Source organism: Bordetella sp. H567, from assembly GCF_001704295.1.
Lineage (GTDB): Bacteria > Pseudomonadota > Gammaproteobacteria > Burkholderiales > Burkholderiaceae_B > Bordetella_C.
In genome coordinates, this window is the sequence record NZ_CP012334.1 from 1,650,106 (window position 1) to 1,879,776 (window position 229,671).

General features: G+C 66.9%; 203 protein-coding genes and 1 pseudogene (2 of these 204 cut by a window edge). 125 read left to right on the plus strand and 79 right to left on the minus strand.

Annotation, left to right across the window (positions count from 1 at the left end; all coding sequences use genetic code 11):
• The 5 genes from AKI39_RS07485 to AKI39_RS07505 all read left to right on the plus strand — a co-directional run.
• Window positions 1-787, plus strand: partial view of an ABC transporter substrate-binding protein gene (locus tag AKI39_RS07485; protein WP_066634140.1) — the 3' portion only. Its footprint begins 1,469 nt before the window's first position; the window shows 787 of its 2,256 coding nt (coding positions 1,470-2,256); the start codon falls outside the window, past its left edge; its stop codon occupies window positions 785-787.
• Entirely contained in the window at window positions 784-1,761 is a 978-nt protein-coding gene (locus tag AKI39_RS07490; RefSeq protein WP_066634144.1) for an ABC transporter permease, read from the plus strand. The genes AKI39_RS07485 and AKI39_RS07490 overlap by 4 nt, the downstream gene beginning before the upstream one ends.
• Before the next feature lie 5 nt (window positions 1,762-1,766).
• Window positions 1,767-3,293: an ABC transporter permease gene (locus AKI39_RS07495; RefSeq protein WP_076879671.1), complete on the plus strand. Its 1,527-nt coding sequence runs from the start codon at window positions 1,767-1,769 to the stop codon at window positions 3,291-3,293.
• Window positions 3,290-5,011 carry an ABC transporter ATP-binding protein gene (locus AKI39_RS07500; protein ID WP_066634146.1) on the plus strand — a complete coding sequence of 574 codons (1,722 nt, stop codon included), beginning with the start codon at window positions 3,290-3,292 and terminating at the stop codon, window positions 5,009-5,011. Before AKI39_RS07495 ends, AKI39_RS07500 begins: the two co-directional genes overlap by 4 nt.
• 151 nt (window positions 5,012-5,162) lie before the next feature.
• Window positions 5,163-5,624 (plus strand): DUF1178 family protein, encoded by a 462-nt coding sequence (locus AKI39_RS07505; RefSeq protein WP_066642423.1) that lies wholly within the window; start codon window positions 5,163-5,165, stop codon window positions 5,622-5,624.
• Between the two features lie 16 nt (window positions 5,625-5,640).
• On the opposite strand, the gene AKI39_RS07510 is transcribed toward AKI39_RS07505, so the two are convergent.
• From AKI39_RS07510 to AKI39_RS07525, 4 genes are all read right to left on the minus strand, one after another.
• Window positions 5,641-6,684: a hypothetical protein gene (locus tag AKI39_RS07510; protein WP_066634148.1), complete on the minus strand. Its 1,044-nt coding sequence runs from the start codon at window positions 6,682-6,684 to the stop codon at window positions 5,641-5,643.
• A 201-nt stretch (window positions 6,685-6,885) separates the two neighbouring features.
• Window positions 6,886-7,446, minus strand: coding sequence for an elongation factor P (gene efp / locus AKI39_RS07515; protein ID WP_066634150.1), 561 nt, complete (start codon window positions 7,444-7,446; stop codon window positions 6,886-6,888).
• Window positions 7,447-7,548: 102 nt separating this feature from the next.
• The gene (gene earP / locus AKI39_RS07520) at window positions 7,549-8,691 is read right to left on the minus strand and encodes an elongation factor P maturation arginine rhamnosyltransferase EarP (RefSeq protein ID WP_066642426.1); all 1,143 of its coding nucleotides are present in this window, start codon (window positions 8,689-8,691) and stop codon (window positions 7,549-7,551) included.
• Window positions 8,692-8,717: 26 nt separating this feature from the next.
• Window positions 8,718-9,920: a DUF2863 family protein gene (locus AKI39_RS07525; RefSeq protein WP_066634151.1), complete on the minus strand. Its 1,203-nt coding sequence runs from the start codon at window positions 9,918-9,920 to the stop codon at window positions 8,718-8,720.
• A gap of 125 nt (window positions 9,921-10,045) precedes the next feature.
• Here AKI39_RS07525 and AKI39_RS07530 point away from each other — a divergent pair.
• Window positions 10,046-10,815 (plus strand): annotated as a pseudogene (locus tag AKI39_RS07530) (DODA-type extradiol aromatic ring-opening family dioxygenase).
• 212 nt (window positions 10,816-11,027) lie between these two features.
• Window positions 11,028-12,005 carry a Bug family tripartite tricarboxylate transporter substrate binding protein gene (locus AKI39_RS07535; protein ID WP_066634154.1) on the plus strand — a complete coding sequence of 326 codons (978 nt, stop codon included), beginning with the start codon at window positions 11,028-11,030 and terminating at the stop codon, window positions 12,003-12,005.
• 100 nt (window positions 12,006-12,105) lie between these two features.
• On the opposite strand, the gene acnA is transcribed toward AKI39_RS07535, so the two are convergent.
• From acnA to fdxA, 13 genes are all read right to left on the minus strand, one after another.
• Window positions 12,106-14,811 carry an aconitate hydratase AcnA gene (gene acnA / locus AKI39_RS07540; protein WP_066634155.1) on the minus strand — a complete coding sequence of 902 codons (2,706 nt, stop codon included), beginning with the start codon at window positions 14,809-14,811 and terminating at the stop codon, window positions 12,106-12,108.
• Window positions 14,812-15,065: 254 nt separating this feature from the next.
• Complete coding sequence (locus AKI39_RS07545; protein ID WP_066634156.1) at window positions 15,066-15,380, minus strand: protealysin inhibitor emfourin; 315 nt, start codon at window positions 15,378-15,380, stop codon at window positions 15,066-15,068.
• A complete protein-coding gene (locus tag AKI39_RS07550; protein WP_066634158.1) occupies window positions 15,377-16,417 on the minus strand; it encodes a M4 family metallopeptidase in 1,041 nt (346 codons plus the stop codon). Before AKI39_RS07550 ends, AKI39_RS07545 begins: the two co-directional genes overlap by 4 nt.
• A 75-nt stretch (window positions 16,418-16,492) precedes the next feature.
• Window positions 16,493-17,470: a branched-chain amino acid ABC transporter permease gene (locus AKI39_RS07555; RefSeq protein WP_066634160.1), complete on the minus strand. Its 978-nt coding sequence runs from the start codon at window positions 17,468-17,470 to the stop codon at window positions 16,493-16,495.
• Entirely contained in the window at window positions 17,467-18,351 is an 885-nt protein-coding gene (locus AKI39_RS07560; RefSeq protein ID WP_066634162.1) for a branched-chain amino acid ABC transporter permease, read from the minus strand. Before AKI39_RS07560 ends, AKI39_RS07555 begins: the two co-directional genes overlap by 4 nt.
• Before the next feature lie 103 nt (window positions 18,352-18,454).
• Window positions 18,455-19,672, minus strand: coding sequence for an ABC transporter substrate-binding protein (locus AKI39_RS07565; RefSeq protein ID WP_066634166.1), 1,218 nt, complete (start codon window positions 19,670-19,672; stop codon window positions 18,455-18,457).
• A 54-nt stretch (window positions 19,673-19,726) separates the two neighbouring features.
• A complete protein-coding gene (locus AKI39_RS07570; RefSeq protein ID WP_066634168.1) occupies window positions 19,727-20,440 on the minus strand; it encodes an ABC transporter ATP-binding protein in 714 nt (237 codons plus the stop codon).
• Complete coding sequence (locus AKI39_RS07575) at window positions 20,437-21,210, minus strand: ABC transporter ATP-binding protein (protein ID WP_066634171.1); 774 nt, start codon at window positions 21,208-21,210, stop codon at window positions 20,437-20,439. The genes AKI39_RS07570 and AKI39_RS07575 overlap by 4 nt, the downstream gene beginning before the upstream one ends.
• Window positions 21,211-21,343: 133 nt before the next feature.
• Window positions 21,344-21,988 (minus strand): endonuclease III, encoded by a 645-nt coding sequence (nth, locus tag AKI39_RS07580; RefSeq protein ID WP_066634173.1) that lies wholly within the window; start codon window positions 21,986-21,988, stop codon window positions 21,344-21,346.
• Window positions 21,989-22,090: 102 nt separating this feature from the next.
• A complete protein-coding gene (gene rsxB, locus AKI39_RS07585) occupies window positions 22,091-22,720 on the minus strand; it encodes an electron transport complex subunit RsxB (RefSeq protein WP_066634174.1) in 630 nt (209 codons plus the stop codon).
• Between the two features lie 66 nt (window positions 22,721-22,786).
• Window positions 22,787-24,010, minus strand: a complete 1,224-nt coding sequence (locus AKI39_RS07590) for a polyhydroxyalkanoate depolymerase (protein ID WP_066634178.1) — start codon at window positions 24,008-24,010, stop codon at window positions 22,787-22,789.
• Between the two features lie 304 nt (window positions 24,011-24,314).
• On the minus strand, window positions 24,315-25,139 hold the full coding sequence (locus AKI39_RS07595; protein ID WP_066634179.1) for a ferredoxin--NADP reductase: 825 nt from the start codon (window positions 25,137-25,139) through the stop codon (window positions 24,315-24,317).
• A 90-nt stretch (window positions 25,140-25,229) separates the two neighbouring features.
• A complete protein-coding gene (gene fdxA / locus AKI39_RS07600) occupies window positions 25,230-25,553 on the minus strand; it encodes a ferredoxin FdxA (RefSeq protein WP_066634181.1) in 324 nt (107 codons plus the stop codon).
• A gap of 295 nt (window positions 25,554-25,848) precedes the next feature.
• Between fdxA and pncB the strand changes: the two genes are divergently transcribed.
• Both pncB and AKI39_RS07610 read left to right on the plus strand, forming a co-directional pair.
• A complete protein-coding gene (gene pncB / locus AKI39_RS07605; RefSeq protein ID WP_066642430.1) occupies window positions 25,849-27,045 on the plus strand; it encodes a nicotinate phosphoribosyltransferase in 1,197 nt (398 codons plus the stop codon).
• A gap of 56 nt (window positions 27,046-27,101) precedes the next feature.
• The gene (locus AKI39_RS07610) at window positions 27,102-27,455 is read left to right on the plus strand and encodes a RidA family protein (protein WP_066634186.1); all 354 of its coding nucleotides are present in this window, start codon (window positions 27,102-27,104) and stop codon (window positions 27,453-27,455) included.
• Between the two features lies 1 nt (window position 27,456).
• Here the strand turns inward: AKI39_RS07610 and AKI39_RS07615 are convergent, their stop codons facing one another.
• A complete protein-coding gene (locus tag AKI39_RS07615; protein ID WP_066634188.1) occupies window positions 27,457-28,302 on the minus strand; it encodes a zinc-dependent peptidase in 846 nt (281 codons plus the stop codon).
• Between the two features lie 157 nt (window positions 28,303-28,459).
• On the opposite strand from AKI39_RS07615, the gene AKI39_RS07620 reads away from it, so the two are divergent.
• The 6 genes from AKI39_RS07620 to AKI39_RS07645 all read left to right on the plus strand — a co-directional run bounded on the left by AKI39_RS07620 (window position 28,460) and on the right by AKI39_RS07645 (window position 36,017).
• Entirely contained in the window at window positions 28,460-30,688 is a 2,229-nt protein-coding gene (locus AKI39_RS07620) for a RelA/SpoT family protein (RefSeq protein WP_066634190.1), read from the plus strand.
• A gap of 71 nt (window positions 30,689-30,759) precedes the next feature.
• On the plus strand, window positions 30,760-31,911 hold the full coding sequence (argE, locus tag AKI39_RS07625) for an acetylornithine deacetylase (RefSeq protein ID WP_066634192.1): 1,152 nt from the start codon (window positions 30,760-30,762) through the stop codon (window positions 31,909-31,911).
• Window positions 31,912-32,215: 304 nt separating this feature from the next.
• On the plus strand, window positions 32,216-33,418 hold the full coding sequence (gene trpB / locus AKI39_RS07630) for a tryptophan synthase subunit beta (protein ID WP_066634194.1): 1,203 nt from the start codon (window positions 32,216-32,218) through the stop codon (window positions 33,416-33,418).
• 21 nt (window positions 33,419-33,439) lie between these two features.
• Entirely contained in the window at window positions 33,440-34,297 is an 858-nt protein-coding gene (gene trpA / locus AKI39_RS07635; protein ID WP_066634196.1) for a tryptophan synthase subunit alpha, read from the plus strand.
• 32 nt (window positions 34,298-34,329) lie between these two features.
• Window positions 34,330-35,205, plus strand: a complete 876-nt coding sequence (gene accD, locus AKI39_RS07640) for an acetyl-CoA carboxylase, carboxyltransferase subunit beta (protein ID WP_066634198.1) — start codon at window positions 34,330-34,332, stop codon at window positions 35,203-35,205.
• A gap of 263 nt (window positions 35,206-35,468) precedes the next feature.
• The gene (locus AKI39_RS07645) at window positions 35,469-36,017 is read left to right on the plus strand and encodes an acyloxyacyl hydrolase (RefSeq protein ID WP_066634200.1); all 549 of its coding nucleotides are present in this window, start codon (window positions 35,469-35,471) and stop codon (window positions 36,015-36,017) included.
• 127 nt (window positions 36,018-36,144) lie between these two features.
• On the opposite strand, the gene AKI39_RS07650 is transcribed toward AKI39_RS07645, so the two are convergent.
• Window positions 36,145-39,405, minus strand: coding sequence for an Rne/Rng family ribonuclease (locus AKI39_RS07650; RefSeq protein ID WP_066634201.1), 3,261 nt, complete (start codon window positions 39,403-39,405; stop codon window positions 36,145-36,147).
• Between the two features lie 542 nt (window positions 39,406-39,947).
• On the opposite strand from AKI39_RS07650, the gene AKI39_RS07655 reads away from it, so the two are divergent.
• The 4 genes from AKI39_RS07655 (at window position 39,948) to msrQ (ending at window position 43,571) form a co-directional block, all read left to right on the plus strand.
• Entirely contained in the window at window positions 39,948-40,961 is a 1,014-nt protein-coding gene (locus AKI39_RS07655) for an RluA family pseudouridine synthase (RefSeq protein ID WP_443103217.1), read from the plus strand.
• Between the two features lie 146 nt (window positions 40,962-41,107).
• Complete coding sequence (locus AKI39_RS07660; RefSeq protein WP_066634203.1) at window positions 41,108-41,761, plus strand: HAD-IA family hydrolase; 654 nt, start codon at window positions 41,108-41,110, stop codon at window positions 41,759-41,761.
• Window positions 41,762-41,912: 151 nt separating this feature from the next.
• A complete protein-coding gene (msrP, locus tag AKI39_RS07665; RefSeq protein WP_066634204.1) occupies window positions 41,913-42,878 on the plus strand; it encodes a protein-methionine-sulfoxide reductase catalytic subunit MsrP in 966 nt (321 codons plus the stop codon).
• 12 nt (window positions 42,879-42,890) lie between these two features.
• Window positions 42,891-43,571: a protein-methionine-sulfoxide reductase heme-binding subunit MsrQ gene (gene msrQ / locus AKI39_RS24860; RefSeq protein WP_083228687.1), complete on the plus strand. Its 681-nt coding sequence runs from the start codon at window positions 42,891-42,893 to the stop codon at window positions 43,569-43,571.
• Here the strand turns inward: msrQ and AKI39_RS07670 are convergent.
• From AKI39_RS07670 to AKI39_RS07680, 3 genes are all read right to left on the minus strand, one after another.
• Complete coding sequence (locus AKI39_RS07670) at window positions 43,454-44,311, minus strand: N-acetylmuramoyl-L-alanine amidase (protein ID WP_066634205.1); 858 nt, start codon at window positions 44,309-44,311, stop codon at window positions 43,454-43,456. The genes msrQ and AKI39_RS07670 overlap by 118 nt on opposite strands.
• On the minus strand, window positions 44,308-45,006 hold the full coding sequence (locus AKI39_RS07675; RefSeq protein ID WP_066634206.1) for an SAM-dependent methyltransferase: 699 nt from the start codon (window positions 45,004-45,006) through the stop codon (window positions 44,308-44,310). Before AKI39_RS07675 ends, AKI39_RS07670 begins: the two co-directional genes overlap by 4 nt.
• Window positions 45,007-45,158: 152 nt before the next feature.
• A complete protein-coding gene (locus AKI39_RS07680) occupies window positions 45,159-45,764 on the minus strand; it encodes a Maf family nucleotide pyrophosphatase (RefSeq protein WP_066634208.1) in 606 nt (201 codons plus the stop codon).
• 135 nt (window positions 45,765-45,899) lie between these two features.
• Between AKI39_RS07680 and AKI39_RS07685 the strand changes: the two genes are divergently transcribed.
• The 18 genes from AKI39_RS07685 (at window position 45,900) to recO (ending at window position 61,741) form a co-directional block, all read left to right on the plus strand.
• Complete coding sequence (locus tag AKI39_RS07685) at window positions 45,900-46,502, plus strand: YceD family protein (protein ID WP_235610770.1); 603 nt, start codon at window positions 45,900-45,902, stop codon at window positions 46,500-46,502.
• Between the two features lie 52 nt (window positions 46,503-46,554).
• Entirely contained in the window at window positions 46,555-46,737 is a 183-nt protein-coding gene (gene rpmF / locus AKI39_RS07690) for a 50S ribosomal protein L32 (protein WP_066346671.1), read from the plus strand.
• A gap of 63 nt (window positions 46,738-46,800) precedes the next feature.
• On the plus strand, window positions 46,801-47,868 hold the full coding sequence (gene plsX, locus AKI39_RS07695) for a phosphate acyltransferase PlsX (RefSeq protein ID WP_066634210.1): 1,068 nt from the start codon (window positions 46,801-46,803) through the stop codon (window positions 47,866-47,868).
• The gene (locus AKI39_RS07700; RefSeq protein ID WP_066634212.1) at window positions 47,868-48,860 is read left to right on the plus strand and encodes a beta-ketoacyl-ACP synthase III; all 993 of its coding nucleotides are present in this window, start codon (window positions 47,868-47,870) and stop codon (window positions 48,858-48,860) included. Before plsX ends, AKI39_RS07700 begins: the two co-directional genes overlap by 1 nt.
• Window positions 48,861-48,899: 39 nt before the next feature.
• Window positions 48,900-49,835 (plus strand): ACP S-malonyltransferase, encoded by a 936-nt coding sequence (gene fabD, locus AKI39_RS07705; RefSeq protein WP_066634214.1) that lies wholly within the window; start codon window positions 48,900-48,902, stop codon window positions 49,833-49,835.
• A 15-nt stretch (window positions 49,836-49,850) separates the two neighbouring features.
• Entirely contained in the window at window positions 49,851-50,582 is a 732-nt protein-coding gene (fabG, locus tag AKI39_RS07710; protein ID WP_066634217.1) for a 3-oxoacyl-ACP reductase FabG, read from the plus strand.
• Window positions 50,583-50,709: 127 nt separating this feature from the next.
• Complete coding sequence (gene acpP, locus AKI39_RS07715; RefSeq protein WP_066634219.1) at window positions 50,710-50,949, plus strand: acyl carrier protein; 240 nt, start codon at window positions 50,710-50,712, stop codon at window positions 50,947-50,949.
• A 175-nt stretch (window positions 50,950-51,124) separates the two neighbouring features.
• Complete coding sequence (gene fabF / locus AKI39_RS07720) at window positions 51,125-52,354, plus strand: beta-ketoacyl-ACP synthase II (RefSeq protein WP_066634221.1); 1,230 nt, start codon at window positions 51,125-51,127, stop codon at window positions 52,352-52,354.
• A gap of 28 nt (window positions 52,355-52,382) precedes the next feature.
• A complete protein-coding gene (locus AKI39_RS07725) occupies window positions 52,383-52,844 on the plus strand; it encodes a hypothetical protein (protein ID WP_083228688.1) in 462 nt (153 codons plus the stop codon).
• Window positions 52,841-53,440 carry an RNA polymerase sigma factor RpoE gene (gene rpoE, locus AKI39_RS07730; protein WP_066634223.1) on the plus strand — a complete coding sequence of 200 codons (600 nt, stop codon included), beginning with the start codon at window positions 52,841-52,843 and terminating at the stop codon, window positions 53,438-53,440. The genes AKI39_RS07725 and rpoE overlap by 4 nt, the downstream gene beginning before the upstream one ends.
• Before the next feature lie 12 nt (window positions 53,441-53,452).
• Entirely contained in the window at window positions 53,453-53,971 is a 519-nt protein-coding gene (locus tag AKI39_RS07735) for a sigma-E factor negative regulatory protein (protein WP_066634225.1), read from the plus strand.
• The gene (locus AKI39_RS07740) at window positions 53,971-55,074 is read left to right on the plus strand and encodes a MucB/RseB C-terminal domain-containing protein (protein ID WP_066634226.1); all 1,104 of its coding nucleotides are present in this window, start codon (window positions 53,971-53,973) and stop codon (window positions 55,072-55,074) included. Before AKI39_RS07735 ends, AKI39_RS07740 begins: the two co-directional genes overlap by 1 nt.
• Before the next feature lie 166 nt (window positions 55,075-55,240).
• On the plus strand, window positions 55,241-56,686 hold the full coding sequence (locus AKI39_RS07745; RefSeq protein ID WP_066642438.1) for a DegQ family serine endoprotease: 1,446 nt from the start codon (window positions 55,241-55,243) through the stop codon (window positions 56,684-56,686).
• 96 nt (window positions 56,687-56,782) lie between these two features.
• Complete coding sequence (gene lepA / locus AKI39_RS07750; protein WP_066634227.1) at window positions 56,783-58,576, plus strand: translation elongation factor 4; 1,794 nt, start codon at window positions 56,783-56,785, stop codon at window positions 58,574-58,576.
• A 23-nt stretch (window positions 58,577-58,599) separates the two neighbouring features.
• Window positions 58,600-59,484, plus strand: coding sequence for a signal peptidase I (gene lepB / locus AKI39_RS07755; RefSeq protein ID WP_066634232.1), 885 nt, complete (start codon window positions 58,600-58,602; stop codon window positions 59,482-59,484).
• 1 nt (window position 59,485) lies between these two features.
• Window positions 59,486-60,244: a ribonuclease III gene (rnc, locus tag AKI39_RS07760; RefSeq protein WP_066634234.1), complete on the plus strand. Its 759-nt coding sequence runs from the start codon at window positions 59,486-59,488 to the stop codon at window positions 60,242-60,244.
• Complete coding sequence (gene era, locus AKI39_RS07765) at window positions 60,241-61,134, plus strand: GTPase Era (protein ID WP_066634236.1); 894 nt, start codon at window positions 60,241-60,243, stop codon at window positions 61,132-61,134. Before rnc ends, era begins: the two co-directional genes overlap by 4 nt.
• On the plus strand, window positions 61,127-61,741 hold the full coding sequence (gene recO / locus AKI39_RS07770; RefSeq protein WP_066634240.1) for a DNA repair protein RecO: 615 nt from the start codon (window positions 61,127-61,129) through the stop codon (window positions 61,739-61,741). The genes era and recO overlap by 8 nt, the downstream gene beginning before the upstream one ends.
• On the opposite strand, the gene AKI39_RS07775 is transcribed toward recO, so the two are convergent.
• From AKI39_RS07775 to AKI39_RS07800, 6 genes are all read right to left on the minus strand, one after another.
• On the minus strand, window positions 61,702-63,114 hold the full coding sequence (locus AKI39_RS07775) for an NTP/NDP exchange transporter (protein ID WP_083228689.1): 1,413 nt from the start codon (window positions 63,112-63,114) through the stop codon (window positions 61,702-61,704). The two genes, recO and AKI39_RS07775, sit on opposite strands and share 40 nt — an antisense overlap.
• A 7-nt stretch (window positions 63,115-63,121) precedes the next feature.
• On the minus strand, window positions 63,122-64,108 hold the full coding sequence (locus tag AKI39_RS07780) for an aldo/keto reductase (protein ID WP_083228690.1): 987 nt from the start codon (window positions 64,106-64,108) through the stop codon (window positions 63,122-63,124).
• Between the two features lie 113 nt (window positions 64,109-64,221).
• Complete coding sequence (locus tag AKI39_RS07785) at window positions 64,222-64,935, minus strand: Bax inhibitor-1/YccA family protein (protein WP_066634241.1); 714 nt, start codon at window positions 64,933-64,935, stop codon at window positions 64,222-64,224.
• A 255-nt stretch (window positions 64,936-65,190) separates the two neighbouring features.
• A complete protein-coding gene (locus AKI39_RS07790) occupies window positions 65,191-65,457 on the minus strand; it encodes a hypothetical protein (RefSeq protein WP_066634242.1) in 267 nt (88 codons plus the stop codon).
• Between the two features lie 67 nt (window positions 65,458-65,524).
• Window positions 65,525-65,980 carry a DNA polymerase III subunit chi gene (locus AKI39_RS07795; RefSeq protein ID WP_066634244.1) on the minus strand — a complete coding sequence of 152 codons (456 nt, stop codon included), beginning with the start codon at window positions 65,978-65,980 and terminating at the stop codon, window positions 65,525-65,527.
• Between the two features lie 29 nt (window positions 65,981-66,009).
• Complete coding sequence (locus tag AKI39_RS07800; RefSeq protein WP_066642461.1) at window positions 66,010-67,512, minus strand: leucyl aminopeptidase; 1,503 nt, start codon at window positions 67,510-67,512, stop codon at window positions 66,010-66,012.
• Window positions 67,513-67,571: 59 nt separating this feature from the next.
• Between AKI39_RS07800 and lptF the strand changes: the two genes are divergently transcribed.
• Together lptF and AKI39_RS07810 are read left to right on the plus strand one after the other, a co-directional pair.
• A complete protein-coding gene (gene lptF, locus AKI39_RS07805) occupies window positions 67,572-68,726 on the plus strand; it encodes an LPS export ABC transporter permease LptF (protein WP_076879673.1) in 1,155 nt (384 codons plus the stop codon).
• A 224-nt stretch (window positions 68,727-68,950) separates the two neighbouring features.
• Entirely contained in the window at window positions 68,951-70,444 is a 1,494-nt protein-coding gene (locus tag AKI39_RS07810) for a CoA-acylating methylmalonate-semialdehyde dehydrogenase (RefSeq protein WP_066634245.1), read from the plus strand.
• Here AKI39_RS07810 and AKI39_RS07815 read toward each other — a convergent pair.
• The gene (locus tag AKI39_RS07815) at window positions 70,431-71,672 is read right to left on the minus strand and encodes a YbfB/YjiJ family MFS transporter (protein WP_066634247.1); all 1,242 of its coding nucleotides are present in this window, start codon (window positions 71,670-71,672) and stop codon (window positions 70,431-70,433) included. The genes AKI39_RS07810 and AKI39_RS07815 overlap by 14 nt on opposite strands.
• A 180-nt stretch (window positions 71,673-71,852) precedes the next feature.
• On the opposite strand from AKI39_RS07815, the gene AKI39_RS07820 reads away from it, so the two are divergent.
• Window positions 71,853-72,434: a TetR/AcrR family transcriptional regulator gene (locus tag AKI39_RS07820; RefSeq protein ID WP_066634248.1), complete on the plus strand. Its 582-nt coding sequence runs from the start codon at window positions 71,853-71,855 to the stop codon at window positions 72,432-72,434.
• A gap of 146 nt (window positions 72,435-72,580) precedes the next feature.
• Here the strand turns inward: AKI39_RS07820 and AKI39_RS25455 are convergent, their stop codons facing one another.
• Window positions 72,581-73,282, minus strand: a complete 702-nt coding sequence (locus AKI39_RS25455) for a hypothetical protein (RefSeq protein ID WP_066634249.1) — start codon at window positions 73,280-73,282, stop codon at window positions 72,581-72,583.
• Between the two features lie 186 nt (window positions 73,283-73,468).
• On the opposite strand from AKI39_RS25455, the gene AKI39_RS07830 reads away from it, so the two are divergent.
• Together AKI39_RS07830 and AKI39_RS07835 are read left to right on the plus strand one after the other, a co-directional pair.
• Complete coding sequence (locus tag AKI39_RS07830) at window positions 73,469-74,413, plus strand: CysB family HTH-type transcriptional regulator (RefSeq protein WP_066634250.1); 945 nt, start codon at window positions 73,469-73,471, stop codon at window positions 74,411-74,413.
• Between the two features lie 288 nt (window positions 74,414-74,701).
• On the plus strand, window positions 74,702-75,019 hold the full coding sequence (locus AKI39_RS07835; RefSeq protein WP_066634251.1) for a DUF2325 domain-containing protein: 318 nt from the start codon (window positions 74,702-74,704) through the stop codon (window positions 75,017-75,019).
• Between the two features lie 135 nt (window positions 75,020-75,154).
• On the opposite strand, the gene AKI39_RS07840 is transcribed toward AKI39_RS07835, so the two are convergent.
• A complete protein-coding gene (locus AKI39_RS07840) occupies window positions 75,155-75,760 on the minus strand; it encodes a C40 family peptidase (protein ID WP_235610771.1) in 606 nt (201 codons plus the stop codon).
• A gap of 403 nt (window positions 75,761-76,163) precedes the next feature.
• On the opposite strand from AKI39_RS07840, the gene AKI39_RS07845 reads away from it, so the two are divergent.
• From AKI39_RS07845 to AKI39_RS07875, 7 genes are all read left to right on the plus strand, one after another.
• Window positions 76,164-78,044, plus strand: coding sequence for a propionate--CoA ligase (locus tag AKI39_RS07845; protein WP_066634253.1), 1,881 nt, complete (start codon window positions 76,164-76,166; stop codon window positions 78,042-78,044).
• Window positions 78,041-78,448 (plus strand): heme-binding protein, encoded by a 408-nt coding sequence (locus tag AKI39_RS07850; RefSeq protein WP_066634257.1) that lies wholly within the window; start codon window positions 78,041-78,043, stop codon window positions 78,446-78,448. The genes AKI39_RS07845 and AKI39_RS07850 overlap by 4 nt, the downstream gene beginning before the upstream one ends.
• Before the next feature lie 182 nt (window positions 78,449-78,630).
• A complete protein-coding gene (locus AKI39_RS07855; protein WP_083229080.1) occupies window positions 78,631-79,905 on the plus strand; it encodes an MFS transporter in 1,275 nt (424 codons plus the stop codon).
• A 58-nt stretch (window positions 79,906-79,963) separates the two neighbouring features.
• Entirely contained in the window at window positions 79,964-80,974 is a 1,011-nt protein-coding gene (locus tag AKI39_RS07860; protein WP_066634258.1) for a 4-hydroxyproline epimerase, read from the plus strand.
• A 143-nt stretch (window positions 80,975-81,117) separates the two neighbouring features.
• Window positions 81,118-81,729, plus strand: coding sequence for a LemA family protein (locus AKI39_RS07865; RefSeq protein WP_066634259.1), 612 nt, complete (start codon window positions 81,118-81,120; stop codon window positions 81,727-81,729).
• Between the two features lie 308 nt (window positions 81,730-82,037).
• Complete coding sequence (locus AKI39_RS07870) at window positions 82,038-82,790, plus strand: TPM domain-containing protein (RefSeq protein WP_066642471.1); 753 nt, start codon at window positions 82,038-82,040, stop codon at window positions 82,788-82,790.
• Window positions 82,791-82,899: 109 nt separating this feature from the next.
• Entirely contained in the window at window positions 82,900-83,517 is a 618-nt protein-coding gene (locus tag AKI39_RS07875) for a TPM domain-containing protein (protein ID WP_066634261.1), read from the plus strand.
• 70 nt (window positions 83,518-83,587) lie between these two features.
• Here the strand turns inward: AKI39_RS07875 and AKI39_RS07880 are convergent, their stop codons facing one another.
• On the minus strand, window positions 83,588-84,751 hold the full coding sequence (locus AKI39_RS07880) for a hypothetical protein (RefSeq protein WP_066634262.1): 1,164 nt from the start codon (window positions 84,749-84,751) through the stop codon (window positions 83,588-83,590).
• A 302-nt stretch (window positions 84,752-85,053) separates the two neighbouring features.
• On the opposite strand from AKI39_RS07880, the gene acs reads away from it, so the two are divergent.
• From acs to ltaE, 3 genes are read left to right on the plus strand one after another with little or no spacing between them, the layout of a single operon-like run.
• Entirely contained in the window at window positions 85,054-87,033 is a 1,980-nt protein-coding gene (gene acs, locus AKI39_RS07885; RefSeq protein WP_066634264.1) for an acetate--CoA ligase, read from the plus strand.
• A gap of 58 nt (window positions 87,034-87,091) precedes the next feature.
• A complete protein-coding gene (locus tag AKI39_RS07890) occupies window positions 87,092-87,952 on the plus strand; it encodes a DMT family transporter (protein ID WP_066642473.1) in 861 nt (286 codons plus the stop codon).
• Between the two features lie 11 nt (window positions 87,953-87,963).
• Window positions 87,964-88,980, plus strand: a complete 1,017-nt coding sequence (ltaE, locus tag AKI39_RS07895) for a low-specificity L-threonine aldolase (protein ID WP_066634267.1) — start codon at window positions 87,964-87,966, stop codon at window positions 88,978-88,980.
• A 58-nt stretch (window positions 88,981-89,038) separates the two neighbouring features.
• Here ltaE and AKI39_RS07900 read toward each other — a convergent pair whose 3' ends face one another.
• The 3 genes from AKI39_RS07900 to AKI39_RS07910 form a co-directional block, all read right to left on the minus strand.
• Complete coding sequence (locus AKI39_RS07900; RefSeq protein ID WP_066634269.1) at window positions 89,039-89,932, minus strand: FCD domain-containing protein; 894 nt, start codon at window positions 89,930-89,932, stop codon at window positions 89,039-89,041.
• A 188-nt stretch (window positions 89,933-90,120) separates the two neighbouring features.
• Window positions 90,121-91,002: an NAD-dependent epimerase/dehydratase family protein gene (locus tag AKI39_RS07905; RefSeq protein ID WP_066634271.1), complete on the minus strand. Its 882-nt coding sequence runs from the start codon at window positions 91,000-91,002 to the stop codon at window positions 90,121-90,123.
• A gap of 1 nt (window position 91,003) precedes the next feature.
• Entirely contained in the window at window positions 91,004-92,650 is a 1,647-nt protein-coding gene (locus AKI39_RS07910) for an electron transfer flavoprotein-ubiquinone oxidoreductase (protein WP_066634273.1), read from the minus strand.
• Between the two features lie 74 nt (window positions 92,651-92,724).
• Between AKI39_RS07910 and AKI39_RS07915 the strand changes: the two genes are divergently transcribed.
• The 18 genes from AKI39_RS07915 to ftsB all read left to right on the plus strand — a co-directional run bounded on the left by AKI39_RS07915 (window position 92,725) and on the right by ftsB (window position 113,265).
• On the plus strand, window positions 92,725-93,183 hold the full coding sequence (locus AKI39_RS07915) for an acyl-CoA thioesterase (RefSeq protein WP_066634278.1): 459 nt from the start codon (window positions 92,725-92,727) through the stop codon (window positions 93,181-93,183).
• Between the two features lie 106 nt (window positions 93,184-93,289).
• Window positions 93,290-93,988 carry a CoA transferase subunit A gene (locus AKI39_RS07920; RefSeq protein ID WP_066634280.1) on the plus strand — a complete coding sequence of 233 codons (699 nt, stop codon included), beginning with the start codon at window positions 93,290-93,292 and terminating at the stop codon, window positions 93,986-93,988.
• 12 nt (window positions 93,989-94,000) lie between these two features.
• On the plus strand, window positions 94,001-94,663 hold the full coding sequence (locus AKI39_RS07925) for a CoA transferase subunit B (RefSeq protein WP_066634282.1): 663 nt from the start codon (window positions 94,001-94,003) through the stop codon (window positions 94,661-94,663).
• Window positions 94,664-94,879: 216 nt separating this feature from the next.
• Window positions 94,880-95,644 carry an endonuclease/exonuclease/phosphatase family protein gene (locus tag AKI39_RS07930; RefSeq protein ID WP_066634284.1) on the plus strand — a complete coding sequence of 255 codons (765 nt, stop codon included), beginning with the start codon at window positions 94,880-94,882 and terminating at the stop codon, window positions 95,642-95,644.
• A gap of 64 nt (window positions 95,645-95,708) precedes the next feature.
• Window positions 95,709-96,932 carry a cardiolipin synthase ClsB gene (gene clsB, locus AKI39_RS07935; protein WP_066634285.1) on the plus strand — a complete coding sequence of 408 codons (1,224 nt, stop codon included), beginning with the start codon at window positions 95,709-95,711 and terminating at the stop codon, window positions 96,930-96,932.
• Window positions 96,913-97,920 (plus strand): lysylphosphatidylglycerol synthase domain-containing protein, encoded by a 1,008-nt coding sequence (locus AKI39_RS07940; RefSeq protein WP_083228693.1) that lies wholly within the window; start codon window positions 96,913-96,915, stop codon window positions 97,918-97,920. The genes clsB and AKI39_RS07940 overlap by 20 nt, the downstream gene beginning before the upstream one ends.
• 196 nt (window positions 97,921-98,116) lie before the next feature.
• A complete protein-coding gene (locus AKI39_RS07945) occupies window positions 98,117-98,998 on the plus strand; it encodes a MurR/RpiR family transcriptional regulator (protein WP_066634286.1) in 882 nt (293 codons plus the stop codon).
• Window positions 98,995-99,972 (plus strand): isoaspartyl peptidase/L-asparaginase family protein, encoded by a 978-nt coding sequence (locus tag AKI39_RS07950; RefSeq protein ID WP_066634287.1) that lies wholly within the window; start codon window positions 98,995-98,997, stop codon window positions 99,970-99,972. The genes AKI39_RS07945 and AKI39_RS07950 overlap by 4 nt, the downstream gene beginning before the upstream one ends.
• A gap of 48 nt (window positions 99,973-100,020) precedes the next feature.
• Entirely contained in the window at window positions 100,021-101,949 is a 1,929-nt protein-coding gene (locus AKI39_RS07955) for a dipeptide ABC transporter ATP-binding protein (protein ID WP_235610772.1), read from the plus strand.
• Between the two features lie 85 nt (window positions 101,950-102,034).
• On the plus strand, window positions 102,035-103,594 hold the full coding sequence (gene gsiB, locus AKI39_RS07960; RefSeq protein WP_066634290.1) for a glutathione ABC transporter substrate-binding protein GsiB: 1,560 nt from the start codon (window positions 102,035-102,037) through the stop codon (window positions 103,592-103,594).
• A gap of 85 nt (window positions 103,595-103,679) precedes the next feature.
• Window positions 103,680-104,600 (plus strand): glutathione ABC transporter permease GsiC, encoded by a 921-nt coding sequence (gene gsiC / locus AKI39_RS07965; protein ID WP_066634292.1) that lies wholly within the window; start codon window positions 103,680-103,682, stop codon window positions 104,598-104,600.
• 7 nt (window positions 104,601-104,607) lie between these two features.
• Window positions 104,608-105,525: a glutathione ABC transporter permease GsiD gene (gsiD, locus tag AKI39_RS07970; protein WP_066634294.1), complete on the plus strand. Its 918-nt coding sequence runs from the start codon at window positions 104,608-104,610 to the stop codon at window positions 105,523-105,525.
• A 4-nt stretch (window positions 105,526-105,529) separates the two neighbouring features.
• Window positions 105,530-106,768 carry a DmpA family aminopeptidase gene (locus AKI39_RS24865; RefSeq protein WP_076879674.1) on the plus strand — a complete coding sequence of 413 codons (1,239 nt, stop codon included), beginning with the start codon at window positions 105,530-105,532 and terminating at the stop codon, window positions 106,766-106,768.
• Between the two features lie 124 nt (window positions 106,769-106,892).
• Window positions 106,893-107,711 carry a M55 family metallopeptidase gene (locus tag AKI39_RS07985; protein ID WP_066634296.1) on the plus strand — a complete coding sequence of 273 codons (819 nt, stop codon included), beginning with the start codon at window positions 106,893-106,895 and terminating at the stop codon, window positions 107,709-107,711.
• Window positions 107,712-107,731: 20 nt separating this feature from the next.
• On the plus strand, window positions 107,732-109,642 hold the full coding sequence (locus AKI39_RS07990; RefSeq protein WP_066634298.1) for an aminopeptidase P family protein: 1,911 nt from the start codon (window positions 107,732-107,734) through the stop codon (window positions 109,640-109,642).
• Between the two features lie 116 nt (window positions 109,643-109,758).
• The gene (locus tag AKI39_RS07995; protein ID WP_066634300.1) at window positions 109,759-111,414 is read left to right on the plus strand and encodes a CTP synthase; all 1,656 of its coding nucleotides are present in this window, start codon (window positions 109,759-109,761) and stop codon (window positions 111,412-111,414) included.
• A gap of 90 nt (window positions 111,415-111,504) precedes the next feature.
• Window positions 111,505-112,791, plus strand: coding sequence for a phosphopyruvate hydratase (gene eno, locus AKI39_RS08000; protein ID WP_066634302.1), 1,287 nt, complete (start codon window positions 111,505-111,507; stop codon window positions 112,789-112,791).
• Between the two features lie 69 nt (window positions 112,792-112,860).
• Complete coding sequence (gene ftsB, locus AKI39_RS08005; RefSeq protein ID WP_066634307.1) at window positions 112,861-113,265, plus strand: cell division protein FtsB; 405 nt, start codon at window positions 112,861-112,863, stop codon at window positions 113,263-113,265.
• A 117-nt stretch (window positions 113,266-113,382) separates the two neighbouring features.
• On the opposite strand, the gene AKI39_RS08010 is transcribed toward ftsB, so the two are convergent.
• The 7 genes from AKI39_RS08010 to AKI39_RS08040 form a co-directional block, all read right to left on the minus strand.
• Window positions 113,383-114,354: a hypothetical protein gene (locus tag AKI39_RS08010; protein ID WP_066634309.1), complete on the minus strand. Its 972-nt coding sequence runs from the start codon at window positions 114,352-114,354 to the stop codon at window positions 113,383-113,385.
• Window positions 114,355-114,522: 168 nt separating this feature from the next.
• On the minus strand, window positions 114,523-115,443 hold the full coding sequence (gene hslO / locus AKI39_RS08015; protein WP_066634311.1) for an Hsp33 family molecular chaperone HslO: 921 nt from the start codon (window positions 115,441-115,443) through the stop codon (window positions 114,523-114,525).
• 77 nt (window positions 115,444-115,520) lie between these two features.
• Window positions 115,521-116,042, minus strand: a complete 522-nt coding sequence (locus AKI39_RS08020) for a gamma carbonic anhydrase family protein (RefSeq protein ID WP_066634313.1) — start codon at window positions 116,040-116,042, stop codon at window positions 115,521-115,523.
• Window positions 116,043-116,061: 19 nt separating this feature from the next.
• Window positions 116,062-117,738 carry an acyl-CoA synthetase gene (locus AKI39_RS08025; protein ID WP_066634315.1) on the minus strand — a complete coding sequence of 559 codons (1,677 nt, stop codon included), beginning with the start codon at window positions 117,736-117,738 and terminating at the stop codon, window positions 116,062-116,064.
• Between the two features lie 167 nt (window positions 117,739-117,905).
• On the minus strand, window positions 117,906-118,778 hold the full coding sequence (locus AKI39_RS08030) for a UDP-2,3-diacylglucosamine diphosphatase (protein WP_145925220.1): 873 nt from the start codon (window positions 118,776-118,778) through the stop codon (window positions 117,906-117,908).
• 256 nt (window positions 118,779-119,034) lie between these two features.
• Entirely contained in the window at window positions 119,035-119,571 is a 537-nt protein-coding gene (locus AKI39_RS08035; protein ID WP_066634321.1) for an RDD family protein, read from the minus strand.
• Between the two features lie 373 nt (window positions 119,572-119,944).
• A complete protein-coding gene (locus AKI39_RS08040) occupies window positions 119,945-120,124 on the minus strand; it encodes a hypothetical protein (protein WP_083228694.1) in 180 nt (59 codons plus the stop codon).
• A gap of 213 nt (window positions 120,125-120,337) precedes the next feature.
• Between AKI39_RS08040 and pxpB the strand changes: the two genes are divergently transcribed.
• Both pxpB and AKI39_RS08050 read left to right on the plus strand, forming a co-directional pair.
• Entirely contained in the window at window positions 120,338-121,069 is a 732-nt protein-coding gene (gene pxpB, locus AKI39_RS08045) for a 5-oxoprolinase subunit PxpB (RefSeq protein WP_066642478.1), read from the plus strand.
• Window positions 121,066-122,067 (plus strand): biotin-dependent carboxyltransferase family protein, encoded by a 1,002-nt coding sequence (locus tag AKI39_RS08050; RefSeq protein WP_066634323.1) that lies wholly within the window; start codon window positions 121,066-121,068, stop codon window positions 122,065-122,067. Before pxpB ends, AKI39_RS08050 begins: the two co-directional genes overlap by 4 nt.
• Before the next feature lie 157 nt (window positions 122,068-122,224).
• On the opposite strand, the gene AKI39_RS25110 is transcribed toward AKI39_RS08050, so the two are convergent.
• From AKI39_RS25110 to leuS, 6 genes are all read right to left on the minus strand, one after another.
• Window positions 122,225-123,988 (minus strand): THUMP domain-containing class I SAM-dependent RNA methyltransferase, encoded by a 1,764-nt coding sequence (locus AKI39_RS25110; RefSeq protein ID WP_083228695.1) that lies wholly within the window; start codon window positions 123,986-123,988, stop codon window positions 122,225-122,227.
• A 16-nt stretch (window positions 123,989-124,004) separates the two neighbouring features.
• On the minus strand, window positions 124,005-124,427 hold the full coding sequence (locus AKI39_RS08060) for a CopD family protein (protein ID WP_066634325.1): 423 nt from the start codon (window positions 124,425-124,427) through the stop codon (window positions 124,005-124,007).
• An 82-nt stretch (window positions 124,428-124,509) separates the two neighbouring features.
• Window positions 124,510-125,775, minus strand: a complete 1,266-nt coding sequence (locus AKI39_RS08065; RefSeq protein WP_066634327.1) for a glutamate-5-semialdehyde dehydrogenase — start codon at window positions 125,773-125,775, stop codon at window positions 124,510-124,512.
• Between the two features lie 180 nt (window positions 125,776-125,955).
• Complete coding sequence (gene holA, locus AKI39_RS08070) at window positions 125,956-127,011, minus strand: DNA polymerase III subunit delta (protein ID WP_066634329.1); 1,056 nt, start codon at window positions 127,009-127,011, stop codon at window positions 125,956-125,958.
• A 7-nt stretch (window positions 127,012-127,018) separates the two neighbouring features.
• On the minus strand, window positions 127,019-127,714 hold the full coding sequence (locus AKI39_RS08075) for an LPS-assembly lipoprotein LptE (RefSeq protein ID WP_066634331.1): 696 nt from the start codon (window positions 127,712-127,714) through the stop codon (window positions 127,019-127,021).
• 11 nt (window positions 127,715-127,725) lie between these two features.
• Window positions 127,726-130,386, minus strand: a complete 2,661-nt coding sequence (gene leuS / locus AKI39_RS08080; RefSeq protein ID WP_066634333.1) for a leucine--tRNA ligase — start codon at window positions 130,384-130,386, stop codon at window positions 127,726-127,728.
• A 622-nt stretch (window positions 130,387-131,008) separates the two neighbouring features.
• Here leuS and AKI39_RS26220 point away from each other — a divergent pair.
• Window positions 131,009-131,254 carry a KGG domain-containing protein gene (locus AKI39_RS26220; RefSeq protein WP_083228696.1) on the plus strand — a complete coding sequence of 82 codons (246 nt, stop codon included), beginning with the start codon at window positions 131,009-131,011 and terminating at the stop codon, window positions 131,252-131,254.
• Between the two features lie 132 nt (window positions 131,255-131,386).
• On the opposite strand, the gene AKI39_RS08090 is transcribed toward AKI39_RS26220, so the two are convergent.
• Window positions 131,387-131,671, minus strand: coding sequence for a hypothetical protein (locus AKI39_RS08090; protein ID WP_145925221.1), 285 nt, complete (start codon window positions 131,669-131,671; stop codon window positions 131,387-131,389).
• Window positions 131,672-131,928: 257 nt separating this feature from the next.
• Between AKI39_RS08090 and AKI39_RS08095 the strand changes: the two genes are divergently transcribed.
• From AKI39_RS08095 to AKI39_RS08105, 3 genes are all read left to right on the plus strand, one after another.
• A complete protein-coding gene (locus tag AKI39_RS08095) occupies window positions 131,929-132,354 on the plus strand; it encodes an organic hydroperoxide resistance protein (RefSeq protein WP_066634336.1) in 426 nt (141 codons plus the stop codon).
• Window positions 132,355-132,479: 125 nt separating this feature from the next.
• The gene (locus AKI39_RS08100; protein ID WP_066634337.1) at window positions 132,480-132,944 is read left to right on the plus strand and encodes a MarR family winged helix-turn-helix transcriptional regulator; all 465 of its coding nucleotides are present in this window, start codon (window positions 132,480-132,482) and stop codon (window positions 132,942-132,944) included.
• Window positions 132,935-133,585: a GntR family transcriptional regulator gene (locus tag AKI39_RS08105; RefSeq protein WP_066634339.1), complete on the plus strand. Its 651-nt coding sequence runs from the start codon at window positions 132,935-132,937 to the stop codon at window positions 133,583-133,585. The genes AKI39_RS08100 and AKI39_RS08105 overlap by 10 nt, the downstream gene beginning before the upstream one ends.
• 9 nt (window positions 133,586-133,594) lie before the next feature.
• Here the strand turns inward: AKI39_RS08105 and AKI39_RS08110 are convergent, their stop codons facing one another.
• Both AKI39_RS08110 and AKI39_RS08115 read right to left on the minus strand, forming a co-directional pair.
• Window positions 133,595-134,419, minus strand: coding sequence for an amidohydrolase family protein (locus AKI39_RS08110; protein WP_066634342.1), 825 nt, complete (start codon window positions 134,417-134,419; stop codon window positions 133,595-133,597).
• A gap of 174 nt (window positions 134,420-134,593) precedes the next feature.
• Window positions 134,594-135,580, minus strand: coding sequence for a Bug family tripartite tricarboxylate transporter substrate binding protein (locus AKI39_RS08115; RefSeq protein WP_066634344.1), 987 nt, complete (start codon window positions 135,578-135,580; stop codon window positions 134,594-134,596).
• A 302-nt stretch (window positions 135,581-135,882) separates the two neighbouring features.
• On the opposite strand from AKI39_RS08115, the gene AKI39_RS08120 reads away from it, so the two are divergent.
• A complete protein-coding gene (locus AKI39_RS08120) occupies window positions 135,883-137,460 on the plus strand; it encodes an aldehyde dehydrogenase (NADP(+)) (RefSeq protein WP_066642481.1) in 1,578 nt (525 codons plus the stop codon).
• Window positions 137,461-137,487: 27 nt separating this feature from the next.
• Here the strand turns inward: AKI39_RS08120 and AKI39_RS08125 are convergent, their stop codons facing one another.
• From AKI39_RS08125 to AKI39_RS08140, 4 genes are all read right to left on the minus strand, one after another.
• On the minus strand, window positions 137,488-139,509 hold the full coding sequence (locus AKI39_RS08125; RefSeq protein WP_158515160.1) for an ABC transporter substrate-binding protein: 2,022 nt from the start codon (window positions 139,507-139,509) through the stop codon (window positions 137,488-137,490).
• 244 nt (window positions 139,510-139,753) lie between these two features.
• Complete coding sequence (gene rpmG, locus AKI39_RS08130) at window positions 139,754-139,924, minus strand: 50S ribosomal protein L33 (protein ID WP_066634348.1); 171 nt, start codon at window positions 139,922-139,924, stop codon at window positions 139,754-139,756.
• 35 nt (window positions 139,925-139,959) lie between these two features.
• Window positions 139,960-140,196 carry a 50S ribosomal protein L28 gene (gene rpmB / locus AKI39_RS08135; protein ID WP_066634352.1) on the minus strand — a complete coding sequence of 79 codons (237 nt, stop codon included), beginning with the start codon at window positions 140,194-140,196 and terminating at the stop codon, window positions 139,960-139,962.
• A 363-nt stretch (window positions 140,197-140,559) separates the two neighbouring features.
• Complete coding sequence (locus AKI39_RS08140; RefSeq protein ID WP_066634354.1) at window positions 140,560-141,705, minus strand: Bcr/CflA family multidrug efflux MFS transporter; 1,146 nt, start codon at window positions 141,703-141,705, stop codon at window positions 140,560-140,562.
• Window positions 141,706-141,897: 192 nt separating this feature from the next.
• Here AKI39_RS08140 and AKI39_RS08145 point away from each other — a divergent pair, with 192 nt between their 5' ends.
• From AKI39_RS08145 to AKI39_RS08185, 9 genes are all read left to right on the plus strand, one after another.
• On the plus strand, window positions 141,898-143,163 hold the full coding sequence (locus AKI39_RS08145) for a class I SAM-dependent methyltransferase (RefSeq protein ID WP_145925223.1): 1,266 nt from the start codon (window positions 141,898-141,900) through the stop codon (window positions 143,161-143,163).
• Between the two features lie 131 nt (window positions 143,164-143,294).
• Window positions 143,295-143,669, plus strand: coding sequence for a tautomerase family protein (locus AKI39_RS08150; protein WP_066634357.1), 375 nt, complete (start codon window positions 143,295-143,297; stop codon window positions 143,667-143,669).
• Window positions 143,670-143,771: 102 nt separating this feature from the next.
• Window positions 143,772-144,953, plus strand: a complete 1,182-nt coding sequence (bktB, locus tag AKI39_RS08155; protein ID WP_066634359.1) for a beta-ketothiolase BktB — start codon at window positions 143,772-143,774, stop codon at window positions 144,951-144,953.
• Between the two features lie 9 nt (window positions 144,954-144,962).
• A complete protein-coding gene (locus tag AKI39_RS08160) occupies window positions 144,963-145,733 on the plus strand; it encodes a spermidine synthase (protein ID WP_066634361.1) in 771 nt (256 codons plus the stop codon).
• Between the two features lie 160 nt (window positions 145,734-145,893).
• Entirely contained in the window at window positions 145,894-146,742 is an 849-nt protein-coding gene (locus tag AKI39_RS08165; RefSeq protein ID WP_066634365.1) for a GntR family transcriptional regulator, read from the plus strand.
• Window positions 146,690-148,030, plus strand: coding sequence for a malonyl-CoA decarboxylase domain-containing protein (locus tag AKI39_RS08170; protein WP_083228699.1), 1,341 nt, complete (start codon window positions 146,690-146,692; stop codon window positions 148,028-148,030). The genes AKI39_RS08165 and AKI39_RS08170 overlap by 53 nt, the downstream gene beginning before the upstream one ends.
• A gap of 132 nt (window positions 148,031-148,162) precedes the next feature.
• Window positions 148,163-148,990, plus strand: coding sequence for an enoyl-CoA hydratase/isomerase family protein (locus AKI39_RS08175; protein WP_066634367.1), 828 nt, complete (start codon window positions 148,163-148,165; stop codon window positions 148,988-148,990).
• The gene (locus AKI39_RS08180) at window positions 148,987-150,528 is read left to right on the plus strand and encodes a malonate--CoA ligase (RefSeq protein ID WP_066634369.1); all 1,542 of its coding nucleotides are present in this window, start codon (window positions 148,987-148,989) and stop codon (window positions 150,526-150,528) included. The genes AKI39_RS08175 and AKI39_RS08180 overlap by 4 nt, the downstream gene beginning before the upstream one ends.
• Window positions 150,529-150,770: 242 nt before the next feature.
• Window positions 150,771-151,745: a Bug family tripartite tricarboxylate transporter substrate binding protein gene (locus AKI39_RS08185; RefSeq protein ID WP_066634370.1), complete on the plus strand. Its 975-nt coding sequence runs from the start codon at window positions 150,771-150,773 to the stop codon at window positions 151,743-151,745.
• A 159-nt stretch (window positions 151,746-151,904) separates the two neighbouring features.
• On the opposite strand, the gene AKI39_RS08190 is transcribed toward AKI39_RS08185, so the two are convergent.
• Window positions 151,905-152,861 (minus strand): aldo/keto reductase, encoded by a 957-nt coding sequence (locus AKI39_RS08190; RefSeq protein ID WP_066634373.1) that lies wholly within the window; start codon window positions 152,859-152,861, stop codon window positions 151,905-151,907.
• A 283-nt stretch (window positions 152,862-153,144) separates the two neighbouring features.
• On the opposite strand from AKI39_RS08190, the gene AKI39_RS08195 reads away from it, so the two are divergent.
• From AKI39_RS08195 to AKI39_RS08250, 12 genes are all read left to right on the plus strand, one after another.
• Complete coding sequence (locus AKI39_RS08195; RefSeq protein ID WP_066634374.1) at window positions 153,145-154,134, plus strand: ABC transporter substrate-binding protein; 990 nt, start codon at window positions 153,145-153,147, stop codon at window positions 154,132-154,134.
• 16 nt (window positions 154,135-154,150) lie between these two features.
• On the plus strand, window positions 154,151-155,041 hold the full coding sequence (locus tag AKI39_RS08200) for an ABC transporter permease (RefSeq protein WP_066634375.1): 891 nt from the start codon (window positions 154,151-154,153) through the stop codon (window positions 155,039-155,041).
• Window positions 155,042-155,331: 290 nt separating this feature from the next.
• Window positions 155,332-156,126 carry an ABC transporter ATP-binding protein gene (locus tag AKI39_RS08205; RefSeq protein WP_066634377.1) on the plus strand — a complete coding sequence of 265 codons (795 nt, stop codon included), beginning with the start codon at window positions 155,332-155,334 and terminating at the stop codon, window positions 156,124-156,126.
• Window positions 156,127-156,367: 241 nt separating this feature from the next.
• Window positions 156,368-157,474 (plus strand): patatin-like phospholipase family protein, encoded by a 1,107-nt coding sequence (locus AKI39_RS08210; protein WP_066634378.1) that lies wholly within the window; start codon window positions 156,368-156,370, stop codon window positions 157,472-157,474.
• A 153-nt stretch (window positions 157,475-157,627) separates the two neighbouring features.
• Window positions 157,628-158,713: a response regulator transcription factor gene (locus tag AKI39_RS26260; protein ID WP_443103253.1), complete on the plus strand. Its 1,086-nt coding sequence runs from the start codon at window positions 157,628-157,630 to the stop codon at window positions 158,711-158,713.
• A 101-nt stretch (window positions 158,714-158,814) separates the two neighbouring features.
• Window positions 158,815-159,543 carry a pyridoxine 5'-phosphate synthase gene (locus AKI39_RS08220; RefSeq protein WP_066634379.1) on the plus strand — a complete coding sequence of 243 codons (729 nt, stop codon included), beginning with the start codon at window positions 158,815-158,817 and terminating at the stop codon, window positions 159,541-159,543.
• Between the two features lie 60 nt (window positions 159,544-159,603).
• Complete coding sequence (gene acpS, locus AKI39_RS08225; RefSeq protein ID WP_066634380.1) at window positions 159,604-160,047, plus strand: holo-ACP synthase; 444 nt, start codon at window positions 159,604-159,606, stop codon at window positions 160,045-160,047.
• A gap of 169 nt (window positions 160,048-160,216) precedes the next feature.
• The gene (gene nagZ, locus AKI39_RS08230; protein ID WP_066634381.1) at window positions 160,217-161,272 is read left to right on the plus strand and encodes a beta-N-acetylhexosaminidase; all 1,056 of its coding nucleotides are present in this window, start codon (window positions 160,217-160,219) and stop codon (window positions 161,270-161,272) included.
• Window positions 161,235-163,058 carry an excinuclease ABC subunit UvrC gene (gene uvrC, locus AKI39_RS08235; protein ID WP_066634383.1) on the plus strand — a complete coding sequence of 608 codons (1,824 nt, stop codon included), beginning with the start codon at window positions 161,235-161,237 and terminating at the stop codon, window positions 163,056-163,058. The genes nagZ and uvrC overlap by 38 nt, the downstream gene beginning before the upstream one ends.
• Window positions 163,059-163,140: 82 nt before the next feature.
• Window positions 163,141-163,713 carry a CDP-diacylglycerol--glycerol-3-phosphate 3-phosphatidyltransferase gene (gene pgsA / locus AKI39_RS08240; protein WP_066634384.1) on the plus strand — a complete coding sequence of 191 codons (573 nt, stop codon included), beginning with the start codon at window positions 163,141-163,143 and terminating at the stop codon, window positions 163,711-163,713.
• The gene (locus tag AKI39_RS08245; RefSeq protein WP_066634386.1) at window positions 163,710-164,801 is read left to right on the plus strand and encodes a mandelate racemase/muconate lactonizing enzyme family protein; all 1,092 of its coding nucleotides are present in this window, start codon (window positions 163,710-163,712) and stop codon (window positions 164,799-164,801) included. Before pgsA ends, AKI39_RS08245 begins: the two co-directional genes overlap by 4 nt.
• Before the next feature lie 181 nt (window positions 164,802-164,982).
• Window positions 164,983-165,969, plus strand: coding sequence for a Bug family tripartite tricarboxylate transporter substrate binding protein (locus AKI39_RS08250; protein WP_145925224.1), 987 nt, complete (start codon window positions 164,983-164,985; stop codon window positions 165,967-165,969).
• 65 nt (window positions 165,970-166,034) lie between these two features.
• Here the strand turns inward: AKI39_RS08250 and queF are convergent, their stop codons facing one another.
• On the minus strand, window positions 166,035-166,868 hold the full coding sequence (gene queF / locus AKI39_RS08255; RefSeq protein ID WP_066634392.1) for an NADPH-dependent 7-cyano-7-deazaguanine reductase QueF: 834 nt from the start codon (window positions 166,866-166,868) through the stop codon (window positions 166,035-166,037).
• A 211-nt stretch (window positions 166,869-167,079) separates the two neighbouring features.
• Here queF and AKI39_RS08260 point away from each other — a divergent pair, with 211 nt between their 5' ends.
• Together AKI39_RS08260 and AKI39_RS08265 are read left to right on the plus strand one after the other, a co-directional pair.
• On the plus strand, window positions 167,080-168,006 hold the full coding sequence (locus tag AKI39_RS08260; RefSeq protein ID WP_066642490.1) for an ABC transporter ATP-binding protein: 927 nt from the start codon (window positions 167,080-167,082) through the stop codon (window positions 168,004-168,006).
• A gap of 16 nt (window positions 168,007-168,022) precedes the next feature.
• A complete protein-coding gene (locus AKI39_RS08265; protein WP_066634394.1) occupies window positions 168,023-168,784 on the plus strand; it encodes an ABC transporter permease in 762 nt (253 codons plus the stop codon).
• 90 nt (window positions 168,785-168,874) lie between these two features.
• Here the strand turns inward: AKI39_RS08265 and lon are convergent, their stop codons facing one another.
• From lon to AKI39_RS08305, 8 genes are all read right to left on the minus strand, one after another.
• A complete protein-coding gene (lon, locus tag AKI39_RS08270; protein ID WP_066642492.1) occupies window positions 168,875-171,169 on the minus strand; it encodes an endopeptidase La in 2,295 nt (764 codons plus the stop codon).
• 116 nt (window positions 171,170-171,285) lie between these two features.
• Complete coding sequence (locus AKI39_RS08275) at window positions 171,286-171,645, minus strand: Hsp20/alpha crystallin family protein (protein WP_235610773.1); 360 nt, start codon at window positions 171,643-171,645, stop codon at window positions 171,286-171,288.
• 348 nt (window positions 171,646-171,993) lie between these two features.
• Window positions 171,994-172,182 carry a hypothetical protein gene (locus AKI39_RS08280; RefSeq protein ID WP_066634397.1) on the minus strand — a complete coding sequence of 63 codons (189 nt, stop codon included), beginning with the start codon at window positions 172,180-172,182 and terminating at the stop codon, window positions 171,994-171,996.
• A gap of 169 nt (window positions 172,183-172,351) precedes the next feature.
• Window positions 172,352-173,107, minus strand: a complete 756-nt coding sequence (locus AKI39_RS08285) for a hypothetical protein (RefSeq protein ID WP_066634398.1) — start codon at window positions 173,105-173,107, stop codon at window positions 172,352-172,354.
• A gap of 20 nt (window positions 173,108-173,127) precedes the next feature.
• Complete coding sequence (locus AKI39_RS08290; protein ID WP_066642494.1) at window positions 173,128-173,841, minus strand: M23 family metallopeptidase; 714 nt, start codon at window positions 173,839-173,841, stop codon at window positions 173,128-173,130.
• A gap of 175 nt (window positions 173,842-174,016) precedes the next feature.
• Window positions 174,017-175,477: a DegQ family serine endoprotease gene (locus AKI39_RS08295; RefSeq protein ID WP_066634399.1), complete on the minus strand. Its 1,461-nt coding sequence runs from the start codon at window positions 175,475-175,477 to the stop codon at window positions 174,017-174,019.
• 69 nt (window positions 175,478-175,546) lie between these two features.
• The gene (locus AKI39_RS08300) at window positions 175,547-176,878 is read right to left on the minus strand and encodes an ATP-binding protein (RefSeq protein WP_066634400.1); all 1,332 of its coding nucleotides are present in this window, start codon (window positions 176,876-176,878) and stop codon (window positions 175,547-175,549) included.
• Window positions 176,875-177,534, minus strand: a complete 660-nt coding sequence (locus AKI39_RS08305) for a response regulator (RefSeq protein ID WP_066634406.1) — start codon at window positions 177,532-177,534, stop codon at window positions 176,875-176,877. The genes AKI39_RS08300 and AKI39_RS08305 overlap by 4 nt, the downstream gene beginning before the upstream one ends.
• Before the next feature lie 175 nt (window positions 177,535-177,709).
• Here AKI39_RS08305 and otsB point away from each other — a divergent pair, with 175 nt between their 5' ends.
• Both otsB and otsA read left to right on the plus strand, forming a co-directional pair.
• Window positions 177,710-178,447, plus strand: a complete 738-nt coding sequence (gene otsB, locus AKI39_RS08310) for a trehalose-phosphatase (protein ID WP_066634408.1) — start codon at window positions 177,710-177,712, stop codon at window positions 178,445-178,447.
• Between the two features lie 65 nt (window positions 178,448-178,512).
• Window positions 178,513-179,916, plus strand: coding sequence for an alpha,alpha-trehalose-phosphate synthase (UDP-forming) (otsA, locus tag AKI39_RS08315; protein WP_066634411.1), 1,404 nt, complete (start codon window positions 178,513-178,515; stop codon window positions 179,914-179,916).
• A gap of 83 nt (window positions 179,917-179,999) precedes the next feature.
• On the opposite strand, the gene AKI39_RS08320 is transcribed toward otsA, so the two are convergent.
• On the minus strand, window positions 180,000-180,248 hold the full coding sequence (locus tag AKI39_RS08320) for a hypothetical protein (protein WP_066634413.1): 249 nt from the start codon (window positions 180,246-180,248) through the stop codon (window positions 180,000-180,002).
• Between the two features lie 212 nt (window positions 180,249-180,460).
• On the opposite strand from AKI39_RS08320, the gene AKI39_RS08325 reads away from it, so the two are divergent.
• Window positions 180,461-182,461 carry an amylo-alpha-1,6-glucosidase gene (locus AKI39_RS08325; protein ID WP_066634415.1) on the plus strand — a complete coding sequence of 667 codons (2,001 nt, stop codon included), beginning with the start codon at window positions 180,461-180,463 and terminating at the stop codon, window positions 182,459-182,461.
• Between the two features lie 31 nt (window positions 182,462-182,492).
• Window positions 182,493-185,252, plus strand: a complete 2,760-nt coding sequence (locus AKI39_RS08330; RefSeq protein WP_076879676.1) for an MGH1-like glycoside hydrolase domain-containing protein — start codon at window positions 182,493-182,495, stop codon at window positions 185,250-185,252.
• A gap of 18 nt (window positions 185,253-185,270) precedes the next feature.
• On the opposite strand, the gene AKI39_RS08335 is transcribed toward AKI39_RS08330, so the two are convergent.
• Together AKI39_RS08335 and AKI39_RS08340 are read right to left on the minus strand one after the other, a co-directional pair.
• Window positions 185,271-185,555 carry a hypothetical protein gene (locus tag AKI39_RS08335; protein WP_066634416.1) on the minus strand — a complete coding sequence of 95 codons (285 nt, stop codon included), beginning with the start codon at window positions 185,553-185,555 and terminating at the stop codon, window positions 185,271-185,273.
• A gap of 131 nt (window positions 185,556-185,686) precedes the next feature.
• Window positions 185,687-186,325 (minus strand): LON peptidase substrate-binding domain-containing protein, encoded by a 639-nt coding sequence (locus AKI39_RS08340; protein ID WP_066634418.1) that lies wholly within the window; start codon window positions 186,323-186,325, stop codon window positions 185,687-185,689.
• Window positions 186,326-186,612: 287 nt separating this feature from the next.
• Between AKI39_RS08340 and AKI39_RS08345 the strand changes: the two genes are divergently transcribed.
• The gene (locus tag AKI39_RS08345; protein ID WP_145925409.1) at window positions 186,613-188,118 is read left to right on the plus strand and encodes a glycine betaine ABC transporter substrate-binding protein; all 1,506 of its coding nucleotides are present in this window, start codon (window positions 186,613-186,615) and stop codon (window positions 188,116-188,118) included.
• Window positions 188,119-188,227: 109 nt separating this feature from the next.
• On the opposite strand, the gene AKI39_RS08350 is transcribed toward AKI39_RS08345, so the two are convergent.
• Window positions 188,228-189,187, minus strand: coding sequence for a Bug family tripartite tricarboxylate transporter substrate binding protein (locus tag AKI39_RS08350; RefSeq protein ID WP_083229082.1), 960 nt, complete (start codon window positions 189,185-189,187; stop codon window positions 188,228-188,230).
• 300 nt (window positions 189,188-189,487) lie between these two features.
• Here AKI39_RS08350 and AKI39_RS08355 point away from each other — a divergent pair, with 300 nt between their 5' ends.
• The 3 genes from AKI39_RS08355 (at window position 189,488) to bglX (ending at window position 193,008) form a co-directional block, all read left to right on the plus strand.
• Window positions 189,488-190,072, plus strand: coding sequence for an NUDIX domain-containing protein (locus tag AKI39_RS08355; RefSeq protein WP_066642496.1), 585 nt, complete (start codon window positions 189,488-189,490; stop codon window positions 190,070-190,072).
• The gene (locus AKI39_RS08360) at window positions 190,069-190,488 is read left to right on the plus strand and encodes a DUF1810 domain-containing protein (RefSeq protein ID WP_066642498.1); all 420 of its coding nucleotides are present in this window, start codon (window positions 190,069-190,071) and stop codon (window positions 190,486-190,488) included. Before AKI39_RS08355 ends, AKI39_RS08360 begins: the two co-directional genes overlap by 4 nt.
• A gap of 201 nt (window positions 190,489-190,689) precedes the next feature.
• On the plus strand, window positions 190,690-193,008 hold the full coding sequence (gene bglX, locus AKI39_RS08365; RefSeq protein WP_066642500.1) for a beta-glucosidase BglX: 2,319 nt from the start codon (window positions 190,690-190,692) through the stop codon (window positions 193,006-193,008).
• 92 nt (window positions 193,009-193,100) lie between these two features.
• Here bglX and folE read toward each other — a convergent pair whose 3' ends face one another.
• The 3 genes from folE to AKI39_RS08380 all read right to left on the minus strand — a co-directional run bounded on the left by folE (window position 193,101) and on the right by AKI39_RS08380 (window position 195,843).
• Complete coding sequence (folE, locus tag AKI39_RS08370) at window positions 193,101-193,646, minus strand: GTP cyclohydrolase I FolE (protein ID WP_066634422.1); 546 nt, start codon at window positions 193,644-193,646, stop codon at window positions 193,101-193,103.
• Between the two features lie 58 nt (window positions 193,647-193,704).
• Window positions 193,705-194,838, minus strand: a complete 1,134-nt coding sequence (locus AKI39_RS08375; protein ID WP_066634423.1) for a hypothetical protein — start codon at window positions 194,836-194,838, stop codon at window positions 193,705-193,707.
• Between the two features lie 87 nt (window positions 194,839-194,925).
• Complete coding sequence (locus AKI39_RS08380) at window positions 194,926-195,843, minus strand: LysR family transcriptional regulator (RefSeq protein ID WP_066642501.1); 918 nt, start codon at window positions 195,841-195,843, stop codon at window positions 194,926-194,928.
• A 235-nt stretch (window positions 195,844-196,078) separates the two neighbouring features.
• On the opposite strand from AKI39_RS08380, the gene aceB reads away from it, so the two are divergent.
• A complete protein-coding gene (gene aceB / locus AKI39_RS08385) occupies window positions 196,079-197,662 on the plus strand; it encodes a malate synthase A (RefSeq protein ID WP_066634424.1) in 1,584 nt (527 codons plus the stop codon).
• 147 nt (window positions 197,663-197,809) lie between these two features.
• Here aceB and AKI39_RS08390 read toward each other — a convergent pair whose 3' ends face one another.
• Entirely contained in the window at window positions 197,810-198,220 is a 411-nt protein-coding gene (locus AKI39_RS08390; RefSeq protein ID WP_066634425.1) for a gamma-glutamylcyclotransferase family protein, read from the minus strand.
• A gap of 119 nt (window positions 198,221-198,339) precedes the next feature.
• On the opposite strand from AKI39_RS08390, the gene clpB reads away from it, so the two are divergent.
• Window positions 198,340-200,931: an ATP-dependent chaperone ClpB gene (gene clpB, locus AKI39_RS08395; protein ID WP_066634427.1), complete on the plus strand. Its 2,592-nt coding sequence runs from the start codon at window positions 198,340-198,342 to the stop codon at window positions 200,929-200,931.
• 175 nt (window positions 200,932-201,106) lie between these two features.
• On the opposite strand, the gene AKI39_RS08400 is transcribed toward clpB, so the two are convergent.
• The 3 genes from AKI39_RS08400 to glnE form a co-directional block, all read right to left on the minus strand.
• A complete protein-coding gene (locus tag AKI39_RS08400) occupies window positions 201,107-202,645 on the minus strand; it encodes an acetolactate synthase large subunit (protein WP_066634429.1) in 1,539 nt (512 codons plus the stop codon).
• Between the two features lie 74 nt (window positions 202,646-202,719).
• Window positions 202,720-203,424 carry an epoxyqueuosine reductase QueH gene (locus AKI39_RS08405; protein WP_066634430.1) on the minus strand — a complete coding sequence of 235 codons (705 nt, stop codon included), beginning with the start codon at window positions 203,422-203,424 and terminating at the stop codon, window positions 202,720-202,722.
• 8 nt (window positions 203,425-203,432) lie between these two features.
• Window positions 203,433-206,417 carry a bifunctional [glutamate--ammonia ligase]-adenylyl-L-tyrosine phosphorylase/[glutamate--ammonia-ligase] adenylyltransferase gene (gene glnE, locus AKI39_RS08410; RefSeq protein WP_066634431.1) on the minus strand — a complete coding sequence of 995 codons (2,985 nt, stop codon included), beginning with the start codon at window positions 206,415-206,417 and terminating at the stop codon, window positions 203,433-203,435.
• 173 nt (window positions 206,418-206,590) lie between these two features.
• On the opposite strand from glnE, the gene AKI39_RS08415 reads away from it, so the two are divergent.
• The gene (locus AKI39_RS08415) at window positions 206,591-210,241 is read left to right on the plus strand and encodes a YhdP family protein (protein ID WP_083228703.1); all 3,651 of its coding nucleotides are present in this window, start codon (window positions 206,591-206,593) and stop codon (window positions 210,239-210,241) included.
• Window positions 210,242-210,657: 416 nt separating this feature from the next.
• Here the strand turns inward: AKI39_RS08415 and rho are convergent, their stop codons facing one another.
• Together rho and trxA are read right to left on the minus strand one after the other, a co-directional pair.
• On the minus strand, window positions 210,658-211,914 hold the full coding sequence (gene rho / locus AKI39_RS08420; protein WP_066634433.1) for a transcription termination factor Rho: 1,257 nt from the start codon (window positions 211,912-211,914) through the stop codon (window positions 210,658-210,660).
• An 84-nt stretch (window positions 211,915-211,998) separates the two neighbouring features.
• Window positions 211,999-212,325 (minus strand): thioredoxin TrxA, encoded by a 327-nt coding sequence (trxA, locus tag AKI39_RS08425; protein ID WP_066634435.1) that lies wholly within the window; start codon window positions 212,323-212,325, stop codon window positions 211,999-212,001.
• 306 nt (window positions 212,326-212,631) lie between these two features.
• Between trxA and AKI39_RS08430 the strand changes: the two genes are divergently transcribed.
• The 8 genes from AKI39_RS08430 (at window position 212,632) to AKI39_RS08465 (ending at window position 222,114) form a co-directional block, all read left to right on the plus strand.
• Window positions 212,632-214,593, plus strand: coding sequence for a DNA topoisomerase IV subunit B (locus tag AKI39_RS08430; protein WP_076879677.1), 1,962 nt, complete (start codon window positions 212,632-212,634; stop codon window positions 214,591-214,593).
• A 51-nt stretch (window positions 214,594-214,644) separates the two neighbouring features.
• A complete protein-coding gene (gene parC / locus AKI39_RS08435; protein ID WP_066634439.1) occupies window positions 214,645-216,954 on the plus strand; it encodes a DNA topoisomerase IV subunit A in 2,310 nt (769 codons plus the stop codon).
• A gap of 300 nt (window positions 216,955-217,254) precedes the next feature.
• Window positions 217,255-217,818, plus strand: coding sequence for a MarR family winged helix-turn-helix transcriptional regulator (locus AKI39_RS08440; RefSeq protein ID WP_066634440.1), 564 nt, complete (start codon window positions 217,255-217,257; stop codon window positions 217,816-217,818).
• Complete coding sequence (gene ectA, locus AKI39_RS08445; protein ID WP_066634442.1) at window positions 217,815-218,363, plus strand: diaminobutyrate acetyltransferase; 549 nt, start codon at window positions 217,815-217,817, stop codon at window positions 218,361-218,363. The genes AKI39_RS08440 and ectA overlap by 4 nt, the downstream gene beginning before the upstream one ends.
• Window positions 218,364-218,460: 97 nt before the next feature.
• The gene (gene ectB / locus AKI39_RS08450; protein WP_066634444.1) at window positions 218,461-219,768 is read left to right on the plus strand and encodes a diaminobutyrate--2-oxoglutarate transaminase; all 1,308 of its coding nucleotides are present in this window, start codon (window positions 218,461-218,463) and stop codon (window positions 219,766-219,768) included.
• Window positions 219,765-220,163, plus strand: coding sequence for an ectoine synthase (locus AKI39_RS08455; RefSeq protein ID WP_066634446.1), 399 nt, complete (start codon window positions 219,765-219,767; stop codon window positions 220,161-220,163). Before ectB ends, AKI39_RS08455 begins: the two co-directional genes overlap by 4 nt.
• A gap of 26 nt (window positions 220,164-220,189) precedes the next feature.
• Window positions 220,190-221,113 carry an ectoine hydroxylase gene (thpD, locus tag AKI39_RS08460; RefSeq protein WP_066634448.1) on the plus strand — a complete coding sequence of 308 codons (924 nt, stop codon included), beginning with the start codon at window positions 220,190-220,192 and terminating at the stop codon, window positions 221,111-221,113.
• Window positions 221,114-221,235: 122 nt separating this feature from the next.
• Complete coding sequence (locus AKI39_RS08465) at window positions 221,236-222,114, plus strand: MOSC domain-containing protein (RefSeq protein ID WP_066634450.1); 879 nt, start codon at window positions 221,236-221,238, stop codon at window positions 222,112-222,114.
• 44 nt (window positions 222,115-222,158) lie between these two features.
• On the opposite strand, the gene sugE is transcribed toward AKI39_RS08465, so the two are convergent.
• A complete protein-coding gene (gene sugE, locus AKI39_RS08470; RefSeq protein WP_066634451.1) occupies window positions 222,159-222,476 on the minus strand; it encodes a quaternary ammonium compound efflux SMR transporter SugE in 318 nt (105 codons plus the stop codon).
• A 120-nt stretch (window positions 222,477-222,596) separates the two neighbouring features.
• Here sugE and AKI39_RS08475 point away from each other — a divergent pair, with 120 nt between their 5' ends.
• From AKI39_RS08475 to AKI39_RS08500, 6 genes are all read left to right on the plus strand, one after another.
• The gene (locus AKI39_RS08475; protein ID WP_066642506.1) at window positions 222,597-223,643 is read left to right on the plus strand and encodes a CDP-6-deoxy-delta-3,4-glucoseen reductase; all 1,047 of its coding nucleotides are present in this window, start codon (window positions 222,597-222,599) and stop codon (window positions 223,641-223,643) included.
• Between the two features lie 171 nt (window positions 223,644-223,814).
• Complete coding sequence (locus tag AKI39_RS08480) at window positions 223,815-225,071, plus strand: D-amino acid dehydrogenase (RefSeq protein WP_066634452.1); 1,257 nt, start codon at window positions 223,815-223,817, stop codon at window positions 225,069-225,071.
• Window positions 225,072-225,075: 4 nt separating this feature from the next.
• Window positions 225,076-226,416, plus strand: a complete 1,341-nt coding sequence (locus AKI39_RS08485; RefSeq protein WP_066634453.1) for an extracellular solute-binding protein — start codon at window positions 225,076-225,078, stop codon at window positions 226,414-226,416.
• 191 nt (window positions 226,417-226,607) lie between these two features.
• Window positions 226,608-227,525: a TcpQ domain-containing protein gene (locus AKI39_RS08490; protein ID WP_066634454.1), complete on the plus strand. Its 918-nt coding sequence runs from the start codon at window positions 226,608-226,610 to the stop codon at window positions 227,523-227,525.
• A complete protein-coding gene (locus AKI39_RS08495; protein ID WP_162493859.1) occupies window positions 227,522-229,147 on the plus strand; it encodes a hypothetical protein in 1,626 nt (541 codons plus the stop codon). Before AKI39_RS08490 ends, AKI39_RS08495 begins: the two co-directional genes overlap by 4 nt.
• Before the next feature lie 2 nt (window positions 229,148-229,149).
• On the plus strand, window positions 229,150-229,671 hold the 5' end (the start) of the coding sequence (locus AKI39_RS08500; RefSeq protein ID WP_066634456.1) for a type 4b pilus protein PilO2. It continues 786 nt past the right edge of the window; only the first 522 of its 1,308 coding nucleotides appear in the window; its start codon is at window positions 229,150-229,152; its stop codon lies off the right edge, out of view.

A 229,671-nucleotide genomic window follows, 5' to 3' on the forward strand; every position in this document is an offset into this window, starting at 1 on the left:
CGTCTATGACGTGGTGGACGGCAAGCCGGTACGCAAGTCCATCGAGGTGGCCAGGAATCTGCTGGCCGAGGCAGGCTACCCGGGCGGCCGCGACGCGGCGACGGGCGAACCGCTGGTGCTCCACTACGACGCCATGACGGGCATGGGGGCCAACCCGATGTTCGATTGGATGCGTCGGCAGCTGGACAAGCTGGGCATCCAGCTGGACGTGCGATCAACCGACTACAGCCGTTTCCAGGACAAGATGCGGCGCGGCACGGCGCAGATGTTCTTATGGGGCTGGAACGCGGATTATCCCGATGCGGAAAATTTCCTGTTCCTGCTGTACGGGCCCAACGCCAAGGCGGCGTCGGGCGGCGAAAACGCGGCCAATTACGCGAATCCCGAGTTCGACAAGCTGTTCGACCAGATGAAGTTCCTGGACGACGGCCCGCAGAAGGCCGCCATCATCGACCGCATGGTGGCGCTGGTGCAGCGGGACGCGCCCTGGATGTTCGGTTATTTCCCGATGTCGGCGGGGGCGTACCAGCAATGGGTGGGCAATGCCAAGCCGACGCAGATGGTGCGCAACACCCTGCAGTACATGAAGCTGGATACCGCCCTGCGGCTCAGGAAAATAGATGAATGGAACCGGCCGCTGTGGTGGCCGGTGCTCCTGCTCGCGGCGCTGGTCGTCCTGGCCATATGGCCCTCGTACCGCGTCATGCGCCGGCGCGAGAAGCAGACGGCCTTCGGCGATCACGCCCCGGCACCGGCAACGCCGTCCTCGGCCAGGGAGTCGACATGATCGCCTATATCGTTCGCCGGCTGCTGTACGGTGTGCTGATCCTCATCGGCGTGAACCTGTTCACCTTCGTGCTGTTCTTCGCGGTCAACACGCCGGACGACATGGCGCGCCTGTCGATCGGCGGGCAGCGGGTCAGCCAGGATGCCATCGACAAATGGAAGGCCGAACGCGGCTACGACAAGCCGTTGTTCTACAACGCCGCGGCGCCGGATACCGGGCGCTTCACGGACACCATCTTCTACCAGCGCTCCGTGCCCTTGCTGCGCATGGACTTCGGCGCTTCCGATGCGGGCCGCGACATCGGCCGCGAGATCCGCACGCGCATGTGGCCCAGCCTGGCCCTGGCGGTGCCGACCTTCGTGCTGGGCTTGTGGGCCAGCATTGCGTTTTCGCTGCTGCTGGTGTTCTTCCGCGCCACGAAGCTGGATTTCTGGGGCGTGGTGCTGTGCGTCGTACTGCTCTCGATATCGGGACTGTTCTACATCATTGCCGGTCAGTGGATGTTCTCCAAGCTGTTGAGGCTGGTGCCGTATTCGGGCTTTGCGGGCGGGTGGGATGCCGTCAAGTTCCTGGCCCTGCCGGTGGTGGTGGCGGTGGTATCGCGGCTGGGGCCGGAAGCGCGCTTCTACCGCACGCTGTTTCTGGAGGAGATCGGCAAGGACTACGTACGCACGGCGCGCGCCAAGGGCCTGGGCGAAACCGCCGTGCTGTTTCGTCACGTGCTGCGCAATGCCTTGCTCCCCATCCTGACCGGCACCGTGGCGACGCTGCCGCTGCTGTTCATGGGCAGCCTGATCGCCGAATCCTTCTTCGGCATCCCCGGCCTGGGCAGCTACACCATCGACGCCATCAACGCGCAGGATTTTTCCATTGTGCGCGCGATGGTTTTCCTGGGATCCGCCCTGTATATCGTCGGCCTGATCATGGCCGATATTTCCTATACGCTGGCCGACCCCCGCGTGCGTTTCGAGTGACCGCCATGCCTTTGATCGTTCTGCTCTGGACCGACGTCGCCCTGTACCTGATCGTGGCGGCGGTACTGGCGTATGCGTGGCACGTGCGCCGTACCTCCACGCTGCGCGCAACCTGGCTGCGTGTCGCGCAGGACGCCCCCGCGATGTGCGCCGCGGTGGTCCTGGCGGTGTTCGCCGTCATCGGGCTGCTGGATTCCGTGCATTACCGGCCGCGCCTGCCACCCCTGCCCGGGGCCCCCGCGCATGCGCCGGTGGCCTATGCGCCGTCGGCCCGTTCGCTGTTGGACGCGATGCTGGCCGATACCGTGCTGACCCGGCCGGAGAAGACCTATTCGGCGCCGCTGGCGGTGCGCCAGTTCACCAAGGAGACCATGCTGGTCGACGGCCATCCCACGCGCGACTTTCCGCGCTTGCGCGCCGGCGGAGCGCACCTGGCGGACCCGGACGCGCAACGGTGGCCGGACGCCGCGTGGCGCGCGGCCGCCGGCCTGGGCGGCGGCCTGCTGGCGGCGCTGGCGGCAGCCGCCGCGCTGGGCATGGCCTTGGCGCGGCGCCGCGCATCCTGGCGCGCCGCGATGCGCGACCTGCTGCGCGGCGATACGGACATACGGTGGCGGCCCATGTTCATCACCCTGTGCGGGCTGTGCGCCGCCGCCGGCATCCTGGCCGGGCTGGCCACCGGCTATCACCCCTTGGGTACGGACCGCACGGGCAATGACGTGCTGTGGCAAGCCATCAAGAGCGTGCGCACCGCCCTGGTCATCGGCAGCCTGACCACGCTGGCCATGCTGCCCCCGGCCCTGGGCTTCGGCATCGCCGCGGGCTACTTCAAGGGCAAGGTCGACGACGCCATCACCTACCTGTACACCACGCTGACGTCCATTCCCGGCGTGCTGCTGGTGGCGGCCTGCGTGCTGATGATGCAGGTCTATATCGACAACAACGCTGCCCGCTTCCCGACCTCGGCCGAGCGTGCGGACCTGCGTCTTTTCCTGCTGTGCCTGATCCTGGGACTGACCGGCTGGGCGGGATTGTGCCGGCTGGTGCGGGCCGAGGTGCTGAAGCTGCGCGAACTGGAGTACGTGCAGGCCGCGCGCGCCTTCGGCGTATCGAAGTGGGGCATCATGCGGCGCCACCTGGTGCCCAATGTGATGCATATCGTGCTGATCACCGTGGTGCTGGAGTTTTCTTCCCTGGTGCTGTACGAAGCGGTGCTTTCCTATCTGGGGATAGGGGTGGACCCCAGCATGAATTCCTATGGCTCGATGATCAATGCCGCCCGCCTGGAAATGTCGATGGACCCGATGATCTGGTGGAACCTGGGCGCCGCCTTCGTTTTCATGCTGGCGCTGGTGCTGTCCGCCAATCTGTTCGCCGACGGCGTGCGCGCCGCCTTCGACCCGCGCGCGCGCAAGTTCCGGGCGCGCCGCCTCCCCGTGCTGGCGCCGCCGCCCACGGGCGGGCTGTTCGCCATATCGCCGCTGGGCGCCGAGGCGCGCGAAGTCACGCGCCAGCGCGGAGAAAGGCAATGAGCGGGACCGGCAACGTGCTGCGGGTGGAAGACCTGCGCGTGGAGATCGCCGGCGAACGCGGCGTCGCGGTCGCGGTCAAGCGGCTGGCGCTGGCGATTTCGCGAGGGGAAACCTTCGCCCTGGTGGGCGAGTCCGGCAGCGGCAAGAGCGTCACCGCGCTGGCGCTGCTGCGCCTGCTGCCGGACGCCGGCCGCATCGTCGCGGGCCAGGTAGACCTGGCGGGCGAAGATCTGAACCGGCTGCCCGAAAGCGCCATGCGGCGCGTGCGCGGCGGCCGTATCGGCATCATCTTCCAGGAACCGTCCACCAGCCTGAACCCGGTGATGCGCGTGGGCGAGCAGATCGTGGAAACCTTGCGGGTGCACACCCCTTTGCGTGGCGAAGCGGCGCGCGCGCGCGCCATCGACTGGCTGCGGCGGGTCGGCATTCCCGAGCCCGAGCGGCGCATCGACGACTATCCCATGCAGTTCTCCGGTGGCCAGAAACAGCGCGTGATGATCGCCATCGCGCTGGCGGCCGAGCCGATGCTGCTGATCGCCGACGAGCCGACCACCGCGCTGGACGTCACCGTCCAGGCTCAGGTGCTGGAGCTGCTGGCGAGCATCCAGCGCGACATGGGCATGGCCATGCTGCTGATCACCCATGACCTGGCGGTGGTGCGCAATGTGGCGCAGCATGTCGCCCTGATGCGGGCCGGCGAGATTGTCGAGTGCGCGCCGGCCGAACAGTTCTTCACCGCGCCGCGCCATCCCTATGCGCGCCAGCTGTTCGATGCGATCCCGGCCTTCGCCAAGCGCGGCCGCCCGCTGTCGGGCGGATCGGCCGCGGGCGCCGCCGCCGTCCATCCTTCCAATGGCGAGGAGGGCCCCGTGGTGCTGGACGTCCGCGACCTGGCGGTCCATTACGCCATTCGCAAGGGGCCCCTGCGCCGGATCAAGTCCTGGGTCAAGGCCGTGGACGGGCTGAGCTTCAGCTTGCGCGCCGGCGAAACGCTGGCCTTGCTGGGCGAGTCCGGTTGCGGCAAGACAACCACCGGCAAGGCGCTGCTGCGCCTGATCGAAGGCGCGCGCATCGGCGGGCACGCGATGCTGGACGGCACCGACCTGATGCAGGCGCGGGGCCGCGCCCTGGCGCGGCTGCGGGAGAGCATCCAGATCGTTTTCCAGGATCCCTTCGCGTCGCTCAATCCGCGCATGCGCGTGGGCGATATCCTGCTGGAAGGCGTGCTCGCGTTGCGGCGCGACCTGTCCCGGCAGGCCTGCACCGACCGGGTCGGGCGGCTACTGGCACGGGTGGGTTTGCCGGAGGACACCGCGGCACGCTACCCGCATGAGTTTTCCGGCGGCCAGCGCCAACGCATCGCGATTGCCCGCGCGCTGGCGGTAGAGCCCAAGGTGCTCATCTGCGACGAGCCGACGTCCGCGCTGGATGTCTCCATCCAGGCACAAATCCTGGATCTGCTGCGCGACCTGCAGCGCGAGCTGGGCATTGCCTATTTGTTCATTACGCACAACTTCAGCGTGGTCGAATACCTGGCCGACCGCATCGCGGTCATGCACGGAGGCCGTATCGTGGAACTGGACGACACCGCGACCGTGCTGCGGGCGCCTCGGCACGAGGTGACGCGGCGCCTGCTGGCCGCGGTGCCACGGCTGGATTTCGGCGCCAGCGAGCTGCCGGGGGACGGACGGCCCCCCCTTCCGGCGGAAACGCTGTAGCATTGAACATTGCCTGTTGCGCGTGCGCGACATCGCGCCGCGCGGCCGCGGCATCCTGGCGTACTATTCGGCGACTTCGTCCTGGTCCGGATGGCCAGCGGGAAACGCGGCCGGGCTTGTATCGGCGGCGGCTGCCGCCATATTCCCCTCTATGAAAGTATTCGACCTGCAATGCGACGAGCAGGGCCATCTCTTCGAAGGCTGGTTCGCTTCGCATGAAAACTACGACGAACAGCAGGCGCGCGGCCTGGTGTCATGCCCCATGTGCGGCGCGAACAAGGTGTCCAAGCGCCTGTCCGCGCCCCATTTGAACGTGTCCCACCTGAAGGCGCCGGAAACGCCGCCGCAGGCCGCAACCGCCGCTTCCGGTGGCGAGTCCACGGACATGGCTCGCCTGCAGGCGGCCGTCCTGCAACAGGTGCGCGACATGGTCCGCAAGGCGGAAAACGTCGGTCCGCGCTTCGCCGAGGAAGCACGCCGCATCCATGAAGGTGAGGCGGACGAGCGCCCGATACGCGGCACATCCACGCCGGAAGAGCGCCGGGCGCTGTCCGAGGACGGCATCGATTTCATGGCGCTGCCGGATATTTTCGACGACGACAGGCTGCAATAAGCCCTGCGCCGGGGCGCTACGACGCCTGCGCCGCGAGCGGCGCGTCGGACGGCGGGTCTCCCGCCTTGGGCACCGCCGCGATGCTGCGGCCATCCTCGGATTTCCACAGGTGGTAGTCGACGTTCAACTCGGGGCGCCCATGCAGGCGCAGGATGTTGACGATGTGTTCGGCCGCGCGGGGCCCGTGGGCAAGAACGTATTCGCCGCCGGGGGCCGGCCGTATGCGCCAATGGCCGTGGGTCCTGTCCACATCGCCGGCAAACTTCGCACCGGCCTTGCCCAGGCGGAGGAACCTCATGTCGTCCCAATACCCCAGGGCGATGCCTTCGCGGGTGGCCAGGGCCGATAGGGACGCTGCCGTTGCCCGCCGTTCAGCGGCGTCTGTCCGGGAAGCCACGGGGCTGGCAAGGTTGCCGGCCGCGGGCTGTGACGATTCGGCTGTCTGCAGGGCGAGCGCCGCGTCCCGCTGTCGGCGGCCCCAGTCGGTGATCCCGCCGTCCTTGCCGTAGGCGCGAAAGACCGTCCCGTGGTCGTAGCCGTACAGGTCGCAGAACAGTGTGCGGGACATCTTGCCCACGGTCCTGCCCAGCCGTTTGTCCGCCAAGTCGAAATCTTCCGGTTTCAACACGGTCTTGTGTTCGATGGGTTGCCTGGCCGCATCCCGGTCGCCCGGAGCGAGGAGGGTACCCGTGTCGATCTTGCGTCCCAACTCCGTCAGCTTGCCTTCGGCGTCGACGAAGTTGGCCAGGGTCCATTTCGACACGCCGACGTTCGTGGCGCATTCGCGCAGGCCACGACATTTTTCGTGGAGCATGAGCAGGGCGGCGTTGCGTACGGTGTCAGCGGTGACCGGGCGTCGCAACTGGGGCGGGAGCTGCCCCTTGACGCGCTTGTTGCGGTGCCGGGGTGCGCGGGGCGGCGGGCCGCCGCGCGCCACGAATGGCGCGCCGGACGGCTGCGTATCGGCCGGCGGGCGGGGGGCGTGAGAAGATCCTTGGATGGGGAACATGGCGGCGACCTCGTATTCGAAGACATCGTTGCGGCGGAATCTGCCGTCCACGCCGGCGCCGTGCCGGATGGACGAAGCCCATGGGTCGGCCGGCGGCCACGGCGGTTCCGCGCCGCAGGGGCGCTTCGTCCCGTTTCCATGCGCAAGCGCAGCCCCATGCCGGGCACGCAACGCAAAAGCAAAGGCCCTCCATCGGAGGGCCTTGCTTCAGGTCGGCGCGGACGGCGCGGGAACGCCGTAGGGCAACCGCGCTTAGTTGTTCACGCGGCTGCGGTATTCGCCGGTCCGGGTGTCGATTTCGATCTTGTCACCGATCGCGCAAAACAGCGGCACGTTGATGTCGTAGCCGGTGTTGATCTTGGCCGGCTTGAGCACCTTGCCCGAGGTATCGCCGCGCACGGCGGGCTCGGTGTAGGTGATCTCGCGCACCACGCTGGTCGGCAGCTCCACCGAGATGGCCCGGCCGTCGTAGAACACGACTTCGACCGGCATGCCTTCTTCCAGGTAGTTGAGCGCGTCGCCCATGCTTTCGGCTTCGATCTCGTACTGGTTGTATTCCTCGTCCATGAAGACGTACATCGGGTCGCCGAAGTAGGAGTACGTGCATTCCTTGCGGTCCAGCACGACGACGTCGAATTTTTCGTCGGCCTTGTAGACCGATTCGCTGCCGGCGGCGGTAAGCAGGTTCTTGAACTTCAGCTTGACCACGGCCGCGTTGCGGCCCGACTTGTTGTATTCGGCCTTCTGGACCACGAGCGGATCCTTGCCGACCATGACCACGTTGCCGACTCGCAATTCCTGAGCGGTTTTCATCGATTAAAAACTCCGGGGAGATTCCTGGTTCTACCCGGTCCGGCCACGATGTCGGAACGGGAGCAGACGGTTGCCTGGCCTATGCCTGCAAAACCCATGAGTTTAGCATTTTCGCCGTAGCTCTGCGCAAAATTCGATCAACTTGGTCGCCAGGTCCGGTTGCCCGGAAAGGCTCTCGTCCCAGGCACGGGCCGCGCCTTCCCAGGCCGCCCAGGCAGCGCCCGAAGTGGCGTTGCCCCATGCCGCCGCCAGCACGGCGGGCGGGGCGCCGGTATTCCAGGCGTGGAATAGCGCACGGGCCGGCGCCGGCGGCCGATAGCGGTCCAGCCAGGCATCCAGCTTGTCCAGGTGGACGCCGTCCGCCTGCGGATAAATCTGCCAGACCAGCGGGCGGCCCGCCCAGCCGGCGCGCACGACGGAATCTTCCCCACGCACGAAATTCAGGTCGGCACACCAGAGCAGGCGGTCGTAGTCGTCTTGCGGCAGGAAGGGGATGCGCACGATGCGCGGCCCCGTCACCTTTCCCGTCCCTGCCGCGCCCGCCACGGCTTCCAGCCGCGGCGCCACGCCCTCGGGCACCAGCAGCAGGGTACGGACGGGATCCCCGCGCATGGCGCCGATCAGCCCGTCCAGGGGGGCATCCGGATAGCAGAACAGGGTTACCAGCCGTGGGGACGGGCGCCCCGCATCGCCGTGTTCGGATGGCGCCAGGTCCACCGTGACGCCCAGTTCGCGCAGGAAGACCTGCCGTGCCTGCGGCGACCGCTGGAAGGCATCGCGCCGCGCGGCCAGGCCGGCCTCGCGCAGCAGCCCGCCCGTCGCCGGGGTGAAGCCCGGAAAGAAGAAGTACTTCATCAGGCCGTCGGGCTGCGGCGAAGGCAGCCCATGGTGCGATTCCACCCAGGCCTCGGCACTCAGGTATTCCAGGTTGATCCAGATCGGCGGACGCCCGCGCATGGCGGCGCGGAACGCAGCGGGCGGGTCGCAGGCGAAGGCTTCGATGACCACGTCGCCCGGCGGTAGCGCCGGCGGCTGGGCGGACCACGCCACGATGGCAATCCCGCCGATGTCCTGCAGCGGCAGGCGCGGGTCGCAGCGCGGCTCCATGCGCGCGAATGCCGCGAGGTCGTCAATCCACAGGCGGACACGCCATCCGCCGGCCTGGCGCAGGCCGCGCGCCAGGCGCCAGCAGACGCCGACATCGCCGTAGTTGTCGACCCGCCTGCAGAAGATATCGGCATGCATTTCCGATATCGGCATGCGTCGCGGCCCTAGTGGAAGCGGGCCGGCGCCGATTCGGCGTCTTCGGGCAGTTCGGCGTGCACCATTTCGCCCAGCGGATTGGGGAAGTACGGTGTACCGCAATCCTCGCAATAGTCGGCCGGCAGCACGCCCGGAATGCGGCGGACTTCGTTCACGCCCAGCTCCTTGAGCAAGGCGGCGATTTCCTCCACGGGATCGGGCTTGTCGTCCTCGCCTGCCGTTTCGTCCTCGCGGCCATACAGGGGCCAGACGCAGCCGTAGATGACGTCGTTGCTATTGCGGGCCGTGAACGAGACCCGGTATTCGTCGATGCGCCCTTCGCCGCACCCGGCAACGACCGCACGCAGGCGGGCCGGTTCCAGGTTCACCGCGCCTTCCAGCCAGGTCACGGCGGCGCGCAGTGCCAGCGGGCGCACGCGGCGGTCCGCTTCGCGGTTGCTGACATAGTAGGCATCGGGCAGCAGGCATTCGAAGCTGCAGCCGGGCAGCAGCGTGGCCAGCGTGGGCTGCGCCTGTTCCACCCATTGCGCCAGGCAGGCTTCGCGCGTGGCGACGGCATCGCCGGGGCTTTCCTGCCAGCGGAAGATGGCCGCGCCGCGCGGCACGGCCACGGCCCCGACGAGATAGCGCGTATCGGCCAGCATATTGGCCGTTTCGGCTTCTTCGCCGATGGCTGGCTTCATCGTTTCCGCGCCCAGCGCCTGCGACCCCAGCCGCTGCAGCCAATGCCAGGTTTCGGAGAACGTGCGCGGCATCTGGTCGATACTGACCAGGTAGGGCATGAGCGACAGGCGTACCTCTTGCGCCAGCACATGGCCGTGCAACTGCGCCGTCAGCGCCTGCAAGGCGGCGGGCGTAACAGGACCGGTGGGGATGGTGTAGCGCGTCCAGGCCACCATGGGGGCAACGATCAGCAGGACGTCGTAGCCGACGCCGTTCTTTTCGATGACGGTCGACTCGGTGAAGGTCTCGGCCTGCTCGATCAGGACCTCGTAGGCGCCGGGATTCGTCTGGGAGAGGTGATCTAGCGCGGATTCCAGCGGCGCGTCGTTGCCGGCGCGCAGCAGCTTCGAGATGGAAGCGCGCAGTTGCTCTTCCCAGAACACGTCTTCCACGCGGCTGCCTGAACTGTTCAGGGCGAGCGCGAGAGTGGCCAGGCGCGAGGCGTCGCGAGTCAGACGCGAGGAGGGTTGGCTGCGGGAGCGAGGCATGGCGATGAATGACGGAGCCTGGGGAGGAGAACCATATAGTGTACTGCTACGGCAAGGCCGGGGCCGGCTCGCCGCCGGGCGGCATCGCGGCGCTACCATAAGCCACCCTTTTGCAGGAGCCGCCGATGCGTTGGCCCGTCTTATTTGTTTCCCATGGTTCGCCCATGCTGGCGCTCGAACCCGGCCAGGCCGGCGCGGCGCTGGCCGGTTGGTCGCGCGGGCGCGAGCGTCCCTCCGCCATCCTGGCGGTCTCTCCCCATTGGCACCGGCATGGCCTGGCCGTTTCCACCCGCGCGCACCAGCAGGCCTGGCACGACTTTGGCGGCTTTCCCCCGAGTTGTACGCGCTGGGCTATGCGCCCGCCGGATCGCCGGCCCTGGCGGCCCGCGTCGCGGCGCTGTTGGGCGAGCAGGGCGCCGCCGTCGAGGAGGATGCGGCGCGGCCCCTGGATCATGGCGTTTGGGTCCCGCTGCGTTACCTGTACCCCGATGCCGATATCCCGGTCGTTGCGCTTTCGCTGGATGCCGGGCGCGATGCCCGCGGCCAGTACCTGCTGGGCCAGGCGCTCAAGCCACTGCGCGACGAAGGCGTATTGATACTCGCGACGGGCTCGTTGACGCACAACCTGCGCCACGTGCAGCGGCGCCACGACGCGGCCGCGCTGCCGTATGTGCCCCCGTTCCAGCAGTGGTTTGCCGACCGCCTGGCGGCCGCCGACACGGCCGCCTTGCTGGATTGGCGGGCGCGGGCCCCCGGCGCGCGCGAGGCGCACCCGCACGAAGACCACCTGCTGCCCCTCTTCGTGGGGTGGGGGGCGGGCGAAGGCGCCGCGATCCGGCTCGTGGACGAGGTAGCCTACGGCGCCCTGGCGATGGACGCTTATCAGTTCGACTGAAGCGTGGGGCGCCGATCGGCGCCTGTGGCGGGTAGTCGTCGTACATCCCTTCCGCCCGGCCGCGAAATCGGCAGGGTCGTGGGCGCCCGCCACGCGCCGTGACGGATCGTCCCCTAATGATCGGATTGACGCGGCGCCGAATTCTCCGGCAGAATCGCCTTGCAGTCATATGATGTCCTATAACAACACGCCCTATTCGAGGAGATAACCCCATGCCTCTGTCCCGCCGATCCTTCCTGACCGCCGCCGGCGCGGCCGCGCTGTACGGCGCGGTACCCGCGGCGCGGGCGCAGCAGACCTGGCCCGAACGCAACGTCCGCCTGCTGGTGCCCTATCCCGCCGGCGGGTCTTCCGACATCATCGCCCGCGCGATCAGCCAGCCCTTGTCCGAGACCCTCAAGCAGACGGTGATCGTGGACAACCGGCCCGGCGCCAACGGCAACCTGGGCGCGGCCATCGTGGCGCAGTCCGGCGAGGACCGGCATACCCTGCTGCTGTGCGACGTGGGTGCGTTGATGATCAGCCCCTCGGTCTATACCAAGCTCAATTTCGACCCCAACAAGGACCTGCGCGGCGTCAGCATGCTGGCTTATTCGCCGCATATCCTGGCCGTGCATCCTTCCGTGCCGGTCAATACGCTGCCCGAACTGGTGGCGCTCTCCAAGCGCGAACGCATGAACTTTGCCGTCACGGCCATGGGCAGCGCGCCTCATGTAGCGGGCGTGGCGGTGGAGCAGGCCACGCAGGCGCAATGGCAGTACGTGCCCTACAAGGGCGGATCGCAGGCAATCACCGACACCATCGGCGGCCAGACGCAGATCATCATGAACGGCATGCTGGCCACGCTGCCGCACATCCAGAGCGGCAAGCTCAAGGCCATCGCCGTGTCCAGCCGCAATCGCATGCCTCAGTTACCGAACATTCCGACCATCGCCGAGCAGGGCGTGGCGGGATTCGAATCCGGCACCTGGCAGGGGGTGGTCGCGCCCGCGTCGATGCCGCCGGAAGTGGCGGCCAGGCTCAGCAAGGATCTGGCGAGCATCATGAATGCGCCGGCATTGAAGGCCAAGCTGGCGGAACAGGGCGCCGACGTCGTGGTCATGACGCCCGCCGAGATGGACAAGTGGCTGGCGGCCGAACGCCAGCGCTGGGCCGCGGTGGTGCAAAAGGCCGATATCCGGCTGGACTGACCGCGCCGGCCGCAAGGCAAAAAAAGGACCAGGCCCGCAAAGGCCTGGTCCCTTTTTTTGCATGCCTCCGCCCCGCTGGCGGGCGGCATGCGAACCGCGTTCAGGCGGCCAGCAACTGGCGCAGCACGAAGGGCAGGATGCCGCCGTGCTGGTAGTAGTCGACCTCGATCGGGGTATCGATGCGCAGCAGGACCTGCACCTGCTGCGACGAGCCGTCCTTGCGGTGGATCGTCAGCGTCACGTCCTGCTGCGGCTTGATGCCTTTTTCCAGGCCCGACACGTCGAAGGTTTCCTCGCCCGTGATGTTCAGCGACTGCGTGCTGTCGTCGCCCTTGAACTGCAGGGGCAGCACACCCATGCCGACCAGGTTGCTGCGGTGGATCCGTTCGAAGCTGCGCGCCACGACGGCCTTCACGCCCAGCAGCTGGGTGCCCTTGGCCGCCCAATCGCGCGACGAACCCGTGCCGTATTCCTCGCCGCCGAAGACCACCGTGGGTACGCCGGCCTCGATGTACTTCATGGCCGCGTCGTAGATGGGCATCTGTTCGCCGGAGGGTTGGTACAGGGTTTCGCCGCCTTCGAAGCGGCTGCCGTCCGCGCGCGGCGGGATCATCAGGTTCTTGATCCGCACGTTGGCGAAGGTGCCCCGCATCATGATCTCATGATTGCCGCGGCGCGAGCCGTAGCTGTTGAAATCCGCCTTCATGACGCCGTGTTCCTTCAGCCACTTGCCGGCCGGGGAGCTTTCTTTGATCGAACCGGCGGGCGAGATGTGGTCGGTGGTGACCGAATCGCCGAAGATGCCCAGGGCGCGCGCGCCCTTGACCGTTGGCATGCGCGCGGGCTCCATCCCGAAATCCTTGAAGAAAGGCGGTTCGGCGATGTAGGTGGACGTCGGCCAGTTGTAGACCTCGCCGGTCACGCCCTTGATGTTTTCCCACAGCTTGCCGGGGTTGGTGCGGACGTCGCTGTAGTTTTCGCGGAAGGCGGTCGGGTCCAGCGCGAACTTCAGCAGGTTTTGCACTTCCTCGGTGGAGGGCCAGATGTCGCCCAGCCAGACGTCGCCATTCTTGCCTTTGGCCACCGGTTCCGTCATCAGGTCGCGCAGCATCGTGCCGGCCAGCGCGTAGGCCACGACCAGCGGCGGCGATGCCAGGAAGTTGGCCTTGATGTTGGGGTGGATGCGGGCTTCGAAGTTGCGGTTGCCCGACAGGACGGCCGCGCACACCAGGTCATTGGTATTGATGGCTTCGTTCAGGTCGGCCGCCAGGTCGCCGGCGTTGCCGATGCAGGTGGTGCAGCCGTAGGCCGCGACGTCGAAACCCAGTTTTTCGAGGTAGGGCAGCAGGCCGGTCTTGGTGAGGTATTCCGTGACTACCCGGGATCCCGGCGCCAGGGACGTCTTGATGTGCGGCGGCACCTTCAGGCCCGCTTCCACCGCCTTCTTGGCCAGCAGGCCGGCCGCCAGCATGACGCTGGGGTTGGAGGTATTGGTGCACGACGTGATGGCGGCAATCAGGATGTCGCCGTTCTTGACCTTGGTGCCGGCGCTGGTGGTGTATACCTGGGCCAGCTTTTCGGCCGGCTGGTTGAAGCCGTTTTCAGCGACCGGCTTGGAGAACAGCGAGGTGAAGGTGTTCTTCACGTTGCCGATCTCGATGCGATCCTGCGGGCGCTTGGGGCCGGCAAGCGAAGGCGTCACGGTACCCAGGTCCAGCGTCAGCAGCTTGCTGTAGGTGATGTCCTTGGCCTTGGGCACGCCGAACATCTTCTGGGCCTTGAAGTACGCCTCGAACGCGGCGATTTCCTCTTCGGTGCGGCCGGTGCCCTTGAAGTAGTCGATGGTGCGGTCGTCGACCGGGAAGAATCCCATGGTCGCGCCGTATTCGGGGGCCATGTTGCCGATGGTGGCGCGGTCGGTGACGGACAGGCTGGCCGTGCCTTCGCCGCAGAACTCCACGAATTTGCCGACAACTTTTTCGCGGCGCAGCATTTCCGTGATGGTCAGCACCAGGTCGGTGGCGGTGACGCCGCCGCGCAGCTGGCCTTTCAACTCCACGCCGACGACGTCCGGCGTCAGGAAGTACACGGGCTGGCCCAGCATGCCCGCCTCGGCCTCGATGCCGCCCACGCCCCAGCCCACCACGCCGATCCCGTTGATCATGGTCGTGTGGCTGTCCGTGCCGACCAGCGAGTCCGGGTAATAGACGTTGTTGGCCTTGTCGAAGTGCACGCCGCGGGCCAGGTATTCCAGGTTGACCTGGTGCACGATGCCGAAGCCGGGCGGCACGACGCGGAAGGTATCGAAGGCCTCCATGCCCCATTTCATGAACTGGTAGCGCTCCTGGTTGCGCTTGAATTCCAGCTTCATGTTCAGGTCCAGGGCCTGCTTGGTCCCGAAGTAGTCGATCATGACGGAGTGGTCCACCACCAGGTCCACGGGCACCAGCGGCTCGATGCGCTTGGGATCCGCGCCCATCGCCTGGGCCACCGAGCGCATGGCGCCGATATCGGCCAGCAGGGGCACACCCGTGAAGTCCTGCAGGACCACGCGGGCCACCACGAAGGGGATTTCCTCTTCGCGCTTGGCGTTGGGCTGCCAGTTCGCCAGCTGCTTGACGTGCTCTTCGGTCACCTTCTGGCCGTCGCAATTGCGCAGCACGGACTCCAGCACGATGCGCATTGACAGCGGCAGTCGTTGAACGTCCACGCCCAGCGCCTTGCCCAGCGCCGGCAACGAGTAGTACTGACAGGTCTTGTTGCCGATCTTGAATGTCTTAAGTGTGTCGAACACGTTGTGCGGCATGATGAACTCCAAGGTAGTGGACCGCGAAAAAGCAGCCATTTTCATGCGTTTCCCTGCGCTTGTCATGTACTGCGGCAGGGTGGATTGAATCGATGTTTTATATCTTATGTCTTATATAAGACCTTGCCAACCTGAAAAAGTTTCGGCCGTTTCCCCGTCGGGGCGTGCCGCATGCTCTTCCAGACAGGCGTATAGCATAGCCAAAACACATGGCAGAACGTACAACATGTTGCGTGGCATCCGGCGAGCGCGTTTCAAGTCCTGCCGTCGCGCCACAGACTGACCAGGGGTTCCGGGGCGGCCGCCTCCGGGACGCTGAAGCGCAACGGTTCCACTTCGCCGTCCTGCAGGATCTCGATGGTGAAGTAGCGCTGGTCGCCGCTGCCGCACTCCTCGGCTGCCATGGCCGCGGCCTGGGTGATGGCCGCGCACAGGCGCCCGCGTTCGTCCTGGGGGAAATGCCGCAGCGAAATCGTGCGCGGCCGTGCCAGCGCCGGCACGCCGGCCACGCCGCCCTGGCGCTTGACCAGCACCGCGACCACCGTCTCCCAGGGAGGAAGGGTTGTCATGGCAATACTCCCACGTCGCGCCATGCCCGCCGGACCGCATCCCGCGCGCCGGCGCCGCCGGCGTGTTCGAGCGTAAGCGAGGCGAAGGCGGCAAAATCGGCATCGCGGGCCAGGGCGCCGTCGCACAGGGTGTCGTACCAGATGCGGCCGGCCGCTTCCCAGGCATGGCCGCCCAGCGCGCTGGCAACGAGATAGAAGGCCCGGTTCGGTATGCCGGAATTCAGGTGGACGCCGCCATTGTCGTCTTCGGTCTGGACGAAATCGCGCATGTGCGCGGGCTGCGGGTCGCGGCCCAGCAAGGGGTCATCATAGGCGGTACCCGGCGCCCGCATGGAACGCAATCCCCGCGCGCGGACGGCATCGGTGAACAGGCCCACCCCGATCAGCCAGTCCGCCTGGTCGGCGGTCTGGCCCAGCCGATACTGCTTGACGAGTGCGCCGAATACATCGGATATGGATTCATTCAGCGCGCCTGCCTGCCCGCGGTACACCAGGGCCGCCTCGTAGTCGATCACGCCATGCGCGAGCTCGTGCCCGACGATATCCATGGCGATGGTGAAGCGGTTGAAGACTTCCCCGTCGCCATCGCCGAATACCATCTGCGTGCCGTTCCAGAACGCATTGTCGTAGTGCCGGCCGTAATGGACCGTGCCGATCAGTGCCATGCCCTTGCCGTCGAGAGAGTCCCGTCCGTACACCTCGGCGAACAGAGCGCGCGTGGCGCCCAGGTAATCGTAGGCTTCGTCCGCGGCAGGGTCTTCCGTGGCGGGGTCGCCTTCGCGGCGGACCAGTTCGCCCGGCAGGGCGGTGCCGCCGCCGGCCGTGTGGATACGGCGTCCGGCGCCGTCGGCGGCTTCCGGCCGGGCCGCGAAGGCGCGTGCCTGCGCGGCGCCGCGCAGCGTGCCATCGTCCCCAATCAGGCTCAGGGTGGTGGCCGCGCAGGTGCGTACATGAGGGCTGCCCTGGTCGGCAAGCCGGTCCAGCAGATAGGGGGGCACGATGGCGTGCCGGGACAGGCAGGGGCGGTGCGGGCGCATGGCGGGTTCCTGGCGAACCGCTCCAGCATAATGCGCCCGCGCCACCGCGGCGAGCCTGGTTGCCTGCTGTTTCGGTCAGGCCGTCTTGCGCCGCCGCAGCAGGGCCTGGAATTCGCCCACGATGCCGCGGCGAAAGGCCATCACGCAGATCACGAAGATCAGGCCGATGACGATGGTCACCGATTCCCCCAGCTGGCGGAACCACTCGATGCCGGTCATGCTGGTCAGCGCCTGCCCGAAGTCGCCCACCTTGTTTTCCAGCAGAACGACGATGAAGGCGCCCAACACCGGGCCCAGGAAAGTACCCATGCCGCCGATCAGCGTCATCAGGATGACCAGGCCGGACATCTGCCACGTCGCGTCCGATAGCGTGGCGGACACGAAGACCAGCGTCTTGGCCGAGCCCGCCAGCCCCGCGATGGCCGCCGAGAGGACGAAGGCCAGCAGCTTGAAGCGGTCGACGTCGTACCCCAGCGAGATCGCGCGCGGCTCGTTCTCGCGCAAGGCCTTGAGCACCTGACCGAAAGGCGAGTTGACCGTGCGCCAGATGACGGCGAAGCCGATCAGGAAGAGCGCCAGGACCAGGTAGTACAGGGTCAGGTCGCTGCTGAGATCGATCAGACCGAACAGGCGGCCGCGGGGCACCTGCTGCAGGCCGTCTTCACCGCCGGTGAAGCGGGCCTGCAAGAAGAAAAAGTAGGCCATCTGGGCCATGGCCAGCGTGATCATGGCGAAGTAGATGCCGCTGCGGCGTATGGCCAGGCCCCCCACCACCAGGCCCAGCAGGGCGGCCACGGCGACGCCGAAGACCAGCCCGATCTCCGGCGTGACGCCCCATGCCTTCAGCGCATGGCCGGTGGCGTAGGCCGCACTGCCCAGGAAGGCCGCGTGGCCGAAAGACAGGAGGCCGGTAAACCCCAGCAGCAGGTTGAAGGCGCAGGCGAACAGCGCATAGCACATGACCTTCATGGCGAAAATGGGGTACACGCCCAGGAAGGGCAGCAGCGCCGCCGCGATGGCCAGGACCACATAGCCAGCGATGTGTCGATTCATTTTTCCTTCCCGAACAGTCCCGCCGGACGCAGCAGCAGCACGATGGCCATGATGACGAAGACGACCGTGTTGGATGCCTCGGGCCAGAACACCTTGGTCAACCCCTCGATCACGCCCAGGCCCAGGCCCGTCAGGATGGCCCCCATGATGGAACCCATGCCGCCGATGACCACGACGGCGAACACCACGATGATCAGGTTGGATCCCATCAAGGGCGATACCTGCAGCACCGGGGCGGCCAGCACCCCGGCGAAGGCGGCCAGGGCGACCCCGAAGCCGTAGGTCAGCGTGATCATGCGCGGCACGTTGACGCCGAAGGCTTCGACCAGCTTGGGGTTTTCCGTGGCGGCGCGCAGCAGCGCGCCCAGCGGCGTGCGCTCGATCACGAACCATGTGCCGAAACAGATGATCAGCGAGGCCACCACGACCCAGCCGCGGTAATTCGGCAGGATCATGAAGCCCAGGTTGGTGGCGCCCTGCAGCAGGTCCGGCGTCGGGAAGGGCTGTCCCGATACACCGTAGACGCTGCGGAACAGGCCCTCGATCAGCAGCGTCAGGCCGAAGGTGAGCAACAGGCCGTAAAGATGATCCAGCCGGTACAGGTGGCGCAGCAGCAGGCGTTCGATGACGATGCCGAATACGCCGACCACCAGCGGCGCCAGGACCAGGACGATCCAGTAGTTCAGGCCGAGGTAGGCCACGCCCATCCACGCCACGAAGGCGCCCATCATGTACAGCGCGCCGTGGGCGAAGTTGATGACGTTGAGCAGACCGAAGATGACCGCCAGGCCGAGCGACAGCATGGCGTAGAAAGAACCGTTCACCAGGCCCAGCAGCAATTGCCCGAACAGGGCCTGCATGGGGATGCCGAAAACATTCATGGTTTTTTGGAAGTCCTGCGCCGGTTATGCATGGGCACGCGAAGGCAGGCGCGGTACGGCGCCCGGCGGCATGGCCGGGTGGCGCCGCACCGCGATGTCCTGCTTATTTCTTGACCAGCTTGCAGGTCGATTCAGACAGCTTGGTGTAGACCTGGTCGCCGGGCAGCGTGGCGACCACCTTGTAGTAGTCCCACGGACCCTTGGACTCCTTGGGTGTCTTCACCTGCATCAGGTACATGTCGTGGATCATGCGGCCGTCTTCGCGCACATAGCCGCCCTGGGCGAACATATCGTTGATCTTGTTCGACTTCATCCACTTCATCACCGTGTCGGGATCGTCGGTGCCGGTGGCCTTGACCCCGCTCAGATAGAACGAGACCGACGAATAGTCGCCCGCCTGCAGCATCGACGGCTTGCGGCCGACCTTGGCTTCGAACTTCTTGCTCCAGGCGCGCGAGGCGTCGTTCTGGTCCCAGTACCAGCCGTCGGTCAGGTACATGCCCTGGGTGGCCGGCAGGCCCAGCGAATGGATGTCGTTGATGAAGACCAGCAGGCCCGCCAACTTCATTGTCTTGGTGATGCCGAACTCGTTCGCCGCCTTGACGGAATTGATCGTATCGCCGCCCGCGTTGGCCAGGCCCAGGATCTGGGCCTTGGAGGCCTGCGCCTGCAGCAGGAAGGACGAGAAGTCCGATGCGCCCAGCGGGGCTCGCACCTGGCCCTTGACCTCGCCGCCCGCGGCTTTCACCACGTTGGCCGTGTCGCGCTCCAGGGCGTGGCCGAACGCGTAGTCCGCGGTCAGGAAGAACCAGCTCTTGCCGCCGTCCTTCACCACGGCCGAACCGGTGCCGCGCGCCAGCGCCACGGTGTCGTAGGCGTAGTGCACGGTATAGGGCGTACATTGCGCGTTGGTCAGGTCCGAGGCGCCCGCCCCGATGGCGATGAAGGGCTTCTTCTTCTCGGCGGCAACCGCGGCCATGGCCAGGCTGGTCGCGGAGTTGGTGCCGCCGATCAGCACGTCCACGTGCTGCTGGTCGAACCATTCGCGCGCCCGCGATGACGCCACGTCGGCCTTGTTCTGGTGGTCGGCGTACATCACTTCGATCTTCTTGCCGTTGATGTTGCCGCCGGCATCCTCGATCGCCATGCGGATGGCTTCCACGCCGGCCTTGCCGTCGATGTCGGAATACACGCCCGACATATCGGTAATGAAGCCGATGCGGATGACATCATCGGAGATGCCTTGCGCCTGGACGGCCGGCGCCGCGGCGAGTCCGAAACCGGCCAGGGCCAGCGCGGCGGTAAGGGTATGCAGCTTCATTTTGACTCCTCTCCCTCTTGTAGGGGGTTGCCGGTTTTCCGGCGGGTGGCACATTCAAACGCCCAGCAGGTCGTTGAGCGCTTCCTGTTTTTCAGTCAGCTGAGATGCGTCGAAATGCTCGACGATCTGGCCGTGCTCCATGACGTAGAAGCGGTCGGCCAGCGGCGCGGCGAAGTGGAAATTCTGTTCCACCATCACGATGGTGTACCCGCGCTGTTTCAGCGCCGTGATCATGCGCCCCAGCGCTTGCACGATAACCGGGGCGAGGCCCTCGGATATCTCGTCCAGAAGCAGCAGGCTGGCGCCGGTGCGCAGGATGCGCGCCACGGCCAGCATCTGCTGCTCGCCGCCGGACAGCCGGGTCCCCGGCGAATGGCGGCGTTCGTGCAGGTTGGGGAACATGTCGTAGATTTCGGCCAGCGACATGCCGCCGCCCAGCGCGCCGCCGATGACCGGCGGCAGCAGCAGGTTTTCCTCACACGACAGGCTGGCGAAAATGCCGCGTTCCTCGGGGCAATAGCCCACGCCCAGGTGCGCGACGCGAAAGGTCGGCAGGCCGATGGACTCGGTGCCGTTGATGCGCACCGAGCCGCGGCGGCTGCCCGTCAGGCCCAGGATGGCCCGCAGCGTGGTGGTGCGGCCGGCGCCGTTGCGTCCCAGCAGGGTGACGACTTCGCCCTGGGCCACGCGCATGTCCACCCCATGCAGGATGTGGGATTCGCCGTACCAGGCGTGCAGATCGGAGATTTCCAATGCCGGCGCTGTCATGCGTGTGCTCCTTGCAATTCACCCGCGGTGGTCCCCATATAAGCCTGCATCACCTCGGGATTGCGTGAGACTTCGGCATAGCCGCCTTCGGCCAGGACGGCGCCGCGCGCCAGCACGGTAATCTGGTCGGCAATGGACGAGACCACGTTCATATTGTGTTCGACCATCAGGATGGTGCGGCCTACGCCGACGCGCTTGATCAGGCGGGTGACGCGGTCCACGTCCTCGTGGCCCATGCCCTGCGTGGGCTCGTCCAGCAGCATCAGTTCCGGCTCCATGGCCAGCGTGGTGGCGATTTCCAGCGCGCGCTTGCGGCCGTAGGGCAGGTTCACGGTCATCTCTTCCGCGAAACTGCCCAGGTCGACTTCGTCCAGCAGCTCGTGCGCCTTCGCATTCAGGCTGTCCAGCCGTTTCTCGCTGCGCCAGAAGTGGTAGGACAAACCCGTTTTGCGCTGCAAGCCGATGCGCACGTTTTCAAGCACCGTCAGGTGAGGGAATACGGCGGAAATCTGGAACGAGCGGATGATGCCGCGGCGTGCGATCTGCGCAGGCTTTTCGCCCGTGATGTCCACGCCGTTGAAAACGATGCGTCCGGCGCTGGGCGCCAGGAACTTCGTCAGCAGGTTGAAGCACGTGGTCTTGCCGGCCCCATTGGGGCCGATCAGCGCATGGATATGGCCGCGGCGGACGCGCAGGTCGACACCTTTCACCGCGACAAATCCGCGGAATTCCTTGGTCAGTCCCTGGGTCTCCAGAATGGTGTCTTCCATACTCCACCATCGTTCATTGTGCGTAATTGTTGCGGCGAGTATGCGGACGCCCAGGGCAAAATACTATGCGGGTTTTACATAGGTTTTTTCTAAGGAATACGGGGACTTGACAGCCGTGTGACAACTTGCGGGTTCACGCCGGCTTGGCCGGCGTTTTATGGCGGTATTCGCACAGGTCGGCGATGCCGCATTGCGGACATTTCGGGGTGCGCGCCACGCAGACGTAGCGGCCGTGCAGGATCAGCCAGTGATGCGCATCCTGCAGGTATTCCCTGGGCACCAGCCGAGTCAGCTTGAGTTCGACTTCCAGCACGTTCTTGCCGGGCGCCAGTCCGGTGCGATTGGCCACGCGAAAGATGTGCGTGTCCACGGCCATCGTCGCCTGGCCGAAGGCGGTATTGAGCACCACGTTCGCGGTCTTGCGGCCGACGCCGGGCAGGGCCTCCAGCGCTTCGCGGCTCTGGGGCACTTCGCCGCCATGCTGTTCCAGGATCAGCCGCGCGGTGGCGACGGCGTTCTTCGCCTTGGTGCGGTACAGGCCGATGGTCTTGATGTATTCCGTCAGCCCGGCTTCGCCCAGCTCCACCAGCCCCTGAGGGGTGCCGTAGTGGGGAAAGAACTTGCGGGTGGCGATGTTCACCGACTTGTCGGTCGCCTGCGCGGACAGCAGCACGGCGATCAGCAACTGGAACGGTGTCGCGTATTCGAGTTCGGTGGTCGGCGTGGGATTGGCGGCTTGCAGGCGGGCGAAGATTTCCCGGCGTTTGGCGGCGTTCATCGTTGGCGTTGTTCCTTTTCTTGGTGTTTTCCGCGTCCCGCCGTACGTCCGCGTCGCTGTATCGACCGGTGCGGGCCGCGCGAGCGGAGGCCGTCCCGGCTTTCAAGGCCCCGGGCGGCTACGCCGGGCACGGGCGCGCGCCAGCGCGTTCTCGATGGCGGCGCGCTTGCGGGCCTCGGCCTCGTGGGGCGGAACCTCCTCCGCGGCGGCATCGCCGCGGCGGTCGGCGTCGGCATCGGCGCCGGCGCCTTCGCGCAGCCGGCGCGCACGGCCGTCGTGGCGCGCGCGCGCATGGCGGGCGTCGTCCGCGGTCCAGGCACGGCCGGCCGGCACCATCGCGATGCAATCCACGGGGCAGGGCGCGACGCACAGGTCGCAGCCGGTGCACACGTCGTCCAGCACCGTATGCATGCGCTTGGGCGCGCCCACGATGGCGTCCACCGGACAGGCGTCGATGCACAGGGTGCAGCCTATGCAATGGGCTTCGTCGACCACGGCCAGCATCAGCGGTCCGGGATGCCCGCGCGACAGGTCCAGTGCCGGCGCCGGTCTATCCAGCAGGGCGGCCAGGGCGCGCACGCCGTCCTCCCCGCCGGGCGGGCAGCGATTGATATCGGCTTCGCCGGCGGCGATGGCCGCGGCATAAGGCCGGCAGCCGTCATAGCCGCACTTCGTGCATTGCGTCTGGGGCAGCAGGCCGTCGATGCGGTCCGCGAGGGTAATGGTGGACATGAAAAAAAAGGGGCCTGGACGGCCCCGTATCGGAATGATCGGCGGCCGCGCCGCCGTGGCCCGGCTTCAGGCGTATTGGCGGATGAATTCCGCGATTTTAGGACAGATGATTTCGCGCCACCGGCGGCCCGAGAAAATCCCGTAGTGGCCGCATTTCTGCGCCGTATAGTGGGTCTTGCGATCGGCGGGAATGCCGCTGCACAAGTCCAGCGCCGCGCGGGTCTGGCCCAGGCCCGAGATATCGTCCAGTTCGCCTTCGATGGTCATCAGCGCGACGTTCTTGATGTCGGCCGGCTTCACGAGCTGCCCATCCACCTTCCATTTGCCCCTGGGCAGCTGGTGTTCCTGGAACACCATCTTGATGGTATCCAGGTAGAACTCCGCCGCCATATCCAGTACGGCGTTGTATTCGTCGTAGAAGCGGCGGTGCGCTTCCGCGTCGCTGTCGTCGCCGCGGACCAGGTCCTGGTAGAAATCGTAGTGCGATTTGAGGTGGCGGTCCGGGTTCATGGCGACGAAGCCGGCATGCTGCAGGAAACCCGGATAAACCGGCCGCCCGGTGCCGGGATAACGGCCGGGTACGCGGTGTATGAGCTGGTTCTCGAACCACGAGTACGGCTTGGTGGTCGCCAGGTTGTTGACCTGCGTGGGGCTTTTTCGCGGATCGATGGGGCCGCCCATCATGATCATGGTGCGTGGCTGGCAGGGGTCGTTGCTGGACGCCATCAGCGAAATCGCGGCGAGCACGGGCACCGTGGGCTGGCACACCGAAATCACATGCGTGTCCGCGCCCAGGAAGCGCAGGAAGTCCTGCACATAGCGCACGTAATCGTTCAGGTGGAAGGGGCCTTCCGACAGCGGCACCATGCGCGCGTCGACCCAGTCGGTCACGTAGACGTCGTGCCGGGGCAGCAGGGCGCGCACCGTGTCGCGCAGCAGGGTGGCGTGATGGCCCGAAAGCGGGGCCACCAGCAGCACCTGCGGGTCCTTGCGCTTGGCCAGGCCCTGGCGCTCGAAGTGGATCAGCCGGCAGAACGGTTTGTCGACCGCCACCTTTTCCACCACTTTCACGTGTTTGCCGTCGATCTCGGTAGTCGGCAGGCCCCATGCCGGCTTTTCGTATTCCTTGCCGATGCGGTGCATCAGTTCGTAGCCGGCGGCCAGTTGGCGCGAGACGGGGGTATAGGCCCAAGGGCTATAGGGGTTGGAGAATAGCTGCGAGCCGACGTCCGTGAACGCGGCAAAGGGCGTCAAAAAGGCGCGCTGCAGCTCGTGCAATTGATACAGCATCGAATATTCCTTTCCAGACCCGGAGCCATCGGCCCCGCACCGCCTGGATCTGTCCTCATGCATGTTGGACTGATCCGCGGCGGGTTCGTGCGGGTTATTTTACGCACTGCAACAGAACTGACGGCACATAGGACGCTTTCGCAGCGTATTCCGCCCAACATGTGTTGCCAAAAAGGGAAATTTCAGCCTGTTGTCAACCGCGTGGGGCCGATCGCGCCGGTAGGCGATGCGTCCCCAGGTCGGCCCGGGAACATGGCAAGGCACGTGCCCGGGATGTTGCGAAGGATTGCAGCGGCGTGGTGGACTACCAGTAGTTTTCCACCGCGAGGTTGCCCGGCACGCCGCGGCGCCCCGGCGCGAAGCCTCTTTCCCCGAGCAGTTTACGGGCGTCCGCCAGCATGGCGGGATTGCCGCAAAGCATGACCTTGGCATGAGCCGGGTCCAGTCTTTCGCCCACCAGTGATTCCAGCCGTCCGTCCTGGATCAGCGTGGTCAGGCGGGCTTGCGGCACGCCAGGCAGGGTTTCGCGCGTGGCGATGGGCAGATAGATCAGCTTGCGTGGGTCCGCGCGATATATCCCGGCGAATTCGGGCAGGTCGGACCAGCCTTCGATCTCCTGGCGGTAAGCCAGTTCCTGCGCGGTGCGCACCCCATGCACCAGGATGATGCGGCGGAAGGTGGTCCAGGTGGCGGGGTCGCGGAGGATGGACAGATAGGCGGACAGGCCGGTGCCGCTGGCCAGCAGCCACAGGTCACTGTACGCGCCGGATTGAGCGGTGGACGGCTGCGTGGCGAAGCGGTCTATCGTCAGGAAACCGTAGGGCGTCTTTTCGACATACAGCGGATCGCCGGGCTTCAGGGCCGCCAGCCGGGGACTGAACGGGCCCTCCGGCACCACGATGGAATAGAACTCGAGTTCGTTGTCCAGGGGGCCGGACACCATCGAATAGGCGCGCCACAAGGTGGGTTCCGCACCGGGCGTATTGCTTTCCGGCAACCCCACCCGCGCGAACTGCCCGGCCTTGAACACAAAGGCGGGATCCCGCGTCACCCGCAGGGAAAACAGCTTGCCCGGTACCCACTGGCGTACCTCGGTGACGGTCTGGCGCGTGTACTTGCTTTCGGTCATGGGCGGATCGGTGTCCCCACTGCTGCGCCGGCAAGCCGGCTTTGGACCCGCGAAGGGCGTTAATCCAGGGACGGCCCGCGGCCGGCCGGCTTATTTTTCCAGTAACGGCAGCTTGTCCGGCTTGCCGTTCCATTCGTCGGCATCGGGCAGCGGCTTCTTGGCGCGGCTGATGCTGGCGAACTCGGGCGACAGTTCGGCATTGATCTTGATGAATTGCAACTGGTCCTGCGGAACGTCTTCTTCGGCGTAGATGGCGTTGGCCGGGCATTCCGGAATGCACACCGCGCAATCGATGCATTCGTCCGGATCGATGACCAGGAAGTTCGGTCCTTCGCGGAAGCAATCAACGGGGCACACGTCGACGCAATCGGTGTACTTGCATTTGATACAGTTTTCGGTGACGACGTGAGTCATGCGGCAACTCCCGGTGGGGCGTTTTTTATTCTGGGGAAAAATGAGATTTTACCCAATTGCGTTCAACGCCTCCCGGCATAACCCTGACCCGGGTAATGTCGCGGCTTGGTCCAGCCGCCGTGGCCTCCCTGTCGCGCCAATGGCGGGATAATCCCGGCCGCCCCGTCATCGCACGCCGGCATACTATGGTTGAATACGGTTTTCCTCGCGGTGTCCGGCCGCAGCGATGCCGCCGGACACCGCGGACGGCAGTCCCCTTTTGCGGCCGGCGCGCACGCAAGCGACCAAGCGAATCATGATAATCACCTCGCTGTTAGACACCGACCTGTACAAGTTCAGCATGATGCAGGTCGTCCTGCATCATTTCCCGGCTGCCCAGGTGGAGTACCGCTACAAGTGCCGCACGCCAGGCGTGAACCTGCGTCCCTACATGGACGAAATCCGCGCCGAGATCCATCATCTGTGCCAGCTGCGCTTCGCCGACGACGAACTGGACTATCTGCGCGGGTTGCGTTTCATCAAGAGCGACTTTGTCGATTTCCTTGGCCTGTTCCACCTGCCCGAGCGCTGCATCGTCGTGGGCGAGGGTGATCATCCCGGCGAAATCTCGATCGAGGTCAAGGGCCCGTGGCTGCACACCATACTTTTCGAAATCCCCGTGCTGGCCATCGTCAACGAGGTCTATTTCCGCAATACGCGCGCGCACCCGGACCTGGAAGAAGGCCGGGCGCGGCTGCAGTCCAAGATGGACCTGGTGGTGAAGGCGCCGGACATGGCCGATTTCCGGGTGGCGGAATACGGCACGCGCCGGCGCTTTTCCAAGGTGTGGCACGACGAGGTCGTGGCAACGATGAAGGCCACGATGGGCAAAATGTTTGCCGGCACCAGCAATGTGGCGCTGGCGCGCAAGTACGACGTCCTGCCCTTGGGGACGATGGGTCATGAATACCTGCAGGCCTGCCAGGCGCTGGGCCCGCGCCTGCGCGACTCCCAGGTCTTCGCGCTGGAGGTCTGGGCCAAGGAATATCGCGGCGACCTGGGCATCGCGCTGTCCGATGTCTACGGCACCGACGCCTTCCTGCGCGACTTCGATATGTATTTCTGCAAGCTGTTCGACGGCGCGCGCCACGATTCCGGAGACCCCTTCGTGTGGGGTGAGCGCATGATCGCGCACTACCTGGGCAACCGCGTCGATCCGCGCACCAAGACCCTGGTGTTTTCCGATGCGCTGACCTTCCCGCGCGCGATCGAGCTGGCGCGGCGCTTTGCCGGGCGCTGCCGGGTATCGTTCGGCATCGGCACCAACCTGACCAACGACCTGGGTCACCAGCCCTTGCAGATCGTGATGAAGATGGTCCGCTGCAATGGCCAGCCGGTGGCCAAGGTCTCGGACTCGCCCGAAAAGACCATGTGCGACGACCCCGCCTACCTGGCCTACCTGCGCCAGGTGTTCCAGTTGCCGCCGATACGCGAGGAAGGCGGGGCGAAATAGGCCCCCGGCGATCCGGCCACCGCAATCTTTTTCAACCCAGAACCGAAAGGAAACTCATGAGCTCGATCAAGCGCGTCAACGTCGAAAAGCGTCTTTCCGACATGGCCGTCTACAACGGCGTAGCGTACCTGGCCGGCCAGGTGCCCGATGACGCCTCGCTGGACATCACCGGCCAGACCCAGCAGGTGCTGGCCACCATCGACCGCCTGCTGGCGGAAGCGGGCACGGACAAGACCAAGATCCTGATGGCGCAGATCTTCGTCGCCAACATGAAGGAATTCGACGGCATGAACAAGGCATGGGACGCCTGGGTGCCCGCCGGCAACGCGCCTCCCCGTGCCACCGTCGAAGCCCGCCTGGCGAACCCCGACTACAAGGTCGAAATCGTCGTCACGGCGGCCGTGGCCTGATTCAGGCCTGGTCCGGACCTTGCCGCGACAGCGGATCCTGCCGGTAATAGGCGCGCAGCAAGCCATACCATTCCGGCAGGGCCTCCGCCAGCGGCGCCGGGTCCACGAAAAACGACTCGGAGCTGACGGCGAAGAATTCGGCTTCGTCGGTGGCTGCGTACGGGTCCATGGGCAATTGGCCGTACCAGGGGTCGGCATCCGGCCCTTCCGGGTCGATATGCGGCGGGATGGCCGCTTCCACGGCCTCCAGCGCCTGGGTGAAACGGTCCAGGCTGTCGTCCAGTACGCGGCGCCAGAGGCGGGCGTTCAGCTCGGCCCGGCCCGCCAGGCTGGGCATGCCGTCGGCGTCGCCCCCCATCAAGTCCAGCTTGTGGGCGAATTCATGGATGACGACGTTGAAGCCGCCTTCCGCGATGCGCGCGTCTTCCCAGGACAGCACGACCGGTCCGCCGTCCCAGGCCTCCCCCGCGGCGTCCTCCATATACTCATGCACCACGCCGATGTCGTCCTCGCGGCGCCGGGGTATCGCGAAGCCGCCGGGATACACGATGATCTCGTCCCAGCCCTCGTACAGGGCCGTCGGCAGCTTCAGGATGGGCAGCGCCGCCTGCGCGGCGATGGACAGGCGCATGAAGTCGGTCAGCGCCAGGCCGCGCGCGCCGTTCATGGTCTTGCTGGCCAGCAGCCATGCGGCGCGGGCGCGCAGTTCACCGGCTTCCGCGGCCGGCAGGCCGGCCAGGAAGGGATAGGCCTGAAGGACTTGCTCCCACAGTGCGGGTTCGATGCGCGCTTGCACATCCGCGATCCGGGCCGCGGGCGCGCCGCGGCCAAGCAGCCATCGCAGCATAAGGGGATACTCCGTCCGGATTCATGGGCAAAGCGGCCGGCATCCGGGTCCGGACCGGGCGCGCCGTGGCGCCTTCCAGCGCCGACAGCCCCTAGTGTAGAGTGTGGGGATTCCCGTCCGGTCGATGCTTCGTTCCGTTTTCCAGTGCCACGCACCGATGCCCGCGTTTCCCGATCACGATACCTTGACGCCTTTTGACGCCGCCTGGTTCGACGGCGCCGCGGCCGGCCTGGACCCGCAAGGACGTGAACAGCTGCACAGGGCGGCGGCCTGGGCTTCGCCGCGCTTCGGTGAAGAACAGGCGCTCACCGGGGAGCCGCTGGCCAGCCATGCGGCCGGCGTGGCGCGCATCCTCGCCAGCCTGCAGACCGACGGCGCCACGCGCGTGGCGGCGGTCCTGGCCGCCTTGCCCGCCGATCTCTCGGTGCCGGCTCCCTCCACTCGCCACGATCCCATCGCGGCCGAATTCGGTCCGGAAGTCGGACGCCTGGTGCAGGGCGCCCGGGCCTTGCTGCGCCTGGGCACCGTCGCCCGGCTGGCCAGCGACAGTGCCGCCGAGACGGGCTCGCAGAAGGAAATGCAGCGGAAAATGCTGCTGGCCATGGCGGCGGATCTGCGCATCGTCCTGATGCGTTTGGCCTCGCGCCTGCAAAGCCTGCGCTGGCATGCCGCGTCGCGCATCGCCTGCCCGCCGGAGCTGGCGCGCGAAACCCTGGACCTGTATGCGCCGCTGGCCAATCGCCTGGGGATATGGCAGCTCAAATGGGAGCTGGAAGACCTGGCCTTCCGCTTCCTGGATGCCGAGCGCTACAAGGAAATCGCGCGGCTGCTCGAAGAAAAACGGGTAGAGCGGGAAGCCTTCATCGCCGATGCCGTCGAGCGCGTGCGCACGGCCCTGCACAAGGCCGGCATCGACGCCGAGGTCAGCGGGCGCCCCAAGCATATCTACAGCATCTGGAACAAGATGCGCATCAAGAAGCTGGACTTCAACCAGATGTTCGACCTGCGGGCGCTGCGCGTCATCGTCAAGGATGTGCGGGAATGCTATACCGCGCTGGCGCTCGTGCATGAACTCTGGACGCCGCTGCTGGACGAGTTCGACGACTATATCTCGCGGCCCAAGCCCAACGGCTACCGCTCGCTGCACACGGTGGTCGTCGACAAGGACGGGCGGCTGTTCGAAGTCCAGATCCGCACGCACGAGATGCACCAGTTCGCGGAATACGGGATGGCGGCGCATTGGCGCTACAAGGAAGCCGGACCCCGGGGCGGGCAGGTTGCCGCGTCCAGCGACTACGATCGCCAACTGTCCTGGATGCGCCAGCTTCTGGCCTGGAATGCGGAGCTCGAGGCCGGGCCGGCCGGCGGCCAGGCCGGCCCGGCCGCCCGCGCCGTGGGCGAACACATCTATGTCCTGACGCCGCAGGCGCGCGTGATCGAATTGCCGGCCGGGTCCACGCCGGTCGACTTCGCCTATCACCTGCATACGGATCTGGGCCATCGCTGCCGCGGCGCGCGGGTGGACGGCCAGATGGTGCCCCTGCAGACCCGCCTGGCCACGGGTCAGACCGTGGAAATCGTCGCCGCCAAGGCCGGCGGGCCCTCGCGGGATTGGCTCAATCCCCAGCTGGGCTTCCTGGCCAGCTCGCGCGCGCGCGCCAAGGTGCGCAACTGGTTCAATGCCATCGAGCTGCAGCAGCGCATCACCCAGGGCCAGGCCCTGGTCGAAAAAGAGCTGCAGCGGCTGGGCAAGACCGCGGTGAACCTGGAACAGCTGGCGCAGCAGCTGGGGTTCGCGCGGGCCGACGATCTTTATGTCGCCGCGGCCAAGGACGAATTCAGCCTGCGGCAGATCGACGCGGTCTTCCAGCAGCCCGCCGCGCCCACCGGCGAACCGGGCGTGATCACGCATGCCAGCCGCGCCGAAAGCACGGAGAAAAGCGGCAAGAGCGGTGTACTGGTGGTCGGCGTGGGCTCGCTCATGACGCAACTGGCCCGCTGCTGCCGGCCGGCGCCGCCGGACGCGATCGTGGGCTTCGTCACGCGCGGGCGCGGCGTGTCCATCCATCGTGCGGACTGCCATAGCTACGCCGCCCTGGCCGAGCGCGAGCCGGAACGCGTGATCGAGGTCGCCTGGGGCGACACAGGCAATACGATGTATCCCGTGGACATCAGCGTGCGCGCCCACGACCGCTCCGGCCTGCTGAGGGACCTGTCCGAAGTGTTTGCCCGCCTGCGCCTGAATGTCATCGGCGTCAATACGCAAAGCCGCAACTCGTTGGCCCATATGGTGTTCACCGTGGAAATCCACGGCGGCGAGGCGCTGTCGCGCGCGCTGGACGCCCTGGCCGAAGTGCCCGGCGTGACGGGCGCCGCCCGCAAATGACGCCAGCCCGTCGTAGACGGGCGGATCGGCGCCGGCCTACACTGGCGGTTTTCACGACAAGGCGCTAGTCCATGGATACCCGACGCTGGCTGGAAACGCTGGTGGGTTTCGACACCACCAGCCGCAACAGCAATCTGGCCCTCATCGAAACCGTGCGCGATAGCCTCAGGGGACTAGGCGTGCAAGCCTGGCTGGTCCACAACGAGGATCGGACCAAGGCCAATCTGTTTGCCACGCTGCCCGCCCGCGACGGCGGCGAGCAGGGCGGCATCGTGTTGTCCGGCCATACGGACGTCGTGCCGGTGGATGGCCAGGAATGGACGAGCGATCCCTTCGCGCTGCGTGAACGCGACGGCCGGCTCTACGGCCGCGGCGCCTGCGACATGAAGGGCTTCATCGCGACGGCTTTGGCCCTGGTGCCGGAATTCCTGGCCATGCCGCGCGCCAAGCCGCTGCACCTGGCGTTTTCCTTCGACGAGGAAGTCGGCTGCGCGGGCGCACCCTATATGCTGGCGGATCTGCGCGATCGCGGCATCCGGCCCGAGGGCTGCGTGGTGGGCGAGCCCACCGGCATGCAGGTGGTGGTGGCCCATAAGGGCATCAACCTGTACCGCTGCCGGGTGCACGGCAAGGCGGCGCATTCGTCGCTGACGCCGCATGGCTGCAATGCCATCGAATACGCCGCGCGGCTGATCTGCCATATCCGCGACGTGGCCGATGCCTACAAGGCCAAGGGGCCGTACGACACCTTCTACGACGTGCCTTTCAGCACCTTGACCACCAACCTGATCCGCGGCGGCATCGCCGTCAACACCATCCCGGACGACTGCGAATTCGCCTATGAATTCCGCAATCTGCCCGGTCTCGCGCCGGACGACATCCAGCGCGAAATTCAACGCTATGTGGACGAGATACTGCTGCCGCGCATGCAGGCGGAGTTTCCGGAGGCGCGCATCGACATCGAGCGCGGCGCCGCGGCCCCCGGGCTGGAGGCTTCCGAGCAGGCGGCGATCACGCAGCTGGTGCGCGGTCTGACCCGCGATACCGCCACCCGCAAGGTCGCCTACGCCACCGAAGCGGGCCTGTTCCAGGGCATCGGCATCCCGACGGTGGTCTGCGGTCCCGGCCACATCGCCCAGGCCCACAAGCCGGATGAATTCGTCGCCGTGGACCAGATGGAGGCCTGCGCCACCTTCCTGCGCCGCGTCGGACAGTCCATATAACCGTGGTCCATGGCGCTGCCACCACCCGCATCGCATGAAACGGCTATTGCCCCAGCGAGGACGCCGCGGATCCGGCTTTGCCGGTCCGCCAGCGTCGCCCCCTTGAGGGGGAAGCGCGAAGCGCTTCGGGGGGGGCTCCCCACCGGTCCGCCCGCGTCGCCCCCTTGAGGGGGAAGCGCGCAGCGCTTCGGGGATGGGCATCAGCCGGTCAGGTAAAATACCCGGTTGCTGAATCGGCGGCGGCGTGTTTTACCCGGACCGCCCGCTTCCCGCGAAGCCGTGGGGAATAACGTGGTGAAACAGAGTGGTCAAACCTTACGATTTTCCTGACGCCCAGGGCCATTTTGGTCCGTATGGCGGCGTGTTCGTGGCGGAAACGCTGATGCACGCGCTCGATGAATTGCGCGCGGCCTACGATCGCTATCGCGTGGATCCTCAATTCATCGAGGAATTCAACTACGAACTCAAGCACTTCGTCGGTCGTCCCAGCCCGGTGTATCACGCTCGCCGCTGGTCGCGCGAACTGGGCGGCGCCCAGATCTGGTTCAAGCGTGAAGACCTGAACCACACCGGGGCCCACAAGGTCAACAACTGTATCGGGCAAGCGCTGCTGGCCCGCCGCATGGGCAAGCCCCGCGTCATCGCCGAAACCGGCGCCGGCCAGCACGGCGTGGCCACCGCTACCGTGGCGGCGCGTTACGGCATGGAATGCGTGGTGTACATGGGCAGCGAAGACATCCGCCGCCAGGCCTCCAACGTATACCGCATGAAACTGCTGGGGGCGACCGTGGTTCCGGTGGAGTCCGGTTCCCGCACGCTGAAGGATGCCCTGAACGAAGCCATGCGCGACTGGGTGACCAATATCGGCAACACCTTCTACATCATCGGCACCGTGGCGGGCCCGGATCCGTACCCCCGCATGGTGCGTGATTTCCAGACCGTCATCGGCAACGAATGCCTGTGGCAGATGCCCGAGGAAACCGGCCGCCAGCCTGACATCGTCGTCGCGGCCGTGGGCGGCGGGTCCAACGCCATGGGCATCTTCCATCCTTATATTCCCTACGAGAACGTCCAGTTGATCGGCGTGGAAGCGGCGGGCGAGGGCATGGACAGCGGCCGGCATGCGGCTTCCATCGCCGCCGGCCAGGTCGGCGTGCTGCACGGCAACCGCACCTATGTGATCCAGGACGCGGACGGCCAGGTGCAGGAAACGCACTCGGTGTCCGCGGGGCTGGACTATCCCGGCGTGGGGCCGGAGCATGCGTGGCTGAAGGACAGCGGCCGCGCCTCGTACGTGGGCGTGACCGACGACGAAGCGCTCAAGGCCTTCCACGACTGCTGCCGCATCGAGGGCATCATGCCGGCGCTGGAATCCTCGCACGCGATCGCCCACGCTACCCGCATCGCGCCCACCTTGCCGCCGGACACGCATATCCTGGTCTGCCTGTCCGGGCGCGGCGACAAGGACATGCACACCGTGGCGGAACGCGCCGGCCTGACGCTGTAATCGACAGTGGTGATAGAGAGCATGACCTCACGACAAGACCGTATTGCCGCCGCTTTTTCCCGCGCCAGCGGCGATAGCCGCGCGGCGCTGATTCCCTACGTCGCGGCCGGCGATCCGTCGCCCGCTTCCTGCGTGCCGCTGATGCATGCCCTGGTCCAGGCCGGCGCGGACATCATCGAGCTGGGCGTGCCGTTCTCTGACCCGATGGCCGACGGCCCGGTGATCCAGCGCGCCACGGAACGCGCGATCGCGCAGGGCATGAATTTGCGTGGCGTGCTGGGCGCGGTCAAGCAGTTTCGCGTCCAGGATGATCGAACGCCCGTGGTCCTGATGGGGTATGCCAACCCCATTGAACGCATGGGCCAGGCTGCCTTTGCCGACGCGGCACTGGATGCCGGCGTGGATGGCGTCCTGGTGGTGGACTATCCGCCCGAAGAGGTGCAGGCCTTCGCCGACCTGCTGGGCGCCAAGGGCATCGCGCCGATCTTCCTCGTCGCGCCGACCACCACCGATGCGCGCATCCAGGCCGTGAGCAAGGTGGCGCGCGGCTACGTGTATTACGTTGCGCTCAAGGGCGTGACGGGCGCCGGCCATCTGGATACGGACGACGTGGCGCGCCAGCTGGCCAACATCCGCCGCCACGTCCACATCCCCATCGGCGTGGGCTTCGGCATCCGCGACGCGGCCAGCGCCCAGCGCGTGGCCCAGGTGGCGGACGCCGTGGTGATCGGCAGCAAGCTCATCGAAACCATGGAGCAGGCGGTCTCCGGCGTTGCCGCCGAGCGGCGCGACGAAACCGCCATCGCGGCCGCGCGAGCATGGCTGGGCGGCATACGCTCGGCATTGGACCAAGCCAGGCACGGCGCCGCCGCTGCCTGACACCGTCTTCCTATCGGGATAATAAATAAACAATGAGCTGGATCGAAAAACTCCTGCCACCTCGCATCAACAAGACGACGGAACCCAGCGCGCGGCGCGTGCCCGAGGGATTGTGGGTCAAGTGCCCGGCGTGCGAATCGGTGCTTTACAACGAAGACCTGGCGGCGAACCTGCACGTCTGCCCCAAGTGCGACCACCACATGCGCATCGGCGCGCGGGCGCGGATCGATTCGCTGCTGGATCTGGAAGGGCGGGTCGAGATCGGACAGAGCATCCGTTCGGTCGACACCCTGAAGTTCAAGGACAGCCGCAAATATCCGGAGCGCCTGCAGGAAGCCGTCAAGCAGACGGGTGAAACCGATGCACTGGTCGTCGTCAGTGGTTCCATCCGCAGCGTCCCGGCCGTGGTGGCCTGCTTCGAATTCGAATTCATGGGCGGTTCCATGGGGTCGGTGGTCGGCGAACGCTTTGCCCGCGGCGCACAGGCGGCGCTGGACCAGAAGACCGGCTTCATCTGCGTGGCGGCCTCCGGCGGCGCACGCATGCAGGAAAGCCTGTTGTCGCTGATGCAAATGGCCAAGACCAACGCCATGCTGACCCGCCTGGCGGCCGCGGGTCTGCCGTTCATCAGTGTGCTCACCGACCCCACCATGGGCGGCGTGTCGGCCAGCTTTGCCTTCATGGGTGACGTGGTCATCGCGGAACCGAAGGCGCTCATCGGCTTCGCGGGCCCGCGCGTCATCGAGCAAACCGTGCGCGAAAAACTGCCGGAAGGCTTCCAGCGCGCGGAATTCCTGCTGCAGAAGGGCGCCGTCGACATGGTGGTGGATCGACGCCAGTTGCGCGAGGAAATCGCCCGGCTGCTGGCGCTGCTGACACGGCAGTCCGCCGACGTCGTCGCGGCCTGAGCTCGCGTCCGCGGATTCCGCGGTGTCCCGACTTCGATGCCGCGGCCGCGGGTTGCGCCATCGCGCTAAACCGCCGCCGTTGGCCCCACCCTCCATCCGCTGGCCCCAGCCCGATACGGGCGTGGGGCTATTCGCCGATCTCCTGGAATAGCGGTTCCCTGTTCAAAGTTGGCGTTTTCAGACAACGCTCGCGTGGTGGGCATGCGGATTTTCTGATAAGTTACACAATCTTTTTGTTTTTCCTCATCGCTGGAGTAGTTTCCATGAATCGTGATCATAAAAAGAAGATCGTTGCCGGCGCGTTGACCGCACTGGCGATGACATGTGCGATGCCTCTGGCGCAGGCGCAGAGCCGCTCGAACGGCGGCATCAGCGTGCAAGGTGGTATTGGTTCCAAGTACAACCGCACCGCCGTGAATTACGAGACCGCGCCGTTGTGGAACTACGATTTCGGCGGCAATTGGGGTCGCCTGGACCTGACGGGCGAACTGGGCGTGGCCTATTGGTGGGCGCATCAAGGTGCCCATCCCGACAGCGCGTGGCAGCTGAACGCGATCCCCATGTTCCGCTGGTGGCTGGGCGACCGCTTCTTCGTCGAAGCCGGCGTGGGCCCCACGGTCTTCAACAAGACGCGCTTCGCGGATAAAACGATCAGCACGGCTTTCCAGTTCGGCGATCATATCGGCCTGGGCTTCCAGGTGACCGAATCCAGCCGTGTCAGCCTGCGCTATTCGCATTTCTCCAATGGCAGCATCAAGACGCCCAATCAAGGCCTGGACGTCGCCCAGCTCACCTACACCTATCTGTTCTAGCGTTCCAGCGTCCGGGCTTTTCCACCGGGCGCCGCCGCTGTCGGCGGCATCGTAAAAAAAGGGCTGTTCCGTCAAGGAACAGCCCTTTTCGTTTCCTAGGCCGCCGTGCGGCGGCCTAGGATCACTCTTAGTGGCGGGTTTCCACCTGTTCCAGCGGGGCGGACGACACCGGCGGGACCGGCTTGCGTTCGCGTCCCAGGCGCACCGGCGTATGGCTGGCGGCCATGCGCTGCTGGGTCTGGGCGTGGCGATCGGGATCGGTCTCCACCCAGGTCAGGCCGGCGGCATTGACCACATCCTGCAGGTTCTGCTTGGTGGCAGGCTGCACGGCGGCGGCTGTCGGCGCGGGCTGGCTGGCGGCCGTTGCCGGGGCAGCGACGGCGCCGGCAATGGCTTCGTCGGTGCGCGGCGCCGCGGACGGCGGGACGGCCGCCGGCGTTTGCGCCGTCACCACCGGCTGCGCCGGTACAGGCTGGGCGGAAGCCGGCGCGGGCGCCACCGGCTGGGCGGCGTGTTCGGGCGCCACCGTGGCCGCCTGCGGGGCGTCAACGGGTGCGTCCGTGGCCGGCTGGGGCTGGGCGGGCGCCGATGTGGCCGATACGGGCTGGGCCGGTGCCGTCCAATCCGCCGCAGGCGCCACGGGGGCGGCCGAAGCGGCTTGATCGGCCGGTTGTGCCGGCTCGGTGCTCACCTGCGATGCAGCCGGGGCGGTTGCCTGTTCGGCATGGCCTCGCGTGGCCTCGACCGGTGCGGCGGGGGTGGACGGATACACCGGCGTCACGGGAGCCGCGGCCGGAGAAACCGGCGCGGCCGCAACGGGCTGCGGCGTCATCGACCCCGGGATGGCGGTCTGGACGGGCGTGGGCTGCGTGGCTTGGCTACCCGTACCCTGGGCATCGGCCGCGAAGTGCGGACGATGACCGGATTCGACGGGCGTGGCAACTTCCGACAGCGCGGCTTGCGCTTCCGCGGCCAGGGCTTCCTCGCCTTCCGGCATTTCCTCGCCAGCCTCGCCGGCCTCGCCGGTCAGGCCCGTACCGTCTTCCGACGCGCGACGGCCACGACGGCTGCGGCGGCGGCGGCGCTTGCGCTCCGGGTCGCTGCCCGCTTCGGCGCCCTGGCCTTGCTCGTCCAGGTCGGCGGCGTCCGCCGCCGCGTCGGCACGCTCATCGCCGGCATCGGGTGGCAGCGCGGCGGCCACCGTTTCAGCCAGGGCAGCGACCATGCTTTCCTGTTCGCTCATGGGCGTGTCCGCCTGGTCTTCCCGGCGTCCACGGCCACGGCCGCGCCGGCCGCGATTGCCGCGTGCCGGGGTGGCTTCATCCTGGGCTTCCGGCGCGAGCGCGCCTTCGGGGTGCGCCTGGGCCTGGACGACGGCATCGCGTTCGGCGCGCTGCTGCCCTTCCACGCGAGCCGGACGATCGGTGCGATCGGTGCGTTCGGGGCGGTCATTGCGTTCGGCACGCTCGGCCTCGGTACGGCGCCCGCCACGCACATGGTGGCGCAGGCCGTCGCCTTCGGCGGGTTCGGGACGGGGTTCGTGCCGGCGATTGCGGTTGCGCTCGGAGCCATGGCGTTCGCCGCGGCGTTCCTGGCCGTCGTGCGTACGCGACTTCGGCCGTGCGGGCGCACGCTTGGCATCCGCCTGCTGGGCAGGCGCGGCGGCGGGCGCGGCGTCGCCGCCGGTGAACCAGCCGACCAGGCGCTTGAACAGGCCACCCAGGCCGGGCGCGGCGGGCGCCGGCGCGGCCGCCACCGGGGCAGGGGTGGAGGACACGGGTGCGGGCTGCGCGGGCGTGATGCCCTTGACCAGCGCTTCCGGACGGGCCTTGATTTCCTGTTCGCGGGGAGCCCAGGCGACTTCCGTGGCGGGGGCGTCGGCCAGTTCGAAGCTGGTCTTCATTTCCTCCAGGCGCGGGTCGTCATGGCGCAGCCGCTCGATATGGTGATGCGGGGTTTCCAGGTGCTTGTTGGGGATCAGCACCAGATTGACCTTCAGGCGGGCTTCCATCTTGGCGATGTCGGCGCGCTTTTCGTTGAGCAGGAAGGTGGCCACGTCAACCGGCACCTGGGCGTGCACCGCCGCGGTGTTCTCCTTCATGGCCTCTTCCTGCAGCAGGCGCAGCACGTGCAGGGCGCTGGATTCCGCGTCGCGGATCACGCCCGTGCCGTTGCAGCGGGGGCAGGTGATGTGGGACCCTTCGTTCAGCGCCGGGCGCAGGCGCTGGCGCGACAGTTCCATCAGCCCGAAGCGCGAGATCTTGCCCATCTGGACGCGCGCCCGGTCGAAATGCAGGGCATCGCGCAGGCGCTGTTCGACGGCGCGCTGGTTCTTGCCGTCCTCCATATCGATGAAGTCGATGACGATCAGGCCGCCCAGGTCGCGCAGGCGCAGCTGGCGGGCCACTTCATCGGCCGCTTCCTGGTTGGTGCGCAGGGCGGTTTCCTCGATGTCGGCACCGCGCGTGGACCGCGCGGAGTTCACGTCGACGGCCACCAGGGCTTCGGTATGGTCGATCACGATAGCGCCGCCCGAGGGCAGCGTAACGGTGCGCGAGTACGCGGTCTCGATCTGGTGTTCGATCTGGAAGCGCGAAAACAGCGGCACATCGTCGCGATAGCGCTTCACGCGCTGGACGTTGTCCGGCATGACCACGCTCATGAAGGCGGTGGCCTGATCCGCGATCTCGTCGGTATCGATCAGGATTTCGCCGATTTCAGGCGAGAAATAGTCCCGTATCGCCCGGATCACCAGGCTGGATTCCAGGTAGATCAGGATGGGCGCGGAATTGTCGCGGGCGGCGCCGTCGATGGCCGTCCACAGCTGCATCAGGTAGGAAAGATCCCATTGCAGTTCTTCGACGTTGCGCCCGATGCCGGCGGTGCGGGCAATGATGCTCATGCCCTGCGGCACCTGGAGCTGTTCCATGGTGTCGCGCAGTTCCTGGCGGTCTTCGCCCTCGACGCGGCGCGAGACGCCGCCGCCGCGCGGGTTGTTGGGCATCAGGACCAGGTAGCGGCCCGCCAGGGAAATGAACGTGGTCAGGGCAGCGCCCTTGTTGCCGCGTTCTTCCTTTTCCACCTGGACGATCAGTTCCTGGCCTTCGCGCAGGGCGTCCTGGATGCGGGCGGTGCGTACGTCGACGCCTTCCTTGAAATAACTGCGGGCGATTTCCTTGAACGGCAGGAAGCCGTGGCGGTCTTCGCCGTAATTGACGAAGCAGGCCTCCAGGCCAGGTTCGATACGGGTGATGATGCCTTTGTAGATGTTGCCTTTACGCTGTTCGCGGCCGGCGGTTTCGATGTCCAGATCAATGAGCTTCTGCCCATCGACAATGGCAACGCGCAACTCTTCAGGGTGCGTTGCATTGAACAACATGCGCTTCATGAGAGGGTTCTCCGTAGTCATGACACGCCGATATCGGCGCGTGACCTCGGGTCACCCGGGCTGCGGACTGCGGCAGAGCAAGCGTGCGGACCAGGCCTGAGCGCTGCCCAGGCCTATCCGCGCCGGTCAGGCAGGCACTTCGTGCCAAATGGCACGCGGTTCGGTCAGCAGGGGAGTCAGGTTCACGAATTGTGGTTGACGAATAATTGCTGTGAACGACAGGCGCGGCGAAGGGGTACGGCACGCGCCTGGTGCTTTAATACGACGGTATTGCTTGTTTGCTTCAGAGCCGCGCGCGGCATGCAACGGACCTGGCTGGGGACGCGTCAGGGACTTCGCCTTCGCGTACTCGTCAGGGCGCGGTTGCGCCGGCGACCGGATGACCCCGGCGCTGAATCTGGCAGACGGTACAATAACGGCCTGCGCACCGGACGGAATCGTCCCCCGACGGAGTTGCTCAGGAAAGTGCATCTGAACGTGCATCTCTACGCCAGGCGGCCATTCAGCCCCATAATTCAGCCCCTTAAGGCTGTCCCGATTATATGCCGCTTTTCGCAATGCGCAAAGAAGACACTTCCCGCCCCCGTCCCAAGCCGAACGACCCGTCCCCACGGGGCGCAAAAGCCGCCAATCCGCCGCCTGCGGTGCGCATGCTGGAAATCGGCGAAGAGCAAAGCGGCCAGCGGCTGGACAACTTCCTGTTCCGGGTGTGCAAGGGCGTACCCAAGAGCCATATCTACAAGGCGATCCGCGACGGCCAGGTGCGCGTGAACAAGGGCCGTATCGCCGTCGACCACAGGCTGGAAACCGGCGACCTGGTGCGCGTGCCGCCCTTGCGCTTGCCCCAGCCCGGCGAAACCCGCACGGTGCCGCCGGCGGAATTCCCTGTCGTCTACGAAGACGATGCCATGCTGGTCCTGGATAAGCCGGCCGGCGTCGCGGTCCACGGCGGCAGCGGGGTGGCCTTCGGCGTCATCGAACGACTGCGGGCCGCCCGGCCGCAGGCGCCCATGCTGGAACTGGCGCATCGGCTGGATCGCGAGACGTCCGGCCTGCTCATGGTGGCCAAGAAGCGCAGCGCCCTGCTGGGCCTGCATCGCATGCTGCGCGAAGGGCAGGGCAACAAGCGTTATTACGCCCTGGTATGCGGCGATTGGGTGAACGACCGCCAGCATATCAAGCTGCCGCTGACCAAATGGACCACGGCTTCGGGCGAACGGCGCGTGCGCGTGGACCGCGATGGCCAAGCGGCGCACACCATCGTCACATTGAAACAGCGCTACGGTACATTCAGCCTGGTCGAGGCCGAGCTGCGTACCGGCCGCACCCACCAGATCCGCGTCCACCTGGCCTCCGTCGGCTTTCCCATCGTGGGCGACGATAAATATGGGGACGATGCGGTTCGCCTGTCTTTCGCCAAAAAAGGTTTTGCCCGCATGTTCCTGCATGCCCATCACCTGGACATGGCGCATCCCCTGACCGGCGAGCCGCTCTCCCTGGAGGCGCCGTTGCCCCCGGCTTGTATCGACATTCTCAAAACGCTGGAGTCTTCCTGACATGAAAGCCACCCCCGAAGCGCTGCGCGCTTCCCCCTCCAGGGGGCGACGCCCGCGGACCGGCAAAGCCGGCTCCGCGGCGTCCCCGCTCGGGTCATATCCGTTTCATGCGGTGCGGGTAGTGCGCGGCGCCATGGATAGCTGATATGTCCTATTCCTTGGTGGTGTTCGACTGGGATGGGACGCTGATGGACTCCACGCACAGCATCGTGGCGGCCATCCAGGCTGCCTGCCGCGACCTGGAACTGCCCGTGCCGTCCGCCTCGCAGGCCAGCTGGGTCATCGGCCTGTCGCTGGAAAGCGCGCTGCGGCGCGCCGTCCCCAGCCTGACGCAGGCGATGCTGCCGCGCTTTCTGGAGCGCTACCGGCTGCATTACCTGCTGCGCGATCCCGAACTCAAGTTGTTCGACGGGGTGCGCGAGATGCTGGCCGAGCTGGCCGCGCGCGAGGTGCGCATGGCGGTGGCCACGGGCAAGAGCCGGGTGGGCCTGAATCGCGCCCTGGCGGCCAGCGGCCTGGTCGACGCCTTCGCTGCCACGCGCTGCGCCGACGAAACATTCAGCAAGCCCAATCCGACCATGCTCTTCGAGATCATGGACGAAGTGGGCGTCGAGGCGGACCGTGTCGTGATGATCGGCGATACGTCCCACGACCTTCAGATGGCCGCCAACGCCCGGGTCCACGGCGTCGGCGTGACGTACGGCGCCCATTTGCGCGACGAGCTGGAATCGCTGGGGCCGCAGGCGGTGATCGAGTCGGTGTCCGGCCTGCGGGAATGGCTGTTGTCGCGCGTCGGTTGATCGCGCCGCGGCGCTTTCCGGCGGACGTGGGCACGCCGCCGCGGTTTCTATAACGGAAAATTGAACCCCGCGGCCGAACAGCCGGGGCACAATCCTGTCATAAGCTGCGCGCGGCCCATGCGGGGCGCCAGGATGCCAGCCGGAGATCGCCATGCTGATACGCAAACCTTCCGATGTACTGCCTTCGGAAATCACCCCAGAAGCCGTCTGGCAGTCGCGTCGTGCCTGGATGGCGCGGGCGGCGGCGGGCGCGGCGGCACTGGGCATGGCTGGCCTGAGCCCACGCCAGGCCCGCGCGGCGGACGCCGGATTGGCTGCCTTGCCCGCCACGCCGGACAAGCAGTTCGCCATCATGGACAAGCCGACGTCCTACGAAGACATCACTTCGTACAACAACTTCTATGAATTCGGCGTGGACAAGGGCGATCCCGCGCGCCACGCCAAGGCCTTGCGGACGCGGCCGTGGACGGTCACCGTGGAGGGCGAGGTCCAGAAACCGCGCACTTTCGATATCGATACGCTGCTGAAACTGGCGCCCCAGGAAGACCGCACCTACCGCATGCGCTGCGTCGAGGGCTGGTCCATGGTCATCCCCTGGGTGGGTTACTCGCTGTCGGCCTTGCTGAGCCAGGTCGAGCCCACCGGCAACGCGAAGTACGTGGAGTTCGTCAGCGTGGCGCAGCGCGATACCATGCCGGGCCTGCGCTATCCCGTCATCGACTGGCCCTACGTGGAAGGCCTGCGGCTGGACGAGGCCATGCACCCGCTGACGCTGCTGACCTTCGGCCTGTACGGCAAGGTGCTGCCCAACCAGAACGGGGCGCCGCTGCGCGTGGTCGTCCCCTGGAAATATGGCTTCAAGTCCGCCAAGTCGCTGGTGGCCATCCGCCTGGTGGAGAAAATGCCGGTCAGCGCGTGGATGAAGGCGGCATCGAACGAGTATGGCTTCTATGCCAACGTCAATCCGACCGTGCCGCACCCGCGCTGGAGCCAGGCCACCGAGCGCCGCATCGGCGAAGACGGGCTGTTCAGCCCCAAGCGCAAGACCCTGATGTTCAACGGTTATGACCAGGTCGCTTCCCTGTACACGGGGATGGACTTGCGGGCCAATTATTGAGCGGCGCCACCGATGCTCCAGGCAACGCCCACCTCGCGCAAGCAGCTTTCGGCTGCCGCCGTCGGCCGTTTCAAGCCCGTCCTGTTCCTGATGGGCCTGTTCCCGCTCGCGCGCTGGATATGGCTGGGCACGCATAACGGCCTGACGGCGAATCCGGTTGAATTCCTGACCCGCTCGGCGGGCACCTGGACCTTCGTCTGCCTTCTCGTCACCCTGGGGATCACGCCGCTGCGGCGCCTCACCGGCCAGCCCGCCCTGGTGCGCCTGCGCCGTATGTGCGGTCTTTTCGCCTTCTTCTACGGCTTTCTGCATTTTATGTCTTGGGTCGGGTGGGATCGCGGGTTCGACCCGGCGTCCATGCTGCAAGACGTCGGCGAGCGGCCGTTCATCACGGTCGGCTTCGCGGCCTTCGTGTTGATGACGGCGCTGGCGGCGACCTCCACCCAGGGCGCCATGCGGCGCATGGGCAAGCGCTGGCAGCGCCTGCACCGCGCGGTGTACGCGATCGGCATACTGGCCTTGCTGCACCTGCTGTGGCACAAGGCCGGCAAGCATGACTTCGAACAGCCTATCGTCTATGGCACCGTGCTGGCGGTGTTGTTGCTGTGGCGGGTGGTCGCCTGGGCCGGCAAGGCCAATAGAACCGCGGCGGTTTCCGCATCGGGCACGCCGTCGCAGCGGCTTGGGCGATAGTGCATCTGGAAGGCGGCGATGACACGTGCCGTCTCGGCATCGAAGGCGCCGGTACGCGGCACGGCATAGCCCACGCTCTCCAGCCTGGCCTGGAACCAGCCCGCGTCCGGTACGCCATTTTGTTCGAAGTAGGCCCGTAGTCCAGGCACGGCGCTTTCGTCGTACCAGCGCCCCAGTCCTGCCGCCGCCAGCCGGCGCCAGGGGAACAGCGGTCCGGGGTCTACCTTGCGCTGTGGCGCGATATCGCTGTGGCCGACGATGTTCTTCGGCAGGACGCCGTGCCGCCGGGCGATGTCCCGCACCAGCAGCATCACCGCCTGGATCTGATCTTCGTGATAGGGCTCCCATTGTTGCGTGCCGCCGGGCGCGCGCGTGTCCCCGTTGTTCACGATCTCTATGCCGATCGAGGCGTTATTGATGTAGGTGCGACCATACCAGCTGCTGTCGCCCGCATGCCAGGCGTTGCGGTCTTCCGGGACCAACTGGTAGACATGGACGGGGTGGGTATCGGTAAGCAGATAGTGGGCGCTGACGTTGCCGCGGGATAGCGTCTGCAGCGACGCGTCGTCGTCGCCGGCGGTGTAGTGCAGCACGATGAAACGCACCCGGCTGTCCTGGCCCACTGCCTGGATGGAGCGGTCCACCGCCAGGCCGGCCGGCGAGCGGGTCGCGCAGCCGGTCAGGGCCAGGGCCAGTACGGACGCCGCGCAGAAGGCAAACCGGGGGGCGGATGTCTTCATCGCGCCAGATACAGGAAAAGCGTGGGTTTCTTGTCCAGGTCGGGGGCGGGGCCGGTTTTCCAGTCGGCGATGGTGCGCGTGCGTATCCATTCGTCGGCGGTGGTGAGCGAGCGGGCCACGCACAGGCGGGTGTCACCGCGCAGGGTCGCCACCAGGGACGCGAACATGGCGGCGTTGCGGTAGGGAGTTTCGATCAGCATCTGGGTCTGGTTGCCGCGGCCGGATTGCTGTTCCCAGGCGCGCAGCTGCCGCGCCCGTTCGCTGGGTTCGACGGGCGCGTACCCGTGGAAGGCGAAACGCTGGCCATCCAGGCCGCTGGCCATCAGGGCCAGCAGGATGGACGACGGTCCCACCCAAGGTCGTACCGCCAGCCCCATTCCGTGGGCGATATCGGCCACGCGCGCGCCGGGATCCGCCACCGCGGGGCATCCGGCCTCGGATACCAGGCCAATTTCGCCGCCCTGTTTCAAGGGGCGCAGCCAGCCCTGGATCTGCGCGGCGTCCGTCTTGTCCGTCAGGGTGTGGATCGTGATGTCTTGCAACGGGTGGATCGCGCCGACGGCTTTCAGGAAGGCGCGCGCCGTTTTGGCGTTTTCAGCGATGTAGGTGTCCAGCCGCGCCGCCAGCGCGCGTACGTCTGGAGGCAGCCAGCGGTCCACCGGCGCATCGCCCAGGCCGACCGGGATCAAGTGCAATTGCCCGGGCGCGGGCCTGGCGCCTGTCGATGCCCGCTCCTGGCGGGGGGCGAGGGAGGCGGAGCCGCTGGCTGCCGCATCTGGGTGCGGGTCGTGGGGGGCGGCGGTGTCCGCTTGCGTATCTTGCCGTGGCGCGGCGGGTCCGGTGCCGCTCACTGTTGTGTCCCCGCGTGAGTCAGCGGGTCCAGGCCAAAGCCCGCCAGCATGCTCGTCAGCGCGATCAGGGGCAGCCCGATGATCGCCGTGGGGTCGTCGCTCCGTATGCTTTCCATCAGCGCGATGCCCAGGCTTTCCGCCTTGGCGCTGCCAGCCGTATCGAAAGGCGTCTCGGCGTGCAGGTAGGCCTCGATGGCCGCGTCCGACAGGTCGCGGAAGCGGCACAGGGTAACGATATCGGCCTGGGTGGTCCGCTCTCCGTTGGTGACGGCCAGGGCGCTATGGAAGGCGACTTCGCGTCCCGACAGCCGGCGCAGCTGCGTGCGCGCCCGCTCGAAATCGCCGGGCTTGCCGATCGCCTCGCCATCCACGGTGGCGACCTGGTCCGAGCCGATCACGACGGCGCCGGCGTGCGCCGCGGAGACGGCCCGGGCCTTGGCGACGGCCAGGCGCAGGGCCAACTCCGCCGGCTGTTCGCCTGGCAGGGGCGTTTCATCGACGCCGGGCGCGATGGTGTCGAAGGGCAGGCGCAGGCGGGTGAGCAGTTCCCGTCGATAGGGCGAGGTGGATGCGAGGATGAGGCGTGGCGTGGCTGTGGTCATGCAAGGTTTGACGGTCAGACGTAAGTCACGGTATTATCTAACGTTTTCGCGGAAATTTCGTTGTCGTATGTGTCGTATGCAAACGGTGGCCGTGGGCAGGCAATCCGTGCGGAAGCAACCCCTGGGAGTGCAGCCGTGGTGAAGGAAACCCTGGTGGGGCAAACCCGGGCCGCGCGAGCCGGCATTATCGACGCGTTCGATTTTGCGCGCGTGGGCAAGGAAGCTTCAGGCAGTCTGCCGCTGGCCCGGTTCGGGCGCGCGATGGAAGGGTTGCCGTTGCAGCCGCGCGACGAAACGGGCGAAGTACGCTGGGTCGTGCGCGGCGAAACAGGCAGGCAGGGCGAATCGCTGTTGCATCTGCATGTGCGGGCCGCGCCGGTGCTGGTTTGCCAGCGTTGCATGGAGCCTTTTGTTTACCCCATCGATGCGCACGTAAGTCTGCATCTGGTGAAATCCGAAGCCGAACTCGATAACGGCCTCGACGAAGCCGCCCTGGAGGCGGACGACGGCGCGGACGATATCGACGATGCGCCGGAAAAAGTGGTCGGTTCCCGTCATTTCGATCTGCTGGAGCAGGTCGAAGACGAACTGGTCCTGAATATCCCCTACGTGCCCAGGCATGATGTATGTCCGGACACGCCGCTGAAGACCAGCGCCGGCCCCGCGCCGGACGAAGCCGACGCGGAAAAGCGTCCATCGCCGTTCGCGGTGCTGGAAAAATTGAAGCAAAAACATTGAGGTCAACACCGGGCCGCATCGCGTACAATGCGCCCCGTTTCTAGGAGTCATCATGGCTGTTCAACAAAACAAGAAGTCCCCGTCCAAGCGTGGGATGCACCGCTCGCACGATTTCCTGACCGCGCCGTCCACGGCGATCGAACCCAATACGGGCGAGACGCATCTGCGTCACCACATCAGCCCGAACGGTTTCTATCGCGGCCGCAAAGTCATCAAGACCAAGAGCGACGAATAAGCCCGTTCCGCATCGCGTGAACCGGACCGCATTGTTACGGCTGGCGCTGACCACCTGGCACCCGTGATACGCATCGCTATTGACTGCATGGGCGGCGACATCGGCCTGCCCGTGACCATCCCCGCGTCGATCGAGTTCGCCCGCCGGTTTCCGGACGTGCGGCTGCTCCTGGTCGGATTGCCGGACGCTATCGAAAAGGCGCTCGAAGGTGGGCGGGACGTGCCGCGCGAGCGGCTGGAAATCGTGCCGGCTTCCGAGGTCGTCACGATGGACGATTCCGTCGAGGTCGCCTTGCGCCGCAAGAAGGACTCGTCCATGCGCATCGCCGCGCAGGCCGTCAAGGACGGCCGCGCGGATGCCTGTGTTTCCGCGGGCAATACCGGCGCGTGGATGGCGATCTCGCGCTACGTGCTCAAGACGCTGGACGGCATCGACCGTCCGGCCATCGCGACCTCCATTCCCAACCAGAAGGGTAGGTCCACTACCGTACTGGACCTTGGCGCCAACGTCGATTGCACGGCCGAACACCTGCTGCAGTTCGCCATCATGGGCGCGGCCCTGGCACAAGCGCTCGACCATTGCGAGCGGCCCAGTGTTGGCCTGCTGAACATCGGCGAGGAAGTGATCAAGGGCAACGAGGTCGTCAAGGAAGCCGCGGAACTCCTGCGCTCCAGCCCCCTGAACTTCCATGGCAACGTGGAAGGCAACGACATCTTCAAGGGCACGGTGGACGTCGTCGTGTGCGACGGCTTTGTCGGCAATGCGGTGCTCAAGTCGATCGAAGGTCTTGCGCGCATGCTTTCCAGCATCATCCGCGAGGAATTCAAGCGCAATCCGATCACCTTGCTGGCGGGCGCCATCGCGTCGCCGGTGCTGAACCGTCTGCGCAAGCGGGTCGATAACCGGCGCCACAACGGTGCCGCGTTGCTGGGCCTGCGCGGCGTCGTCATCAAAAGCCATGGCTCGGCCGACAGCTATGCCTTCGGTTTCGCGCTGCAGCGCGCGCGGGAAGCGGTGGCGAGCAAACTGCTGGAACGCACCAACGAGAGCATGGCGCAAATCAGGCAGCAGGGCATACATATCAATCACGCGCCGGTGTCCATGCCGCGCGCGGCCGGGGACTCCGCCTGATGAACTCCACTCCGCAGTATTCGGTGATCGCCGGTTCCGGCAGCTACCTGCCGCCGCGCGTCGTATCCAATGACGATCTGGCGGCGGAGCTCGCCACCCGGGATATCCAGACCTCGGACGCCTGGATAGTCGAACGCACCGGCATTCGCCAGCGGCACCTGGCCGAGCGCGGTGTCACGACCAGCGACCTGGCGACCGAAGCCGCGCGCCGCGCGATCGATGACGCAGGCCTGCGCGCCGAAGATATCGATCTCATCATCGTCGCCACCTCCACCCCGGATTTCGTGTTTCCTAGCACGGCATGCCTGGTGCAGAGCAGGCTGGGCATCAAGGGCGGCGCCGCGTTCGACGTGCAGGCGGTGTGCAGCGGTTTCGTCTACGCGCTGACCACCGCGGACAGCTTCGTGCGTGCGCGCCGCGCGCGCCATGCGCTGGTCATCGGAGCCGAAGTTTTCTCGCGTATCCTGGATTGGAACGACCGCTCCACCTGCGTACTGTTCGGCGATGGCGCCGGGGCGGTGGTGCTGTCCGCGTCCGAACAGCCCGGCATACTGGCGGCGCAACTGCATGCCGATGGCAGCCAGACCAAGATCCTGTGCGCGGCCGGTAATGTGGCGTACGGCAGCGTGGTGGGCGACCCCTTCCTTCGCATGGACGGGCAGGCGGTATTCAAGCAGGCCGTGACGGTGCTGGAGCGCTCCGCCCGCGCCGTGTGCGAAGAGGCCGGCGTGGCGCTGGATGCGGTCGACCTGCTCATCCCGCACCAGGCGAACGTGCGCATCCTGAACTTTCTTGCCCGTAAATTGAATCTACCCACGGACAAACTGGTGATCACGGTCGACCGCCATGCCAATACGTCGGCGGCCAGCGTGCCGCTCGCGCTGGATGTCGCGCGCCGCGAAGGCCTGGCCAAACCGGGCCAACTGGTCCTGATGCAGGGCGTGGGCGGCGGTTTCACCTGGGGCTCGGTGCTGGCGCGGTTGACCGCCTGAGCGCCTCGTACAACGACAAACTGATCTGACCGTCAATCGATGAAAATCGCTTTCGTATTTCCCGGCCAGGGTTCGCAATCCGTCGGTATGCTGGACGCCTGGAAGGGCAACGCGGCCGTGGCCGACACCCTGGCCCGTGCGTCGGCGGCCCTGTCGCAGGACCTGGACACCCTGATCGCCCAGGGGCCTGCCGAGCAGCTCAACCTGACGACCAACACCCAGCCCGCCATGCTGGCCTCGGCCGTTGCGGTCTATCAGGCATGGCTGGCCGCCGGCGGACGCAAGCCCGAGGTGTTGGCCGGCCATAGCCTGGGCGAATACGCCGCCCTGACGGCCGCCCAGGCACTAAGCCTGGAGGACGCTGTCCGCCTCGTGCGTATCCGCGCCGACGCCATGCAGGCCGCCGTGCCGGTGGGCACGGGCGCCATGGCCGCCGTGCTGGGACTGGACGACGATGCCGTCCGTGCGGCCTGCGCGCAGGCCGCGCAGGGCGAGGTCGTCGAGGCCGTCAATTTCAATGCCCCCGCCCAGGTCGTCATCGCGGGGCACAAGGCCGCGGTCGAACGCGCGTGCGAAGCCGCCAAGGCAGCCGGCGCCAAGCGGGCGCTGCTGCTGCCGGTGTCGGCGCCGTTCCACTCCAGCCTGCTCGAACCCGCCGCCGCGGTCCTGTCCAGGGCGCTGGCCGAAGTGGCCGTATCCACGCCGGCGATCCCCGTGGTAAACAATGTGGACGTCGCCACGCCTACCGATCCCGCCGCCATACGCGACGCGCTCGTGCGTCAAGCCTGGCATCCCGTCCGCTGGGTGGAGACCATCCGCGCCATGAAGGCGCAGGGCGTCACCCACGTCGTCGAATGCGGTCCGGGCAAGGTCCTGACCGGCCTGGTCAAGCGTATCGACGGCGAGCTGACCGGCCTGGCGATCACGGATCCTGCCTCGCTGGACGCCGCGCTGGCCGCGCTCCAGTCCAACTGACAAGGAAGCTGCTTCATGGAATTGCAAGGAAAGATCGCCCTCGTGACCGGTGCCACCCGCGGCATCGGCAAGGCGATCGCGCATGAGCTGGCCGCCCGGGGTGCCATCGTGGTGGGTACCGCCACGTCGGCGTCCGGCGCCGAAACGATAAGCGAGGCCCTGGCGCCGTTCAACGGTCGCGGCGTCGTGCTGGATGTCACGGACACCCAGGCCTGCGATGCGCTGGTGGAAGGCCTGGCGAAAGAGGGCGGTCCGCACATTCTGGTGAACAATGCGGGTATCACCCGCGATACGCTGGCGATGCGCATGAAGGACGATGACTGGGATGCGGTCATCGATACCAACCTGGCCGCCGTGTTCCGGCTGTCGCGCGGCGTCATGCGCGGCATGATGAAGGCTCGCTGGGGCCGCATCATCAACGTGACCTCGGTGGTCGGCTCCAGCGGCAACGCCGGGCAGGCCAACTACGCCGCCGCCAAGGCCGGCGTGGCGGGCATGTCCCGTGCGCTGGCGCGGGAACTGGGCAGCCGAAATATTACGGTCAATTGCGTGGCGCCCGGCTTCATCGATACCGATATGACGCGCGTGCTGGGCGAAGCCCAGACCGCCGCGCTGCTGCAGCAAATTCCGGTGGGCCGCCTGGGCTCGCCGGCCGATATCGCCCATGCCGTCGCGTTCCTGGCCAGTCCCCAAGCCGGTTACATTACCGGGACGACCCTGCACGTCAACGGCGGCATGTATATGTAATTTAGCGGGTCCCGAATAGCGCGCCGACAGGCGTACCGATCGGGAATCCATTTTTGTCACAGCCCGGCGTTGGCATTACGCTGCGCTTGGCTATAATTCGCGGGATTTTTCCCAATTGGAGATCTGCATGGAAAGCATCGAACAGCGCGTCAAGAAGATCGTCGCTGAACAACTTGGCGTCAATGAAGCCGAGATCAAGAACGAATCTTCCTTTCTTGACGACCTCGGTGCCGATTCGCTCGACATGGTTGAGCTGGTGATGGCTCTCGAAGACGAATTCGAGACCGAGATCCCCGACGAAGAGGCCGAGAAAATCACGACCGTGCAACAAGCGATTGACTACATCGGTTCGCACGGCAAGCAATAAGCAATCAGCCTGTCTTTCCTTGCGTTCCGGCTTCAATGCCGCGCGGGGAACCGGGGCGGTTTTTGGACTATGTCGCGCGGACGCTGCGCGGGGCGGCAGACCTGCCCCGTGTGCTGTTTCCCGCGCAAGCGGCGTATTCCAAGCCGCCTTTCTTTTGTCTGTTTAGGAGTCATCCGTGAAACGACGCGTCGTCATCACCGGACTCGGCATCGTGTCCCCCGTGGGCAATGACGTGTCCAGCGCCTGGGACAATATCGTCAACGGACGTTCCGGCATCGGCCGTATTACCCGTTTCGATCCTTCCGCGCTGACCACGCATATCGCGGGCGAAGTCCGCGATTTCGATGTCACGCAATACATCCCCGCCAAGGAAGCCCGTCAGATGGATACCTTTATCCACTACGGCTTGGCGGCGGGCGTCCAGGCCTGGCGTGACAGCGGCCTGGAGGTCACCGAGGCCAATGCCGACCGCATCGGCGTCATCATCGGCTCCGGCATCGGCGGATTGCCGCGCATCGAAGAAACCCAGACCGATCTGCTGGCGCGCGGTCCGCGCCGCATCTCGCCCTTTTTCGTGCCGGGCGCGCTGATCAACCTGATCTCCGGTCAGTTGTCGATCCTGTACGGATTCAAGGGCCCCAGCTATGCGGTGGTGTCGGCATGCACCACGGGCTTGCACAGCATCGGAGATTCCGCGCGGATGATCGAGTACGGCGACGCCGATGTGATGATCGCGGGCGGCGCCGAATCCACGGTATCCCCACTGGGCATCGGCGGCTTCGCCGCGATGCGGGCGCTGTCCACGCGCAATGACGACCCCACCACGGCCTCGCGCCCGTGGGATCGCGACCGCGACGGCTTCGTGCTCGGTGAGGGCGCCGGCGTCGTGGTGCTGGAAGAATACGAACATGCCAAGAAGCGCGGCGCGCGCATCTACGGCGAATTCGTCGGCTACGGCATGAGCTCGGACGCGTATCACATCACCGCGCCCAACCAGGATGGCCCGCGCCGCGGCGTGGTCAATGCGCTGCGCAATGGCGGCCTGAATCCGGAAGACGTGCAGTACGTGAATGCCCACGGCACCTCCACGCCCTTGGGCGACAAGAACGAATCGGATGCCCTGAAGCTGGCGTTCGGCGACCATGCGTACAAGCTGGTGGTCAATTCCACCAAGTCCATGACCGGGCACCTGCTCGGCGCGGCAGGCGGCATCGAAGCGGTCTTCACCACGCTGGCGGTCTACCACCAGGTCTCGCCCCCGACCATCAATCTGTTCAACCAGGATCCCGAGTGCGACCTGGACTACTGCGCGAACGAAGCGCGGGAGATGACGATCAACGTTGCGCTGTCCAACTCCTTCGGGTTCGGCGGCACCAACGGGTCGATGGCCGTGCGCCGCATGTAAGGGAGCCTGCGTGCACCCGGATTGGACGTTGCGCGTACCTATCCTGCGGCCGCGGCTGGCTGCATGGCTGGACGACGCCGTGATGGCGGCGGCGCTGGCCGCGCCATTGCTGGCGTTGTACGGGCTCGCCATCCTTGCGCTACCGGTCGTGGCCGCCTGCGGGGCCGGCCTGGCGGCGCTGCGGCGGGCCCGCCGTTCCCGTCCTGCCGTCACGGCCCTCCGCATGGACCGCGACGGCGCCTTCCATTTGCGCTTGCGTGATGGCTGGCATCCTGCTGAATGGCTTGCCGCCTGGCGCGGGCCGCGCTGGCTGACGTTGCGGGCACGCCTGCCCGCTGTCGTCGATAGCGCCGCTGTCCCTGCCGGCGGTTGCGTCACCCTTACCGTGTGGCAGGACAGCCTGCCCGCGCCGGCCTGGCGCCGTACCTGCCTGCTGGTGAACCGGCGCCTGTGCCGCACGACCGTTCGCCGTGCGGTGAAGACGCCATGAGCGAACGCGACATCGACGCCGAACTGGTTGCACGGGTCCAGCGCGGCGACAAAAAAGCCTTCGACCTGCTGGTCCTGAAATACCAGCGCAAGATCATGCGGCTGCTTTCCCGCATGATCCGCGACCAGGCCGAGGTCGAGGACGTGGCGCAGGAAGCCTTCATCAAGGCCTACCGTGCCTTGCCGCAATTCCGGGGGGACAGCGCGTTCTACACCTGGTTGTACCGGATCGCGATCAATACGGCGCGCAACTGGCTGGCCTCCAATGGCCGCCGGCCCAGCGCCCCCAATGCCGTCGAAAATGAGGACGGTGAAACTTTTAACGAAACGGACAACCTAAGCGATATCAGCACCCCGGAGGCAATGGCTGCCAGCCGCGAAATCGCGGAAACCGTCAACGCGGCCATACAGGGCTTACCCGAGGAATTGCGTACGGCTATCGTCCTCCGGGAAATTGAAGGTATGAGTTACGAAGACATCGCCCAGAGCATGGGTTGTCCGATCGGTACAGTCCGGTCGCGCATATTCCGGGCTCGGGAAGCGGTGGCCGCGCGTTTGCGGCCGCTGCTCGGGAACGATGCCGATCGTCGTTGGTAAGGAGCTGGAGTCATGCAAAGATCATCTGCTTCCGTCCGCGCCGAGGACACGAGCTGGGAAAATTCGGTGTCGGCCTGGATGGATGGCGAAGGTACAGAGGAATGGCTGGACGGCCTGGAAGTAGCCGAAGGCCGGGAAACCTGGGATACGTATCACCTGATAGGCGACGTCCTGCGCAATCCGGAACTGTCCATCACCCCTTCGCCCGCGTTTCACGCCCGCTTGTCGGCCGCGCTGGCCAATGAACTCCCCATTGTCGCCCCGCGCCGCCGGCGCGCGCTGCGGCCGGTCTGGCGATTCGGCCTGTCCGGCTTCGCGATGGCCGCGGCGGTGGCCTCCGTCGCCTGGGTCGCGCAGCCCTATTTAGCGGGCACCCGCGACGCGCCCACGGCGGAAACCCGGGTCCTGGCCGATGCCAGCGGGGTATCGGCCGACGATCCTAGCCTGAGCGACTACCTGGAAGCGCATCGGCAGCTGGCTGGCCCCACGGCCATCCGGCAGGTGTCATTCGACGTCGGAGCGGGGCGCTGATGACCGTTGCGGCGGTGCTTGCCCCATCGTTCCGGTCCTGGCCGTTTTCCCGCCTGGCGGCGGATCGGCCCGGCAGGGCCGGGCGAGGGCTGGCGTCGCTCAGCTCCGCCGTCGCGGCGGCGCTGTTCGCCATCAGCGCCGGCTTGTCGCACGCCCAGGGCGCCCCGGTGTCCCCCAGCGTTGCCGTTCCGGAACCGGAGGCCCAGGCGCTGCTGGGGCGCATCCAGGATGCCGCCACCAAGCTCGATTATTCGGGCATCTTCACCTACCAGCAGGGCGAAACCATCCAGTCGTCCCGCGTCGTCCACGTGGTCGATGGCAGCGGCGAACGCGAACGCATCGAAGTGCTGGACGGCCAGCCGCGCGAATATCTGCGGCACAACGACGACATCCAATGCCTGGTGCCCGAGCACAAGACGATTTTCGTCCAGCACAAGCGTGCCGAGCAGTTTCCCGGCCTGCTCCTGGGAGCGCCGGCGGCCCTCACCAAATACTATCGCGTGCTCATGCAGCCCACGCCCCACCGGGTGGCCGGCCGCGAATGCCGCATCATCACGATCGAGCCGCTGGACAAGGACCGCTACGGCTACCGGCTGTGCACTGACACGGAAAACGACCTGCTGCTCAAGGCGCAAACGCTGTCGGGTTCTTCCACCGTCGTCGAACAGATCGCCTTCACGGCCTTGCGGCTGGGCGCCACGGTCGACCATGACCAGCTGGAATCGCGCTGGAACACCAAGGACTGGAAGGTCCAGCAGGGCAGCATGAAGCCGGTGGATCTGGCCGCGCAGGGTTGGCGCATTCCTTATCCGGCGGGCTTCGTCCCGGTTTCGCAGGTCGCGCGCATCATGGCCCATGGCGATGCCGTGAGCCAACTGGTATTGTCCGACGGTCTGGCCGCGATCTCGGTATTCATCGAGCCTTATGATAAGAAGCGCAACCGCCATCAGCCTCATGGCGCCTATCGGCGCGGGCCGATCAACGTCTACGGTATGCGGATTGCGGACTTCTGGGTTACGGTGCTCGGCGAAGTGCCCGCTCCCACGCTCGAACAGCTTGCCAAGGCAACCGAATACGTGCCGCCCCCCGTGGCGCCCAAGTAAACAGCAGACGCCCCCAGGGGCTCGCCCGGAGCATTGAATGATTCTGTCCACCGTGTCGAAATTACCCGTCCGGCGGTTTTTTTCTTTTGGACTGCCGCAGGACATCGCTCGCTTCACGGGCCGCAACCGGGCCCGCCGCGGCCTGGCCGCCTTGCTGGCGACCGCCATGCTGGGCGGCGCGGCGCTGAGCACGCCCGCCGCCGCGGCGCCCACCGCGGCCACCGGGCCGGCGATGATGCTGCCCGATTTCACGTCCATCGTCGAAAAGGCCGATCCCGCCGTGGTGAACATTCGCACCACCGCCACGGTTCCCGTGCGCAGTGGTCCGCAGGATCCCTACGACCTGTTCCGCTTCTTTTTCGGCCCCGATTTCCAGCCCCCCGGCATGCCGGAACTGCCCGGCCAGCGTCCGCGCGACCGCCAGCAGCAGCCCAAGCAGCCCCAACAGCCGCAACCGCAGGAGCGCACGGTGCCGCGCGGCGTGGGCTCCGGGTTCTTCATCTCCGCGGACGGCTATGTCCTGACAAACAACCACGTGGTCAGCGATGCCACGGATATCTTCGTCACGCTGACCGACGGCCGCGAATTCAAGGCCAAGGTGATCGGCACCGATGAGCGCACCGATGTGGCGCTGCTGAAGATCGAGGCCAAGGATATGCCCTTCCTGCCGATCGGCGACGACAGCAAGATCAAGAAAGGGCAGTGGGTGCTTGCCATCGGTTCGCCGTTCGGCCTGGATTCCACGGTGACGGCGGGCATCGTCAGCGCGATCAACCGCGATACCGGCGAATATCTGCCCTTCATCCAGACCGACGTCGCGGTGAACCCCGGAAACTCCGGCGGCCCGCTGCTCAACTTGCAGGGCGAGGTCATCGGCATCAATTCGCAGATCATCTCGCGCAGCGGCGGCTTCATGGGTATTTCCCTGGCCATCCCGATCGACGAAGTCATGCGGGTGGTCGACGAACTGCGCGCTACCGGCAAGGTCACGCGCGGCCGCATCGGCGTGCAGATCGGCGAAGTCACCAACGATGTCGCCACCGCCCTGGGGCTGGCCCGCGCGGAAGGCGCCCTGGTCAGCAGCGTGGAAGGCGACAGCCCGGCCGATGCGGCCGGCGTGCAGCCGGGCGACGTGATCCTGCGCTTCAACAACAAGCCGATCGCGCGCTGGTCGGATCTGCCGCGCATGGTCGGCGAGACCAAGCCTGGTACCGTCGCGCCCCTGCAGGTGTGGCGCAAGGGCAAGAACGTCACGCTGGACGTCAAGGTCGCGGAAATCCCGCAGTCCAAGGCGCCCGTGGCCAAGAAGCCGGAGCCGGAAAAGGAACCCGCCGCTTCCACGGCCCTGGGGCTGACGGTGGTCCCGGTGCCGACCGCCACGCAGGCCAAGCTGAAGATCAAGGGCGGTGTCATGGTGCGTGCGGCCAGCGGCCAGGCGGACCAGGCCGGCATCCAGGAAGGCGATATCGTCCTGTCCGTGGGCGATACCGACATCACGGCTCCCGACCAGTTCGTGCAGGTGGCGGGCAAGGTGGACAAGGCCAAGCCGGTTCCCTTGCTGATACGCCGCGGCGACCAGACGCAGTGGGTGGTCGTCCAGCCGGGCAAGTAGGCCCAAGACCGGCTAAAATCGCTGGTTGCCGCAAAGAGGGGGCGCATGGCGCCCCCTCCTTATTGGCGCACCTGTTCCTTCCTCTTCCCCACCTCTATGCGTCATATCCGTAACTTTTCGATCATCGCCCACATCGATCATGGCAAGTCGACCCTGGCCGACCGCCTGATCCAGCGCTGCGGTGGATTGGCGGATCGCGAGATGTCGGCGCAGGTGCTTGATTCCATGGACATCGAGCGCGAGCGCGGCATCACGATCAAGGCGCAGACGGCCGCCCTGGAATACAAGGCCGTCGATGGCCAGGTCTACAACCTGAACCTGATCGACACCCCGGGCCACGTGGACTTCTCCTACGAAGTCAGCCGGTCGCTTTCGGCCTGCGAAGGCGCGCTGCTGGTCGTCGACGCCTCGCAGGGCGTGGAGGCGCAGACGGTGGCGAACTGCTACACGGCCATCGAGCTGGGCGTGGAAGTCCTGCCCGTGCTGAACAAGATGGATCTGCCGCAGGCGGATCCGGACGGCGCCCGCCAGGAAATCGAGGACGTGATCGGCATCGACGCGTCGCGCGCCATCGCCGCCAGCGCCAAGACGGGCATGGGGATCGACGACATCCTGGAGTCCATCGTCCGCGACGTGCCGCCGCCCAAGGGCAGCCCCACCGAGCCCCTGCAGGCCTTGATCATCGACTCGTGGTTCGACAACTACGTCGGCGTGGTCATGCTGGTGCGCATCGTCAACGGGGTCTTGCGTCCCAAGGACAAGATCCTGCTGATGGCCTCCGGTGCCACGCACCTGTGCGAACAGGTCGGCGTGTTCACACCCAAGTCGGTGCCGCGCCAGGCGCTGAGCGCGGGGGAAGTGGGCTTCGTCATTGCCGGCATCAAGGAACTGGCCCACGCCAAGGTGGGCGACACCGTGACGCTGGTGGGCCAGCCGGCCGCGCAGGCGCTGCCGGGCTTCAAGGAGGTCAAGCCGCAGGTGTTCGCCGGCCTGTACCCGGTGGAAAGCAGCGAATATGACCAGCTGCGCGATTCCCTGGAAAAGCTCAAGCTCAACGACGCCGCGCTCATGTTCGAACCGGAAGTGTCGCAGGCGCTGGGCTTCGGCTTTCGCTGCGGCTTCCTGGGCCTGCTGCACATGGAAATCGTGCAGGAGCGGCTCGAACGCGAATTCGACATGGACATCATCACCACCGCGCCGTCGGTGGTGTACGAGGTCGAGCAGCGTGACGGGCAGGTGCTGACGATCGAAAGCCCGTCGCGCATGCCGGAAGTCGGCAAGATCGCCGAAATCCGGGAGCCCATCGTCAAGGTCACGCTGTTCATGCCGCAGGAATATGTCGGCCCGGTGATGACCCTGTGCAATAACAAGCGCGGCGCCCAGGTCAACATGAGCTACCACGGCCGGCAGGTGCACCTGGTGTACGAGATCCCGTTGGCGGAAATCGTGCTGGACTTCTTCGACAAGCTGAAGTCCGTGTCCCGCGGCTATGCGTCCATGGACTACGAGTTCCTGGAATACCGGTCCGCGGACGTGGTGCGGGTCGACCTGCTGATCAACGGCGACAAGGTCGATGCGCTGTCCATGATCGTTCACCGCAGCAACGCGCGCTATCGTGCGCGCGACGTGGTGTCGCGCATGCGCGCCCTGATTCCCCGCCAGATGTTCGACGTCGCGATCCAGGCCGCCATCGGCGCGGAAGTGATCGCCCGCGAAAACGTCAAGGCCCTGCGCAAGAACGTGCTGGCCAAGTGCTACGGCGGCGACATCACCCGCAAGAAGAAGCTTCTGGAAAAACAGAAGGCCGGCAAGAAACGCATGAAGCAGGTCGGCAGCGTGGAGATTCCCCAGGAGGCCTTCCTGGCCATCCTGCAAGTGGAAGATAAATAAATAAGAGCGAGAAGGCATCACATATGAGTTGGAACTTTGCGCTGATTTTGTTCGTCCTGCTGGTGATCACCGGCATCATCTGGGTGCTGGACATCACTGTCCTGCGCAAGGCGCGGCGGCGCAAGGGGGAAGAGGCGGCGGCCCGCTTCGATCCCGCCGTGATCGGCGATGCGCAGGAAGCGGAGCGGCTGCGGCGCGAAGCCGCGGAATCGGCCGCGCGCGTACCCTGGTGGGTGGAATACGCGGTCAGTTTTTTTCCGGTGATCCTGTTCGTGTTCATGCTGCGTTCCTTCGTGGTGGAGCCTTTTCGCATCCCGTCGGGGTCGATGCTGCCCACGCTGGAATCGGGCGACCTTATCCTCGTGAACAAGTTCAGCCGCGGCATACGGCTGCCTATCGTCGACAAGAAGGTCCTGAACACCGGCGATCTGCAGCGCGGCGACGTGATCGTCTTCCGCTACCCGGTCGATCCGGACGTCGACTACATCAAGCGGGTCGTGGGCCTGCCGGGTGACGAAATTGCCTACCTGGACAAGAAACTATATGTAAACGGCCAGGAAGTGAAACATATGCGGGACGGCAACTATTTCGAGCCCGACCGGGTCGCCTATATCAACCGCTACAAGGAAAAATTGGGCGACGTTACCCACGATATCCTGCTGGATGAGGACAAATACCAGGAATACGGGCCTATATGGCAGTTTCCGCATCTGGACAACTGCCAGTACAGCCGCAACGGCGTGCGCTGCAAGGTTCCGGCCGGGGAATACTTCGCCATGGGGGATAACCGGGACAACAGCGCGGACAGCCGCTACTGGGGATTCGTTCCGGACGGTAATATCGTGGGCAAGGCCTTCTTCATCTGGATGAATTTCTCCGATCTAAGCCGGATCGGACGATTCAATTGACATGTCGCTCGACGCGCTTCAAACCCGTCTGGATCACCGTTTCCGCGATGCGGCCCTGTTGGAACAGGCGCTGACCCATCGCAGCCACGGTGCGCGCCACAATGAACGGCTGGAATTCCTGGGCGATGCCGTCCTGAATTTCGTCGTGGCCTCCATGCTGTTCGAGCGCTTCAGCAAGATCGACGAAGGCGATCTGTCGCGCCTGCGCGCCAACCTGGTCAAACAGGCATCGCTGGCCGACATCGCGCAGAAGCTGGACCTGTCCCAGGACTTGCGCCTGGGCGAAGGCGAGCTCAAGAGCGGCGGCTTCCGCCGCCCCTCCATCCTGGCCGATACGCTGGAAGCCATCTTCGGCGCCGTTTTCCTGGACGGCGGCTTCGACGCGGCACGCCGCGTCATCGCCAAGCAGTACCAACCCGTGCTCGCCACGGTGGACCCAAAGACCCTGGGCAAGGACGCCAAGACCCTGCTGCAGGAATTCCTGCAGGGCCGCAAGATGGCCCTGCCCGTCTATACCGTGATCGCCACGCATGGCGCCGCGCACAGCCAGCAGTTCGAAGTCGAGTGCGCCATCGCGCCGCTGGACATCAAGGTGACGGCCCCCGGCGCCAGCCGCCGCGCCGCCGAACAGTCCGCCGCCAAGCTGGCGCTGGATGCCGCGCTCGCGGCCAGCCCCCCAAAGGCCGCTCGCCGCGCGCCGCGCGCACGCAAGACCGCGCAGCTCTCGCTGCCGGTAGCCGTTGCCCAAGAAATCAAATGACGCCTGAACAACCAACCCGATGCGGCTTCGTCGCCATCGTGGGCCGCCCCAATGTGGGCAAGTCCACGCTGAACAACGCGCTGATCGGGAGCAAGATATCCATCGTCTCACGCAAGGCCCAGACCACGCGGCACCGCATCCACGGCGTGCTGACGCGCGGCGCGGAGCAGTTCGTCTTCGTCGATACGCCGGGTTTCCAGACACGGCACGGCGGCACCATGAACCGCATGATGAACCGCGTCGTGACCCAGGCCCTGGCCGACGTGGACGTGGTGGTGCACGTGGTTGAAGCAGGGAAATGGTCCGAGGGCGACGCCAAGCTGCTGCCCATGCTGCCGTCCGGCGACCGCGCCATCCTGGCCGTGAACAAGGTCGATGCGCTGAAGGACAGGAACAGCCTGTATCCCTACGTGGCCAAGGTCAGCGCGCTGCACGCCTATGGCGCGGTCGTGCCGGTCAGCGCCGCGCGCAACCGCCAGCTGGACGATCTTCTGGACGAAATCGCCAAGCGGCTGCCGGAAGGCGAGCATATGTTCGAACCGGACACGCTGACGGACCGCCCCATGCGCTTCATCGCCGCCGAACTGGTGCGGGAGAAAATCTTCCGGCTGGTCGGCGACGAATTGCCCTACGGCTGTACGGTGGTCATCGAGCAGTGGGAAGAAACGGACAAGGGCGCGCGCGTGGCGGCATGCATCGTGGTCGAACGCGAAGGCCACAAGCCCATCCTGCTGGGGGCCGGCGGGCAGCACATGAAGCGCATCGCCACGGAGGCGCGGCTGGAAATCGCGAAAATGCTGGAAAAGCCCGTACACCTGGAGATCTACATCAAGGTGCGCAAGGGCTGGTCCGACCGCGAAGAGGCGCTGCGCGACCTGGGATATGAGTAAACGCGGGACGCGCGTCCAGGACTGTTCAGGCTATATGCTGCACGCCACGCCGTGGCGCGAAACGTCCCTGATCGTGCAGACGTTTTCCCGCGACCATGGATGCGTCGCCCTGGTCGCCAAGGGCGCCAAGCGTCCATACTCGGCGCTGCGCCCCGTGCTGTCGGCCTTCCAGCCCCTGACGCTATCGTGGTCGGGGGCCGGCGAAGTCAAGACGCTTACCCGCGCCGAAGTGGCGGGGATCCGGCCCCTGGCCGGGGCCGCGCTGATGTCCGCGTGGTACATGAACGAATTGCTGCTGCGCCTGTTGCCGCGCGAGGACGCGCATCCCGTGTTGTTCGACGCCTACGATACCGCGCTGACGCAGCTGGCGGGGGCCTCCCGCGCGGCCGGTGCGCTGCGGCGTTTCGAATGGACGCTGCTGCGGGAAACTGGCTACGGCGTGGATGAAGCCCCGCCGGATTTCGACGATCCGGCCATCGAGCCGCGACTGCGGCACGATCTGCGCGAGCGCTTGGGTGAAATCCTGGCGGGCCGGCCTCTTTCCACGCGCCGCGTCCTGCTGGATCTTCAGACGCGCCGGCTGTCGGCGCGCTTGCCCAGCAAGTAGCCGCAACCGGCCCATATCGCGGCGCAGGCGGCCCCGACCAGGGCCACCATGGCCGCGCCATGGCCCAGGGCATCCACGCCTGTCTTCACCCATGCGCTGGCGGCATCGCCGGCGCGGTAGACCACGGTGTCGATGAAGTTCTTGGCCTTGTACTTGGCTTCGGCATCGACCGTGGTAAAGACCATTTCCCGGCCCGGCCGCACCAGCGCGTATTCGCCCACGCGGCGCAGCACCATCACCACGGCCAGCACGGCGAACACGGGTGCCGCGGCCAGCACCACGAAGCCGGCGCAGACTAGCAGCGGCACGGCGGTCAGCAGGAAGCTGACGCCCAGGCGCTGCGCCAGGCGCCCGGTCAGGAACAGCTGGGCCAGCATGGACAGGGCCTGCACGGCGAAATCCAGGGCACTGAATACCCGGATGCGCTCGGCGGGGGATGTGAAGGCATCGGCGACGAGCCTGGCCTGCTCCATGTAAAGGAATGTGCTGGCGGTGGCCAGCAGGATCACGAAGGCCGCCAGCCCCAGCAGCAGGGGAGAGGTGAACGTGCGGGTCGCCCCCGCCAGTATGCCGCCACCGATAGGACGGGAGGGGGAGGTCGGGTCGGCGTCCGTCGTGTCCGTGCGGGGCGGCGCCTGGGCGGACGCCGTGCCGTAGGTGGGTGGGGCCTCGGCGGCGCCGGCGCCGCCTGTCGCGCGCCAGCGCATCAACCAGGATTTCATGGGCAGCGTCAACGCCAGGAAACCGGCGGACAGGAGGATCAAGCCGGGCGCGCCCAGGGCGCCGGCCAGCGCCCCGCCCAGCACCGGGCCGGTCAGCCCGCCGGTGCTGGCGCCCGCGGCGATGAAGGCGAACAGGCGCTTGGCCTGCGACGTGTGGAATACATCGGCCATCAGGCTCCATGCCACCGACACCACGAAGAGGTTGAAGACCGACAGCCAGACGTAGAACGCCCGTGCCGGCCACAGATTGCCCGGCTGCGCATACAACCAGGCCGCGAAGCCCACCAGCGTGGCGGCGAAAAAGGCGTAGGTCCAGCTGACGAAATCGGCGCGCGGCACGCGCCGGGCCAGCCAGCCGAAGCAGGGCACCGCCGCCAGCATGACGATGAAGGTCGCGGTGAACAGCCACTGCAGCTTGTCCACTCCCGCCGCAATGCCCAGCGTTTCGCGGATTGGCCGCAGCATGAAATAGCCGCTGAACAGGCAGAAGAAAAACGCGAAGCCGACCACGGCGGGCGCACCTTCGCCTGGCTGGATGTCCAGCGCCCGCCGCAGGCCGCCACGGGGATGCCCGTGCGGTGCCCGCGGTGCTTCCGGGGCTTGCGCGGCGCCGGGCCGGCCCGCCGGCGCGGATGGGGGAATGTCGGCCATGATGGCCTCAGGCAAACAGGCCCGCGATGCGTTCGCGCATGGCGGCGTCGGGCAAGCGACCGAAGCCCGCCCGCAGGTTGTCCTGCATATTGGCGGGCTTGGAGGTGGCCGGGATGACGGCCGTCACGGCGGGATGGCCGACGATGAACTTCAGGAAGACCTGTGCCCACGAGGTGCAGTCGATGTCCGACGCCCAGTCGGGTAGCGGCTTGCCCCGTACCTGGCGAAACAGCGCGCCGTCCTGGAAGGGGCGGTTGATCAGCACCGCCACGCCGTGCGCCTGACAGACCGGTAGCAGGCGCTTTTCGGCCCCGCGCTCGGTGACGGACAGATTGATCTGCACGAAGTCCGGCTTTTCGCGTTCCACCAGCCTGGCCAGTTCGTCCTGCGCCGACTCGGTGTAATGCGTGATGCCGAGGTAGCGCGTCACGCCCTGCTGCTTGAGTTCGCGCAGCAGCGCCAGCTGCGTGGCGGTATCCACCAGGTTGTGGACCTGGATCAGGTCCAGCTTGCGGGTGCGCAAGGCGGCTTCCGAATTGCGCACCTGCCGCAGGCCCGCGTCACGGCCGTTGGCGCCTATCTTGGTGGCGACGAAGACCTTGTCGCGCGCCCGCAGCCTGGCCAGCAGTTCGCCGCTGACGGCTTCCGCATCGCCATAGCTGGGCGCGGTATCGATGACGGCGGCTTGGCCCGCGGAGGCCAGCAGGCGCTGCACGACTTCCTGCAGCGGGGCGAGTCCGGCGGTGTCCTTCGGTGAAACGTCGAAGGTGCCGGCCGTGCCCAGTCCGATGACGGGCAGTGTTTCACCCGAGGATGGAATGGCGCGGCGATGCATGGCGGCGGGCTGGGCGCCTGGCGAGGCGTCCGACGCCTTGGATGGCGTTGAAGTGCCCACGGGATTCGCGCCATGGGGTGTGCCCGCGGCATGCGCCAGCCAGGCGGGGGCCAGCGCGGCGATGGGCGCGTTCAGCAGGAAACGTCGGCGGCTCGGCATGATCGTGTACTCCGAAAAGAAAAGGGGCTCACGAATTGCGAGCCCTTCGACTATCGGCGGGGCGGCGGTGGGCCGCCCCGCTGTACCGCTTGCGGTGTGCCGCCTACTGGCGATCAGTTCCGATTGCCGCCGCTGAATGCGCTGAGCAGCATCAGCAGGTTGGAGAAGACGTTGTAGACGTCCAGGTAGATGGCCAGGGTAGCGGACACATAGTTGGTTTCACCGCCGTTGACCACGCGCTGCAGGTCCACCAGCATGAAGGCGGAGAAGATCACGATGGCCAGCACCGAGATGGTGAGCATCAGCGCGGGCAGCTGCAGGAAGATATTGGCCAGCGCCGCGACCAGGATGATGATGGCGCCCGTGAACAGCCATTTCTGCAAGTTGGACAGATCCCGCTTGATGGTCGTCGCCATGGTCGCCATGGAGCCGAACACGACCGCGGTGCCGCCGAAGGCCATCATGATCAGCTGCGAGCCGTTGCCCAGGCCAAGGACGAAGCCCAGCAGGCGCGACAGCATGACACCCATGAAGAAGGTGAAGGCCAGCAGCAGCGCCACTCCCAGGCCGGACTCCTTGTTCTTTTCGATGGCGAACATCAGGCCGAACGCGCCCAGCAGGAAGATGATGGCCGACATGCCCGGACTCGCACCCATGACGCGGTTCAGCCCGGTATACAGGCCGACCGCGGCGCCCAGCACCGTGGGGATCATGGAAAGCGCCAGCAGCCAATAGGTATTGCGCAGGACGCGGTTGCGAACCACCTCGCCCGGTACGCCGGCATAAGCGCCCGTGCGGTTGAAAGGGGAAGGACGGTAATCGTTCATGTGACGAGCTCCTGATAGGGCCATTCAGCGATGGCTACGGTGCTTTGACGCGCACCGCGGCTGACAGTTCCCTGAATTATAAAGACCAGTGAACAAAGAGTAACCCAGACCGCGAGTGACCGGTAGTGTGCCGGTGGATCAAGCCCGGCCGGGCGTTCTGGAATCTGGACGGATCCCTATGCATACCGGCTGCCGTACGCCGCCGGTATGCCTGGGACCGGCCCGGGCAGCGTCCGTTCCCATGCGGGGTGTTTTTCAACCTGGACGCAGGCGGCTGACCACCCGCTCGACCAGGGCCGGCAACTCGGCTTCCAGCGACTGCCGGACGTGGGCCATCGCCTGGTCCAGGGCCTGCTGGACGGTATATTCCAGTTCCGCCTGCAGCGCCGCGCGCAATACCGGATCCGGGGGGAGGGGGGGCGCCGGCGGTGCGACGACGTCGGTCAGGATGGGCGGTTCGTTGAGGCTGTCGATTTTTTGCGTCAGCGTGGGGATGGCGGGATCGGTATCGCGATAATCCATGGTTCCTCCTGCGGCGGCCGCCTGGGAACAGGCGCGCCGCCATCCTGGCGGTATTGCGCCGCGGACGTCAGTTCGCGGCCTTGCCGCCGATGGCGTGGCTGTGCGGCGATTCGCCCTGTGCCTGGTAGACGCGCCATCGTTGGCGTGCCGCCGGACGGTCGTCGCCGTCCGCGGACACGATCTCGAGTATGCGCGGGAAAGCCTGGTAGTTGGGCGGACAGTCGTCGTCCAGGTTGAGCAGCCAGGGCGCGGGGCGCTCCGCGGTGGCCGGCGCGGCCATGGCCGCCGGGTCGGCCGCGGTCAGCACGACCGGTGTTTCGCTGGCCAGCGGATCCGTCGCCAGGACGTGCGGCACGAAGGAAATATCATCGAACGCCCACAGCATGCGGTCGAAGGCAGTCAGCCGCACCGGGTCCGCGCAGTACACCACCAGCGGCTGCCCCGCCAGGTATTGCTTGCGCGCCACCTGGCAGGCGGTGCGCAGCCTGTCCGGTGCGCCGAAGGCGAAGTCGATGCGAGCCATGGCCGATACGGTTCCCGGTAGCCGCCGCCTTAGAGCTGGTTCAGCAGGAATTGCATCAGCAGCGGCACCGGCCGGGCCGTGGAACCCTTTTCCTTGCCGCCGCGCCATGCCGTGCCGGCGATATCCAGGTGGGCCCAGGGGTAGGCCTTGGCGAAGCGCGACAGGAAGCAGGCCGCCGTCACCGCGCCGGCCGGCGGGCCGCCGATATTGGCCATGTCCGCGAAATTGGACTTCAGCTGTTCCTGGTAGGCGTCGTCCAGCGGCATGCGCCAGGCGGTGTCCAGCGATTCGCGGCCGGCGCGCAGCAGGGCGTCGGCCAGGGCGTCGTTCTTGGAGAACAGGCCGCTGTTGACGTTGCCCAGGGCGACGACGCAGGCGCCGGTCAGCGTCGCGATGTCCACGACCGCGGAGGGCTTGAAGCGCTCGGCATAGGTCAGCGCGTCGCACAGGATAAGGCGGCCTTCGGCATCGGTGTTCAGGATTTCGATCGTCTGGCCTGACATGCTGGTGACCACGTCGCCCGGCTTATTGGCCTTGCCGCTAGGCATGTTTTCGCAGGTGGGGATCAGCCCCACGACGTCCAGCGGCAGTTGCAGTTCGGCCAGGGCGCGGAAGGCGCCCAGCACGCTGGCGGCGCCGCACATGTCGAACTTCATTTCGTCCATGGTGGCGGCCGGCTTGATGGAGATGCCGCCCGAATCGAAGGTGATGCCCTTGCCCACCAGCACGACGGGCCCCGCGGTGTCCTTGGCCTTGCGGGCCGGCTTGCCGGCGTGGCGCAGCACGATGAAGCGTGGCGGCTCGTCCGATCCGCGCGCCACGGAAAGGAAGGCACCCATGCCCAGGGCTTCGATCTGCTTGCGGTCCATGACCTGGACCTTCACGGTTTTGTAGGCGCGTTCCAGCTTGCGGGCGGTTTCGCCCAGGTAGGTGGGGGTGCAAAGGTTGCCAGGCATGTTGCCCAGCGTGCGCGCGAGCTCCATGCCGTTGGCGATGGCGCCGCCTTCGCGCAGACCGGCCTGCACGTTCGTGGCATCGGCGCGTTCGATGCAGTGGACGACCTTGCGCAGCTTGGGGCGGGCGTCGCGATCGGGCTTGCCGAAGCTCTCGTCGTAGTGATAGGTGGCGTTGCCCGCGGAGATGGCCGCCAGGCGGGCGCGCGCGCGGATCGGCGTGTCTTCGAGCGGCACGGCAACCAGCGTGGAGGCGCCTTCGGTCAGTTGCGCGCCAACGCAATACGTGGCGAACGCCTGTTCCGCCGCCGCATGCACGCGCGCCGAGTATTCCTCCTGCTTGCCCAGGCCCACCAGCACCACGCGCTGCGCCGCCACGCCAGGAAGCGAGCGCAGCACCAGCGTGCTGCCCTGGCGGGCGCGGAACTCGTTCTTCACCACCGTGCGCAACGCGCCGTTGCTGGCGCGATCGATGAGGTCGGCCGCGGCCGTCAGGACGCCTTCGGCGAAAACGCCCACCGCCAGCGCGGCGGTCTTGACCTGGTGCAGGGAGGCAGTGCTGTGTGTGCTAAATTCCAGTGACATTGAAGGCGTTCCCGTATGCGTCGATAATTCGCGATTATCCCGCATATTCTCCCATGTCTCTATTCAAACGATCTGTTGTCAGCGAGATCACCAGTCACGCTGGCGTTGTCTTCTCCACGCTCGTGGTGGTCTGGCTCAGCGTGCTGCTGGTCCGCCTGCTGGGCGAGGCCGCCGGCGGCACCATCGGTCCCGATGTCGTGTTGGGCCTGGCCGCGTTTTCCACCATCACCGCATTGCCCACCATCCTGTCGGTGGCCTTGTTCATCGCGGTGCTGACCACGGTGACGCGCAATTACCGCGAATCCGAGATGGTCGTCTGGTTCGCCAGCGGCCTGTCGCTGGCGGACTGGCTGCGGCCGGTGATGCGCGTCGCGCTGCCGGTGGCCGTGATGGTGGCGGTCCTGACGCTGGTGGCGTCACCCTGGGCCTATCGCCAGATCGGCGAATACCGCCAGCGTTTCGAGCAGCGCTCGGACCTGTCCAAGGTCTCCGCGGGGCAGTTTGGCGAATCGCAGGACGGGGCCCGCGTTTTCTTTGCCGAAGAACCAACAAACAAGGGCGACGAACTGGGCCATGTGTTCGTGCGGGCCATCGATCCGGAATGGCTCAGCGTGCTGACCGCCGCCAGTGCCCGCACGGAAACCTTGCCCAATGGCGATCGCTTCCTGGTCCTGAGCGCCGGCCACCGCTACGACCTGAAGCCGGGCAGCGCGGAATTCCGCATGGTCAATTTCGACCAGTACGGCGTGCGGCTGGAAAGCAAGTCCACCGAGGACCCCGCCGCGGAGGCCCGCGCGGCCGCCGAGCGATCCAGCAAGGCGCGCAGTACCTTCCAGTTGATGGAAGACAATACCTCGAACGCCTGGTCGCAGGTCATGTGGCGCATCTCCATGCCGGTGGCGGCCCTGGTCCTGGCGATCATGGCCGTTCCGCTGGGCGCCGTGAATCCGCGCCTGGGCCGCTCTGGCGACCTGCTGATCGCCGGCCTCGTCGCGCTGCTGTACATGAACCTGATCAACCTGTTCCGGGCGTGGATCGCCGACGGCCGCATTCCCTTCGGCCTGGGCTGGTGGCCCGTGCATGCGGCGTTGCTGGTCTTCGCCACGTATCTGTTCATGCGCCGGCTGCGGGTGAAGGCGCCCAAGGATAGCGGCGGCCGCAACGGCGGCGGCCCCAGGCCGCCGGCCGCAGGCGCCGCGGCAACGTAGGCCGCACCGGCGATGGGATAGCGCTGTCAGTAGCCGGCGCGGCCCTCGACTTGAGCATTGAGCCGGCCCCAGGATTGGATGCTTTCCGATCCTGGGGTTTTTCATGGTGGCGACTCCATTTCCACGGCGCGGGTTTCCTTCTACACTGGCCCGGCAATACCGGGGGCATCGACATCACGACGGCCACCCGGACGACGATTCCCACAAGGAACCAGGAGGAGACCATGAACGAGATCCCGCGCATCCCGCTGCTGATCGGCGGCGAACGCGTCCAGTCGCGCACAACCCAATGGCGCGACGTCATCAACCCGGCCACGCAGGAAGTCGTGGCGCAGGTCCCTTATGCCACGCCGGAGGAACTGGACCGCGCGGTGGCCAATGCCAAGGAAGCGTTCAAGACCTGGCGCAACAGCGGCCAGGCCGCGCGCATGCGGGTCATGCTGAAGCTGCAGCAGTTGATGCGCGAGAACACCGGCAAGCTCGCGGAACTGATCACGCCGGAACACGGCAAGACCCTGCCCGATGCCGAAGGCGAAGTCGGCCGCGGCCTGGAGGTGGTCGAGCACGCCTGCGCGATCGCCAGCCTGCAACTGGGCGAATATGCGGAAAACGCCGCGTCGGGCATCGACGTCTACACCCTGATCCAGCCCCTGGGCGTATGCGCGGGCATTACGGCCTTCAATTTCCCGGTGATGTTGCCGTGCTTCATGTTTCCCATCGCCGTGGCCTGCGGCAATACCTTCGTGCTCAAGCCGTCGGAACAGGATCCTTCCTCCTCGCTCCTGCTGGCCGAACTTGCACTGCAAGCGGGCCTGCCGCCCGGCGTGCTGAACGTGGTCCATGGCGGTGCGGACACGGCCAACGCGCTGTGCGAGCATCGTGACATCAAGGCGGTTTCCTTCATCGGTTCCACGCGTGTCGGCACGGAAATCTATCGCCGCGCCTCGGACGCCGGCAAGCGCTGCCAGGCCATGATGGGGGCCAAGAACCACTGCGTGATCCTGCCGGATGCCGACCCGGAAGTCGCCTTGAACCAGCTGCTGGGGGCGGCCTTTGGCGCCGCGGGCCAGCGCTGCATGGCGACATCCGTGGCGGTCTTCGTCGGGGCATCGCGCGATTGGCTGCCGGACTTCGTCGCGCGGGCCAGGCAGCTGAAGGTCAATGCCGGCACGGACCGCGGCGCCGACTTGGGACCGCTGGTATCGAAAGTCGCCAGGACTCGCGTGGAAGGCTTGATCCAGCAAGGCGTGGACGAGGGCGCTGAATTGCTGCTGGACGGCCGCGGCATCCGGGTCGCGGGCTTCGAACAAGGCAATTTCGTCGGGCCCACGGTATTCGGCGGCGTACGCGGCAACATGAAGATCTACACCGAGGAAGTGTTCGGGCCGGTGCTGTGCGTGGTCGGCGTCGATACGCTCGAAGAAGCGGTCGAGTTCATCAACGCCAACCCGAACGGCAACGGCGTGGCCCTGTTCACGCAGGATGGCGGCGCGGCCCGCTATTTCCAGAACAACATCGACGTGGGGCAGGTGGGCATCAACATCCCCATCCCCGTGCCCGTGGCGTGGTTCAGCTTCACGGGATCGCGCGGCTCCAAGCTGGGCGACCTGGGCCCGAACGGCAAGCAGGCGGTGCAGTTCTGGACCCAGACCAAGACCGTGACGGCGCGCTGGGCGGCGCATGGCCGAACGGTCAACACGACGATCACGATGCGTTGACGCGGGCGTCCCCGGCGTGCGAGGGCTGGCCGCCGCCCGCGACCAGCCCGATCAACAACACGATGACCAGCATGACCGTCGAATCCAGGAACAACAGGCGGTGGTTGCCGCCTGTTGCGTTGAACACCGCTGAAAACCCGTAGGCGGCAACCGCCAGGCCGATGGCCGAGATAACGCTGGCGCGCGTCCAGGCGATGTTCTGGCGCGTTGCGTTGTGGGCCACCACTTCATGCACCCGAGCAAGGACCAGCGGCACCATGCCGGGGGCGAACGTGCCGATGATGGCGGTCAGGACGCCCAGCACGAGCAGGTCGCTGCTGGCGTAGAAGCCCAGGAACACGGCCGCCATGATGAGCGACACGATACGTACCGTCGACTTCGATCCCAGGCGGTCGGCCAGGTAGCCGTACAGCGGCGGGCCGACGATCGCGCCCAGGCCGTAGATGGCCCAGAACACCGAGCCCAGGTGCGTGCCTTTCCCAAGGCCGCGGGCAATGAAATCGACCAGGAACACCATCGGCGGCACGGCGGAGCCGGCCATCAGCGCATATTGCAGATACAGCAGGCGGACGTGGCGCCCGAAGCGCACGGTGCGTGCGTGCTGCGCGCCCGGGCTTGCCGCGGCGGGTGCCAGCTTGCTGGCGGGCCACGCGAACCAGCTGGCGGCCGTCAGCACGACCGATATGATGCCCAGGCCTATCCAGGTCTGCGCCAGGCCCAGCCCCAGCAGCAGGGGAATGATGGTCCCGGATCCCGCGATACCCAGGCCGAGGCCCAGGAAGATCGCGCCACCCGCGGCGCCCTTGCGGGCCGGCGGGACGTGCGGGAGGATGGTCCCCGCGACCAGCACCATGACCACGCCGCCGGCGATGCCGGAGACGAAGCGCCAGCCGAAATACCACCAGAACGACAGCGGAACGGCGCAGGCGAAGAAGGCGGCGGAAATCAGCAGCATCATCAGCCGCAATACGTGCTCATTGGCGACGCGCGAAGCCAGCGGCCGGCCGATCAGCGCGCCCAGCACATAGCCGGCCAGGTTGGCGGAACCCAGGTAGACCACCGCGGATGTCGTGAACCACTGCGCGTGGATCAATTCGGGGATCAGGGGCGTGAAGGCGAAACGGGCAAGGCCGATGCTGTCCAGGCTGGCGCACAGGCCGGCGAAGATGTACCGCCAGACGAGCAGGCGGTCGACTTTCGCCAGGGAGAGTGAAGGTGTAGAGGACATCGAAGTTTTCGCGAGCGGGAGTGAAAGGGCACCGTTTCCTCGTGCCCAACAGGCGGATTTACTTTGACATGAGTGTCAAGTTTGACAAGGTAGTCAAAGTTGACACTGCTGTCAAGCATATGCTCCAATTCCATTGCGGCGGGCGACGCAGGCATCGCCGCGCAACCAAGGAGTAGGTGTATGGCTGGAGTCCGCCAATTCGATGAGCGTGACGCCCTGGACAAGGCCCTGGCGCTGTTCTGGAGGCAGGGCTATTCCAATACGACGATGCAGGACCTGGCCGCCGCGACGGGGGTGCAGCGCGGCTCTCTTTACAACGCGTACGGGGACAAGGAGACGCTCTTCCTGCGCGTATTCGGCGTCTACCGTGAGAAATACGTCGGGCAGATGCGGGACGCGCTGGACGATGCCGACCTGCGCACGGCACTGGGCCGCTTCTTCGGCTTCGTCATCAAGTCCATGACGACGGGCGTGCCGACCCGGGGCTGCCTGAGCAGCAAGACCGCCTTGGGCACGGAAGAGCTCGATGATCCCTTGCGGGAGGCCATCCGCGATCTACTCGACGACATCGAAGCCGCGCTGTACGACAGATTGACCCGCGCGGACGCGCAAGGGCGGCTGACCATGGACGCCCGGGACGCCGCCCGCATGATCGTGACCATGACGCGGGGGCTGGTGGTGATCGAGCGCGTGTACCAGGACGACAAGCACATGCGCAGGATGGCGGATCTGCTGATCGGCCAATTGGTGAAAGCGGAATGAAGCGGGGCCGTGCGCCGTACTGTCGTGTGCGGTGCGCGCGAGCGGCTGGCTCGTGACGCTGTCCTTCGTACGCGATCCGGCCGGGAAGCTGGTGAATGTTCTGGCGCACACCAGGAACTGAATGTGCGCCATATCGGCTGGGATACTTACTTCTGAAGCGTCGGGACCGGTGAGACCGCCGGCGCCGTCGCTGCGACGGGCTGGCCCTGCGAGACCGGAATCGCGGCCAGGAAGGCCGGATCCTTCAGTAATTCCTCGATATTGAGCCGCAGAACGTCGTTCAAGGCGCCGAAGACATTGGCGAACTTGGCCGTCTTGCGCTGTACCTTTTTGGTGCCGTCATACACGCGCTGTCCGGTGGACGTGTCTGTGACCATGTATTCGATGCTAAGGGTCCAGTCCACGGAATAACCCAGGTCATCGCAGAGGAAATCCTGGATGCTCGCGGTCAATACCCGCGGCTGGTTGGCGCCGAGCTTGATACCCACGAAGCGCAACTCCGTGAACGTCGCATCATGCATCACATCCTTGATGTCCTTTTCCAGCAGAATATCCCCCATCGCGGTATTCCGGATCTGGTTCGGTTTGACGTCGGTACGGCGCCGAGTCGTCGTTTGCACGGGCTGGGATGCACCCGGCGTCAGGCTGGGGCTTGCGTCTGGTTGGCGATTGACGTCATACGAGAAGTCGCCGAGGGCTACGGCGCCGTCGGCAGAAATCGTCGACGCGGGTGTGTACGTATAGGGTATGCCGCGCACGTTGGCGCATCCCGCCAAGGCCACGAGGGCCAGCGCACCGGCTGTGCCAAGAATGCAGCGCAAAACACGACCTGCCCGATGCTTCCACATATCACATCCTCATCTCATAAATGGTGTAGTTATTTTATACATATTTATACAAATATGGATGAGTATGAGGAAGGCCTAGACGCGTGATCGGCTTAGCGCATCGATGGGCAGAAGCATAGACAACAAAGTAATTTAGAGATATCTCCTTATTACTTATAATTGGATTCCCTCCTAGGAATCCGCTTCATGAACCTGCAACAGTTCCGTTTCGTCCGCGAGACCATCCGCCGGGATTTCAATCTGACCGAAGCCGCGCGCATGCTGTACACCTCGCAGCCCGGCGTGTCCAAGGCCATCATCGAGTTCGAGGACGAGCTGGGCATCAAGATCTTCGAGCGCCACGGCAAGCGCATCAAGGGCCTGACCAAGCCGGGACTGGCCGTTTCGCAGGTGATCGATCGCATCATGCGCGAAGTGGACAACCTGAAGAAGGTCAGCGATGAATTCGCACGCCGCGACGAGGGTGGCTTGGTCATCGCCTGCACGCACACCCAGGCGCGCTACCTGTTGCCGCGCGTGATCCCGGCATTCCGCCGCCAGTTTCCCAAGGTGCATCTATCGCTGGCGGAAGGCAGCCCCGGGCAATTGGCCGAGATGGTGCTGCATGAGCAGGCCGACCTGGCCATCGCCACGGAGTCGCTGGCCCTGACCCCAGGCCTGGCTACGCTGCCTTGCTATACCTGGGAGCATACGGTGGTGGTACGGCCGGACCACCCCCTGGCGGAATTGACCTCCAGCGAGGCCAAGCGGCTGACGCTGGCACAGCTGGCGGCCTATCCGCTGGTCACCTACGACCGTGCGTTCACCGGCCGATCGACCATCGATGAAGTCTTCGCGGCCCAGGGCGTGCATCCCGACATCGTGCTGGAGGCCATCGACGCGGACGTGATCAAGACCTATGTCGACGTGGGATTGGGCATCGGCATCATCGCGGGCGTGGCCTACGACCCGCGGCGCGACAGCGGCCTGGTGGGATTGCCGGTGGGGCATCTGTTCGGCACCCATACGACCCGTGTCGGGATCAAGGCCGGCGTGTTCCTGCGGGATTACGTCTATACCTTCATCGAAATGCTGACGCCCGCGTTGACCCGGCAGGTCGTGATGGACGCCGTCCAGGGCGTTCACGAATAAGAGGTAGCGGGTTCACGCCCGGGGGCCTAGGGCGTGTCCGGCCCTGTGCACTGGCGGATGGCGGCGCTACCGTGGTGCCGCCCGGACCCGGCGCGTTCCCGTGCCTGCGGCCGTGCGCGCGTAGCGCTTCGGGGGTCGGTCTTCCCCAGTCCGCCGGCGTCGCCTGGCCGCCCTATGCGACGCACGAACTTCATAGGCAAATTAAACGAGAATTCCTCTCATTTACTTGCTCAGAAAAACAAGAATCATTATCATTGGTCCACGATCAACGACGCAACGAGGTCTGTCATGTCGACGGCACTTAGCGCAGTGGTGGTGGGCGCGGACCGACTGGGCAATATTCCCGATCTGCTGAAAGGGCACAACATCGCGATTACGCATCACATCAGCGGGCGCGATCCATCGCATCAGAAGCGCGGGCTGCAGCTTCCTTCCGGCACGCAGCTGGTGATCTTGCTGACCGATTTCCTGGGCCACAACGTGATGAAGACGTTCCGGCAATCGGCCCAGCGCGCGGGCATCCGCGTGGTCGCCTGCCGGCGTTCGGTGTGCAGCATGCAGCAGGCGCTGACGCAGTGCGGCTTGTGTGGTCGGGTCGCCAGCTAGTGCAACAGGGATAGGGCCGCCGGCCATGCGCCTGTAGGCACGGGTGGCGTGCATAGAGATGGGGCGGCCATGGAAAAAGGCCGGTCGCTGCATCAGCGACCGGCCTTTTTTCGTACGGGCGGCTATGCCGCCACGTCAGTTCTGTGCGTGCGCCGATGCCACCAGCGTGGTGTCGATGCGCCGGGCGCCGTTGTAGCGCTTGTTCCAGTACGCCATGTCCAGGCGTTCGATGCGCACGACGCCGCCACGGCTGGGGGAATGCACGAAGCGGTCTTCACCCACGTAGATGCCCACATGGGAATAGCGACGGCCCATGGTGTTGAAGAACACCAGGTCGCCGATCTGCAGATCGTTGCGCGCGACCGGCACGCCGATTTGGAACATTTCCGCGGCGGTGCGCGGCAGCTTCAATCCCAGGGATTGTTCGGCGACATAGTTCACCAGGCCGCTGCAGTCGAAACCCGTGCCGGGCGAATCGCCGCCGCTACGATAGCGGATGCCCAGGTAGTTCAACGCTTCGCCCGCCAGCACGGTGTTGTCGGTAGAGGCGCTGCTACCCGGATAATTGCTTACGGTGCGGGGGGCCCGGCGCAGTTTCTGCGCCAGCAGCTTGCCGATCGGATCGTCATTGTCGGCGGTGGTCCAGGCGGCATCGTAGGCATCCTGGTCGAAGCTGGTATAGGCGGTATCGCGGCCAGGAGCGGTATTGGCGCATCCCGCAAGGATCGCCAGGCCAGCCATGACGGCGCCGAGGCGCAGGGCACGGGCCTGCTGGAGTAGAAGTCGATAAAAGGATAGGGTTCGGTAGTCGTATCGTTGCATTGTTCGCTTGAAGGCGCGGATGAGCACGCCTGGAAGACGACGGACGACCGCCGTATGGGAGATTCTGCGGGGCGATTCTATCAAAGCTGCGTATAGCTTCCCGAGGAAGTGCGTATACGCTTTGCCTCATCCCGCGCCGATGTTGGCGCACTGCATAAGACGGATAGAACCGGCGGAAAAAATGCCGAAAGAACGGAGCTGCAGGGGGCGGGGGCCGCGCATCAAGCGTGGTGACCACGTTGCAAAGGCCGCCGCGCAGAGTCGGACAACTCGTAAAGATCGTCAGAATCTGCAACAGAGCGAAGGATAACAGGAGACAGCCATGCAAAGAACCCGGGTTTTCCACTACTCGTCCGTTCATCAACCTGAAACATTTTGGCACAGTGAGGCTGGACGTATCCATTGGGATGTGCCACCGGAGCAGGTCCTGGACTTCAGCCGGCCGCCTTTCGCGCGCTGGTTCGTGGGCGGCCAGACGAATCTGTGTTTCAACGCCGTGGACCGCTGGCTCCCCCAACAGGCTGATAGACAAGCGCTGATCTGGGTGTCCACCGAGGTGGACCAGGAAAGAATATATACGCGAATGGCGCTCTTCGAGGAGGTCAACGCGGCGGCCGCCATGCTGCGGGAACAGGGCGTGGGCCCGGGCGACCGGGTGCTGATCTATATGCCCATGGTTCCGGAAGCCGTTTTCGCGATCCTGGCCTGCGCGCGGCTGGGGGCGGTCCATTCGGTGGTCTTCGGCGGGTTCGCCTCCCACAACCTGGCGCAGCGCATCGACGACGCCCGACCCAAGGTGATCGTGTCCGCCGACGCGGGTTCACGCGGGGGCAAGGTCATGCCCTACAAGCCGCTGCTGGACAAGGCGCTGGCCATGAGTCAGGCCCAGCCGGACGCGGTGATCCTGCTCGACCGTGGCCTGGCGCCGATGACGCGCGGCCCGCGCGACCACGACTATGCGACCCTGCGCGACCGCCACCAGGGCGCCCGCGTGCCGGTAGCCTGGATGGAGGCGGGGGCGCCCAGCTATATCTTGTATACGTCCGGCACCACGGGCAAACCCAAGGGCGTGCAGCGCGATACCGGCGGCTATGCCGTCGCCCTGGCCGCCTCCATGGAATACATCTTCGACGGCAAGCCGGGCGAGACGTTTTTCTGCACCAGCGACATCGGCTGGGTGGTCGGCCATTCCTACATCGTTTATGGCCCGCTGATCGGCGGGCAGGCCACGCTGCTGTACGAGGGTACGCCGGTGCGGCCCGACGGCGCGATCCTGTGGAAGCTGATCGAGCGCTTCAAGGTGAACACGCTGTTCTCCGCGCCCACCGCGGTGCGCGTGCTCAAGCGCCAGGATCCCGCGCTGCTGCGCCGGCACGATCTCTCCTCGCTGCGCGCCGTTTACCTGGCGGGAGAGCCCCTGGACGAGCCGACCGCCCGCTGGATAGGCGAAGGCCTGGGCAAGCCGGTCATCGACAACTATTGGCAGACCGAAAGCGGCTGGCCCATCCTGTCGGGCCAGCCCGGCGTGGAGCGGGTGCCCGCGAAGTTCGGCAGCCCTTCGTTTCCCTGCTACGGCTTCGATGCGCGCGTGGTCAGCGAGACCACCGGCGAGGACCTGGGACCCGGGCAGAAGGGCGTGGTGGTGATCGTGCCGCCGCTGCCGCCGGGCGCGATGACGACGATCTGGGGCGACGACGAACGTTTCGTCAGCACCTACTTCGAATCGATTCCCGGCCGGCAGCTGTATTCGACCTTCGACTGGGGCATGGTGGACGAGGATGGCTACTGGTACATCCTGGGGCGGACGGACGACGTCATCAATGTCGCGGGGCATCGCCTGGGCACGCGGGAGATCGAGGAATCGATCAGCAGCCATCCCAAGGTCGCGGAATGCGCGGTGGTGGGCGTGGCCGATGCCATCAAGGGCCAGGTGGCACAGGCCTTCGTGGTGCTGAAGGAAGAACCGGCCGACAGCGATGTCGTTGCCGCGCTGGAAGGCGATATGATGCGCGTGGTCGAAGAGCAGTTGGGCGCGGTCGCGCGGCCCGCGCGTATCCGCTTCGTCAGCGCCTTGCCGAAGACGCGTTCGGGCAAGGTGCTGCGGCGGGCCATCGTCGCGGTCTGCGAGGGTCGGGATCCCGGCGATCTGCCGACCATCGAAGATCCCAACGCCCTGGAAAAGATCAAGGAATCCCTGACATGATCACCAAGCAAGCCCTGACCGCGGATGACGTCAAGAAGATCCTGGCTGCCGCCGAAGACCATGCCCTGAAGAACCAGTGGCCGGTCACCATCGCCGTCGTCGACGACGGCGGCCACTTGCTTGGCTTGCTGCGCCTGGACGGCGCGGCGCCCGTCAGCGCGCACATCGCGCCGGCCAAGGCGCAGACCGCGGCCATGGGACGGCGCGAATCGCGCGTGTACGAGGAAAGCATCAACAATGGCCGCTACGCCTTCCTGTCCGTGCCGGGCATACAGGGCCTGCTGGAAGGTGGCGTGCCCATCGTCGCGGACGGTCAGGTCGTGGGCGCCGTGGGCGTGTCCGGCGTGAAGGCGTCGGAAGACGCGGAAACGGCCAGGGCCGGCATCGCGGCACTGGGCCTGTGACGCCGTCGTCGCCGGATCGATCGGTGGCTGGCACGCCGGCCGCCGATAATGCCGTCCCCGAGCAGCGCACCGAACGGAGCCTGGCCGCATCGCCCGAGGGGGCGGCACCGCACGGCAATGCGGCACCGGCCGAAGGCAGCCTGAATCCAGGCGTGGCGCGCCGCGAGGTCTGGTCGTGGGCGATGTACGACTTCGCCAATTCAGGCTACACGACGGTCATCCTGACCACGGTGTTCAGCGCCTATTTCGTCGGGGTGGTGGGCGGGGGCGCCCATTGGGCGACCCTGGCCTGGACGAGCGCGTTGTCCGTTTCCTATCTGGCGATCATGCTCACCATGCCGTCGCTGGGCGCGCGCGCCGATGCGCGGGGCGCCAAGCGCAAGCTGCTGTTCGGCAGCACGGTGGGATGCATCCTGGCCACGCTGACGCTGACGCAGGCCGGGCCGGGCGATGTCTGGCTCGCCTTGATCGGTATCGCGGTCTCCAACTATTTCTACTGCATCGGCGAATCGGCGGTCGCCTCCTTCCTGCCCGAACTGGCGCGTCCCCATGCGCTGGGCCGGGTATCGGGCTGGGGCTGGAGCTTCGGCTATTGCGGCGGCATGCTGTCCCTGGGCCTGTCCCTGGTCGTCGTGTCGTTGGCGCAGGCGCGCGGTGAAAGCGCCGCGCAGTTCGTGCCGTGGGTCGTGGCGCTGACCTGCGGGGTGTTCGCCCTGTCCGCGCTGCCTTCCTTCCTGTGGCTGCGCGAGCGCGCCCAGCCGCGGGCGCGCGCCGAGGCCAGCCCGGACATGCTGGGGCAGCTGCTGCGCGCGTGGCGCGATACGGGACGGCATCATCCGCAGTTCCGGCGCCTGCTGATGTGCGTGGCCTGCTACCAGGCCGGCATCGCCGTCGTGATCACCCTGGCGTCGGTCTATGCCGAACAGGCCATGGGTTTCAAGATGGCGCAGATCATGATGCTGGTGTTCCTGGTGAATATCGCCGCGGCGGCGGGCGCCTTCCTGTTCGGTTACCTGCAGGACCGCATCGGGCACAAGCGCGCCCTGGCGATGACGCTGTGCGGCTGGATCGCCATGGTGCTGATCGCCTATGCGGCCGTCACCGTCAACGTGTTCTGGGTCGCGGCCACGCTGGCCGGCTTGTGCATGGGCACGAGCCAGAGCGCGGGCCGCGCCATGGTCGGCGCCCTGGCGCCGGAAAAAAGACTGGCGGAATTCTTCGCGCTGTGGACCTTCTCCGTGCAACTGGCGGCGGTGGTCGGACCCCTGACCTATGGCCTGGTGACCTGGCTGACGCACGGCAATCACCGCCTGGCGATCCTGGTGACGGGCTTGTTCTTCGTCGGCGGCCTGGCGCTGCTGCACCGGGTGGACCTGGCGCGCGGCATGGAGGAACGCCGCGCCGCGGCCGACGGCGCCGGCGCGACGGCCGGGCCGGCGCCCGGTTCCACCGTTTGACGCTACTATCGTTGCATCGCTTTTGGCACATCGCTTTTCAACGCCTCGTTCGATCCCCATGACTTCCCATACCTTCTTCTGCGTGGACGGCCACACCTGCGGGAATCCCGTGCGCCTCGTGGCCGGCGGCGCCCCGGCGCTCCGGGGCGCCAATATGGTGGAAAAGCGCGCGCATTTCCTGCGCGAATACGATTGGATCCGCACGGGCTTGATGTTCGAGCCCCGCGGCCACGACATGATGTCCGGCGCCATCCTGTATCCGCCGACGCGGCCGGACTGCGATGTCGCCTTCCTGTTCATCGAGACCTCCGGCTGCCTGCCGATGTGCGGCCACGGCACCATCGGCACGGTGACCATGGCGCTGGAGCGCGGGCTGGTGACGCCGCGCGAACCGGGCGTGCTGCGCATCGATACGCCGGCCGGCCTGGTGGAAGCCCGCTACGAGCAGGACGGGCCGTATATCAATAGCGTGCGCATCACCAACGTACCGTCTTTCCTGTATGGCACCGGGCTGGAAGCCGAGGTCGAAGGCCTGGGCCTGGTCAAGGCCGATGTTGCCTACGGCGGCAACTTCTACGCGATCGTCTCGCCGCAGCAGGCATACGCCGGGCTGGAGCACGTGCAGCCTTCCGACCTGCTGCGCTGGAGCCCCCGACTGCGCCAGGCCTTCGGCAGCAAGTATCAATTCGTCCATCCGGAGAACCCGGCCATCAACGGCCTGTCCCATGTATTGTGGACGGGCACGCCGCAGCATCCGGAAGCCCATGCGCGCAACGCCGTGTTCTACGGCGACAAGGCCATCGACCGGTCGCCCTGCGGCACGGGGACGTCGGCGCGCATGGCCCAGTGGGCGGCGCAGGGCAAGCTGGATGTCGGCAGCGATTTCGTGCACGAGAGCATCATCGGCACGCTGTTCCGCGGCCGCGTGGAAGCACGCACCCGCGTCGGCAACCTGGACGCCATCGTGCCGTCCATCGAAGGCTGGGCGCGCATGACCGGCTACAACACCATCTTCATCGACGACCGCGATCCCTTGATGCATGGATTCCAATTGAAGGATAAGGTGTAGCGTTCCGATCCTCTCCAAGCGCGTTGTCTTCCGGTAAGGCATCGCGCCGCGACGGGGACGCCCATGCGCTATCTTTGCAGGGTAGCCATATGCGATATCTGGCGCGGATGTCCGCGGGCACATCTTTCACAGGCGAGGTCTTCATGCAAATCAGGCAACAACCGTTCGTTTCACACTGGCGCGTACTGGCGTTGACGCTGCTGCTGTCGCTGCTGTCCGGCTGCGGCATGAACACCATCCCCACGCTGGACGAGCAGGTCAAGGCGGCCTGGGCGCAGGTGGAGAACCAATACCAGCGCCGCGCCGACCTCATTCCTAACCTGGTGGAGACCGTCAAGGGCTATGCCAAGCAGGAACAGGACACCTTGACGGCCGTGGTGGAGGCGCGCGCCAAGGCGACCTCGATCAAGGTGGACGCCAGCACCGTCGACGATCCGCAGAAGCTGCAGCAGTTCGACCAGGCGCAGCAGCAGCTGAGCGGCGCGCTCGGCCGCCTGCTGGTGGTGTCCGAGCGCTACCCGGACCTGAAGTCCAACCAGAACTTCCTGGCCCTGCAATCGCAGCTGGAAGGAACGGAAAACCGCATTTCGGTCGCGCGGCGCGATTACATCGCGGCCGTCGAACGCTACAACACGGAGATCCGCACCTTCCCCGGCCGCCTGTGGCATATGGTGCTGTACCGCGACTTGCCGGTGCGCGAAACCTTCAAGGCGAGCGCGCCGCAGGCGGACCAGGCGCCCAAGGTCAAGTTCTGATGATGCGGACGGCGACACGGCGAATGGTGGCCATCCTGCTGTCGGCCTGCGCGCTGGCGGCGGGGGCCGCCGCGTTCGCGCAAAAGGATGGCGGGACGTCTTCCCCGTCGGCGATTTCCGGTCCGTTTTCCGCGGGGGCCCCGGCGTCCTCCGCGCCCGCAAATGCGCCTGGCGCCGGCGCGGTCGGCTCCAATGCGGCCGGTCCCGGCGTGCCCGCGACCACCGCACCCGCGGGCGCCGCTCCCGATGCACCTGCAAGCGCGTCGCCACCGGCCCATACGCCAACATCCAGGAGCGCCCCGTCTGCCGTGCCGGGAGCGTCCGATGCGCCCTCGGCTTCGGATTCCTCCGCCGCGCCGGCGCCGGCCCTCGTGGGCCGCGTCGTGGACGATGCAGGGTTGCTGGATCCCGCCAGCAGCGCGCGCCTGGCCGACATGCTGGCGGCGCATGAAAAGGCCACGGGCCAGCAGGTGGTGGTGGTGACGGTACCCAGCCTGCGCGGCGTGCCGATCGAGGATTTCGGCTACCAGCTGGGACGCCGCTGGGGCATCGGGCAGAAGGGCAAGGACAACGGCGCGCTGCTGATCGTCGCGCGCGACGATCGCAAGGTGCGCATCGAGGTGGGCTACGGCCTGGAAGGAACGCTGACCGACGCGATTTCGTCGACGATCATCAACCAGGTCATCATCCCGGCCTTCCGCCAGGGCGATTTCAACAAGGGCATCGTCGACGGCACCAGCACCATGCTGAAAGTGCTGAGCGGCGATCCCAACGCCGTTCCGCAAAAGCAGGTAACGGCAGAGCGCGACGGGCCGACGTCGATCCCGGTCTTTGTCATCTTGCTGTTCATCGTCATCGTGGTGATTTCTCGCATGGGCGGCTACGGCGCGCGCCGCAGCGGCGGTGTGCTGCCGGGCGCGATACTCGGCGGCATCCTGGGCAGCCGGGGCCGCTACGGCTCGTCCGGTGGTTTCGGCGGTGGCGGCGGCTTCGGTGGCGGTGGCGGCTTTACGGGCGGCGGCGGCGGCTTCGGCGGCGGCGGGGCCTCCGGTAATTGGTAGCCGCCTGTGCGGCCATCCGCGCAGCCGTGACCGCAATGCGAACCGATCGATCAACCGTCGCGCGGGGCGAACCGCCGCGGGGGCCACGCCAGGGATTTGACGGAACGATATGACACTGCTGAATGAAACCGAACTGCGGCAGGTGGCGGACACCATCGCACGTGTAGAACGCGATACCGATGCGGAGATCGTCACCGTGCTGGCCGCGCGTGCCGACGACTATGCCTATATCCCGCTGCTGTGGGCCAGCGTGGTTGCCCTGGTGGTGCCAGGCTTGCTGAACTACGGCGTCGTGGTCATGGGGCCGCACGCGCTGCTGCTGACGCAGTGGGCCGTATTCATCGTATTGGCGCTGCTGTTTCGTGTGCCGGCGATCACCACGCGGCTGATTCCGCGGCATGTGCGGCGCTGGCGCGCGGCCAATCTGGCGCGCCGCCAGTTCCTGGAACAGAACCTGCATCATACGCAGGGCGAAACCGGCATGCTGATTTTCGTATCGGAAGCCGAGCGCTACGTCGAAATCCTGGTGGATCGCGGCATCAGCGCGCGGCTGCCCGATGCCACGTGGGACCCGGTGATCGCCGCCTTTACCGAGCAGGTGCGCAAGGGTGAAACCGTACAGGGCTTCGTGGGCTGCATCGAGCGCTGCGGCGCGCTGCTGGCGCAGCACCTGCCCAGCACGTCGCAGCGGGACGAATTGCCGAACCGGCTGATTGTGCTGCCTTGACGCGTCACGCTGCGGTCTTCATGGTGTAACGGCGATCAGGTCCAGCTTCAGATCGGCGGTCCTGCGCGCGCTAAACGCGCATGCCCGCCGACGCGTCGCCGCGGCCCAGTGCCCAGGCGCCGCGCGCATCGTTGCAGAGTTCATTGCGAAAGGATCGCCTGGCGTAATCCAGGTCCAGGCGGTCGCCGGGCTTGACCACGCCGTTGGCACGGCCCAGGTCGAGCGATTCCCAGCTTTTCAACAGCAGGTCGAACGCCGCGCAGGCATCGCGCTGTTCATGCGTCAAATCATGGCCGGTGGTCTGCAGCAGCGCCGCGTGCGCGGCCAGGGATCCGACGTGGTAGTACCAGTAGACGACGCCGTCGTGGCCACAAATCAGGCCGGCGTCACCGGGGTGATCCGCATGGAGGACCTCTATTGCCGGCGTTCCGACCATTTGCGCGAAGCCGCGCAGCATGCGGTTGCCGGCTTCGCTGTCGCGCAGCGTGGTGAGCATGCGGTGAAATCCGTCCTTGTACGGCAGCATGTTGTGGTGCAGGTTGACGCGCAGTCCGACGGGCCGCACGCCAGCCGCGTCGGGTGCGTTCGCGCCGGTGGTTGCCGGGGAGCGATGGACCGCATCCAGCAACGTTTGCCGGAAGGCCAACGTACCCGGGTGCAGGTCGATGCGCTTGCCTTGCTCGTAGGTGCCGGTCTCGAAATAGTTCATCGCGCACAGCAGCAGATCGAATAGACCGCACGCGTAGCGCTTCTGCGAGGTAAAGGGCGGCCACCCGCTGTGCGGCTGCATTTTCATGCCATAGGCCAGGACGGTATCGGGGCAGATCGCCAGGTGTAGCGCGCCCTGCGCGTCCGCGGTAAGCCCGGCCTCGAACAGGCCATGCGCGCGTACGACCGTGATGGACTGATTGCCCAATTTCTGGGCGAGGTCGCTCAACAGCAACTGCCCGATCGGCGTCTTGCCGATCGTCGCCAGGCCTTCCATCAGTGGCTCTTCGTCGCGGTTGATGTCGGCCGCGATGTGGAAGGTCAGTACCGCGCCCCGGTCACCCAAGGCGGTATCCGTGTTGGCGGTACCGGACGCCACCTGGGGTGGGGCGGCGACCGGACACAGGATGATCCAGCCGGACGGCGGCGGTGGCGGCACCTGCAGCAGCGGGGCGGCCGTGACGGGGAGCGGCGAGGTGGAGGACTGGAGCGGGCTGCTGGACGCTGAGTGATTGGGAAAATACATCGGGTCTCCGTGGGTGGCGACAGGGGCACGAGCCGGGGGCGCGGACATGGCAGGCGGCTGGGTAGGAAAGCCGGCCGGTGCCGTTCCCGGCGGCTAGGGTTTTTCCCAGTCCGGATGGCGGCGGATATCCGGCGCTGCTGCTATTCTTCTTTCTTGTCGGCGGCGCCCGTTCCGACAAGATCGGGCGCGCGCCAGGTGCCTTAGAACGCGCGTGCCGCGCGGTCCGTTTCCGGTCCGTGCAGGCATGCCAGCCAGGCAGCAAAGAACAACAGAATCACACGCATCGTCTTCAGGAGACCGCCATGTCCAACGCCATCCAATCCGTGCTGGTCGAAAACCGGGTATTCCAGCCGCCCCAGCGCGCGTCGCAGGGCGCCAGCATTCCCAGCATGGAGGCCTACGAAAAGCTGTATCGCGAGGCCGAGCAGGACAGCTCGAATTTCTGGGCGCGCATGGCGCGCGAAAACCTGGCCTGGACGAAACCCTTCAGCCAGGTCCTGGACGAAAGCAATGCGCCGTTCTACCGGTGGTTCGCCGATGGGGAGCTGAACGTATCGGCCAACTGCCTGGACAGGCAGGTGCAGAACGGCAACGTGGACAAGGTCGCCATCATCTTCGAAAGCGACGACGGCAAGGTCGACAAGGTCACCTATGCCGATCTGCTGGCACGGGTATGCCGGTTCGCCAATGGCCTGAAATCGCTGGGCTACAAGAAGGGCGACCGCGCCATCATCTATATGCCCATGTCCGTGGAGGCGGTGGTGGCGATGCAGGCCTGCGTGCGCCTGGGCGTGATCCATTCCGTGGTCTTTGGCGGTTTCTCGGCGAAAAGCCTGCAGGAACGCATCGTCGACGTCGGCGCCACGCTGGTCATTACGGCCGACGAACAGGTGCGGGGCGGCAAGGTCATCCCGCTGAAGCCGGCCGTCGAGGAGGCCTTCGGCATGGGTGGATGCGATGCCGTGCGGCAGGTCATCGTCTATCGCCGCACGGGCGGGCAGGTGGCCTGGAACGCCGGGCGCGACCTCTGGATGCACGATGTGGCGGCGAACCAGCCGGATACCTGCGATCCCGTTCCCGTTGAAGCCGAACACCCGCTGTTCATCCTGTACACATCCGGTTCGACCGGCAAGCCCAAGGGCGTGCAGCATTCGTCGGCGGGTTATCTGCTGTGGGCACTGCTGACGGTAAAGTGGACTTTCGACGCGCGCCCGGACGACATCTACTGGTGCACGGCCGACGTGGGCTGGATCACCGGACACTCCTATATTGCCTACGGGCCGCTGGCCGCTGGCCTGACGCAGGTCATGTTCGAGGGCGTGCCCACCTATCCCAACGCCGGCCGCTTCTGGGACATGATCGCGCGCCACAAAGTCACGACCTTCTATACCGCGCCCACGGCCATCCGCTCGCTGATCAAGGCGGCGGACGCCAACCCCGACACGCATCCCGGCCGCTACGACCTGAACAGCCTGCGCATCCTGGGGACGGTGGGCGAACCCATCAATCCCGAGGCCTGGATGTGGTACCACAAGAATGTGGGCAACGAGCGCTGCCCCATCGTGGACACCTGGTGGCAGACGGAAACCGGCGGCCACATGATCACGCCGCTGCCGGGTGCCACGCCGACCAAGCCGGGCTCCTGCACGCTGCCCCTGCCGGGCGTCGCGGCGGCGATCGTCGACGAAACCGGCGCGGACGTCGAGCGGGGCAATGGCGGCTTCCTGGTCATCAAGAGGCCCTGGCCGGCGATGATCCGCAATATCTGGGGCGATCCGGAGCGCTTCAAGAAGAGCTATTTCCCGCCCGAACTGCGCGGCTATTACCTGGCGGGCGATGGCGCGCAGCGGGACGCGGACGGCTATTTCTGGATCATGGGGCGCATCGACGATGTGCTGAACGTCTCCGGCCACCGCCTGGGCACCATGGAGGTGGAATCCGCCCTGGTCGCGCATCCCATGGTGGCCGAGGCCGCGGTGGTGGGGCGGCCCGACGACACCACCGGCGAGGCCGTGGTGGCTTTCGTGGTGCTCAAGCGCACGCGGCCGGAAGGCGCCGAAGCGGCGGACATCGCGCGCCAGCTGCGCGATTGGGTCGCCAAGGAGATCGGCCCCATCGCCAAGCCCAAGGACATCCGCTTTGGCGATAACCTGCCCAAGACGCGTTCGGGCAAGATCATGCGCCGACTGCTGCGCGTGGTGGCCAAGGGCGAGGAAATCACCCAGGACGTATCCACGCTGGAAAATCCCCAGATCCTGGAGCAACTGGCCAAGTCGGTGTAGCGAATTGTCCGGACTGGGAGAACGGCAGGGCGGGGTCGACGCCATCGCCTGGACGCTGATGGTGGTGACCGTCCTGGCGTGGGCGGGCAGCTGGATCGCGATGAAGATGGTGGTGCCGTATATCGGCCCCTTCGATTTCGTCGTCATCCGGTATGTGTGCGGCGGGGGCGTGCTGCTGGCGGTCGCCCTGGCCATGCGCCGGTCGCTCTCCATGCCGTCGTGGCGGCTGACCATCATGGTCGGGCTTACCCAGACCGCGGCCTTCCAGGGCATGGTGCAGATGGCGCTGGTCCATGGCGGTGTCGCCAAGGTCTCGCTGATGGCCTACACCATGCCCTTCTGGGTGGTGCTGTTCGGCTGGATGCTGCTGGGGGAACGCCCCACGCCGCGCCACTGGCTGGGCTTCGGGCTGGCGGCGGTCGGCCTGATCTGCGTCATCGCGCCCTGGAACCCCATCGGCGACAACGTCAGCGTGCTGCTGGGCGTGGCGGGCGGCCTGTTCTGGGGGCTGGGCACCGTGCTGGCCAAGCGCGGCTTCAACCGCCATGAACCGGACATCGTCGTGTTCACCGGCTGGCAGATGTTCTTCGGCGGGCTTGCCATGGTTCCCGTCGCGCTGGCCGTGCCGCAGATCCACGCGGTGTGGAACCAGCAGCTCGTGCTGGGCATGGCCTATATCATCCTGATCGCGTCGGCAGCCGGATGGCTGCTGTGGCTGATCGTCGTGCGGCGCGTGCCGGCGTCCGTGGCGGGCATGTCCAGCCTCGGAACACCCGTCATCGCGGCCCTGCTGGCCTGGCCCATCTTCGGCGAGCGGCCGCCGCCCGTCGAGGGCCTGGGCATGGCGCTGATTCTATGCGGCCTGGTCGTGGTCGCGCGCGCGGCGGGCAGGGCCCCGCCGCGTCCCTTACCGGTATGAAAGGAAACCTGATGATCGATTTGCGCAGCGATACCGTGACGCGTCCCACACCGGCCATGCGGGCCGCCATGGCGGACGCACCCGTCGGCGACGACGTCATGGGAGACGATCCCACCGTGCAGCGCCTGCAGGCCGACGTGGCCGCGCGCGCGGGCAAGGAAGCCGGGCTGTATTTTCCATCGGGTACGCAAAGCAACCTGGCGGCGCTCATGGCGCATTGCGAACGCGGCGATGAATACCTGGTGGGGCAGCTGGCCCATACCTATAAATATGAAGGCGGCGGCGCGGCCGTGCTGGGCAGCCTGCAGCCCCAGCCTATCGAGCACGCGCCGGATGGCAGCCTGCCGCTGGACAAGCTGCGCGCGGCGGTCAAGCCCAAGGGCGATCCGCATTTCGCCCGTACCCGCCTGCTGGCCCTGGAAAACACCTTCCATGGGCAGGTGATCCCCCAGGCCTACGTGGAAGAAGCCGCCGCGTTCGCGCGCCAGCATGACTTGGCCGTGCACCTGGACGGCGCGCGCGTGTTCAACGCGGCCGTGGCCGCAGGCCGGGACGTGGCCGAACTGTGCCAGCCCTTCGATTCGGTATCGATCTGTTTTTCCAAGGGCCTCGGTGCGCCAGTGGGATCCGTGCTGGTCGGCAGTCGTGCGCTGGTCGCCGCCGCGACGCGCTGGCGCAAGGTGCTGGGAGGTGGCATGCGGCAGTCCGGCATCCTGGCCGCCGCCTGCCTGCATGCCCTGGTGCATCATGTGGACCGGCTGGCAGAAGACCACGCCAATGCCGAGCGGCTGGCGCAGGGCCTGCGCCAGGTGGCCGAGATCACGGTACTGCGCCAATCGACCAATATGGTGTTCGTTGATATTCCAGCGCGGCATTGCGAGGCGCTGACGGCTCATGCCCAATCGCGCGGCGTGTTGATGAAGGCCGTCTATGGCGGTGCCACGCGGCTGGTCACGCATATAGATGTGTCGCGCGCCGACATCGATAGCGTGGTCGCGGCCGTGAAGGACTATTTCGCGCAGACCTAGAAGTCCCTTGCGCGCTCCCGGGGCGGCGCCCCACGCGCCCCGGCGGGCCTGATTCTGATCAGGTGTGGTGCATGACCTGCATCAGGTGACGGCGCATGATCGCTGCCGCCCATTCCCGATCGCCGTCTTCCAGCGCCTGGATGATGGCCAGGTGTTCGTCGATGGAGGTCCGGAACCGCGGCACGTTGCGCACGAATGCGCTGTGGTTTTCCAGCCGGCGCAACTGGTTTTGCTGCTGGATGGCTTGCAAGAAAAAACGGTTGCCGCAGAAGCGGGCCAGGGTTTCGTGGAAATCGGAATTCAGGGCGAAGAAGGCATCCGCGGATATTTCCTCCGCGCCGCTCTCGCGCAGCAGCGTTTCGTGTGCGGCGCGCAGGCGTCGCAATGCCGCGTCGTCCGCCTTGAAGGTGGGTTCCAGCAGCGCGCTGCACTCGACGGCGGCACGGAAGCGGTAGCTTTCCTGCCGGGCGTCGCATTCCAGCAGCGAATAGGCGAAGCGCCAGCCATGGCCCTGGCGTTTTTCGATCAGCGCTTCCGCGCTCAGGCGCACCAGTGTCTTGGCCAGCACGCTGCGGGGCGCACCGTAGCGCTGCTGCAGGTCCCGATCGGTGAAACTATCCGGAATCAAGCGCGCGGCGCGGTCCTCGATCAGCCTGGTGTACAGGTCGTCGGCCGTCATGCCGGGCGCGTGCAGTGACGGCGGCGTGGTGCCGTCGGGTATCTCCCTGACGTAATACCCGCTGTTCGGTCGGGATTCGATGAAATTTTTCCCGGCCAGCAGCTTCAGGGCCGCCCGGACGGGCGTGCGAGAGACCTGGTAGCGCTTGGCCAGCCATTCCTCGGACAGGTGCGTGCCTGCCCCATGGACGCGTGAAATGATGTCGCCGGCGATGCGTCTGGCCAGGTCGACCTGCAGCCCGGTCGGGCGCGAAGCGTCTTTTTGAACCTGCATAGTGCTCCCTGTGATCGATCACAACAGCGTGCGAACGGCCTACCGCGGTGTTCTTCTTGTGGAACGCGCACCGATGATGCGCGATTGCGGAAAAGCGACAACGATTGCAGAAACAGGGTCTGGGAACGAGGCCTTAATTGCACGGAGAATACGCTGGAATGGGGCGGAATGGCGACTTTCGCGCGCGTTTATTGTGATTCGTGCAACATCATGAGGGCCGCGTAACCCATGCGCGAATCGGGCCACGCAAGCGCGCAGCCGGCCGCGCGCAGGCGCGCATTGCATAGTTTCTTGCTGCCCACGCCCGCCGGGGCAGGGCCGGCGATGGGCCGGGGGCAACCCAGGCGGTCCGCCAGGTCGTCGTACAGGACGTCGATGGGCAGCGGCGTGTCGTCGCTGCCGATATATACGGGCTGGACCTGCGGCAGCATCAACAGGTGCGCGATCGCCCCCGCCGCGTCGTCAGCGTGCATGCGGTTGGCCCAATGCGGGATATCCCTTGGAACCACCGCCGTGCCGGCGCGCAGTCGATCCAGCAATTGCAGGCGTCCGGGGCCGTACAGGCCCGACAGACGCAGGACCGTGGACGGCAGGTCTTGCGCGTGCAGCCATTGTTCGGCCTGCAGCAGCACGGCGCCGTTCATGCCGGGGGGCGAGGGTGGCGTGGTTTCGTCGACCCAGTCGCCGCCATGATCGCCATAGACCGCGGACGACGAGACGAATACCAGGCGGCGCAGGGCGCGGCGGTCCAACTGGGCGATCACATTGCGCAGGCCGTCGATGAAGACGGCGCGATAGGCGGATTCCTCGCGCCGGCCCGGGCTCAGGGCCACGACCACCCGTGTCGCATCGCGCGGCAGCTGCCGCAGCGTGTCGGGCCGGGTGACGTCGGCGGCCAGCCACTGGATGCCCGCCGGCGGATGCGGCGGGGGCGCGCGGCGCAGCCCCCAGATCGCGGCCGGCGGGGCCGTGCCGGCCATCAGCCGGCCTGCCACCCGGCAACCCAGATCGCCCCCGCCCACCAGCAGGATACGTTCGTCGCTGTCCGCCCGCGTGGCCCCGGCGTCCATGCTACATGCCGTTGTAGACGGGGCCTTCGCCGCCTTGCGGCGCCACCCAGACGATGTTCTGGGTGGGATCCTTGATGTCGCAGGTCTTGCAGTGCACGCAGTTCTGCGCGTTGATCTGCAGGCGGTCGGCGCCGTGGTCGTCCTTGACGAATTCGTACACCGCCGCGGGGCAGTAGCGCGCCTCCGGCCCGCCGTATTTGGCGAGGTTCACGGCCACCGGCACGCTGGGATCCTTCAGCGTCAGATGGACCGGCTCGTTCTCGTCGTGGTTGGTGTTGGAGATGAACACCGAACTGAGGCGGTCGAAGGTAAGCTTGCCGTCCGGCTTGGGGTAGTCGATGCGGGCGCACTGGGACGCGGGCTGCAGACAGGCGTAGTCCGGCTTGGTGCGATGGATGGTCCAGGGGAAGTTGCCCTTGAGCAGCCATTGCTCGACGCCCGTCATCACGGTCGCCATGGTGCGGCCCTTCTTGAACCATTGCTTGAAATTGCGAGCCTTGTACAACTCCTCGCGCAGCCAGGACGACTCGAAGGCGGCCGGATAGGCCGCCAGCACATCCTGGCGGCGGTCGGCCGTGACGGCCTGGAACGCGGCTTCGGCGGCCAGGGCGCCGGATTTGATGGCCCCATGGCTGCCCTTGATGCGCGGCGCATTCAAAAAGCCTGCTTCGCAGCCGATCAGGGCGCCGCCCGGGAAAGCGAGCTTCGGCAGGGACAGCAGGCCGCCCGCCGTCAGCGCGCGCGCGCCATAGGCAATGCGCTTGCCGCCTTCGAAGGTGCCGCGGATGGCGGGATGGGTCTTGTAGCGCTGGAATTCATCGAAGGGCGACAGCCAGGGGTTGGCGTAGTCCAGGCCGACGACCATGCCGACGGCGACCAGGTTGTTGTCGAGGTGATAAAGGAAGGATCCGCCGTAGGTGTCGGAATCCAGCGGCCAGCCGGCCGTGTGCACCACCAGCCCCGGGTGCGACTGGGCGGGATCGACCTCCCACAATTCCTTGATGCCGATGCCGTAGCTTTGCGGATCCCGTCCTTCGTCCAGGCGGAAACGTTCAATCAATTGCCGCCCCAGCTGGCCGCGCGAGCCTTCGGCGAACAAGGTATAGCGCGCCAGCAGCTCCATGCCCGGCTGGTAGTTGGCGGTCTGGCTGCCGTCGCGGGCCACGCCCATATCGCCGGTGACCACCCCGCGCACCGCGCCCTGTTCGTCGTACAGCACGCCGGCGGCGGCGAAGCCGGGGAAGATGTCCACGCCCAGGGCTTCGGCCTGTTCGCCGAGCCAGCGCACGACCTCGCCCAGGCGGACGATGTAATTGCCTTCGTTGCGGAAGCAGTCCGGCAGCAGGAAATGTGGCGTGGCCCGCGCGCCGGTGCGGCTCAGGAACAGGAACTTGTCCCGCGTCACCGGGACGTTCAGCGGCGCGCCTTTTTCTTTCCAGTCCGGAATCAGCTCGGTCAGGGCACGCGGGTCCATGACGGCGCCGGACAGGATATGGGCGCCCAGTTCCGCGCCCTTTTCCAGCACGCAGACGCTGACCTCGTGGTTCTTTTCCGCGGCCAACTGCTTGAGCCGGATGGCGGCGGCCAGGCCGGCGGGCCCGCCGCCGACGACCACCACGTCGTATTCCATCGATTCCCGTTCTGACATGCGCCTTATCCCCTGATGCGATGTGGGCTGGAAGTATGATCCTTGATCAACCACGGATTGTATTGCAGCTCTCCATGACCGCTTCCGACACCCCCGCGCCGGTCCCCGGCAGCACTCATACCGTCGAAATGCCTCTGCGCTGGGGCGATTCCGATGCGCTCAACCATTTGAATAACACCCTGTACTTCCGCCTCATGGAAGAAGCGCGCATGCAGCTGCTGTACGCAGCTGGTATCAGCCTTCCGGCCGATGCGGGCCCCATCCTGGCCCACGCCTCCTGCGACTTCCTGCGCCCCCTGACGTATCCGGCATCGGTCCAGGTGACGCACACGCTGACGCGGTTGGGGCGGTCCAGCATGGAATTCGAGCTGGTCCTGGACAAGGTCGGCGACTCCCGCGGCCCCTGCGCCCGTGGCCGCAACGTGCTGGTCTGGCTGGACTATGTGGGGAACCGGCCGCAGCCCTGGCCGACCCACGTCCTGGCCAGGCTGGCGGCTGTCCTGCGGGGACCCAGGCCCGGCTTTTCCCCGTAACCCGTAAAATCGATCGCGTCGAGGCGACGCACAAGGTCGATCCGACCGCCCGCGCCGCCCCCGCCGCGCGGCCGATAACGCTAATCCCTATTCTGGAGCTGGAGCGATGGACAAGGTTTATGCGAGCGCCTCGGAGGCGCTGGCCGGTGTCGTCAAGGACGGCCAATTGATTGCCGTTGGTGGCTTCGGCCTGTGCGGTATCCCCGAGGCGCTGATCGCCGCGTTGCGCGACACCGGGGTCAAGAACCTGACATGCATCAGCAACAACGCCGGGGTGGACGGCTTCGGCCTGGGCCAGTTGCTGGCTACCCGGCAGATCCGCAAGATGATCGCTTCCTACGTGGGCGAGAACAAGGAGTTCGAACGCCAGTACCTGGCGGGCGAGCTCGAGCTGGAATTCACGCCGCAGGGGACGCTGGCCGAAAAGCTGCGCGCGGGCGGTGCCGGCATTCCGGCCTTCTTCACCCGCACGGGCGTGGGCACGCTCGTGGCCGAAGGCAAGGAAACCCGGGAATTCGACGGCCAGACCTACATCATGGAACGTTCGCTGCTGCCTGATGTGTCGCTGGTCAAGGCCTATGCGGCCGATCGCACGGGCAACCTGATCTTTCGCAAGACGGCGCGCAATTTCAATCCCAACGTGGCGATGGCGGGCAAGGTCACGATCGTCGAAGTGGAGAAAATCCTGAACACCGGCGACATCGACCCGGATCAGGTCCACTTGCCGGGCATCTTCGTGCATCGCATCGTGCTCAACGCCCATCCCGAAAAGCGCATCGAACAGCGCACCATCCGCCCCGCTTGAGGAGAAGCAATCATGGCATGGACTCGTGACGAAATGGCCGCGCGCGCGGCGCGCGAATTGCAGGACGGCTTCTACGTGAACCTGGGCATCGGCATGCCGACCCTGGTGGCCAATCATGTGCCCCCCGGCATCGAGGTCTGGCTGCAATCCGAGAACGGCTTGTTGGGCATCGGCCCCTTTCCCACCGACGACCAGGTCGACGCGGACCTGATCAATGCCGGCAAGCAGACGGTGACAACGCTGCCGGGCTCCTCGATTTTCTCGTCCGCCGATTCCTTCGGCATGATCCGCGGCGGCAAGATCAACCTGGCCATCCTGGGCGCCATGCAAGTGTCCGAAAAGGGCGACCTGGCGAACTGGATGATCCCGGGCAAGATGGTCAAGGGCATGGGCGGCGCCATGGACCTGGTGGCCGGCGTGGGGCGCGTCGTGGTGCTGATGGATCACGTCGCACGCAAGAAGGACGGTACGGAAGACATCAAGCTGCTGCCGGAATGCACGCTGCCCTTGACGGGCGTGGGCGTCGTGGACCTGATCATCACGGACCTGTGCGTGATGGAAGTCGGCCCCGCGGGTCTGAAGCTGATCGAACTGGCGCCGGGCGTATCGGTGGATGAGGTGAAGGCGAAAACCCACGCGGCGCTGGACACCAGCGGTGTGAAGGCCACGGCCTGAGACACCGGCGCATTACTGCAAGATATCCCTCCGCGTTTTCGTAGAAGCGGCGGCCCGGCCTGGACTGGCATCCCCGAAGCTGGGCATCGATCCCGCTTCCCGGGAAGCCAGTCCGGGCCGTTTCGTTTGCGCGGTGCCCTGCCGAGGAGCTTCGGGGAAAGCACCGTGGGCACGGTTCTTGCGCCCAGCCTACACCGATTTCGACCCTGGGACGGTATGTCTGTCGCGAACGCGCCCCTAGCCCTGAAAATCCTGACCGTGAACGCCCATAAGGGCTTCACGTTCTTCAATCGCAAATTCATCCTGCCGGAACTGCGCGACGCGGTGCGTGCCGTTGCGCCCGATCTGGTCTTCCTGCAGGAAGTGCTGGGCGCCCACCACATACATGCCGCGCGTTTCAAAGGCTGGCCGGAGGCCTCGCAGTACGAATTCCTGGCGGACAGCATCTGGAACGACTTTGCCTACGGTCGTAACGCGGTCTATCCGCATGGACATCATGGCAATGCGGTCCTGTCCAAATTTCCCATCGTGCAGTACGACAACATGGACGTATCCGTAGGCCGTCACGAAAAGCGCGGGCTGCTGCACTGCGTGATCCAGCCGCCCGAGCGCGAAAGCCGGCTGCACGCCATCTGCGTGCACCTGGGCCTGCAGGAAGCGCACCGGCAGCAGCAGCTGGAGCTGCTGTGCGAGCGCATCGACCACCATATCCCCGACGGCGAGCCGGTGGTGATCGCGGGCGATTTCAACGACTGGCGCTTGCGCGCGCATGGCAAGCTGAGCCGCTGCGCCGGCCTGAAGGAAATCTTCGTCGCCACCCAAGGCGTGGCCGCGCGCACCTTCCCCGCCCGTTGGCCGCTGCTGCGGCTGGACCGCATCTACGTGCGCAACATGGCCCGCTTCCGCCCCCTGGCCCTCGCCACGCGCCCCTGGACCCACCTGTCCGACCACGCTCCGCTGGCGGCGGAGGTGGTGCTATGAGCAAGCCCGGAGGGCGCGCTCCTTCCCTTGGGGAGAAGTCGCGTCGCGACAGGAGGGCCGTACCATGAGCGTGCGGTGGATACCGGGCAACGCATTCGCCTTGCTGGAGAACGGCGAAGCGTATTTTCCGCGTGTCTTCGAGGCGATCGAGGCGGCGCGCGCGGAAGTGCTCGTGGAAACCTTCATCCTGTTCGACGATAAGGTCGGACAGGGCCTGCGCCGCGCCCTCATCGCGGCGGCGCAGCGCGGGGCGCGCGTCAGCCTGTTGATCGACGGCTATGGCTCGGAAGGGCTGTCCCAGGACTTCCTGCAGGGCTTGCTTGACGCCGGCGTCGTCATTCACGTGTTCGATCCGCGCGCCCGGGTATTCGGGCTGCGCACGAATGTTTTCCGGCGCATGCATCGCAAGATCGTCGTGATCGACGGCGAACTGGCCTTCATCGGCGGGATCAATTTTTCCGCGGATCACCTGGCCGATTTCGGCCCGCAGGCCAAGCAGGACTATGCCGTCGAAGTACGCGGACCCATCGTGGCGGAGATCCATCGTTTCGTCCGCGCGACGGTCGATCCGGAGCGGCGCCGACGCTGGTGGCCGCGGCGCGTACCGCGTCCGGAGCCGGGTCGCCATGTGGGCAAGGCCGAGTCCATGTTCGTGGTACGCGACAACCAGGAGCACCATACCGACATCGAGCGGCACTATCGGGCGGCGATACGCCTGGCGCAGCGCGATGTGACCATCGCCAACGCCTATTTTTTTCCGGGATACCGCCTGCTGCGCGACATCCGCAATGCCGCCCGGCGCGGTGTACGGGTGCGGCTGATCCTGCAGGGCGAACCGGACATGCCTATCGTGAAAGTGGCCGCCGGCATGCTGTATGACCATCTGACCGCTGCGGGCGTGCAGATCTACGAATACTGCCAACGGCCGCTGCACGGCAAGGTGGCCTGCGTGGACGGGACTTGGGCCACCGTGGGGTCGAGCAACCTGGACCCGCTCAGCCTGGCCCTGAACCTGGAAGCCAACGTAATGATCCGAGACCGGGCATTCGCTTCCGTGCTGCGCGAGCGGCTGGAATGGCTGATGGAAAACCATTGCCGCCAGCCCGAGCCCGCGCCCCCCGGCAGCCGCAAGCTGCGGCGCCTGCTGTGGGGCGTATTCGTATACCACTTCCTGCGCCGCTTCCCCTCCTGGACGGGATGGCTGCCCGCACACCGGCCACGTCTGCACACGGTGGCCCCACCGCCGCGGATCGACACGGAAGAGACGCATGAGCAGCGACCCGCTTAGCGCCACGCGCAACCAGAATGGCGTGATGCGCGGACTGCGCGCTCGCTGGCCCCTGCTGCGCAAGATGCTTTTTATCGCCTTCGCGCTGCTGGTGATTGGCCTGCTGGTCGACCGGGCCCGCGACGTCGAATGGGAAAAAGTGATGGAGGCGGTGGAGGCCAACACATGGCCCGTGCTCCTGCGCGCCACCGGGGTGGCCGCGCTGAGCTACCTGATCTACAGCTGCTTCGATCTGCTCGCCATCCCTTACCTGGGCCATCGGATTCCACCCTTCCGCGTGGTGTTGGTGGGCATCGTGGCCTACGCCTTCAACCTGAACATGGGATCGCTCGTGGGCAGCGTGGGCTTTCGCTTCCGGCTGTACCTGAAGCTGGGCCTGGATGCCGCGGAGATCACGCGCATCGTCGGGCTGAGCCTGACCACCAACTGGCTCGGTTATCTATGGGTGGCGGGCGGCCTGTTCGCCTGGGGCGTACTCCCCATCCCGGACAACTGGGGCATCGGCACGGGCGCGCTGCGGCTGATCGGCATCGCGATGGTCGCCGCGGCATTTGCCTACGTGGCGCTGTGTGTATGGTCGCGGCGCCGTTCGTGGACGGTGCGTGGCCATGACATCTTCCTGCCTTCCGGCAGGATCGCGCTGGCGCAGAGCGTCCTGGGCGCCGCCTGCTGGATGTCCATCGGCCTGGTGGTGTGGGTGCTGATGCGCCACGACGTCGCGTATCCACTCGTGCTGGGCGTGCTGCTGCTGAGCGGCATTGCCGGCGCCGTGACCCATATACCCGGCGGGCTGGGCGTGGTGGAAGCGGTGTTCGTCGCCATGTTGTCGGGGCAAGTGCCGCACTACGAAATCCTGGGCACGCTGCTGACGTACCGGGCGGTGTACTACCTGGGGCCGTTCGCGGTCGCGGCGGTGCTGTACTTCATTCTGGAAGCCCGTATCCGGAAGGGCGCGAACCTCCCGCCCGCGCCGAAGTCGGCGACCTAGCGGAACGTGCTGCACTGCAGCAGGGGTAAACCCGGGTGTGAAAATTTATTTTCATCAATAAAATACCGCCCGAAATCTATTTACATTTTAACGTTCGCTTAACGGTCCGCCCCGACCAGCCCTTTCCGTTGCGACCGGTCGCCGGCGCAGGCGCTCGTTCCTGTGTCCCACGCCGGCTCCACGGCTTCCGCCCGATATGAACCAGCCCGCCGCGACCATCGCCGAACGCATCGCCAATGCGCAGCCGGCATTCAGCCGGACACAGCACCGGCTGGCCGAGTATGTGCTGGCGCATCAGTTCCGCGCGGCGACGATGACCATCGACGAGTTCGCCGCCGCGAACCAGGTATCGGTCGCGACGGCCAACCGTTTCGCGCGGGCGTTGGGGCTGCCTGGCTACCCCCAGTTCCGGGCCGAGCTGGCGCGCGGCTTCGAGTCGGCGCTGGCGCCGGTGGAAAAGCTGCGTACCCGGCTGGCCCATCCGGCCAGCGCGGCCGAGGTCTTCGCCGCCACGCTGCAGGAGGACATCCGCAACGCCCAGCGCACGCTGCAGTCGCTGGATGCACCGGCATGCGAGCGCGCGGTGGACGCCATCCTGGGGGCGCGGCGCGTCTACATCGTGGGCTTCGGGGCCAGCGGTTTCCTGGCGGGGATGCTGCACCGGGCGCTGTTCATGCATTGCGACGTCGTGGAATCGCTGGCGGGGCCGGGTGGCGTGTCGCAGGCGGCCCGCCGGATTCCGCGCATGACCGGACAGGACCTGGTCGTCGCCATCGCGTTCCCGCGATATTTGAACGACACCGTGACGCTCGCGAAGGCGGCACGCGCGGCGGGCGTGCCGGTGCTGGCGCTTACCGACAAGCCGACTTCCCCCTTGGCGCCGGCGGCCTCGGTCGCGCTGTACGCGCACACCGAACGCCAGCTGTCTCCCAATTCCGAAGCGGCCGCGCTCAGCGTGATCGAAGCGCTGGGCGCGGCAGTCGCCTTTCGCGCGAAAGACTCGGTTGCCGCCGCCTTGGGGGCGACCCAATCCATCATGCCGTGGCTGATCCACGGAGCAGGAGAAAGAAAGCGATGATAAAACCCGTAGTCGCCATCCATGGCGGGGCCGGCACCATGTCGCGTGCCTCGATTTCGCCGGAGCAGGAGCGCGAGTACCTGGATGCCCTCACCGACATCCTGTCCGCCGCCCAAGCCGTGCTGGCACGCGGCGGCAGCGCGCTGGACGCGGTGACGGAAGCGGTCACGCGCCTGGAAGATTGCCCGCTGTTCAATGCCGGGCACGGCGCGGTCTATACCAGCGCCGGCACGCACGAGCTGGATGCGTCCATCATGGACGGCGCCACGCTGCGTTCGGGCGCCATCGCCAATGTGGCTTGCGTGCGCAATCCCGTGCTGGCGGCGCGCCGTGTCATGGAGAACAGCAAGCACGTGTTCTTCGTGGGAGAGGGCGCGGAAGCATTCGCCCGCGAACAAGGGCTGGAGATCGTCGACCCGTCGTACTTTTCGACGCCGGCCCGCTACGAACAGCTGCTGCGCGTCCAGCGCGAGCAGCCCGACGCGGCGGTGCTGGACCACGACGGGCAGGCCATGGTGGCGGGCGTGCAGCCCGCCCCGGCGCCGATCGATCCCGATCGCAAGTTCGGCACGGTGGGCGCGGTCGCGCTGGACGCGCAGGGCAATCTGGCGGCCGCGACGTCCACGGGCGGTGTGACCAACAAGCAGGTGGGCCGCGTTGGCGATGCGCCGCTGATCGGCGCCGGCTGCTATGCCGCCAACGCGACCTGCGCGGTATCGACCACGGGCACGGGCGAAATGTTCATCCGCATGGTGGCGTCCTACGATGTCGCCGCGCAAATGGAATACCGCGGCGTTTCGCTGGAAGAAGCCGCGCATTCGGTCATGCACGAAAAGCTGCCGCGCATCGGCGGCAAGGGCGGCCTGATCGCCGTGGATGCCAAGGGCAATGTGTCGCTGCCCTTCAACACCGAAGGGATGTACCGCGGGTATGCCCGCGTCGGCGAGACGCCGGTGGCCGCCATCTATCGATGATGCGGGATAGGCGAGGGCGCGTAGTAATTGTTTTGCAAGGGGATGGCGATGGCCGATAGCAGGATGGCCGAACAGGCAACGACCCGCCGCGATGATCGGCTGGCACTGCCGGAGAACCGCGTGGTCCAGGTGCGGGACCTGACCGTGCGCTTCGTCTCCGCGGAGCGCACCGTCGAGGCTGTGCGGGATTTGTCCTTCCATGTGGACCGGGGTGAAACCCTGGCCATCGTGGGGGAGTCGGGCTCCGGCAAGTCGGTGACTTCGCTGGCGCTGATGCGGCTGGTCGAGCATGGTGGCGGGCGCATCACCCAGGGCAGCATGCTGCTGCGCCGGCGCGGGGGGCAGGTCATCGAACTGGCCGGCGCCAGCCAGCGCGAGATGCGCGGCGTGCGCGGCGCCGATATGGCCATGATCTTCCAGGAGCCGATGACCTCGCTCAACCCGGTCTTCACGGCGGGCGACCAGATCGCGGAATCGATACGCCTGCACCAGGGCAAGGACCGCGCGGCATCGCGTGCCGAAGCGCTGCGCATGCTGGAACAGGTACGCATCCCCGAAGCGCGGTCCATCATGGACCGCTACCCGCACCAGTTGTCCGGCGGCATGCGCCAGCGCGTGATGATCGCGATGGCGCTGGCCTGCAAGCCGGCGCTGCTGATCGCCGACGAACCGACCACCGCGCTGGACGTCACCATCCAGGCGCAGATCCTGCAGCTGATACGCGCGCTGCAGGAAGAAATGCACATGGGCGTGGTGTTCATCACGCACGACATGGGCGTGGTGGCGGAGGTCGCGGACCGCGTGCTGGTGATGTATCGCGGCGACAAGGTCGAAGAGGGCGCCTCGGGGCAGATATTCGGTGCACCGCGGCACCGCTATACCCAGGCCCTGCTGTCGGCCGTGCCGCGCCTGGGCTCCATGCGCGGCACCGATCTGCCGGAACGCTTCGAACTGGTGCGCATGGATGCGGCGACCGCGACGGCGGCCGCCGATGCCGCGGCCGCGCAGGCCCGGCCGGAGCCGCAGCCACCGCATACCTCCGGCGAACCCATCCTGAGCGTGCGCGAGTTGGTGACGCGTTTCGACTTGCGCGGCGGCATCCTGAGCCGCGTGCGCGGTCGCGTGCATGCCGTGGAAAAGGTCAGCTTCGACCTGTATCCCGGCGAAACGCTGGCCCTGGTCGGTGAATCGGGCTGCGGCAAATCCACGACGGGGCGGTCGCTGCTGCGCCTGACCGAAAGCCAGGGCGGCAGCATCGTGCTGGAGGGCCGCGACATCGGCAAGCTCAAGCGCGCCGAATTGCAGGCGCTGCGGCGCGATATCCAGTTCGTTTTCCAGGACCCCTTCGCCTCGCTGGATCCCCGCGTAACGGTGGGCTTCTCCATCATGGAACCGCTGCTGGTGCATGGCGTGGCCAGCCGCAAGGAGGCGGAGCGCCGCGTGGCCGATCTGCTGGAGCGCGTCGGCCTGCCGGCGGCCATGGCCCAGCGTTATCCGCACGAGTTTTCCGGCGGGCAGCGCCAGCGCGTGTGCATCGCCCGTGCGCTGGCGCTCAATCCCAAGGTGGTGATCGCCGACGAGTCGGTGTCGGCGCTGGACGTGTCGATCCAGGCGCAGATCGTCAATCTGCTGATCGACCTGCAGCGCGACCTGGGCGTGGCCTTCCTGTTCATCTCGCACGACATGGCGGTGGTTGAACGCGTCAGCCATCGCGTCGCGGTGATGTACCTGGGGCAGATCGTCGAGATCGGCCCGCGCCGCGCGATTTTCGAGAACCCGCAACACGCCTACACGAAGAAGCTGATGGCCGCGGTGCCGATCGCCGATCCGGCGCGGCGCCACCTGAAGCGGGCCTTGCTGACCGAAGAGATACCCAGTCCGATCCGCAAGCCCGGCGACGAGCCTGTCGTGGCGCCGCTGGTCAATGTCGGGCCGGGCCATTTCGTCGCGCGGCACGCCGTGGGCGGGCTGTATTGAAACCAGGCTGGAATCCACCCATACGCGCCGCATCCTTGCCGTTGTTTTTCCACCAACCCTTACATACCAACCAGGAGTGCATCACATGAAAACATTGCGCCCCACCCGCCTGATGGCCGCCGCCGCACTGGCCTTCGGCATCGCCGCGTCGCCGCTGGCGCACGCGACCAAGGACGTGACCTTCGCCGTTTCCATCGCCCTGGAAACGCTGGATCCCTACAACACCAACAGCACCCTGAACCAGGCCGCCGGCAAGGCGTACTACGAAGGCCTGTTCGAGTTCGACAAGGACCTGAAGATCCAGCCTGTGCTGGCCACCGGCTATGAAGTCAGCCCCGACGGCCTGGTCTACACGATCAAGTTGCGCCAGGGCGTCAAGTTCCAGGACGGCACGGACTTCACGGCCGAAGCCGTCAAGGCCAACTTCGACCGCGTGTCGAACCCGGAAAACCGCCTGACGCGCTACACGCAGTTCAACCAGGTGGCGAAGACCGAAGTGGTCGACCCGTACACTGTCCGCATCACCTTGAAGCGTCCCTTCTCGGCCTTCATCAACGCGCTGGCGCACCCGGCCGCGATGATGATCTCGCCCGTCGCGCTGAAGAAGTGGGGCAACAAGGATATCGGTTTTCACCCGGTCGGTACCGGCCCCTTCGAGTTCGTCGAGTGGAAACCCGCCGAATACCTGAAGGTGAAGAAGTTCGACGGCTACTGGCGCAAGGGCTATCCGAAGATCGACACGCTGACCTTCCGCACGGTGACCGACAACAACACCCGCGCGGCGGTGGTGCAGACGGGCGAAGCGCAGTTCGCCTTCCCGGTGCCTTACGAGCAGGCGGCGTCGCTGACCAAGAACGACAAGATCGACGTGGTCGACCGCAAGAACTCGATCATGGCGCGCTATGTGTCGATGAACGTCCAGCAGAAACCCTTCGATAATCCGAAGGTGCGCGAGGCCATCAACTATGCCATCAACAAGGAAGCCCTGGTCAAGGTGGCGTATGCCGGCTATGCCAGCGTGTCCACGGGCGTGATCCCTCAGGGAGTGGAGTATGCCTACGAGATCAAGAAGACCGGCTGGCCCTACGATCCCAAGAAGGCGCGCGAGCTGCTGAAGGAAGCCGGCTATCCCAACGGCTTCGAGAGCACGCTGTGGTCGGCCTATAACGACGGCACCTCGCAGAAGATCGTGCAGTTCCTGCAGCAGCAGCTGGCACAGGTTGGCATCAAGGTGTCGGTGGAAGTGCTGGAATCCGGCCAGCGCGTGCAGCGCGTGCAGCAGGTGCAGAAGCCCGAGGACGCCAAGGTGCGCCTGTACTACACGGGCTGGTCCTCGTCCACCGGCGAGGCCGATTGGGGCCTGCGTCCGCTGCTGGCCACCGACGCCTTCCCGCCGCAGCTGAACAACACGGCGTATTACTCGAATCCCAAGGTGGACGACGACATCAAGAAGGCGTTGACGACCACCGACAAGGAAGAGAAGACCACGCTGTACAAGGATGCGCAGCAGACCGTCTGGGATGACGCGCCGTGGGCTTTCCTGGTCACCCAGGGCAACGTCTATATCAAGTCGAAGAACCTGAGCGGCGTGTATGTGATGCCCGACACCAGCTTCTGGTTCGGCGACGTCGATCTGAAGCAATAAACCTTCGGGCCGGCGGCACGCGGTCGCGCCGCCCGCCCGATCGCATGACCGCGCGGATGCCGCGCATCCGCGCGCAGGAATTCTTATGCTTACCTACATCGTCAAACGCCTGCTGGGCATGATTCCGACGCTGCTGCTGGTTATCGCGGTGGTGTTCATGTTCGTCCACATGCTGCCGGGCGATCCCGCGCGGCTGGCGGCCGGCCAGGAGGCCGACGAGCAGACCGTGCAGCTGGTGCGGCAGGAGCTGGGCCTGGACTTGCCGCTGCCGCAGCAGTTCGTGCGCTATTTCACCCACATGCTGCATGGCGACCTGGGCGTATCGCTGCGCAGCAAGCGTCCCGTCAGCACGGAAATCACCGACCGCTTCATGCCGACGCTGCTGCTGACTCTGACCAGCATGGTCTGGTCGGTGCTGTTCGGCATGATCATCGGCGTGGCGTCGGCCGTGTGGCGTAACCGCTGGCCCGACCGGCTGGGCATGACGCTGGCCGTATCCGGCATCTCCTTCCCGGCCTTCGCGCTGGGCATGATGTTGATGCAGGTGTTCTCGGTCGAACTGGGCTGGCTGCCGACCATCGGCGCGGCCAGCTGGAAACACTACATCCTGCCGTCCATCACGCTGGGCGCCGCCGTGGCGGCCGTCATGGCACGCTTCACGCGCGCCTCCTTCGTCGAGGTCATACAGGAAGATTTCGTGCGTACCGCGCGCGCCAAGGGCCTGGCCGAATCCGTGGTCGTGGCCAAGCACACGCTGCGCAACGCCCTGATCCCGGTCGTGACGATGATGGGCCTGCAGTTCGGCTTCCTGCTGGGCGGCTCCATCGTGGTGGAGACCGTATTCAGCTGGCCCGGGCTGGGCGCGCTGCTGGTCGATGCCGTCACGCAGCGCGACTACCCGGTCATCCAGGGCCTGGTGCTGCTGTTCTCCCTGGAATTCATTCTGATCAACCTGGTGGTGGACGTGCTGTACGGCGTGATCAACCCCAGCATCCGGTACAAGTGAGGCGGCCATGACGCAACTCGACAATACTGCCGCCGCGAGCGCCGCTACCGCGACCGTGCCTGCCGCGGCCGAAGCGGTGCGTACGCCCTTCAGCGAATTCTGGCGCAAGTTCAAGAAGCAGCACCTGGCGCTGGCGGCCGGCATCTTCGTGCTGCTGCTGATCCTGGTCGCCGCGTTCGCGCCGTGGATCGTGCCCTTCGACGCCGAGAACTATTTCGATTACGACAATCTGAACGCCGGCCCGTCGCTGATGCACTGGCTGGGCGTGGACGCGCTGGGCCGCGATATCTTCAGCCGCATCCTCATGGGCGCGCGGATTTCGCTCGTCACCGGCTTCGTGTCGGTGGTGCTGGGTGCCGCCGTGGGTACTTTCCTGGGGCTGATGGCGGGTTATTACGAAGGGTGGTGGGAACGCATCAGCATGCGTCTTTCCGACGTGCTGCTGGCCTTTCCGGGCATGCTGCTGGCCATCGGCGTGGTGGCCATCCTGGGGTCCAGCATGGTCAATGTGGTGGTGGCCGTGGCGGTGTTCAGCGTGCCGGCCTTCGCCCGCCTGGTGCGCGGCAATACGCTGGCGATCAAGCATATGACCTACGTGGAAGCGGTGCGCAGCATCGGCGCCTCGGACTGGACCATCATCATGCGCCATATCCTGCCCGGGACGATTTCGCCCATCGTGGTCTACGGCACCATGCGTATCGGCACCTCCATCATCACCGCGGCCAGCCTGTCCTTCCTGGGCATGGGCGCGCAGCCGCCGACGCCGGAGTGGGGCGCGATGCTGAACGAGGCGCGCGCGGACATGGTGACTTCGCCGCATATCGCGGTGTTCCCGGCACTGGCGATCTTCTTCACCGTGCTGGCGTTCAATCTGCTGGGCGACGGCTTGCGCGACGCCCTGGATCCGAAGATAGACCGGCGCTAGGCATATGGACGCGCAGCCTGGTTTTCCCCGCGTCGGCACGCTGCCGTGCGGGCCGCTCGATTCCCTCTGCGACGTCGCCGGCGTGACCGTCGGCCATGCCACGCTGGCGCGCGGGGCCTTGCAGACCGGCGTGACGGTCGTGCGCCCGCATGCGGGCGACCTCTACCGCGACAAGGTGCCGGCCGCCGCCAGCGTGCTGAACGGCTTCGGCAAGAGCGTGGGCCTGGTGCAGGTGGAAGAGCTCGGTGTGCTGGAAACCCCCATCGCGCTGACCAATACCTTCGCGGTCGGTACCGTGGCCAATGCCCAGATACGCCAGGCGGTGGCCGCCAATGCGCAGATCGGCCGGGACTGGCCCACGGTGAACCCGCTGGTGTTCGAATGCAATGACGGTTATCTGAACGACATCCAGGCCATGGCGGTCACCGAAGCCGACTATGTGGCCGCGTTCGACGACGCGGGGCCGCATTGCGCGCAGGGTGCCGTCGGCGCCGGCCGCGGCATGTCCTGCTTCGGCTTCAAGGGCGGCATCGGCAGCGCATCGCGGCGCACGCGCCAGGTCGAAGGGCGCTCGTGGATGGTGGGGGCGCTGGTCCTGGCCAATTTTGGCCGGCAGCCGCTGCTGACCGTCGCGGGCCGGCCGTTCGGCCGGTGGCTGGAACAGGCGCGGGCCGAGGGCGGGCAGGCGGCATCCGCCGGCGGCACGCGATCGGCGCACGCCGTCGATGGGCAACCGGCGCGGGCGGGTGATGGGCAGTCGGCGTCCCCGGACGCGGCGCGATCGGCCTTCTTCGGGGAGGCCCAACAGGGCCAGGCTGGACTCGGGCCGGCTGTCCCCGGCACCCCCGCGGCGGAGGACGATGCGGAAAAAGGCTCCATCATCCTGCTGCTCGCCACCGACGCGCCGCTGGACGCGCGCCAGCTGCGCCGCCTGTCGCTGCGGGCCGGCGCCGGGCTGGCCCGCACCGGTTCGGTGTTCGGCCACGGCAGCGGCGACATCGCGCTGGCGTTTTCCACGGCCTACACGGTGCCGCACCTGGCGCAGCGGGCCATGCCGGCCGTCGCCATGCTGCATGAGGCGCGCATCGACCCGCTGTTCGAGGCGGCCGCCGAAGCGATAGAACAAGCCATCCTGCACGGCTTGTGGCACGCGGAAAGCGTCACCGGCCGCGACGGCCACCGGCGCCTGGGCGTGCGCGATGCCATCCCGGCGTGGCAACAATGGCTGGACCGCCGCGCCTGATTTTCGTGGCCGACGACGCCGCCCGGCCCAGGCGGGCCGTCGTGGCGAGCCGGCACCCGCGTCCGCGCGGCCGCTCTTGCCGGTCGGCGGGCACCATTGATCTTCCTTTCCTGATCGAGCAACCATGCGCATCCTGATTTCCACCGACATCGAAGGCGTTGCCGGCGTCTTCCATTCCCAGCAGGTCACCGCCGGCAATTCCGAATACGAACGCGCGCGCGCCTGGATGACGGGCGAAGCCAATGCGGCCGTCGCGGGCGCCTTCGAAGGCGGCGCCGACGACGTGCTGGTCAACGACTCCCATGGCGGCTACCGCAACTTGCTGCCCGACGGCATCGACGAGCGCGCTCGCCTCGTGCTGGGCAAGCCGCGCTACCTGGGCATGGTCGGCGGGCTGGAGGAAGCTTGCGACGCCGTGTTCATGATCGGCTACCACTCGCGCGCCCAGGGCCGCGGCGTGCTGGCGCACACCATCAACGGTTTTTCCTTCGCCAAGGTGCGCATCAACGGCATGGAGCTGGGCGAGGCGGGCCTGTACGGCGCGTTGGCGGGCGAGCTCGGCGTACCGGTGGCCATGGCCAGCGGGGACGACGTATTCATCGGCGAAACCCGGGAGCTCTTTCCGGGGGCGGTCTGGGTGCAGACCAAGATCGCGCGGGGTCAGGGCAGCGGGGTATCGCTGTCGCCCGCGGCCGCGCGGGCCGCCATCCGCGAGGCCGCGCGCCAGGCCATGGACAATATCGGCACGCTCAAGCCGTTGCGTATCGAACCGCCTATAGAATGCGTCCTGCAGACCCAGAATTCGGCCCTGGCCGATCTGTTCTGCACCTGGCCCGCGCTGGAGCGCGTGGACGGCGTGACGCTGCGCTTCACCACCGATAGCATGCAAGCCGCCATCCGCACGCTGAACAGCCTGGCCGCCATGTCTTTCATGCTGCGCTGAAAACGCGCCCAAGGATTCCGATGTCGCATACCGACGCCCGTATCGCCGCGCTGCGCCAGGCCATGGCCGCCCGCGGCTTGTCCGCCTACGTCGTCCCCTCCGCCGACCCGCATTTGTCCGAATACCTGCCGGCGCGCTGGCAGGGGCGGCAATGGCTGTCCGGCTTCACCGGGTCGGTAGGCACCCTGGTCGTCACGGCGGATTTCGCGGGCCTGTGGGTGGACAGCCGCTATTGGGTCCAGGCCGAAGCGCAGCTCGCGGGCACCTGCGTCACGCTGATGAAGCTGGGGGATCCCGGCGTGCCCGCGCATCCCGAGTGGCTGCGCGATCACTGCGGCGCCCTTGTGGCGGCACCAGGTGCTTCCGCGGCATCCCTCGCGCCGTCGCCCGCGCCCGCCGAGGCTGGGCAGGCGGACCCGTCCGCCGGACGCGGGGCCGCCGGCGCCATCGTCGGGGCCGATGGCCAGGTCCTGTCCCTGGCGGCCCATCGGGCCTTGTCCGAGGCAGTGTCGGCCGCGGGTGGCAGCCTGGACATCGGGCATGACCTGCTGGCGGAAATCTGGCCGGACCGCCCGGGGCTGCCGACGGCGCCGGTGCGGGAACACCTGCCGCCGTACGCCTGCGTGGCGCGCGCCGACAAACTCGCGCGTGTACGCGCCGCCATGAAGGCCAAGGGAGCGACCGCGCACGCGATCAGTTCCCTGGACGACGTGGCCTGGCTCTTCAACCTGCGGGGCGCCGACGTCGACTACAACCCGGTCTTCGTGGCGCATGCCCTGGTGCTGCCGGATCGGGCAGAGCTGTTCACGGCCCCCGGCAAGATCGATGCGGCCCTGGCCGGCCGCCTGGCCGCGGACGGCGTGGCGGTGCGCCCCTATGAGGCCTACGCCGCCGCGCTGGCGGCGCTGCCCGCCGACGCCGCCGTCCTGGTCGACCCGGCCCGTACGACGGTCGGCGTGCTGGCGGCCCTGCCGGCGCGGGCGCGCAGGGTGGAAGCGATCAATCCCAGCACCCTGGCCAAGTCCCGCAAGACCGACGAGGAACTGGTCCACGTCCGCGCCGTCATGGAGCAGGACGGCGCTGCCCTGTGCGAATTCTTCGCCTGGTTCCAGGCGGCGGTCGGCCGCGAACGCATCACCGAGCTGACCATAGACGAAAAACTGTCCGCGGCCCGCGCCCGCCGGCCGGGCTTCGTGTCGCTCAGCTTCGGCACCATCGCGGCGTACAACGCCAACGGCGCCATGCCGCATTACCGCGCCACCCCCGAATCGCATGCGGTCATCGAGGGCGACGGCCTGCTCCTGATCGATTCCGGCGGCCAGTACGAGGGCGGGACGACCGATATCACCCGGGTGATGGCGGTCGGTACGCCCTCGGCGGAACAGAAGCGCGATTTCACGCTGGTCCTCAAGGGCATGATCGCGCTGTCGCGCGCCCGCTTCCCGCGCGGCGTCCTCTCGCCCATGCTGGACGCCATCGCCCGCGCCCCCATCTGGGAGGGCGGGGCGGAATACGGCCACGGCACCGGCCACGGCGTGGGCTATTTCATGAATGTCCACGAAGGGCCGCAAGTGATTTCGCATCGCGCGCCGGTGTCGCCGCATACCGCCATGGAGCCGGGCATGATCACCTCCAACGAGCCGGGCATCTATCGCCCCGGACGCTGGGGCGTGCGGATCGAAAACCTGGTGTGCAACCGGCCCGCCCAGACCACCGAATTGGGTGAATTCCTGGCCTTCGAAACCTTGACGCTGTGTCCTATCGATACGGCTTGCATCCAGGCCGATCTGATGCGGCCGGACGAGCTCGCCTGGCTGGACGGCTATCACGCGCAGGTACGGGAACGGTTGCTGCCCCACGTGGACGGCGCCGCCCGCGACTGGCTGCTGGCGCGGACCCGGCCGCTGCGCCCCGGCGCCCACCCGGGCTAAGCCGGCGCGCCGGCGTTGTTACTTCGCGACGCCAGGGGAAATAGAAGGATTCGGCGGGCTGCCGGCTATAATCCAAATTTCCCGCACGCGCCCGGCCGCCCCGGGCGCTATTCACGATGACCAAATACGTATTTGTCACCGGCGGCGTGGTGTCTTCCCTGGGGAAAGGCATTGCCGCCGCGTCCCTTGGCGCGATCCTTGAATCGCGCGGTCTGCAAGTCACCCTGCTCAAGCTCGATCCCTACATCAACGTCGACCCCGGCACGATGAGCCCCTTCCAGCATGGCGAAGTGTTCGTCACGGAAGACGGCGCCGAAACCGACCTGGACCTGGGCCACTACGAGCGTTTCATTTCCACGCGCATGCGCAAGGTGAACAACTTCACCACCGGGCAGATCTACGAATCGGTACTGCGCAAGGAACGCCGGGGCGACTATCTGGGCAAGACGGTCCAGGTCATTCCGCACATCACCAATGAAATCCAGGACTTCATCGCGCGTGGCGCGGAGGCGTGCTGGGACGGGAACACCGATGTGGCCATCGTCGAAATCGGCGGTACCGTCGGTGATATCGAATCGCTGCCCTTCCTGGAAGCCGCCCGGCAGATGAGCCTGCGCATGGGGCGCAACAATGCCGCCTTCATCCATCTGACGCTGGTGCCTTTCATTGCCTCGGCTGGGGAACTGAAAACCAAGCCCACCCAGCACTCCGTGCAGAAACTGCGTGAAATCGGTATCTATCCGCACGCGCTGCTGTGCCGTGCGGACCGCCCGGTCCCCGAAGACGAACGCGCCAAGATTTCACTGTTTTCCAACGTGCCGCTGGACGCCGTGATCTCGGTCTGGGACGCGGATTCGATCTACAAGATCCCGGCCATGCTGCACAAGCAGGGCCTGGACAACCTGGTGTGCGACGCCCTGGGCCTGACGCCGCCGCCCGCCGACCTCTCCATGTGGGACGACCTTGTCGAAGCCCTGGAACACCCGGTGCGGGAAGTGACCATCGGCATGGTCGGCAAGTACGTCGACCTGACCGAATCCTATAAATCGCTGACCGAAGCGCTGGTGCACGCCGGCATCCACACGCGCTCGCGCGTCAAGATCGAATACATCGACTCGGAAGACCTGGAAGCGCACGGCACGGACAGCCTCAAGCACCTGGACGCCATCCTGGTGCCGGGCGGCTTCGGCAAGCGCGGCACCGAGGGCAAGATCGCGGCCATACGCTATGCGCGCGAAAACGGCGTGCCCTACCTGGGCATCTGCCTGGGCATGCAGCTGGCCGTCATTGAATTTTCCCGCCATGTCGCGGGCCTGGGCGGCGCCAACAGCACCGAATTCGATCCGGCGGCGCCCCATCCGGTCGTGGCCCTGATCACCGAATGGATGGACCGCGAAGGCCGTGTCGAAAAACGCGACGTCAATTCGGACCTGGGCGGCACCATGCGCAAGGGCGCGCAGCGCTGCCCGGTCAAGCCCGGTACCCGCGCCGCGCAGATCTACGGGCCGGAGGTCAACGAGCGCCATCGCCACCGCTATGAGGTGAACAACGTCTACGTGCCGCGCCTGGAAGAGGCCGGCATGGTGATCAGCGCGCGTACGCCCACCGAAAACCTGCCTGAAATGATGGAGCTGCCGGCGCATCCGTGGTTCGTGGGCGTGCAGTTCCACCCTGAATTCACATCGACGCCGCGCGACGGGCATCCCCTGTTCTCCAGCTATATCCAGGCCGCCATCGACCGGCAGGACCGCCGCGCCAAGGATGCTGCTTGAAGCGCCACGCCCGCTTCATGCCCGGGGCGCCGTGGGCCGGCGCCGTCGCGTAGAAGTTTCTTGATCTTATCGACTTAGGGAAGAACCATCATGAGTGCAATCGTCGACATCATCGGCCGCGAGATCCTCGATTCGCGCGGCAATCCGACCGTGGAATGCGATGTACTGCTGGAATCGGGCGCCATGGGCCGCGCCGCCGTGCCGTCGGGCGCGTCGACCGGCACCCGTGAAGCCATCGAATTGCGCGACGGCGACAAGAACCGCTACCTGGGCAAGGGCGTGCTGCGCGCGGTGGAGAACCTGAACACCGAGATTTCGGAAGCCCTGATGGGCCTGGATGCGCAGGAACAGACCTTCGTCGACCGCACGCTGATCGAACTGGACGGCACGGAGTCCAAGGAACGCCTGGGCGCCAATGCCCTGCTGGCCGCCAGCATGGCCGTCGCGCGCGCCGCCGCCGACGAGTCCGGCCTGTCGCTGTACCGCTATTTCGGCGGCAGCGGCCCCATGAGCATGCCGGTGCCGATGATGAACGTCATCAACGGCGGCGCCCACGCCAACAACACGCTGGATCTGCAGGAATTCATGATCCTGCCGGTGGGCGCGGCAAGCTTTCGCGAAGCCCTGCGCTGGGGTGCCGAAGTCTTCCATGCGCTGAAGAAACTGATCAATGCCCAGGGTATGTCCACCGCCGTGGGCGACGAAGGCGGTTTCGCGCCGAACGTGGCGAACCACGAGGCAGCCATCCAGTTGATCCTGAAAGCCATCGGCGAAGCGGGCTACGAGCCCGGTACGCAGATCGCCCTCGGCCTGGATTGCGCCAGCTCGGAATTCTTCAAGAACGGCAAGTACGTGCTGGAAGGCGAGGGCGGCATTTCGCTCAGCTCGCAGGAATTCGCGAATCTGCTGGCCACCTGGTGCGACAAGTACCCCATCATTTCCATCGAGGACGGCATGGCCGAAAACGATTGGGAAGGCTGGAAGCTGCTGACGGATCAGTTGGGCAAAAAGGTGCAGCTGGTGGGCGATGACCTGTTCGTCACCAACACGCGCATCCTGAAGGAAGGCATCGCCAAGGGCGTGGCCAATTCCATCCTGATCAAGATCAACCAGATCGGCACGTTGACCGAAACCTTCGCCGCCATCGAGATGGCCAAGCGCGCCGGCTACACGGCCGTGGTATCGCACCGCTCGGGTGAAACGGAAGACTCCACCATTGCCGACATCGCGGTGGCCACCAACGCGATGCAGATCAAGACCGGCTCGCTTTCGCGCTCGGACCGCATGGCCAAGTACAACCAGTTGCTTCGCATCGAAGAGGAACTGGCTGAAGTGGCCTCCTATCCCGGCCTGGAAGCCTTCTACAACCTGCGCTAGCGTTCCGGCGCGCCTGGCGGCGCGCCGGCGATCGCGCGCCGCCGCTCAACCTCCATCGGATATCCCTGCATGCGCCTGTTGTTCCTGGTTCTGCTGGCCCTGGTCTGCCTCATCCAATACCCGCTGTGGCTGGGCAAGGGCGGGTGGTTCAAGGTGTGGGACCTGCAGAAACAGATGGCGGCGCAGCGCGCGGTCAACGACGGCATGCGCGCGCGCAACGCGGCGCTGGACGCCGAAGTGCACGACCTGCAGACGGGCACCGGAGCCCTGGAAGAGCGCGCTCGCAGCGAACTGGGCATGATGAAGGACGGCGAGGTCTTCGTACAGATCGTTCCGGGGGGCACCAGCACGCCCGTCACGGCACCGACCGCCGCGGCGAACCGCCCTGCGTCCCCGCCGGCGTCCAACCGTGCGACCCCCGCGTCCGCGGCGGGCAACCGTCCCGCGCCCGCCCAGCAGCCGGCGCGCCGCTGAGGCGTAAGGCCGCTTCCGCAAGGAGCAGTGCCGCCCGGCAGGGTATGAGCGCTTGGCGCGGCATTGACGGGTCCGGCATGGCGCGGCATCGGCGTGTGGGACGGCGGCATACCCGCGTCACGACGAAGGCGCCGTCACACAGCACAAGAGAACGCCGCAGAGCGCCTCCTCTGTAGCCGAGCTGGCGCCGCCTTCTGCCGCATCGCCCGTTACGACTCCGCTTTCCACGCCCGTCCTCGCATCGCCCATCAACCCGAGTCGCGCCGCCGCGCCAGCGCCCATGGCCATCGCGGGCGTACTCCTGTCGCGCGCAGGGTGCGCCCCTGACCTCCCGTCGACCTTCCCGGAGTCGATGCCCCGTGTTCGGTGCCGGGATAAGCGGCCATCGGCGGCCGCCGACCACTGCACCGGATGCGATTGCATCGGCAAGTCGAGCTCCATCGCGATCCGCAGCATGCCGGCGCGGGCGGCGGGATCGCGTCCACCGGCGACCGACGCCAACCGCCGCAGCAGCGTCCGCACCCCCGGCACCATGGGCGGATGTGCGTAGGCCAGGCGCAGCCGCAGCGTATTGGCCTCGAAGATGGTCTGTCCCGATCGCGGCCCGCGTCCGCCGGGCCATCCCATGCGGCGGCGGCGCAGATGCTGTTCCGCCTGGTAATCGTTGCTGATGGCGGGCAGGCCGCGCGCGCCGGCCACGCGCAGGGTCGTATCGCCAAAATCCGCGTACGCGCCCGCCGTCGGGGAAAGCACGTCGATGCGCCACGGCGGCGCGCCCGTTTGCTGCGTCACGGCCAGGAAGCTTGCCCGCATCCTTGCGCGCGGGCTCTTGTGCGGGCCGGGCGGGTGGAACAGCGGCAATAGTGCGGTCTCGAAGGCCTGTTCAATGGCGGCCGGCCGTCCATGCGCGGTGGCGCCGGCGCGGGCGGCTTCCAGCAGGGCCAGATGTAGCGCCTGCCGGGTGATGTGCCAGCGGGCGCCTTCGATGGCAAGCAGCGCGCAGAACAGCAGCGGCACCGCGGCAATGGCAAAAGCGGCCGTGCCGCCGCCCCGCTGGCGGCTCGGGGGCCGGGGAATCGGAAAGGGCATGCCCGCCAGTCTGCGGCGCCGCACCGCGCGTGTCGATTGCGATATCTACGTGTGACGAAGAGATCGCGGGATGCCGCGGGCAACGCGGAACCTGTGGAAGGCGCCCCAGCGGACACCCCCGGAAGGACGGTGCAGCCCCGTACCGATCCCGGCCCGGGGCGCGAGCGCTCAATGCACCGTCGGCGGATCCTGTTCCGGCAGCGCCTGTGAATCCGTGAACAGGCCGGCGCAATCGACCGCGTCGAAGACATAAGGCTTGCCGCAGAAGTCGCAGGCCACTTCCACCTTGCCGCGTTCGGCCAGGATGTCCTCGATTTCCCCGCGGCCCAGCATGCGCAGCATCTCGGCGACCTTGCCGCGGTTGCACGGGCAGTGCCAGCGCACCCCGGCGGGCTCGAAGGTCAGCAGGGTTTCTTCCCAGTACAGGCGATGGATCAGGGTATCGATGTCCGTGGCCAGCAGCTCGTCGGACTTCAGCGTTTCCGCCAGATGGATGGCACGGTTCCAGGTCTCCTGCGCGGCTTCCGGCGCCTGCACGGTGCCGCCCTGGCCGGGCATGCGCTGCAGCAGCATGCCCGCCGCATGGTTTTCGTCGGCGGCCAGCCACAGGCGGGTGTCCAGCTGCTCCGACTGCTGCATATAGTGGCTGAGCGCGTCCGCGATGGTCTCCCCGACGATCGGCACGATGCCCTGATAGGCCTGTTGCCCGGGCGCTTTGCGCTGCGGATCCAGGACGACGATGAAACGGCCGTTGCCGCCCGGATTCATCAGGCTTTGCATGGTGCCGGTATCGGGCACCGCGTGGTCCTGCCGCAGCTTGACCGTGGCCCGCAGGCTGAGGTCTGCGCGGCATTCCACCACCAGCAGCGCGATGGGGCCGTCGCCCTGGACCTGCATGACCAGGGAGCCCTCGAACTTCAGATTGGCCGCCAGCAGCGTGGATGCGGCGATGAGCTCGCCCAGCAGCCGCTTGATGGCAATGGGGTAATCGTGATTGACCTGGGCGGCACGCCAGGTGTCATGCAACCGTACCGCCTGCACCCTCACGGTACGATCCTCGAACAGGTATTTCTTCAGAAGATCAGTCATCCGCGAATGTTAGCCGATACCGCCTTCGCGCCGCGCCGGGCCGCCCGGCTGCTTATGGCTGAGGAGGGCGGCCGGCGTCAGCCTATCCGCTTCAACACGCGCTTGTATTGCTGCCCGCGATCGACGTAGCCCAGCGTGTTCTGGTGCATGCGCTCGATCTCTTCCGGTGTCAGTTCGCGCACCACCTTGCCGATGCCGATGACCAGGCTGTGGTCCGGGATGACGCGGCCTTCCGGAATAATGGCGCCGGCGCCGATCAGGCAATTGCGGCCGACCACGGCGTCGTTCAGCACGATGGCCTGAATACCCACCAGCGCGCCTTCGCGTATCGTGCAGCCGTGCAGCATGGCCTGATGGCCCACCGTCACGCCTGCCTCGACCACCAGCCCATGGCCCTTGTCCACGTGCAGCACCGACGATTCCTGGATATTGCTGCCCCGCTGGATGACGATGGGGGCGTTGTCGCCGCGTATCGTCACCTGCGGCCAGATGCTGACGTATGCTTCCAGCGTGACGTCGCCGATGATGTCGGCGCTGTCCGCGATATAGGCGCTGCCGTCGATGCGGGGCGCGACGCCGTCGAGTTCGTAGATGGCCATGGCAATGTTCTCCGTTGCGTCAGGCGGGCTGGTCGCCGCGCGCCTTCTCCGCTTTTTCCTCTTCCCGCTGCCGCAGTACCCGCCGCTGGACCTTGCCGGTGGTCGTCATGGGCAACTCGTCGACGAACTCGATTTCCTTCGGGTATTCATATGGCGCCAGGCGCTCGCGCACGTGATCCTGCAGGGCCTGCACGATGCCTTCGCGCGGCTGTTCCGCGAATTCCGGCGTCAGTACGACATAGGCCTTGACCAGGGCACCGCGCTCGGTGTCCGGCTTGGGCACCACGGCCGCGTTGGCAACCGCGGGGTGGCCCAGCAGGCAGCTTTCGATTTCCCCCGGGCCGATACGGTAGCCCGCCGACTTGAACACATCGTCGCTGCGGCCGGCGTACCAGAGGTAGCCGTCTTCATCGATGCGGGCCAGGTCTCCGCTACGGCACCAGTCGCCGGTGAACTTGGCGGCCGTGGCGACCGGATTGCGCCAGTACTGCAGGAACAGGATGGGGTCCGGCTGGCCGTGGATGTCGTAGCGGTTCAGCGCGACTTCGCCGACTTCGCCCGGCTTGACCGGCTGGCCCTGTTCGTCGATGACGGCGACGCGGTGGCCGGGATAGGGCCGTCCCATGCTGCCTGACTTGGCGGGCCAGCGGGCCTGGCTGTTGCCGACCAGGTAGTTCATTTCGGTCTGGCCGAACATTTCGTTCGGCGTGATGCCGAGCGCGGACTGGCACCAGCCGAATACCGTTTCGCCTACGCTTTCGCCGGCGCTCATGATGGCGCGCAGGGCCAGCTTGTAGCGTTCGCGCGGCGCGGGTACGGCTTTCATCATCGCCTTCAAGGCGGTGGGGAACAGGAACGTATTGGTGACCTGGTAGCGTTCCAGCAGCTCGAACGCGCGTTCCGGGGAAAAACGCCCGCGCGTGCCGACGATGGGGTGGCCGAAATACAGCGTGGGCAGCAGGGCATCCATCATGCCGCCGGTCCAGGCCCAGTCCGCGGGCGACCAGAACACGTCGCCCTGCCTGGGAAACCAGTCCTGGGACGCCACGAAGCCCGGCAGATTGCCGATCAAGGCGGAATGGGGCAGCAGTGCCCCCTTGGGCGCGCCAGTGGTGCCGGAGGTGTAAAGCAGGATGGCGGGGTCGGTCGCCAGCGTATTGATCCGCTTGAACTCCGCCGGCTGCCGCGCCAGCAGGCTGCGCCAGGGCAGTACGCGTTCGTCGGCAAAGCCGATACCGATGATCTGCTGCAGCGACGGACATTGTTCCGCCACGGACAGCAGATTGGCGCTGGAGGCGGCATCCACCACGGCGACGCGCGCTTCGGCGTCGCGCAGGCGCGATTCCAGGGCCTCCGGGCCGAACAAGCCGGACAGCGGCACGATGACGGCACCCACGCTATAGGTCGCCATGTGCACGACGGCGGTCTCGGGGCGTTGTCCTAAAACAACACCTACGCGGTCACCCTTGCCCACGCCCATCCGCACCAAGCCATTGGCCAGCTGGTTCGCCGCTTGAGCCAGGCGCCCGTAGGTCCAGACCTCTCTATTGCCGGCTTCGTCTTCGTAATAAATAGCAATGCGGCGAGCGTCGAGACCACTCTCGGCCCAACGGTGGCAGCACACCTCGGCGATGTTGAACTGGGTCGGTACTAGCCAGCGGAATGAGTCGTAAAGCGCCTGGTATTGATCGTTCATGGCCCTGTTATGAGCGGTTACAACGATGGAACTCGTCGGCAGTGCTTTTGGGGCCGGATTGCCCCAGACGCAAGCATGACGTACAGGGCCACTATCTGCAACATTGGCGTGTGGCCCTTGCCTGGGTCTAGGGTTATTACGGATGTTTCGGCCGGGCCGCCGATGCTTTAGGGGTGTTTGCCCTGCCGGCGCAGGGCCGAGGGTAGTGCCGGCAGCGACATCGGGCGCGGGGAGCGCGAAGGCGGCGTGCCGGCCACGCGCTCGGCCAGGGTAGCGGCCCAATCGATCAACTGCAGGTGGCCGCTGTGGTCCTCCGTGAGGGCGGACAGGCTTTCCACCCAATCCCCGTCGTTGCAGTAGAGCACGCCGTCGATGTCGCGCAATTCGGGCTTGTGGATGTGGCCACACACCACACCGTCCAGGCCGCGGCGGCGCGCTTCGCCGGCCAGCGCATGTTCGAAGTTGGTGATGAAGGCGACCGCGTTCTTGACCTTGTGCTTCAGGTACTGGGATAGCGACCAGTAGTGCAGTCCCATGCGGTGCCGCATGCGGTTGAAGTAATGATTCAGCCAGAGCGCGAACTGATACAGGGAATCGCCCAGGTGCGCGAGCCATTTGCTGTGCTGGATGACGCCGTCGAACTGGTCGCCGTGCAGCACCAGCAGTCTGCGGCCGTCAGCCGTCTCGTGGACGTCTTCATCCACGATTTCGATGTCGCCGAAGGCATAGCCAATGAACTCGCGGGCGAATTCGTCGTGATTGCCGGGGACGAAGACCACCCGCGTGCCTTCGCGCGCCTTGCGCAGGATGCGCTGCACGATGTCGTTGTGCGCGCGGGGCCAGTGCCAATGCTTGCGCAGCTGCCAGCCGTCCACGATGTCGCCGACCAGGTATAGCGTTTCGGCTTCGTTGTGATCCAGGAAATCCAGGAGGAATTCGGCCTTGCACCCCGCCGTGCCGAGATGCAAGTCGGAAATCCACACAGTGCGCCAATGCGTCGGGCGAATCTCGTTCACATGTCCCTCGGTTCGCGCTGTCATGTACGCATGGAATCACCGGGCGATGACGCCGATGTGAAACTGGGATGGCGCTTTCATGACAGGCGGCGGCACCATGCGCCGTGCCGTCAGGGGAGGGAGAGGTTGGCGGCGGGGGGCAATACGGGCAAGGCGGGGGGCGGCGGGGGATACGAGCCGGCCATCGCGGAAGGCTTTGGCGAGCGCCTTGGGCCGGCTCTGCGGCGAGAGGCGGACGGCGGCTTGGCAGCTGGAGCCGGGGAAGGGCGTTAAGGCCCCTTCAGGCGCCGACGGGGCCCTTGCGCGTCGTCTTGGCCGCGGGCGGAACCGAGACCAGTCGCGTTCCGGCCCAGCGGTCGTGCAGGAACTGGCCTTCCGGATCCAGCCAGGAACCGACGAAGATCGCGAAAGGCGCCGCCACGATGAACATCAGCGTCGCGGGCCAGTGCGTCAGCGATTCGATGCCCCAGACCCCCAGCGCGGCGACCATCGGCAGCACCCATGCGAAGCCGTAGCGCCATACCAGCCGGGCCAGCGACGGCGGCGCGCCATCGCGGCCCACCAGCCGGATGTGCCAGGTCTTCATCGGAAGCGTCTGCCCGGCGCGCCGCCAGCACAGCACGAAATAACACCCGATGGCGAGGAAAAGCCATGCCTGGCGGGCCGACCGCAGCATCAGGCCGCTGCGGCTTTGCGTGAGCGTGTCGAACAGATAATCCGCCAGGAAAACCACGCCGAACAACAGGACGGCCTCGTACATCATGCAGGCGAAGCGGCGCAGGCGCGGCGGGGTGGGGAGGACGGGCGGATTGTTCATAGCGGCGTATTATCCGACAGCTTGCCCGCCCCGGGCGGCTGGAACTGGCCCGGCGGGGGAAAACGCCCCCACGCCGCGCCGATAAATCGGCTTGCTGCCCCCCGAGGGGGCTCTTTGCCTTGGGGCGGCCCGCCGGGGGAAAACGCCCCCACGCCGCGCCGATAAATCGGCTTGCTGCCCCCCGAGGGGGCTCTTTGCCTTGGGGCGGCCCGGCGGCAAAGAACACCCCGGCCAGGACAGCAGTCCAGCTTGCTGCCCGAAGGTTGCCCGAAGAGCTAAAAAAAAGCCCGCCACGAGGGCGGGTTTTAAAAGGGGCTTATGCAGCCCCCAAGGGGAACTAAAGCTTGCAGGGCGCGCCAGCGGTGTGGCTGGTTCAGGCGCGGGCTGCTTCGCCGCCGTGGCGGCCGGCCGGCGCACGGAGCGCGCGGCCGAGCTTGCTGATCAGTCTGCCCAGCGCACGGAGGGGGCGCGGGCGGAATTGTTCTTCAATGGCCTGACGCATCAATTGGCGTTCCAGTTCGTCGGTCAGGCGGAGGGGTTCACGTTCGTTCACGATAATATCCTGGGTACTAAAAGCAAGCGCCGCGTTCCATCCCGGTGGGCCAACTTATTGCGCGCGCTCTAGGGATAACCCGAATTTTAGGGGTTAACCCTAGATTGTGCAAGTCGCGAAAAAGCAACGAAGTGCGCATTCGCTGCGATGCAGTGTAGCCGTCGCGGCCGTCAAAAGGGGCCGTATCCCCTGCGGCCCACCTACAATCCGCCCATGGATGACCCCGCCGCCGAGCCCGCTTACCCGTGGCGTATCGATCCCGTGGGGGACCGCTGCCTGCTCGTCACCCTGGGTGACCGCGTCGACGCACGTATCAATCGGTCCGTCCTGGCGCTGGCAGCCCATCTGCTGGCCGATCCGCCGGAAGGCGTAATCGACGTCGTGCCGGCCTTTACCACCGTGGCCCTGCACTATCTGCCGCAAGCCTATGCCGGGCGGGCCGAGGCGCCTTACGCCTGCTTGGCGGCGCAGTTGCGGGAACGGCTGCGGCGCGGCATACCGGATATCGACGCGGAGTCCAGGCTGGTGGAGATTCCCGCGTGCTACGGCGGGTCGTACGGGCCTGACCTGGACGAGGTCGCCCAACGCTGCGGCCTGACGACTAGCGAAGTCATCGAGCTGCATGGCGCGTCGCCCCTGGTGGTCTACACCTTCTTCTTCGCGCCGGGTGCGCCCTTCGCCGGCGGCCTGGATCCACGGCTGGCGGTGCCGCGCCGCGCCACGCCGCGCACCGAAGTACCGGCCGGCTCCGTGGCGATCGCCAATGGGCTATCCATGATCTACCAGTTGGCGATGCCAGGGGGCTGGAACCTGATCGGACGTACGCCTTGGAACCTGTTCGACCTGGCGCGCGATCCGCCCGTGCGCCTGCGCCTGGGCGACCGTTTGCGTTTCGTGCCGATCTCCCCGGCGGCGTTCGACCGGCTGTACGAGGCGCGGCGATGATACGGGTCCTCAAGCCGGGCGCGCTTTCGCAACTGCAGGACCTGGGCCGCTACGGACACCAGCGCCACGGCGTCCCCGTCAACGGCGTCATGGACGAATGGTCTCATCGGATCGCCAATATCCTGGTCGGCAATCCAGAGCACGCCGCTACGCTGGAATGCACGTTGACCGGCCCGACGCTGCATTTTCAGCGCGATCGCCTGATCGCGCTGGCGGGCGCCGACCTCCAGGCGCGCATCGACGATATGCCCGTGCCGCTGAACCAGCCCCTGCTGGTACGGGGCGGGGCGACGCTGTCCTTCGGCGAACGCCGGCGCGGCGCGCGCGCGTATCTGGCCGTGCGGGGCGGGTTCGACGTCCCTGCCGTGATGGACAGCCGCAGCACCTTCCTGCGCGGCGGTTATGGCGGTTTCCAGGGGCGCGCGCTGGCAAGGGATGACCGCTTGCCGCTGTGCGCCGCCGATGCCGGATATCCCGGCGCCACGCGCTTGCTGGTGCAATGCGGATCGGCCTTCGTCAGCGCGGCGCGATTCGATCTACCCGGCCCCGGCGGTTCGCTGGATGCCTTACGCGCGATGCCAGGGCCGCAATGGGACGTTTTCACGGAAGAGGCGCGGACGGCATTCCGCGAGCAGAGCTTCACCATCGACGGGCGTTCCGACCGCATGGGGTACCGCCTGAACGGCCCCCGGCTGGCGTCGACACGGCCCGTGGAAATGGTATCGGAGGCGGTGTCGTTCGGCACCGTGCAGGTGCCCCCCGACGGCAGCCCCATCGTCCTGATGGCGGACCGGCAGAGCGCGGGCGGTTATCCCAAGATAGGCTATGTGGCCAGCGTGGATCTGCCCCTGCTGGCACAGGCGCTGCCCGGCGACGCCGTCCGGTTCGTTCTGATCACGCTGGAGCAGGCCCAGGACTGGTACCTGGAGCGCGAGGCCGCGCTGGCTGAACTGCGTTTGCAAGTGGCACGAGTGATGTCGCCCATGCCGGATGCCTGACCGCTCGCGCCGGCACGATGGGCCACCCTAGGGCTGCACGGCCCGCATCCATCGCACGTCCGCCCCGGCCGATCGCTTGGCCGCCCGTCGCGAGCATGGCTCGCCAGGGCGTGCCGGGCATTTTCCGCCGCTTGACGGCCCGGGAGGGCCGGGCTGGTCATGCGTCTTCGTTATCGTCCGGGTCGTGAGGATCATGTCCTTCATCGCCATGCGCGTCGTCGTGCGCGTGGCGTTCGGCGCGCTTGTCGCGGTAGCTGGCGCTGACCAGTTCGAAGCCGAACAGGCGGCAGTCCAGCGAGCCGTTATGCAGGGGAATGCGGCGCAACGGTTTCAAGCGCATCTGCTGCGGCAGCGTCATATCGCTGGATATGGCGTGCACCTGCCATCCCGCGAATTGCCGCTTCAGGCAAGCGGACCAGTCGCGCCACAGGCTTTCATCGTGGCCCGCCTGCATGCGCTCGCCGTACGGCGGATTGGTGACGATCCAGCCGGTTTCCGCCGGCGCCATCAGGGTGCGGGCGTCACCGACCTCGAACTGGATGGCGTCCTCCGTCAGCCATGCGCGTTCGGCGTTGCGCCGCGCATGATCGATGGCGGTGGGGTCGATGTCGTAGCCGAACAGCGGCGTCTCCAGCCTGGGCTGGATGTGCGCACGCGCATCGTCTTTCATGTCGTGCCAGCGCCGCGCCTCGTGGTCGCGCAGGCGTTCGAACGAAAACGGGCGCGCGATGCCGGGCGGAACGCCCAGCGCGATCCAGGCGGCTTCGATCAGGATGGTGCCGCTGCCGCAGAATGGATCGAGCAGGGGCGCGGCGGGATCCCAGCCGGCCAGCGCCAGCATGCCCGCCGCCAGGTTCTCGCGCAGCGGCGCCTCGCCCTTGTCCAGGCGCCATCCCCGCTTGAACAGCGATTCGCCGCTGGTGTCGAGATACAGCGTGGCGGTATCGGCGGTCAGGAATGCATGTACCCGTGCGTCGGGACGTACCGTATCGATATCGGGGCGCGCACCTTCGCGGTCCATCAGACGATCGCAGATGCCGTCCTTGACGCGCAGGTTGCAGTATTGCAGGCTGCGCATGGGGCTCTTGATCGCCGAGGTATCCACGCGCAAGGTCTGTTCCGCGCCGAACCAGCGCTCCCAGGGAGTGGCATAAGCCAGATCCAGCAGATCGTTTTCTTCCTGCACGGGCCCCTGCGCGACCTGCACCAGGATGCGGGTGGCCAGGCGTGAATAAAGGTTGGCCCGCTGGACGCCTTGCCAGTCGGTGCTGAAGTGGGCACCGGCCCGGCCGACGCGCGCGTCCTCATAGCCCAGCGCGCGCAGCTCGATGGTAAGCACGTCCTCCAGGCCCTGTGGGCAGGGCGCGAATACCTGGTACCGCTCGGCGTTGTGCAAACCCGTCTTGCGCGCGCGCATGCGCGGCTGTTCCGCGCGTTCGGCGAAGCGCTCGTCGACATCGCGTGGATGCCGCGACGCTTCGGGGCTGTTTCGCGATGTGGCTTGCGTACCGGCAGCGGACGTCGTGCCCCGTGCGTCACGCGGGTGGCGGGCGCCGCGCCCGTCGTCTTCCGTGTGGGCCTCGCGCGGCGGACGAGGCGCGTCCGCGGGCTTGCCCGGGCGGCGCTGACGCGGGGCGGCATCGGCTGCATGGGGCGGCCGGCGAGACGGCGCGGATGCGGCGTCATGGGCAGACTGGGTACGCCGGTCGGGCTTGTCCTTCGTGGCGTCACGCTGGCGTGGCGGGGCCGCTGGCGTTGGGTCCGTACGGGCTTTTTCCCGCTGCTTTTCCTGCAGGGCAACCAGGCGCGCGCGCGCGCCGCTGCGCTGCCGTTTTCCCGGGTCCGCCGCGGGCGCGGTGTCACGAGGGCGCTTGGCCAGGGTCAGGGTTTTGCGCGGGCGTTCGGAGTCGTCGGCGGACATGGAATAAGCGGAAAGACTAGAAAGGCTTGACGACGACCAGCGCCACCACGATGAACAACAGCAGCACCGGTACTTCGTTGAACCAGCGGTAGAAGGTATGCGTCCGCGTATTGCGGCCCTGTTCGAACTTACGCAGCATGACGCCACAGGCGTGATGGTAGCCGATGATCAACAGCACGAAGAAAAGCTTGGCGTGCATCCAGCCGTTGCCGGGGCCCATGCCGATGCCGTAGCCGATATAAAGCCATAGGCCGAAGATGACGGCGATAACGGCCAGCATGGTCGTGAAGCGGAACAGCCGCCGCGCCATGCCCACCAGCACCGCGCGCACCGCGGGTTCATCGTGCTGGGCCAGGTTCACGTAGATGCGCGGCAGATAGAACAGGCCGGCGAACCAGGCGGCGATGAAGACGATGTGCAGGGTTTTGATCCAGAGCATGGGCCGTTACCTTGGGCTAGTAAGCGCGACGCGCGCGAAACCGGCATTGTAGGGTAGCGGAGTCGCGCGCCGGCTCGTGCCGTTATCCGCGCAGCTGGCCTTCGCCCGTGAGCAGCCATTTGTAGGTTGTCAGGCCTTCCAGTCCGACCGGCCCGCGGGCATGCAGGCGGTTGGTCGAGATACCGATTTCCGAGCCCAGCCCATATTCGTAGCCGTCGGCGAACACCGTCGGTAGATTGACGTAGACGGAGCTGGAGTCCACCTCGCGCTGGAACTGCTGCGCCGCGCCCAGGTTCTCGGTGACGATGGCATCGGTGTGGCCCGAGCCCCAGCGCGCGATGTGGGCGATGGCGTCATCGATGTTTTCCACGATACGGATCGCCAGGATCGGGCCCAGGTATTCCTCTGCCCAATCGGCATCCGTGGCGGGCTTGGCGCCCGGCACCCACTCGCGGGTACGCGCGCAGCCACGCAGTTCGACGCCATGCGCGATCAGTGCATCGGCCAGCCTGGGAAGGACGGCGGGGGCGACGGCGGCGTGTACCAGCAGCGTTTCCATCGATCCGCAGACGCCGTAGCGGTACGTCTTGGCATTGAACGCGATGGCATGCGCCTTCTCCGGGTCGGCGGCGGCGTCGATATAGACGTGGCAATTGCCGTCCAGGTGCTTGATCACGGGCACGCGGGCTTCCGCGCTGATGCGCTGGATCAGGCTCTTGCCGCCCCGCGGCACGATGACGTCGACGTGTTCGGTCATCGTGATGAGTTTGCCGACGGCGGCACGGTCGGCCGTGTCGACCACCTGCACCGCATGGGCCGGCAGGCCCGCGGTGTCCAAGCCCTGGCGGACGATGGCCGCCAGCGCCAGGTTGGATCGCAGTGCCTCGCTGCCACCGCGCAGGATGGCGGCGTTGCCGGACTTCAGGCACAGGGCGGCCGCGTCGATCGTGACGTTGGGGCGCGATTCGTAGATGATGCCGATGACGCCCAGAGGCACTCGCATTTGAGCCACGCGCATGCCGTTGGGCCGCACGGCCGTCGGGCCGATGCTGCCGACGGGGTCGGGCAGGGCGGCGACCTGGCGCAACCCGTCCGCCATGAGATCCAGCGTCCTGTCGGACAAGGCCAGGCGGTCCAGGAGGGCTGCCGTGAGGCCGTTCGCGCGTGCCGCGTCAAGGTCCTGGAGGTTGGCCTCTTTCAACGTGTCGCGATTGTCCTGGAGGCTCTCGGCCATCGCCGTCAGGGCGTGGACCTTGGCGGCGCCGCTGGCGCGCATCATCTCGCGCGCCGCGCGGCGGGCGTTTTCGCCCAGGATCAGCATGGCTTGTTCTACGGTCTGCGTGGACATGGCAATCGATAAATCGGCATCCGCGAACGCGGGCGGTGGGGACTTGCTAGTGTATCCGTTCGCCGGCCCGCTACGGCGGTCCGCCGGCGAGATGGCCGTGGGCATGGACCGGCGGTTGACGGCAGAACCGCGCTTGGAACCGGCCAGTCAACCGCAACCGCCCGCTGCCAGCCGCCGTGCTCAGGCGTCGCGCCGGCCGGCCGCCGCCACCCGCAGCGCCAGGCGCGTCATTTCTTCCCAGGGATCGGAGAGCCGTCCGGGCACGGACAGGCCCTTGATGATGCGGTCGACCTCGTGTGCGTGCTGGACCGCGGCCGGCCATGCGCGGGCCGGCACGCGCGACAGCGCCTGCAGCGCCAGGCGTTCATGCGCCCCGAAGATGCGCAGGCGCCGCATGACCGCGCCGCTGTCCTGCCCGCTGGCGCGCGCTTGGGCAACGCGGGCCAGGATGCGGATTTCCTCTCCCACCGCCCATAGCACCAGGGGCAGCGCTTCGCCTTCGGCCCGCAGGCCGTCGAGCATGCGTACCGTGCGTGCGACGTCGCCGGCCAGCATGGCATCGCGCAGGCCGAAGACGTCGTAGCGGGCGACGTTGAGCACGGCCCGTTCGACGGCTTCGGCCTCCAGCGCGCCTTCGGGATAGAGCAGGCCCAGCTTCTGGATTTCCTGGTGCGCGGCCAGCAGGTTGCCTTCCACCTTGTCGGCCATCCACTGCAGTGTCGCGGCGTCGGCGCGCTGGTTCTGGCGCGCCAGGCGTTCGCCGATCCAGGCGGGCAGCCGGGCGCGTTCGATGCTCGGGATATCGACCATGATCCCGCGCGCCAGCGCGGTCATCCAGCGGCTTTCGCGGGTGGCCTTGTCCAGCCGCGGCAAGCCGATGGCGATGATGGTGTCCGGATCCGCGCCACCCTCTGCTTGTTCGGCCAGCCTGGCCAGCGTATCGCCGCCGGCCTTGCCCGGCTTGCCGGTGGGGATCTTCAGTTCCAGCAGGCGCCGGTCGCCGAACAGCGAGACCGTCTGGGTGGCGGCGACGACCGCGCTCCAGTCGCTGCGGGCGTCCATCACCATGGAGGTGCGTTCGGTGTAGCCGGCCGCCCGAGCCGCCGCCCGCAGCGCGTCCATGGCTTCCGTGACGAGCAGCGGTTCGTCGCCGCTGATGGTGTACAGCGGCGACAGGCGCGTGCCCGCGCGCCGCAGGTGATCGGCGAAGCGATCGGCGTCCAGGGATTGCGCCATGGGCCGGTCAGTAGGAAGTGTCGTCGTCGAGGCTGGGTGGGCCGTTGGTGATGCTGGGCCGGTTCCACGGCTGCCGGTTCGTTTGCGGCGGCGGCGTGGTGCTGTATACAGGGCCGACTTCCTCGCCGGGCTTGGCGGACTGTGTCTTCTGCACCGCCAGGCGCACGTCCGGCGCGGTCAGGCGCCGCATGATGCGGCTGACCAGGCTCTGTTCCATGTTGCGGTACAGGCTCTCGGCCTGGCCTTCCTTGGCCTGCACGACCTGGTCGTTGTAGGGCATTTCCCGATACGCTTCGAGCGTCGTATCCGGCAGCAAGGCGCGCCCCTTGGCGTCGATCACGCGGAAGGTGAAGATCAGTCCCAGTTCGTATTCCTCGACCCGACCCTGGGCATTGAGCGAGACTTCCCGCATCGAGCGCGAGTTGCGGATCTGCTGCAACTGCGCATCGGCGTCCTTGGGCGTCTCCAGCAGCTTGGTCTCCGGCGACGCGGCGGCGATCGCCCTGCGCACTTCGGCGCCGAAGCGCGAGTTTTGCGGGATGCCGACATACAGGGAGTCGAAGGGCAGCGGGGTAGTGCCCCGCATCTGGAAACCGCAGGCGGACAGCAGCATGAGCAGCGCCAGGCCGCCGACGCGCAGCGTCCAGCCGCGCCCGCTTCCCCGTGCGCCCCCCGGGCGGTTTGCTTGCCTGGCGAAATTCATGCGGTACCTCATTAACCTACGACGTTGACCAGTTTGCCGGGCACCACGATAACCCGTTTCGGCGGCCGGCCTTCAAGAAACCGGGCCACCGCTTCATGGCCTGCCGCCTGTGCCTCGATCTGTTCGCGCGTTGCCTGCGCGGGCACCCGCACCGCGCCGCGCAGCTTGCCGTTGACCTGCAGCATCAGTTCCAGTTCGTCCGCCACCAGCGCGGCTTCGTCAACCTGGGGCCATGGGGCGTCGAGCAGGTCGCCGTAGACGTCCGCATAGCCCAGGTCGTTCCACAGCTGCCAGGTGACGTGGGGCACGACGGGATACAGCACGCGCAGCAGCACACCCAGGCTTTCGGCGCGGGCCGCGTCCGCGGCGGCATCGGCGGGCAGCTGGGCATTTTCGATGGCGTTCAACATCTTCATGCAGGCCGATACCACGGTGTTGTACTGGATGCGCTCGTAGTCGTAGTCCGCCTGCTTGAGCAGGGTGTGGATTTCGCGGCGCAGATCCTTCGCCGCCGCGGGCGCGTTCTGCCAGTCCACCACGCGCGCGGCCAGGCCCGCCGCCACGGCATCGCGCTGCGCCCAGCCGTGCGACCACAGCCGGCGCAGGAAGCGGTTGGCGCCCTCGACGCCGGAGTCCGACCACTCCAGCGTCTGTTCCGGCGGGCTGGCGAACATCACGAACAGGCGCGCCGTGTCGGCGCCCAGCGTGTCGATCAGCGATTGCGGGTCCACCCCGTTGTTCTTGGACTTCGACATCGTGCCGACGCCGCCGTAGCTGACTTCGCTGCCGTCGGACTTGCGCCGCGCGCCGACGATGGCGCCCTTGGCGTCGTAGACGTTCTCGACTTCCTCGGGCCAGAAGTATTCGATGCCGCCGTGTTCCGTCTTGCGCGAGTAGATGTGATTCAGGACCATGCCCTGGCACAGCAGGCGCGTGAACGGCTCGTCGAACTTGAGCATGCCCAGGTCGCGCATGACCTTGGTCCAGAAGCGCGCGTACAGCAGGTGCAGCACCGCATGCTCGATGCCGCCGATGTACTGGTCCATGGGCATCCAGTAGTCGTTGCGGGCATCCACCATGGCGCCGTCGTTGCCCGGCGAGGTATAGCGCATGAAGTACCAGGACGAATCGACGAAGGTATCCATCGTGTCCGTTTCGCGCCGCGCCGGCTTGCCGCAGGCCGGGCAGGTGCAGGACAGGAAGGCTTCGTTCTTCGCCAGCGGGTTGCCCGTACCGTCCGGGATCAGGTCCTCGGGAAGGACGACGGGCAGGTCCTTTTCCGGCACGGGCACCTGGCCGCAGTCGCCGCAGTGGATGATGGGGATAGGCGTGCCCCAGTAGCGCTGGCGCGAAATGCCCCAGTCGCGCAGGCGCCATGTCGTCTGTTTTTCGCCGACGCCCAGGGCTGCGAGGTCGGCCGCGATGGCATCCACGGCGGCTTTGCTGGCCAAGCCGTCGTATTTGCCGGAATGTATCAGCCGGCCGCTCTGCTTGTCGCCATACCATTCCTGCCAGGCGTCCGTGGAATAGGTCTTGCCCGGCACATCGACCACCTGGCGGATCTCCAGGCCATACTTGCGCGCGAAGGCGAAGTCGCGTTCGTCATGGGCGGGCACGCCCATGACGGCGCCGTCGCCATAGCTCATGAGCACGTAGTTGCCCACCCAGACGTCGACCGGCTGGCCAGTCAGGGGGTGGGTGACCGACAGGCCCGTGGGCAGGCCTTCTTTTTCGCGGGTCGCCAACTCGGCTTCCGTGGTGCCGCCCAGCTTGCAGCGCTCGATGAATTCGGCCAGTTGCGGATTGTCGCGCGCGGCCAGCGTGGCCAATGGATGTTCGGGAGCCACGGCGCAGAAGGTCACGCCCATGATGGTGTCGGCGCGCGTGGTGAAGACGTAAAGCTTGCCGTCCTGGACTTTTTCGCCGGATGCATCGCGGGTATCGTGGGTAAAGGCGAAGCGCACGCCTTCGCTCTTGCCTATCCAGTTCTCCTGCATCAGCCGCACGCGTTCGGGCCAGCCCGGCAGGCCCGTCTTGACCTGTTCGAGCAGTTCTTCGGCGTAATCCGTGATGCGCAGGTAGTAGCCCGGGATCTCGCGCTTTTCGACCAGCGCGCCGGAACGCCAGCCGCGGCCGTCGATGACCTGCTCATTGGCCAGCACGGTCTGGTCCACCGGATCCCAGTTGACCACCTGGGTCTTGCGGTAGGCGATGCCTTTTTCCAGCATCTTCAGGAACAGCCATTGGTTCCATTTGTAGTAGGCCGGATCGCAGGCGCTCATTTCGCGCGACCAGTCGATCGCCAGCCCCATCGCCTGCATCTGCTTTTTCATGTAGGCGATGTTGTCGTAGGTCCACTTGGCCGGCGGCACCTTGGACTTGATGGCGGCGTTTTCCGCCGGCATCCCAAAGGCATCCCAGCCCATGGGCATGAGCACGTTGTAGCCGCGCATGCGCAGCTGCCGCGCCATCATGTCGTTGATGGTGTAGTTGCGGACATGGCCCATGTGCAGTTTGCCGCTGGGGTAGGGCAGCATGGAGCACGCGTAGAACTTGGGCTTTTCGGCGCCGCTGGGGTTGCGCGCGTGCTCGCTGACACGGTAGACGTCGTTGCGGCGCCAGACGTCCTGGGCGGCGGCTTCGACGGCATTGGGGTTGTAGCGTTCCTGCATGGGCTGGATAGGATCGGTGACGAATAAGGGGCCGGCCCCCGGGCGGCGGGGGGACGGTCAAAACCCTTGATTATAGGTTCTGCCATCCGCCTGTTGCCGCGCGGGCGTTTTCCTTCGGCCACGGCAGGGCGATCGGCGCCGGCCCGGCGCGAGGCCGGTCGCGCCGGGCCGGGCTCGGCGGGCGGTCCTGGCCACCTACGCAAGGTAGGCGGCAGCGCGCGCGGCGCAACGGCGGCCTGTTCTCGCTTGCGTCCCGGGGTCGGGACATCGGTGCTCGTAAGGCCAACCAGGCAAGGGGGCCACGCGGTGACGCGAGGCGCCTGGGCGTAATAGTTGCTGGCAGCAGCTACGCCGCGGCGGCAAGCATCGAAGGCAGGTGCCGGTGTCGGTGGCATGCAAGGCGCGGGGGCACGGCAGTATGGCCTCGGCGATCGCGCCACATGTCTCGCGGCCCTTATGCCGCAACGGTTATGGCGGCGCCTTCTACTTCTACATCGCGCGGTAAGCACTACTGATCTTTGCCTTGCCGGCCCACGTGGAGGCGCCTTTACTCGGCGACGGGCATGTGCATTGCGCCCGCGCCGGCTCCTGAAGTTCTCCACCACCGACAAGGGGGTTCGATATGACCGACAGCCAGGACCAAAAGGAGCGGCGCAAGCCGCGTGGTTTCGCCGCGATGGGGCCGGAATTCCAGCGAGAGATCGCGGCCCAGGGCGGCAGGGCCGCCCATCGCCTGGGCAAGGCGCATCGCTTTACTTCCCAGGAGGCCCGCGCCGCGGCCACGAAGCGGCATGCGGCACGTCAGGCGCAGCCTGGCACCTCCTCCGAGACGCCAGTCACGGCCGCGGACCAGTCCAAGGACCGCTGACCCCGCGCCAGTACGCCTGCGGGGCAGCGTTGGTCCTTACCGCGCCGCCATCCATGCCGGCCGCACAGGGGCGGTCCGGCGATTCGATGGGGGCGGCGTTGGGCCGGGGCCGAGACGCTTCGACCGCTCGCTTCAAGGAATAGGCAGTTTCAAGGTATGCGCGTCCGGGTCGGCCTCGAACCCCGTGACCGCAAACTCCCTGGCTTCCATATAGCCCTCCGCGTGGAAGCGAACATGTGTCGGGGCCCAGGAAAAATCGGCCAACGGGGCGACATCCACGCCTTGTGCGAACAGGTAGCCCGGCGCCGTGCCGTTGTCGCGAGACGGCGGGATGTCGCTGGGCGACTGCCATGCGACCGATTCGCAAGCCACGGTTGCCTGGCGTTCCGCCTGGCCGGCGTGGTCGCGCGCGATCAAGGTAATTTCCTTAGTCTTCCAATGTTCCATGGCGATGGGTTCGGGAGCGCCCGCCCTGCGGGCAACGCGCTGCAGGCGGCAATCGTCGTACCCGCGGGCGCCTTCCCGTCGCCGGGTTTCGCGGTCGGCGGTCAAATAAATCGCTTGCAATTAAATTGTGCGCTATTTAATATCCCTTCCAGGCGCTAACCCGCCGATGAATTCAAATCCCGCCCGCGGCCAGCCGGCCCGGCGCAACAACCTGCAAGGAGTTCGCCATGTCTATCGAAAAAGTGCTTTACCGTGCTCAAGCCACCGCCAACGGCGGCCGTGACGGCCGTGCCGTTTCTTCCGACCAAGTGCTGGATATCCAACTGAGCACGCCTCGCGAACTGGGCGGCGCCGGCGGTCCCGGCACCAATCCCGAGCAACTGTTCGCCGCCGGCTACTCGGCTTGCTTCCTGGGCGCGCTGAAATTCGTGGCTGGGCGTGAAAAGGTCGCGCTGCCGGCGGAAACCACCGTCACCGGCTCGGTGGGCATCGGCGCCATCCCCACCGGCTTCGGCATCGAAGTCGAACTGCGCATCGCCATCCCCGGCCTGGATCCGGCGCAGGCGCGCGAACTGGTCGACAAGGCCCACATCGTTTGCCCGTACTCCAACGCGACGCGCGGCAATATCGACGTGACGCTGACCCTGGCCTGAGCGTCCTTGACGCGGCACCGCCTTGCGGGGCGGCGCCGCGGTCTGCAGGCGCGACGCGGTCTCCGTCGACGGGGCCGCGCCGCGCGCCGCTGGCATATGGGTCGCGCACGATTTAATATTCCCCGATGTCACATTCCTCTTCGTCGCGCGGGGACGCCGCGCTGCTGTTGGAAAACCAGCTTTGCTTCGCGCTGTATTCCACCAGCCTGGCAATGAGCAAGGTCTACCGCAAGCTGCTGTCCGGCCTGGACCTGACCTATCCGCAATATCTGGTGATGCTGGTGCTGTGGGAACAGGATGGCCTGACGGTGTCGGCCATCGGCGAACGCCTGTTCCTGGACAGTGCCACGCTGACGCCATTGCTGAAGCGGCTGGAAGCCGCCGGCCTGGTCGAACGCGCGCGCGCCGCCCGCGACGAGCGGCAGGTCATCGTGTCGTTGACGGAACAGGGCAGGCAGTTGAAAGCCAAGGCCCGCGCCGTACCGCCCGGCGTGATGACCGCGACGGGTTGCAGCACCGCCGATGCCGGCGCGATGATCAAGCGGCTGGATGCCCTGCGCGCGGCCCTGCAGGAATCGACATGCCCATAGCGAAGCAGAATACGCAGGCCAACCTGGCGTACCAGGAGCTGAAAAAGCGCATTCTGATGGGCTTTTTCGGCGCCAGCGACCGCCTGCGGGAAATCGAAGTAGCGGAACTGTTGAACATGGGGCGCACGCCGGTGCGCGAGGCGCTCAAGCGCCTGGAAGACGAAGGCCTGGTCACCCATGAACCGCGCCGCGGGCTGGTCGTGACGTCGCTGGACCAGCAATCGGTCACGGAGCTGTACGCCATGCGGGAACTGCTGGAAGGCGGCGCGGCCCGGTTCGCCGCCAAGCATGCCAGCGAAGCCGAAATCGACAACATGGCGCACATCCTGGAGGAAGGCAGGCAGGGCGGCGATCCGGTCGCGGCCAACCTGGCCTTCCATCAATCCATCTATGGGGCCGCGCACAACAAATTCCTGATCCGGGCCCTGCAATCGCTGACCGATTCCACCTATCTGCTGGGGCGCAGTACGCTGGAAACGCCGGGCCGTCCGGATGTGGCGCATGGCGAACACCAGGCCATCTACGAAGCGATCCGCGACGGCGACCCTGCGCGCGCCGAACACGTGGCGCGCGAGCATATCCGCAACGCGCTGCTCGAACGATTGAAAATATTGCGCGCGAAGCAGTCGCCTGAGCACTGAGCTCCGGGCTCAGTCGTACAGCGCCAGGGGATTCTGCCGCAGGATGCGCTGGAAATCGGCATCGTCCACCGAATCGCGCAGCAGGTTCACGAGGTCGCCATAGGGCATGGCCTGGCCGTTCGCGGGGTCGAAGAACCATGTGTGCGGCCAATCCGACGCCCACACGATGCGTTCGGGATAGCGCCGCGCCAATTCGCGCAGCAGATCGCCGAAGTGTTCCGACCATGTCGGCACGGGGTAGCCGTAGCGATAGAAGCCGGAGGCCTTCAGCCAGACGCGCCCCGTATCCAGCAGGCGGAATACGGCTTCGCGGATGGAGGCATATTCCGCGCCATTGGCGGCGCCGCCCAGGTGGTCGACCACCACGTTCGGGCCGTCGCCGGCGCGGATGGCTTCGTGTACGGCCTGCAGCGTCTGTGGGGCCACGAAGAACTGTGCGTGCCAGCCGGCGGCGCGCAGGCGCGGCGCCAGGCGGGTATAGCCCGCCATGCCGTTGCCGCTGCCCGAAACGGCATTGAAGCGCACGCCGCGTGCGCCCTGCTCGCGCCACGCCAGCAGTTGGGCTTCGGTGGTCTCGTCAGGCACCACGAGCACACCGCGCGCGCGGCCGTTCGACGCCTGCAAGGTATCGAGGAGCAAGCTGTTGTCGGTGCCGTAGACGCTGGGCTGGATCAGGACGAATCGTTCGATGCCGTGCGGGGCACCGGTGCGGGACAGCTCGGGCCAGGTGCGCACTGGCGGGATGTAATGGGAGCCGGGCATCACAGGCCGGCGCGTGGCGTCATCGAAGACGTGGGTATGGCAATCCCAGGCGGGAAGGGCAGGGGGCGTCATGGGGCGGGTCTCCATGATGGAAAAGGGAAAGGGCACGGCCGGAGGGCCGCGCCGGATGAATCAGGACAGGCCTGGCGGAATATCGATGCGGCAGGAATCGGATCCAGCCGGGCGAGGTATCGGTCCGTGCGGTCCAATATCGATTCGGTTGGCGGGATCCGTCCGGCCGGCCTCTCAATCCAGCTTGACGCCGGTTTCCTTGATGATTTCCTGGTAGCGCGCGCGTTCGGCGCTCAGGAACTGCGTGAACTGTTCGACGCTGTTCGGCTTGACCACCGCGCCTTCGGCCTCCAGCCGCTGCTTGGTCTGCGGATCCGCGATGATTGCGTTGACCTCGGCATTCAGCTTCTGGATGATGTCCTGCGGCGTTCGCTTGGGCGCGAACAAGCCGCCCCACAGGCTGAAGGAAAAGCCGGGCAGGCCCGATTCGGCCACCGTGGGCACGTTGGGCAGTGCCGGCGAGCGCTCCAGCGTGGATACCGCGATCGGCTTGAGCGTGCCGCTCTTGAAGTGCGGCAGTACGCCCGGCGCGCCGGAAAAGAACATATCGACGTGATTGCCCAGCAGATCGCTGAGCGCGGCGCCGCCGCCCTTGTAAGGAACGTGCGTCAGCTTGGCGCCCGCCTTCAGGGCCAGCGCGGCGGCGGCCAGGTGGCCAGGCGTGCCGGTTCCGGATGACGCATAGTTGAAGCCCTGCGAGCGCTGCTTGCTCTGGGCAACCATCTCCTGCACGGTGTTGAAGGGCGCGGAGGGATGGGCGGACAGGACCAGCGGCGAATCGCCCACCAGCACCACGGGCAGCAGGTTCTCCGGCTTGTAGTTCAGCGTCGTGGACAGCAGCGGAGTGACGATGATTTCGCCCGTCTGACCCAGCAGCAGGATGCTGCCGTCCGCGGGTGCATCGGAGACGTAGCGGGCGCCGATGGCGCCGCTGGCGCCCGGGCGGTTCTCCACGATGAACGTTTGTCCCAGGCGGGACGTCAGTTTTTCCGCGATCAGGCGCGCGAAGACGTCGCCGGAGCCCCCGGGCGCGTAGGGCACGATGATGCGGACGGTCTTGTCCGGATAGGCGGCCTGGGCGCCGGCATGCAGGCCCAGGGTCGCGGCCGCGCAAAAGGCTGCCGCCAGGAAATGGCGCCTGGCCCGGGGGAATGGCTTCATGGAGTGTCTCCTACGGAGGCCGCGATCCGGCGGCCCTATGGTCGGGATGGGGTATTCATCCACGCCGGCGCGGGCATCGCGCCGGCCCGGCGTGAAATTCAGGAATCGGTTTTTATATATTTTTGCATACATAAATATGTACAACAAACCGCGCAGCGTACGTGGCCATCATGGCAGGCGGGTCGTGCAGGACGATAGCGGTATCATCATCGGTTCGCGACGTGTCGGCCGCGCCACTCGCCGGCAAGGCGGGAAATCAGGCAGCCGATCGCACAAAGAATCATAGGAGAGAGAACGTGAGCATCCCCATCACCGGCGAGATCCTGATCGGCCAGCGCGCCGTCGACAACGGCCAGCGTACGCTGAAGGCGGTGAACCCCGCGACCGGCGAAACCATGGCGCCCGATTTCGCCCAGGCCGGCCGCGCCGAGGTCGACCAGGCCTGCGCCCTGGCGTGGGCGGCCTTCGATGCCTACCGCGAAACCTCGCTGGAAAGCCGGGCCCGCTTCCTGGAAGCCATCGGCGACCAGATCATGCAATTGGGCCAGCCGCTGGTGGACCGCGCGGTGGCCGAAACGGCGCTGCCGGCAGCCCGTATCGAGGGCGAACGCGCCCGCACGGTGGGCCAGTTGCGCCTGTTCGCGCAAGTGGTACGCGCGGGAGAATTCCTGGACGTGCGCGTGGATCCGGCAATGCCGGACCGCCAGCCTTTGCCGCGCCCGGATCTGCGTCTGCGCAATATCGCCCTGGGCCCGGTCGCCGTGTTCGGCGCCAGCAATTTTCCGCTGGCCTTTTCGGTGGCGGGCGGCGATACCGCCTCCGCGCTGGCGGCCGGCTGCCCGGTGGTGGTCAAGGGCCATCCCGCCCATCCCGGTACCGGCGAACTGGTGGGCCGTGCCATACAGGCGGCCGCGCGCGAATGCGGCATGCCGGAAGGCGTGTTTTCGCTGTTGTTGGGCGGTATCGAGACGGGCGCCGCCCTGGTTCAGGATGAACGTATCAAGGCGGTGGGATTCACCGGTTCCCGCGGCGGTGGCCTGGCGCTGGTCGACATCGCATCCAAGCGGCGCGAGCCCATTCCGGTCTTCGCCGAAATGAGCAGCATCAACCCGGTGTTCCTTTTCCCCGCGGCGCTGGCCGCGCGCGCGGAAGAGCTGGGCAAGGCCTTTGTCGGCTCGCTGACCCTGGGCGCGGGGCAGTTCTGCACCAATCCCGGCATCGTCGTGGCCTTGGAAAGCCCCGACCTCGATCGCTTCCTGAAGGCCGCCGACGCGGCGCTGTCGGCCAACGTGCCCAGCGCGATGCTGACGCCCGGCATTCATAGTGCTTACGAAAAAGGGGTGCAGGCGCTGGAGAACGCCGAAGGGGTGCAGGTGTGCGCGCGGGGTGCCGCGGGCGCGGGCCCGAACCGCGGCCGCGCGGCGCTGTTTTCCACGGCCATCGGCAACTTTCTCGCGCAGGAATCGTTGCAGCACGAGGTGTTCGGCGCATCCAGCATGGTGGTGCGCTGCAAGTCGGTCGACGACATGCGCCAGGTGGCCGAACGCATCGAGGGCCAATTGACCGTGACCCTGCACCTGGATGAGCCGGACTACGAACTGGCGCGCGGCCTGGTGCCGGTGCTGGAGCGCAAGGCTGGCCGGATCCTGGCCAACGGCTGGCCCACCGGCGTGGAAGTGGCGCATGCCATGGTGCACGGCGGGCCGTTCCCCGCCACGTCCGACAGCCGCTTCACGTCCGTGGGCACCCTGGCGATCCGCCGCTTCCTGCGCCCCGTCAGCTATCAGGCCCTGCCGGCACAATTGCTGCCCGAATCGCTGCGCCCGGAAAACCTGGCGCGTGTCCCACGCCTGGAGGACGGCAAGCGCCTGCTGCCGTGATGCGGGACCCTGCTGCTGGGTCGGCGGTCAGTGCGTTGCGGCGCCCTGGCCGACCTGGTCCGGCCAATCGGACAGGGCGGGAGACCGGGTACCTAGCCCGGGTGTCGCCGCCTTGAGCGGCGCTTCGGCGTGCGCGCCGCCCTTGTTTGCCGGTGTCTCCGCCGATGACGATGCGTTCGTAGCGGACGTTGGTGCGCGTCCACCGGTCGCTTGTGCCGGTGTCGCGGGCGCGGCGCCGGGGCGCGCGCCGCGCAGACGCGCGGTCAGATCCGTATCGGGCCGGACCACCGGCCGGCTGGCGCCGGTGACCGGATGTGCCGAGTCCGCGGCCGGGTGGGCATTGGCGGGGCTTGCGGTCCCGGTGGGACCGGCAGCGCCTCGACCATACGCCCCGGTGGTTTCCGTGCCCGGCGCTGTGCCTGAGCCCGCCGCCGTGGGAGCACCAGTAGCGGCACCACCAGCGGCGCCAGCAGCGCCAGCGCCACCAGCCCCAGCAGCGCCAGCACCAGCAGCACCACCAGGACCAGCAGGACCAGCAGCACCAGCAGCACCAGCAGCACCAGGACCAGCAGCACCAGGACCAGCAGCAGCACCAGCCCCACCCGCGGCAGCATCCGCCGCCGGGTGCCCATCCCGAGTTGTATTCTCGCGCGCCGCCTGGACGCGCAGACGGCGGATCTGCTCGTCCAGCGGTTGCAGGCGCGCGCCGGTGGCGTAGACGAAGCGGTCCATGATCAGGCGGCCGTCGGCATGTCCGGTATAGCCCAGGTAGACGCCCAGCGTGGATTGATGATCCAGGTTGCGATATTCGATGATGCCGAACGGCGTCGGCACCTGTAGCCGGGGAAAGGCCGCCGCCAGCGCTTCCCGGTCTGGCGAGCCGGCGCGTTTCAGCCCTTCGGCGATCGAGCGCAAGGCCGAATATCCCAGGACCGCGGCCATGCCCGGCGCGTCGCCGTAACGATCGCGATAGGCCTGGACGAACGCCTGGTTATCCGGCGTATCGACCGCATCGCGGGGGTATCCCGTGATGATCCAGCCGTCGGGGATCATGCTGCCCAGCGACGCCGGATCCGGCACCGCCACATTGTCGATCGCGGTGTTTTTCATGCGGGGTGCCGAAGCCGGCACGTCCGGCGTACCGATCGGCGACGCAGCCGGCGCCGATGTCGCGATGGCAGGACGGGCAGCGGACGGGATGCCGGGGTTCTTGCTGATGGCCGGCGCGGCAGCGGATGGCATGCCGGCATCCAGCGCGGCCAGGTTTTCCGGCTCGCCCAGGAACAGGGAAACCACCCCCACGCCGTCGAACAGGTGGGCGGCCATGCCGGCGTCGGCGAGGCTCGCCAGATCGCGGCCGGTCAAGGTAATGAAGATGGCCTCGGGCTTGGCGGCTGCCAGTGCCGCCACCGTGGCGGGGGCGTCGAACTTGCCCGGCGCGATGGCCTGTTCCGCGACGAACGCGGTCTTGGACTGGAAGGTCTTCAGCAGGCCCTTGAATGCGTCCACCGTCGCGCGGTCGGATTCCGTGTCCTGGGAGATCAGCGCCCAGCGCAGTTTGCGCAGGCCCAGCGCCTTCGGCGCGACGGCGGCGGCCTGCATCCAGGCGGCCGGCCGCAGCCGGAAGGTGTAGCGGTTGCCTTCCTGCCAGGTCAGCCGCTGGGTGAGGGGCGAGACGGCCAGATACAGCACCTTGGCCGTATCCGCGTAGCGGGAGAGCGCCAGCCCGACCTCGGAGGAGTAGCCGCCGAACAGCGCGACCACGCCGTCCTTTTCCACCAGGGCTTGCGCCGCGCGCACCGCGTCGTCCGGATCGCCATGGTCGTCGCGGGAACGCACTTCCAGCTTGTGGCCCAGTACGCCGCCTTCGGCGTTGATCTGCTCCAGGGCCAGCATCCAGCCGCGCCGATACGGCGTGGAGTAGTCGGGCAGGGCCTGGTAGGTATCGATCTCGCCGATACGCAGCGGCGGCGGGGCAGGCGGCACCGCTGCCGCCCGCGGCGCCTTGGCCGGGCCAGCGGCGAACGCCGGCGTTCCCGTAAGCAGCATGCAGGCCGCCAGCAACAGGGCCCGGGCGACCCCTGCGCGCGCGCGGCGCGGCGCCGGCATGTCGCAAAGGGGACCGCCGCGTGGACGACGCAAGGCCCAGCCATGCAAGGCACACAGGCGGGCAAGACGAAAAAAAACCGACATTGCTGTCGGCTTTTTTTCCTGGAAACCCGGGCGCATCTCGGCGTGCTCGCTGATGGTCCGCATGGCGGCGCGTCGGCGCCCGATGTCCCGGTCCGCTCGCTTACTTGAGCTTGGTTTCCTTGTAGTCCACGTGCTTGCGCGCGACCGGATCAAACTTCTTGATCAGCATTTTTTCCGGCGTCGTGCGCTTGTTCTTCGTGGTGGTGTAGAAATGTCCCGTGCCGGCGGTCGACTCGAGCTTGATCTTTTCGCGGGTGCCTTTGGCTGCCATGTCGTACTCCTGGATAGTCTGAGGGCGGGGATGGCTTAGATCGCTTCGCCGCGCGCGCGCAGTTCGGCCAGAACGGCATCAATGCCTTTCTTGTCGATGGTGCGCAGGGCCTTGGTGCTGACACGCAAGGTGATCCAGCGGTTCTCGCTTTCGACGAAGAAACGACGCGATTGCAGGTTGGGCAGGAAGCGACGCTTGGTCTTGTTGTTGGCGTGGGAAACGTTGTTGCCCACCATCGGGCGCTTGCCCGTTACTTGGCATACGCGTGCCATAAGATGCACCTCAGGTATTCAATGCTTGCCGCGTATGGTTCGGAAGACGGGGGGGTTCAGCCGCCGGCAGGGGGTGCCGGCCATCCCGTGTTTCCAGGATGATGGGTCGGTTGGGGTGACCCAAGTTGACCCAAGTGCTTGTGCCCGCCGCCCCTTCGACTTATACGCATCGGCGGGGTGGAAGTGCCCGGCTACAAAGCATAGTAGCTGGCACGGGTAAATTCGTAAGCCTGCGATTCTACTATGAAAAAAGCCCGCCGGGCAAGTGTCCCGTCTTCCCGGGGTAGCGACCGCGGGATGCCGCGTGCCGCCCGGCACGGGGGCCATGGCCGGCTTCGTGGGGCTTCGGCCGCAGAGCGCGCATCAAGCCCTGGCCCGCGCGGCCCGTCCGGACAGCCAGGACAGGCAGGCGCATGCCGCCAGGACCGCGGTCAGCGGCAGGGGCGTATCGCTTTGCCACAGGCTCACGCACAGGCCCGCCAGCGCGCCGCAGGACAGCTGCAGCGTGCCCAGCAGCGCGGACGCGGCACCCAGCCGCTTGCCCTGTTCGGCCAGGGCCAGGGCGGCGGAATTCGGGCTCACGAATCCCTGGCTGGCCATGTACGCGATCAGGCACGCCATCAGGAGCGGCAGCGTCATCCATCCCGCCAGGGTCAGCACCACCCCCGCCAGGCTGGCCAGCGCCAGGGTGACCAGGGCGCGGCGCTGCAAGGTGGCGGGGGACAGGCGGCGCAACAGCCGTGCGCTGATCTGCGAGCCGGCGATCAGGCCGGCGGCGTTCAGGCCGAAGAGCAGGCCGTAGTGCTGCGGATCCACGCCATACAGTTCGATGAAGACGCGCGGCGATCCCACGATGTAGGCGAACATGCCGGCCTGGCCCAGGCCGCCCGCCAGGCTGTGCGTCATGAACCCGCGATGGCGCAGCAGTTCGCCGTAATTGCGCGCGATGGTGCGCCAGTGCAAACGGATGGCGCGTTCGGGCGGGAGCGATTCCTCCATGATGAAAAGCATGGCTGCCATCAGCGCCGCCCCGGCGGCCAGCATCAAGGCGAAGACGCCGCGCCAACCCGTCAACAGCAGCAACTGCCCGCCAATCAGCGGCGCAAGTATGGGCGCCAGCCCCATGACCAACAACAGCAGCGACATGGCGCGCGCGGCTTCCTGCGTTTCGTAATGGTCGCGGATGACGGCGCGCGGGATCACGATGCCGGCCGCGCCGCCCAGCGCCTGCACCGCGCGCCATGCCGTCAGGCTCTCGATGTCGACGGCCAGTGCGCAGCCCAGCGACGCGATGACATACAGCGACAGGCCCACCAGCAGCGGCGGCTTGCGTCCATAGCGGTCGGCCACGGGGCCGTAGAAGATCTGCGCCGCGGCCAGGCCCACCAGATAGGCGGCCATCGTCCGTTCGACGTCGCCCTGGCTGACGTTCAGCCCCGCGGCGATGGACGGAAACGCCGGCAGATAGAGGTCGATGGAGAAGGGCCCGATGGCTGTCAGCGCACCCATCAGAATGAGCCAGCCTGGCAGACCGCGCGCGGGTGGGGAAGAAGGCATCGATTGACGTTGGCCTGAATGGCGCAGGCCCGGAAGGGATATTCCGGATCTGTCGCCGGCAAAATGTAACATGTGGAGAAGCGGTTCAAATCGGAAACAAATTCCGATAAAGTCCCCGGGTTCTTTCTTGCGAGGTTGACTGTCGTGAATCCTGTGTTGTCTGCGGTGGAACGCAAACTGGAGTCCGTTTCGATCCCGGTCCAACTGGAAATGCCGGATGGCACCAAGGTAGGGGCGCCGAATCCCAAGGTGAGGTTCGTCGCGCGGAGCAAGGTGGCCCTTGCGCATCTGGCGGCCGGCGAGGTCGGCATACTGGCCCAGGATTATGTGGAAGGCCTGGTGGACATACAGGGCAACATGCACGACGTGATGCGTGCGGCGGCCGAGATGCTGCCGAATTCTCCGGTGCAGGCCGAACGCGGCGGATGGCTGCAGGCCTTCATGCGCCGTATGGTTTCGGTGCAGCGCCATTCCGTCGAACGCGACGCCAAGCAGATCCAATTCCACTACGACCTTTCCGACGACTTCTATGCCTTGTGGCTGGACCCGCGCCGGGTCTATTCCTGCGCGTACTACCGCACGCCGGACATGTCGCTGGCGCAGGCGCAGGAAGCCAAGCTGGACCATATCTGCCGCAAGCTGCGCCTGACCCCGGGCGAACGCTATCTGGATGTGGGCGCGGGCTGGGGCGGGCTGTTGTTGTGGGCGGCGGAAAACTACGGCGTCGACGCCACCGGCATTACCCTGTCGCGCAACCAGCACGCCCACGTGAACCGGCTCATCCAGGAAAAAGGACTGCAGGGCCGCGTGCGCATGGAGCTGCTGGATTACCGCAAGCTGGACGAGAGCAAACCCTACGACAAGATCTCTTCGGTGGGCATGTTTGAACACGTGGGCCGTGCCCAGCTGCCCGACTATTTCGCCAAGCTGCGCCGCCTGTTGCGCCCCGGCGGGCTGATCATGAACCACGGCATCACGGCGGGCGGCGTCCATAACGCCCAGCTGGGCAGCGGCATGGGCGACTTCATCGAGAAGTACATCTTTCCGGGCGGTGAGCTGACGCACATCAGCCACGTCCTGGGCGCGATGGCCGACGGCGGCCTGGAAGCCACGGACATCGAAAACCTGCGGCCGCACTATGCCCGCACGCTGTGGGCCTGGAGCGACAGCCTGGAGAGCCAGCTGGACGCCGCCGCGAAGATACTGACGGGCGAGCAGGGCGCGAAATCGCTGCGCGCCTATCGCCTGTACCTTGCCGGTTGCGCCATGGCCTTCGAACATGGCTGGATCGCGCTGCATCAGGTGCTGGGCCAACGCCTGGCCACGGGCCGTGCCGATGAGCTCGACCATCCGGCCGACTTGGCCTATCCCTGGCGGCGGGATTACATCTACGCCGGCACGCCTGCCTGATACACGTCAACCGGGACGCGCGGCAACCGTATTACCATAGCCTTGGTGCGTCCCGCGGTCCTTCGTTCGATAGCGTGGAACGCCGCCCCTCGCGGCGTTCTTTCCTTTTCTTCCTTTACACCGGAATCCTCATGCCCATACTTCATGTCCATGTCTTGTCCGGATGGTCCGCCGACAAGAAGTCGGCGCTGCTGAAGGGCGCCACGCAAGCGGTCGTCGACAGCCTGGGGGCACCCCTGCGCAGCGTGCGCATCATGCTGCATGAAGTCGCTCCGGATCACATCATCGTGGGGGGCGAGGTGGGCAGGCAGTCGGTGGTGTTCCACGCGCACATGATCGTCGGCCGCACGGAAGCACAGAAGAATGCGCTGTACCAGGCATTGAACGGGGCGGCCTGCGCGGCGCTGGGCGTATCGGGCGACGACGTGCGTGTCCTGCTGGACGACGTGCCGAATACCGACATGGGCATGGCCAACGGCGTCAGCGCCAAGGCCGCCGGCCGCTAGGGCCGGCTGGCACGGCAGCGGCGCCTCCAGACTTTCGACATCCGACCATAGCCGTCACGCGGCGCTGCGGCTCCGGGGACCGGCGCTTACAGGAGAGCCATCATGAAAGAAGTCATCATTGCCGCCGGCGCGCGAACCGCGGTGGGCACATTCGGCGGCGCGCTCAAGGACGTACCCCCGATCGATCTGGGCAGCACGGCGATCCGCGAGGCGCTGGCGCGCGCCGGCGTCGACGGTGGCGAAGTGGGCCACGTCGCGGTGGGCCACGTCATCAATACCGAACCGCGCGATATGTACCTGTCGCGCGTCGCCGCGCTGAATGCGGGGGTCGGCAAGGAAACACCCGCCTTCAACGTTAATCGCCTGTGCGGTTCGGGCCTGCAGGCCATCGTGTCGGCGGCGCAGTCCATCATGCTGGGCGACACGGATATCGCCGTGGGCGCGGGCGCGGAAAACATGAGCCGCGGGCCCTACATATCGCCGGCGCAGCGCTGGGGTTCCCGCATGGGCGACGCGACGCTGTCGGACATGATGGTGGGGGCGCTGACCGATCCCTTCCAGCGCATCCACATGGGCGTTACCGCCGAAAACGTCGCGTCCAAGTACGAAGTCAGCCGCGCCGACCAGGACGCGCTGGCGCTGGAATCGCACCGCCGCGCGGCGGCCGCCATCGATGCGGGTTATTTCAAGGACCAGATCGTTCCGGTCGTCATCAAGACCCGCAAGGGCGAGGTGCGCTTCGAGGTCGACGAGCATGTGCGGCGCGACGTCGATACCGATTCCATGGCCAAGCTCAAGCCCGTATTCCAGAAGGAGAACGGGACCGTCACGGCGGGCAATGCCAGCGGCATCAACGACGGCGCGGCCGCCGTGGTGCTGATGAGCGCGGACGCCGCCGGCAAGCGGGGCGTGAAGCCGCTCGCGCGCCTGGTGGCCTATGGCCACGCGGGCGTGGACCCGGCCTACATGGGCATCGGCCCGGTGCCCGCCACGCAGGCCGCCCTGAAGCGGGCGGGGCTGAGCATCGACCAGCTCGATGTCGTCGAGGCCAACGAAGCCTTTGCCGCGCAGGCCTGCGCCGTCACGCGCCAACTGGGACTGGACCCGGCCAAGGTGAACCCCAACGGCAGCGGTATTGCGCTGGGCCATCCCATCGGCGCCACGGGGGCCATCATCACGGTCAAGGCCTTGTACGAGCTGCAGCGAATCAAGGGGCGCTACGCGCTGGTCACGATGTGCATCGGCGGCGGGCAGGGCATTGCCGCGATTTTCGAGCGAATCTGACGAGAGCCCATGCCGCCACGCGCCACGCCGTCCGCCCAGGACATCCCCACGCTTTCCGAATCGAACGGCGTCCGCTATCTGCACTTCGACAGCCCCTGGATCCAGGGGGCCATGCGCGTGGCGGATCCGGCGGAACTGGTGCTGGAGTACACCGGCCAGATGATGGCCTGGCTGCTGTTCATGGAACCGCCCCAGGACGGCGCCATCGGCCTGCTGGGCCTGGGTGCGGGTTCGCTGGCGCGGTTCTGCGTGAAGCGAACCCGCAGCCGCGTGGTGGCGGTGGAGTGGAATCCGCGCGTCACGGCGATCTGCCATGCGTTCTTCCGCCTGCCCGGGCCGCCCCGCCTGAGCGTGGAGGAAGACGACGCCGGGGCCTGGGTCGGTGATCCGGCCAATGCCGGCCGCTGTCCCATCCTGATGGTGGACCTGTACGATGCCCAGGCGCGCGGCCCGGTGCGCGATTCCGTGCGTTTCTATCGCGACTGTCGCCGGGTGCTGGGCGATACCGGCGTGCTGGCGGTCAATCTGTTCGGCGAGCACGAGAGCTTTCCGCGCAATATCGACAACCTGTCCGCGGCCTTCGACGGGCGGCTCGCCATGCTGCCGGAGATCGATGCCGGCAACCGCATTGTCCTGGGGTTTTCCGGGCCGCCGATCGATATTCCGGTCGAGGCCCTGCTGGACCGCGCGGCAACGGTGGAGGCCGTCTACGGCCTGCCGGCGCGCCGTTGGGCGCGCGCATTGATCGGCCAGGCGTCCGGAGGCCGGCTCGTTTATTGAGCCAAGGCCCCGCAGCAGGTTGATCCGTGACCCCGCGGCGGGCGTGCCCGAGCGGTCATGCCCAAGGGCGGGGTTCATCCAAACGAAGGTGTGCGCGGAGGCGCCGCCGGTGTAAGATACCCACACCATAATTATGAATTATGGACCCGGAATCCTGCCCATGCACGCCGTCCATCCCGCCGCCGAATCGCCCCAGCCCATCGTGCGCCAGGCCCTGTACCTGGAAGCCGCGCAGCGGCTGCGGGAAATGATCCGCTCGCGTACCCTGGCCGCGGGGGAATGGGTCGACGAACTGCGCGTCGCCGCGCAACTGGGCATTTCGCGTACGCCCCTGCGCGAGGCGCTGAAGCTGCTGGCCAGCGAAGGCCTGGTGCGCCTGGAGCCGCGGCGCGGCTGCTTCGTCAACGAGCTGTCCATGCGCGACCTCGACGACATCTTCCCCCTGATGGCCATGCTGGAGGGCCGCTGCGCGTTCGAAGCGGCGCGCAAGGCCGGTCCGGAGGACATCCGCCGCCTGGCCGGCCTGCATGAAGTCCTGCGGGAGCACGCCGCCGCGGGGCGCATCGATGCGTACTACGAAGCCAACTACGTCATCCATGAAGCCATCCAGGCGCTGGCCGATAACCGCTGGCTGTCCGACACCATCGGCAACCTGCGCAAGGTGCTGAGCCTGTCGCGCCACAAAAGCCTGATGCTGCCTGGACGCATGCGCGCGTCCTGTGCGGAACACATGGCGCTCTTCGCCGCCATCCGCGACCATGATCCGGAACGTGCGGAAACCGTGGCGCGCGATCACCTGCTGCGCCAGCTGGACGCGCTGCACGCCATGGAGCGCCGCGCGAACGGCGCCGTGCCCACCGCCCCGAAGCGTGCCGGCAAGCGGCTTGCGCCCGAGGCCGCGAAATCCCGATCCGCGACGGCCTCGTCCGCCGTGGCAACCGCCAAGGAGCCCGTTCATGACCGTTCCCGAACCGCTCGTTCCCGCGCGCGCGTCGCGCCCGCTCGATAAAGCCATGCCGCGGCGTGAACTCGTCAGCGCACCGTCCGATGCGGACGCCGACACACCGGACGCGCACGCCGGGTTGATGGCGCGCCTGGGCCGCCTTTGGGAGCGCGACCGTTTTCCCCATCAGGCCGCATTGCGGCCCTTGTTCGCGCCGCGGCTGACGGACGTGGCGGCCAACCGGCTGGCTCATGCGTGGTGCCAGGCGTACACGGCGGCCGACGGCAAGGCCAGGCGCGCCATGCTGGCCCTGCTGGCGGCGGCCAGCGCGGCGCAGGCGCAGCAGGACGAAGCCAATGGCCGCCTGTTCCGCCGTTTCAACAACCAGCCCGACGGGCTGCGTTTCCTGGTGGATCTGCGCGCCGATATGCTGCGCTGGCGCAAGCAGGTGTCGGGGCTGCAGGCGCTGGACAAGACGCTGGAAAGCCTGTTGTCCGCCTGGTTCGACGTGGGCCTGCTGGACCTGCGGCGGCTGACCTGGGACACGCCGGCCTCGCTGCTGGAAAAGCTGATCGTGTACGAAGCGGTGCACGAAATCCAGTCCTGGGACGACCTGAAGCACCGTGTCGCGGAGGATCGCCGCTGCTATGCGTTCTTTCATCCGCAGATGCCGGACGTGCCCCTGATCTTCGTGGAGGTCGCCTTCGCGCCGCAGATGGCCGACGACGTGCAGGCCCTGCTCGATACGGCGCAGCCGCCGCAGAACCTGGACAAGGCGCGCTGGGCCATCTTCTATTCCATCTCGAATACCCAGCCGGGCCTGCGCGGCATCAGCTTCGGCAACTTCCTGCTGAAGCGGGTCATCGACCAGCTCCTTTCTGAACTGCCCAAGCTGAAATCGTTCGCGACGCTGTCGCCCATTCCCGGATTCGCCGACTGGCTGGGCAAGCTGAACGCCGACGAAGTCGAAGAAATCGTGCGCGATAAAACCCGCGATCGCGCGCGTCGTGGGGTGCCGGACGGGGCCCGCTGGCTGGCCCGGCTGCGCAAGGCCGCCACCAGTCCGCGGGGCGGCGGCGAAGTGGTCCAGCGTGCCGCGATGAAACTGGCGGCGGCCTACCTGCAATCGATGAAGGCCGGCGCGCCGCTGGACCCGGTGGCGCGGTTCCACCTGGGCAACGGCGCCCGCATCGAGCGTATCAACTGGGGCGCGGATCGCTCGCCCAAGGGGCTGGCGCAGTCGGCGGCGCTGATGGTGAACTACCTGTACGAGCTGGACGAACTCGACGACAACCTGGGGCGGCTGAATTCGGGCAAGCCGGCGGTCAGCCGCCTGATTGCCCGCATAGGGTAGACACCGGGGCCCGGCCGTGGCCGCATGATCAATAATCCTGTACGAACAGCATCGCGCTGAAGGACAATCCGGCACAGTATCGACGCCGCGCGGCGCGCGGCGGCATCCAGACCGGAACAAGAAACAAGGGACATGACGCTCGCCGATCCCCCGCTAGATGCGCCGCCCGATGCCGCGGGGCGCGTGCTGTGCCGCCGCGAAGGTGCGGTCGCCCGCGTCTGCCTGTCCCATCCGGGACGCATGAACGCCATCACGGTGGCGATGTGGCGGGAGCTGGCGCGCCTGTTCCAGGCGCTGTCCGTGGATCGCACGCTGCGCTGCGTGGTCGTGCAGGGCGAGGGCGGCCATTTTGCCGCGGGTGCCGATATCCGCGAATTCCCCCAGGCGCGGGGCGACATGGCGTCGGTCGTGCGCTATCACCGCGAAATACTGGCTCCCGCGCTCGCGGCCATCGAATCCTGTCCGCATCCGGTCGTGGCGCGCATCAACGGCGTGTGCGTGGGCGGCGGGTTGGAAATCGCCTGCCAGTGCGACCTGCGCATCGCTGCGCGCACGGCGCGCCTGGGCGCGCCCATCAACCGGCTGGGTTTTCCCATGGCGCCCGACGAGATGCGCGGACTGCTGAAGGTCGCCGGACATGCCGTGACGCTGGAGCTGCTGCTGGAAGGCCGCATCCTGCAAGCCGAGGAGGCCTGCGCCAAGGGCCTGCTGACCCGCGTCGTCGACGATGCCGAGCTGGACGGCGAAATAGAACGCTGCGTCGGCCGTGTCCTGGCGGGCGCGCCCCAGGCCGCGCAACTGAACAAGCGCATGGCGGCGCGCCTGTCGCGCGGTGAACCGCTCAACGACGAAGAATATCGACGGTTTTTTTCTTATGCGGAAAGCCCCGACCATCGGGAAGGCGTGCGCGCCTTCCTGGCGGGCGAAGCGCCGACCTTCACTGGAGACTGGAAAGAGTGAGCAATGCCAATCTGTACGCGGTACTTGAAACGGGTTTTCCGCCGGATCGCAGCCAGGTCGCGATCGAGACGCCGACACTGCGCTACACCTGGGACGACATCGACCGGGCCAGCGCCTGCCTGGCCAACCTGCTGAAATCCCTGCGTCTGCCCAAGGACGCCCGGGTTGCCGTGCAGGTCGAAAAATCGCCGGAGGCGCTGCTGCTGTATCTGGCCACCCTGCGGGCGGGGCTGGTGTACCTGCCGCTGAACACCGCGTACCGCGAGGCCGAGATCGATTATTTCCTGGGCAATGCCGAGCCGTCCGTCGTGGTCTGCGACAGCGCCAACCTGCCCTGGATACAGCGCCTGGCGGAAAAGTCCGGCGTGCCCCACGTCTATACGCTGGACGATGACCGTACCGGCACGCTGCTGGAAGCGGCGGCCGGGCTGTCACAGACGTTCAAGACGGTGGCGCGCGGCGCGGACGACCTGGCCGCCATCCTGTATACGTCGGGTACCACGGGACGCAGCAAGGGCGCGATGCTGTCGCATGGCAATCTGGCGTCCAACGCACGCGTGCTGAACGCCTATTGGGGCTGGCGTTCCGATGACGTGCTGCTGCACATGCTGCCCATCTTCCACGTGCACGGGCTGTTCGTGGCATCGCACGGCGCGCTGCTGGCGGGCGCCCGCATGATCTGGCTGCCCAAGCTGGACGTGGAGCAGGCGCTGCGCTACCTGCCCGTGAGCACCGTGATGATGGGCGTGCCGACGTATTACGTGCGGCTGCTGGCGGATCCCCGATTTGGCCGCGACGTCTGCGCCCGCATGCGGCTGTTCATTTCCGGCTCGGCGCCGCTGTTGACGGAAACCTTCAACGCCTTCCAGGAGCGCACCGGCCATACCATCCTGGAACGCTACGGCATGAGCGAAACGGTCATGTTGACGTCCAATCCGTACGATCCGGTGGAAGGCGCACGCATCGGCGGCACGGTCGGCAAGGCGCTGCCCGGGGTGGAGCTGCGCGTGGTCGACGATGCCGGCAGGAAGCTGCCTCCCGGCGAGATCGGCAACATCCAGGTGCGCGGCCCGAACGTGTTCTCCGGCTATTGGCGCATGCCTGAAAAGACGCGCGAGGAGTTCGCCGAGGATGGCTGGTTCAAGACCGGCGACGTCGGCCGCTGGGGCGGCGAAGCCCACGGGCACCCCATTCCCGTGGACTACGTCAGCATCGTCGGTCGCAGCAAGGACCTGATCATCTCCGGCGGCTACAACGTCTATCCCAAGGAAATCGAGTCGGTCATCGACGATATGCCGGGCGTCGAGGAATCGGCGGTCATCGGCGTGCCGCACCCGGACTTCGGCGAGGCCGTCGTCGCCGTCGTCGTGCCGCGCGCCGGCGCCGCGCTGGACCCGGCCGAGATCCAGAACGACCTGAAGAGCCGCATCGCCAACTTCAAGGTGCCCAAGCGTGTCCATGTGACGGACCAGCTGCCGCGCAATACCATGGGGAAGGTGCAGAAGAACGTATTGCGGGAAACGTTCGGCCGCCTGTGACGGATCGCGGAAAGCGCGCATGGCCTTGATGGCCGTGCGCGCGGACCATCCTGTCCCGCAGTGCAAGCGCACCGGCGGCGCGATCGCGCCACCGGTCCATCCATCACCCACCAGGAGAGCACCCACCGCATACCTGCATGACCGATGTGCGTAAGGATTCATAAAACGGCGGACGCCGCGGCGCGCCGCCATCGATCGATGGGCGATAACCCATCCCGCGCAGCATTCCGGAGGAGAACATCATGGCTTACCGTATCAGGTTGGCGGCGCTCGGCGCCGCATTGCTGGCCCTAGTCCTGGCAAACCCGGCTTCGGCCGATTGGCCCGAGAGGCCGGTCACCATCATCGTGCCCTTTCCCGCCGGGGGCGGCACCGATACCTTCGCCCGGCCTCTGGCCGAGCAGTTGCGCACGCAACTGGGACAAACCGTGGTCATCGACAACAAGGGCGGCGCCGGCGGCACCGTGGGCGCCGGCGTGGCGGCCAAGGCGCGTCCCGACGGCTATACCTTCTTCATGGGCGGCGCGCATCACGCGGTCGCGCCGGCGCTGTACCGGCAGCTCAACTACGATATCCAGAAGGACTTCATCCCGGTCGCGCTGCTGGCGCAGCCGCCGCAGGTGGTCGTCATCAATGCATCCAAGCTGCCGGTCAAGACGCTGCAGGAATTCATTGCGTATGCCAAGGCCAGGCCGGGTGAGATCAACTACGGGACCGCGGGCAAGGGCAGCACGCATCACCTCGCGGGGGAGCTGTTCGCCATGCAGACCGGCATCAAGCTGGTGGACGTGCCGTACCAGGGCGCGGGACCCATGCTGTCCGCATTGATTGGCGGCCAGGTGGACATGGCTTTCGACGGCCTGGGTTCGTCTTCCGGTCATATCCGCGCCGGCAGCATCAAGCCGCTGGCCGTGGCGGCCGCGCAACGCTCGCCGTCCTTTCCCGACGTGCCCACCGCCGCCGAGGCCGGCGTGATGAATTACCAGGTGTCGACCTGGTACGCGCTATGGGCGCCGGCCGGCACGCCGCAGCCTGTCGTGGACCGCATGATCCGCGAGGTGTCCACGGCATTGAATGCGCCGCGCATCAAGGAGCAATGGGCGTCCAACGGGTCCGCGGTTCCGGACCTGACCGGCCCCGCCTTCGGCAAGTTCGTCGACGATGAAGTGGCCAGGTGGGGCAAGGTCGTGAAGGACTCCGGCGTGACGCTGGACTGAACACCGCCGCGCTGAGCCGGGCGCCGGGGCGCGACACTACACGGGGCACTCCGGCCTGGCTCTGGACTGACACGCCGGCGCGGCCCTGGACCCGCCGCGGCAATGGCGCGGCCCCGCTACCGTTCTTGCCGGTGCGGGGCTCCGATACCGCGACCGGCGTCAGCGCCAGGCACTGGCCTCGTCCAGCTTGCGCAGGATCTCCGGCGGCAGCGTCAGGTAGGCGGCCTTGACCAGGTCGTCCAGCTGGGCGAGCGACGTGGCGCTGGCAATGGGCGCGGTGATACCCGGCTGTGCGATCGTCCAGGCCAGTGCCACCTGTGCCGGCGTCGCGCTGGTCGCTTCCGCGCCCTGGTCCAGCGCGGCCAGGATGCGCAGCCCGCGCTCGTTCAGATAGTTCTCGACGATTTTCTTGCCGCGCACGCTCTTGCCGGCATCGGCCGCCGTCCGGTATTTGCCGGACAGGAAGCCGCTGGCCAGGGCGTAATAGTTGATGGTGCCCAGCCCCTGCGCCGTGACCACGGCCTGCAAGCCGTTTTCGTACGGTTCGCGGCTGTACAGGTTGTACTCGGGCTGGATGGACTCATAGCGCGGCAGGCCGTTGCGCTCGCTCAGGATCAGCGCTTCGGACAAGCGCGCGGCGGTGTAGTTGGAAGCGCCGATGGCGCGTATCTTGCCTTGGTCGCGCAGCTTGCCGTAGGCCGTCAGCGTATCGGTCAGCGGCGTATCGGGGTCATCGCGATGCGACTGGTACAGGTCGATGTAGTCCGTCTGCAGCCGGGCCAGCGAATCTTCCACGGCGCGCGCGATATACGCGGGCGACAGGCCTTGCGCGCCGGGTCCCATTTCCATGCCTACCTTGGTCGCGATGACGACCTTGTCCCGCTTGCCGGACTTGGCCAGCCATTTGCCGATGATGACCTCGGACTCGCCGCCCCGGTTGCCGGAGGCCCAGCGCGAATAGACGTCCGCGGTGTCGATGAAATTCAGGCCCGCATCCACCATGGCGTCCAGCAGGGAAAAAGCGTCTGCTTCGCCGACGGTCCAGCCGAATACATTGCCGCCGAAGGCGAGGGGGGGCACCGAGAGGCCGGAACGGCCCAATTGACGTTGTTGCATGGTCAGTCGCTCTCATCCATGGTTGTAATGCTTGTCAGACAAATGCCCGGCAAGGCATCGGATTTTTCTTCTTCTCGCTTTGATTCTTTCATCCAAGTATATCGGCCGAAAGGCGATATCAGGCACTTGCGTGAACGTTCAGGGATTTCCCGCGCGTGGCGCTTCACGCCGCCAAGTTAGACTATGCATTTTTGGGGACGGGCGGCATGCCGACGGTCCGCCGCATCGGCGCGGCCCACTGTGCCCGCCCCTGGCGTTTTCCAAGGTCGAGGAGCCTGCTTTTATGTCTAGGACAATATCCGCCGTACAAGCGGCCGCCGCCGCGTTCGCGCTGGCCGCCGCGCTGCATTCCGGCGGACCGGCGCAGGCCGCGCCCGCCGGGCAGAAATCGGTGGCCGTCATCGCAATCGTCGAGCATCCCGCGCTGGATGCCGTGCGCGATGGCGTCAAGGATGCGCTGAAGGCCAAGGGCTACGATGCCGCCAAGAACCTGAAGTGGCAGTACCAGAGCGCGCAGGGCAATACCGGCACGGCCGCGCAGATCGCGCGCAAGTTCGTCGGCGATCATCCGGACGCCATCGTCGCCATCGCCACGCCGGCCGCGCAGGCCGTGGTGGCCGCCACCAAGGAAATCCCGGTCGTCTATGCGGCCGTGACGGATCCCGTGGCCGCGCAGTTGGTACCGTCCATGGAGGCCTCCGGCACCAATGTCACGGGCGTTTCCGATGCGCTGGACGTCAGCCGCCAGATCGATCTGATCCGCAAGATCGTGCCGAACGCCAAGCGCGTCGGCATGGTGTACAACCCCGGCGAAGCGAATTCCGTCGTGGTGGTCAAGCAGATGCAGGAATTGCTGCCCAAGGCCGGCATGAGCCTGGTGGAAGCGGCCGCGCCGCGCACGGTCGATGTGGCCGCCGCCGCGCGCAGCCTGATCGGCAAGGTGGACGTCATCTATACCAGCACGGACAACAACGTCGTCGCCGCCTACGAATCGCTCGTGAAGGTCGGCAACGACGCCAAGATTCCGCTGGTTGCGGCGGACAACGACAGTGTCAAGCGAGGCGCCATCGCCGCGCAGGGCGTGGACTATTACCAGTTGGGCAAGCAGGTGGGCGACGTCGTGGCCCGGATACTCAAGGGCGACAAGCCCGGGGCGATTCCCTCGGCCACGGTCACCACGGTGAAGCTCACGCTGAACCCGGCCGCCGCCCAGGCGCAAGGCGTGGCGCTGCCGGAAGCGCTGATCAAGTCGGCCGCACAGGTCATCAAGTAAGCAAGCTGCCGCGACGATGTCCCTTTTCTCATTGCTGGGCGCGCTGGAGGTCGGTCTGGTCTTCAGCCTGGTCGCCCTGGGCGTGCTGATTTCCTTCCGCCTGCTGCGTTTTCCCGACCTGACGGTTGACGGCAGTTTCCCCCTGGGTGCCGCGGTGGCCGCCACCCTGATTTCCGCCGGTATCAATCCCTTCGCCGCGACCGCCTGCGCCATCGTCGCCGGCGCCGCGGCCGGGTGGCTGACCGGCTGGCTGAATGTCAAACTGCGCATCATGGACCTGCTGGCCAGTATCCTGGTGATGATCGCGCTGTATTCGATTAACCTGCGCGTGATGGGACGGCCCAACGTCCCGCTCATTACCGAAGCCACGGTATTCACGATGCTGCAGCCCGCCTGGCTGAGCGATTACATCGCGCGGCCGCTGGTCCTGCTGGCCGTGGTGATCGTCTGCAAGCTGCTGCTGGACTGGTTCCTTTCCACGGAGCGCGGGCTGGCCCTGCGGGCCACGGGCGCCAATCCGCGCATGGCGCGTGCGCAGGGCGTGAACACCGGCCGCATGGTGCTGGGCGGCATGGCGCTGTCCAATGCCCTGGTGGCGCTGGCCGGCGCCCTGTTCGCGCAGGCCCAGGGCGGCGCCGATATTTCGATGGGCCTGGGCACCATCGTCATCGGCCTGGCCGCGGTCATCGTCGGCGAAAGCCTGCTGCCGGCACGGCGCATCGCGCTGGCCACGCTGGCGGTCATACTGGGCGCCATCGTGTACCGCTTCTTCGTCACGCTGGCCTTGAATACCGATTTCATCGGCCTGCAGGCCCAGGACCTGAACCTGGTGACGGCGGTGCTGGTGACCATCGCGCTCGTCATTCCGCGCTTGCGCCGCCGCCGCCGCGCGGCGCAGGGAGTGTGAATGGAAACCCACCCCGGGAAGGAAACACACCCCCCGAAGCGCTGCGCGCTTCCCCCCTCAAGGGGGGCGACGCTGGCGGACCGGCGAAGCCGGATCCGCGGCGTCCCGGATCGAGGTGCACCTGTTGCATGCGACGTATGGTGTGATGAAGCCCACCCCCCGAAGCGCTGCGCGCTTCCCTCTCAACGGGTGGCGCTGGCGGACCGGCGGAGCCGGATCCGCGTTGTTCCCCAAGGGGGTAGACCTGTTTCACGCGTAGCGAGTGGCACGCGGGGTGATGGAAAACTGACATGTTAAGCGCGCACGATCTGCACATTACCTTCAATCCCGGCACGCCCATCGAGACACGGGCGCTGCGCGGCTTGTCGCTGCACATCCCCACGGGCCAGTTCGTTACCGTCATCGGCTCCAACGGCGCCGGCAAATCGACCTTCCTGAACGCGGTGTCGGGCGACCAGGCCATCGACGCCGGTCGTATCGAAATCGACGGCGTGGACATGACGAGCCAGCCGTCCTGGCGTCGCGCCGAACATATTGCCCGCGTGTTCCAGGACCCCATGGCCGGCACGTGCGAGGACCTGACCATCGAGGAAAACATGGCCCTGGCCCAGGCGCGCGGCAACCGCCGCGGCCTGCGCCACGCGGTCAAGGCGGCCATGCGCGGCGTCTTCCGCGAACGCCTGGCCACGCTGGGGCTGGGCCTGGAAAACCGCCTGGGCGACCGCATCGGGCTGCTGTCAGGCGGGCAGCGGCAGGCGGTCAGCCTGCTCATGGCGGCCTTGCAGCCCTCGCGCCTGCTGCTGCTGGACGAACACACGGCGGCGCTGGATCCACGCACCGCCGATTTCGTGCTCGGCCTGACGGCGCGCATCGTCGCGGAAAGCCGGCTCACCACGCTCATGGTCACGCACAGCATGCGCCAGGCGCTGGAAGTCGGCGATCGTACCGTCATGCTGCATCAGGGCCAGGTGGTGCTGGATGTGGCAGGCGAAGAACGCCGCGGATTGACCGTGCCGGACCTCCTGGCCATGTTCGAGCGTGTACGCGGCGAAAAACTCGCCGACGACGCTTTGCTCCTGGGATGAGCCGCGCGCCCGCCCGGCCGCCCGAAGGGCGCGCGCCCTCCCTCGGGGAGGCGGTCGCGCAGCGACAGGAGGGCACAATATCCAGCGCGCCCGCCCGGCCGCCCGAAGGGCGCGCGCCCTCCCTCGGGGAGGCGGTCGCGCAGCGACAGGAGGGCACAATATCCAGCGCGCCCGCCCGGCCGCCCGAAGGGCGCGCGCCCTCCCTTGGAAGGGCAGTCGCGCCTCGACAGGAGGGCACACAGTGAAGCGCGCCAGTGAAGGCAAGTGTGCATATGGCACGGTGGCGCTGGTACTGCAGGGGGGCGGTGCGCTGGGCTCCTACCAGGCCGGTGTCTACGAAGGCCTGCACGAGCATGGCTTGCGGCCGGACTGGGTGGCGGGCATTTCGATCGGCTCTATCAATGCCGCCATCATCGCCGGCTCCCCGGAGGACGAGCGCGTCGAACGCCTGCGCGGGTTCTGGGAAGCCATCTGCCGTCCCTATGGCTACGAAGGTTTTCCCTGGGGTGAGTGGATGAACGGCCAACTGGCGGCGGCCGCGGCCCTTACGACTGGCCAGCCCGGGTTCTTCAAGCCCCGGATCCCGCCGCCGTTCTGGCAGCAAGGGATCGCCGCCACCAGTTACTACGACACGACGCCGTTGCTGGAGACGCTGCGCACCTACGTCGATTTCAAGCTGCTGAACAGCGGGGCGATGCGCGCCAGTTTCGGCGCCGTCAACGTGCGCACTGGCAATTTTTCCTATTTCGACACCACGCAGGGCGAACTGACGCCGCATCACATCATGGCATCGGGCGCGCTGCCGCCCGGGTTTCCGCCCATCGAGATCGACGGCGAATACTATTGGGACGGCGGCCTGGTGTCGAACACGCCGCTGTATTACGTCCTCTCGGACAGTCCCATGCGCGATACGCTGGTTTTCCAGCTGGACCTCTGGCCGGCGCGCGGCCCGTTGCCCAGCAACATGGAAGAGGTCGAGGAGCGCCGCAAGGACATCCAGTATTCCAGCCGCACGCGGCTGGTGACCGATAACCTCAAGCGCAACATCAAGCTGCGCGAGGATCTCCAACGGCTGCTGGCGCTGCTGCCGCCGGACAGGCGCAACGCGCCCGAACTGGCGGAAATCCGGCGCGATGCGCTGATTCCCGCGATCAACGTGGTCAACCTGATCTACGACTCGAAGAACTACGAACGGCATTCCAAGGACTACGAGTTCGGCACCGAAGCCATGCGCGATCATTGGTCGTCCGGCCTGACCGACATCCGCGCCGCCCTGGCCCGGCCGGGGCTGCTGGACCTGCCTGGGAAAGGCCAACGCTTCATCACGCACGATATTCATCGGCCTTGATCCCGCGTGGACCGAGCGACGGCGGCGATCGCGGCGGCATGGCGATCTCCGGCAGGGGATTGGTCTGAATTGGCATCCGATCCGGATGCGGAAGAAATCACGATGGTAGCTTTCGCTGCACATTGATCATCCATCGCAACCTTGTGGAATGTCATGGAATCGTGCAACGCAACCGAGAATACGCCGCTGTCGCTCGCACTGTGGGAGCCGGACGACGATACCCGCAATCGCACCGTGCATCTGCTCGCGCGGCTGGGCTTTCATGTCCATGGCTGCCGCGATGCGGCCGGCCTTTTCCAGTGGCTGGACCTGCGTGATCCGGACTTGGTGCTGGTGGGCGCCAGCGCGCCGGTCGGCCAGGTTGTCGAAGCCGTCCTGCCCCGCCTGAGCGCACACTATGGCGCGGGCATCCTGCTGCAGGCGCCCGACGCGGCGCAGCAGACGCGGCTGAGCGCACTGCAGGCAGGCGCCCACCTGTGCCTGGATCGCCGCTACGAAGCCACCGAGCTGGCCGCGCTATTGCGGGCCCAGGCCCGGCGCGCCGGGCGCCAGCGCCGACGGACCGCCGGTGCCGCGATCGCGGGGGCGGCGTCGCTCGCCCCGGCCGCCACGCCAGCCGCGCTCGCCGCCGCGGGCGGCCACGGTGCTGTTGCCAGAATGGGTGCCGCGGGCGCTTCTGGGGCTGGTTCTTCTGGTCCTTCCGGTGCCGCGGCCGCCGCCGGTGCCGCGCGGCCGGCAGGCGCTGCGGGCGCCACTGCCGCCACGATCCCGTCCGCCCGTCCCCCCGCGCCACCGAATGCCGTCGGCCTGGTCGGTTCCACGGAGATCGCCGGGCTGCTGGGCGCGGCGCCGGGCGCGCGTACCGCCGGCTATGCGCTGCGCAGCCTGGCCATGCAAGCCGCCGGTACCCCCGGCGGGGATGGGGTCGCGCGGCTCATGCCGGCCCGTGAACCCTGGCGCATCCTGTACCAGGGCTGGGTGCTGATCACGCCCGCCGGCAAGCGCATACACCTGACCGGCACGGAGCGCGCCTGCTTCATCTGCCTGCTCGAAAGCCCCAAGCGGGAGTTGTCCCGCGCTGCGATGAGCGAATTCATGACCGCGACCAATCTGCGCTCGGTCAACGTGGCCATCAGCCGCCTGCGCAAGAAGGTGCACGAAAGCGGCGAACGCCTGCCGCTGCATACGGTGCATGGCATGGGCTACGTGTTCGTCGGTGACCTGGCTACCGAGGAATAGGGGGCCGCGGCAGGCGCGGCGCGATAATATCGTCCTGTTCCGTTTCCGGCCGCCCCGTATGGATGGGGCGGTGCGCCGGAACCCAGACGACATGCGACGCGATGATAGACCTAGGCGTAAATATCGACCACGTAGCGACGCTGCGCCAGCAGCGGCATACCGATTACCCCGATCCCGTCCAGGCGGCGCTGCGCGCCGAGGACGCCGGCGCTGACTTGATCACCCTGCATTTGCGCGAAGACCGGCGCCATATCCAGGATGCGGATGTGCACCGGCTGCGGCCGCTGCTGCGCACTCGCATGAACCTGGAATGCGCGATCACGCGCGAAATGCTCGACATCGCCTGCGCGGTACGCCCGCAGGATGTTTGCCTGGTCCCCGAAAAGCGCACGGAGCTGACCACGGAGGGCGGGCTGGACGTGGCCGGCGCGCTGGCGGCGGTCACCGACGCGGTGTCGCAGCTGCACGCTGCCGGTATCCGGGTATCCCTGTTCATCGATCCCGACGCCGCGCAGATCGCCGCCGCGGCGCGCAGCGGCGCCCGCGTGATCGAGTTGCATACCGGTGCCTATGCGGAAGCGGACGGCGCGGCCGCCGCGGCCGAGCTGCAGCGCATCCAGCGCGCCGTGGCGGAAGGGCTGCGCCATGGCTTGCAGGTCAATGCCGGCCATGGCTTGCACTACGGCAATGTCCAGCCCGTCGCCGCGCTGGACGGGATCGCGGAATTGAACATAGGCCATGCGATCGTCGCGCGCGCCATCTTCGACGGCTGGGAAAAGGCCGTACGCGACATGAAGGCCTTGATGGTGCAGGCGCGCGCCGCGCGCTGACCGCCCGCATCCTGCCGCCCCGCGCCGGTCCCACGCATCCTCCCGCCCGCATCCTCCTCCATGCAGACAGCCCAGCCCTTATCTCCTTCATCCGTCGCGGCGTCGGCGATCGCCGGCATAGGCCTGGACCTGGTCCGCATCGACCGCATCGAGCGTGCGCTGCAGCGCCACGGCGACCGGTTCGCCGAGAAAATACTGGGCGAGCAGGAACTGGCCAAATTCCATGCGCGCCGCGCGCGCGACCCGCGCCGCGGAGTGCGTTTCCTGGCCACCCGCTTCGCCGTCAAGGAAGCGTTCTCCAAGGCCATCGGACTGGGCATGCGCATGCCGATGGCATGGCGGCGCGTGCAGACGCTGAACGCGCCTGGCGGGCGGCCCGTCCTGGTCCTGTCGCCGGAACTGCAGGCCTGGTATGAGCCGCGCTATGGCGCGGCTCATGTATCCCTGACCGACGAGACCGATATGGCCGCGGCATACGTGATCGTGGAGCGCCGGGCGCCGTGAAAGGATGGACCGCAATCGCGCCGTGAACGGGTCGCCTGCGACCGCGCCGTGAACGGATCGTCGAACGCCGCCCCGATCGATGGGCGAACGCAGGCGCCCCGGATGGCACGCAGGGCGGCATTTCGTAAAAACCCCGGCATTGCTCCGCCGGACATTCAAAGAGATCTCCATGCCACGCAAAAAGGATAAATCGCTGCCACCCGGTCCTGTCATGGTCGACGTGGCCGGGCCGGTGCTCACCAAGGAAGAAAAGAAGCGCCTGCGCCATCCCCTGGTGGGCGGCGTCATCCTGTTCGCCCGCAACTTCCAGGACAGGCAGACGCTGTGCGAACTGACCGCGCGCATCCACAAGGTGCGCGAGGAACCGCTGCTGATCGCGGTGGACCATGAAGGCGGCCGCGTCCAGCGCTTCCGTACGGACGGTTTTACGCCCTTGCCGCCGATGCGCGGCCTGGGACGGATATGGGACCAGGATCCCCTGCATGCGATGCGCCTGGCGACGGAATCCGGCTACGTCCTGGCCGCGGAGCTGCGCGCCTGCGGCGTGGACCTGAGCTTCACGCCGGTGCTGGACCTGGACTACGGCGTCAGCAAGGTCATCGGCGATCGCGCCTTTCATCGGGACCCGCGCGTGGTCGCCATGCTGGCGCGCGCGCTCATCCAGGGATTGGGGCTGGCCGGCATGGCGGCCTGTGGCAAGCATTTCCCGGGACACGGCTTCGTCAGCGCCGATTCGCACCACGAGATCCCGGTGGACCCGCGCAGCCTGGAGCGCGTCCTGCGCGAGGACTCGGCCCCCTATGGCTGGCTGGGCGATCTCGTCCTGCCGTCCGTCATGCCGGCCCACGTGATTTATCCCAAGGTGGACGACAAGCCGGCCGGTTTCTCGCGCCGCTGGATCCAGGATATCCTGCGCCGCCGCATGGGCTACGATGGCGTGGTGTTTTCCGATGACCTGACCATGGAAGGCGCCTCGGTCGCCGGCGACATCCTCGCGCGCGCCCAGGCCGCCCTGGGCGCCGGATGCGATATGGTGCTGGTGTGCAACCGCCCGGACCTGGCCGACGAATTGCTCGACCGCCTGATCCACGTTTCAGACCCCGAATCCATCGAACGCATCCGCCGCCTGATGCCGCGCTACCCGTCCGCGGACTGGAATGACCTGCAGGCCGACCGCCGTTACCAGCATGCCCGAAGCCTTCAATCTCAAATCCTTCCTGGCTGACCTGCCGCATCTGCCGGGCGTCTACCGGCATATCGATGCCAACGGCGAAGTCATGTACGTCGGCAAGGCGCGCGACCTGAAGAAGCGCGTGTCTTCGTATTTCCAGAAGACGCTGACCAGCCCGCGCATCGCGCAGATGGTGGGCAAGGTGGCGCAGGTGGAGGTCACCGTCACGCGTTCTGAGGCCGAGGCGCTGATCCTGGAAAACAACCTGATCAAGAGCCTGCGGCCGCGCTACAACATCCTGTTCCGGGACGACAAGTCCTACCCGTACTTGCTCATCACGGCGCACCCCTGGCCGCGCATCGCGTATTACCGGGGCTCCACGAACAAGCCGGGCCAGTTCTTCGGGCCTTTCCCCAATGCCTGGGCGGTGCGGGAAACCATCCAGATCCTGCAGAAGGTCTTTCGCCTGCGTACCTGCGAAGACACCGTCTTCGCCAACCGCTCGCGCCCCTGTCTGCTGCATCAGATCGGCCGCTGTTCCGCGCCCTGCGTGGGCGCGGTGCAGGCCGAAGACTACGCCAATGACGTGGCGCGGGCAGGGCGCTTCCTGAACGGCCAGGCCAAGGAAGTCATGCAGGATATCGAGGCCCGCATGCTGCGCGCGTCCGAGGCGCTCGAATTCGAAGCCGCCGCCGCGCTGCGCGACCAGATGGGTTCGCTGGCGCGCGTGCTGCACCAGCAGACCATGGAAGACATGGGCGGCGAAGACTGCGACATCATCGCGGTGGCTGTTGCGGGAGGGCGCGTGTGCGTCAACCTGGCCATGGTGCGGGGCGGCCGCCACCTGGGCGACAAGGCCTTCTTTCCCGCGCATGCGGAAGGCGAGGCGGCGGCGGACGTATTGGAAGCCTTCATCGGCCAGCACTATACGGACAACCCCCTGCCGCCCACGCTGGTCTGCTCGCATGCCTTGCCGGATGAAGCGCTGATCGCGCTGCTGGCCGAACAGGCCGGGACGCGCAGCCGCGTGCTGACGCGGCCGCAAGGCGTGCGCCGTTCCTGGCTGGAACAGGCGACGCGCAATGCCGAAATGGCGCTGGCGCGGGCGCTGACCGAATCCGGCGCGCGCGCCGCGCGCACGCTCGCGCTGGCCGAAACGCTGGAGCTGGAAACCGACGAGGCGGCGCTGGACAGCCTGCGCATCGAATGCTTCGATATCAGCCATACCGCCGGGGAAGCCACGCAGGCCTCGTGCGTGGTATTCGAGCACCACGAAATGCAGCCCTCGCTGTACCGGCGCTACAACATCGCCGGCATCACGCCGGGCGACGACTACGCGGCGATGCGGCAGGTGCTGACCCGCCGCTTCGCCAAGGTGGCCGACGGCGAAGCGCCGCTGCCCGGCCTGGTGCTCATCGACGGCGGCAAGGGGCAGGTGGAGATCGCCCGCCAGGTCTTCGCCGAACTGGGCCTGGACGTGCATGTCCTGGTTGGGGTGGCCAAGGGAGAGGGCCGCAAGGTCGGCCTGGAAACGCTGGTCTTCGCCGACGCGCGCCCGCCCGTTGCCCTGGGCCCGGAGTCCGCCGCGCTGATGCTGATCGCGCAGATCCGTGACGAGGCGCACCGCTTCGCCATCACCGGCATGCGGGCCAAGCGGGCCAAGGCCCGCAACGTGTCCCGGCTGGAGGAAATCGAGGGCGTCGGCGCGCGCCGGCGGCAACGCCTGCTGGCGCGGTTTGGCGGGTTTTCGGGGGTATCGCGCGCCAGTATCGAGGACCTGGCGTCGGTCGACGGCATCTCCCAGGAGCTGGCCGAGCGCATCTACGATGCCTTGCATTGACCGGCCCTGCCGGCATCCGGCGCGGGGCTGTCCGCGATGATGACAGCCCCGAGTCGCGGCCTGATGTAGCATACGCGTCATCATGCCTATCAACGTTCCCATCATCCTGACGTGGCTTCGTATCGCCATGATCCCGCTGGTCGTCGGGCTTTTCTATCTGCCGGCCAGCTGGCTGGCGGAGTCCAACCGGGATATGCTCGCCGCCGCCGCCTTCATCATCGCGGCGCTGACAGACTGGTTCGACGGCTGGCTGGCCCGCAAATGGAACCAGACCTCGGCCTTCGGCGCCTTCCTGGACCCGGTGGCGGACAAGCTGATGGTCAGCGCCGCCTTGATCGTGCTGCTGGACCTGGGACGCGTCGATGCTTTCATATCCCTGATCATCATCGGCCGCGAAATCACCATTTCCGCCTTGCGCGAGTGGATGGCCAAGATAGGCGCCAGCGCCAGCGTGGCGGTGCACCGCCTGGGCAAGTTCAAAACGGCGGCGCAGATGGTGGCCATCCCTTGCCTGCTGTACTACCAGCCCGTCCACGGCGTCAGCACGCGGATACTGGGCGATATCCTGATCCTGGTTGCGGCCGTCCTGACGGTGTGGTCGATGCTGTACTACCTGCAGCGCGCCTGGCCGGCCATCCGTGAAAAAAGCCTATGACGATACGTTCCATTTCCGCCATCCCCCTTTCCATGCCATTCGAGATCGGCGGCCCCAAGCCGCTGCTGGCGGGCAAGCCCCGCGAAATGGAAATGCTGCTCATACGGGTGGAAACGGACCAGGGGCTGGTGGGATGGGGCGAAGCCTTCGGCTTCGCCGTGTGGCCGGCCACCAAGGCCGCCATCGAGGCGCTGGTCTCGCCCATGGCCGTGGGCCGGGATGAAAGGGACATCGCCGGCCTCATGAATGACCTGGCGCGCAAGTTCCATCTGTTGGGCCGTTCCGGCCCGGTCATGTACGCGCTGTCGGGGCTGGACATTGCCTTGTGGGACCTGGCCGGCAAGGCTGCCGGAAAATCCCTTGCCGAACTGCTGGGCGGCCGCCGCCGCGACAGCGTGCCGGCCTATGCCAGCCTGATGCGCTATACCGACCCGGACGTCGTGGCGCGCAATGCCGCGCGTGCCGTGGCCGAGGGCTACACCACGATCAAGCTGCACGAGATCGGCGTGGAGCAGGTCCGGCGGGCGCGGGCGGCCATCGGCCCCGGCATCAAGCTGACGGTCGACACCAATTGCCCCTGGACCGCGGACGAAGCGATTTCCATGGCGCGCCTGATGAAAGACCTGGACCTGCACTGGCTGGAAGAACCGGTTTTCCCGCCCGAGGACCATGCCAGCCTGGCGCGCGTGCGCCGGGAAGCCCCTGTGCCGACGGCCGCCGGGGAAAACGCGGCCGGCTACCTGGAATTCAAGGCCATGTTCGAAGCGGGCGCCGTGGACTACGCCCAGCCCAGCGCCACCAAGGTGGGCGGCATCTCCGAGCTGATGCGCATCGCTCGGCTGGCGCGCGAGCATGGCGTGGCCCTGGCGCCGCATTCGCCTTATGTCGGCCCGGGCTTGCTGGCCACCGTGCACGTGCTCGCGGCGCTGGACGAAGAGATCGAGCTGGAATATTGCTACTGCACGATAGACCAGAACCCGCTGGGCGACGCCGTGCTGGCATCGGGCGCTCGCGTGGCGGTGCCGCGCGGGCCGGGCCTGGGACGCGATCCGGACATGCGCCTGGTCGAAAAGTGCGCCGTACGTTGATTGCCCGCGGGCCGCGCGGTGCCGGCATGGGAGGGAAGGCGGCTTCAATGCCGGCGGTCCGGCGTCCCGCCAGGCCACACTGTCCGCACGCTGGACATCCCGTCGCCCCGTATCTTGCGTGAACGGCCGCGACCGCCAACACTCGGCGGACAAGAAATCCAACAAGCCATCAGGAGACATCATGGCAATGGCATCGATCAAGTGGTCCAGGCGCTGCGCCCTGGCTGTCCTGTCCGCCCTGGCCCTGGCCGCCGCGCCGGCGAGCCAGGCCCTGGCCCAAGGCAGCTATGTGCGCCTGGTGGTGGCCTTTCCGGCGGGCGGTCCGTCCGATCTGATGGCGCGCGTCATCAGCGAGCAGCTGGGCAAGGAACTGAAGCAGAATGTCGTGGTGGAAAACCGCCCGGGCGGCAACGGCGCGGTCGCCGCGCAGTATGTGCTGCATGAGCCGGCGGACGGCCGCACGCTATGGATCACCACCGCGGGCGCCATCACCATCAACCCTGCGCTGTATCCCAAGCTGGCCTACACCGTGAAGGACTTCGCGCCCGTATCGCTGGTCGTGAACACGCAGGAGATGCTGGTGGTCAATCCCAAGAACCCGGCCAAGGATGCGAAGGAATTCGTGGCCAACGCCGCCAAGGGAGGCCAAGTCAATTTCGCGTCCTCGGGCATAGGCAGCATGCCGCACATGGCCATCGCGCTGCTGTCGGAGAAAGCCAAGGTTTCCTTCCTGCACGTGCCTGAAAAGGGCGCGGCGCCCGCGATCTCGGACCTGATGGGCGGCCATGTCGACGCCTTCGTCGGCGACGTGCCCGGCATCCAGGCATTGGTGAAGTCCGGCGGGCTGAAGGGCCTGGCCATCGCCGCGCCCAAGCGCAGCCCGCTGTTCCCGAATATTCCCACCTTCGAGGAGCAGGGCATCCCGGGCATGGAGCTATTGAACAACTGGAGCGGCATCTACGTATCCAGCAAGACGCCGCCCGCAACCATCGAGCAGATCAACCAGGCCATCCACCGTACGCTGGCCGATCCCGCCGTGGCCGGCAAGCTGCGCGAACTGGGCGTGGAGCCGCAGGCGACCAGCCCGGCGGAGCTGGCCTCGCTGGCCGCCCGCGACAGCGCCGTATGGGCGCGCATCATCAAGACGAACAACATTCAGCCGGAGTAGATGCCGGCGCCGGGGCAAAGGCATGCCGTTCGACGCCCGATGAGGCATGTCGACTGGATCGCGGCCTATTGCCGGGCCGTGCGCGGATCGACCGGCGGCCCCTGCCCATCGGGCGTGGCCCGCCAGGGATTGATGTCCAGCCCACCGCGCCGCGTGTAGCGCGCATAGACCGACAGGCTGGACGGGTGGCAGGCCGACATCAGGTCGGTAAAGATGCGCTCCACGCAATGCTCGTGGAATTCGGCGTGTTCGCGGAACGACACGATGTACGCCAGCAGGGCGGCGCGGTCCAGCCTGGGGCCGCGATAGCGTATCTGCACGCTGCCCCAGTCCGGCTGGCCCGTGACGGGGCAGTTGGACTTCAGCAGGCTGGACGTCAAGGTTTCTTCGACCTCGCCTGCGTCCGCGCCCGATGCGCGGCGCAGCAGGCCGGGCGCCGGCGTGTAGGCATCCACCGCGATATCCAGGTCGTCCAGTGTCTGGCCGGGCAGATCGGCGACGCGCTCCTGCCCGAAACGGTCCGGCAGGATCAATTCGACGCGCACCGGCCCGCCGGCCGCCGCGCTCAGGTCGCGTTCGACAAGCGCGGCATAGGCGGCGGCGTCGGGCAGGCGGGTCTGGTTGAGCGAATTCAGGTATAGCTTGAACGACTTCGACTCGATGATGCAGGGCGTATCGGCCGGCACGGTGATGCGGCCGATGGCGATCTGGGGTTTGCCGCGCGGATTGAGCCAGGAGAGCTCGTAGGCGTTCCATACGTCCGCGCCGTGAAACGGCAGCGGCGTGCCGACGCCTATCGTCGCGCGGTTGGCGCCGCGGTCGATCGGAAACAGCAGGCCCGCATCGTAGTGGCTGGGATAGGCGGTGTCATGCCCCAGCGGGGCATCTTCGAGATTCATGGATGTGCAGTGCGGGAAGGCATGGACAGGCTATTTTAAGCCGCCCTTGCCGCGCCGCCTGGCGCCGTGGCGGCTGTCGCGCCGCACGGGCATTGTCTTGCTTTCCCGGATTGATATGTCGAGTCCGGCAGCGGCGATTCCGCGCGCGGCCCCGCCGTCCTGTCATGGCGCGCGGGTAGAATCCATGCATCCGAATTTGGCGAGGAACGGCGTGGATCCGATCATTTCAGTCAGGGGCCTGTCCAAGACCTACAAGTCTGGATTCCAGGCTTTGAAGAACGTCGATCTCGATATCCGGCGCGGCGAAATCTTCGCGCTGCTCGGACCGAACGGCGCCGGCAAGACGACGCTGATCAGCATCATCTGCGGCATCGTCAACCCGACCCGGGGAACCGTCCTGGCGGACGGGCACGACATCATCCGGGAGTATCGCGCCGCCCGGGCCAGCATCGGGCTGGTGCCACAGGAATTGAATACCGACGCCTTCGAAAGCGTGTGGAGCACGGTGAGCTTCAGCCGCGGCCTGTTCGGCAAGCCCGCCGATCCGGCCCACATCGAGCGCGTGCTGCGCGACCTGTCGCTGTGGGAAAAGAAGGACACCCGCATCATGGCGCTGTCCGGCGGCATGAAGCGCCGCGTCATGATCGCCAAGGCGCTGTCGCATGAACCCCGCATCCTGTTCCTGGATGAACCGACGGCCGGCGTGGACGTGGAGCTGCGCCGCGGCATGTGGGAAATGGTGCGGCGCCTGCGCGAACAGGGGGTGACCATCATCCTCACCACGCACTACATCGAGGAAGCCCAGGAAATGGCGGATCGCGTGGGCGTGATCCGCCAGGGCGAGATCATCCTGGTCGAGGACAAGAACGCCCTGATGAAAAAACTGGGCAAGCGGCAGCTCACCCTGGCCTTGAAAACGGCGCTGGCGGCCATGCCGGCGTCCCTGGACGGCTACGCGCTGGACCTGGCGGCGGACGGGCACGAGCTGGTCTACACCTACGACAACCAGGCCGGCACGGCCGACATCGCGGCGCTGCTGCGCAAGCTGGACGAGGCCGGCGTCGCCTTCACCGACCTGCGCTCCTCCGAAAGTTCGCTGGAAGAAATCTTCGTCAGCCTGGTCAATGCACGCTCCTGAAAGGCAAGCGCAGCTCATGAACATCTACGCCATACGCGCCATCTACCTGTTCGAAATGCATCGCATGTGGCGCACGCTGATGCAAAGCGTGGCCTCGCCGGTGATTTCCACGTCGCTGTACTTCGTGGTGTTCGGCTCGGCCATCGGCTCGCACATGGTCAATATCGACGGCGTCAGCTACGGCGCCTTCATCGTGCCGGGGATGATCATGCTGGCGCTGTTGACGCAGAGCATCTCCAATGCCTCGTTCGGCATCTACATGCCGCGCTTCACGGGCACCATCTACGAGATCCATTCGGCGCCGATTTCCTACGTGGAAATCGTCATCGGCTATGTCGGCGCGGCCGCCTCGAAGTCCATCATCCTGGGCACCATCATGCTGGTCACGGCGCGCATCTTCGTGCCCTTCGACGTCGCGCATCCGGCATGGATGGTCGGGTTCCTGGTATTGACGTCGGTGACCTTCAGCCTGTTCGGCTTCATCATCGGCATCTGGGCCGACGGCTTCGAGAAACTGCAGGTCATTCCGCTGATGGTGGTGACGCCGCTGACCTTCCTGGGCGGCAGTTTCTATTCCATCAATATGCTGCCGGATTTCTGGCGCGCGGTGACGCTGTTCAATCCGGTGGTCTACCTGGTCAGCGGCTTTCGCTGGAGCTTTTTCGGCGTGGCCGACGTCCACGTCGGCGTAAGCCTGGGCATGACGCTGGTCTTCCTGGCGGTATGCATGCTGGCCGTGCGCTGGATATTCAAGACCGGCTACCGGCTGAAAACCTGAATAAAAAAAAGCGCCGGCGCCCCATGAACAGGGGGCCGGCGCCTCGATGGACAGGGCCGGCACGTCCATGCGCCGGCGCCCGCCGCATCCCTACACAGCCGGGACGGCTTCCTTTTCCAGGGCTACGTCCAGCGCGTCTTCCACGCGGTCCAGCAGCACGAACTTCAGCTTGTCGCGCGCTTCCTTGGGCACGTCCTCCAGGTCTTTCTCGTTGCGCCGCGGCAGCATGACGGTGGTGATCCCGGCGCGCAGCGCGGCCAGGGTCTTTTCCTTGACGCCGCCGATGGGAAGCACCAGTCCACGCAGGCTGACCTCGCCCGTCATGGCCACGTCGGACCGTACCGGCGTGCCTTTCAGCAGCGATGCCAGGGCCACGAACATGGCCACGCCCGCGCTGGGTCCGTCCTTGGGCGTGGCGCCCGCCGGCACGTGCACGTGGATGTCCACTTTTTCCAGCGAGTCGCCGCTCCAGGTCTTGGCCAGCGTCAGCGCCGCCTGGGCGGATTCCTTCATCACGTCGCCCAACTGGCCCGTCAGGATCAGCCTGCCGCCGCCGGGCACCTTGCTGGCTTCGATGAACAGGATGTCCCCGCCCACGGGCGTCCACGCCAGGCCGGTCGCCACGCCCGGCACGCTGGTGCGCAGCGCGACTTCGTTCTCGAAGCGCCGCGGCCCCAGAGGCTCGGGCAGGTCGTCGGCATCGATGCGTACGCTGTCCTGGCGGCCCTCGGCGATCTGCATGGCGGCATGCCGCAGCACGGAACCGATCTCGCGCTCCAGGTTGCGCACGCCCGCTTCGCGCGTGTAGTCCTCCACGATGGCCTTCAACGCCGGATCGGTGATGTCCGCCTGTTCCGGCCGCAGGCCGTTGGCTTCCAGCTGGCGGCGCACCAGGTAGCGCCGCGCGATCTGGATCTTTTCTTCCTCCGTGTAGCCGGGCAGCTGGATGATCTCCATGCGATCGCGCAGCGGGCCCGGTATGGTGTCCAGCACGTTGGCGGTGCAGATGAACATCACGTGCGACAGGTCGAAATCGACACCCAGGTAGTTGTCGCGGAACTTGTGGTTCTGCTCCGGATCCAGCACTTCCAGCAGGGCGCTGCCCGGGTCGCCATGAAACCCACCGGCGCCCAGCTTGTCGATTTCATCCAGCATCATCACGACCTTGCTCGTACCCGCGCGCCGCATGGCCTGGATGATGTTGCCCGGCAGGGCGCCCAGATAGGTGCGCCGGTGGCCGCGGATTTCCGCTTCGTCGTGCACGCCGCCCAGCGCCACGCGCTGGAACACCCGCCCCGTGGCGCGCGCGATGGATTGCCCCAGCGAAGTCTTGCCCACGCCGGGTGGCCCCGAAAAGCACAGCACGGGGCTCTTGCCCTGCGGGTTCAGCTTGCGTACGGCCAGGTATTCCAGGATGCGCCGCTTGATCTTCTCCAGGCCGAAGTGGTCTTCGTCCAGGATGCGGCGCGCCTCCGCGATGTCGATGGGGGGCTGCGGCTCCTGTTTCCAGGGCAGTTCGGTAAGCCATTCCAGGTAGGTGCGCAGCATGGCGTATTCGCCGCCGCCTTCGCTCATGCGCTGCAAGCGCTTGAGTTCCTTGCGGGCGTTCGCCAGCACATCCTCCGGCATGCCGGCGTTGTCGATGGCGTTCTTCAGCTCCTCGACTTCGGCCGCCGTATCGTCGCCTTCGCCCAGCTCCTTCTGGATCTGGCGCAGCTGTTCGCGCAGCACGTGCTCGCGCTGGCGCTCGTCGAACTGCGCGCGCGTTTTTTCGCCGATCTCGCGACTGAGCTTCAGCACGTTCACCCGCGCGGACAGCAGTTCGATGACCTTGTCCAGCCGGCGTCCCAGGTCGAAGGTTTCCAGGATGTCCTGCTTTTCCTCGACCTTCACATCGATCAGGTTGGCGACCATGTCGGCCAGCACGGCGGGCGAAGTAATGCCCTGCACCACGCCGGCCAGTTCATCCGGCACATGGGGCAGCAGGGCGATGGCCGTGACCGCCTGTTCCTTCAGCTGCAGGAAGCGAGCCTCGATCTGGGGATCGGTGGCCTCCACGGGCTCGACCATGGCGACGCGGGCCACCATATAGGGCCAGCCCTCCAGGAATTCGAGCACGCGAAAGCGCGACTGCCCCTGCACCACGATGTGATGAGAGTCGTCCTGGCCCGTGATGTAGCGCACGATGGGCCCCTGCGTGCCGACCCAATACAGGTCCGAGGGGCCGACTTCGGCCTTGCTGGCATCGCGCTGCAGCAGGAAGCCGATAGGCAGTTCGGTCTTGACGGCTTCCTGCGCCGCCGCCACCGAGCCTGGGCGCCGCACGGTGACCGGCGACAGCACGCCAGGGAACAACACGGTGTCGCGCAGGGGAATGAGGATCATCGCATCCTGCGGCAGGGGCTTGGTGGCGCGCTGTTCCTGGTCGCCGACGGGCGCGGCGGTGCCGCCCCCGCGGGCTCGGTCATCGTCGGTCCGCACTTGCATGGTGGGCCAAAGCTTCATGGCGTTTCCTTTTTCTTCCTGAACGTCAATACGAGGCAACCATCCGACATCTCTGGCGTAGTGGGTTCGAGCGCGGCCAATGGCAGGATGATCCGGCGTTCGAATCGCCCATAGGGGATTTCGACGCGGTGGATATGCGCGGCGCGCGACGCGGGGAGGCGGCGCATGCCGGATACCGCCACCCCGTCGGGCTGAAAGCGCACGGTGACGGCGGAGGAGGGCACTCCCGGCAGCGCGATATGAACAATGACGGCATCGGCCGTTTCGACCACATCGATAGGGGGCTCCCAGACATGCGGATCCGCCGTGCAGGCGCGAAAGAATTGCCGTTGCAGGCGGTCGGCCTGTTCCAGCATGGACAGGGCGTCACCCCACATCCAGGACGTCAAGTCGCGTGATCTCATGGTGTTTGCCTACGAAGTATGTCGGCTAAATGGCGGCGGCCTTCAGCGTTTCAAGGGCGGCACCCGGCGGACGACGGCAAACCCAGGCGCAGCAGCTAGCGTACCCCCCGGCGGGCGCCGAGCGGAAGCGGGAGGTGCCCGCCCGCCTGCCGGTGAAGTCGGGGACGCATGTGGGATAGCGCCGCTTGTCCATGGCCGACGTACAGCGGCGGCTGCGGCGATTTCTGAAGCTGGACGAAGCGAAGGTCGACCGGTTGCTCGATGCGTACCCGACCGTTATCCGGCCTATGCGCCCAGTACTCAGAGCTGGCCGAACGGCCGGCGCAGCGTATGGAACAGAATGACCGCGATGGGAATGGCCAGGGCGGCCCAGGATGCCCAGTGCCAGGCCTCGGTGCCCAGCAGCGCGGCCAGCAGGCCGAAGACGGTCAACATCAGCAGGGCCAGAGGGGCGCGCCACACGAACCAGAATTTATGCGTAGCCGCCATGAGCGCGGATCCTTGGAGTACGGGGATGATGCGATTCTATAATAAGAATCGTTATTGTTTGAGCCCAAACGGAGATCCAGATCCGCGCGGCCATGGCTGGCGTCCGCGCGCTCGTGCCGGCGTGGTCCGGGGGGCGCATTACCGACCGGCGATGTCCGGGCCCGCCCGCCTATTTGTCCGGATCGCGCCGCCAGAAGAACCAGACCAGCGCAAAGAGGGCCCCGACCGCCAGCAGCGCGGCCGCGGCCAGGTATACCGGCCGGGCGCGCGCCGCCATCTCGTGGTAGATGCGGGTGGCGGCCGCCGTCGCGTCCGGTGGAACGGACAGTGGGTCCACGCCGTAGGCGAAGGCGAACAAGGCGCCTCCCAGCAGAAGCATGAACAGGGCGCTCCATCCCAGTTGCGGGACGCGCGGTCCGCGCACCCGCGCGGCGGCCTTGGCACGCGGCGCGGCCGCCGTGCGCGTCTTGCGCCCCGCCGGCGTGCCGTCCGTCGCGGCGGCGGCCTCGGCCTTGCGCCGTGCCTTCGCCGCGGCCTTGTCCTGGGCCTGCGCCGGGTCCCGCGGCGGCCGGTACATCCAGCCGCGCAGCCCGGCCAGGCACCCGAAGCCGGCCAGCGCGCCAAAAATGGCGGCGGGCGACAGCGTGTTGCCGCCCGCCAGCCAATGCGCCGTGCCGCCCACCAGGGCCGATGCGCCCAGGACGTCGTGAAGTCGGTGCGCCAGCCAGGCGATCGTGGCCAGCGCGCCGACGACGACCGCGGCGACGCAGGCGGCCCCGGCGATATTGCCCTTATGTTCTTCTTCAAACGCCACGACCGCGATGCCGACCAGGCGGATGCACAGCAACGTGGCGGCGATGAGTACGGCCACCACGATCCAGGACAGCGAAAAACCGTAGAGAAAGCGAGCCAGAACCAAAGCCATGAAGAAAACGCGTAGAAGAGTTAGCGCGCCGGCAGGGCGCGTGCCGGATCGACAGGCTTGCCGTTCTGGCGCAGTTCGAAGTACAGCTCTACCTGCTTGCTGTCGCTATTGCCCATCTCGGCGATTTTCTGGCCTTGTGAGACGTGCTGGCCCTGCTTGACCAGCAGCCGGCTGTTGTGCGCGTAGATGGTGAGGAAGTCGGAGGCGTGGCGGATGATGACGAGGTTGCCGTAGCCGCGCAAGCCATTGCTGGCGTAGGCCACGGAACCGGCCGCCGCGGCGACCACCGGTGTGCCGGCGGTGTTGACGATGCGCAGGCCATTCGAAGAAGAACCGTTGAATCGCTGCGCGACCGTGCCTTGCGCCGGCCAGGCGAGCGCGATGCCGCGCAGGGGCGTCGTGTCCGCGGGCTTCGCGCTTTCGGTTTTCGCGCTGCCGGATCGGCTGCCGGCGGATTGTCCGGATCCGGACCGGGTGGCGGGCGTGGCGGACGATTCCGCCGTGGCGCCGCCGGGCGGCGCCACGCGCAGCACCTGGCCGACGTCGATGCGATTCGCGCTGTCCAGGCGGTTCCAGCGCATCAGATCACTGACGCCTTGACCATGCTCGCGTGCGATCTGCGTCAGGGTATCGCCCGATTTGACGCGATAGTAACCAGGGCCCACGGGGGTGGAGGCGCATGCCGCCAGCAAGAGGGCCAAGGCGGCCGCGCAAGCGATGCGCCGCGCCCGGATGGCATATCGGGGCGCGGCCTGGCCGGGGAAATACGGTGGGGAATGGGAAGGCGATAGCGCTGGCACTGGCGAAACGGGATTCCGGGTCTTCTTGTGCGGGGACGCCACGATGGCGCCCCCGCGAAGGGTACCAAGAAACGCCGGCCGGTGCGCGGCGATGCCGAAAACGGCGCGCTTAGCCGATCTGGACAGGCACGAACAGCTTGCCGTCGCCGCGCTGGACCAGCAGCGCGGCGGTCTTGCCGGCCTTGGCGACCGCGTTGCGCACTTCGCCGACACTGCGCGTGGGCACGCCGTTGACGGACAGGATGATGTCGCCCGGCTGGATGCCGGCCTTGGCGGCGGCGCCGTCGGCCTGCTCGACCAGCAAGCCTTGCGTGCCGGCCTGCTGCTGCTCGTCCGGCGTCAGCGGACGCAGCGCCAGGCCCAGCTTGGCATGCTGGCCGCCCTGCGAGGCGTCGGAGGCCAGGGCATCCTGCTTGCCGTAGGTGCCCAGGGTGGCCATCAGCTGTTCGGGCTTGCCGTCGCGCCAGATGTCCAGCTTGACGCGCTGGCCCGGATCCTGCAGCGTGATGAACGCGGACAAGTCGCCCGACGAAACGATGGGGCGTCCGTCCACCGCGCGGATGACGTCGCCGGACTTCAGGCCCGCCTTGTCGGCCGCGCTGCCTTTTTCCACGTTGGCCACCAGGGCGCCCGTGGGGCTGTCCAGCTTGAAGGAGTTCGCCAGCTGCTGGTTCACTTCCTGCACGGTGACGCCCAGCATCGCGTGGCGTACCTTGCCGTGCGCGACGATCTCATCCTTGATGCGCGTGGCGACGTCGATGGGGATGGCGAAGGACAGGCCCTGGAAGCCGCCCGTGCGGGTATAGATCTGCGAATTGATGCCCACCACTTCGCCGCGCGAATTGAACAGCGGTCCGCCGGAGTTGCCGGGATTGACGGCGACGTCGGTCTGGATGAACGGCACCGACGTATCGTCGGGCAGCGAGCGGCCCTTGGCGCTGACGATGCCGGCGGTCGCGGTATTTTCCAGGCCATAGGGCGAGCCGATGGCCAGTACCCAGTCGCCGACGTCCAAGTCCTTCACGTTGCCCAGCTTCACTACCGGCAGATGCGATGCGTCGATCTTGATGACCGCCACGTCGGTGACGGGATCGCTGCCCAGCACCTTGGCGCGGTATTCGCGGCGGTCGGTCAGCTTGACGGTGACTTCGGTGGCGCCCTCCACGACGTGGGCATTGGTCAGGATGACGCCGTCCGGGCTGATGATGAAGCCCGAGCCTTCACCGCGGATCGGCACTTCGCGGGTGCTGGGGCCCATCTGCCCGGGCATGCCGGGAAAACCGGGCATGCCGCCGAAGAATTGCGCGAAGGGATCCTGCTGCAGGGCCACCTTCTTGGTGCCGGAAACACTGATGTTCACCACGGCCGGGCCGTATTCGCGCGTGATCTGCGCGAAGTTGGGCACCGTCATCGCGGGGGCGACCGGCTGCGCCTGCTGCAGCACCGCCGGCGGCGCGTTTTCGGCGTGGGAGACCGTGCCGATGACCGCGGTGGCGGCGGTCGCGCCGATGACGCCGGCGGCAACCAGCGACATCGTCAGACGGGTAGGGGAGAAATTTTTGATTTTCATATCGGGTCCTTGAGCGCTAGTTCAGTGAGCACATGTGTTTGAACACGGCGCTATGGTGGAACCCGAGGCTTAGGCGAAACTTAAGGGAAAGCGCACTCGCACGCGCAGGCCCCCCAGGCGGGGCGCGTCTTCCAGGAAAATCGCGGCATCGTGGCGGCGCGCCACCGCGTCGGCGATGGACAGGCCCAGGCCGCTGCCCACCGCGTCATGGTTCTGCGCCCGGTAGAAGCGGTCGAACACGCGTTCGCGTTCGGCAGGTGGGATGCCCGGCCCGCTGTCGTCGACGATCAAGGTCACGGCATCGCCGTGGATGCCGATGTCCACGTCGATGCGCCCTTCGGCCGGCGTGTACTTGATGGCGTTGTCCAGCAGATTGCGCGCCAGCAGCGCCAGGGCATCGGGATCGCCCTGTACCCAGGCCTCGGGGGCGCCCGCCATGCCGATATCCATGGTCTTGGCATTGGCGTCTGGCAGGATGTCCGAGATGGCTTGGCGCATCAATTGCACCAGTTCCACGCGCCCGGGCGGCGTTTGCGTGGCGGCGGCATCATGGCGCGCCATGGACAGCAATTGTTCGATCAGGCGCGATGCGCGGTCGATGCCGGCGGCCAGGCGTTCGACGGCGACGCGCCGCGCCGCTTCGTCGCCGGGGCGCTGCAAGGCCTGCAATTGCAGGCGCAGCGCGGCCAGCGGCGAGCGTAGTTCATGGGCAGCATCGCCCACGAAGCGCTTCTGCGCCGCGAAGGCCTGGCGCGTGCGTTCCAGCAGCAGGTTCAATTCGTGCACGAGCGGCCGGATTTCGTCCGGCAGCCCGGCTTCGCCCACGGGCGCGAGCGTTTCGGGCTGGCGCTTGGCCAGTTCGTCGCGCGTGCGCCGCACGGGGCGCAGCGACGTGCCCACGACCCACCACACCACCATCATCAATAGCGGCGCGGCCGCGGCGATCGGACCCACGCTGCGCAGCGCCAGGGCGCGCGCGGTTTTTTGGCGCACATCCATGTCCTGCGCTACCTGGGTGACCTGAAAGGGCGTCGCCATGGCATAGACCCGATAGGTCGACGTATCGGCCTTGACCGTGGAGTAACCCAGCACCACGGGATCGGGCAGCAGCTTGCCGGAGGCCGACTTGAACAGCCGCGCGCCGTCGGCGGTCCAGATCTGAATGATCAGGCTGTCCGCCGGGACGGGGCCGGGCGGCGTGGACGGTGTGGCGCTGATCAGGCCGTCGCCCGCGGTCAGGGACTCTGCCGTGCGCTGCAGCTGCGCATCGAAGATCTCGTCGGTCTGCTGGAGGATATTGCGATAGGCCACGATGCCCTGCACCAGCGCGGCCAGGAGGATGGCGGCAAACAGGAAGGCGATCAGGCGGCCCCGCAGCGAGGAGCCCAGTGGAATCTTCATGTTTTCGGAATGACGTAGCCGACCCCGCGCACATTCTGGATGAAGCGCTGGCCGAGTTTCTTGCGCAACCCGTGAATATAGACCTCCACGGCGTTGCTGCTGATTTCTTCCTGCCAGCTGTAGAGTTTTTCTTCCAGCTGCGCACGCGACAGGATCATGCCGGGACGCGCGATCAGCGGTTCGAGGACGGCCCATTCGCGCGCGGTCAGCGTGACCGGTTCGCCGTTGACCCGGGCGGAGCGGTCGTGCGGATCGATACTGACGCCGGCATGCTCGAAGACCGGTTCCGCGCGCCCGGCGCTGCGGCGGATCAGCGCGCGCATGCGTGCCAGCAGCTCGTCCATGTCATAGGGCTTGATGACGTAGTCATCCGCGCCGGCATCCAGGCCGGCGATGCGATCGGCGACCGCATCGCGCGCGGTAGCGATGAGGACCGGCGTACGATTGCGCCGCGTGCGCAGGTCGCGCAACAGCGACAGCCCGTCGCCGTCCGGCAGTCCCAGGTCGAGCAGGACCAGGTCGTAGGGGCCGGTACGCAGCGCCAGGTCGGCACCCTTCGCGCTCATTTCCCAATCCACGGCGTAGTTTTCGGCACGCAGGCCGTCGAATACGCTTTCCCCGATCATCCGGTCGTCTTCCACCAAAAGAATACGCATGCGTTGCTCCTTCAGCGGGGGTTGGAGCCAGACACCGATCTTAAGTTCCGGTCGTGACAGGCCGGGCACGGCGTCTGCTCTCCATTTGTAACGTCCCGAAGCGGCTTCTGGTTACACCCCTGGGCTATAACGTAACGGTCATGTCCCGCTGCGCGCGGGCGAGAGTGAATTCAACGTGCAAAGCACTTCCATACCGGTCACGAGCGAAAACGTCGGCAAGCATGCATTGCTGTTCGACCTTGACGGAACCCTTGCGCCCATCGCGGCAACGCCGCAGCAGGCGCACGTCCCGCCGGACACCCTCGACGTGCTGGGACGGCTGGAAAAGCGGGTCGGCGGCGCCCTGGCGATTGTATCGGGGCGGCCGCTTGCGCAGATCGATGCTTTGGTCCGGCCCATGGTCCTGACCGGCGCGGGCCTGCACGGGGCGCAGTGGCGCGAGCCCGACGGCACCTTGCACGAGATGCCCGTGGATACCGCGGCGGTGGCGCGCATGGTGGAGGCCCTGGCGCCGCTGGCGGAACGGTGGCCGGGCACGCAGCTCGAGCACAAGGGCTTGTCCCTGGCCTTTCACTACCGCAATGCGCCGGACCACGAGCAGCAGGTCCGCGTTGCCGCCGAAGCGGCGATGCAGCCGCATGCGGACCGCTTCGTCCTGCAGCCGGGCAAGATGGTGGTGGAAATCAAGCCGCGGCATGCGAGCAAGGCGGCGGCGATCAGCCGGCTCATGGGGCTTGCGCCCTTCGCCGGCCGCGTGCCCGTGTTCGCGGGCGATGACCTGACGGACGAGGCGGGGTTCGAGGCCGTCAAGGCCATGGGAGGCGTCACGATCAAGATCGGGGAAGGGGAGAGCGTCGCCGACTGGCGCTTTCCCACGCCCGCCGCGCTGGCGGCGTGGCTTGCGCTGTTGTAGGCACGCGCGAACGGTGGCTCGCGCTGCGGTAGGCGCGCGCAAACAATAGAAAAAGGAGGTCGGCCATGAGCAGATTGATCGTTGTATCGAACCGCGTTGCACCCATCGCGGAAGGCAAGCCCACGGCGGGTGGGCTGGCGGTGGGCGTATTCGATGCCCTGAAGCAGACGGGCGGCATATGGTTCGGATGGAACGGCGATATCGTCGATGGTTCTACGCCGCCCGACACGGTGCACAAGGACACGCGCGACAACATCACCTATGCCACCGTCGCCCTGTCGCGCGCGGACTACGACCAGTACTACCGCGGTTTTTCCAATGGCATGCTGTGGCCGGTCTTCCACTACCGGCCCGACCTGAGCTGCTACGATCGCCGCGAATATGCCGGCTATTGCCGGGTCAACCATTGGCTGGTGGAACGGCTCAAGCCGATGATCGCGCCCGACGACATCCTGTGGGTGCATGACTATCACCTGCTGCCCTTCGCCAGCGCGTGCCGCCAGGCCGGCATCCGCAACCGCATCGGTTTCTTCCTGCATATTCCCTTTCCGGTCGAGCCGGTCATGGCGACGGTGCCGCCGCACCGTGAACTGATCGAGGCCATGTGCGCCTACGATCTGGTCGGCTTCCAGACCGACGCGGATCGCCGGGCATTCGTCGATTACGTGTGCCGGCGCCTGGGCGCCGGCCGGCGTGGCGACCGCTACATCGAGATCGGCGGGCACCGCATCGGGGCCGGGGTCTATCCCATCGGCATCTATCCGGACGAAATCCAGCAGCTGTCGCTCAAGCACAGCCGTTCGCGCCAGATCACGAACCTGAAGCAAGGGCTGCAGCAGCGCAGGCTGATGGTCAGCGTGGACCGGCTGGATTACAGCAAGGGCCTGGTCGAGCGTTTCACGTCCTTCGAGCGGCTGCTGGAGCGCACGCCGGCGCACCGCGGCCAGGTCACCTTCGTGCAGATCGCGCCGCCGTCGCGGTCCGACGTGGAGCAATACCGGCAGATCCGCCGCCAGCTGGAAAGCGCGGCCGGCCGCATCAACGGCCGCTGGTCGGACCTGGCGTGGACGCCGCTGCGCTACATCAACAAATCGTATGACCGCGCGATGCTCATGTCGCTGTTCCGGGCGTCGCAGGTCGGCTATGTGACGCCGTTGCGCGACGGCATGAACCTGGTGGCCAAGGAGTACGTCGCGGCCCAGTCGCCGGACGATCCGGGCGTGCTGGTGCTGTCCGAATTCGCGGGGGCGGCGGAGGAACTGGGCGAAGGCGCGCTGCTGGTGAACCCCCACGACCTGGACGGCATGGCCGAAGCGCTGGACCGGGCCTTGACCATGCCGCTGCCCGAACGCATGGCGCGCCATCGCGGCATGCTGGCAAGGTTGACCGAGAACAACCTGTCACGCTGGCGCGACCGTTTCCTGGATGATTTGCAAAGCGAGACGGTGACGCCGGAGGTGGTGGCCTGAGGGCGCCCGCGCCCGGAACGCGGGCGTCTAACCGGTCACAGGGGCGGCCGCGACGCCTGTACGAAGTTGCGGCTCCCGATGTGTCAACGCCGATGCGCCGAAATCGTGTAGCGTTCGGAGCGTGCGCGCGCCATGGCCTTGCGCACTTCGTCCACCGAATCGGAGAACTCGTCGATGAAGGTGAACAGGCCTTCCACGGAATCCACGACGAAGGCCGCGGCCGGCATCGCCACGCGACGCTGGGCGAAACGGGCGGTCGCACGCGCGCCGCGCTTGAGCGCGGCGGTGTCGGTGGGCGTGAGGGCAAGGGTGGAAAAGCGGCGCGAACCCATGGGGCGACTCCTGGCGGAAGGTGGAACGAGGCGGTACGCAATGATGATAAACACCGGTTTTGATGCATCGCAACAAACATTTTGGCTGAACCGATACGGGCGGCGAAATAAGCGCTGGTGTGCCTTTTCGTGGTGCTGCTGCCCCAGGAAATACGCCGGAATGGTGCATCGCAATGTAGCCTTGCCGCAACAGACACAGCAGGCCTAGCGTCATGGACGACACGCTGGAATGGCTGGAGGCGGATGGGCGCGGCGGCTATGCCAGCGGAACGGCGTGCGGCCTGCGCACGCGGCGCTATCACGCGCTGCTGCTCTGCGCCACTCGCCCGCCGGCCGGGCGCAAGGTGTTGGTCAATGGGGTCGAGGCCTGGGTCGAGGGGCCTGCCGGCCGCGAAGCCCTGACGCGCCAGTGCTATGCGCCCGACCTGGTCGTTCCGGCGGACGCGGCCGCGCCCCTGTCCTTCGACTTGCATCCCTGGCCGACCTGGCTGTTGCGGCTGAAGGACGGGCGCATCGTCCGCATGGCGTGCTTCGTCGACAAGGCCACGGGGAGCACCGTGCTGCGCTGGCGCCAGGAAGGCGGTGGCGGCCCGCTGGTGCTGAAGGTGCGGCCCTTGTTGTCGGGTCGCGATTACCATGCCCTGCACCGCGAGAATCCGGCATTCGACTTCTCTGCGGCCGTCGATGGCCAACGCGTGCGCTGGCGCCCCTATGGCGATGTGCCGGCCATCACCGCGCATACCAATGGGCGTTACGCGCACGAGCCGGACTGGTATCGCAACTTCTGCTACGTGCGCGAACGCGAGCGCGGGCTGGACGACATCGAGGACCTGGCCACCCCGGGCGTCTTCACCTTCGATCTGGCCGACGCGCCGGCCTTCATCATCCTGGCCGCCGGCGCGGCGCCCGATGCGGGCGCCGATGCACACGGCCCCGCGGCGGATGTGCGGTCCGTCGATGACCGCTCCCCGGATGCCGACGGCGGGGATGCCGCCGCGCTCGCCGAGCGGCTGGCGGCACGGGAAGCCGCGCGGCGCGCCGCCTTCCCGGATCGCTTGCGGCGCGCGGCCGACGCCTACCTGGTGCGCCGCACGCAGGGCTTGACGCTGGTGGCCGGCTATCCCTGGTTCACCGATTGGGGCCGCGACACCTTCATTGCCATGCGCGGCCTGCTGCTCGCGACGGGCAGGCTGGACGAGGCCCGCGCCATCCTGGTGGAGTGGACCCGCTACATCTCCCAGGGCATGCTGCCGAATCACTTCCCCGACGACGGCGGCGAACCGGCCTACAACTCGGTGGACGCCTCGCTATGGTTCGTCATCGCCGCGCATGAGTACCTGGAGACGGGGCACGCCGACGAGGCGACGCAGGCACGCCTGCGCGCCGGCGTCCAGGCCATCCTGGCCGGCTACGCCGCCGGTACGCGGCATGGCATCGGCGCCGATGGCGACGGGCTGCTGCGGGCCGGATGCGAGGGCATGCAGCTGACGTGGATGGACGCCAAGGTGGGCGATTGGGTGGTGACCCCGCGCATCGGCAAGCCGGTGGAGGTGGAGGCGCTATGGATCAATGCGCTGCGTATCGCCGGCGCCTGGGATCCCGCCTGGCGCGGTCTGGAAGCCCGGGCCGGCGACGCGTTCCTGCGGCGCTTTCCCAAGCCAGACGGCAGCGGCCTGTACGACATCGTGGACGCGAACCATGAACCCGGCCGCGTGGACGGCAGCATCCGGCCCAACCAGGTCTTCGCGCTGGGCGGCCTGCCGTATCCCCTGCTCGAGGGGCCGTTGGCCGCCGCCGTCCTGGCGCAGGTCGAGCGCGACTTGCTGACGCCGCTGGGGCTGCGCACCTTGGCGCCGGCCGACGCCCGCTATATCGGCCATTACCAGGGCGGGCTCGCGCAGCGGGACGCCGCCTATCACCAGGGCACGGCGTGGCCCTGGCTGATGGGCCCCTTCCTGCAGGCCTGGCTGCGCCTGCGCGCGCAGGCCGGGACGCTGGATCACAAGGCCCTGGACGATGCCCGCGCCCGCTGGCTCGCGCCGCTGTATCGCCACCTGGACGAGGGCGGATTGGACCATGTGTCGGAAATCGCCGACGGCGACGCGCCGCACCGGGCGGCCGGCGCGCCTTTCCAGGCGTGGTCGCTGGGCGAACTGCTGCGCATGGAAGCCATGCTGCGCGACGCCGTGCCGCGCACCGTCCCGAAAGAGTAAATTCACCTTTCCGCTGTCGCAAGGACATGCCATGTCGCCGTCGTGTGCCGCCCCTTTCATCGAAACCGCCGAAGGCCAGCGCCTGGCGCAAGCGGATGCCGTCCCGTGGCGGCGCTGGGGGCCTTACCTGAGCGAAAGGCAATGGGGCACGGTGCGCGAGGACTACAGCGAATCCGGCACGGCTTGGGATTACTTTCCCCATGATCACGCGCGCAGCCGCGCCTACCGCTGGGGCGAGGACGGCATCGCCGGCTACGGTGACGACCGCCTGCGCTGGTGCCTGTGCCTGGCCTTGTGGAACGGCCGCGATCCCATCATCAAGGAACGCCTGTTCGGCCTGACCAACGCCGAGGGCAATCATGGCGAGGACGTCAAGGAACTGTATTTCTACCTGGACGCGACGCCCACGCATTCCTACATGCGCATGATGTACCGGTATCCCATGGCGGCCTTTCCCTATGCCGACCTGGTAGCCGAGAACGCGCGCCGCGGCCCCGACCAGCCGGAATACGAGATCCTCGATACCGGCGTGTTCGACGATCAACGGTATTTCGATGTCACGGTCGAATACGCCAAGCAGGCGCCCGACGATATCGTCATGCGCATCACCATCGAGAATCCCAGCGCCGAACCCGCCACCCTCCATGTGATGCCGCAACTCTGGGCGCGCAACACGTGGTCGTGGGACGGCGTTTCGCCCAGGCCGTCGCTGCAGCGCGTGCCCGATGATGCCGGGTCGGCGGTGCTGGCGCGCCATCCGGCGTATGAGCCCATGATCGCGACGGTATCTGCGCCGGACCCCGTGCAATGGCTGTTTTGCGAGAACGAGACCAATGTGCGGCGGCTGTTCGGCAACGAAGGGACCGGTCCGTTCAAGGACGGCATCAACGATTACGTCGTGCATGGCATCCAGGATGCGGTGCGGCGCGACGCGGGCACGAAGGTCGCCGCCCACCGCGTCGCGCATCTCGCACCCGGGGCGCGCACCACCATGGTCCTGCGCTTCCAGCCGGAGGCCCGGCGCGACGGCGCGCCGCTGGATGTCGATGCGCTGATCGCCCGGCGCCGGGCCGAGGCCGATGCGTTCTACCGCTGCCTGCAGCAGGGGATAGATGATCCGGATGCGCGGCTGGTGCAGCGCCAGGCGCTGGCCGGACTGCTCTGGTCCAAGCAGTACTACGAGTTCGACGTGACGCGCTGGCTGGACGGTGACGCCGCGCAGCCCGTGCCGCCGGCAAGCCGGCGCCGCGGCCGCAACGCGGATTGGCGGCACCTGTGCAACGGTGAAGTCGTCTCCATGCCGGACAAGTGGGAATACCCGTGGTACGCGTCCTGGGACCTCGCTTTCCACGCCACGGCGCTGGCCCTGGTGGACCCGGTCTTCGCCAAGAGCCAGCTGTTGCTGCTGGTCAAGGACCGCTACCAGCATCCCAACGGGCAACTGCCGGCCTACGAATGGGCCTTCGGCGACGGCAATCCGCCGGTGCACGCCTGGGCGACCTGGCGCGTCTACGAAATCGACCGCGCATGGAGCGGGGAGGCCGACCATGCCTTCCTGGAGCTGGTGTTCCACAAGCTGCTGCTGAACTTCGGCTGGTGGGTGAACCGGCGCGATGCCGACGGCCACAACATCTTCCAGGGTGGCTTCCTGGGGCTGGACAACGTCGGGATTTTCGACCGGTCCGCGCCCTTGCCCATGGGCGGCCACATCGACCAGGCCGACGGCACCGCCTGGATGGCGGCCTATGCGCTGGACATGATGCGCATCGCGCTGGAACTCGCGACCGTCAACAAAAGCTATGTCGATATGGCCGTCAAGTTCTTCGAGCATTTCCTGTATATCGCCGAAGCGGTCAACAGCGGCGACGACTGCGAAACGGGGCTATGGGATGAACACGACGAATTTTTCTACGATGCGCTGCATCTGCCCGGGCAGGACAGCGTGCCGATGCGGGTGCGTTCGATCGTCGGGCTGATTCCGATGTTCGCGGTGCAGGTGCTGGAGGAAAGCGTGCACGGGCGCTTGCCGGGATTCAAGGAACGGCTGCGCTGGTTCCTGCGACACCGGCCGGACCTGGCCAAGCTGGTCTCCCGCTGGACCGAGCCGGGCAAGGGGAATTCGGCGCTGCTCTCGCTGCTGCGCGGGCACCGCGTGAAGGCGCTGCTGCGCCGGGCGCTGGACGAAAGCGAGTTCCTGTCGGACTACGGCGTGCGCGCGCTGTCGCGGGTCCATCGCGACGCGCCCTACGAATTCCACCACAACGGCCAGAGCTTCAGCATCCGCTACCAGCCCGGCGAATCCGATTCGCGCGTGTTCGGCGGCAATTCGAATTGGCGCGGGCCGGTGTGGCTGCCGGTGAATTACCTGCTGATCGAATCGTTGTACGAATTCCAGCGCTACTACGGCGATGATTTCCGCGTCGAATATCCCACCGGTTCAGGGCGCAAGTACTCGCTACGCGAAATCGCCGACAAGCTGGCCCGGCGCATTACCCGGCTGTTTCTGAAGAACGCCGACGGCGAGCGGCCGTCCATGATGGGATATCCGCAGCTGCAGACCGACCCGGCGTCGCGCGACCTTGTACTGTTCCATGAGTTCTTCCACGGCGATACCGGGCGCGGGCTGGGCGCATCGCACCAGACGGGGTGGACCGCCCTGGTGGCCTTGCTGCTGCAGCCGCGCGGTACCGCCGCCAGCGGCATCCTGCCCATGGTCGAAGCCGGGGACGAAGAAGCCGAGGCGGAAGCCGCCGCCGCGGTCGCCCGCGCGCGCGAGCAGGCGGTGAAGTGACGGCGGGTCTCGGTGTGACTACACCTTGACGAGAATTTCGCTACGCCGTGGGCTGCTGATGGTTTGCCCGGATTCGGCCAGTCGCGCCTTTTCTTCTGCTACCCATTGGTCCGACAGCTTTTGCAGGCCCGCGGGCAGGCGGTCGGGCACGGTATGCAGGGGTTCCGTCAACTCGCCGCCGACCGAGGAGAAAAGGCGAGACGCCTCCTGCTCCTTGCCCACGGGGCAGATGGACGGAGCGGGATCGGACGGCTTCGTCATATAGTTGTAAGCGGCAGTGAGGAAGACCATGGCAATCGTCATGAGGGATATCTCCAGCAAAAGCGCGTCCGCGGATTGGGGAAAATAAAAACGATGGCGAACGCGCGCGCATTGGCGCGCATCCCATCGAGGATGTCCGGGTGGAATGGTCCGAGACTGCTGCGCGCGCGGATCTATGTATCCGTATCGTCGGGCCGCGCCGGCAACAATCCCCGTTCATCCAGCATCGTGTGGATGTGGGCCAGGCGCAATTCCGGGTCGGCGGTCAACAGCAGTTCCTGCTTGGCCGCGGCCGGCAAGGGCAGGATCTCGGCCCAGCGGTCGGCGACCCAGCCGCATTCGTCCAGGCGAAAGGGCGGTGCGATGGGCATGAGGGCGGCAGGGGTGGCCTGCCGCTGCAGATCGGCGATCAAGGCACCCAGGGCATCCGCGGCGGGCTGCAATTGCCGCGGGATCTCACGCGGCGCATCGTCTTCCAGGATCTCGATGTCGCCGCTCCACAGGCCGAATTTGCCTTCCTGCGCCGATAACAGGCGAAACCGGTGCACGCCGGCGCAGACGATCTGCAGCAGGCCCGGCATGGGCGCGGAGGACTCCACGATGCGGGCCAGGGTGCCGGCGCCGGCCAGGACCGCCCGGCCTTCGGGCGTGCGGACCTCGCGGCCTTCCAGCAGCGGGACGACGCCGAAGGACGAACCGTCGGCGATGCACTTGCCGATCATGTCCAGGTAGCGGACCTCGAAGATCCGCAAATGCATGACCCCGTCGGGAAACAGGGCGTTGCCTAGGGGGAATAACGGAATCATCGCCATGCGGCATGATGGCACAATTGACCGTTGCCCGTTAATCCTCGATACCGACTCTTCGCGCCCCGACCCTCCGGATGACTCCGACTCCATTGCCGTTGAAGGCACGCATGCCGCGCGGGTTGCCGCGTATTCCGGGCGCCGGCCCTACTGACGATTTCCATGACGGGACCAGGCGCCCAGGCAAGGGGGGCGGCATGGGCGCCCGCCTCTTCAGGCGATGCCTGGGGGCGATGCTGGCGCTGTTCGCGATAGCGGGACAGGCCACCCCGGCGTCCGCCGCCGCGGGGCTGATGGCGGATGCCGCCGCGCCGCCGCAAGCGGCATCGTCCGCGCGGGAGCTGCGCATCGGCTCCAAGCGCTTCACCGAGTCGTACATCCTGGCCCAATTGCTGGCGCAGCAGGTCGCGCGGCGGACCGGGCAGGTGCCGGCCGTGTCGCAGGGGCTGGGCAATACGGCAATCGTGTACCAGGCCTTGCAGAGCGGGGGCATCGACCTTTATCCCGAATACGCCGGCACCATTTCGCAGGAAATCCTCAAAAGCGATCAGCCTTTGACGCTGGACGAGATGCGGACCCGGCTTGCCGCCCTGGGCCTGGGCGTGGACATTCCCTTCGGTTTCAACGACGGCTACGCGCTGGCGATGCGAGCCGCCGACGCGGACAAGCTGGGCATACGTACGCTGAGCGATCTGGCGCGCCACCCGGAACTGCGCCTGGGGCTGTCCAGCGAATTCATAGGCCGTGCCGACGGCTGGCGCGGCCTGGCCCAGCGCTACGGCCTGCGCCAGAACCCGACCGGCCTGGACCACGGGCTGGCGTACGACGCCATCCAGAAGAAGCAAACCGACGTCATCGATATCTACACCACCGACGCCAAGATCGACGTGCTGGGATTGCGTGTCCTGGAGGATGACCTCAAGTATTTCCCGCGGTATGACGCGGTGGTGCTGTACCGGCAGGACGTGCCGCGGCGTTTTCCCGCGGCCTGGGCGGCGATGCGCGACCTGGCGGGCACCATCGACGAACATGCCATGATCGCCATGAATGCGCGGGCCGAACTGGACGGCGTGCCGTTCGACGCCATCGCGCGCGACCGCCTGGCGTCCGCCGGTGCCGTGCCGGGCGGCGCCACCGATACCGGGGAGCACTATGGATTCTGGCGCAAGCTGATGGGCCCGGACCTGGGGCGGCTGGCCTGGCAGCACTTGCTGCTGGTGTCGGTGGCCGTGCTCATTGCCGTGCTGGTGGCCGTGCCGGCCGGCGTCTTCGTGCACGGCCGCCGCCGGCTGCGCGCGATGGTACTGGGCATGACGGGCCTGCTGCAGACGATTCCGTCGCTGGCCATGCTGGCCATCCTCATCACGGTGACGGGCCGCATCGGCGCGGTACCGGCGCTGGTCGCCTTGACGCTTTACGCCCTGCTGCCCGTCATGCGCAATACGGTGGCGGGCCTGGACGAGGTTTCCTCGGGCATGCGCATGGCGGCCACCGCGCTGGGCATGACGGCTAGCCAGCGCATCATGCTGATCGAGCTGCCGCTGGCGCGCCCCACCATCGTGGCCGGGGTGCGTACGGCCACCTCGATTTCCATCGGCACCGCGACGATTGCCGCCTTCATCGGCGCGGGCGGCTTTGGCGAGCGCATCGTCACGGGGCTGGCGCTGAACGATGGCCAGTTGCTGCTGGCGGGGGCTTTGCCGGCCGCCGCCATGGCGCTGGCCAGCGAGCTGCTGTTCGAGCTGGCGGACTGGCGGCTGCGCCGGCATACGGGCCAGAACGAGGACTACGCCCGCTAGGCCTGTTGACGCTGGAAAGAGCCTCGCATGGCCGCGCTCGCGGTGGCGCGCCCATCATGCCGTGCGGGCGCCTGGTTGCGCCAGGCGTGCCAGCCCCTGCGCCGTGCGCCTACTCCGCCTTCGCGCCCATCTGCTTGACCAGCGCGCTCCACTTCGCCTGTTCCTTGCGGGTGAACGCACCGAAGGCTTCCGCGCTGCCGCCCACCGGGTCGGCGCCTTCGGCCGTCATTTTGTCCTTCAGGCTGGGAAGCGCCGCGTTCACGGCCTTGTTCAAGGTGGCGATGGTGGCGGGCGGGGTGCCCTTGGGCGCGAACATGCCGAACCAGGAGCCGGCTTCGAAGCCCGGGAAGCCGTTTTCCGCGATGGTCGGCACGTCGGGCATGGAGGCGGAGCGGCGGATGCTGCTGACCGCGAGCGCGCGCAGCTTGCCGGCCTTGATCTGTCCGATGACCGAGGGAATGGTGGCGAACATGAACTGTACGCGGCCGCTGAGCAGGTCGGTCAGCGCGTCCGCGCCCTTGTACGGAATATGCGTGGCCTGCACGCCGATCTTTTGCATGAGCATATAGCTGGCCAGGTGCGACGACGTGCCGATCCCGGTGGAGCTGTAGTTCAGCTTGCCCGAATGCTGCTTGGCGTAGGCGATGAACTCGGCGACGTTATGCACGGGCGTATCGGGCGGCACCACCAGCACGTTCGGGACATCGGCGAACTGCACGACGGGCACCAGGTCGGTCAACGGGTCGTAATCGAGCTTGTTCAAGCTGGAATTGACCGCGATCGGGCCGACGGACGCGGCCAGCAGCGTGTAGCCGTCCGGCGCGGCGCGCGCGACGTACTCGCTGCCGATATTGCCACCCGCGCCGGGACGGTTTTCGATGATGAAGGTCTGCTTCAGCGATTCGCTGATCTTGTTGCCGATGGCGCGGGTCAGGATGTCGGTCGTCCCGCCCGCGGTAAATGCCACGACGATCTTGACGGGCTTGTCCGGGTAATCGGCGCGCGCCGCCGCCGGCGCGATGCTTGCGGCAATCGCCAGGGCGGTGAATGCGCGGACGATGGTTTTCATGGGCATGTTGCTCCTCCTTATGTGTTTTGTCGGGCGCGCCGGGCGCGGCCGGCGGCTCTGCATCTTCTCACATGCCGGATCAGCCGTGCACGGCCCGCCGCGCGCTCGCGCGTGCCGGCATGCGATGCCGAGCCCGCCATTTTTCCTGGCGTAGCGTGAGAATGTCGGCACGGCTGCGGCATGCGCGACCACAGCTGCTAAAGTTGGAACTCTTTCCCGCGGGATCTTCTTTTCCGTTGGGCGCACTTTCCCTGTTGGATCTTTTCCCCCGCCGTGGACGACCCCGTGAATACGAACGATATGGATACGAACAACGACGCTCACCTCGTGGAAAAACCCCTGAAGCAGGAAACGCTGTTCGAGGGCGGTTTCCTGCGCGCGCGACGCGATACGGTGCAATTGCCCAATGGGCATAGCACCACCCGCGAATACATCGTCCATCCCGGCGCAGTGGTGGTGGTGCCGATGCTGGACGATGGGCGCGTCCTGATGGTGCGCCAGTATCGCTACCCCATCGGCCGCGTGATGACGGAGTTCCCGGCCGGCAAGCTGGATCCCGGCGAAGACCCGCTGGTGTGCGGCCAGCGCGAGCTGCTGGAGGAAACGGGCTACCGCGGCGGGGCGTGGGCGGCGGCGGGCGCCATGCACGTGGCCATTGCGTATTCCACCGAGATCATCCATATCTTCTTTGCGCGTGGCCTGCAGCCCGGTCCGGCGCAGACGGACGCCGACGAATTCGTCGATGTCCATCCCATGACGGTCGATGCGCTCTTTGCCGCCTGCCGCAATGGCGACATCACCGATTCCAAGACGCTCACCTGCGCGTTGTGGCTGCAGAACGTGCTAAGTGGCGCGTGGGAGTTGACATGGAAACCAGCGAACTGAACGATCCCTACGACCTGCGGCGTTTCGTGGCCGCGCAGGATCCGGTCTTCGACGCGGTCTGCGCGGAACTGGCGGCCGGCCGCAAGCGCAGCCATTGGATGTGGTTCATCTTTCCCCAGATCCAGGGCCTGGGCCGCAGCGACATGGCGTGGCGCTACGCCATCTCGGGCCTGGACGAGGCCCGTGCCTATCTTCACCATCCCGTGCTGGGGCCGCGGCTGAAGCGGGCCTGCGAGCTGACGGCCCGCGCGCCCGCGTCCTCGGCCGAGGATATCTTCGGGCCGGTGGACGCGGTGAAGTTCCGGTCTTGCCTGACGCTCTTCGATCGGGCGGCGCCGCAGGAAACCCTGTTTCGCGCCTGCCTGGACCGCTTCTTCGATGGCCAGGCCGATCCGCTGACCTTGTCGCGCCTGTAGCGCTGCCGCTTCCGTACCGTCCACGGGGTCTGTAGCCCCTGTCGCGCGTCCGCGGGCCGTCCGTGGACGGCCGCTCGCGGTATTTCGCGGCCCCCGACGGCGATGTGGCAAACTTGGTCCCCGCCGGGTCCCCACCGGGCCCCGGCGCCGGCCGCCAGGCCGGCGCGTATCCCACATCGACAACAACAGAGACGCATGCGCATGAAAAAGCTACGTTTGACGCTCCCCTTGCTGATCGCGCTGGCCGGCGCCCCGGCATTTGGCCAAACGGGCAATCCTTCAAGCAATCCGCCTTCCATGATGCGCGAGCAGGCGGCGCGCGAAGCGTATATCGACGACCTCATGCGGCGCATGACGGTGGATGAAAAGATCGGCCAGCTGCGGCTCGTCAGCCTGCCCGCCGGCGCCCATCCGGACAGGGCCAAATTCGCCGCCGACATCCGCGCCGGCAAGGTCGGCGCGATATTCAACACCGTGACGCCCCAGGACATACGCGTACTGCAGGACGCCGCCATGCAGGGCCGGCTGAAGATCCCGCTGTTCTTCGCCTATGACGTCATCCATGGCCAGCGCACGATCTTCCCCATCGGCCTGGGCCTGGCCTCCACCTGGAACATGGATGCCATCCGGCGAACGGGCCGCGTGTCCGCGATCGAGGCCAGCGCGGACGGACTGGACCTCACGTGGTCGCCGATGGTCGATATTTCGCGCGATCCGCGCTGGGGCCGCAATTCCGAAGGCTTCGGCGAGGACACCACCCTGACGTCGCGCATCGGCGCCGAACTGGTCAAGGGCTATCAGGGCGACGATCCCGCCGCGCCGGGCAGCATCATGGCGGTGGTCAAGCATTTCGCCGCCTACGGCGCCGTCGAAGGTGGCCGCGATTACAACACCGTGGACATGAGCCCGCAGCGCCTGTTCCAGGATTACCTGCCGCCCTACAAGGCGGCGCTGGACGCGGGCGCGGCAGGGGTGATGATCGCCCTGAATTCGCTGAACGGCGTGCCGGCCACCGGCGACAAATGGCTGCTGCAGGACGTGCTGCGCAAGCAGTGGGGCTTCAAGGGCATCACCATCAGCGATCACGGCGCGATCATGGAGATGATCAAGCATGGCGTGGCGGCCGACGGCCGCGACGCCGCCAGGCTGGCCATCTCCGCCGGCGCCGACATGAGCATGAGCGACTCGATGTACGGCGACAACCTGAAGCCCTTGCTGGAAAGCGGCCGCATCGCCATGGCGGACCTGGACCGCGCGACCCGCGACGTGCTGCGGGTCAAGTACGATCTGGGCTTGTTCCGCGACCCGTATCGCCATCTCGGGCCGCCGGCGAACGATCCGCCCGACGTCAACGCCGAAAGCCGCCTGCATCGCGGCGCGGCGCGGGAGGTCGCGCGCGAAAGCCTGGTGCTGCTGAAGAACCAGGGCGGGGTGCTGCCGCTGCGCAAGCAGGGCACCATCGCGGTCGTCGGCCCGCTGGCCAAGAGCCAGCGCGACATGATGGGCAACTGGTCCGCGGCCGGCCGGACGGAGCAGACCGTGTCCCTGTACCAGGGCTTGGTCAACGCCGTCGGCGACCGGGCGCGGCTGCTGTATGCGAAGGGCGCGAACGTCGTCGACGACCCGGAGATCGTCAAGTACCTGAACCTGTATGAAGAGGACGTGGATGTGGGCCCAGGCACGCCCGCTCAGCTGATCGACGAGGCCGTGGCGGCCGCGCGCCAGGCCGACGTGGTGCTGGCGGTGGTGGGGGAATCCCAGGGCATGGCGCACGAGGCATCCAGCCGTACCGACATCGTCATTCCCGAGAGCCAGGTCAAGCTGCTGCACGCCCTGAAGGCGACCGGCAAGCCGCTGGTGGTGGTGTTGATGAACGGACGCCCGCTGGCCCTGGGCTGGGAGAACGACAACGCCGACGCCCTGCTGGAAACCTGGTTCGCCGGCACCGAGGGCGGCAATGCCGTCGCCGATGTGCTGTTCGGCGACTACAACCCGTCGGGCAAGCTGCCCATGACGTTCCCGCGTTCGGTGGGGCAGATCCCCATCTACTACAGCCATCTGAACACGGGTCGGCCGTTCGACCCCCTGCATCCGGACAAATACACGTCGCGGTATTTCGATGCGCCCAATGGCCCGCTGTTTCCCTTCGGCTATGGCCTGAGCTACACCACGTTCGCGCTTTCGGATGTCGACTTGTCCGGCCCGGCGATGACGCGCGGCGGCACCGTGCAGGCCAGCGTGACGGTGACCAATACCGGCGATCGCGATGGCGCGACCGTGGTGCAGCTGTACATCCAGGATCCGGTCGCCTCCGTCAGCCGGCCGGTCAAGGAGTTGAAGCATTTCCAGAAGGTGATGCTGAAGGCCGGCGAATCGCGCAAGGTTGCGTTCACGATCGACGAGGACGACCTGGCTTTCTACAACGCCCAGCTGCACTACGGCGCCGAGCCGGGATTATTCAAGGTCTACGTGGGACTGGATTCGCAGGACGTGAAGCAGGCCAGCTTCACCTTGAAGTAGGCGCCAGGCGCGCGGCGCCGCCGCTGGCCCGGGGGGCAGGCAAGGAGGGCGCCGCGCAAGGCAGCCGCCGGGCCGCGGGCGCGGCGGCCGCCTTAGCGGATCAGGTCCATGAACTCCGACCGCGTGGCCGCATTGTCGTGGAATTCGCCCAGCATGACCGAGGTCACCATGGACGAATTCTGCTTCTCCACCCCGCGCATCATCATGCACATGTGCTGCGCCTCGATGACCACCGCCACGCCGGCGGCGCCCGTTACCTGCTGGACGGCCTCGGCGATCTGGCGGCTGAGGTTTTCCTGGATCTGCAGGCGCCGTGCGTACATGTCCACGATGCGCGCCACCTTGGAAAGCCCCAGCACCTTGCCGTTGGGCAGATAGCCCACGTGCGCCTTGCCGATGAAGGGCAGTATGTGGTGCTCGCACAGGGAATACAGCTCGATGTTCTTGACCAGGACGATTTCCTTGGTGTCCGACGTGAACAAGGCGCCGTTGACGATTTCGTGCAGGTTCTGGCCGTAGCCGCGGCACAGGTACTGCATGGCCTTGGCGGCGCGCAGCGGCGTGTCGCGCAGGCCTTCCCGGGAAGGGTCTTCTCCGAGTTGTTGCAGGATGGCGGTGTAGTGTTCTTCGAGCGACATGATGGTGGCGTGCCTGAGCGTGCATGAACGGGGTATCGAAGCGATACGATACCAGCCGTTACCGGGGTGGGGATATCGTCCGGGTATCGTCGGCCGGGCGGCCTAGCCGCGGCGACGATGGGGGTGGCGCGGCGCAGGCCGCCGCGCCTGGGCCCGTCCTGGCGTCGGGGCCCAGCAGCGCGCGCGCGCCGCATTCCGAGCCGAAGATGCCGCGCTGGTCGTGTCCCACGCCGGTCACTTCGTAGGCATGATGGACATTCTGCTTCAGCGCGGGCAGCCAGGCCTCGTAGCGCAGGTAGGCGCGTCCGCGCGACAGCCGGGTCGCGCCCTGCGCCTCCGCGCCGCAGCGCTTGTCCAGCCAGCGCTGCTCCGGATTGGTGTCGGCGGCGCCCAGCAGATAGGTGACGGCGCGGCTTGCGTAGCGCGTCGCCAGGCGCTTGGCGTCCTGGGGATGCAGATCGTGGGGCAGGTGGTCCAGCCCGTAGCGGAAATCGTTGAACTCGGGGCACAAGCCGCGGTTGTAGGGGCCGAAACCGCCATCGGCGCGCGGGCGGTCCGTCGTGAAATACAGGTACGAGGACGGATTGGCGATGACGTAGCGCAGTGCCACGCCGCGCTTGCGCACGGCTTCGTCGATGTTGTTCAGGACGGCGTAGCGCTGCAGCATCTGGGCGCCGGCGGAATGGCCCGCCAGCACGACGTCGCGCAGCGCGGGCAGCGTATGGCGGTCGCCCAGCCATTCCACCAGGTCGTCCAGCACGTCGAAGGAGCCGATGGGCGCCGGACGACCCGCCGCCTTGACGCTGTCGCCGTCGGCGATCCAGCGCTGGCGGTGCCAGGCGGGCATGCGCTCGAAGCCGCGGTCGATGGTGTCCGCGAACTTCGGCGCGATCACCAGCGTGTTGTCCATGGCGGCGGGATTCATCCATAGCAGGCCGGCCGCCGTTTCGTAATAGCGGTCGGCGTCCCGCTGCACGCCGTGCACGATGACGATGACGTGTTCGACGCGGGCCAGCTTGTCCGCGGTCAAGGTGCGGCTGGCGTAGACCGGAAAGGGATAGCGATGCGCACGGGCCCCCAGTTGCACCGTTTGCCAAGCCGGCGCACCGATGCGGGGCGGTCCGTTTTCGTCCTGGGCCCGGGCGGATACGGCGGCGCACAGCGCCAGCAAAAGGCAAAAAACCAAGCGCATGGGGGTTCCGGGCGAATGCGGCCGCGGCCGCGGGATGGCATGCCGCGCATTGTAGGGCGCGGCGCGTGGCAATGCGCTGAATCTGCGTCAGCCCGATCCGGGTTCGCCCCAGTAGCCGGGGTCCGCGTAGGCATGGCGCAACAGGTCCACGAAGGCCCGCACGCGCGCCGGCGTGTGCTTGCGCTCGGGCAGCATCGCATAGATGCCGTTGGGCGGGGCGCAGTAGTCGTCCAGCACGGTTTTCAGCCGGCCGCTGGCCAGGTCCTGCTGCACTTCCCACATCGACCGCCAGGCCAGGCCGCAGCCCGCCAGCGTCCATTGATGCAGCACGCTGCCGTCGCTGCATTCCAGCCGGCCGCCGACGCGATAGGGCGTAAGCTGTCCGTTGACGCGGAACAGCCATCCGCGCGACTGGTTGGCCTGGCTGCCGAAGGACAGGCAATGATGGCTTGCCAGGTCCGCCGGCGTGCGCGGTGTGCCATGCCGGGCCAGATAGGCGGGCGCCGCGACGACGACGCGCCGGTTGTCGGCCAGGCGGATGGCCACCATGTCGGAATCGTGCAGGTCGCCGATGCGTACGGCGCAGTCGTAGCGCTCCTCGATCAGGTCGGCCAGGCGGTCGCTCAGGTCCAGGGTGACGCTGACGTCGGGGTAGCGCTCGGCGTAGCCGGGTAGGAGGGGGGCGACGTGGCGCCGGCCGAAGCCCGCCGGCGCCGTGATGCGCAGCAGGCCGGTGGGACGCGCGCTACCCTGCGCCACCAGGCTTTCGGAGTCGTTCAGGTCGCGCAGGATGCGCTGCGCGTCCTCCAGTAGCGTGCCGCCCTCGGCCGTCAGGGAAATGCGGCGCGTGGAGCGCACCAGCAGCTTCACGCCCAGGCGGGCTTCCAGCGCATCGATGCGTCGGCCGATCATGGCGGGAGCGACCCCTTCGGCCCGTGCGGCGGCGGACAGGCTGCCCAGGGAGGCCACGTCGACGAAGGTCTGGAGTTGCTTGAAACGGTCCATGGCAGGCAGTGAAGCGGCGTGGCCGGCGAACCTGCGGCGCTGGCGGCACCGGGGCGGCCAGGCCATGCCGCCGGGCATAGTGTCGGACGGCCGGCGTGTGCCGCCCAGCAGGGTCGCGGGCATACGCGCGGCCACTTTTGCAGAAAAATAAAAGATGAATCTACTTTTATATGGTTTTTAATTCAATATCCGCTTCGTACACTGGCGGACACAGGATTCTTCCGCGGAGACTTCAATGACCCTGAAACTGCCCGCGGGCGTCGCCATCGACGCCCCCATCGAACCCGGCTTCGAGACGGTGCTGACGCATGATGCGCTGGCGCTGGTCGCCGACCTGCATCGCACTTTCGAGGCCCGGCGCCAGGAACTGCTGGCCGCCCGCGCGGCCCGCGCCAAGCGCCTGGACGCCGGCGAGAAGCCGGATTTCCTGCCCGATACCCGGCACATCCGCGACGGCGACTGGACCATCGCGCCCATCCCGGAAGACCTGAAGTGCCGGCGCGTGGAAATCACCGGCCCGGTCGAGCGCAAAATGGTGATCAACGCCCTGAATTCCGGCGCCGACAGCTACATGACGGATTTCGAGGACTCCAATACGCCGAACTGGCACAACCAGATTTCCGGCCAGATCAACCTGATGGACGCCGTGCGCCGCACGATACGCCTGGAGCAGGGCGGCAAGACCTATCAGCTGAACGACAAGACCGCGGTGCTGCTGGTGCGGCCGCGCGGCTGGCACCTGGACGAGAAGCACGTCACGGTGGACGGCAAGCGCGTCTCCGGCGGCATCTTCGACTTCGCCCTGTACTTCTTCCATAACGCCAGGGAATTGCTGGCGCGCGGCAGCGGGCCGTACTTCTACCTGCCCAAGATGGAAAGCCACCTGGAAGCCCGCCTGTGGAACGACGTCTTCGTCCACACGCAGAAGGCGCTGGGGATCGCGCAGGGCACGATCAAGGCGACCGTCCTGGTGGAGACCATCCTGGCGGCCTTCGAGATGGACGAGATCCTGTACGAGCTGCGCGAGCACAGCGCCGGGCTCAATGCCGGCCGCTGGGACTATATCTTCAGCTGCATCAAGAAATTCAAGGTGGAACGCGATTTCTGCCTGGCCGACCGCGCCAAGGTGACGATGACCGCGCCCTTCATGCGCGCGTACGCGCTGCTGCTGCTGAAGACCTGCCATCGCCGCAACGCGCCGGCCATCGGCGGCATGAGCGCGCTGATCCCCATCAAGAGCGATCCGGTCAAGAACGAGCAGGCCATGGCGGGCATCCGCGCCGACAAAACGCGCGACGCCACCGACGGCTACGACGGGGGCTGGGTGGCGCACCCGGGCCTGGTCTCCGTGGCCATGGAAGAGTTCGTCAAGGTGCTGGGCGACGCACCGAACCAGATCGGCAAGCAGCGTCCGGACGTCGACGTCAAGGCCGCCGATCTGCTCGATTTCCAGCCCGAGGCGCCCATCACCGAAACCGGCCTGCGCATGAACATCAACGTCGGCATCCATTACCTGGGGTCCTGGCTGGACGGCAACGGCTGCGTGCCCATCCACAACCTGATGGAAGACGCCGCCACGGCGGAAATCTCCCGTTCGCAGGTGTGGCAGTGGATCCGTTCGCCCAAGGGCGTGCTGGAAGACGGCACCAAGGTGACCGCGGCGCTGGTGCGCAAGCTCATCCCGGAAGAGCTTGTGAAGGTGCATGAAGTCGCCGGCCCCAGCCAGGCCTATGACCGTGCCGCCCGGATATTCGAGCAGATGAGCACCCAGGACGATTTCGCGGAATTCCTGACGCTGCCGCTGTACGAGGAAGTCTGAGGCCCGCGGCCTGCACGGGTGCGCGGCGGGCCGCCGGCCTGCCGCGCCGCTGGGCTACCGGGAGGCTGAAGCCGCCGCGCCCTCCGGGTCGCCGCGCCCCTGGTCCCGGGGCCCGTTGAAGCGCCGTGCCGCGCCGGTGCCGGCCGGCTATCCCTGGCGGCTTTTACGATGCGTGATCCAGTCGGTCGCCTCGGTGCGTATCGCGTCGCCGATGTGGGCGGGGTCGATGGGATAGTAGTAGCAGTCCAGTTCCCGGCCCGCCACCGCCAGCCGCAGCCGGCGGCGCACGAAGCAGGATCCGCCGGCGGGGTCGTATTCCTCGATGGCGTCCATCATAGGCAGCAGGGCGGGATCGATGCGGTAGACGTCGCCCGTCACGGGCAAGCCATCCGGGTCCGGCAGCAGTCCGGGCCAGTCGCCGAAGTCGTACAGCCGGCCGCGCAATTGGGCGGCGCCGGCGTATTCCGGCGCGGGCAGGCCGGCGCGCGCCGCCGCGGCGGCCAGGTCGTTGATTTCCCCCCGGCGCAGGGTGCCGTAGACGAAAACGTAGGTATCCATCCGCTCCGTGTATCGCTTATCGTGAGGGCGGGCATTGAAATCCCGCCCGGGCGCCCGCATTTGTGGAACATCGAGCCGGCCGTCGGGTCGGGCTCCAACCCTACAAGCCGACCACAATTATGCGATTCGACAAGCTCACCACCAAGTTCCAGCAGGCCTTGGCCGATGCCCAGAGCCTGGCCGCCCGCAACGACCACCCCTACATCGAGCCCGTGCACGTCCTTTCCGCCCTGATCGGGGATCCCGACAGCGGCGCCTCCAGCCTGCTGGCGCGCGCCGGCGTGGCGGTCAACCGCCTGCCCTCGGCGATCGACTCCGCGCTGAAGTCGCTGCCCCAGGTGCACGGCGAAACCAACGTGCAGGTCGGACGCGACCTGCAAAACGTGCTCACGCGCACCGACAAGGAAGCGGCGCGGCGTGGCGATACCTATATCGCCAGCGAGCTCTTCCTGTTGGCACTGGCCGACGACAAGGGCGATGCGGGCCGCATCCTGCGCGATGCCGGCCTGCAGAAGAAGGCCCTGGAAGCCGCCGTGGACGCCGTGCGCGGCGGCGAGGCGGTGCAGGGCGCGGAAGGCGAGTCCAACCGCCAGGCCCTGGCCAAATACACCCTGGACCTGACCGACCGCGCGCGTCAGGGCAAGCTCGATCCGGTGATCGGCCGGGACGACGAAATCCGCCGCACCATCCAGATCCTGCAGCGCCGCACCAAGAACAATCCCGTGCTGATCGGCGAGCCGGGCGTCGGCAAGACCGCCATTGTGGAAGGCCTGGCCCAGCGCATCGTCAATGACGAGGTACCGGAAAGCCTGCGCGGCAAGCGCGTGCTGTCGCTGGACATGGCGGCGCTGCTGGCGGGCGCCAAGTTTCGCGGCGAATTCGAAGAGCGGCTGAAGGCCGTCCTGAAGGAGTTGTCGCAGGACGACGGCAGCAACATCGTCTTCATCGACGAGCTGCACACCATGGTGGGCGCGGGCAAGGCCGAAGGCGCCATCGATGCGGGCAATATGCTCAAGCCGGCGCTGGCGCGCGGCGAGCTGCATTGCATCGGCGCGACCACGCTCGACGAATACCGCAAGTACATCGAAAAGGACGCCGCGCTCGAACGCCGCTTCCAGAAGGTGCTCGTCGACGAGCCGGACGTGGAGTCGACGATCGCCATCCTGCGCGGCCTGCAGGAGCGCTATGAACTGCACCACGGCGTGGACATCACCGACCCCGCCATCGTGGCCGCGGCCGAACTGTCGCACCGCTACATTACGGACCGCTTCCTGCCGGACAAGGCCATCGACCTCATCGACGAGGCGGCGGCGCGCATCCGCATGGAAATCGATTCCAAGCCCGAAGTCATGGACCGGCTGGACCGCCGCATCATCCAGCTGAAGATCGAGCGCGAAGCGGTCAAGAAGGAGACCGACGACGGTTCCAAGCGCCGTCTGGGCGTCATCGAGGACGAACTCGAGAAACTCCAGCGCGAATACAACGACTACGAGGAAATCTGGAAGGCGGAAAAAGCCGCGGTGCAGGGCAGCCAGGCCATCAAGGAACAGATCGACCAGGCGCGGGCCGAAATGGCCGAATTGCAGCGCAAGGGCCAGTTCGACAAGCTGGCCGAGCTGCAGTACGGCAAGCTGCCCGAACTGGAGGCCCGCCTGAAGTCCGCGGAAAGCGGCGCTCAGCAAGCCGAATCGGGCAATCGGCCGCGGCTGCTGCGCACGCAGGTCGGCGCCGAGGAAATCGCCGAGGTCGTGTCGCGCGCCACGGGCATCCCCGTCTCGAAGATGATGCAGGGCGAACGCGAGAAGCTGCTGGAGATGGAAGGCTTCCTGCACCGCCGCGTGGTGGGGCAGGACGAGGCCGTGCGCCTGGTTTCCGATGCCATCCGGCGTTCGCGCGCCGGGCTGTCCGATCCGTCGCGGCCCTATGGCTCCTTCCTGTTCCTGGGCCCGACCGGCGTGGGCAAGACCGAGCTGACCCGCGCGCTGGCCGACTTCCTGTTCGATTCCGAAGAGCACATGATCCGCATCGACATGAGCGAATTCATGGAGAAGCACTCGGTGGCTCGCCTGATCGGCGCGCCCCCGGGATATGTGGGCTACGAGGAAGGCGGCTACCTGACCGAGGCCGTGCGCCGCAAACCGTACAGCGTGATCCTGCTGGACGAAGTGGAAAAGGCGCACCCGGATGTGTTCAACGTGCTGCTGCAGGTGCTGGACGACGGCCGCCTGACCGACGGCCAGGGCCGCACGGTGGACTTCCGCAACACGGTGATCGTGATGACGTCCAACCTGGGTTCTCAGCATATCCAGACCATGGCCGGCAAGCCCTACGAGGTCATCAAGGAAGTCGTGTGGGATGAACTGAAGCAGTCGTTCCGGCCGGAATTCCTGAACCGGATCGACGAAGTCGTCGTGTTCCACGGGCTGGAAGCGCAGCACATCGAATCCATCGCCCGGATCCAGCTCAAGCGCCTGGCGCAGCGGCTGGAGAAGCAGGAAATGCAGCTGGAAGTGTCGGATGCCGCGCTGGCGGAAATCGCCAGGGCCGGTTTCGACCCGGTGTTCGGCGCGCGTCCCTTGAAGCGCGCCATCCAGCAGCAGATCGAAAACCCGGTCGCCAAGTTGATCCTGGAAGGGCGGTTCGGCCCGCGCGACGTGGTGCCGGTGGACCTGCGCGACGGCAAGCTGGTGTTCGAGCGCACGCTGCAGTGATGGGGCGGCGCATCGATAGAGGGTCGAAGGGACGGGCCTGCAATATCCGGCCCGATATCCCAAGCCCCGGACTCCAGCCCTGAAACTACAGGGCCTGGGCAAGACCGGTGGGGTCCAAGCCCTGGAAAGGCGCCGTATTCGCGGCGCCTTTTTTTATCCGGGCTGCCCCGCGCCTTTAGATGACCAGCTCGATCAGGAAGGGTCCCTTGCGGCGATTCGCCGTGGCGAACAGGTCGGCGAATGCTTCCATGGTGTCCGCCTGCGCGGCCTCCACGCCCATGCCGTTGGCGATCTTGACCCATTCCAGGTTGGGACGGGTCAGGTCCAGCATGTCGATGGCCGTCTTGCCGGCTGCCGCGCCCACCCCTTGCAGTTCGCCCAGCAGGATCGCGTATTTGCGGTTGGCCAGGATGACGGTGGTCACGTCCAGCTGCTCGCGTGCCTGGGTCCATAGCGCCTGCACGGTGTACATGGCCGAGCCGTCCGCCTGCAGCGATACGATGCGCCGGCCGGGCGCGCCGATGGCCGCGCCGGTGGCCAGCGGCAGGCCGTTGCCGATGGCGCCGCCCGTGATCTGCAGCCAGTCGTGCGGCACCGTATTGGCGGTGCCGGGATAGAAGGCGCGGCCGAAGCTCACGCCCTCGTCGACGATGACGGCGTTCTCCGGCAGCAGGGCGGAGACCGTCTGGGCCACGGCCTCCGACGTGACCGCGCCGCGCGCCGGCGCCATCGCGACGCGTTCGGCCACGGGGGCATCCGTGCGGGCATCCAGGGCCTGCGCCAGGCGCGACAGTGCGTCCGGCAAGTCCTGGTCTTCGCGCGCCAGCACGTGCACGATGCAATCCTCCGGGTACATCACCGCGGGCTTGTCGGGATAGGCGAAGAAGGCCACCGGCGCCTTGGCGCCCACCAGGATCAGGTGCTTGATGCCCTTGAGCGCCGCCACGGCCGGTTCGACCGCATAGGGCAGGCGGGCCACGGGATAGCGGCCGGCGCCGCGTTCGACGCGCCGGTTGGAAGTAGGCGCCATGACCCGCACGCCGGTCTTGTGCGCGATGCGCCCGGCGGTGGCCAGGGGGCCGGCGCGCAGGGCCGAATTGCCGATGAACAGCAGGGCCGGTTCGCCGCCGCGCAGCACGCGGGCCACGGCCGATATGGCTCCTTCGTCGACGCGCGGCGCCGGCGGCGGTGCCAGGGGTTCCGCCACGACGCCGCCGGGATTCCAGCAGGTATCGGACGGGGCGATCAGCGTGGCAATCTGGCCCGGCGCCATGCGCGCGGCCTGCACGGCGGCAGCGGCGTCCAGGCCCAGGGTGGCGGCGTCCGTGGCGGTGCGCGTCCAGGCGGAAACGGGCCGCGCCCAACCCTCCGTGTCCGCCGTCAAGGGGGCATCGAGCGGGCGATGGTGGGTGGCCTGCTCGCCGACGATATTGACGATGGGCGAATTGGCGCGCCGGGCGTTGTGCAGGTTCGCCAGCCCGTTGGCCAGGCCCGGCCCGCAATGCAGCAGCGTGGCGGCCGGCCTGTCGGCCATGCGGGCATAACCGTCCGCGGCGCCCGTGACCACGCCTTCGGCGAGGGCCAGCACGCAACGCATGCCGGGGATGCGGTCCAGCGCCGAGACGAAGTGCATTTCGCTGGTGCCGGGATTGGCGAAGCAGGTATCGATGCCGCTTTTCAGCAGCGTGTGGACCAGGCTTTCGGCGCCGTTCATGGTGTCCTCATGGTGTGATGGCACGGATGAGGGCAAAGTGTACGCCGGTGGGGCGGTATCCCCGCAATGTTGGATCAGCGCGTTTCCGGCGCGGCCGGCGTGTCTTCCAGCGTTTCCTGGTTGACCAGGCCTTCCCGTCCGTAGAACTTCACGCCGATATGGATGCGATCGCGGCCTTGCGCGCGGCGATGGCGGTTGGTGTCGCGCAGCGAATACACGCAGCCGCAGTATTCCTGCTGGTAGAAGTTCTCGCGCTTGCTGATTTCGATCATGCGCTGCGAGCCGCCGCCCTTGCGCCAGTTGTACGTCCAGTAGACCAGTTCCGGATAACGCGCCGCGGCCCGTTCGCCGCAGCCGTTGATCTGGTTCATGTCCTTCCAGCGCGAAATGCCCAGCGAACTGGTGATCGTGTCGAAGCCGTGCTCGTGCGCGTAGAGGGCGGTGCGCTCGAAGCGCATATCGAAGCAGGCGGTGCAGCGGGCCCCGCGTTCCGGCTCGTCTTCCATGCCCTTGATGCGATCGAACCAGTTATCCATGTCGTAGTCGGCATCGATGAATTCGATACCGTGCTTTTCCGCGAAGCGGATGTTTTCCTGCTTGCGGATCTCGTACTCTTTGACGGGATGGATGTTGGGGTTGTAGAAGTAGATCGCGTATTCGATGCCGGAAGCGTGCATGGCTTCCATGACTTCGCCGGAACAGGGCGCGCAGCAGGAGTGCAGCAGCACTTTGCGGCGGCCTTCGGGCAATTGCAGCGTGGGGCGGACGAGTTCGGACATAAGCGTAATTATATTGCCGTGCCGGACGGGCTTTCCTCATTCGTCCCCAAAACCGCGTCCCATAGCCGGCGCACGGCGTCCCGCTCGGCGGCCAGCACGGAGGCCTCCACGCGCGCCTTTTCCTGTCCTTGCAGCCGCATCTGGTGCTGCGTCCGGCGCAGGGTGCGGTAGGCGTCGGCCGCGCGCGCGGCGACATCGGCGTCCAGCAGTCCTTCGCGGGCCGCGATGCCCAGCAGCGCGATATTGCCCAGGTTGGCCACCAGCACCGGATGCACGGCCGCCTGTGTCAGCACCAGGTACTGCGTGACGAATTCGACGTCCACCATGCCGCCACGGTCGTGCTTCAGGTCGAACTTGTCCGTTTTGTTGGGGTGGCCCGCGCCGATCTTGTCGCGCATGGCCAGCACCTCGCGGCGCACCGCGGCGGCATCGCGCGGCTGCAGCAGGATTTCCTTGCGCACGTCCTCGAAGCGCGCACCCACCCCCAGATCGCCGGCGGCGAAGCGGGCCCGCGTCAGCGCCTGGTGTTCCCATACCCAGGCGTGCTTGCGCTGGTATTCGGCGAATCCTTCCACCGACACCGCCAGCAGGCCGGCGTCGCCGTCCGGCCGCAGCCGCAAATCGACTTCGTACAGACGCCCGGAAGACGTCATGGTCGAGAGCCAGGAAGTCATGCGGCGTCCCAGTTTGCCGTAGACCTCGACCGCGTCGTCGCGTGGATCGTCGTACAGGAACACCAGATCCAGATCCGACACGTAGCCCAGTTCCTTGCCGCCCAGCTTGCCATACGCGATCACGGCGAATCGGGGTTGCGCGTTGGGCAGCTTGTTCACCAGCGGCCATACGCGCCGCAGCGTTTCGGCCAGCAGCATGTCGGCCAGCGCGGACAACTGGTCCGCCAGCTTCTCCACCGTCAATTCGCCTTCCAGGTCCTGCGCCAGCAGCTGGAAGCTGGCCTGGCGCTGGATATCCCGCATCAGGTTCATCTGGCGCTCGATGTCCGGGCTGCCGTCCGGCAGCACGCAGGCATCCAGGTCGGCGGCCAGCTGGCGCGCCATGGCGCTGAAATCCAGCGGTTCATGCAGCGTGCGCCAGTCGATCAGGCTGTCGAGCAGGAGGGGATGTTGCGTCAGGTATTGGGCCGCCCAAGGGCTGGCCGCCATCATGCGCGCGACGCGCGCCAGCGTGTCGGGGTATTCGGCCAGCAGCGCCAGGTAGGCACTGCGCTGGGCGATGGCCTCGATCAGGTCGAACAGGCGTACCGCCGCCGCCGCGGGCGCATTGGTGCGTGCGGCCGCGCGCAGGGCCATGGGCAGCAGGATGTCGACGCGCTGCCGGCTTGCGTGCGGCAGCGTGCGCAGCCGCGGACCGCCCAGCAGGGCACGCGCGCGGTTCGCCAGCTGGCCGGTCTCTTCTACGCTGAACAAGGCATGGATTTCGTCCAGCAGCACGGTTTCCGGATCGCGGTCCTCGGCGCCGCGGTCCTTGCCGCCGGCATGGCTGGCGATCGTGCCGCCGCCATGGGGGCTGCCGCCATGGGTGCCAGCGGCGCCGTGCAGGCCGCTGCCGCCGGACCCGCCGTGGCCATGCGTGCCCGCGGTCCTGCCCGTGCGGTGGGCATCGCCCGCCGTGCCGTTTTCGCCGTCGCCCACGCCCGCCAGGCGGAAGGCATTGCGGAAGGTCTCCTCCACGAACGCGCGGTGTTCCCCCAGCGTGCGTTCGAAGGCGGCCGCGTCCATGTGCAGGGCCGCGGCCAGGGCGGCGCGCTGCGCCGGTTCCGCGGGCAGCAGATGGGTTTGTTCATCTTCCCGGTACTGCAATGCATGTTCGACGCGCCGCAGGAAGCGATAGGCCGCTTCCAGCCGCGCCGCGTCTTGCGGCGGGATCAGCCCCGCCTCGCGTTCGCAATGCAGGGCCGGCAGCAGCCCGCGCACCTGCAGGGCCGGCATGCGCCCGCCACGTATCAGCTGCGAGAGCTGCACGACGAACTCGATTTCGCGGATGCCCCCTTCGCCCAGCTTGATATTCAGCGCGCTGTCCATGCCGTTGCGGGCCAGTGCACGCCGTTCCCAATCCAGGCGGATGCGCTCGCGCAAGGTGCGCAGGGCGGCCAGTGCGTCGAAATCGAAATACTTGCGGTAGACGAAGGGCTGGCGCACGCTTTCCATCTGGCGCAGATGGGGCTCCGGGTCGCTGCCCGCGAAGGCGCGGGCCGGCATGGGCCGCGCCTTCAGCCAGGCATAGCGTTCCCATTCGCGGCCCTGGCCCACCAGGTAGTGTTCGAAGGCATCCAGGCTCCAGGCCAGCGGACCGCCGTCGCCGTCGGGCCGCAAGCGCAGATCGGTGCGGAACACGTGACCATTCGCATCGCGCTCGGAAAGGACCGGCATCATGCGCTGCGTCAGCCGCCCATAGAATTCATGGTTGCTCAGGCGCCGGGGTCCGGGGGTCTCGCCTTCCTCGCCGTAGAGCATCACCAGGTCGATATCGGAAGACACATTCAGTTCCTGGCCCCCCAGCTTGCCCATGCCCATGATGAGCATTTCCTGGGGCGCGCCCGTGGCCGGATCGATGGGCGTGCCATGCACCCCGGCCAGGTCGGTCGCCACGCTGCGATACGCCTCGCCCACCGCCAGGTCGGCCAGCGCGGTCATGGCGCCGACGACTTCCTCCAGGTCGGCGGCGCCACCCAGGTCGCGCACCATCAGGGCGCAGAACACGCGCTCGCGCAGGCGGCGCAGCACGGCCCGGCAGTCGGCCACGGGCAGCACGGCGGCATCGCCGCCGGCCAGGGCATCGCGCCAGGCGCGCAGCACGTCGGGCGTCAACGCCTGCGTGATGCCCGCTTCCCGCAGCCAGGCATGCAGATCGGGGCGGGCGTCCAGCGTTCGCCGTAGATGTCCGGACCACGCCAGGGCCGTCTCGAAGCATGCCTCGTCCGGCGCGGACGATGGGCGCGGCGCGCTCGCCGCCGGGGCGGGGGCGCCGGCCACGGAAGAGGCCGCCGAAGCATGCGCCGACGATGACGCTGAAGAGGCTGGGAAGGATGTCGAGGTAGACGACGGGGAAGAGGTCGACATAGATGGATAAGGGTTGCGCAGACGCCACGAAACATTTCGGGTATAAGGGGACGATACTGCAAGACCTCTCTCCTCGCTGAATAAACGTGCGTCTGCCCATCAAATTCCTCCGCGGTCTGCTCTGGAGCTTCTGGATCGTTTATGTCGCCGCCGCGGTGGGTTTGCTGGGGCTGCGCTATTTCGTGCTGCCCCGCATCGACCAATGGCGCCCGCAGATCGAACGCTACGCCAGCGAGGCGATCGGCGCCCCGGTGCGCATCGGCCACATCGCGGCGGACTGGCGCGGCATGAATCCGCGCCTGGCCCTGGCGGACGTCGAAATCAGCGACGGCCAGGGGGCCGCCGTCCTGACGCTGCCCGCCGTGGACGCCGTGCTGGCATGGCGCAGCATCCTGAATCGCGAGCCGCGGCTGGTGTACCTGCAGGCCGACGGCCTGGACCTGGCCTTGCGCCGCGACCGCGACGACCGGCTGTGGGTGGCCGGGCAGTCCGTCGATCTCTCGGGCGCGGACGACAGCGATGCCAGCCGCTCCGTCGCCCTGCGCTGGCTTGCCCGCCAGCGCGAGATCGTCCTGCGGCACGCCACGGTGCGCTGGGTGGACGAATCGCGCGCGGCGCCGGAACTGGTGCTGCAGGACGCCAGCTTCGTCATGCTGAACGGCGCGCTGTCGCATCGCTTCGCCTTGCAGGCCCGGCCGCCCGCCAGCCTGGCGGCGGCGCTGAGCCTGCGCGGCGAATGGGAGCGCTCGCTGTTCAGCCGCCACCCCAGCGACCTGGCCAGCTGGCACGGACAGGTGTATGCCGAGATGGCCGACGGCGAGCCGTCCGCGTGGACGCCCTGGGTGGCGATGCCACCGCTGCAAGGCCGCATGGCCGCCCGCGCGTGGCTGCAGGTCGATGGCCGCAAGCTGGGTACGGTCGCCATGGACCTGGTCGCGCGGCGGTTGGGGTGGCGCTGGCAGGATGGCGTGGTGGCGTCGGCGGGCCTGGTCCGGGCACGCCTGGAAGGTTTGCCCGGCGATCTCGCCAGGGCGGGACAGCATCCCGCCCTGGCCCGCAGCGCGAACGGTAATGGGCTCGTCTTGCGCGGCCAGGCCAGCGATGTCAGGGCGGAACTACCGGGCATATTCGAACAGCCCGTACTCGCGTTGGCCAACGCCAGCGTCGACACTACGGTGCACCGGGCGCGCACCGGCGTGCTGGGCCTGGAACTGCGCGATCTGCAGGCCGCGAACGACGACCTCGACATACGTCTGCAGGGCAGCTGGGAGGCGCGCGGCGAAACGGATGCCGGCACGGCCGACGTCCGCGGCACCCTGCAGCGGGCGACCATGAGCGCCATCCATCGCTACCTGCCCCTGACGGTGTCCGAGGACGCGCGGGACTGGCTGGCGCAAGCGCTGCAAGCCGGTGTCGTGCGCGACGCGGCCCTGGTGCTGCAGGGCGACCTGAACCAGTTTCCTTACACCGAGCCGGGCCAGAACGGCCGCTTCCATATCGGCGGTCCCTTCGTGGGCGCGACGGTGGACTACGCGCCGGCCGCGAAGGACCGCAAGGCCTGGCCCGCGATACTGGGCATGGACGGTGCCTTCGCCATCGACGGCGCCGCCTTGACCCTGGAGGGCAAGCCGGGCGGCGTGCTGCGGCCCGCCGATGCGCGGGATACCCCGCTGCGCCTGGGCGCGATCAAGGCCAGCATTCCCAACATGGAAGACAACGCCGAGCTCTATCTGCAGGGGCAGGTCCAGGGGGCGGTCCCGTCCTTCCTGTCCACGGCCAATACGTCGCCGTTGGGCGCCTTGCTGGAGAACCGGCTGGCGCAGGCGCGTGGTACGGGCGACTGGAGCGTCGCCCTGGCGCTGCGCGTGCCCTTGCTGCACACCGACGATACGACGGTGGACGGCTCGCTGTCCTTCAAAGATAACGACTTCACGCTGTATCCGGAGTGGCCCGCGCTGACGCAACTGCGCGGCATGCTGGAATTCACCGAAAAAGACCTGCGGGCGCGAGGCGTACAGGCGCAGTTCCTGGGCGGGCCGTTGAAGATCGACGGCGGGCTGCTGGACGCCCGCAACGGCCTGCGCTTCGACGGCCAGCTGACCGGCGCCGCGCTGGCGCAACTGGTGCGCGCGCCCGCGATGTCGCGCTTTTCCGGCCGCACGGCGGTGCGGGGCAAGCTGCTGTACATACGCGGTGGCCGCATCGACGTCACGCTGGAATCCGATCTGGCCGGCATGGCCATCGATATGCCGGCGCCCGTGGGCAAACCGGCCTCGGCCGTGATGCCGCTGCGCCTGCAGTGGAGTCCGGCCACGAACCCTGGCAGCCGGGACCGCGATTGGCTGACCGCCAGCCTGGGTGAAAACATCAACCTGCTGCTGGAACGCGATCCGGCCGAAAAGCGCTGGACGTTCGCGCGCGGCGCCCTGGGCGCCAACCAGCCCGCCACCTTGCCCACGCAGGGGATGAGCGTGCGCCTGAAGCTGCCGGACATCGACGTGGACGGCTGGCAGGATGTCGCGGACGGCTTCGAGATACCCCCGTCCAACGCCCCCAAGGGCCGGCGCGCCCCCGATACGCCGCTGCTTCCGCCGCCGGACCAGATCGCGCTGGATACGCCGCAGCTGCACGTGGCCGGCGTGATCTTGAACGACTTGAAGCTCTACGCGGTGCGGCCGGCGCCGGCGCAGTGGCGTGTAGACCTCCAGTCCAAGCAGGCCGCGGGGGCAATCTCCTGGCGCGAGGCTTCCGGCGCCATTGCCGGCCAGGTCACGGCCCGCTTCAAATACCTGTCCTTCGGCAAGGAAGGAGAAGAGAAACCGACGGACGATACCTCGTCCGGCGACGACCTCAAGGACATTCCGGCGGTGGACCTGCAGGCCGACGTGCTGCGCTTCTACGGCAAGGACCTGGGCAGCCTGCGCATCGTGGGCACGAATGTGGAGCGCGGACAGCGCTGGCGCCTGGATACGCTGCGCATCGCCAACGATAATGCGTCGCTGGACGCCACGGGCTTCTGGCGCCTGAGCGGGCGCGAGCGCGGCCTGACCGTCGATGCATCGCTGAAATGGGGCGACTTCGGCAAGCTACTGGCCCGGCTGGGCTGGCAGGACGTGGCCGCCGGCGGCGCGGGTTCGGCGGAAGGCAAGCTGACGTGGTACGACCTGCCGTGGTCCTACAACGTGGCCGCGCTGGACGGCAACCTGGCGCTGCGCATGGACAAGGGCCGGCTGATCCACGTCAATTCGCGGACGGGGCGGCTACTGGAGCTCTTGTCCATGCAGTCGCTGCAGCGGCTGGCCAAACTGGAATTGAATCCGGCCAACCTGTTCCGCGACGGTTTTCCCTTCGATACGATACGCGCCCGCTTCAACGTATCCAAGGGCGTGATCCGCACCGATGACTACAAGATCAACGGGCCCGTTGCCGCCATCGTCCTGTCCGGGACGACCAGCATCATCGATGAAACCTGGAATATGAAGGCCGTGGTGGTGCCCAACCTGGACGCCAGCGGCGCGGCGGTCGCGACGGCGCTGGCGGTGAATCCGCTGCTGGGCTTGGGCGCCTTCGTCACGCAGTGGCTGCTGAAGTACCCGCTGTCGCGGGCCATGACGGTGCAGTACGCGGTGACGGGGCCCTGGAACGACCCCAAGGTCGCGCCCATCGACGGCCCGCTACCGGCCGCCGCGACGACCGAGCCCGAAGCGGCGCTTCCCCGAGACCCGATCGAACACTAATGAAACCGCCCTCAAGCGGGGGGCTTCGTCACACCACGCGTCGCACGAAACAGATGCAACTCGATCCGGGACGCCGCGGATCCAGCTCCGCCGGTCCGCCAGCGTCGCCCCCTTGAGGGGGGAAGCGCGCAGCGCTTCGGCGGGTGGGTCTCTTCGGGGAGGGACCACTTCATCCCGCAAGAAACAGGTGCGGCCGATCCGGGACGCCGCGGATCCGGCTCCGCCGGTCCGCCAGCGTCGCCCCCTTGAGGGGGAAAGCGCGTAGCGCTTCGGCGGGTGGGTCTCTTCGGGGAGGGACCACTTCATCCCGCAAGAAACAGGTGCGGCCGATCCGGGACGCCGCGGATCCGGCTCCGCCGGTCCGCCAGCGTCGCCCCCCTTGAGGGGGGAAGCGCGCAGCGCTTCGGGGGGTGAGCCTACTTCTTCATCATGTCGAAGAATTCGGCGTTGCTCTTGGTGGCGCGCATCTTGTCCATGATGAATTCCATGGCCTGGATTTCGTCCATGTCGTGGATGAACTTGCGCAGCACCCACACCTTCTGCAGCAGCTCGGGCTTGATCAGCAGTTCTTCGCGCCGCGTACCCGACTTGTTCAGGTTGATGGACGGATAGACGCGCTTTTCCGCCAGGCGGCGTTCCAGGTGCACTTCGGAGTTGCCGGTGCCCTTGAATTCTTCGTAGATGACTTCGTCCATGCGGCTGCCCGTTTCGATCAGGGCCGTGCCGATGATGGTCAGCGAACCGCCTTCTTCCACGTTGCGCGCCGCGCCGAAAAAGCGCTTCGGGCGCTGGAGCGCGTTGGCGTCCACGCCGCCGGTCAGCACCTTGCCGGAAGCCGGCACCACCGTGTTGTAGGCGCGCGCCAGGCGTGTGATCGAATCGAGCAGGATGACGACGTCTTTCTTCAGCTCGACCAGGCGCTTGGCCTTTTCGATGACCATTTCGGCCACCTGCACGTGCCGCGTGGCCGGTTCGTCGAAGGTCGACGCGACCACTTCGCCGCGCACCGTGCGCTGCATTTCCGTGACTTCTTCCGGACGTTCGTCGACCAGCAGCACGATCATGACCGCGTCGGGGAAGTTGGTCGTGATGGCATGCGCGATGTGCTGCATCATCACGGTCTTGCCGGACTTGGGGCTGGCCACGATCAGGCCGCGCTGGCCCTTGCCGATGGGCGCGAAAATATCCAGGATGCGCCCAGTCAGATTTTCTTCGCTCTTGATGTCCCGTTCCAGCCGCATCACCTGGTTGGGATGCAGCGGCGTCAGGTTCTCGAACATGATCCGATGCTTGATCGCTTCGGGCGCCAGTCCGTTGACCTTATCGACCTTCACCAGCGCGAAATAACGCTCGCCATCCTTGGGCGTACGCACCTCGCCCTCGATCGAATCGCCGGTATGCAGGTTGAAGCGGCGGATCTGCGAGGGGGAAATATAGATGTCGTCGGTGCTCGCCAGGTACGAGGTGTCCGGCGATCGCAGGAAACCGAAGCCGTCCGGCAGGACTTCCAGCACGCCGTCGCCGAAGATCTGCTCGCCCTGCTTGGCGCGCTTCTTCATGATGGCGAACATCAGCTCCTGCTTGCGCAGCCGGTTGGCGTTCTCGATTTCCAGGGAGGCGGCAAGTTCCAGCAATTTGGAGACGTGTTGCGCCTTTAGTTCATTCAGGTGCATTGCGTTGATTTATCGGGGGAAGGTAAAGAGGAAGAGGGCGGCGGGCCACGGACGGGCCCGCGCGAACGGGGGAACGAGCGCTGCTTACAAGGCGCTGTCCAGGAATGCGGTGAGCTGGGATTTCGATAGGGCGCCGACCTTGGTGGCCGCCGCTTTGCCGTCCTTGAAAAGCATCAGGGTGGGGATGCCGCGGATACCGTACTTGCCCGGCGTCTCGTTGTTTTCGTCGACGTTGAGCTTGGCGATGGTGATGCGGCCGGCGTATTCCTTGGCGACTTCTTCCAGGATGGGCGCGATCATCTTGCAGGGACCGCACCATTCCGCCCAGTAGTCCACCAGCACGGGGAGGTCGGCCTTCAAAACGTCGGCATCGAAGCTGGCGTCGCTGACATGCTTGATTTGGTCACTCATGACTGTTCTCGTTGCTTTACGGCGGGGAGGCGTGCTTCGACCCGCCATTCTTGAGTTGGCAGGATTAAAGCATACCACTGTCCATCCGAACAGGCGTCACCGGTTTTTGTGTAGGATAACCAGCCTTGCGGCAGGGGCGGCTGGCGCCGACAGCCCCGTCCCCCGGGGCGCGTGCCCCGCACGCCCATGGTCCGCCAATGGGGCGAGCAAGGGGCTGCTCAGGATCTGCGCATCCCAGTTCGCACCGCGCCAATGCTGGGTCTTTTCTTAGAATGTCGGTTTTTTTCCACAGATGTTGGGGATAACTTGGCCACTCCACGTTATACAGAGGCGTCCATCCGGGTCCTGAAGGGCCTGGAACCCGTGCGGCAACGCCCGGGCATGTACACCCGCACCGAAAATCCGCTGCACATCGTGCAGGAAGTCATCGATAACGCCGCCGACGAGGCGCTGGCCGGCAACGGCAAGCACATCCAGGTCATCCTGCACGCGGACGGCAGCGTATCGGTCGAGGACGACGGCCGCGGCATCCCGGTAGGCATGCACCCGGAGGAAAACGCCCCGGTCGTGGAACTGGTGTTCACCCGGCTGCACGCCGGTGGCAAGTTCGATAAGCAGGCCGGCGGCGCCTATGCGTTTTCCGGCGGCCTGCACGGCGTCGGGGTGTCGGTGACGAACGCCCTGTCCAGCCGCGTGGAAGTCATCGTATGGCGCGACGGCGGCATACACCGCATGGTGTTCCGCGACGGCGATGTCGCCGAGCCGCTCGTGCCCTTCAGCGGCGTCGCCAAGAAGAAATCGGGCACGCGGGTCCGCGTCTGGCCCGATCCCGCCTATTTCGACCACCCCAACATTCCGCTGGCAGAGTTGACCCAGCTGCTGCGCAGCAAGGCGGTGCTGCTGCCCGGCACCCGCGTGACGCTGACGGTGGAAAAGACCGGCGACAGCAAGACCTGGCTGTACGAGGACGGCCTGCGCGGCTACCTGACCGAAGCCCTGGACGGCGCGGAATTGATGATCCCGATGTTCGAGGGCAGCCAGTACGCCGCCGCGGATCACGACACGTTCGCCGAAGGCGAGGGCGCACAATGGGTCGTGGCCTGGACGGAGGACGGCAACGCCGTGCGCGAGTCCTATGTCAACCTGATCCCCACGCCGGCCGGCGGCACCCATGAATCGGGCTTGCGCGAAGGCCTGTTCGCCGCGGTCAAGGGCTTCGCGGAACTGCACAGCCTGCTGCCCAAGGGCGTGAAGCTGCTGCCCGAAGACGTCTTCGCGCGCGCCAGCTTCGTGCTGTCCGCCAAGGTGCTGGACCCGCAGTTCCAGGGCCAGATCAAGGAAAGGCTGAACAGCCGCGACGCCGTCCGGCTGGTCGGCGGCTTTACCCGCGGCGCGCTGGACCTCTGGCTGCACAGCAATGTGGAATACGGCCGCAAGCTGGCCGAACTGGCGATCCGGCAGGCGCAGGCGCGCGCCCGCTCGGCGCAGCGTGTCGAAAAGCGCAAGAGTTCCGGCGTGGCCGTGCTGCCCGGCAAGCTCACCGACTGCGAATCCAGCGACACCTCGCGTACCGAAGTCTTCCTGGTGGAAGGCGACTCGGCCGGTGGCTCGGCCAAGATGGGCCGCGACAAGGAATTCCAGGCCATCCTGCCGCTGCGCGGCAAGGTGCTGAATTCCTGGGAAGTCGAACGCGACCGCCTCTTCGCCAACAACGAGATCCACGATATCGCCGTGGCCATCGGCGTCGATCCGCACGGCCCCGCCGACACGCCGGACCTGTCCGGCCTGCGCTACGGCCGCATCTGCATTCTTTCGGACGCGGACGTGGACGGCTCGCATATCCAGGTGCTGCTGCTGACGCTGTTCTACAAGCATTTCCCCAAGCTGGTGGAAGCGGGCAACGTCTACGTCGCGCGCCCGCCGCTGTTCCGCGTGGACGTGCCGGCGCAGGGCAAGCGCCCTCCGCGCAAGATCTATTGCCTGGATGCCGGCGAACTGGAAGCCGTGCAGGACAAACTGCGCAAGGAAGGCCAGCGCGAAGGCAGCTGGAGCATCAGCCGTTTCAAGGGCCTGGGCGAAATGAGCCCCGAGCAATTGTGGGAAACCACCATGAACCCGGACACCCGGCGGCTGCTGCCGGTCAGCTACGGCGACCTGGATCCGGAGCAGACAACCCGCGTTTTCGACATGCTCATGGGCAAGGGGGAATCGGCGCAGCGCCGCTCCTGGCTGGAAGAAAAAGGCAATCTCGCCGAACTCGATATCTGATCGCCGATGCCGCGCCGGCGCGCCGGTGCGGCATGGCAATGACGCGACACCATGACCGACAGCAATCAACAAGGCCTGTTCGACGCCGAATCGGGCGACGCCGCCATCACCCTGGGGCGCTACGCCGAGCAGGCTTATCTGGACTATGCCGTATCCGTCGTGCGCGGCCGTGCGCTGCCCGACGTCGGCGACGGGCAGAAGCCCGTGCAACGCCGCATTCTGTACGCCATGCAGGCCATGGGCCTGGGCCCTACCGCCAAGCCCGTGAAATCGGCCCGCGTGGTGGGCGACGTGCTGGGCAAATACCATCCGCACGGCGACCAGGCCGCCTATGACGCCATGGTGCGCATGGCGCAGGCCTTCACGCTGCGCTATCCGCTGGTCGACGGCCAGGGCAACTTCGGCTCGCGCGACGGCGACAATGCCGCGGCCATGCGCTATACCGAAGCGCGGCTCACGCCCATCGCCCGCGTGCTGCTGGACGAGCTGGAAGAAGGCACGGTCGACTTCATTCCAAACTATGACGGCAGCTATCAAGAGCCGCAGATGCTGCCGGCCCGCCTGCCGGTCATGCTGCTGAACGGGGCGTCCGGCATCGCCGTCGGCATGGCCACGGAAATCCCCTCGCACAATCTGCGTGAAGTCGCCCAGGCCTGCGTGGCGCTGCTCAAGCAGCCCAAGCTGCCCGACGAAGAGCTCTACGCCATGATCCCCGGCCCGGATTTCGCCGGCGGCGGGCAGATCATCACGCCGGCCGAGGATATCGCGCAGATCTACAACAGCGGCCGCGGTTCGCTGAAGGCGCGCGCCCGCTGGCAGTTCGAGGAACTGGCCCGCGGCCAATGGCAATTGGTGGTCACCGAGCTGCCTCCCGGCGCGTCCGGCCAGCGCGTGCTGGAAGAAATCGAGGAACTGACCAACCCCAAGGTCAAGGCCGGCAAGAAGGCACTGACGGCCGAACAGCAGCAGGCCAAGGCGCAGATGCTGGGCCTGCTGGATGCCGTACGCGACGAATCGGGCAAGGATGCCGCGGTGCGGCTGGTCTTCGAGCCGAAGACCTCGCGCGTGGATCGCGACGAATTCGTCAATACGCTGCTCGCGCAGACCAGCATGGAAAGCAGCGTGCCGGTCAACCTGGTCTGCATCGGCACCGACGGCCGCCCGCGTCAGAAGCCGCTGCGCGAAATCCTGCTGGAATGGGTGACCTTCCGCACGGATACCGTCATACGCCGTACCCGCCACCGCCTGGACAAGGTGATCGACCGCATCCATGTGCTGGAAGGGCGCATGGTGGTCTACCTGAACGTCGACGAGGTCATCCAGACCATCCGGGAATCGGACGAGCCGCGAGCCGCGCTGATGCAACGCTTCAAGCTGAGCGAACGCCAGGCCGAGGACATCCTGGAGATGCGCCTGCGTCAATTGGCGCGCCTGGACGGCATCAAGGTCGAACAGGAGCTCGCCGACAAGCGCGAGGAACAGGCCAAGCTGCAGGAGCTGCTGGACAATCCCGCTTCCCTGAAGCGCACCATCGTGCGCGAGATCGAGGCCGACGCCAAGCAGTATGGCGACGAGCGGCGGACGCTGATCAAGGCGGCGGAACGGGCGGTGATGGAAACCCGCGTGGTCGACGAGCCTGTCACGGTCATCGTGTCGCAGAAGGGCTGGCTGCGGGCGCGCCAGGGCCATGGGCATGACGCCACGCAGTTCGGCTTCAAGCAGGGCGACGACCTGTACGGTGCGTTCGAGTGCCGCACCACCGATACGCTGATCGCGCTGGGCGACAACGGCCGCGCCTACACGGTGGCGGTCGCGAACCTGCCGTCCGCGCGCGGCGACGGCCAGCCGGTCACCACCATGATCGACCTGGCCTCGGGCGCGCGCATCGTGCACATGATCGCGGCGTCCGGGGACACCCGCTGGCTCTTTGCCACGCAGGGCGGTTTCGGCTTCATCGCGCGCCTGTCCGACATGGCCAGCCGGCAGCGCGGCGGCAAGCAGTTCATCACCATGGAAAACGGCGACGCGCTGCTGCGGCCGGTGCCGGTCTTCGAAGGCGCGCAGCGCCTGGCACTGCTGTCGGCCAAGGGCAAGTTCCTGTTGTTCGGCCTGGATGAAGTCAAGACGCTGGCCGGCGGTGGGCGCGGCACCATCCTGATGGGGCTGGACGGCAGCGATACGCTGGCCCAGGTGGTACCCATCGGGCCCGCTGGCTTGCGGGCCACCGGGATGTACCGCAACAAGCAGGTCGAGGACATCCTGTCCGGCGCGCAACTGCAGGCGTATGTGAGCAAGCGCGCGCGCAAGGGGCGGCAACTGGACGTACGGCCCAAGCAGCCCGTGCTGTCGCCGGTGTTCTAGACCGGCGTTTACTTCCGGCCCAAGCCGGCGGTTCCACGGGCAATGCCCGGGGCCGCCGGTTTTTTTTGCGCCGGGCAACAAGCCGATGCGTTGGCACGGCGCCGGGGGCGGTCGCCACCGCCGCGGGGCCGCAGGGCACAAACGAGAAGGTATCGGAAGGTAAACGAGGGTGAAAGAGCGTGCCAAATCACCTTTGGCGGGTTCACAAGGGCCCGTTCCGTCCATATACTTCGTGCTCAAATCAATTCAGCAGAATTTATTTTTGCAAGAAACTTGTCTGGCAAATTAATTTCAGTACCCATGACTGAGCACATCCCCGCGGGAACCGCCGCACCCCCACCGCCCGCCCAGCAGTACGACCTGCGCATCCTGCGCGCGCTGCGGCGCATTACGCGGTCGATCGCGCTGCATTCCCGGCAATTGGCGGCTGTCAGCCACATCACCGCGCCCCAGCTCATGTGCCTGCGCACCGTCATCGGGCTGGGCCCGCTGACGTCCACGGCCATCAGCCGCGAAATCCACGTCAGTCCCAGTACGGTGGTCGGCATCCTGGACCGCCTGGAAGACAAGGGCCTGATCCGCCGCGAGCGCGGCCGCGAGGACCGCCGCACGGTGTTCGTGACCGCCACGGTCGCCGGCATCGAACTGGCCAAGCAAGCGCCGTCGCCGCTGCAAAAGCACTTGGCCGATGCGCTGAACGCCTTGCCGGAACTGGAGCAGGCCACCATCACGCTGTCGCTGGAGCGTATCGTCGCCTTGATGGAGCAGGGGGGGCAGGCCGCGCCGGCCGACGCCCACGATGCTTCCCCCATCCTGGATGTGCCGACCACCGGCCCCGCGCCTGAATCGGGCCTGGTGGTATGACGGAAGGCGTCGATAAGCGCGCGACGGCTCCGCTCGTCGCGCAGGAGCCCTCGCATCTCTTTCGTCCCCCACGCCTTGCCGACGGTGCGGTCATCCATCGCCTGGTCGCCGACTGCCCGCCGCTGGACCTGAACGCCGTCTACGCGTATCTGCTGTTGTGCGAACACTTCCCCGCCACCTGCGTGGTGGCGGAAAGCCCGGGCGGCAGCATCGACGGTTTCGTGTCGGCCTATGTGCCGCCGGGACGGGCGGACCGCCTTTTCGTCTGGCAGGTCGCGGTGCACGACCGCGCCCGCGGCCAGCGCCTGGCGCGCCGCATGTTGCACGCGCTGCTGCGCCGTCCGGAATTGGCGGACATCCGCCATCTGGAAACCACCGTCGGCCCCGACAACCACGCCTCGCGCCGCACCTTCACCAGCCTGGCCGCCGATCTGGGCGCCCATGCGGCCGAACAGCCTTTCTTCGGCAAGCAGCTGTTCGGCCAGTCGGATCACGACGACGAGATGCTGCTACGCATCGGACCGTTCGCGTCGATCCCGCGTTGAGCGGGTCGTCGCGGCTTCCCTTTGCGCGAAAGCGCGCATCGCCGCCACGGCGGGCCGCGTCTTCGCGTTGTCCCACACCCCGTAAGGAGAAAACGATATGGACTTGAAAATCTTCGATCGCATGGAGTCGGAAGTACGCGGCTACATACGTTCCTTCCCGGTGATTTTCAGCCAGGCGCGCGGCTCGTTGCTGATCGACGAGGAGGGGACCGAATACATCGATTTCTTCAGCGGCGCCGGCACGCTGAACTACGGGCACAACAACCCCCTGTTCAAGTCCCGGTTGATCGATTACCTGGCTTCCGATGGCGTCGTGCATGGCCTGGACATGGCCACCAGCGCCAAGAAGCACTTCCTGGAAACGGTGGACCGCGTGCTGCTGAAGCCGCGCAAGTGGCAGTACACGCTGCAGTTCACCGGCCCCACGGGGACCAACGCCGTCGAGGCGGCGCTGAAAATCGCCCGCCAGGTCAAGGGGCGCTCCAACATCATTTCGTTCACGCACGCCTTCCACGGCGTCAGCGGCGGTTCACTGCAGGCCACGGCCAATGCCAAGTTCCGCGATGCGGCCGGCTACGCGCTGGGCAACACCACCTTCATGCCCTATGACGGCTATTTCGGGGCCGACGTGGACACCATGGCTTACCTGGAACGCATGCTGGACGACCCTAGCAGCGGCACGGACAAGCCCGCCGCGGTCATCGTCGAAACCGTGCAGGGCGAGGGCGGCGTCAACGTCGCCACGCTGCGTTGGCTGAAGGAGCTGGAAAAAGTCTGCCGCCGCCACGACATGTTGCTCATCGTCGACGACATCCAGGTCGGCTGCGGCCGCACCGGCAATTTCTTCAGCTTCGAAACCGCGGGCATCAGCCCGGACATCATCACGCTTTCCAAATCGCTGTCCGGCTTCGGCCTGCCCATGTCGCTGGTGCTGATGAAGCCCGAACTGGACATCTGGAAACCGGGCGCGCACAGCGGGACCTTCCGCGGCAACAACCTGGCCTTCGTCACCGCCGCGGCGGCGCTGGATACCTACTGGGCCGACCAGGCGTTCTCGCGTGAGGTCGTGCGCAAGGAACGGCTGGTGCGCGACTGGCTGGAAAACCTGGCGCACAGCTATCCCGGCAGCGGCCTGGTCGTGCGCGGCCGCGGCCTGATCCAGGGCCTGGTGACGGCCAGCCAGCCGGAACTGGCCAATCGCATCGCCCGCAAGGCCTTCGAGCGCGGCATCGTCATCGAAACGTCCGGTGCCCATGACGAAGTACTCAAGCTGCTGCCGGCGCTCACCATCGAAGACGAACTGCTCAAGCGGGGCCTCGACGCCATCGAGGCCAGTGTGGCCGAAGTGCTGGCCGAAACCGGGCAATCCGCCCGCATCCTGAAATTCGGAGGAAAACGCCAATGATCGTACGCAACGTAAACGACGTGATCGGAACCAAGGACGAGGTGCGCACGGACACGTGGATGAGCCGCCGCGTGCTGCTCAAGAAAGACGGCATGGGGTTCTCATTCCACGAGACCACCATCTTCCCCGGCACGCGCACGCATATCCATTACCGCAACCACCTGGAAGCCGTGTGGTGCATCGAGGGCGACGGTTCGCTGGAAACCATCGCCGACGGCAAGCGCTATGAACTCGGCCCGGGCGTGGTCTACGCGCTGAACGACAACGACGAGCACTGGCTGTGCGGGGGCGAAAAGCCGCTGCGTGTCATCTGCGTCTTCAATCCGCCGCTGACGGGGCAGGAAGTACATGACAAGAATGGCGTGTACCCCCTGCCGGAAAAGGAAGCGGCCTGAAGGCCACCCGGAATGGAGAAAACGTCATGATTTCACCCGCCAAGGACCGATACGCGTCACGCACCGATCGCAGCGCGGGGATCGTCGCCCGCCACGACCCGGTCGTCTACGGGGAAGGCCGCTATGCCGATGCCCTGTCGCCGGAGCAAATCCACGCCTACGACCGCGATGGTTTCCTGATGCTGGAGAACCTGCTTCCGCCAGCGCAGGTGGATGCGTTGATCGCCGAGATCTCGCGCATGTCGCGCGACCCCGCCATCGTGCGGCGCGAGGAGTCCATCACCGAACCGGGCAGCAACGCGGTGCGGTCCATCTTCATGGTGCATCAGCTCAGTCCGCTGATCGCGCGCCTGGCGCGCGACCCGCGGCTGATCAACGTGGCGCGGCAGATCCTCGGCTCTGAGGTCTACATCCATCAATCGCGCGCCAACATGAAGCCGGGCTTCAAGGGCAAGGAATTCTATTGGCACTCGGATTTCGAGACCTGGCATGTCGAAGACGGCATGCCCGCCATGCGCGCGCTGAGCTGCTCGGTGCTGCTGACCGACAACAACGCCTGCAATGGTCCGCTGATGCTGGTGCCCGGTTCGCACCGGCAATTCATCTCCTGCATCGGCGAAACGCCCCAGGACCACTACAAGCAGTCCTTGAAGAAGCAGGAATACGGCGTCCCCGATCCCGTCAGCCTGCAGCTGCTGGTGGAGCAGGGCGGCATCCAGGCAATGACCGGCAGGGCCGGTTCGGTGGTGTTTTTCGATTGCAACACCATGCACGGGTCGAACAGCAATATCTCGCCCTGGCCCCGATCGAATGTGTTCATGGTCTACAACAGCGTGGATAACGCGCTGGGCGCGCCGAAATACGGCCTGGCGCCGCGGCCCGAGCACATTGCCGCCCGGGCCAGCTTCAAGGCCCTGACGCCGCTGGACGCGCTCAAGCTGGTCGACTGAGGCCGCCGCCATGGGCGGGTGGCCCGGCGCGGGACGTTGTCCACGTTGCGCGCCGGCGCCCGATGGGGCCGGGACAGGATTATTGCTATGCTTGCCGACTCCCTGCTTTCGTCCGTCCACCCATGTCCCTGTCCGTCCGCAGCCTGCACATCTATCCCGTCAAGTCCTGCGCGGGCATCGACCTGGAGGCGTCGCCCATCGATGGCGCGGGACTGGCATACGATCGCCGCTGGCTGGTTGCGGCCGGCGGGAATTTCCTGACCCAGCGCACGCTACCGGCCATGGCGCGGGTGCGCACCGCACTGACCCCCACGCATCTGCAGTTGCGCGCGCCGGACATGCCGCTGCTGGAAGTGCCGCTGGACGGTTCAGGCCTGGCCGATCGCGAGGCGCCCGTTACCGTATGGCGCGATACTTTTCCCGCCCGTGCGGAGAGCGACGCCGCCGGCCAGTGGTTCAGCGCCTTCCTGGGCCTGTCCTGCCGCCTGTACAAAGTGGATATCGCCGCCGCGCGGCGTGCCGTCAGCCCGGACTGGATTGGCCGCTGGCGTGCCGGCCACGCCGATCTGGCGGCCGGATTCGAAGGCGACCCGCTGTTCGGATTTGCCGACGGCTACCCCCTGCTGGTGGCCAATCAAGCCTCGCTGGACGACCTGAACGCGCAACTGCGGGCAAAGGGGCGCGCGCCGGTGCCGATGGACCGCTTCCGCCCGAACATCGTGCTGGCCGGCGACGCGCTGGCGGCATACGAAGAGGATCACGCGGCCCTGCTCGCGCGCGGCGACGACATACGCCTGGCCCTGGTGAAGCCGTGTACGCGGTGCAGCATTCCGGACGTGGACCAGGCCACCGGGCAGCGGGGCGACGAGCCCGGCCTGACGCTGACGGCCACGCGCAGCGCCGAAGTAGGCGTCGTGTTCGGCCAGAACGCTATCGCCGATGCCCGTCCCGGCGCGGCCCTGCGGGTGGGCGACGCGATCTCGGTGGAGTGGGATTTCTAGGGGCGGCCACGAGCTAACTTCCGGCTTCGAGCTTCCGGCTTCGGCTAGGCGGCCGACAGCTTCAGTCCCACCAGTCCCGTGACGATCAGCGCGACGCTGGCCAGGCGCAGCCAGCCCAGTCCTTCGCCGAACAGGATGACGCCGGCGATGAAGGCGCCCACCGTTCCGATCCCCACCCATACCGCGTAGGCCGTACCCAGGGGCAGGGTGCGCATGGCGATCGCCAGCAGCCAGACGCTGGCCACCATGCCCAGGATGGTGATGGCGGACGGGACGATGCGGGTGAAGCCGTCGGTGTACTTCAGGCCGACCGCCCAGACGATTTCACACAAACCCGCGGCGAACAGAATGACCCACGTCATGAACGACCTTCCGGCGCACTGAGGGGATGGCAGTCCCGGCTGCGCCTGTCCCGGGACGGCAAAAATTATAGAATGTCCGATTCCGTCCCGCCGCGGACCCGTCACCGCTATCGCCGCGCCATGAGTTTCCAGGTCACCCTTACGCCCACCCAACACCAGTTCCAGGTCGAAGACGGTCAAACCGTACTCGATGCCGCGCTGGCCGCAGGCTTCGTCCTGCCCTACAGCTGCCGCAGCGGCGCGTGTTCCACCTGCAAGGGCAAGGTCCTGTCGGGGCAGTACGATGCGGGCCCCTATCCGGCGCAGATCCTGGCCCCCGAGGAACTGGCCGCCGGCTATACCCTGCTGTGCCAGGCCCGGCCCGCGTCCGACCTGCTGGTGGAGTCGGCCGAAGTCCGGCTGGCCAGCGATATCCAGATCCGCAAGTTGCCGGTCCGCGTGCAGACCATCGAGCGCGTGGTGCCGGACGTGGCGGTCCTCAAGCTGCAGCTGCCCGCCTCGGAAACCTTCCGTTTTCATGCCGGGCAGTACGTCGAGCTGATACTCAAGGAAGGCCGGCGCCGCAGCTACTCCATGGCGACCCCGCCGCACGCCGGCGGCCCGCTGGAACTGCATATCCGCCACATGCCCGGCGGCCACTTCACGGACCACGTGTTCGGCGCCGGCGCCACGCAGATGAAAGAGCGGGAAATCCTGCGCATCGAGGGGCCCTTCGGGTCCTTCTTCCTGCGCGAGGACAGCGACAAGCCCATCGTGCTGCTGGCCAGCGGCACCGGCTTCGCCCCGATCAAGGCCATCGTCGAACACATGATCCACAAGCAGATCAGCCGGCCGGTTTCGCTGTATTGGGGCGGGCGCCGCCCGCGCGACCTGTACATGGACGGACTGGCCGCCTCGTGGGCCGCCGGCGTGCCGCAGTTCCGCTACATCCCCGTCATCTCCGACGGCTTGCCGGAAGACGGCTGGACCGGGCGGACGGGTTTCGTGCACGAGGCCGTCATGCGCGATTTGCCCGATCTTTCCGGTTATCAGGTGTATGCTTGCGGCGCCCCGGTCATGGTCGATGCGGCGCGGCGGGAATTCACCGCGCAGTGCAGCTTGCCGGCCGACGCGTTCTACGCCGACGCCTTTACGTCGGAGGCCGACCTGGCGAAGGCGCGTCCTTGATATCGGCGAATTGACATAGCAGCTTACAAGCAGACGGATGGTGATGCTTTTCAACGCTGGCGCTGCGCGACCGGCGATGCGGGGCAAGGTAAACTCCCGTCCCAGGATTTCAAAGGGATTTGACGCATGCGGCTGCGGTCAGCCGCGTCCGTACCCAGGAGCTTGGCGCGAATGAGAATAGCGGTATTGGGAGCCGGCATCATCGGCATTTCCTCGGCGTGGTGGCTGCGCCAGGCCGGACATGACGTCGTGGTCATGGACCGGCGCACCGGTCCCGCCCAGGAAACCAGTCTCGCCAACGGCGCCCAGATATCGGTTTCGTATGCCGAGCCCTGGGCCAATCCGCAAGCGCCCCTGAAGCTGCTGAAGTGGCTGTTCCACGAAGATGCCCCGCTGCTGTTCCGCCCCCAGCTGGACTGGCGCCAGTGGGCATGGGGCCTGGCGTTCCTGCGCGAATGCCTGCCGGGCCGTCTCGCCCCCAACATCCGCGCCATGGTGCGCATGGCGGAATACAGCCGCACCACCTTGCGCACGATGCGCGCCGAACTGGGCATCGAATACGATCACCTGGAACGCGGCATCCTGAATTTCTATCGCGACGCCCATGAATTCGAGCTCTCGCAGAAGGCGGCCGGCGTCATGCGCGACTTCGGCGTGGAGCGCCGCATCCTGACCGCCGACGAAGTGGTGGCGGTGGAGCCGGCCCTGGCCTCGCAGCGCAACCGCATCGTCGGCGGCGACTTCACGCCCGAGGACGAAAGCGGCGACGTGCATCTGTTCAGCGTCGCCCTGGCCGAGCGCTGTGCCGCGGCTGGTGTCGAATTCCGCTATTCCACGCAGGCGACCCGCCTGGTATCCACGGGCGGCCGGGTCGACGCGGTCGAAGTCATGGGGCCGGAAGGCGTTTACGGCCAGGTCCCGGCCGATGCCTTCGTCGTCGCCATGGGCAGTTATACGCCGCTGCTGGTGCGCCCGCTGGGCGTGCCATGCAACGTCTATCCCGCCAAGGGCTATTCGGCCACCTTCCCCATCGTGGACCCCGCGGCCGCGCCCACGGTCAGCCTGACCGACAGCAGCCACAAGGTGGTTTTTTCGCGGCTGGGCAACCGCCTGCGCATGGCAGGTACGGCCGAACTCGCGGGTTATTCCCGCGCATTGAACCCGCAACGCTGCGAGGCCATGACGCGCCTGGCACGCGATCTCTTTCCCGGCGCGCTCGACTTCGAACGCGTCGCTTACTGGTCGGGCCTGCGTCCGTCCACTCCGTCGAACGTGCCCCTGATCGGCCGAACCCGCATTTCCAACCTGTATTTGAATACAGGCCACGGAACGCTGGGATGGACCATGGGGGTGGGTTCGGGCCGGGCTCTGGCCGATCTGCTCAGCGGACGCGCGCCGGAACCGGAGTTTCCTTTCCTCGGCATGTAGACCTATGAAGAACTTGCATGAAGCGGGCCTGTCCCGCGCAATCCGCGCCACCGGGCGCGTCTGGATCTTCGGCGCCGCGTTGATGGCGGCGGGCGTGGCGCATGCGGCGCCGGTACAGATCCAGGTCTGGCACACCCTGACCAACGCCAACAAGGCCGAATTCGAAAAACTGGTCAAGCAGTACAACAAAGAACAGAACGACGTGGAAGTCACGCTGCGCGACTTCACCACGCCGCAGGCGCTGCAGCAGGCCGCGGTGGCCGCCGTCGCCGCCAAGAAGACACCCAACCTGGTGCAGTTGCAGGACAACCATTCGCCGGAAGTCGTGGCCGAATACAAGTCCATCAAGCCGCTGTACGAACTGCTGGCCAAGTATCCGATCAAGGATGCGACCTGGTTCCTGCCGTCCACCACCAGCTTCACGCGCGACAGCAAGGGGCGCCTGCTGGCCTTCCCCTACATGGCGGAAATCCCCGTCATGTTCTACAACATGGCGCTGTACAAAAAGGCCGGCCTGAACCCCAACCAGCCGGCGCGCACCTGGCAGGACCTGCAGGGTGAGCTGCTGAAGCTGCGCGATGCGGCCGACGTGGAATGCCCCTATGCCTCCGGGGACCAGGTCCAGGTCCATCTGGAAAACCTCGCGCCCATCAACAACCAGCTCTACACCAGCAACGGCAACGGCATCGAGGCGACCAAGGGCAAGCCCGCGCCGGCGTCGCTGCAGTTCGACACGCTGTACATGCGCCACGTTTCGCTGATGGCCACGTGGAAGCGTTCGCTGCTGCTGACCCAGCACACCAACGACGACACGCCGGACGCGTCCTTCGCCAAGGGGCAGTGCGGCGTGCTGACCGCCAGTTCGGGCGCGCTCGGCGAACTGCTCGCGGCCAAGAACCTGAGCTTCGGCGTCGCGCCCCTGCCGTACTATGACCAGGCCACCAAGACGCCCGGCAAGCCCTTTGTCAGTGGCTCGGCGCTGTGGGCGATGGAAGGCCATCCCACGGTACAGGACAAGGCCACCGTGGATTTCCTGGCCTGGCTGTCCAAGCCCGTGATCGCGGCCGAATGGCACCAGAGCACGGGCTACCTGCCCCTGACCGAAGCGGCTTTCCGCGCGTCGGAAGTGTCCTTCTACAGCCGTATCCCGGGCGCCCAGGCCGTCGTGGCGAGCATGCGCGCGCAGCCGACGGTGACGGCGCGCGGCTTTCGTGTGAACAATTACGATCGCATCGAACCCGTTCTCAGCCGCGAGCTGGACGAAGCCTTCGACGGCAAGACGCCGCCCGTTGCGGCGCTGACCAACGCCATCGACCAGGCGCGCGCGATCGCCCAGCAACGCTGATCGCCACGGCGTTCCTCAGGTCCGGAGCCGGCGGGTACATCCCGCCGGTTTTTTTTTATCCGCGGCGCGGGCCGGGACATGGACGGTGTGACGTCCGCGTCCCTGCGTAGATGTGCGTCTTGTTGGGCGGTCCAGCCATGGGCACCATGACTGGGTCGCGCCACTGTCGGCGCGCATTGCGGGGATCCGGCATGCACCGATTGTTCAAGACGCTCTTCCTCCTGCCGTGGCTGTCGGCCTGCGCACCGCCCTGGACGCCCGGCGGTGGAATGGGCAGGGGGCCGCAGGACTGGGACACCGGGCCCCATGCGGGTCCGCATGCGGCGCGGGCGCACGATTTCAACTGGCGCCTGTCCGGCGATCGCCAGGTCGCGCCGCTGCAGGTCTTCGATGATGGCCGCCATACCTGGCTGCAGTTCGCACCGGGACAAGTCATGCCTGCTCTGTTCATCGAGCACAACGGCGTCGAGCGGCCCGCAGCCTACGTGCGGCAGGAACCTTATGCCATCTTGCAAGGGAAATGGTCCGCCGTGGTGATGCGGGGCGGTTCCCTCCAGGCGCGCGCGGATTACCTGGGCGCCGGGGGGCATGTGGCCGCGACGGCGTCGCCAACGGCTCCCGCGACCGTGCCGATGCCCTCATCGGGGACGGCCTCATCCGCGTCGGCGCCGTTGTCCGCTCCCTTGTCCTCGCCGGTGTCCATGGCGGGCGCTGCGGCAGGCGCTGCACCGAACATGCGTGCCGCGGTGTTCCCCGGGGCCGGGCCGCAGGGACGCGGCGCCCCGCAGGCGGCGGCCGGCTCGGCCAACGCACGCTTGTACCGGGCCGGGCCGGCCGATGAAAACATGCGGCGCGCGCTGGCGCGTTGGGCAGGGCTGGCGGGCTGGACCTTCCAGCCCGAGCACTGGGCCGTGGACGTGGATATTCCGCTGTCCGGCAGCGCCGATTTCTCCGACGACTTCAAGCGGTCGGTGCGTGCGCTCGTCGCGGCGACGGAGCTGGGCGAGCGCCCACTACAGCCCTGCTTCTATGCCAACCAGGTCTTGCGCGTCATCCCCTTGTCCCAGGCTTGCGACCGTACCGCCGTGCGGCCGGGGGCATCGATATGATGCGGTCGCGCTTCGCCAGCGGGCGCATCGTCCGCCAGGCCGCCATGCTGGCCTTGGCCATGGCCAGTCCCGCCTGCGTCGCACCCGAGCGCCTCGCGGCGATACAGGATCGCGCCGATCTTACGCAGGCGCGCAGCGAGGCGGCGCACGCCGGTTTTTCACGCTCCCTGTCGGGCGGCGCGTCCAATCTGGCCTTGCAGGACGTCGCCAAGCCGTGGCTTGCCGGCCGCGCACGGCCCCTGGCGCGCGAGGTCACACTGCCCGCGGCCTTGCGCAAGGACGTCGACACCACCTTGATGTTCGCCGGCGGGCAGGCAGACCTCTCCGTGCTGGCGGACCGTATCGCCCGCGCCACGGGGATAGGCGTCAAGGTGCGGCCGGACGCCTTGCTGCCCGCGGACCTGTTCCTGCCGCGGCTGGCGGTGTCCAGCGGCGGCGGCACGCCGTTGCCGGCGCGCGCCGCCCTGCCGGATGGGGCGCAGCCCTTGCCGCGCGTGCTGGACGCACTGGCATGGCGGCTGGGCGTTTATTGGCGCTATGCGGACGGCGCGATCGAGTTCTATCGCACGGAAACCCGTGTCTTCGATGTCCGCGCGCTGACCCTGAACGCGCGCGCGGATGCGCGGCTGGGACGCGCCTCGCGATCGGGCGACGAAGGTTTCGAAAACGCCTCCAACACAACCTTGTCCAGCGGCGAGCATGACGCAATGGCCTCGGTGCGCGCGCGTATCGAGCCCTTTCTGACGCGTGCCGGAACGGTCACGGCAGCGCCGGGCGCGGGCAGCTCCATCGTCATCAACGATACCCGCGATGCGCTGGAGAACGTGGCACGCTTCCTGGAACGCGAAAACAAGGCGCTGACGCGGCGCGTGCGCCTGGTCTTCGAGGAAATCACCGTGCTTGCAAAGGACCAGGCGAAGGCAGGCATCGATTGGAACCTGCTCTATCACGGCGCGCGCGCCGCGGTATCGGCCGCGTCGGCGGGCATGGGCGCCGCGATACCCGGGAAGGCGTCCGCGTCGTTGAGCGACGGCGTGTTCGGCGGTACCGAGGCCCTGCTCGCGGCGCTGAGCGAGATCGGTACGATCGTGCGCCACAGCAGCGTGCCGGTACTCACCTTGAATCGCCGCCCGGTCACGCATGCGGTGCGGACGACGTTTTCCTATGTGGATCAGATACAGGGCGGTGTGTCGGCGCCGGTGTCGTCCGGCCATGCGCTCCATACCGGCCTGTTGCCCGCCGTGTCGATCAACCAGAAACGCGAAACGGTCGGCTCTTTTCTTACCCTGGTGCCCGACGCGCAGGAAGACGGCCAGATCCTGCTGTCCATCGCGTATGACAACACCGTGGCGCAGCCGCTCAAAAGCCTGACCTTCGGCAGGCCGGACAACCCCCTCGAGGTGCAGCAGATCACCATCGACGGCAAGGGGATGGTGCAGCAAGTGGAGCTGCGCGCGGGCCAGCCAATGATCATCTCCGGCTTCGAGCGCCGCGACGACCAATTCGACCGGCGCCGCCTCACGCCGGGTGCCCCTTATGCGCTGGGGGGCAGCGACCGGGCGTCCACCGAGCGCGCCACCACGCTCGTCGTCGTGACGGCACAGGTAGAGGAGGGTTTTTGATCATGGCCAAGCCGATAACGGACCAGACGCTGCCCCAGGCCCTTGGCGATCACTTCCTGCTGCCCATGCGCGACGGCGCGGTGCTGGTATTCGGCCTGACCTGGTTTCCCTTGATCGGCAGCCGCATGGACATGCTGGCGCGCCGCAAGGCAAGGGAAAGCCGCGCGACGCATTATGTCCATGGCGGCGCGGGTACCGCCGCGGTCGGGTGCGCCCGCCTGCGCGGACGCGCGAAGGCCTGTTATGCCGCCGCGCAGGTGTTCGCCGCGTCGCATGCGCAGGGCACGGCCGCAGGCCTGCTGCCGCTGGATGACGGCCGGGTATGGCTGGTCGCTTCGCGCAATGGTTCCGTCATGGCGCGTGGCGACCGCCTCCATGCCAACGAAGCCGCGGCGCGCGCAGCGCTGGCCGAGCTGGATGCCTTGTATCCGGGCCTGGCCGAGCAGGCCCGGCACCTGTCGGTGGACGAGCTCGGCGCCGCGATCGATCCCGCCGCGTGCCTGTGGCGGGCCGGTACGCTGCTG

Bases quoted from the DNA above. Each gene is read 5' to 3' on its own strand.
- AKI39_RS07490 (WP_066634144.1), top strand. From the start codon at position 784: ATGATCGCCTATATCGTTCGCCGGCTGCTGTACGGTGTGCTGATCCTC.
- AKI39_RS07495 (WP_076879671.1), top strand. From the start codon at position 1,767: ATGCCTTTGATCGTTCTGCTCTGGACCGACGTCGCCCTGTACCTGATC.
- AKI39_RS07500 (WP_066634146.1), top strand. From the start codon at position 3,290: ATGAGCGGGACCGGCAACGTGCTGCGGGTGGAAGACCTGCGCGTGGAG.
- AKI39_RS07505 (WP_066642423.1), top strand. From the start codon at position 5,163: ATGAAAGTATTCGACCTGCAATGCGACGAGCAGGGCCATCTCTTCGAA.
- efp (WP_066634150.1), bottom strand. From the start codon at position 7,446: ATGAAAACCGCTCAGGAATTGCGAGTCGGCAACGTGGTCATGGTCGGC.
- earP (WP_066642426.1), bottom strand. From the start codon at position 8,691: ATGCATGCCGATATCTTCTGCAGGCGGGTCGACAACTACGGCGATGTC.
- AKI39_RS07525 (WP_066634151.1), bottom strand. From the start codon at position 9,920: ATGCCTCGCTCCCGCAGCCAACCCTCCTCGCGTCTGACTCGCGACGCC.
- AKI39_RS07535 (WP_066634154.1), top strand. From the start codon at position 11,028: ATGCCTCTGTCCCGCCGATCCTTCCTGACCGCCGCCGGCGCGGCCGCG.
- acnA (WP_066634155.1), bottom strand. From the start codon at position 14,811: ATGCCGCACAACGTGTTCGACACACTTAAGACATTCAAGATCGGCAAC.
- AKI39_RS07545 (WP_066634156.1), bottom strand. From the start codon at position 15,380: ATGACAACCCTTCCTCCCTGGGAGACGGTGGTCGCGGTGCTGGTCAAG.
- AKI39_RS07550 (WP_066634158.1), bottom strand. From the start codon at position 16,417: ATGCGCCCGCACCGCCCCTGCCTGTCCCGGCACGCCATCGTGCCCCCC.
- AKI39_RS07555 (WP_066634160.1), bottom strand. From the start codon at position 17,470: ATGAATCGACACATCGCTGGCTATGTGGTCCTGGCCATCGCGGCGGCG.
- AKI39_RS07560 (WP_066634162.1), bottom strand. From the start codon at position 18,351: ATGAATGTTTTCGGCATCCCCATGCAGGCCCTGTTCGGGCAATTGCTG.
- AKI39_RS07565 (WP_066634166.1), bottom strand. From the start codon at position 19,672: ATGAAGCTGCATACCCTTACCGCCGCGCTGGCCCTGGCCGGTTTCGGA.
- AKI39_RS07570 (WP_066634168.1), bottom strand. From the start codon at position 20,440: ATGACAGCGCCGGCATTGGAAATCTCCGATCTGCACGCCTGGTACGGC.
- AKI39_RS07575 (WP_066634171.1), bottom strand. From the start codon at position 21,210: ATGGAAGACACCATTCTGGAGACCCAGGGACTGACCAAGGAATTCCGC.
- nth (WP_066634173.1), bottom strand. From the start codon at position 21,988: ATGAACGCCGCCAAACGCCGGGAAATCTTCGCCCGCCTGCAAGCCGCC.
- rsxB (WP_066634174.1), bottom strand. From the start codon at position 22,720: ATGTCCACCATTACCCTCGCGGACCGCATCGACGGCCTGCTGCCCCAG.
- AKI39_RS07590 (WP_066634178.1), bottom strand. From the start codon at position 24,010: ATGCTGTATCAATTGCACGAGCTGCAGCGCGCCTTTTTGACGCCCTTT.
- AKI39_RS07595 (WP_066634179.1), bottom strand. From the start codon at position 25,139: ATGACCGAAAGCAAGTACACGCGCCAGACCGTCACCGAGGTACGCCAG.
- fdxA (WP_066634181.1), bottom strand. From the start codon at position 25,553: ATGACTCACGTCGTCACCGAAAACTGTATCAAATGCAAGTACACCGAT.
- pncB (WP_066642430.1), top strand. From the start codon at position 25,849: ATGATAATCACCTCGCTGTTAGACACCGACCTGTACAAGTTCAGCATG.
- AKI39_RS07610 (WP_066634186.1), top strand. From the start codon at position 27,102: ATGAGCTCGATCAAGCGCGTCAACGTCGAAAAGCGTCTTTCCGACATG.
- AKI39_RS07615 (WP_066634188.1), bottom strand. From the start codon at position 28,302: ATGCTGCGATGGCTGCTTGGCCGCGGCGCGCCCGCGGCCCGGATCGCG.
- AKI39_RS07620 (WP_066634190.1), top strand. From the start codon at position 28,460: ATGCCCGCGTTTCCCGATCACGATACCTTGACGCCTTTTGACGCCGCC.
- argE (WP_066634192.1), top strand. From the start codon at position 30,760: ATGGATACCCGACGCTGGCTGGAAACGCTGGTGGGTTTCGACACCACC.
- trpA (WP_066634196.1), top strand. From the start codon at position 33,440: ATGACCTCACGACAAGACCGTATTGCCGCCGCTTTTTCCCGCGCCAGC.
- accD (WP_066634198.1), top strand. From the start codon at position 34,330: ATGAGCTGGATCGAAAAACTCCTGCCACCTCGCATCAACAAGACGACG.
- AKI39_RS07645 (WP_066634200.1), top strand. From the start codon at position 35,469: ATGAATCGTGATCATAAAAAGAAGATCGTTGCCGGCGCGTTGACCGCA.
- AKI39_RS07650 (WP_066634201.1), bottom strand. From the start codon at position 39,405: ATGAAGCGCATGTTGTTCAATGCAACGCACCCTGAAGAGTTGCGCGTT.
- AKI39_RS07655 (WP_443103217.1), top strand. From the start codon at position 39,948: ATGCCGCTTTTCGCAATGCGCAAAGAAGACACTTCCCGCCCCCGTCCC.
- AKI39_RS07660 (WP_066634203.1), top strand. From the start codon at position 41,108: ATGTCCTATTCCTTGGTGGTGTTCGACTGGGATGGGACGCTGATGGAC.
- msrP (WP_066634204.1), top strand. From the start codon at position 41,913: ATGCTGATACGCAAACCTTCCGATGTACTGCCTTCGGAAATCACCCCA.
- msrQ (WP_083228687.1), top strand. From the start codon at position 42,891: ATGCTCCAGGCAACGCCCACCTCGCGCAAGCAGCTTTCGGCTGCCGCC.
- AKI39_RS07670 (WP_066634205.1), bottom strand. From the start codon at position 44,311: ATGAAGACATCCGCCCCCCGGTTTGCCTTCTGCGCGGCGTCCGTACTG.
- AKI39_RS07680 (WP_066634208.1), bottom strand. From the start codon at position 45,764: ATGACCACAGCCACGCCACGCCTCATCCTCGCATCCACCTCGCCCTAT.
- rpmF (WP_066346671.1), top strand. From the start codon at position 46,555: ATGGCTGTTCAACAAAACAAGAAGTCCCCGTCCAAGCGTGGGATGCAC.
- AKI39_RS07700 (WP_066634212.1), top strand. From the start codon at position 47,868: ATGAACTCCACTCCGCAGTATTCGGTGATCGCCGGTTCCGGCAGCTAC.
- fabD (WP_066634214.1), top strand. From the start codon at position 48,900: ATGAAAATCGCTTTCGTATTTCCCGGCCAGGGTTCGCAATCCGTCGGT.
- fabG (WP_066634217.1), top strand. From the start codon at position 49,851: ATGGAATTGCAAGGAAAGATCGCCCTCGTGACCGGTGCCACCCGCGGC.
- acpP (WP_066634219.1), top strand. From the start codon at position 50,710: ATGGAAAGCATCGAACAGCGCGTCAAGAAGATCGTCGCTGAACAACTT.
- rpoE (WP_066634223.1), top strand. From the start codon at position 52,841: ATGAGCGAACGCGACATCGACGCCGAACTGGTTGCACGGGTCCAGCGC.
- AKI39_RS07735 (WP_066634225.1), top strand. From the start codon at position 53,453: ATGCAAAGATCATCTGCTTCCGTCCGCGCCGAGGACACGAGCTGGGAA.
- AKI39_RS07740 (WP_066634226.1), top strand. From the start codon at position 53,971: ATGACCGTTGCGGCGGTGCTTGCCCCATCGTTCCGGTCCTGGCCGTTT.
- AKI39_RS07745 (WP_066642438.1), top strand. From the start codon at position 55,241: ATGCTGGGCGGCGCGGCGCTGAGCACGCCCGCCGCCGCGGCGCCCACC.
- lepA (WP_066634227.1), top strand. From the start codon at position 56,783: ATGCGTCATATCCGTAACTTTTCGATCATCGCCCACATCGATCATGGC.
- lepB (WP_066634232.1), top strand. From the start codon at position 58,600: ATGAGTTGGAACTTTGCGCTGATTTTGTTCGTCCTGCTGGTGATCACC.
- rnc (WP_066634234.1), top strand. From the start codon at position 59,486: ATGTCGCTCGACGCGCTTCAAACCCGTCTGGATCACCGTTTCCGCGAT.
- era (WP_066634236.1), top strand. From the start codon at position 60,241: ATGACGCCTGAACAACCAACCCGATGCGGCTTCGTCGCCATCGTGGGC.
- recO (WP_066634240.1), top strand. From the start codon at position 61,127: ATGAGTAAACGCGGGACGCGCGTCCAGGACTGTTCAGGCTATATGCTG.
- AKI39_RS07775 (WP_083228689.1), bottom strand. From the start codon at position 63,114: ATGGCCGACATTCCCCCATCCGCGCCGGCGGGCCGGCCCGGCGCCGCG.
- AKI39_RS07780 (WP_083228690.1), bottom strand. From the start codon at position 64,108: ATGCCGAGCCGCCGACGTTTCCTGCTGAACGCGCCCATCGCCGCGCTG.
- AKI39_RS07785 (WP_066634241.1), bottom strand. From the start codon at position 64,935: ATGAACGATTACCGTCCTTCCCCTTTCAACCGCACGGGCGCTTATGCC.
- AKI39_RS07790 (WP_066634242.1), bottom strand. From the start codon at position 65,457: ATGGATTATCGCGATACCGATCCCGCCATCCCCACGCTGACGCAAAAA.
- AKI39_RS07795 (WP_066634244.1), bottom strand. From the start codon at position 65,980: ATGGCTCGCATCGACTTCGCCTTCGGCGCACCGGACAGGCTGCGCACC.
- lptF (WP_076879673.1), top strand. From the start codon at position 67,572: ATGTCTCTATTCAAACGATCTGTTGTCAGCGAGATCACCAGTCACGCT.
- AKI39_RS07810 (WP_066634245.1), top strand. From the start codon at position 68,951: ATGAACGAGATCCCGCGCATCCCGCTGCTGATCGGCGGCGAACGCGTC.
- AKI39_RS07815 (WP_066634247.1), bottom strand. From the start codon at position 71,672: ATGTCCTCTACACCTTCACTCTCCCTGGCGAAAGTCGACCGCCTGCTC.
- AKI39_RS07820 (WP_066634248.1), top strand. From the start codon at position 71,853: ATGGCTGGAGTCCGCCAATTCGATGAGCGTGACGCCCTGGACAAGGCC.
- AKI39_RS25455 (WP_066634249.1), bottom strand. From the start codon at position 73,282: ATGTGGAAGCATCGGGCAGGTCGTGTTTTGCGCTGCATTCTTGGCACA.
- AKI39_RS07830 (WP_066634250.1), top strand. From the start codon at position 73,469: ATGAACCTGCAACAGTTCCGTTTCGTCCGCGAGACCATCCGCCGGGAT.
- AKI39_RS07835 (WP_066634251.1), top strand. From the start codon at position 74,702: ATGTCGACGGCACTTAGCGCAGTGGTGGTGGGCGCGGACCGACTGGGC.
- AKI39_RS07840 (WP_235610771.1), bottom strand. From the start codon at position 75,760: ATGGCTGGCCTGGCGATCCTTGCGGGATGCGCCAATACCGCTCCTGGC.
- AKI39_RS07845 (WP_066634253.1), top strand. From the start codon at position 76,164: ATGCAAAGAACCCGGGTTTTCCACTACTCGTCCGTTCATCAACCTGAA.
- AKI39_RS07850 (WP_066634257.1), top strand. From the start codon at position 78,041: ATGATCACCAAGCAAGCCCTGACCGCGGATGACGTCAAGAAGATCCTG.
- AKI39_RS07855 (WP_083229080.1), top strand. From the start codon at position 78,631: ATGTACGACTTCGCCAATTCAGGCTACACGACGGTCATCCTGACCACG.
- AKI39_RS07860 (WP_066634258.1), top strand. From the start codon at position 79,964: ATGACTTCCCATACCTTCTTCTGCGTGGACGGCCACACCTGCGGGAAT.
- AKI39_RS07865 (WP_066634259.1), top strand. From the start codon at position 81,118: ATGCAAATCAGGCAACAACCGTTCGTTTCACACTGGCGCGTACTGGCG.
- AKI39_RS07875 (WP_066634261.1), top strand. From the start codon at position 82,900: ATGACACTGCTGAATGAAACCGAACTGCGGCAGGTGGCGGACACCATC.
- AKI39_RS07880 (WP_066634262.1), bottom strand. From the start codon at position 84,751: ATGTATTTTCCCAATCACTCAGCGTCCAGCAGCCCGCTCCAGTCCTCC.
- acs (WP_066634264.1), top strand. From the start codon at position 85,054: ATGTCCAACGCCATCCAATCCGTGCTGGTCGAAAACCGGGTATTCCAG.
- AKI39_RS07890 (WP_066642473.1), top strand. From the start codon at position 87,092: ATGGTGGTGACCGTCCTGGCGTGGGCGGGCAGCTGGATCGCGATGAAG.
- ltaE (WP_066634267.1), top strand. From the start codon at position 87,964: ATGATCGATTTGCGCAGCGATACCGTGACGCGTCCCACACCGGCCATG.
- AKI39_RS07900 (WP_066634269.1), bottom strand. From the start codon at position 89,932: ATGCAGGTTCAAAAAGACGCTTCGCGCCCGACCGGGCTGCAGGTCGAC.
- AKI39_RS07905 (WP_066634271.1), bottom strand. From the start codon at position 91,002: ATGGACGCCGGGGCCACGCGGGCGGACAGCGACGAACGTATCCTGCTG.
- AKI39_RS07910 (WP_066634273.1), bottom strand. From the start codon at position 92,650: ATGTCAGAACGGGAATCGATGGAATACGACGTGGTGGTCGTCGGCGGC.
- AKI39_RS07915 (WP_066634278.1), top strand. From the start codon at position 92,725: ATGACCGCTTCCGACACCCCCGCGCCGGTCCCCGGCAGCACTCATACC.
- AKI39_RS07920 (WP_066634280.1), top strand. From the start codon at position 93,290: ATGGACAAGGTTTATGCGAGCGCCTCGGAGGCGCTGGCCGGTGTCGTC.
- AKI39_RS07925 (WP_066634282.1), top strand. From the start codon at position 94,001: ATGGCATGGACTCGTGACGAAATGGCCGCGCGCGCGGCGCGCGAATTG.
- AKI39_RS07930 (WP_066634284.1), top strand. From the start codon at position 94,880: ATGTCTGTCGCGAACGCGCCCCTAGCCCTGAAAATCCTGACCGTGAAC.
- clsB (WP_066634285.1), top strand. From the start codon at position 95,709: ATGAGCGTGCGGTGGATACCGGGCAACGCATTCGCCTTGCTGGAGAAC.
- AKI39_RS07940 (WP_083228693.1), top strand. From the start codon at position 96,913: ATGAGCAGCGACCCGCTTAGCGCCACGCGCAACCAGAATGGCGTGATG.
- AKI39_RS07945 (WP_066634286.1), top strand. From the start codon at position 98,117: ATGAACCAGCCCGCCGCGACCATCGCCGAACGCATCGCCAATGCGCAG.
- AKI39_RS07950 (WP_066634287.1), top strand. From the start codon at position 98,995: ATGATAAAACCCGTAGTCGCCATCCATGGCGGGGCCGGCACCATGTCG.
- AKI39_RS07955 (WP_235610772.1), top strand. From the start codon at position 100,021: ATGGCCGATAGCAGGATGGCCGAACAGGCAACGACCCGCCGCGATGAT.
- gsiB (WP_066634290.1), top strand. From the start codon at position 102,035: ATGAAAACATTGCGCCCCACCCGCCTGATGGCCGCCGCCGCACTGGCC.
- gsiC (WP_066634292.1), top strand. From the start codon at position 103,680: ATGCTTACCTACATCGTCAAACGCCTGCTGGGCATGATTCCGACGCTG.
- gsiD (WP_066634294.1), top strand. From the start codon at position 104,608: ATGACGCAACTCGACAATACTGCCGCCGCGAGCGCCGCTACCGCGACC.
- AKI39_RS24865 (WP_076879674.1), top strand. From the start codon at position 105,530: ATGGACGCGCAGCCTGGTTTTCCCCGCGTCGGCACGCTGCCGTGCGGG.
- AKI39_RS07985 (WP_066634296.1), top strand. From the start codon at position 106,893: ATGCGCATCCTGATTTCCACCGACATCGAAGGCGTTGCCGGCGTCTTC.
- AKI39_RS07990 (WP_066634298.1), top strand. From the start codon at position 107,732: ATGTCGCATACCGACGCCCGTATCGCCGCGCTGCGCCAGGCCATGGCC.
- AKI39_RS07995 (WP_066634300.1), top strand. From the start codon at position 109,759: ATGACCAAATACGTATTTGTCACCGGCGGCGTGGTGTCTTCCCTGGGG.
- eno (WP_066634302.1), top strand. From the start codon at position 111,505: ATGAGTGCAATCGTCGACATCATCGGCCGCGAGATCCTCGATTCGCGC.
- ftsB (WP_066634307.1), top strand. From the start codon at position 112,861: ATGCGCCTGTTGTTCCTGGTTCTGCTGGCCCTGGTCTGCCTCATCCAA.
- AKI39_RS08010 (WP_066634309.1), bottom strand. From the start codon at position 114,354: ATGCCCTTTCCGATTCCCCGGCCCCCGAGCCGCCAGCGGGGCGGCGGC.
- hslO (WP_066634311.1), bottom strand. From the start codon at position 115,443: ATGACTGATCTTCTGAAGAAATACCTGTTCGAGGATCGTACCGTGAGG.
- AKI39_RS08020 (WP_066634313.1), bottom strand. From the start codon at position 116,042: ATGGCCATCTACGAACTCGACGGCGTCGCGCCCCGCATCGACGGCAGC.
- AKI39_RS08025 (WP_066634315.1), bottom strand. From the start codon at position 117,738: ATGAACGATCAATACCAGGCGCTTTACGACTCATTCCGCTGGCTAGTA.
- AKI39_RS08030 (WP_145925220.1), bottom strand. From the start codon at position 118,778: ATGACAGCGCGAACCGAGGGACATGTGAACGAGATTCGCCCGACGCAT.
- AKI39_RS08035 (WP_066634321.1), bottom strand. From the start codon at position 119,571: ATGAACAATCCGCCCGTCCTCCCCACCCCGCCGCGCCTGCGCCGCTTC.
- pxpB (WP_066642478.1), top strand. From the start codon at position 120,338: ATGGATGACCCCGCCGCCGAGCCCGCTTACCCGTGGCGTATCGATCCC.
- AKI39_RS08050 (WP_066634323.1), top strand. From the start codon at position 121,066: ATGATACGGGTCCTCAAGCCGGGCGCGCTTTCGCAACTGCAGGACCTG.
- AKI39_RS25110 (WP_083228695.1), bottom strand. From the start codon at position 123,988: ATGTCCGCCGACGACTCCGAACGCCCGCGCAAAACCCTGACCCTGGCC.
- AKI39_RS08060 (WP_066634325.1), bottom strand. From the start codon at position 124,427: ATGCTCTGGATCAAAACCCTGCACATCGTCTTCATCGCCGCCTGGTTC.
- AKI39_RS08065 (WP_066634327.1), bottom strand. From the start codon at position 125,775: ATGTCCACGCAGACCGTAGAACAAGCCATGCTGATCCTGGGCGAAAAC.
- holA (WP_066634329.1), bottom strand. From the start codon at position 127,011: ATGGCGCAATCCCTGGACGCCGATCGCTTCGCCGATCACCTGCGGCGC.
- AKI39_RS08075 (WP_066634331.1), bottom strand. From the start codon at position 127,714: ATGAATTTCGCCAGGCAAGCAAACCGCCCGGGGGGCGCACGGGGAAGC.
- leuS (WP_066634333.1), bottom strand. From the start codon at position 130,386: ATGCAGGAACGCTACAACCCCAATGCCGTCGAAGCCGCCGCCCAGGAC.
- AKI39_RS26220 (WP_083228696.1), top strand. From the start codon at position 131,009: ATGACCGACAGCCAGGACCAAAAGGAGCGGCGCAAGCCGCGTGGTTTC.
- AKI39_RS08095 (WP_066634336.1), top strand. From the start codon at position 131,929: ATGTCTATCGAAAAAGTGCTTTACCGTGCTCAAGCCACCGCCAACGGC.
- AKI39_RS08100 (WP_066634337.1), top strand. From the start codon at position 132,480: ATGTCACATTCCTCTTCGTCGCGCGGGGACGCCGCGCTGCTGTTGGAA.
- AKI39_RS08105 (WP_066634339.1), top strand. From the start codon at position 132,935: ATGCCCATAGCGAAGCAGAATACGCAGGCCAACCTGGCGTACCAGGAG.
- AKI39_RS08110 (WP_066634342.1), bottom strand. From the start codon at position 134,419: ATGACGCCCCCTGCCCTTCCCGCCTGGGATTGCCATACCCACGTCTTC.
- AKI39_RS08115 (WP_066634344.1), bottom strand. From the start codon at position 135,580: ATGAAGCCATTCCCCCGGGCCAGGCGCCATTTCCTGGCGGCAGCCTTT.
- AKI39_RS08125 (WP_158515160.1), bottom strand. From the start codon at position 139,509: ATGCTGCTTACGGGAACGCCGGCGTTCGCCGCTGGCCCGGCCAAGGCG.
- rpmG (WP_066634348.1), bottom strand. From the start codon at position 139,924: ATGGCAGCCAAAGGCACCCGCGAAAAGATCAAGCTCGAGTCGACCGCC.
- rpmB (WP_066634352.1), bottom strand. From the start codon at position 140,196: ATGGCACGCGTATGCCAAGTAACGGGCAAGCGCCCGATGGTGGGCAAC.
- AKI39_RS08140 (WP_066634354.1), bottom strand. From the start codon at position 141,705: ATGGGTGCGCTGACAGCCATCGGGCCCTTCTCCATCGACCTCTATCTG.
- AKI39_RS08150 (WP_066634357.1), top strand. From the start codon at position 143,295: ATGCCCATACTTCATGTCCATGTCTTGTCCGGATGGTCCGCCGACAAG.
- bktB (WP_066634359.1), top strand. From the start codon at position 143,772: ATGAAAGAAGTCATCATTGCCGCCGGCGCGCGAACCGCGGTGGGCACA.
- AKI39_RS08160 (WP_066634361.1), top strand. From the start codon at position 144,963: ATGCCGCCACGCGCCACGCCGTCCGCCCAGGACATCCCCACGCTTTCC.
- AKI39_RS08165 (WP_066634365.1), top strand. From the start codon at position 145,894: ATGCACGCCGTCCATCCCGCCGCCGAATCGCCCCAGCCCATCGTGCGC.
- AKI39_RS08170 (WP_083228699.1), top strand. From the start codon at position 146,690: ATGACCGTTCCCGAACCGCTCGTTCCCGCGCGCGCGTCGCGCCCGCTC.
- AKI39_RS08175 (WP_066634367.1), top strand. From the start codon at position 148,163: ATGACGCTCGCCGATCCCCCGCTAGATGCGCCGCCCGATGCCGCGGGG.
- AKI39_RS08185 (WP_066634370.1), top strand. From the start codon at position 150,771: ATGGCTTACCGTATCAGGTTGGCGGCGCTCGGCGCCGCATTGCTGGCC.
- AKI39_RS08190 (WP_066634373.1), bottom strand. From the start codon at position 152,861: ATGCAACAACGTCAATTGGGCCGTTCCGGCCTCTCGGTGCCCCCCCTC.
- AKI39_RS08195 (WP_066634374.1), top strand. From the start codon at position 153,145: ATGTCTAGGACAATATCCGCCGTACAAGCGGCCGCCGCCGCGTTCGCG.
- AKI39_RS08200 (WP_066634375.1), top strand. From the start codon at position 154,151: ATGTCCCTTTTCTCATTGCTGGGCGCGCTGGAGGTCGGTCTGGTCTTC.
- AKI39_RS08205 (WP_066634377.1), top strand. From the start codon at position 155,332: ATGTTAAGCGCGCACGATCTGCACATTACCTTCAATCCCGGCACGCCC.
- AKI39_RS26260 (WP_443103253.1), top strand. From the start codon at position 157,628: ATGGAATCGTGCAACGCAACCGAGAATACGCCGCTGTCGCTCGCACTG.
- AKI39_RS08220 (WP_066634379.1), top strand. From the start codon at position 158,815: ATGATAGACCTAGGCGTAAATATCGACCACGTAGCGACGCTGCGCCAG.
- acpS (WP_066634380.1), top strand. From the start codon at position 159,604: ATGCAGACAGCCCAGCCCTTATCTCCTTCATCCGTCGCGGCGTCGGCG.
- nagZ (WP_066634381.1), top strand. From the start codon at position 160,217: ATGCCACGCAAAAAGGATAAATCGCTGCCACCCGGTCCTGTCATGGTC.
- uvrC (WP_066634383.1), top strand. From the start codon at position 161,235: ATGCCCGAAGCCTTCAATCTCAAATCCTTCCTGGCTGACCTGCCGCAT.
- pgsA (WP_066634384.1), top strand. From the start codon at position 163,141: ATGCCTATCAACGTTCCCATCATCCTGACGTGGCTTCGTATCGCCATG.
- AKI39_RS08245 (WP_066634386.1), top strand. From the start codon at position 163,710: ATGACGATACGTTCCATTTCCGCCATCCCCCTTTCCATGCCATTCGAG.
- AKI39_RS08250 (WP_145925224.1), top strand. From the start codon at position 164,983: ATGGCAATGGCATCGATCAAGTGGTCCAGGCGCTGCGCCCTGGCTGTC.
- queF (WP_066634392.1), bottom strand. From the start codon at position 166,868: ATGAATCTCGAAGATGCCCCGCTGGGGCATGACACCGCCTATCCCAGC.
- AKI39_RS08265 (WP_066634394.1), top strand. From the start codon at position 168,023: ATGAACATCTACGCCATACGCGCCATCTACCTGTTCGAAATGCATCGC.
- lon (WP_066642492.1), bottom strand. From the start codon at position 171,169: ATGATCCTCATTCCCCTGCGCGACACCGTGTTGTTCCCTGGCGTGCTG.
- AKI39_RS08275 (WP_235610773.1), bottom strand. From the start codon at position 171,645: ATGCTGGAACAGGCCGACCGCCTGCAACGGCAATTCTTTCGCGCCTGC.
- AKI39_RS08280 (WP_066634397.1), bottom strand. From the start codon at position 172,182: ATGGCGGCTACGCATAAATTCTGGTTCGTGTGGCGCGCCCCTCTGGCC.
- AKI39_RS08285 (WP_066634398.1), bottom strand. From the start codon at position 173,107: ATGGCTTTGGTTCTGGCTCGCTTTCTCTACGGTTTTTCGCTGTCCTGG.
- AKI39_RS08295 (WP_066634399.1), bottom strand. From the start codon at position 175,477: ATGAAAATCAAAAATTTCTCCCCTACCCGTCTGACGATGTCGCTGGTT.
- AKI39_RS08300 (WP_066634400.1), bottom strand. From the start codon at position 176,878: ATGAAGATTCCACTGGGCTCCTCGCTGCGGGGCCGCCTGATCGCCTTC.
- AKI39_RS08305 (WP_066634406.1), bottom strand. From the start codon at position 177,534: ATGCGTATTCTTTTGGTGGAAGACGACCGGATGATCGGGGAAAGCGTA.
- otsA (WP_066634411.1), top strand. From the start codon at position 178,513: ATGAGCAGATTGATCGTTGTATCGAACCGCGTTGCACCCATCGCGGAA.
- AKI39_RS08320 (WP_066634413.1), bottom strand. From the start codon at position 180,248: ATGGGTTCGCGCCGCTTTTCCACCCTTGCCCTCACGCCCACCGACACC.
- AKI39_RS08325 (WP_066634415.1), top strand. From the start codon at position 180,461: ATGGACGACACGCTGGAATGGCTGGAGGCGGATGGGCGCGGCGGCTAT.
- AKI39_RS08330 (WP_076879676.1), top strand. From the start codon at position 182,493: ATGTCGCCGTCGTGTGCCGCCCCTTTCATCGAAACCGCCGAAGGCCAG.
- AKI39_RS08335 (WP_066634416.1), bottom strand. From the start codon at position 185,555: ATGACGATTGCCATGGTCTTCCTCACTGCCGCTTACAACTATATGACG.
- AKI39_RS08340 (WP_066634418.1), bottom strand. From the start codon at position 186,325: ATGGCGATGATTCCGTTATTCCCCCTAGGCAACGCCCTGTTTCCCGAC.
- AKI39_RS08345 (WP_145925409.1), top strand. From the start codon at position 186,613: ATGGCGGATGCCGCCGCGCCGCCGCAAGCGGCATCGTCCGCGCGGGAG.
- AKI39_RS08350 (WP_083229082.1), bottom strand. From the start codon at position 189,187: ATGAAAACCATCGTCCGCGCATTCACCGCCCTGGCGATTGCCGCAAGC.
- AKI39_RS08355 (WP_066642496.1), top strand. From the start codon at position 189,488: ATGGATACGAACAACGACGCTCACCTCGTGGAAAAACCCCTGAAGCAG.
- bglX (WP_066642500.1), top strand. From the start codon at position 190,690: ATGAAAAAGCTACGTTTGACGCTCCCCTTGCTGATCGCGCTGGCCGGC.
- folE (WP_066634422.1), bottom strand. From the start codon at position 193,646: ATGTCGCTCGAAGAACACTACACCGCCATCCTGCAACAACTCGGAGAA.
- AKI39_RS08375 (WP_066634423.1), bottom strand. From the start codon at position 194,838: ATGCGCTTGGTTTTTTGCCTTTTGCTGGCGCTGTGCGCCGCCGTATCC.
- AKI39_RS08380 (WP_066642501.1), bottom strand. From the start codon at position 195,843: ATGGACCGTTTCAAGCAACTCCAGACCTTCGTCGACGTGGCCTCCCTG.
- aceB (WP_066634424.1), top strand. From the start codon at position 196,079: ATGACCCTGAAACTGCCCGCGGGCGTCGCCATCGACGCCCCCATCGAA.
- AKI39_RS08390 (WP_066634425.1), bottom strand. From the start codon at position 198,220: ATGGATACCTACGTTTTCGTCTACGGCACCCTGCGCCGGGGGGAAATC.
- clpB (WP_066634427.1), top strand. From the start codon at position 198,340: ATGCGATTCGACAAGCTCACCACCAAGTTCCAGCAGGCCTTGGCCGAT.
- AKI39_RS08400 (WP_066634429.1), bottom strand. From the start codon at position 202,645: ATGAACGGCGCCGAAAGCCTGGTCCACACGCTGCTGAAAAGCGGCATC.
- AKI39_RS08405 (WP_066634430.1), bottom strand. From the start codon at position 203,424: ATGTCCGAACTCGTCCGCCCCACGCTGCAATTGCCCGAAGGCCGCCGC.
- rho (WP_066634433.1), bottom strand. From the start codon at position 211,914: ATGCACCTGAATGAACTAAAGGCGCAACACGTCTCCAAATTGCTGGAA.
- trxA (WP_066634435.1), bottom strand. From the start codon at position 212,325: ATGAGTGACCAAATCAAGCATGTCAGCGACGCCAGCTTCGATGCCGAC.
- parC (WP_066634439.1), top strand. From the start codon at position 214,645: ATGACCGACAGCAATCAACAAGGCCTGTTCGACGCCGAATCGGGCGAC.
- AKI39_RS08440 (WP_066634440.1), top strand. From the start codon at position 217,255: ATGACTGAGCACATCCCCGCGGGAACCGCCGCACCCCCACCGCCCGCC.
- ectA (WP_066634442.1), top strand. From the start codon at position 217,815: ATGACGGAAGGCGTCGATAAGCGCGCGACGGCTCCGCTCGTCGCGCAG.
- ectB (WP_066634444.1), top strand. From the start codon at position 218,461: ATGGACTTGAAAATCTTCGATCGCATGGAGTCGGAAGTACGCGGCTAC.
- AKI39_RS08455 (WP_066634446.1), top strand. From the start codon at position 219,765: ATGATCGTACGCAACGTAAACGACGTGATCGGAACCAAGGACGAGGTG.
- thpD (WP_066634448.1), top strand. From the start codon at position 220,190: ATGATTTCACCCGCCAAGGACCGATACGCGTCACGCACCGATCGCAGC.
- AKI39_RS08465 (WP_066634450.1), top strand. From the start codon at position 221,236: ATGTCCCTGTCCGTCCGCAGCCTGCACATCTATCCCGTCAAGTCCTGC.
- sugE (WP_066634451.1), bottom strand. From the start codon at position 222,476: ATGACGTGGGTCATTCTGTTCGCCGCGGGTTTGTGTGAAATCGTCTGG.
- AKI39_RS08475 (WP_066642506.1), top strand. From the start codon at position 222,597: ATGAGTTTCCAGGTCACCCTTACGCCCACCCAACACCAGTTCCAGGTC.
- AKI39_RS08480 (WP_066634452.1), top strand. From the start codon at position 223,815: ATGAGAATAGCGGTATTGGGAGCCGGCATCATCGGCATTTCCTCGGCG.
- AKI39_RS08485 (WP_066634453.1), top strand. From the start codon at position 225,076: ATGAAGAACTTGCATGAAGCGGGCCTGTCCCGCGCAATCCGCGCCACC.
- AKI39_RS08490 (WP_066634454.1), top strand. From the start codon at position 226,608: ATGCACCGATTGTTCAAGACGCTCTTCCTCCTGCCGTGGCTGTCGGCC.
- AKI39_RS08495 (WP_162493859.1), top strand. From the start codon at position 227,522: ATGATGCGGTCGCGCTTCGCCAGCGGGCGCATCGTCCGCCAGGCCGCC.